General features: G+C 32.5%; 218 protein-coding genes, 8 tRNA genes, 1 pseudogene, 4 riboswitches and 2 other annotated features. Of the genes and pseudogenes, 154 read left to right on the top strand and 73 right to left on the bottom strand.

All coding sequences use genetic code 11. The annotated features are described in order from the left end of the window. The first annotated feature begins 340 nt into the window (after positions 1 to 340). Both JK636_RS17110 and JK636_RS17105 read left to right on the top strand, forming a co-directional pair. Positions 341 to 441, top strand: a tRNA-OTHER gene (locus JK636_RS17110). 443 nt (positions 442 to 884) lie between these two features. Then, entirely contained in the window at positions 885 to 1,253 is a 369-nt protein-coding gene (locus JK636_RS17105) for a hypothetical protein (protein WP_202750205.1), read from the top strand. Between the two features lie 209 nt (positions 1,254 to 1,462). Here the strand turns inward: JK636_RS17105 and JK636_RS17100 are convergent, their stop codons facing one another. After that, entirely contained in the window at positions 1,463 to 2,119 is a 657-nt protein-coding gene (locus JK636_RS17100; protein ID WP_202750204.1) for a protein kinase family protein, read from the bottom strand. 220 nt (positions 2,120 to 2,339) lie between these two features. Here JK636_RS17100 and JK636_RS17095 point away from each other — a divergent pair, with 220 nt between their 5' ends. From JK636_RS17095 to JK636_RS17065, 7 genes are all read left to right on the top strand, one after another. Beyond that, a complete protein-coding gene (locus tag JK636_RS17095) occupies positions 2,340 to 2,501 on the top strand; it encodes an aspartyl-phosphate phosphatase Spo0E family protein (RefSeq protein WP_202750203.1) in 162 nt (53 codons plus the stop codon). A gap of 220 nt (positions 2,502 to 2,721) precedes the next feature. Continuing rightward, a complete protein-coding gene (locus JK636_RS17090; RefSeq protein ID WP_202750202.1) occupies positions 2,722 to 4,833 on the top strand; it encodes a methyl-accepting chemotaxis protein in 2,112 nt (703 codons plus the stop codon). A gap of 106 nt (positions 4,834 to 4,939) precedes the next feature. Further along, a complete protein-coding gene (locus tag JK636_RS17085) occupies positions 4,940 to 7,204 on the top strand; it encodes a vWA domain-containing protein (protein WP_202750201.1) in 2,265 nt (754 codons plus the stop codon). A gap of 26 nt (positions 7,205 to 7,230) precedes the next feature. Continuing rightward, positions 7,231 to 10,011 carry a tubulin-like doman-containing protein gene (locus JK636_RS17080; RefSeq protein ID WP_202750200.1) on the top strand — a complete coding sequence of 927 codons (2,781 nt, stop codon included), beginning with the start codon at positions 7,231 to 7,233 and terminating at the stop codon, positions 10,009 to 10,011. Between the two features lie 49 nt (positions 10,012 to 10,060). Further along, entirely contained in the window at positions 10,061 to 12,208 is a 2,148-nt protein-coding gene (locus tag JK636_RS17075) for a hypothetical protein (protein ID WP_202750199.1), read from the top strand. Further along, positions 12,201 to 13,343, top strand: a complete 1,143-nt coding sequence (locus JK636_RS17070; protein WP_202750198.1) for a hypothetical protein — start codon at positions 12,201 to 12,203, stop codon at positions 13,341 to 13,343. Before JK636_RS17075 ends, JK636_RS17070 begins: the two co-directional genes overlap by 8 nt. 54 nt (positions 13,344 to 13,397) lie before the next feature. Beyond that, on the top strand, positions 13,398 to 13,559 hold the full coding sequence (locus tag JK636_RS17065) for a hypothetical protein (RefSeq protein ID WP_202750197.1): 162 nt from the start codon (positions 13,398 to 13,400) through the stop codon (positions 13,557 to 13,559). Between the two features lie 56 nt (positions 13,560 to 13,615). Here JK636_RS17065 and JK636_RS17060 read toward each other — a convergent pair whose 3' ends face one another. Beyond that, positions 13,616 to 14,203 carry a protein kinase gene (locus JK636_RS17060; protein ID WP_202750196.1) on the bottom strand — a complete coding sequence of 196 codons (588 nt, stop codon included), beginning with the start codon at positions 14,201 to 14,203 and terminating at the stop codon, positions 13,616 to 13,618. Positions 14,204 to 14,271: 68 nt separating this feature from the next. After that, on the bottom strand, positions 14,272 to 14,853 hold the full coding sequence (locus tag JK636_RS17055) for a hydrolase (RefSeq protein ID WP_202750195.1): 582 nt from the start codon (positions 14,851 to 14,853) through the stop codon (positions 14,272 to 14,274). A gap of 215 nt (positions 14,854 to 15,068) precedes the next feature. Next, positions 15,069 to 15,250: riboswitch (Lysine riboswitch) on the top strand. A 128-nt stretch (positions 15,251 to 15,378) separates the two neighbouring features. On the opposite strand from JK636_RS17055, the gene kal reads away from it, so the two are divergent. The 12 genes from kal to JK636_RS16995 all read left to right on the top strand — a co-directional run bounded on the left by kal (position 15,379) and on the right by JK636_RS16995 (position 27,276). After that, the gene (kal, locus tag JK636_RS17050; RefSeq protein ID WP_202750194.1) at positions 15,379 to 15,762 is read left to right on the top strand and encodes a 3-aminobutyryl-CoA ammonia lyase; all 384 of its coding nucleotides are present in this window, start codon (positions 15,379 to 15,381) and stop codon (positions 15,760 to 15,762) included. Positions 15,763 to 15,793: 31 nt separating this feature from the next. Continuing rightward, positions 15,794 to 16,615 (top strand): 3-keto-5-aminohexanoate cleavage enzyme, encoded by an 822-nt coding sequence (gene kce / locus JK636_RS17045; protein WP_202750193.1) that lies wholly within the window; start codon positions 15,794 to 15,796, stop codon positions 16,613 to 16,615. 22 nt (positions 16,616 to 16,637) lie between these two features. Then, complete coding sequence (atoD, locus tag JK636_RS17040) at positions 16,638 to 17,291, top strand: acetate CoA-transferase subunit alpha (protein ID WP_207751771.1); 654 nt, start codon at positions 16,638 to 16,640, stop codon at positions 17,289 to 17,291. Position 17,292: 1 nt separating this feature from the next. Continuing rightward, positions 17,293 to 17,955, top strand: coding sequence for a 3-oxoacid CoA-transferase subunit B (locus JK636_RS17035; RefSeq protein ID WP_202750192.1), 663 nt, complete (start codon positions 17,293 to 17,295; stop codon positions 17,953 to 17,955). A gap of 33 nt (positions 17,956 to 17,988) precedes the next feature. Continuing rightward, positions 17,989 to 19,023 carry an L-erythro-3,5-diaminohexanoate dehydrogenase gene (gene kdd, locus JK636_RS17030; protein ID WP_202750191.1) on the top strand — a complete coding sequence of 345 codons (1,035 nt, stop codon included), beginning with the start codon at positions 17,989 to 17,991 and terminating at the stop codon, positions 19,021 to 19,023. A gap of 87 nt (positions 19,024 to 19,110) precedes the next feature. Beyond that, entirely contained in the window at positions 19,111 to 20,388 is a 1,278-nt protein-coding gene (gene kamA / locus JK636_RS17025) for a lysine 2,3-aminomutase (RefSeq protein ID WP_202750190.1), read from the top strand. A gap of 30 nt (positions 20,389 to 20,418) precedes the next feature. Next, on the top strand, positions 20,419 to 21,444 hold the full coding sequence (gene kamB, locus JK636_RS17020; protein WP_202750189.1) for a lysine 5,6-aminomutase reactivase subunit KamB: 1,026 nt from the start codon (positions 20,419 to 20,421) through the stop codon (positions 21,442 to 21,444). A 50-nt stretch (positions 21,445 to 21,494) separates the two neighbouring features. Further along, positions 21,495 to 22,934, top strand: coding sequence for a lysine 5,6-aminomutase reactivase ATPase KamC (gene kamC / locus JK636_RS17015; protein ID WP_476727381.1), 1,440 nt, complete (start codon positions 21,495 to 21,497; stop codon positions 22,932 to 22,934). After that, the gene (kamD, locus tag JK636_RS17010) at positions 22,924 to 24,492 is read left to right on the top strand and encodes a lysine 5,6-aminomutase subunit alpha (protein WP_202750187.1); all 1,569 of its coding nucleotides are present in this window, start codon (positions 22,924 to 22,926) and stop codon (positions 24,490 to 24,492) included. The genes kamC and kamD overlap by 11 nt, the downstream gene beginning before the upstream one ends. 2 nt (positions 24,493 to 24,494) lie before the next feature. Next, positions 24,495 to 25,283: a lysine 5,6-aminomutase subunit beta gene (gene kamE / locus JK636_RS17005; protein ID WP_202750186.1), complete on the top strand. Its 789-nt coding sequence runs from the start codon at positions 24,495 to 24,497 to the stop codon at positions 25,281 to 25,283. Positions 25,284 to 25,506: 223 nt separating this feature from the next. Further along, positions 25,507 to 26,400, top strand: coding sequence for a TIM barrel protein (locus tag JK636_RS17000; RefSeq protein ID WP_202750185.1), 894 nt, complete (start codon positions 25,507 to 25,509; stop codon positions 26,398 to 26,400). 84 nt (positions 26,401 to 26,484) lie between these two features. Continuing rightward, positions 26,485 to 27,276 carry a CPBP family intramembrane glutamic endopeptidase gene (locus JK636_RS16995; protein WP_202750184.1) on the top strand — a complete coding sequence of 264 codons (792 nt, stop codon included), beginning with the start codon at positions 26,485 to 26,487 and terminating at the stop codon, positions 27,274 to 27,276. Positions 27,277 to 27,361: 85 nt separating this feature from the next. Here the strand turns inward: JK636_RS16995 and JK636_RS16990 are convergent, their stop codons facing one another. After that, the gene (locus tag JK636_RS16990) at positions 27,362 to 28,297 is read right to left on the bottom strand and encodes a DUF5692 family protein (protein ID WP_202750183.1); all 936 of its coding nucleotides are present in this window, start codon (positions 28,295 to 28,297) and stop codon (positions 27,362 to 27,364) included. Positions 28,298 to 28,632: 335 nt separating this feature from the next. Here JK636_RS16990 and JK636_RS16985 point away from each other — a divergent pair, with 335 nt between their 5' ends. From JK636_RS16985 to JK636_RS16960, 6 genes are read left to right on the top strand one after another with little or no spacing between them, the layout of a single operon-like run. Beyond that, positions 28,633 to 29,295 carry a class I SAM-dependent methyltransferase gene (locus JK636_RS16985; RefSeq protein ID WP_202750182.1) on the top strand — a complete coding sequence of 221 codons (663 nt, stop codon included), beginning with the start codon at positions 28,633 to 28,635 and terminating at the stop codon, positions 29,293 to 29,295. Positions 29,296 to 29,318: 23 nt separating this feature from the next. Then, the gene (locus JK636_RS16980) at positions 29,319 to 30,326 is read left to right on the top strand and encodes a hypothetical protein (protein WP_202750181.1); all 1,008 of its coding nucleotides are present in this window, start codon (positions 29,319 to 29,321) and stop codon (positions 30,324 to 30,326) included. Further along, entirely contained in the window at positions 30,313 to 31,191 is an 879-nt protein-coding gene (locus JK636_RS16975) for a GNAT family N-acetyltransferase (RefSeq protein WP_202750180.1), read from the top strand. Before JK636_RS16980 ends, JK636_RS16975 begins: the two co-directional genes overlap by 14 nt. Before the next feature lie 16 nt (positions 31,192 to 31,207). Next, positions 31,208 to 32,335, top strand: a complete 1,128-nt coding sequence (locus JK636_RS16970) for a glycoside hydrolase family 113 (RefSeq protein ID WP_202750179.1) — start codon at positions 31,208 to 31,210, stop codon at positions 32,333 to 32,335. A gap of 22 nt (positions 32,336 to 32,357) precedes the next feature. Next, on the top strand, positions 32,358 to 33,575 hold the full coding sequence (locus tag JK636_RS16965; RefSeq protein ID WP_202750178.1) for an alpha/beta hydrolase: 1,218 nt from the start codon (positions 32,358 to 32,360) through the stop codon (positions 33,573 to 33,575). 21 nt (positions 33,576 to 33,596) lie between these two features. Further along, positions 33,597 to 34,145 (top strand): GNAT family N-acetyltransferase, encoded by a 549-nt coding sequence (locus tag JK636_RS16960; protein ID WP_202750177.1) that lies wholly within the window; start codon positions 33,597 to 33,599, stop codon positions 34,143 to 34,145. A gap of 76 nt (positions 34,146 to 34,221) precedes the next feature. On the opposite strand, the gene JK636_RS16955 is transcribed toward JK636_RS16960, so the two are convergent. The 3 genes from JK636_RS16955 to JK636_RS16945 form a co-directional block, all read right to left on the bottom strand. After that, the gene (locus JK636_RS16955; RefSeq protein ID WP_202750176.1) at positions 34,222 to 36,267 is read right to left on the bottom strand and encodes a methyl-accepting chemotaxis protein; all 2,046 of its coding nucleotides are present in this window, start codon (positions 36,265 to 36,267) and stop codon (positions 34,222 to 34,224) included. 243 nt (positions 36,268 to 36,510) lie between these two features. Continuing rightward, on the bottom strand, positions 36,511 to 37,083 hold the full coding sequence (locus JK636_RS16950) for a nitroreductase family protein (protein WP_202750175.1): 573 nt from the start codon (positions 37,081 to 37,083) through the stop codon (positions 36,511 to 36,513). A gap of 72 nt (positions 37,084 to 37,155) precedes the next feature. Then, a complete protein-coding gene (locus JK636_RS16945) occupies positions 37,156 to 37,578 on the bottom strand; it encodes a GNAT family N-acetyltransferase (protein ID WP_202750174.1) in 423 nt (140 codons plus the stop codon). Positions 37,579 to 37,723: 145 nt separating this feature from the next. Here JK636_RS16945 and JK636_RS16940 point away from each other — a divergent pair, with 145 nt between their 5' ends. The 3 genes from JK636_RS16940 (at position 37,724) to JK636_RS16930 (ending at position 40,448) form a co-directional block, all read left to right on the top strand. Beyond that, positions 37,724 to 38,485 carry a WecB/TagA/CpsF family glycosyltransferase gene (locus JK636_RS16940; RefSeq protein ID WP_202750173.1) on the top strand — a complete coding sequence of 254 codons (762 nt, stop codon included), beginning with the start codon at positions 37,724 to 37,726 and terminating at the stop codon, positions 38,483 to 38,485. A 183-nt stretch (positions 38,486 to 38,668) separates the two neighbouring features. Then, complete coding sequence (locus JK636_RS16935) at positions 38,669 to 39,016, top strand: hypothetical protein (RefSeq protein ID WP_202750172.1); 348 nt, start codon at positions 38,669 to 38,671, stop codon at positions 39,014 to 39,016. Between the two features lie 358 nt (positions 39,017 to 39,374). Continuing rightward, positions 39,375 to 40,448, top strand: a complete 1,074-nt coding sequence (locus JK636_RS16930; protein WP_202750171.1) for a DUF3810 domain-containing protein — start codon at positions 39,375 to 39,377, stop codon at positions 40,446 to 40,448. 62 nt (positions 40,449 to 40,510) lie between these two features. Here the strand turns inward: JK636_RS16930 and JK636_RS16925 are convergent, their stop codons facing one another. Continuing rightward, positions 40,511 to 41,161, bottom strand: a complete 651-nt coding sequence (locus JK636_RS16925) for a lysoplasmalogenase (RefSeq protein ID WP_202750170.1) — start codon at positions 41,159 to 41,161, stop codon at positions 40,511 to 40,513. Positions 41,162 to 41,364: 203 nt separating this feature from the next. Continuing rightward, positions 41,365 to 41,532: a hypothetical protein gene (locus JK636_RS16920; protein ID WP_202750169.1), complete on the bottom strand. Its 168-nt coding sequence runs from the start codon at positions 41,530 to 41,532 to the stop codon at positions 41,365 to 41,367. Between the two features lie 476 nt (positions 41,533 to 42,008). On the opposite strand from JK636_RS16920, the gene JK636_RS16915 reads away from it, so the two are divergent. The 4 genes from JK636_RS16915 to serS all read left to right on the top strand — a co-directional run bounded on the left by JK636_RS16915 (position 42,009) and on the right by serS (position 45,747). Next, positions 42,009 to 42,683, top strand: a complete 675-nt coding sequence (locus JK636_RS16915) for a class I SAM-dependent methyltransferase (RefSeq protein WP_202750168.1) — start codon at positions 42,009 to 42,011, stop codon at positions 42,681 to 42,683. Between the two features lie 13 nt (positions 42,684 to 42,696). Then, positions 42,697 to 43,545: a P-loop NTPase family protein gene (locus JK636_RS16910; RefSeq protein ID WP_202750167.1), complete on the top strand. Its 849-nt coding sequence runs from the start codon at positions 42,697 to 42,699 to the stop codon at positions 43,543 to 43,545. Between the two features lie 95 nt (positions 43,546 to 43,640). Then, a complete protein-coding gene (locus JK636_RS16905) occupies positions 43,641 to 44,123 on the top strand; it encodes a GNAT family N-acetyltransferase (protein ID WP_202750166.1) in 483 nt (160 codons plus the stop codon). An 81-nt stretch (positions 44,124 to 44,204) separates the two neighbouring features. Beyond that, positions 44,205 to 44,404, top strand: a binding site (T-box leader). A gap of 74 nt (positions 44,405 to 44,478) precedes the next feature. Beyond that, positions 44,479 to 45,747, top strand: a complete 1,269-nt coding sequence (gene serS / locus JK636_RS16900; protein WP_202750165.1) for a serine--tRNA ligase — start codon at positions 44,479 to 44,481, stop codon at positions 45,745 to 45,747. An 857-nt stretch (positions 45,748 to 46,604) separates the two neighbouring features. Here serS and JK636_RS16895 read toward each other — a convergent pair. After that, positions 46,605 to 47,405: an MBL fold metallo-hydrolase gene (locus JK636_RS16895; RefSeq protein WP_202750164.1), complete on the bottom strand. Its 801-nt coding sequence runs from the start codon at positions 47,403 to 47,405 to the stop codon at positions 46,605 to 46,607. 282 nt (positions 47,406 to 47,687) lie between these two features. On the opposite strand from JK636_RS16895, the gene JK636_RS16890 reads away from it, so the two are divergent. Beyond that, positions 47,688 to 48,521 carry a metallophosphoesterase gene (locus JK636_RS16890; protein WP_202750163.1) on the top strand — a complete coding sequence of 278 codons (834 nt, stop codon included), beginning with the start codon at positions 47,688 to 47,690 and terminating at the stop codon, positions 48,519 to 48,521. Continuing rightward, complete coding sequence (locus JK636_RS16885; RefSeq protein ID WP_202750162.1) at positions 48,493 to 49,290, top strand: lipid II flippase Amj family protein; 798 nt, start codon at positions 48,493 to 48,495, stop codon at positions 49,288 to 49,290. The genes JK636_RS16890 and JK636_RS16885 overlap by 29 nt, the downstream gene beginning before the upstream one ends. Before the next feature lie 29 nt (positions 49,291 to 49,319). On the opposite strand, the gene JK636_RS16880 is transcribed toward JK636_RS16885, so the two are convergent. Next, complete coding sequence (locus tag JK636_RS16880; RefSeq protein ID WP_202750161.1) at positions 49,320 to 49,532, bottom strand: hypothetical protein; 213 nt, start codon at positions 49,530 to 49,532, stop codon at positions 49,320 to 49,322. A 212-nt stretch (positions 49,533 to 49,744) separates the two neighbouring features. Between JK636_RS16880 and JK636_RS16875 the strand changes: the two genes are divergently transcribed. Continuing rightward, positions 49,745 to 50,497 (top strand): DUF975 family protein, encoded by a 753-nt coding sequence (locus JK636_RS16875; RefSeq protein ID WP_202750160.1) that lies wholly within the window; start codon positions 49,745 to 49,747, stop codon positions 50,495 to 50,497. A gap of 256 nt (positions 50,498 to 50,753) precedes the next feature. Here JK636_RS16875 and JK636_RS16870 read toward each other — a convergent pair whose 3' ends face one another. Next, positions 50,754 to 52,124 (bottom strand): MATE family efflux transporter, encoded by a 1,371-nt coding sequence (locus JK636_RS16870; RefSeq protein ID WP_202750159.1) that lies wholly within the window; start codon positions 52,122 to 52,124, stop codon positions 50,754 to 50,756. 156 nt (positions 52,125 to 52,280) lie between these two features. Between JK636_RS16870 and JK636_RS16865 the strand changes: the two genes are divergently transcribed. Next, on the top strand, positions 52,281 to 53,522 hold the full coding sequence (locus JK636_RS16865; protein WP_202750158.1) for an MDR family MFS transporter: 1,242 nt from the start codon (positions 52,281 to 52,283) through the stop codon (positions 53,520 to 53,522). A gap of 20 nt (positions 53,523 to 53,542) precedes the next feature. Then, positions 53,543 to 54,196, top strand: coding sequence for an HAD family hydrolase (locus JK636_RS16860; RefSeq protein ID WP_202750157.1), 654 nt, complete (start codon positions 53,543 to 53,545; stop codon positions 54,194 to 54,196). A 928-nt stretch (positions 54,197 to 55,124) separates the two neighbouring features. Here JK636_RS16860 and JK636_RS16855 read toward each other — a convergent pair. After that, positions 55,125 to 55,970: a DegV family protein gene (locus JK636_RS16855; protein ID WP_202750156.1), complete on the bottom strand. Its 846-nt coding sequence runs from the start codon at positions 55,968 to 55,970 to the stop codon at positions 55,125 to 55,127. 251 nt (positions 55,971 to 56,221) lie between these two features. Beyond that, the gene (locus tag JK636_RS16850; RefSeq protein ID WP_202750155.1) at positions 56,222 to 57,673 is read right to left on the bottom strand and encodes a glycosyl hydrolase family 18 protein; all 1,452 of its coding nucleotides are present in this window, start codon (positions 57,671 to 57,673) and stop codon (positions 56,222 to 56,224) included. Between the two features lie 353 nt (positions 57,674 to 58,026). Here JK636_RS16850 and JK636_RS24055 point away from each other — a divergent pair, with 353 nt between their 5' ends. Further along, positions 58,027 to 59,349, top strand: coding sequence for a Na+/H+ antiporter NhaC family protein (locus JK636_RS24055; RefSeq protein WP_202750154.1), 1,323 nt, complete (start codon positions 58,027 to 58,029; stop codon positions 59,347 to 59,349). Positions 59,350 to 59,366: 17 nt separating this feature from the next. Here JK636_RS24055 and JK636_RS16840 read toward each other — a convergent pair whose 3' ends face one another. The 4 genes from JK636_RS16840 to JK636_RS16825 form a co-directional block, all read right to left on the bottom strand. Next, the gene (locus JK636_RS16840) at positions 59,367 to 61,109 is read right to left on the bottom strand and encodes an NADH-dependent [FeFe] hydrogenase, group A6 (protein WP_202750153.1); all 1,743 of its coding nucleotides are present in this window, start codon (positions 61,107 to 61,109) and stop codon (positions 59,367 to 59,369) included. A 62-nt stretch (positions 61,110 to 61,171) separates the two neighbouring features. Continuing rightward, positions 61,172 to 63,064 (bottom strand): NADH-quinone oxidoreductase subunit NuoF, encoded by a 1,893-nt coding sequence (locus JK636_RS16835; protein ID WP_202750152.1) that lies wholly within the window; start codon positions 63,062 to 63,064, stop codon positions 61,172 to 61,174. 23 nt (positions 63,065 to 63,087) lie between these two features. Continuing rightward, the gene (nuoE, locus tag JK636_RS16830; RefSeq protein ID WP_202750151.1) at positions 63,088 to 63,567 is read right to left on the bottom strand and encodes an NADH-quinone oxidoreductase subunit NuoE; all 480 of its coding nucleotides are present in this window, start codon (positions 63,565 to 63,567) and stop codon (positions 63,088 to 63,090) included. A gap of 321 nt (positions 63,568 to 63,888) precedes the next feature. Beyond that, complete coding sequence (locus JK636_RS16825) at positions 63,889 to 64,767, bottom strand: DMT family transporter (protein ID WP_202750150.1); 879 nt, start codon at positions 64,765 to 64,767, stop codon at positions 63,889 to 63,891. Positions 64,768 to 65,304: 537 nt separating this feature from the next. Between JK636_RS16825 and JK636_RS16820 the strand changes: the two genes are divergently transcribed. Beyond that, entirely contained in the window at positions 65,305 to 65,505 is a 201-nt protein-coding gene (locus tag JK636_RS16820; protein ID WP_202750149.1) for a DUF1858 domain-containing protein, read from the top strand. A 36-nt stretch (positions 65,506 to 65,541) separates the two neighbouring features. On the opposite strand, the gene JK636_RS16815 is transcribed toward JK636_RS16820, so the two are convergent. Genes JK636_RS16815 through JK636_RS16805 form a run of 3 tightly spaced genes read right to left on the bottom strand, consistent with a single transcriptional unit; the run spans position 65,542 to position 67,424 of the window. Next, on the bottom strand, positions 65,542 to 66,459 hold the full coding sequence (locus JK636_RS16815) for a DUF4097 family beta strand repeat-containing protein (protein ID WP_202750148.1): 918 nt from the start codon (positions 66,457 to 66,459) through the stop codon (positions 65,542 to 65,544). Positions 66,460 to 66,475: 16 nt separating this feature from the next. After that, the gene (locus tag JK636_RS16810) at positions 66,476 to 67,108 is read right to left on the bottom strand and encodes an HAAS signaling domain-containing protein (protein ID WP_202750147.1); all 633 of its coding nucleotides are present in this window, start codon (positions 67,106 to 67,108) and stop codon (positions 66,476 to 66,478) included. Next, entirely contained in the window at positions 67,101 to 67,424 is a 324-nt protein-coding gene (locus JK636_RS16805) for a PadR family transcriptional regulator (RefSeq protein WP_202750146.1), read from the bottom strand. The genes JK636_RS16810 and JK636_RS16805 overlap by 8 nt, the downstream gene beginning before the upstream one ends. Before the next feature lie 184 nt (positions 67,425 to 67,608). On the opposite strand from JK636_RS16805, the gene JK636_RS16800 reads away from it, so the two are divergent. The 5 genes from JK636_RS16800 (at position 67,609) to JK636_RS16780 (ending at position 73,056) form a co-directional block, all read left to right on the top strand. Then, on the top strand, positions 67,609 to 68,172 hold the full coding sequence (locus JK636_RS16800; RefSeq protein ID WP_202750145.1) for a glycerol-3-phosphate responsive antiterminator: 564 nt from the start codon (positions 67,609 to 67,611) through the stop codon (positions 68,170 to 68,172). Positions 68,173 to 68,314: 142 nt separating this feature from the next. Then, positions 68,315 to 69,799 carry a glycerol kinase GlpK gene (gene glpK / locus JK636_RS16795; RefSeq protein ID WP_202750388.1) on the top strand — a complete coding sequence of 495 codons (1,485 nt, stop codon included), beginning with the start codon at positions 68,315 to 68,317 and terminating at the stop codon, positions 69,797 to 69,799. 172 nt (positions 69,800 to 69,971) lie between these two features. Then, positions 69,972 to 71,411, top strand: a complete 1,440-nt coding sequence (locus JK636_RS16790) for an NAD(P)/FAD-dependent oxidoreductase (protein WP_202750144.1) — start codon at positions 69,972 to 69,974, stop codon at positions 71,409 to 71,411. A 15-nt stretch (positions 71,412 to 71,426) separates the two neighbouring features. Next, positions 71,427 to 72,686, top strand: coding sequence for an NAD(P)/FAD-dependent oxidoreductase (locus JK636_RS16785; RefSeq protein WP_202750143.1), 1,260 nt, complete (start codon positions 71,427 to 71,429; stop codon positions 72,684 to 72,686). Between the two features lie 4 nt (positions 72,687 to 72,690). Then, a complete protein-coding gene (locus tag JK636_RS16780; RefSeq protein ID WP_202750142.1) occupies positions 72,691 to 73,056 on the top strand; it encodes a DUF1667 domain-containing protein in 366 nt (121 codons plus the stop codon). A gap of 134 nt (positions 73,057 to 73,190) precedes the next feature. Here JK636_RS16780 and JK636_RS16775 read toward each other — a convergent pair whose 3' ends face one another. The 3 genes from JK636_RS16775 to JK636_RS16765 form a co-directional block, all read right to left on the bottom strand. Next, positions 73,191 to 73,835, bottom strand: coding sequence for a pentapeptide repeat-containing protein (locus JK636_RS16775; protein ID WP_202750141.1), 645 nt, complete (start codon positions 73,833 to 73,835; stop codon positions 73,191 to 73,193). Positions 73,836 to 73,839: 4 nt separating this feature from the next. Then, positions 73,840 to 74,949, bottom strand: coding sequence for a DEAD/DEAH box helicase (locus JK636_RS16770; RefSeq protein ID WP_202750140.1), 1,110 nt, complete (start codon positions 74,947 to 74,949; stop codon positions 73,840 to 73,842). A gap of 195 nt (positions 74,950 to 75,144) precedes the next feature. Then, positions 75,145 to 76,602 (bottom strand): UDP-N-acetylmuramoyl-L-alanyl-D-glutamate--2,6-diaminopimelate ligase, encoded by a 1,458-nt coding sequence (locus tag JK636_RS16765; protein ID WP_202750139.1) that lies wholly within the window; start codon positions 76,600 to 76,602, stop codon positions 75,145 to 75,147. A gap of 146 nt (positions 76,603 to 76,748) precedes the next feature. On the opposite strand from JK636_RS16765, the gene JK636_RS16760 reads away from it, so the two are divergent. Then, positions 76,749 to 77,669 (top strand): AraC family transcriptional regulator, encoded by a 921-nt coding sequence (locus tag JK636_RS16760; RefSeq protein ID WP_202750138.1) that lies wholly within the window; start codon positions 76,749 to 76,751, stop codon positions 77,667 to 77,669. 12 nt (positions 77,670 to 77,681) lie between these two features. On the opposite strand, the gene JK636_RS16755 is transcribed toward JK636_RS16760, so the two are convergent. After that, positions 77,682 to 78,578, bottom strand: a complete 897-nt coding sequence (locus tag JK636_RS16755; protein ID WP_202750137.1) for a polysaccharide deacetylase family protein — start codon at positions 78,576 to 78,578, stop codon at positions 77,682 to 77,684. 118 nt (positions 78,579 to 78,696) lie between these two features. Between JK636_RS16755 and JK636_RS16750 the strand changes: the two genes are divergently transcribed. The 3 genes from JK636_RS16750 to JK636_RS16740 all read left to right on the top strand — a co-directional run bounded on the left by JK636_RS16750 (position 78,697) and on the right by JK636_RS16740 (position 81,960). Beyond that, positions 78,697 to 79,245, top strand: a complete 549-nt coding sequence (locus JK636_RS16750) for a phosphatase PAP2 family protein (protein WP_202750136.1) — start codon at positions 78,697 to 78,699, stop codon at positions 79,243 to 79,245. Positions 79,246 to 79,260: 15 nt separating this feature from the next. Then, the gene (locus JK636_RS16745; protein ID WP_202750135.1) at positions 79,261 to 80,010 is read left to right on the top strand and encodes an acyl-[acyl-carrier-protein] thioesterase; all 750 of its coding nucleotides are present in this window, start codon (positions 79,261 to 79,263) and stop codon (positions 80,008 to 80,010) included. Positions 80,011 to 80,112: 102 nt separating this feature from the next. Beyond that, complete coding sequence (locus tag JK636_RS16740; protein WP_202750134.1) at positions 80,113 to 81,960, top strand: MASE3 domain-containing sensor histidine kinase; 1,848 nt, start codon at positions 80,113 to 80,115, stop codon at positions 81,958 to 81,960. A gap of 69 nt (positions 81,961 to 82,029) precedes the next feature. Here the strand turns inward: JK636_RS16740 and JK636_RS16735 are convergent, their stop codons facing one another. Then, positions 82,030 to 83,262: a BaiN/RdsA family NAD(P)/FAD-dependent oxidoreductase gene (locus tag JK636_RS16735; RefSeq protein ID WP_202750133.1), complete on the bottom strand. Its 1,233-nt coding sequence runs from the start codon at positions 83,260 to 83,262 to the stop codon at positions 82,030 to 82,032. Between the two features lie 229 nt (positions 83,263 to 83,491). On the opposite strand from JK636_RS16735, the gene JK636_RS16730 reads away from it, so the two are divergent. The 9 genes from JK636_RS16730 to JK636_RS16690 all read left to right on the top strand — a co-directional run bounded on the left by JK636_RS16730 (position 83,492) and on the right by JK636_RS16690 (position 85,745). Then, positions 83,492 to 84,088: a hypothetical protein gene (locus JK636_RS16730; RefSeq protein ID WP_202750132.1), complete on the top strand. Its 597-nt coding sequence runs from the start codon at positions 83,492 to 83,494 to the stop codon at positions 84,086 to 84,088. A 108-nt stretch (positions 84,089 to 84,196) separates the two neighbouring features. Next, positions 84,197 to 84,580, top strand: coding sequence for a CoA-binding protein (locus JK636_RS16725; RefSeq protein WP_202750387.1), 384 nt, complete (start codon positions 84,197 to 84,199; stop codon positions 84,578 to 84,580). A 545-nt stretch (positions 84,581 to 85,125) separates the two neighbouring features. Then, positions 85,126 to 85,200: transfer RNA gene (locus tag JK636_RS16720), tRNA-Glu, on the top strand. A 6-nt stretch (positions 85,201 to 85,206) separates the two neighbouring features. Then, a tRNA-Val gene (locus tag JK636_RS16715) sits at positions 85,207 to 85,282 on the top strand. Between the two features lie 28 nt (positions 85,283 to 85,310). Continuing rightward, a tRNA-Asp gene (locus JK636_RS16710) sits at positions 85,311 to 85,387 on the top strand. Between the two features lie 7 nt (positions 85,388 to 85,394). Next, positions 85,395 to 85,469 (top strand) — tRNA-Thr (locus JK636_RS16705). A 13-nt stretch (positions 85,470 to 85,482) separates the two neighbouring features. After that, positions 85,483 to 85,557 (top strand) — tRNA-Glu (locus JK636_RS16700). A gap of 6 nt (positions 85,558 to 85,563) precedes the next feature. Further along, positions 85,564 to 85,639 (top strand) — tRNA-Val (locus JK636_RS16695). Positions 85,640 to 85,668: 29 nt separating this feature from the next. Next, positions 85,669 to 85,745 (top strand) — tRNA-Asp (locus tag JK636_RS16690). 176 nt (positions 85,746 to 85,921) lie between these two features. On the opposite strand, the gene JK636_RS16685 is transcribed toward JK636_RS16690, so the two are convergent. The 6 genes from JK636_RS16685 to JK636_RS16660 form a co-directional block, all read right to left on the bottom strand. Continuing rightward, a complete protein-coding gene (locus JK636_RS16685) occupies positions 85,922 to 87,211 on the bottom strand; it encodes an ArnT family glycosyltransferase (protein WP_202750131.1) in 1,290 nt (429 codons plus the stop codon). Between the two features lie 11 nt (positions 87,212 to 87,222). Next, a complete protein-coding gene (locus JK636_RS16680) occupies positions 87,223 to 87,576 on the bottom strand; it encodes an EamA family transporter (protein ID WP_202750130.1) in 354 nt (117 codons plus the stop codon). Then, positions 87,569 to 87,910, bottom strand: a complete 342-nt coding sequence (locus JK636_RS16675) for a DUF2304 domain-containing protein (RefSeq protein ID WP_202750129.1) — start codon at positions 87,908 to 87,910, stop codon at positions 87,569 to 87,571. The genes JK636_RS16680 and JK636_RS16675 overlap by 8 nt, the downstream gene beginning before the upstream one ends. 25 nt (positions 87,911 to 87,935) lie before the next feature. Further along, the gene (locus JK636_RS16670; RefSeq protein WP_202750128.1) at positions 87,936 to 88,610 is read right to left on the bottom strand and encodes a glycosyltransferase family 2 protein; all 675 of its coding nucleotides are present in this window, start codon (positions 88,608 to 88,610) and stop codon (positions 87,936 to 87,938) included. Positions 88,611 to 88,774: 164 nt separating this feature from the next. Continuing rightward, positions 88,775 to 89,755 carry an ATP-binding protein gene (locus JK636_RS16665; protein WP_202750127.1) on the bottom strand — a complete coding sequence of 327 codons (981 nt, stop codon included), beginning with the start codon at positions 89,753 to 89,755 and terminating at the stop codon, positions 88,775 to 88,777. Next, entirely contained in the window at positions 89,748 to 90,737 is a 990-nt protein-coding gene (locus JK636_RS16660) for a DnaD domain protein (protein ID WP_202750386.1), read from the bottom strand. Before JK636_RS16660 ends, JK636_RS16665 begins: the two co-directional genes overlap by 8 nt. Before the next feature lie 212 nt (positions 90,738 to 90,949). Between JK636_RS16660 and JK636_RS16655 the strand changes: the two genes are divergently transcribed. Continuing rightward, positions 90,950 to 92,146: a M23 family metallopeptidase gene (locus tag JK636_RS16655; protein WP_202750126.1), complete on the top strand. Its 1,197-nt coding sequence runs from the start codon at positions 90,950 to 90,952 to the stop codon at positions 92,144 to 92,146. 181 nt (positions 92,147 to 92,327) lie between these two features. Continuing rightward, entirely contained in the window at positions 92,328 to 92,510 is a 183-nt protein-coding gene (locus tag JK636_RS16650) for a hypothetical protein (protein WP_202750125.1), read from the top strand. A gap of 531 nt (positions 92,511 to 93,041) precedes the next feature. Here the strand turns inward: JK636_RS16650 and JK636_RS16645 are convergent. The 3 genes from JK636_RS16645 to JK636_RS16635 all read right to left on the bottom strand — a co-directional run bounded on the left by JK636_RS16645 (position 93,042) and on the right by JK636_RS16635 (position 95,956). Next, positions 93,042 to 93,854: a DUF2935 domain-containing protein gene (locus JK636_RS16645; RefSeq protein ID WP_243428256.1), complete on the bottom strand. Its 813-nt coding sequence runs from the start codon at positions 93,852 to 93,854 to the stop codon at positions 93,042 to 93,044. A gap of 318 nt (positions 93,855 to 94,172) precedes the next feature. Next, positions 94,173 to 94,688 carry a ferritin gene (locus tag JK636_RS16640; protein ID WP_202750124.1) on the bottom strand — a complete coding sequence of 172 codons (516 nt, stop codon included), beginning with the start codon at positions 94,686 to 94,688 and terminating at the stop codon, positions 94,173 to 94,175. Positions 94,689 to 94,762: 74 nt separating this feature from the next. Beyond that, on the bottom strand, positions 94,763 to 95,956 hold the full coding sequence (locus JK636_RS16635) for a S8 family serine peptidase (RefSeq protein ID WP_202750123.1): 1,194 nt from the start codon (positions 95,954 to 95,956) through the stop codon (positions 94,763 to 94,765). 178 nt (positions 95,957 to 96,134) lie between these two features. Between JK636_RS16635 and JK636_RS16630 the strand changes: the two genes are divergently transcribed. The 3 genes from JK636_RS16630 to JK636_RS16620 all read left to right on the top strand — a co-directional run bounded on the left by JK636_RS16630 (position 96,135) and on the right by JK636_RS16620 (position 97,515). Next, entirely contained in the window at positions 96,135 to 96,329 is a 195-nt protein-coding gene (locus JK636_RS16630; protein ID WP_202750122.1) for an FmdB family zinc ribbon protein, read from the top strand. A gap of 18 nt (positions 96,330 to 96,347) precedes the next feature. Beyond that, complete coding sequence (locus tag JK636_RS16625) at positions 96,348 to 97,073, top strand: EcsC family protein (protein WP_202750121.1); 726 nt, start codon at positions 96,348 to 96,350, stop codon at positions 97,071 to 97,073. Between the two features lie 124 nt (positions 97,074 to 97,197). Beyond that, positions 97,198 to 97,515: a putative signal transducing protein gene (locus JK636_RS16620; protein ID WP_202750120.1), complete on the top strand. Its 318-nt coding sequence runs from the start codon at positions 97,198 to 97,200 to the stop codon at positions 97,513 to 97,515. Positions 97,516 to 97,545: 30 nt separating this feature from the next. Here JK636_RS16620 and JK636_RS16615 read toward each other — a convergent pair whose 3' ends face one another. Then, positions 97,546 to 98,226: a phosphatase PAP2 family protein gene (locus JK636_RS16615; RefSeq protein WP_202750119.1), complete on the bottom strand. Its 681-nt coding sequence runs from the start codon at positions 98,224 to 98,226 to the stop codon at positions 97,546 to 97,548. Between the two features lie 228 nt (positions 98,227 to 98,454). On the opposite strand from JK636_RS16615, the gene JK636_RS16610 reads away from it, so the two are divergent. From JK636_RS16610 to JK636_RS16595, 4 genes are all read left to right on the top strand, one after another. Then, on the top strand, positions 98,455 to 99,375 hold the full coding sequence (locus JK636_RS16610; RefSeq protein WP_202750118.1) for a hypothetical protein: 921 nt from the start codon (positions 98,455 to 98,457) through the stop codon (positions 99,373 to 99,375). Positions 99,376 to 99,448: 73 nt separating this feature from the next. Beyond that, positions 99,449 to 100,540: a GGDEF domain-containing protein gene (locus tag JK636_RS16605; RefSeq protein WP_202750117.1), complete on the top strand. Its 1,092-nt coding sequence runs from the start codon at positions 99,449 to 99,451 to the stop codon at positions 100,538 to 100,540. Positions 100,541 to 100,687: 147 nt separating this feature from the next. Continuing rightward, entirely contained in the window at positions 100,688 to 102,397 is a 1,710-nt protein-coding gene (locus JK636_RS16600) for a methyl-accepting chemotaxis protein (protein WP_202750116.1), read from the top strand. A gap of 120 nt (positions 102,398 to 102,517) precedes the next feature. Continuing rightward, entirely contained in the window at positions 102,518 to 103,351 is an 834-nt protein-coding gene (locus tag JK636_RS16595) for a sulfurtransferase (RefSeq protein ID WP_202750115.1), read from the top strand. 42 nt (positions 103,352 to 103,393) lie between these two features. Here JK636_RS16595 and JK636_RS16590 read toward each other — a convergent pair whose 3' ends face one another. Next, positions 103,394 to 103,849: a hypothetical protein gene (locus tag JK636_RS16590; RefSeq protein WP_202750114.1), complete on the bottom strand. Its 456-nt coding sequence runs from the start codon at positions 103,847 to 103,849 to the stop codon at positions 103,394 to 103,396. 240 nt (positions 103,850 to 104,089) lie between these two features. Here JK636_RS16590 and JK636_RS16585 point away from each other — a divergent pair, with 240 nt between their 5' ends. Continuing rightward, complete coding sequence (locus tag JK636_RS16585) at positions 104,090 to 104,983, top strand: HD domain-containing protein (protein ID WP_202750113.1); 894 nt, start codon at positions 104,090 to 104,092, stop codon at positions 104,981 to 104,983. A 96-nt stretch (positions 104,984 to 105,079) separates the two neighbouring features. Here JK636_RS16585 and JK636_RS16580 read toward each other — a convergent pair whose 3' ends face one another. Next, positions 105,080 to 106,030 (bottom strand): YbgA family protein, encoded by a 951-nt coding sequence (locus JK636_RS16580; protein ID WP_202750112.1) that lies wholly within the window; start codon positions 106,028 to 106,030, stop codon positions 105,080 to 105,082. Positions 106,031 to 106,333: 303 nt separating this feature from the next. Between JK636_RS16580 and JK636_RS16575 the strand changes: the two genes are divergently transcribed. Further along, positions 106,334 to 107,515, top strand: a complete 1,182-nt coding sequence (locus tag JK636_RS16575) for an HD domain-containing phosphohydrolase (protein ID WP_202750111.1) — start codon at positions 106,334 to 106,336, stop codon at positions 107,513 to 107,515. Positions 107,516 to 107,578: 63 nt separating this feature from the next. On the opposite strand, the gene JK636_RS16570 is transcribed toward JK636_RS16575, so the two are convergent. From JK636_RS16570 to JK636_RS16560, 3 genes are read right to left on the bottom strand one after another with little or no spacing between them, the layout of a single operon-like run. After that, positions 107,579 to 108,232: a DUF1292 domain-containing protein gene (locus JK636_RS16570; RefSeq protein ID WP_202750110.1), complete on the bottom strand. Its 654-nt coding sequence runs from the start codon at positions 108,230 to 108,232 to the stop codon at positions 107,579 to 107,581. 8 nt (positions 108,233 to 108,240) lie between these two features. Further along, a complete protein-coding gene (locus JK636_RS16565) occupies positions 108,241 to 108,891 on the bottom strand; it encodes a PspA/IM30 family protein (RefSeq protein ID WP_202750109.1) in 651 nt (216 codons plus the stop codon). Positions 108,892 to 108,906: 15 nt separating this feature from the next. Beyond that, positions 108,907 to 109,548: a hypothetical protein gene (locus JK636_RS16560; protein WP_202750108.1), complete on the bottom strand. Its 642-nt coding sequence runs from the start codon at positions 109,546 to 109,548 to the stop codon at positions 108,907 to 108,909. 334 nt (positions 109,549 to 109,882) lie between these two features. Between JK636_RS16560 and JK636_RS16555 the strand changes: the two genes are divergently transcribed. Then, positions 109,883 to 110,479 carry a DUF1836 domain-containing protein gene (locus JK636_RS16555; protein WP_202750107.1) on the top strand — a complete coding sequence of 199 codons (597 nt, stop codon included), beginning with the start codon at positions 109,883 to 109,885 and terminating at the stop codon, positions 110,477 to 110,479. A gap of 42 nt (positions 110,480 to 110,521) precedes the next feature. Here JK636_RS16555 and JK636_RS16550 read toward each other — a convergent pair whose 3' ends face one another. Both JK636_RS16550 and JK636_RS16545 read right to left on the bottom strand, forming a co-directional pair. Continuing rightward, positions 110,522 to 112,303: an FtsX-like permease family protein gene (locus JK636_RS16550; protein WP_202750106.1), complete on the bottom strand. Its 1,782-nt coding sequence runs from the start codon at positions 112,301 to 112,303 to the stop codon at positions 110,522 to 110,524. A gap of 175 nt (positions 112,304 to 112,478) precedes the next feature. After that, positions 112,479 to 113,240 carry an ABC transporter ATP-binding protein gene (locus JK636_RS16545; RefSeq protein ID WP_202750105.1) on the bottom strand — a complete coding sequence of 254 codons (762 nt, stop codon included), beginning with the start codon at positions 113,238 to 113,240 and terminating at the stop codon, positions 112,479 to 112,481. Between the two features lie 402 nt (positions 113,241 to 113,642). Here JK636_RS16545 and JK636_RS16540 point away from each other — a divergent pair, with 402 nt between their 5' ends. The 6 genes and pseudogenes from JK636_RS16540 (at position 113,643) to JK636_RS16515 (ending at position 124,101) form a co-directional block, all read left to right on the top strand. Next, positions 113,643 to 114,497, top strand: a complete 855-nt coding sequence (locus JK636_RS16540; protein WP_202750104.1) for a BglG family transcription antiterminator — start codon at positions 113,643 to 113,645, stop codon at positions 114,495 to 114,497. A 246-nt stretch (positions 114,498 to 114,743) separates the two neighbouring features. Continuing rightward, positions 114,744 to 116,090, top strand: coding sequence for a PTS transporter subunit EIIC (locus JK636_RS16535; protein WP_202750103.1), 1,347 nt, complete (start codon positions 114,744 to 114,746; stop codon positions 116,088 to 116,090). A 142-nt stretch (positions 116,091 to 116,232) separates the two neighbouring features. After that, positions 116,233 to 117,315: a DUF871 domain-containing protein gene (locus JK636_RS16530; RefSeq protein ID WP_202750102.1), complete on the top strand. Its 1,083-nt coding sequence runs from the start codon at positions 116,233 to 116,235 to the stop codon at positions 117,313 to 117,315. Between the two features lie 115 nt (positions 117,316 to 117,430). Continuing rightward, the gene (murQ, locus tag JK636_RS16525; protein WP_202750101.1) at positions 117,431 to 118,339 is read left to right on the top strand and encodes an N-acetylmuramic acid 6-phosphate etherase; all 909 of its coding nucleotides are present in this window, start codon (positions 117,431 to 117,433) and stop codon (positions 118,337 to 118,339) included. A 61-nt stretch (positions 118,340 to 118,400) separates the two neighbouring features. Beyond that, a pseudogene (locus JK636_RS16520) lies at positions 118,401 to 118,487 on the top strand (YvrJ family protein); the annotation flags it as partial. A 409-nt stretch (positions 118,488 to 118,896) separates the two neighbouring features. Continuing rightward, positions 118,897 to 124,101: an alpha-amylase family glycosyl hydrolase gene (locus JK636_RS16515; RefSeq protein WP_202750099.1), complete on the top strand. Its 5,205-nt coding sequence runs from the start codon at positions 118,897 to 118,899 to the stop codon at positions 124,099 to 124,101. Positions 124,102 to 124,156: 55 nt separating this feature from the next. Here the strand turns inward: JK636_RS16515 and JK636_RS16510 are convergent, their stop codons facing one another. The 3 genes from JK636_RS16510 to JK636_RS16500 form a co-directional block, all read right to left on the bottom strand. After that, entirely contained in the window at positions 124,157 to 124,993 is an 837-nt protein-coding gene (locus tag JK636_RS16510) for a carbohydrate ABC transporter permease (protein ID WP_202750098.1), read from the bottom strand. A 16-nt stretch (positions 124,994 to 125,009) separates the two neighbouring features. Then, positions 125,010 to 126,347 (bottom strand): carbohydrate ABC transporter permease, encoded by a 1,338-nt coding sequence (locus JK636_RS16505; RefSeq protein WP_202750097.1) that lies wholly within the window; start codon positions 126,345 to 126,347, stop codon positions 125,010 to 125,012. Between the two features lie 90 nt (positions 126,348 to 126,437). After that, positions 126,438 to 127,748 (bottom strand): ABC transporter substrate-binding protein, encoded by a 1,311-nt coding sequence (locus JK636_RS16500; RefSeq protein WP_202750096.1) that lies wholly within the window; start codon positions 127,746 to 127,748, stop codon positions 126,438 to 126,440. A 454-nt stretch (positions 127,749 to 128,202) separates the two neighbouring features. On the opposite strand from JK636_RS16500, the gene JK636_RS16495 reads away from it, so the two are divergent. Further along, positions 128,203 to 129,213: a LacI family DNA-binding transcriptional regulator gene (locus JK636_RS16495; RefSeq protein ID WP_243428255.1), complete on the top strand. Its 1,011-nt coding sequence runs from the start codon at positions 128,203 to 128,205 to the stop codon at positions 129,211 to 129,213. Between the two features lie 76 nt (positions 129,214 to 129,289). Beyond that, on the top strand, positions 129,290 to 131,608 hold the full coding sequence (locus JK636_RS24050; protein WP_338025791.1) for a glycoside hydrolase family 65 protein: 2,319 nt from the start codon (positions 129,290 to 129,292) through the stop codon (positions 131,606 to 131,608). Positions 131,609 to 131,725: 117 nt separating this feature from the next. Here JK636_RS24050 and JK636_RS16485 read toward each other — a convergent pair whose 3' ends face one another. Genes JK636_RS16485 through JK636_RS16470 form a run of 4 tightly spaced genes read right to left on the bottom strand, consistent with a single transcriptional unit; the run spans position 131,726 to position 134,394 of the window. After that, positions 131,726 to 132,481, bottom strand: a complete 756-nt coding sequence (locus JK636_RS16485) for a hypothetical protein (RefSeq protein WP_202750094.1) — start codon at positions 132,479 to 132,481, stop codon at positions 131,726 to 131,728. Next, positions 132,471 to 133,166 carry a hypothetical protein gene (locus JK636_RS16480; protein ID WP_202750093.1) on the bottom strand — a complete coding sequence of 232 codons (696 nt, stop codon included), beginning with the start codon at positions 133,164 to 133,166 and terminating at the stop codon, positions 132,471 to 132,473. The genes JK636_RS16485 and JK636_RS16480 overlap by 11 nt, the downstream gene beginning before the upstream one ends. After that, positions 133,163 to 134,017: an ABC transporter ATP-binding protein gene (locus JK636_RS16475; RefSeq protein ID WP_202750092.1), complete on the bottom strand. Its 855-nt coding sequence runs from the start codon at positions 134,015 to 134,017 to the stop codon at positions 133,163 to 133,165. The genes JK636_RS16480 and JK636_RS16475 overlap by 4 nt, the downstream gene beginning before the upstream one ends. Beyond that, positions 134,017 to 134,394: a GntR family transcriptional regulator gene (locus tag JK636_RS16470; RefSeq protein ID WP_202750091.1), complete on the bottom strand. Its 378-nt coding sequence runs from the start codon at positions 134,392 to 134,394 to the stop codon at positions 134,017 to 134,019. The genes JK636_RS16475 and JK636_RS16470 overlap by 1 nt, the downstream gene beginning before the upstream one ends. Before the next feature lie 183 nt (positions 134,395 to 134,577). Here JK636_RS16470 and JK636_RS16465 point away from each other — a divergent pair, with 183 nt between their 5' ends. The 15 genes from JK636_RS16465 to JK636_RS16395 all read left to right on the top strand — a co-directional run bounded on the left by JK636_RS16465 (position 134,578) and on the right by JK636_RS16395 (position 154,173). After that, on the top strand, positions 134,578 to 136,188 hold the full coding sequence (locus tag JK636_RS16465) for an RNA polymerase sigma factor (RefSeq protein WP_202750090.1): 1,611 nt from the start codon (positions 134,578 to 134,580) through the stop codon (positions 136,186 to 136,188). Between the two features lie 18 nt (positions 136,189 to 136,206). After that, complete coding sequence (locus tag JK636_RS16460; protein WP_202750089.1) at positions 136,207 to 138,006, top strand: ATP-binding cassette domain-containing protein; 1,800 nt, start codon at positions 136,207 to 136,209, stop codon at positions 138,004 to 138,006. Next, entirely contained in the window at positions 138,007 to 139,776 is a 1,770-nt protein-coding gene (locus JK636_RS16455; RefSeq protein WP_202750088.1) for an ATP-binding cassette domain-containing protein, read from the top strand. A 783-nt stretch (positions 139,777 to 140,559) separates the two neighbouring features. Then, positions 140,560 to 141,507, top strand: coding sequence for a carbamate kinase (arcC, locus tag JK636_RS16450; protein ID WP_202750087.1), 948 nt, complete (start codon positions 140,560 to 140,562; stop codon positions 141,505 to 141,507). Between the two features lie 13 nt (positions 141,508 to 141,520). Continuing rightward, positions 141,521 to 142,729: an arginine deiminase gene (gene arcA, locus JK636_RS16445; RefSeq protein ID WP_202750086.1), complete on the top strand. Its 1,209-nt coding sequence runs from the start codon at positions 141,521 to 141,523 to the stop codon at positions 142,727 to 142,729. 74 nt (positions 142,730 to 142,803) lie between these two features. Continuing rightward, positions 142,804 to 143,802: an ornithine carbamoyltransferase gene (gene argF / locus JK636_RS16440; protein WP_202750085.1), complete on the top strand. Its 999-nt coding sequence runs from the start codon at positions 142,804 to 142,806 to the stop codon at positions 143,800 to 143,802. Between the two features lie 249 nt (positions 143,803 to 144,051). Further along, complete coding sequence (locus JK636_RS16435) at positions 144,052 to 144,396, top strand: hypothetical protein (protein ID WP_202750084.1); 345 nt, start codon at positions 144,052 to 144,054, stop codon at positions 144,394 to 144,396. A gap of 14 nt (positions 144,397 to 144,410) precedes the next feature. Continuing rightward, complete coding sequence (locus JK636_RS23915) at positions 144,411 to 144,506, top strand: methyl-accepting chemotaxis protein (RefSeq protein WP_274601621.1); 96 nt, start codon at positions 144,411 to 144,413, stop codon at positions 144,504 to 144,506. A 395-nt stretch (positions 144,507 to 144,901) separates the two neighbouring features. Further along, complete coding sequence (locus tag JK636_RS16425) at positions 144,902 to 146,092, top strand: amidohydrolase (protein WP_202750083.1); 1,191 nt, start codon at positions 144,902 to 144,904, stop codon at positions 146,090 to 146,092. 214 nt (positions 146,093 to 146,306) lie between these two features. Next, the gene (locus tag JK636_RS16420) at positions 146,307 to 148,307 is read left to right on the top strand and encodes a methyl-accepting chemotaxis protein (RefSeq protein WP_202750082.1); all 2,001 of its coding nucleotides are present in this window, start codon (positions 146,307 to 146,309) and stop codon (positions 148,305 to 148,307) included. A gap of 134 nt (positions 148,308 to 148,441) precedes the next feature. Then, on the top strand, positions 148,442 to 149,365 hold the full coding sequence (locus tag JK636_RS16415; protein ID WP_202750081.1) for a transposase: 924 nt from the start codon (positions 148,442 to 148,444) through the stop codon (positions 149,363 to 149,365). A gap of 374 nt (positions 149,366 to 149,739) precedes the next feature. Beyond that, on the top strand, positions 149,740 to 150,918 hold the full coding sequence (locus tag JK636_RS16410; RefSeq protein ID WP_202750080.1) for a glycosyltransferase family 4 protein: 1,179 nt from the start codon (positions 149,740 to 149,742) through the stop codon (positions 150,916 to 150,918). 101 nt (positions 150,919 to 151,019) lie between these two features. Continuing rightward, positions 151,020 to 151,715, top strand: a complete 696-nt coding sequence (locus tag JK636_RS16405; protein ID WP_202750079.1) for a response regulator transcription factor — start codon at positions 151,020 to 151,022, stop codon at positions 151,713 to 151,715. After that, positions 151,705 to 153,231, top strand: a complete 1,527-nt coding sequence (locus JK636_RS16400) for a HAMP domain-containing sensor histidine kinase (RefSeq protein ID WP_202750078.1) — start codon at positions 151,705 to 151,707, stop codon at positions 153,229 to 153,231. The genes JK636_RS16405 and JK636_RS16400 overlap by 11 nt, the downstream gene beginning before the upstream one ends. A gap of 315 nt (positions 153,232 to 153,546) precedes the next feature. Then, on the top strand, positions 153,547 to 154,173 hold the full coding sequence (locus JK636_RS16395; RefSeq protein WP_202750077.1) for a trimeric intracellular cation channel family protein: 627 nt from the start codon (positions 153,547 to 153,549) through the stop codon (positions 154,171 to 154,173). Between the two features lie 244 nt (positions 154,174 to 154,417). On the opposite strand, the gene JK636_RS16390 is transcribed toward JK636_RS16395, so the two are convergent. The 3 genes from JK636_RS16390 to JK636_RS16380 form a co-directional block, all read right to left on the bottom strand. After that, positions 154,418 to 155,254: a MetQ/NlpA family ABC transporter substrate-binding protein gene (locus tag JK636_RS16390; protein ID WP_202750076.1), complete on the bottom strand. Its 837-nt coding sequence runs from the start codon at positions 155,252 to 155,254 to the stop codon at positions 154,418 to 154,420. A gap of 77 nt (positions 155,255 to 155,331) precedes the next feature. Then, on the bottom strand, positions 155,332 to 156,012 hold the full coding sequence (locus JK636_RS16385) for a methionine ABC transporter permease (protein ID WP_202750075.1): 681 nt from the start codon (positions 156,010 to 156,012) through the stop codon (positions 155,332 to 155,334). Continuing rightward, positions 155,960 to 157,039: a methionine ABC transporter ATP-binding protein gene (locus JK636_RS16380; RefSeq protein ID WP_202750074.1), complete on the bottom strand. Its 1,080-nt coding sequence runs from the start codon at positions 157,037 to 157,039 to the stop codon at positions 155,960 to 155,962. Before JK636_RS16380 ends, JK636_RS16385 begins: the two co-directional genes overlap by 53 nt. Positions 157,040 to 157,191: 152 nt before the next feature. Beyond that, positions 157,192 to 157,303, bottom strand: a riboswitch (SAM riboswitch). A gap of 168 nt (positions 157,304 to 157,471) precedes the next feature. Next, positions 157,472 to 157,582, top strand: a riboswitch (SAM riboswitch). 93 nt (positions 157,583 to 157,675) lie between these two features. On the opposite strand from JK636_RS16380, the gene JK636_RS16375 reads away from it, so the two are divergent. The 8 genes from JK636_RS16375 to JK636_RS16340 all read left to right on the top strand — a co-directional run bounded on the left by JK636_RS16375 (position 157,676) and on the right by JK636_RS16340 (position 165,020). Beyond that, positions 157,676 to 158,875 carry a M20 family metallopeptidase gene (locus tag JK636_RS16375; RefSeq protein WP_202750073.1) on the top strand — a complete coding sequence of 400 codons (1,200 nt, stop codon included), beginning with the start codon at positions 157,676 to 157,678 and terminating at the stop codon, positions 158,873 to 158,875. A gap of 134 nt (positions 158,876 to 159,009) precedes the next feature. Next, positions 159,010 to 159,402, top strand: a complete 393-nt coding sequence (locus tag JK636_RS16370; RefSeq protein WP_202750072.1) for a DUF2500 domain-containing protein — start codon at positions 159,010 to 159,012, stop codon at positions 159,400 to 159,402. A 19-nt stretch (positions 159,403 to 159,421) separates the two neighbouring features. Next, positions 159,422 to 159,928: a GNAT family N-acetyltransferase gene (locus JK636_RS16365; RefSeq protein WP_202750071.1), complete on the top strand. Its 507-nt coding sequence runs from the start codon at positions 159,422 to 159,424 to the stop codon at positions 159,926 to 159,928. Between the two features lie 3 nt (positions 159,929 to 159,931). Then, positions 159,932 to 161,098: a sensor histidine kinase gene (locus JK636_RS16360; RefSeq protein WP_202750070.1), complete on the top strand. Its 1,167-nt coding sequence runs from the start codon at positions 159,932 to 159,934 to the stop codon at positions 161,096 to 161,098. After that, entirely contained in the window at positions 161,099 to 161,755 is a 657-nt protein-coding gene (locus JK636_RS16355; protein ID WP_202750069.1) for a response regulator, read from the top strand. A gap of 94 nt (positions 161,756 to 161,849) precedes the next feature. Next, positions 161,850 to 162,383 carry a hypothetical protein gene (locus tag JK636_RS16350; RefSeq protein WP_202750068.1) on the top strand — a complete coding sequence of 178 codons (534 nt, stop codon included), beginning with the start codon at positions 161,850 to 161,852 and terminating at the stop codon, positions 162,381 to 162,383. A gap of 128 nt (positions 162,384 to 162,511) precedes the next feature. After that, positions 162,512 to 163,396: a class I SAM-dependent methyltransferase gene (locus JK636_RS16345; protein ID WP_202750067.1), complete on the top strand. Its 885-nt coding sequence runs from the start codon at positions 162,512 to 162,514 to the stop codon at positions 163,394 to 163,396. 139 nt (positions 163,397 to 163,535) lie between these two features. Further along, positions 163,536 to 165,020 (top strand): hypothetical protein, encoded by a 1,485-nt coding sequence (locus JK636_RS16340; protein WP_243428254.1) that lies wholly within the window; start codon positions 163,536 to 163,538, stop codon positions 165,018 to 165,020. A 162-nt stretch (positions 165,021 to 165,182) separates the two neighbouring features. On the opposite strand, the gene JK636_RS16335 is transcribed toward JK636_RS16340, so the two are convergent. Continuing rightward, positions 165,183 to 165,704 (bottom strand): excisionase family DNA-binding protein, encoded by a 522-nt coding sequence (locus JK636_RS16335; protein WP_202750065.1) that lies wholly within the window; start codon positions 165,702 to 165,704, stop codon positions 165,183 to 165,185. Positions 165,705 to 165,895: 191 nt separating this feature from the next. On the opposite strand from JK636_RS16335, the gene modA reads away from it, so the two are divergent. From modA to JK636_RS16320, 3 genes are all read left to right on the top strand, one after another. Next, on the top strand, positions 165,896 to 166,672 hold the full coding sequence (gene modA, locus JK636_RS16330) for a molybdate ABC transporter substrate-binding protein (protein ID WP_202750064.1): 777 nt from the start codon (positions 165,896 to 165,898) through the stop codon (positions 166,670 to 166,672). A 175-nt stretch (positions 166,673 to 166,847) separates the two neighbouring features. Beyond that, positions 166,848 to 167,516, top strand: a complete 669-nt coding sequence (gene modB / locus JK636_RS16325) for a molybdate ABC transporter permease subunit (RefSeq protein ID WP_202750063.1) — start codon at positions 166,848 to 166,850, stop codon at positions 167,514 to 167,516. A 68-nt stretch (positions 167,517 to 167,584) separates the two neighbouring features. After that, positions 167,585 to 168,646: a sulfate/molybdate ABC transporter ATP-binding protein gene (locus tag JK636_RS16320; RefSeq protein WP_202750062.1), complete on the top strand. Its 1,062-nt coding sequence runs from the start codon at positions 167,585 to 167,587 to the stop codon at positions 168,644 to 168,646. 91 nt (positions 168,647 to 168,737) lie between these two features. Here the strand turns inward: JK636_RS16320 and JK636_RS16315 are convergent, their stop codons facing one another. Together JK636_RS16315 and JK636_RS16310 are read right to left on the bottom strand one after the other, a co-directional pair. Continuing rightward, positions 168,738 to 169,562 carry an ABC transporter permease gene (locus JK636_RS16315; RefSeq protein WP_202750061.1) on the bottom strand — a complete coding sequence of 275 codons (825 nt, stop codon included), beginning with the start codon at positions 169,560 to 169,562 and terminating at the stop codon, positions 168,738 to 168,740. Next, the gene (locus JK636_RS16310) at positions 169,562 to 170,476 is read right to left on the bottom strand and encodes an ABC transporter ATP-binding protein (RefSeq protein WP_202750060.1); all 915 of its coding nucleotides are present in this window, start codon (positions 170,474 to 170,476) and stop codon (positions 169,562 to 169,564) included. The genes JK636_RS16315 and JK636_RS16310 overlap by 1 nt, the downstream gene beginning before the upstream one ends. A gap of 285 nt (positions 170,477 to 170,761) precedes the next feature. Between JK636_RS16310 and JK636_RS16305 the strand changes: the two genes are divergently transcribed. Further along, positions 170,762 to 172,012 (top strand): ATP-binding protein, encoded by a 1,251-nt coding sequence (locus JK636_RS16305; RefSeq protein WP_202750059.1) that lies wholly within the window; start codon positions 170,762 to 170,764, stop codon positions 172,010 to 172,012. 21 nt (positions 172,013 to 172,033) lie between these two features. Beyond that, positions 172,034 to 172,717: a response regulator transcription factor gene (locus tag JK636_RS16300; protein ID WP_202750058.1), complete on the top strand. Its 684-nt coding sequence runs from the start codon at positions 172,034 to 172,036 to the stop codon at positions 172,715 to 172,717. An 80-nt stretch (positions 172,718 to 172,797) separates the two neighbouring features. Here JK636_RS16300 and JK636_RS16295 read toward each other — a convergent pair whose 3' ends face one another. Then, entirely contained in the window at positions 172,798 to 173,043 is a 246-nt protein-coding gene (locus tag JK636_RS16295) for a DUF3243 domain-containing protein (RefSeq protein ID WP_202750057.1), read from the bottom strand. A 313-nt stretch (positions 173,044 to 173,356) separates the two neighbouring features. Between JK636_RS16295 and rfbD the strand changes: the two genes are divergently transcribed. The 12 genes from rfbD to JK636_RS16235 all read left to right on the top strand — a co-directional run bounded on the left by rfbD (position 173,357) and on the right by JK636_RS16235 (position 181,978). Beyond that, a complete protein-coding gene (gene rfbD / locus JK636_RS16290) occupies positions 173,357 to 174,238 on the top strand; it encodes a dTDP-4-dehydrorhamnose reductase (RefSeq protein WP_202750056.1) in 882 nt (293 codons plus the stop codon). Between the two features lie 86 nt (positions 174,239 to 174,324). Beyond that, positions 174,325 to 175,143, top strand: a complete 819-nt coding sequence (locus tag JK636_RS16285; protein ID WP_202750055.1) for a hypothetical protein — start codon at positions 174,325 to 174,327, stop codon at positions 175,141 to 175,143. Between the two features lies 1 nt (position 175,144). Continuing rightward, positions 175,145 to 175,714 (top strand): hypothetical protein, encoded by a 570-nt coding sequence (locus JK636_RS16280; RefSeq protein ID WP_202750054.1) that lies wholly within the window; start codon positions 175,145 to 175,147, stop codon positions 175,712 to 175,714. Next, positions 175,711 to 176,163 (top strand): GNAT family N-acetyltransferase, encoded by a 453-nt coding sequence (locus tag JK636_RS16275; protein WP_202750053.1) that lies wholly within the window; start codon positions 175,711 to 175,713, stop codon positions 176,161 to 176,163. The genes JK636_RS16280 and JK636_RS16275 overlap by 4 nt, the downstream gene beginning before the upstream one ends. Before the next feature lie 171 nt (positions 176,164 to 176,334). Beyond that, a complete protein-coding gene (locus JK636_RS16270) occupies positions 176,335 to 176,904 on the top strand; it encodes an ElyC/SanA/YdcF family protein (protein WP_202750052.1) in 570 nt (189 codons plus the stop codon). Positions 176,905 to 176,923: 19 nt separating this feature from the next. Beyond that, complete coding sequence (locus JK636_RS16265; RefSeq protein WP_202750051.1) at positions 176,924 to 177,463, top strand: ribonuclease FAU-1 family protein; 540 nt, start codon at positions 176,924 to 176,926, stop codon at positions 177,461 to 177,463. A gap of 31 nt (positions 177,464 to 177,494) precedes the next feature. Next, the gene (locus JK636_RS16260) at positions 177,495 to 177,665 is read left to right on the top strand and encodes a hypothetical protein (RefSeq protein WP_202750050.1); all 171 of its coding nucleotides are present in this window, start codon (positions 177,495 to 177,497) and stop codon (positions 177,663 to 177,665) included. Between the two features lie 126 nt (positions 177,666 to 177,791). Then, the gene (locus JK636_RS16255; RefSeq protein WP_202750049.1) at positions 177,792 to 178,094 is read left to right on the top strand and encodes a hypothetical protein; all 303 of its coding nucleotides are present in this window, start codon (positions 177,792 to 177,794) and stop codon (positions 178,092 to 178,094) included. 72 nt (positions 178,095 to 178,166) lie between these two features. After that, positions 178,167 to 178,568, top strand: coding sequence for a hypothetical protein (locus JK636_RS16250; RefSeq protein WP_202750048.1), 402 nt, complete (start codon positions 178,167 to 178,169; stop codon positions 178,566 to 178,568). Between the two features lie 197 nt (positions 178,569 to 178,765). Continuing rightward, positions 178,766 to 179,263: an RNA polymerase sigma factor gene (locus JK636_RS16245; protein ID WP_202750047.1), complete on the top strand. Its 498-nt coding sequence runs from the start codon at positions 178,766 to 178,768 to the stop codon at positions 179,261 to 179,263. 1 nt (position 179,264) lies between these two features. Then, a complete protein-coding gene (rsiV, locus tag JK636_RS16240) occupies positions 179,265 to 180,167 on the top strand; it encodes an anti-sigma-V factor RsiV (RefSeq protein WP_202750046.1) in 903 nt (300 codons plus the stop codon). A 14-nt stretch (positions 180,168 to 180,181) separates the two neighbouring features. Then, positions 180,182 to 181,978 carry an acyltransferase family protein gene (locus JK636_RS16235; protein WP_202750045.1) on the top strand — a complete coding sequence of 599 codons (1,797 nt, stop codon included), beginning with the start codon at positions 180,182 to 180,184 and terminating at the stop codon, positions 181,976 to 181,978. Between the two features lie 194 nt (positions 181,979 to 182,172). On the opposite strand, the gene yjeM is transcribed toward JK636_RS16235, so the two are convergent. Next, entirely contained in the window at positions 182,173 to 183,747 is a 1,575-nt protein-coding gene (yjeM, locus tag JK636_RS16230) for a glutamate/gamma-aminobutyrate family transporter YjeM (RefSeq protein ID WP_202750044.1), read from the bottom strand. Positions 183,748 to 184,151: 404 nt separating this feature from the next. Then, positions 184,152 to 184,469, bottom strand: coding sequence for a quaternary ammonium compound efflux SMR transporter SugE (gene sugE / locus JK636_RS16225; RefSeq protein WP_202750043.1), 318 nt, complete (start codon positions 184,467 to 184,469; stop codon positions 184,152 to 184,154). A 93-nt stretch (positions 184,470 to 184,562) separates the two neighbouring features. Beyond that, a riboswitch (guanidine-I (ykkC/yxkD leader) is annotated at positions 184,563 to 184,662 on the bottom strand. A 321-nt stretch (positions 184,663 to 184,983) separates the two neighbouring features. Here sugE and JK636_RS16220 point away from each other — a divergent pair. Continuing rightward, positions 184,984 to 185,493, top strand: a complete 510-nt coding sequence (locus JK636_RS16220) for a hypothetical protein (RefSeq protein WP_202750042.1) — start codon at positions 184,984 to 184,986, stop codon at positions 185,491 to 185,493. 10 nt (positions 185,494 to 185,503) lie between these two features. On the opposite strand, the gene JK636_RS16215 is transcribed toward JK636_RS16220, so the two are convergent. Then, positions 185,504 to 185,665: a hypothetical protein gene (locus JK636_RS16215; RefSeq protein WP_202750041.1), complete on the bottom strand. Its 162-nt coding sequence runs from the start codon at positions 185,663 to 185,665 to the stop codon at positions 185,504 to 185,506. Between the two features lie 474 nt (positions 185,666 to 186,139). Here JK636_RS16215 and JK636_RS16210 point away from each other — a divergent pair, with 474 nt between their 5' ends. Further along, positions 186,140 to 188,092 carry an endonuclease MutS2 gene (locus tag JK636_RS16210; protein WP_202750040.1) on the top strand — a complete coding sequence of 651 codons (1,953 nt, stop codon included), beginning with the start codon at positions 186,140 to 186,142 and terminating at the stop codon, positions 188,090 to 188,092. Between the two features lie 81 nt (positions 188,093 to 188,173). Here the strand turns inward: JK636_RS16210 and JK636_RS16205 are convergent, their stop codons facing one another. After that, on the bottom strand, positions 188,174 to 188,485 hold the full coding sequence (locus JK636_RS16205) for a hypothetical protein (protein WP_202750039.1): 312 nt from the start codon (positions 188,483 to 188,485) through the stop codon (positions 188,174 to 188,176). A gap of 157 nt (positions 188,486 to 188,642) precedes the next feature. Continuing rightward, positions 188,643 to 188,864: a hypothetical protein gene (locus tag JK636_RS16200; protein WP_202750038.1), complete on the bottom strand. Its 222-nt coding sequence runs from the start codon at positions 188,862 to 188,864 to the stop codon at positions 188,643 to 188,645. A gap of 140 nt (positions 188,865 to 189,004) precedes the next feature. On the opposite strand from JK636_RS16200, the gene JK636_RS16195 reads away from it, so the two are divergent. The 4 genes from JK636_RS16195 to JK636_RS16180 all read left to right on the top strand — a co-directional run bounded on the left by JK636_RS16195 (position 189,005) and on the right by JK636_RS16180 (position 193,302). Continuing rightward, positions 189,005 to 189,697: a winged helix-turn-helix domain-containing protein gene (locus tag JK636_RS16195; RefSeq protein WP_202750037.1), complete on the top strand. Its 693-nt coding sequence runs from the start codon at positions 189,005 to 189,007 to the stop codon at positions 189,695 to 189,697. Beyond that, the gene (locus JK636_RS16190; protein WP_202750036.1) at positions 189,694 to 191,136 is read left to right on the top strand and encodes a HAMP domain-containing sensor histidine kinase; all 1,443 of its coding nucleotides are present in this window, start codon (positions 189,694 to 189,696) and stop codon (positions 191,134 to 191,136) included. The genes JK636_RS16195 and JK636_RS16190 overlap by 4 nt, the downstream gene beginning before the upstream one ends. A gap of 145 nt (positions 191,137 to 191,281) precedes the next feature. Next, positions 191,282 to 191,950: an ABC transporter ATP-binding protein gene (locus tag JK636_RS16185; protein ID WP_202750035.1), complete on the top strand. Its 669-nt coding sequence runs from the start codon at positions 191,282 to 191,284 to the stop codon at positions 191,948 to 191,950. 2 nt (positions 191,951 to 191,952) lie between these two features. After that, complete coding sequence (locus JK636_RS16180; RefSeq protein ID WP_202750034.1) at positions 191,953 to 193,302, top strand: ABC transporter permease; 1,350 nt, start codon at positions 191,953 to 191,955, stop codon at positions 193,300 to 193,302. A gap of 68 nt (positions 193,303 to 193,370) precedes the next feature. Here JK636_RS16180 and JK636_RS16175 read toward each other — a convergent pair whose 3' ends face one another. Continuing rightward, the gene (locus JK636_RS16175; RefSeq protein ID WP_202750033.1) at positions 193,371 to 193,583 is read right to left on the bottom strand and encodes a hypothetical protein; all 213 of its coding nucleotides are present in this window, start codon (positions 193,581 to 193,583) and stop codon (positions 193,371 to 193,373) included. A gap of 68 nt (positions 193,584 to 193,651) precedes the next feature. Here JK636_RS16175 and JK636_RS16170 point away from each other — a divergent pair, with 68 nt between their 5' ends. Beyond that, positions 193,652 to 194,200: an NUDIX hydrolase gene (locus JK636_RS16170; protein WP_202750032.1), complete on the top strand. Its 549-nt coding sequence runs from the start codon at positions 193,652 to 193,654 to the stop codon at positions 194,198 to 194,200. Positions 194,201 to 194,229: 29 nt separating this feature from the next. Here the strand turns inward: JK636_RS16170 and JK636_RS16165 are convergent, their stop codons facing one another. Together JK636_RS16165 and JK636_RS16160 are read right to left on the bottom strand one after the other, a co-directional pair. Next, a complete protein-coding gene (locus tag JK636_RS16165; protein WP_202750031.1) occupies positions 194,230 to 194,520 on the bottom strand; it encodes a spore coat protein in 291 nt (96 codons plus the stop codon). A gap of 1 nt (position 194,521) precedes the next feature. Next, positions 194,522 to 194,734, bottom strand: a complete 213-nt coding sequence (locus JK636_RS16160; protein WP_202750030.1) for a hypothetical protein — start codon at positions 194,732 to 194,734, stop codon at positions 194,522 to 194,524. Between the two features lie 220 nt (positions 194,735 to 194,954). Between JK636_RS16160 and JK636_RS16155 the strand changes: the two genes are divergently transcribed. Next, entirely contained in the window at positions 194,955 to 195,854 is a 900-nt protein-coding gene (locus JK636_RS16155; RefSeq protein ID WP_202750029.1) for a carbohydrate kinase family protein, read from the top strand. A 61-nt stretch (positions 195,855 to 195,915) separates the two neighbouring features. On the opposite strand, the gene JK636_RS16150 is transcribed toward JK636_RS16155, so the two are convergent. Then, positions 195,916 to 196,614, bottom strand: coding sequence for a DUF421 domain-containing protein (locus tag JK636_RS16150; protein ID WP_202750028.1), 699 nt, complete (start codon positions 196,612 to 196,614; stop codon positions 195,916 to 195,918). A gap of 147 nt (positions 196,615 to 196,761) precedes the next feature. Between JK636_RS16150 and JK636_RS16145 the strand changes: the two genes are divergently transcribed. Further along, positions 196,762 to 197,790 carry an aromatic acid exporter family protein gene (locus tag JK636_RS16145; RefSeq protein WP_202750027.1) on the top strand — a complete coding sequence of 343 codons (1,029 nt, stop codon included), beginning with the start codon at positions 196,762 to 196,764 and terminating at the stop codon, positions 197,788 to 197,790. A 72-nt stretch (positions 197,791 to 197,862) separates the two neighbouring features. Here the strand turns inward: JK636_RS16145 and namA are convergent, their stop codons facing one another. Then, positions 197,863 to 198,900, bottom strand: coding sequence for an NADPH dehydrogenase NamA (gene namA / locus JK636_RS16140; protein WP_202750026.1), 1,038 nt, complete (start codon positions 198,898 to 198,900; stop codon positions 197,863 to 197,865). A 16-nt stretch (positions 198,901 to 198,916) separates the two neighbouring features. Then, complete coding sequence (locus JK636_RS16135) at positions 198,917 to 199,456, bottom strand: TDE2712 family protein (RefSeq protein WP_202750025.1); 540 nt, start codon at positions 199,454 to 199,456, stop codon at positions 198,917 to 198,919. 204 nt (positions 199,457 to 199,660) lie between these two features. On the opposite strand from JK636_RS16135, the gene JK636_RS16130 reads away from it, so the two are divergent. The 6 genes from JK636_RS16130 to JK636_RS16105 all read left to right on the top strand — a co-directional run bounded on the left by JK636_RS16130 (position 199,661) and on the right by JK636_RS16105 (position 205,482). Beyond that, a complete protein-coding gene (locus JK636_RS16130) occupies positions 199,661 to 200,389 on the top strand; it encodes a GGDEF domain-containing protein (protein ID WP_202750024.1) in 729 nt (242 codons plus the stop codon). Positions 200,390 to 200,650: 261 nt separating this feature from the next. Further along, the gene (locus JK636_RS16125) at positions 200,651 to 202,168 is read left to right on the top strand and encodes a spore germination protein (RefSeq protein ID WP_202750023.1); all 1,518 of its coding nucleotides are present in this window, start codon (positions 200,651 to 200,653) and stop codon (positions 202,166 to 202,168) included. Then, positions 202,149 to 203,261, top strand: coding sequence for a GerAB/ArcD/ProY family transporter (locus JK636_RS16120; RefSeq protein ID WP_202750022.1), 1,113 nt, complete (start codon positions 202,149 to 202,151; stop codon positions 203,259 to 203,261). The genes JK636_RS16125 and JK636_RS16120 overlap by 20 nt, the downstream gene beginning before the upstream one ends. Further along, entirely contained in the window at positions 203,230 to 204,339 is a 1,110-nt protein-coding gene (locus JK636_RS16115; RefSeq protein ID WP_202750021.1) for a Ger(x)C family spore germination protein, read from the top strand. Before JK636_RS16120 ends, JK636_RS16115 begins: the two co-directional genes overlap by 32 nt. Next, on the top strand, positions 204,340 to 204,648 hold the full coding sequence (locus tag JK636_RS16110) for a hypothetical protein (RefSeq protein WP_202750020.1): 309 nt from the start codon (positions 204,340 to 204,342) through the stop codon (positions 204,646 to 204,648). A gap of 141 nt (positions 204,649 to 204,789) precedes the next feature. Next, positions 204,790 to 205,482 carry a DUF1361 domain-containing protein gene (locus JK636_RS16105; RefSeq protein WP_202750019.1) on the top strand — a complete coding sequence of 231 codons (693 nt, stop codon included), beginning with the start codon at positions 204,790 to 204,792 and terminating at the stop codon, positions 205,480 to 205,482. A 46-nt stretch (positions 205,483 to 205,528) separates the two neighbouring features. Here JK636_RS16105 and JK636_RS16100 read toward each other — a convergent pair whose 3' ends face one another. Both JK636_RS16100 and JK636_RS16095 read right to left on the bottom strand, forming a co-directional pair. After that, positions 205,529 to 206,218 carry an LbetaH domain-containing protein gene (locus JK636_RS16100; RefSeq protein WP_202750018.1) on the bottom strand — a complete coding sequence of 230 codons (690 nt, stop codon included), beginning with the start codon at positions 206,216 to 206,218 and terminating at the stop codon, positions 205,529 to 205,531. A gap of 76 nt (positions 206,219 to 206,294) precedes the next feature. Further along, on the bottom strand, positions 206,295 to 207,158 hold the full coding sequence (locus JK636_RS16095; RefSeq protein ID WP_202750017.1) for a TerC/Alx family metal homeostasis membrane protein: 864 nt from the start codon (positions 207,156 to 207,158) through the stop codon (positions 206,295 to 206,297). A gap of 392 nt (positions 207,159 to 207,550) precedes the next feature. Between JK636_RS16095 and JK636_RS16090 the strand changes: the two genes are divergently transcribed. From JK636_RS16090 to JK636_RS24045, 3 genes are all read left to right on the top strand, one after another. Next, entirely contained in the window at positions 207,551 to 208,057 is a 507-nt protein-coding gene (locus tag JK636_RS16090) for a hypothetical protein (protein ID WP_202750016.1), read from the top strand. A 99-nt stretch (positions 208,058 to 208,156) separates the two neighbouring features. Continuing rightward, complete coding sequence (gene hisS, locus JK636_RS16085) at positions 208,157 to 209,473, top strand: histidine--tRNA ligase (protein ID WP_202750015.1); 1,317 nt, start codon at positions 208,157 to 208,159, stop codon at positions 209,471 to 209,473. A 203-nt stretch (positions 209,474 to 209,676) separates the two neighbouring features. Further along, the gene (locus tag JK636_RS24045) at positions 209,677 to 211,641 is read left to right on the top strand and encodes a PAS domain S-box protein (protein ID WP_202750014.1); all 1,965 of its coding nucleotides are present in this window, start codon (positions 209,677 to 209,679) and stop codon (positions 211,639 to 211,641) included. A gap of 102 nt (positions 211,642 to 211,743) precedes the next feature. On the opposite strand, the gene JK636_RS16075 is transcribed toward JK636_RS24045, so the two are convergent. Continuing rightward, positions 211,744 to 212,301: a TetR/AcrR family transcriptional regulator gene (locus JK636_RS16075; RefSeq protein ID WP_202750013.1), complete on the bottom strand. Its 558-nt coding sequence runs from the start codon at positions 212,299 to 212,301 to the stop codon at positions 211,744 to 211,746. Between the two features lie 471 nt (positions 212,302 to 212,772). Here JK636_RS16075 and JK636_RS16070 point away from each other — a divergent pair, with 471 nt between their 5' ends. From JK636_RS16070 to JK636_RS16055, 4 genes are all read left to right on the top strand, one after another. After that, positions 212,773 to 213,510, top strand: coding sequence for an NADPH-dependent oxidoreductase (locus JK636_RS16070; RefSeq protein WP_202750012.1), 738 nt, complete (start codon positions 212,773 to 212,775; stop codon positions 213,508 to 213,510). A 52-nt stretch (positions 213,511 to 213,562) separates the two neighbouring features. Further along, positions 213,563 to 213,826: a binding site (T-box leader), on the top strand. Between the two features lie 56 nt (positions 213,827 to 213,882). Further along, on the top strand, positions 213,883 to 215,085 hold the full coding sequence (gene tyrS, locus JK636_RS16065; RefSeq protein ID WP_202750011.1) for a tyrosine--tRNA ligase: 1,203 nt from the start codon (positions 213,883 to 213,885) through the stop codon (positions 215,083 to 215,085). Positions 215,086 to 215,265: 180 nt separating this feature from the next. Next, entirely contained in the window at positions 215,266 to 216,012 is a 747-nt protein-coding gene (locus tag JK636_RS16060; protein ID WP_202750010.1) for a DUF3784 domain-containing protein, read from the top strand. Between the two features lie 140 nt (positions 216,013 to 216,152). Then, positions 216,153 to 217,499, top strand: coding sequence for a leucine-rich repeat domain-containing protein (locus tag JK636_RS16055; protein ID WP_202750009.1), 1,347 nt, complete (start codon positions 216,153 to 216,155; stop codon positions 217,497 to 217,499). A 64-nt stretch (positions 217,500 to 217,563) separates the two neighbouring features. Here JK636_RS16055 and JK636_RS16050 read toward each other — a convergent pair whose 3' ends face one another. Further along, positions 217,564 to 217,890 (bottom strand): hypothetical protein, encoded by a 327-nt coding sequence (locus tag JK636_RS16050; protein ID WP_202750008.1) that lies wholly within the window; start codon positions 217,888 to 217,890, stop codon positions 217,564 to 217,566. Positions 217,891 to 218,184: 294 nt separating this feature from the next. Here JK636_RS16050 and JK636_RS16045 point away from each other — a divergent pair, with 294 nt between their 5' ends. The 10 genes from JK636_RS16045 (at position 218,185) to JK636_RS16000 (ending at position 226,326) form a co-directional block, all read left to right on the top strand. Then, on the top strand, positions 218,185 to 218,793 hold the full coding sequence (locus tag JK636_RS16045; protein ID WP_202750007.1) for an HD domain-containing protein: 609 nt from the start codon (positions 218,185 to 218,187) through the stop codon (positions 218,791 to 218,793). Further along, positions 218,786 to 219,406: a cyclase family protein gene (locus JK636_RS16040; RefSeq protein WP_202750006.1), complete on the top strand. Its 621-nt coding sequence runs from the start codon at positions 218,786 to 218,788 to the stop codon at positions 219,404 to 219,406. The genes JK636_RS16045 and JK636_RS16040 overlap by 8 nt, the downstream gene beginning before the upstream one ends. Before the next feature lie 97 nt (positions 219,407 to 219,503). Beyond that, complete coding sequence (locus tag JK636_RS16035) at positions 219,504 to 219,752, top strand: hypothetical protein (protein ID WP_202750005.1); 249 nt, start codon at positions 219,504 to 219,506, stop codon at positions 219,750 to 219,752. Positions 219,753 to 219,883: 131 nt separating this feature from the next. Then, positions 219,884 to 220,504 (top strand): class I SAM-dependent methyltransferase, encoded by a 621-nt coding sequence (locus tag JK636_RS16030; RefSeq protein ID WP_202750004.1) that lies wholly within the window; start codon positions 219,884 to 219,886, stop codon positions 220,502 to 220,504. Positions 220,505 to 220,610: 106 nt separating this feature from the next. Then, positions 220,611 to 220,802, top strand: a complete 192-nt coding sequence (locus JK636_RS16025) for a hypothetical protein (protein WP_202750003.1) — start codon at positions 220,611 to 220,613, stop codon at positions 220,800 to 220,802. Beyond that, on the top strand, positions 220,795 to 221,901 hold the full coding sequence (locus JK636_RS16020; protein ID WP_202750002.1) for a radical SAM protein: 1,107 nt from the start codon (positions 220,795 to 220,797) through the stop codon (positions 221,899 to 221,901). Before JK636_RS16025 ends, JK636_RS16020 begins: the two co-directional genes overlap by 8 nt. 87 nt (positions 221,902 to 221,988) lie before the next feature. Continuing rightward, positions 221,989 to 222,930 carry an NUDIX domain-containing protein gene (locus tag JK636_RS16015; protein WP_202750001.1) on the top strand — a complete coding sequence of 314 codons (942 nt, stop codon included), beginning with the start codon at positions 221,989 to 221,991 and terminating at the stop codon, positions 222,928 to 222,930. A gap of 45 nt (positions 222,931 to 222,975) precedes the next feature. Then, positions 222,976 to 224,145: a substrate-binding domain-containing protein gene (locus JK636_RS16010; RefSeq protein ID WP_202750000.1), complete on the top strand. Its 1,170-nt coding sequence runs from the start codon at positions 222,976 to 222,978 to the stop codon at positions 224,143 to 224,145. A 28-nt stretch (positions 224,146 to 224,173) separates the two neighbouring features. Next, a complete protein-coding gene (locus JK636_RS16005) occupies positions 224,174 to 225,694 on the top strand; it encodes a S41 family peptidase (protein WP_202749999.1) in 1,521 nt (506 codons plus the stop codon). 23 nt (positions 225,695 to 225,717) lie between these two features. Further along, positions 225,718 to 226,326, top strand: a complete 609-nt coding sequence (locus tag JK636_RS16000) for a LysE/ArgO family amino acid transporter (RefSeq protein ID WP_202749998.1) — start codon at positions 225,718 to 225,720, stop codon at positions 226,324 to 226,326. 317 nt (positions 226,327 to 226,643) lie between these two features. On the opposite strand, the gene JK636_RS15995 is transcribed toward JK636_RS16000, so the two are convergent. Further along, complete coding sequence (locus JK636_RS15995) at positions 226,644 to 228,656, bottom strand: methyl-accepting chemotaxis protein (protein ID WP_202749997.1); 2,013 nt, start codon at positions 228,654 to 228,656, stop codon at positions 226,644 to 226,646. A gap of 189 nt (positions 228,657 to 228,845) precedes the next feature. Between JK636_RS15995 and JK636_RS15990 the strand changes: the two genes are divergently transcribed. The 3 genes from JK636_RS15990 to JK636_RS15980 all read left to right on the top strand — a co-directional run bounded on the left by JK636_RS15990 (position 228,846) and on the right by JK636_RS15980 (position 230,552). Continuing rightward, positions 228,846 to 229,283, top strand: coding sequence for a putative ABC transporter permease (locus JK636_RS15990; protein WP_202749996.1), 438 nt, complete (start codon positions 228,846 to 228,848; stop codon positions 229,281 to 229,283). A gap of 277 nt (positions 229,284 to 229,560) precedes the next feature. After that, on the top strand, positions 229,561 to 230,202 hold the full coding sequence (gene trhA, locus JK636_RS15985) for a PAQR family membrane homeostasis protein TrhA (protein ID WP_202749995.1): 642 nt from the start codon (positions 229,561 to 229,563) through the stop codon (positions 230,200 to 230,202). A gap of 122 nt (positions 230,203 to 230,324) precedes the next feature. After that, on the top strand, positions 230,325 to 230,552 hold the full coding sequence (locus tag JK636_RS15980; RefSeq protein WP_202749994.1) for a hypothetical protein: 228 nt from the start codon (positions 230,325 to 230,327) through the stop codon (positions 230,550 to 230,552). Positions 230,553 to 230,686: the final 134 nt, after the last annotated feature.

Here is a 230,686-nt window from a genome sequence, read left to right as displayed (position 1 = left end):
ATTTACATAAGTTGAAATAGCTATAAAGATTATAGCTGTGTTATAAAGTGCATTTTAAATTTTGAAATCTTTGCATAAACAATAATGTGGAAAGAAGGTATGCCGAGGACAATCCAGATATTGAAAAGATCTTAGTTCTTTTCTTATTTTCCCATACTAATTACACATAAGGTATAAATAATTATATTTACTTACAGAAATACTTAGCTATAAAAGTAGATATATTAATACTTCTAGGACAATATATATATATTTATTTTTGCCAACGCCGCATATTATTTCTAGTTTTTTTCTGTTTTTGATTTTATACAAAAAATTCCTAAAAACGGCTTGAATACAGGCTTTTATATAGCATGTATTTTCTTATATATATGCTGATTTTTTGTTTCGGTGTAATTCGTAATCAGTAGGTCGGGGGTTCAAATCCCCCTGGGAGCTCCAGTAAATAATTAAAGAAAAACCAAGACTTTTATAGCCTTGGTATTTTTATTGCTTACAATTAATGCTCTGTTAAAGAAACGTATTGAAATGCTGCAGGTTATTCAAAGTCTTATTAATACCTGCTCTAGTGCCTTCTACAATGTAAAAAAATATTTGTATCAATACTCTTGTTAAACAGGTCTTTATTAAAATCAAGTAATGGTCCCTTTATAATTTATATATTTAAATATAAACCTATGAAAATATTTAAATATATAAATATTTACTGTAACCATGCTGGTTTGCAGTAGATATGCTTTCAAAAATATGAAAGAATATGCTTATAGCAACACTATTATTAAACAGCGCCAAAATTAATTATTTATTTTATGAACTTATATTCACGGATTTAATTTAATCAGTTATAATATCATTATTAACTTTCAGCAAGGGGAATTATTTTGATGAAACGAAAAAAACGTGTAATATATATTTTATTTATATTATTTGTTTTATTTATAAAAATTTCAGTTCCATCAGCAAATATTAATAACGATAGTAAAAGTGCCAGTAAAAATACTCAAACAATAATAAGTGCTTCATTACATGGTAGTAATATCATTGATTATAAACATGCTGATAATATTGATTTAGGAATTTTAAAAATAAACATTGATGAAAGAGTAGAAAGTATCGAGATTTATATAATAGCTGCATGCGCATTATATTTCTTGCTAAATAATCCACCGCTTTATATCATCAAGATAATACTTTATATTAGAACGGTATACTTTAATGGGAGTAAGTATAAAGAAGATACTAATGCCTTTTGAATGATTTAATAAGGAGGGATTAGTATGAATGCTCAAGATATATTAATTGCAATTGTTTTAGGTATATTTATATTTGGCGGAGTATATTTTTTATTAATATCAAACAAGTTAGATAAAGAAAATGAGAAAAATGAAAAGTAAAATTTTAATTTGATTAGTAAGTTTTAAGCTAAGCCTAGAGATTAACTCTAGGCTTTATTTAATGTAATTTATTTTCCTTTAGTTCTTTTATAAAGCTGATAACATTTTCTAACTAAATTTAATAAAAAGTCAGGTATAGGTGGATGAAGCTTATATAAAAATGGTAAATATATTTTATAATAAGCTTTTTTCGAGTGCTCCCAAAGCATACAGTGTTCTTTATGGTAAAAGTCAGAAACATCCACAACTATACCAGAGTTATTATTCACCATAACATTTTTGAAGTGTACATCATGAGGATGAAGACCTCTGGCTGTTGCATACTCTAGAGCATTATCAATATCTTGTATTATTTTTTCGGGTATTTGAATCCCTTTCTTTATAGCATCGTAAAGAGTGGTTCCATTCAGTTTTTTTAACACTAGATAATTGCTACAGTGATAAAAGCATTCTGAGTAGGCAGGATTAGAACCAAGTCTTTTGTACACTTCAATTTCCTCTTCTATCCCGGGTCGGCCTTCCCCGTATATTTTTATAACTACTTCAGGATAATAAGGATTAGAAAAGACTGCTGCATAATTTCCTGATCCTATGAGAGTCCATGGATATGGAATATGTTCTGCAACTATAGGGTCATAATCATCTATACTTCTCAATTTTACATGGATTAATAAATCATCTTCTATAATATTTATAAGCTGGGCTAACTTTTCAGCTTCAATCATTACAACACTTCCTAAAAAATTATCAATATATCATATACATTTATTTTAATTATGATACCGATGTGTCAAAAAGTATATTGATTATTTTGAGTTCTGATTTCAAATATTTAATAATATCGATTATTTAACAAATAATTCATATTTAGCAACTAAGTGGTAACAAATGTTACTTGAGAATTGGCATTTCTTTGCTATAATAAAAGTAAAGGGAGGAAATGGTATGTACAACCTTGAAAGGTTAGCGGACAAAATAGACATCGTAAGATGTGAGATGGAGTTGGCTATAACCAAGGCTGACAAACTAACAAGCAATGATGTAATTTTAATTAGCAAAAAATTAGACAAGCTATTAAATGAATATGATAAAGTTAGGTTGAAGTAGTTTTATTGTAGCTCCTCCGAATTAAAAGAATACAAATAGGTTATCATTAACTATTTTTAAAGCAGCTGTTTTTATATCGGCTGCTATTTTATTCTAACAATTAATATTTTGAAAAAAATACGGACCAAAAATTCTTTTTCCTGAATTTTTGTTTATTGTAAATGATTTAATTTAGTATTATAATAAAAAGTAACAAAAGAAAAAGCAGGGAGGCACGAAAATGCAAACGTTTGAACACAAAGAAAAGCTTAGTAAATTACGAAATAAAGTAAAGAAGGTGCCGGCAGTTTCGAGTAAAAGAAAAGGGCTATCACATAAAATTGGAACTAAGATAGTAATACAAATATCAATTCTACTGATTGTAGTTTGCGGAATACTAGGTACTATGTCTTACTATAATGCTTCAAGAGCTTTACAAAATGAAACAAAAGCTTCTCTAAATGCGAGAGCTAAAGATGCTTCAAAATTGATATCTCAATCCATTGAAAATAAAAAAACTGAAATATTTGCATTATCAAGCAGAGCAGATGTTCAGCTTTTAGTAAATAATAATGTAGAACAGACTCAAATTGATAAGAGTAAAACATATTTAAGAGGTGAAGCTACACGCCTTGGATACTTTAGATTTCATATATTAGGCAAGGATGGAAAAGGAACTAGTACCGATAATACTTTAAAAAACATTGATTTCAGCCAAATGGATTTTTTTAAATCTGCCATTAATGGGGATATTACTGTTATACCTACAGGGCAGAGCGCTGCTGGTGATAAGGCATTAGTATTTGGAATTGCCTCTCCAATAATTAATGAATCAGGTAATAAGCTTGGAGTTCTAGTGGGAGAGATTGATTCTAGTGAAATTGTTGGACTTGTAAGCGATATAAAAGCAGGAAAAACTGGCTATTCCTTTATAGTAGATAATAATGGAATGCTTATAGCTCATCAAGATAAAGAACTTCTTGAAAAAGGTACTAACTTAATTGAAGAGACAAGTAAAAACAGTAAAGACAAGTTGTTTAACAATATATTAACTTCAATGTCAAAGGCACAGGCAGGTGTAAACTCTTATTCTTATGAAAACAGCAAAAGGATTATTGGTTATGCACCTATAGATAAAACAAACTGGTCTATTGGCATTACAATGGATGAATCTGAATTTTTATCAAGCGTTTATGCCTTAAGAACTAACGTTATAGTATTTACAGCAATATTTATAGTTTTAGGGGTAGCGGTGGGGCTGTTTATAGGAAGAGATATAACTAATCCTTTAACTAAGATAAAGAAGTATTCTGAAAGCTTAGCAGAATATGATCTTACTCATGAAATTATAGTTAATAGAAGTGATGAATTTGGGCAGACTGTAACTTCACTAAATAGAGCCACAAGCCACCTAAGGGAAGTTCTTAATTCTGTTAAGGAACGTACAAATTCAACATATTTATTAGTTCAGAAGACCCAAGATATGTATAGCGAAGTAGGAAACCAGGTTTACAACGTTACTGTAGCTACAGAACAGATTTCGGCCAGCATGCAGGAATCAAGTGCGGCCATAGATTCGGTTTCTGAAAAAGTAAATCAGGTTAAAACCACTATAAATGTTGTTTCAGATAAAGCAAAGGAAGGAGCTTTTCTTGCAGACAAGGTCAAGTCAAAGGCGGAAGTTATAATGTCTAATGCAAAGGCTACTCAAAATAAGGTAGCTACTGCTTATGATGAATCAAAGAACAGACTTGAAAAGGCTATTGATAATTCAAAGGTTGTATATAAAATAGGAGAAATGACAGAAGCTATATTAGCTATATCAGAGCAGACAAATCTACTTGCACTAAACGCTGCTATTGAAGCAGCAAGAGCAGGAGATGCTGGAAAAGGCTTTGCTGTAGTAGCTGATGAGGTCAGAAAGTTAGCTGACCAGTCAAGTACAGCGGCAGAAAGCATTAAAAAGATAGTAAATGAAGCGCTATTAGTAATAAAGGAATTGTCCTCCTCAGGGGAGAATATGCTTAATATAATGGAAACGGAAATACTTAAGGATTACGACCAGCTTATTGATATAAGCAGAGAATATAAAAACGATGGAGATATGTTTGAAAATATTATAGGTGAGTTTGAAAATATAACAAATCAAATAGCATACTCTATGAATGATATAAATTCTAATATGGAAGGAATCTTAAGTGCTGTAGGTCAAGTAGCTTCAAGTTCCTCTGAAATTTCCGGCGATGTTGGAGATATATATGCAAAGACTCAAGGAATAACTGAGGAAGCTAATAAGAGCTCTCTTGATTCAAAGGAACTTTTAAAGCTTGTAGATGAGTTTAAAACAAAATAAACTATAAAAATACCAGGATATTATTATCTTGGTATTTTTATTTTTTGTTCTAAAGATATATAAGAGACAAATATATTAATAATGAATACTTAAAGGGGAGATGCTTATGAAAAGATATAATAAGGTTTTAATAGTTCTTTTTTTATTGCTATTTATCATTGAACCTTTAACTTTTAGGAATATAAAAGCTGCAGAAAATGAAAAGAATATAATACTTTTAATAGATAATTCAGGAAGTATGCAGACAACAGACTCTAAAAGATTATCTCTTGTTGCTGCTTCTATGCTTATAGATACCTTAGATTCTAATACAAATCTAAACATACTAAGCTTTGGAGATAAGGTTGTTTATACAAAGAAACTTCAAGACAAGCCTTCGAGAGATATATTAAAACAACAGCTGTCTGAAGTTAAATTTACTGACAAGAATACAAATTTAAAGGATGGAATGGCTGAAGCTTTAGATCAGCTTAAAGCTGTTACTGGAGAAAAAATAATAATAGTGCTTTCTGATGGAAGAGAAGACATTAAGGGAGTAAATATGGAGGTGCATAAAAAAGAGCTCGATTCTATTATTGGTGATGCTCAAAAGGAAAAAATTAAAATTCACTCCATAGGACTTTCAAAAGACTCTGATAAAGAAGTCCTTTCAAATATATCTAATAAAACAGACGGAGATTATTTTTATAGTGAAAATGCTTCAGGGCTCTTTGATATATTCAGCAAGATACTTGGAAATATTAACGGATTTTATACAATTAAACAGTATATAACAAGCGGAAAGACAGAGGAAAAAATAAAATTAAGTTCTTATGTTGACGAGGTAATAGTCAAAATTGCTTCCTGTGAAGATAAGTTTCCTTCTGTAGATGTAATAGACAGCAAAGGCTCAGAGATAAGCAGTATATCTGAAAATCGGTATAAAATATATAAGTTTAAAAACAGTGAGGATAGAACGCTGACAATAACCACTAAAGAGGACAGTAGAGATTCAATAATTATTCAGATTAAAAGCAAGGTTTCTATAGGAATAAACAGTTCCAGCGATACCTTCGAAATACCCTATAAGGTTCCTGTAAATCTTCAGGCTGTACTTAATACTGATAGTCAGATAAGCGATCTTCATATGTACAAGGTTGATGAAGGTAAAAAAGAGGAGATAGAAAAGAGCAATAATGAGTTTAAATTTACTTTTAGCAAAGATAAACCTGGTTTTTACCCTGTTTTTATAACAGCTTGCGATGGTAATGACAATATAATTTCAGCTAAATATATAAATATTAATGTTACTGATAATACTCCTTTTTATTACTGCGAGCCTATTCCAGAACAAATATTTAAAGATAAAGTTGTTTCTATAGACTTAAGGCAGCTTGATAGCAGTAGTATTGAGAAAGCTTCTGGAGATGTTCATGTAAAGTATGAAGGTAAAGAAGAAACTTTTCCTTTTAGGTTTGAAAATGGAGTGTTGCATGCAGAGGTTAGCTTAAAAAACATAGGAGATGTAAAGATTTCTTCTCAGATAACAGTTATGAAGGATGGAGAAAACCACTCCTACTATCTCCCTTACTTTAAGGCAAAAGTTATAGATAATCCTCATATTACATTTTGCAGCATAATTTATAGCAAGCCTTTTATGGAGAATAGTTCTGTAGATATAAGATTTGTTATGCCAGATAATTTAATTTACAAACAAGAAAAAATAAGCCTGTATGACAGTAATAATAATCACTTGAAGGACTTCTATGTAAAACCTAAAGACCGTATGGCAGTCATAACCTTAAATAATTTGAAAAAAGGCAGCAATTTAAAGTTTTTATTTAAAGCTGATAATGATATTAAAATAAACAGCGAAGTTGAAACAAACTTAAGGATAATGTCTGCTGGAGAATATTTTTGGTACAGGTATAAGATAGCTTTTATAAGTTTGTTTATACTACTGGCTTTAACTGGTGCATTTATCAGCCTGTGTATTTTTATTTATAATACTAAGGTATCAAAATATGAATTTAATAAAAAGATAAGCTGCAGAAGTTCAGAAGGTGGAAATCGCTTTGTTAGCATTAAGCTAAACAATAAAAATAATGTTTGCTATTTAAATTTTATAGACGGAAATATCAAAGCTTTCAAAGATAATAATACGCAAGGTAACCTTATTGGGCATTTTATTTTAAGTCAGCCTGACGGAAATAAAATAACTCAAGGACTAAAATTTTTAATCAAAGGACAAAAGATATTTAAGGTTAAGTATGTTCCAAAGCTAAAGCAAAAGGACTTAAAGGGAAACCCTATAGGACAGATGGATTATGAGATGGCTAAACCAATAAGATTTGATATTAATGAAGAAACAATAACTATTTACTTCAAATAAAATTTAAATTTACCGGGGGGTACATTATGAAAAATACCAAGGTTCCAAAGGATATTCTGCCGACCCTTATAATAGGTCTTGGAGGTACAGGATATCAGGTAATTAAAAGACTTAAACAGCTCTTTGACAAAAGATACAAGGATGAAAAACTTCCAGTTAGATATCTATTAATAGATACAGATTTAAAATCCTTTCTTGATGACAGTATAAAGAACAATGAAAAGTGCCAGCTAAGATTCGGTGAAGGAATTAAAAATACTCTTGAATGGGCTTATGGAAACTCTAATTTTGAATGGCTGCCTAAAAACCCTAAGATAACACCAGACTTTTTTACATCTACAGATCAAGGTGCTGGACTTGTAAGGCCCATAGGAAGAATGTATCTGTGCAAAAATGCAAAGCTATCATATGACAGTCTTCAGACTGCTAAAAATGATTTGGTCGATCTTCATAAGGTTTTAATTGATTTAGAGGATAACTATCTAGAGAATATAGACAGACATAAGGTTTATATAGTGGGATCTCTTGCAGGGGGAACCGGTTGCGGAACCTTTCTTGATGTGGCAGTGATGGTTTCAAAAATATTCAATAGAGACAATACGAATATTATAGGTATGTTTACACTGGAAAGCTGCTATGATGACAAGCTTTCCTCAGATTTGGATGCACAAAACAGAAGTAAGGCTAATTGTTATGCTGCTCTTAAGGAGCTTGAGTTTTACATGTCTTCCATTACAAATCCTGAGGATAAGAAATATACCTTTAAATATAACAATGTTGGTGAAATAAAGCTTGATAGAAAGCTTTTAGATATTTGCTATCTTATAGAAAATAAAAATGAAATGGGTGGAGTTCTTACAAATATTGAAGATATATACGATTTGTGCTCTCTTCAATTATTTCAGGAGATAGGAACAAAGCTTGGTTCTCAGCTTAGAGCTGATTATGCTAATTTTATATGCAAGGATAAAGACCCCGTATTAAATAGGGATAGACATTTTAGTACCTTCTCTTCCTCCTCTATGGAATTTTCAGCAGATAACTTAAAGGGATACTGCTGCAATATGCTTGCTAAGGATATTTTAAATAAAATAAGCAGTGAATTTAGTAAGGATGAAGAAGCTTTAAATAAGGAACTAAACAGTTTAATTAAAGGTATTGATGAAAGGCTTAAGATAAAAGAAGCAGGAGAAGATTTTATATCTGGCTGTGAGCTTCCGGCTGTAATTTATTATAAGGACTTAAAAGAAGCGTATAAAAGCAATTTAGACATGCTTGAAAACAGTGAAAGAGATAAGAAGGAATTTTGGAAAAGGATTAAGACGAGCAGTAAGGGTGACATTGATAAAATAGTAAATAACTTTGTTAATGACCTTGTAATTGAAAGGGGAATAAAATTTACAATAGAGCTTTTAGACAGACTCAATACAAGGTTTATGAAAGATATGAGCAGCAATAATTCTTATTCTTCGGTAGACAGAAGCTATGTTGAAGGGGAAATAAATGGCATTGCGTCCAATAAAAAAACTTACGGAAAAGTTTTATCCGGAAAAGAGCCTGTTCCATTTGAGATAATAAATAATTTTAATGATTATGCTCAGCAGCTTTACTCTGGAGTAAGAAATCTAATTTATAAAGACAGATATAATTTTATTGAAGATATCATAAAAGAAGTTATTAAAAAGCTGAGCAATTTAAATAACAATATACTTTATATGCTAAATGATATTAATAACAATCTTAATAAAATTAATAATCAAAACGAGAAGAAGTATGGGGGAAATATTATATCCCGTGAAATGATAGGAAGGGAATTCTATGAAAGCTATTATAACAAGTATTTTAAAGGTGTTTCTAAAGGAATAATAGATCCTATTTTAATTGAAGGGAATTCTGAAGAACTTATAAAGCTATGTGAAGCTCAATATGAAAGAGTAGCACCATATAACGATATTATGAAAATACTTGAGGAAAATGCTGAAACTAAAGGTATGAGCTTCGAAAGCTATGTAACAGAAGAATTGGATATTACCTCAAAGCTTGCTAAGCCGTTTTGGTCAGCGATAAAAAATCCAGAGGTATCCTGGACAGAGTGCTATTACATTGGTTGTGTTAAGGATGAAAGCATAAATAATGGCTTTACAATAAAAGCTCCAAAGGAAATTGACAACTGGATAAGAAATCAGACAGGAGAGCGTTCAAGATGGGCTAGATATGTGGAAACAACTAATCCTAATGCTATAGATGTTATTCATATAACAATGGGGGCCTGTGCTGCTTATCTTCCAGATATAAAGCACTATAAGCAGTTTTACCTAAAGCTTCTAGCTTCAAAAGCCTACCCGCTTCATTTAAATGAGGAGTATATAGGACTTGAAGAATTGGATTTAGATATGGAAAAGGTTCTTTTAAACTACTCTTTAGCAAGGGCTTATGGAGCGATTATGGAGATAGATAATGGCCTTTATTTAAATATAAAGAAGGAAAAGGATGCGTATTGGTATATTTACCCTTACAAGTACTGCCTCAAGCCTATTGATTATGTTATGGAAAATGGAGGTATACCAAGTACAACTTCTGAGACTTTATTAAAGCTTAAGATAGGGGACAATTATCATGAGGCAATAAAATATTTAAGTGAAAATGCTGAAGCAAGCGAACTTATTGACGGCTTTATAAAAAATGTAAAAAGCAAGCTTAATAAAGAACAGCTTAAGGCTCACTGCATTGAAAATTATATAAAGGATAAAGCACTTGGAGATTTTATTGCAAAGGAAAAGATTAACCAGAGAATTATTGAAGGTTAACCAAAGTAGAGACATTTTTAAGCAGTATGTTTAATACTGGAGGTTTTTGATGAATGAGATTTTTAATCCTTCACTTTTAATATCTCTTGGGCCTTCTGGGAGTAAGGCCCTTGATTTTTCTAAAAAGCTTTTAGCCTATATGCCAAAGCACTTTTTGGATTTGGTAGATTACTATAATGCAGAAAGCCTAGAAAGCTTATCCAAGGAAATTCAAGAAATAGTAGATACAAGGCTGCTTTCTGCAAAATATCTAAATAGGCTTGTTGATTTAGGCTATAAGGTTAGAAGTGAAAATATAAGTTCTGTAAAAATTAATATATATTTGCTTTGGGACGTTTATAACTCTGATATTTCTGCCTTTGAGGTTTTAAAAATGCTGTCTTCTTTAAATTATGGGAATATTGATAAGGAGCAGCATTCGGGGGTTTCCCTATACGTTCTTCCTCTTATGGAAAAGGAATGGACTTTAGAGGAAAAAAGCAGTATAGAATCCATAGAAAAGTTAAAACAAATTGTAGAGTACGTTTCAAAGAAAGAAAACATACTTAATATTGATTCAAAGGTATATGTGCTCCATTGTGTTTCAAACGATGGGACAAGAATACCCATGAAAGAGTTGGAATATATAAGCGGCATATTAACTTATCTAAACATACTTCCTTCAAAGGAGCCGCCACTTTCAAACTTTAATAGAAGGCTTCTTATGAATGAAGGGGATTATAAGGTAGGCACTATTGGCATTACAACCTTGACTGTATTTAAGGATACGCTTCTTGAAGATTTTTCAAGGTATATGGCAGAAGACATACTAAAATATGCAGTTGAGTCCGAGGTGCATGGAGAGTTTAGCGGTAATAAAGTATTTCAGCTTATAAACTATGAGGTTCACAAAAATAAATTAAAACAAAACATTAATATAGTAGAGGAAGAAGATTGCTGCAGACTGAGCAATATCGAGCAGTTTGAATTAAACTTACCTAAAGATATATCAGAGTATCCAAAGGTTTTTAAAAACTGGGAGGAATTTATTGAGCATCAATGTCTTACTGATATGAAAAAAACAATTGATAAAAATGCTCACTCAAGTGCGGAGGAAATTATAGAAAATATAGAAGAAGACTTAAGCAATATAACTTTAAACTATAGTTTAAAAGAAGCAGTAAATTATTTGAATACTTTAGAGAAACATATTTTAAAGCAGAAGCCTGCAAATAAAGCAAGTATAAGCACTGATACTTCAAAGCTTAACAAAGAACTTAAGCAAAGGGTGGAAAATTATCCAAACCTCATTGGATATATAGGAAAATGCATAATTTTAGCTGCGTTTTTTCTCTACTCTATGATAAATATTCTATATCCAAGATTTGATATAGAGGTTAATATTGTTATTTCCATAGTATTCTTTTTAATATTTTTTGCTGCAGCTTACTTAGAATACTGGTTTACTTTAAAGAGGATTAATACCTTTATTAAAGCTTATAAAGAAGAAGTATATATAAAGAGTGGCAGTCTAATAAATTTATATATAGAAAAAAGTTTACTAGATAATCAAAAAGGTTTAATTAACTATATAACTAGTAAAAGAGAAGAATTAATAAGCTGTATAAAGAAATGCAGAGAGCTTTCTATGCTTATGTCTCCTGTTAAGCTGGAGGAAGAAGAAAACATGGGAAATCTTATTTCAGATTTACTGAATTTTGAAGATAGAAGCAATTTTTATAAGGAGAAAGTTCCCAGAATTTCAGATTTATATAGAAACTTTTTATTAGAGCTTGGGGGATTTAAGGAATTTAATAAAGGTAACTTGGAAGATAAGATAAAGAAGTTCTGCTTAGAAGCTTCTCCAATTTATATTGAACTTGATTTTTTTGAATACATGAAATTTAAATACAAAGAAAATATCAGTGAAGAATTAAGCAAGTGGATTGATAAAGGTTTGGTTAAATCAAAGTATCTTTTGCAGTATATAAATAATGACCTGCTTGAAGAACATTCTCTTTTTATAACCTCCCCTCAGGTTTATAAGGTTACTAGGGAAATGAAACCTGATGATCTCTCAGGCTTTGATGTGTCAATTATTGAGGGAAGAGATATTTATACAAATTGTATATCTATCATAAGACTCTGCCTGGGTGTGAATTTTAATAATATAGCTCCTGTTAGAAAGCTGTTGAGGGAGAGTGAGAGAAATGCTTGAGGCTTCTGCGTTATTAGTGATTGGATTATTATATATAATACCGCTTAACTTAGTTTTTTATCATCTATCAAATCAAACTGTTATAAGTATTGTAAATGCACAAAGGACTCCTTTTATTACAGAAGGAACGGCAGGTATCTTAACAGCAGTTTTTTATGTTGTATATGCAGGCGTTTTGTTCTTGTGTATTTATCTTTTGCTAAAATATATAGTTGTTAAAAGCGTGTATGTATATTTAGATAATGAAATAGAAGAAAATAAGCTTTTAGCAAAGTTCACAAAAGGGCAAAGGAATATAAATGCCATAGGCTTTATTTCTATAGTCATTGTACTTTTTATTCATATATTAGCAGGTGTATTTGATATAAAAATTATAGTGCTGGCATTTTTGTGTCTTATGTATGTATTTAGAACATCAGATAAGAAGAGCTTTAAACAAAGAGATAGAGCGGAAGCAGCGTCCGAAGAAACAGTTCAAGGAAGCAATTCGCTGTTATTTGAGTGGACTTACAATATGGATCCTCTTGCAATGCAGCAGCCTGTAAGATTTGTAGTAAGTTTGCCTGTTAATACAGATAGGTATATTGAGTATAAGGCTAAAGATCATATTGATAATATGCCTCAAGCTTTAAGAGAACATGTATTAGATGGGATTTGTCCCGAGGTTGTAGAATTTGCAAGACAGATAAAAAGAATTTGTGTTGCAAGAGGTTTTACAACCTTCCATCAGGCTTCAGTAATAATGGCTTTTCAACAAAGCCTTAAGTATGTTCCTGATATTGATTCGAAAAATACCGCTGAGTATTTAAGATATCCTCTTGAAACCATAGTTGATAGAGAAGGGGACTGTGATTGTCACAGTATTTGTTCTGCAGCGATACTATATGCTATGGGTTATGATATAGTTTTACTTAGAATAACCTTTCCGGAGGGGGAAGGACATTTAGCTTTAGCTGTAGAAGGTGCGGAAGGAGTTCCGGGAAATTTTCTTAGATATAATAACAGAAATTATTATTACTGTGAGGTAACTCCTTTAGAAAACAGCCAAATGAGCTTTAGAGTTGGAGAAATGCCTGATATGCCTGGAGCAAACATTACTGTTGTCCCCATTAAAGAAGTGGTCTCAAATATGTAACATAAGATAACTTTGCTTCATACTATGATACAAAAGATAGATAAGGTGATAGTTATGGACAAAGTTATTGACATAGAAAGCTTATATGCATATAAAGAAGTAGCTAAAAGACTTAAGGAAAATAATATAAGCTATAATAAATTAGAGCTTTTGAAGAATCCAGAGCTTTGCAAAGAAATAATAGTTCTTATGGACTATTTTGATAAAGAAGCATAACAAAGTGGTTGTAAAACACGCTAAGTTAAGGTGTTTTATAACCACTTTGTTTTACTTTAATCATCATCGTCGATTTTATTTTCTAATTCTAGGGTCATAACATATCGTCTGATTTTATATGCCCACTTTTTATAAAGAGAGGGTTCCTCGTATTTTAATATGCAGAGAAAATCATCTAAAACGTTAAGTTTATATAAGCCTTTAGATAAATGTCTTGGAAAATCTCTCTCTTTTGAATAAAATTTTTGAGGGTCAATTACCTTCAGCTTTCCGTTTGGCTGAACATAAACATCCTTGCATCTTATATCTATTTTCTTAAATTTAAGTTTTTGAAATTCCTTAAGTAGTTCAATTATTTCAAGCGTTAGTTTCCTGCTGAGGCCATTTTTCTTTATGTAGCTTTTTAAGGTTATTCCATCTACATAATCTCTTATCATGTAGTTCCCGCCAACCTCGTATATTCGAGGAAAATATTTATTTCCTTTAACCTTTTTTAAAATATAAGCTTCACCATGAAAATCTTTCATAACATAGCAAATCTTAATTACCTTATTATCAGGAAGAAGGTACACAATACCATTATGTCCTTTGCCTAAAAACTTACATTCAAAGAGATTGATGCTTCTATACTTTCTGTGCCCCATATATACATCCCGAAAAACATTGATTCCCTATATAATATGTTTAGTAATTGAAATATGTTACATTAGTTTTATAAGCTGCCTTTAAGACCTATAGCATCTGCTTCCTTCTGCATTCCTTTTAGTGTTTCTTCAATAATTGTATCTAAATCCATGCCAAGCTTTTGAGCACCTTCTGCTATAAGCTCTCTATTTACTCCTGCGGCAAAGCCTTTTGTTTTCCATTTCTTTTTAATAGATTTAAGTTCAGTATCTAATATGCTTTTACTGGGTCTCATAAGAGCAGTTGCAGCAATAAGACCTGTTAATTCATCTGTTGTATAAAGCATCTTTTCCATCTTTTCTATAGGCTCAATATCAATACATATTCCATAGCCATGACTTTGAATTGCATGAATATAATCTTCTGACCAGTTTCTTTCCCTTAAAATCTCGCCAGTTTTCTTGCAGTGCTCTTCAGGATACATCTCATAATCTAAATCATGTGTTAGACCTATAATACCCCACTTCTCAACATCAGGTTCATTAAAAAGTTCTGCAAAGTGCCTCATAACAGCTTCAACTGAAAGTGCATGCTTAATAAGACTTTCGCTTTTATTAAATTCTTTTAGAAGTTCAAAGGCTTCTTCTCTAGTTGGTTTGTAGTCTGACATCTTAAAACCTTCTTTCTTTAGTTAGGCATCGCATTATATCATAACTCATAGTAATAAAACTGAATTAATTATAGCATATAAGTAATTATTTAACAAAAATGAATTATAAAAAACACGAATTTTTCAAAATGAATGAAATATCTTAATTTTCAGCAAACAGTATTGACAGAATATTTAGGGAGTAATATAATAAAGATATAAATTTAACAAAAATAGACATAAATAGAGGAGCAAGTAAACGTTGTAGTTTTTAGGTGTTAAGGAGAAGAACCTTCAAGACTAAAAGCGAAGGATTTACCTGCCGAAAGGTTATATTTGTTCTTGGGTATAATCTTGGGGATAATAGGCACACTTTTATCCTTGCCGTGAATAAGCTTCATGGAGAGCTATTTATGTAATGAGAAAGAATTTTTCATTGCATAGATGGCTACTAAGTGAAGGGTAGCTCTTAATAACTATGCCATCAAAGCACTGAAAAATATTCAGTGCTTTTTATTTTTTTAAAGATTATAGGGGGTGAAGGAATTGAAATCATTAATTAGATTAAGAATGAGTACGCACGACGCACATTATGGAGGTAATCTTGTAGACGGAGCTAGAATGCTTCAGCTTTTTGGAGATGTGGCTACAGAACTCCTAATAAGAAATGATGGAGACGAAGGACTTTTTAGAGCGTATGACAATGTAGAATTTTTAGCACCTGTTTATGCTGGAGATTACATTGAAGCCGAGGGAGAAATAATTGAGTGTGGAAAAACTTCAAGAAAAATGAGATTTGAAGCAAGAAAGGTTATTGTTCCTCTGCCTTATATAAATGATTCTGCAGCAGATGTATTAGATGAGCCTGTTGTAGTATGCAGGGCTACAGGAACCTGCGTAGTGCCAAAGGATAAGCAAAGAAAGAAATAAAGGTCTATGGGTTTAAAATGGGGGAAGTATTATGGAAAAATTAATTATTACTGCAGCAATATGTGGTGCTGAGGTTACTAAAGAGCATAATCCTAGTGTTCCATATACTGTGGAAGAGATTGGAAGAGAAGCTGAAGCTGCTTATAAAGCAGGAGCAAGCATAATACATCTTCATGTAAGAAATGATGATGGTACTCCAACTCAGGATAAGGAAAGATTCAGATTATGCATTGAAGAGATAAAAAGAAGATGTCCAGATGTTATTATTCAGCCTTCAACCGGTGGAGCAGTAGGTATGAGCATAGAAGAAAGACTTCAGCCTACGCAGCTTTTACCTGAAATGGCCACTTTAGACTGTGGAACCTGCAACTTTGGTGGAGATGATATTTTTGTAAATACAGAAAATATGATTAAAGCTTTTGGAGAGAAGATGATAGCTTTAGGAATAAAGCCTGAGGTTGAGGTTTTTGATAAAGGTATGATTGATATGGCTGTAAGGCTTCAAAAGAAGGGCTACATAAAGGCCCCAATGCATTTTAACTTTGTAATGGGAGTTAATGGGGGAATAAGTGCAGAGGCAAGAGACTTTACCTTTATGATGGGAAGTATTCCTGAAGGAAGTACCTTTACAGTATCAGGCATAGGAAGAAATGAGTTTCCTATGGCAGCGATGTCAATAATCTCTGGTGGACATGTTAGAGTCGGCTATGAAGATAACGTTTACCTATCCAAAGGTGTACTTGCTGCATCAAACGGAGAACTTGTTGAAAAGGTTGTAAGACTTGCTAAAGAACTTGGTAGAGAAATTGCAACTCCAGCTGAGGCAAGAGAAATATTAGGTCTTAAAAAATAATTTGGGGATTGGGGGATAAATCTTGAATAAGGTAGTTAAGCCGGAAGAAATTAAAAGCCTTTTTAGAGACGGTATGTCAATTATGATTGGCGGTTTTTTAGGTTGCGGTACTCCACATAAGATAATTGATACTCTTATAGAGCTTAATATTAAGGATTTAACAATAATAGCTAATGACACTAGCTATGTTGATAAGGGAATAGGCCGCCTTGTTGTAAACAGACAAGTTAAAAAGGTTATAGCTTCTCATATAGGCACTAATTCAGAAACAGGAAGACTTATGAATGAAGGCTTAATGGAAGTGGAATTAGTACCTCAGGGAACTCTTATAGAAAGAATAAGAGCGGGAGGTTCAGGACTTGGGGGAGTTTTGACACCTACCGGAGTAGGCACAATTGTTGAAGAAGGAAAGCAAAAGGTTACTATAGAAGGTAAGGAATACTTGATTGAACTTCCTTTAAAAGCTGATTTAGCAATAATAAGAGGAACTATAGTTGATGAGTTTGGAAACACATTTTACAAAGGTACTACAAGAAACTTTAATCCAATAATTGCTATGTCTGGAGAAAAGGTTGTTGTAGAGGCTGAAAAACTAGTTAAAAAGGGAGAATTAAATCCAGACTACGTTATTACACCGGGAGTATTGGTTGATTATATTATTGAGGGGGTTGAATAGCATGGTTGACAGTAAAATGGCTAAGGTAATTATTGCAAAAAGAGTTGCAAAAGAACTTAAAGATGGTCAGCTTGTTAACTTGGGAATTGGACTTCCTACTTTAGTTGCTAACTATATTCCTGAGGGAATGGATATAACATTCCAGTCAGAAAATGGAATGGTAGGCATGGGAGCTGCAGCGGTTGCTGGTGCAGAAGATTTAGATATAACTAATGCAGGGGGTCAATTTGTTACTGTACTTCCTCATGGAGCTTTCTTTGACAGCTCAATGTCTTTTTCTTTAATAAGAGGAGGACACGTAGATATAACTGTTCTTGGAGCACTTGAAGTTGATGAAGAAGGAAACCTGGCAAACTGGATTATACCGGGAAAGATGGTTCCGGGAATGGGCGGTGCTATGGATCTAGTTACAGGAGCTAAAAAGGTTATAGTTGCAATGCAGCATACCGGAAAAGGCGAGCCTAAAATATTAAAAAAATGCAGACTGCCTCTAACAGCAAAAGCAGAGGTGGATTTAATAGTTACAGAATTATGTGTTATTGAAGTAACTAAACAAGGTTTAGTTCTAAAAGAAATTCACAAAGACACAACAGTTGAAGAAGTTAAATCCTTAACTGAAGCAGAACTTATAATTTCTGATGATCTTAAGGTTATGGAAGTTTAAACTAAATTAATTAAATATATGGGGGTAATCATCATGAATAAAGGATGTAAATATGGAACACACAGAGTAATTGAGCCAAAGGGAGTTTTACCACAAGCTGCATTAAAGATATGCAACGACATGAATATTTTTAGCAATGAAATGCTTATTGATGTTCAGGCATTAAATATTGACTCAGCTAGCTTTACTCAATTAGAACAAGAAGCAAATGGTGATGTAGAAAAAATTAAGGCTAAGATACTAGAAATAGTAGGACAAAGAGGAAAGATGCAAAATCCTGTTACCGGTTCAGGCGGAATGTTAATAGGAACTATAGCGCAAATCGGAGAAGATCTAAAGGGTAGAGACTTAAAGGTTGGAGATAAAATAGCTTCATTAGTTTCACTTTCTTTAACTCCATTAAAAATTGAAGAAATAGTTGATATTAAAAAGGAAATAGACAGAGTAGAAGTTAAAGCTAAAGCTATATTATTTGAAAGCGGAATTTATGCAAAGCTTCCAAATGATATGACTGAAAACTTAGCACTTGCAGCTTTAGACGTTGCAGGAGCACCAGCTCAGGCTGCAAAGCTTGTTAGACCAGGACAAAGCGTATTAATTCTTGGAGCTGCTGGAAAATCAGGAATGTTATGCTGCTATGAAGCAATGAAGAGAGTTGGACCTACTGGAAAGGTTATAGCTTTAGTTAGAAAAGAAGAGCAGGCTAAGAAGCTTTTAGATTGGAAACTTTGCCATGAAGTAATAGTTGGAGATGCTCAAAAGCCGGTAGATGTACTTAATAAGACTTTAGAAGTTAACAATGGAAAAGAAGTTGATATTTCAATCAGCTGTGTAAACATACCTAATACTGAAATGTCCTGCATACTTCCAGTTAAAGATGATGGAATAGTTTATTTCTTCTCAATGGCTACAAGCTTTACAAAAGCAGCTCTAGGAGCAGAAGGCATAGGCAAAGATGTAAACATGATTATAGGAAACGGATATACAAAAGACCATGCTGAAATAACTTTAGCTGAGCTTAGAGAAAGCGAAACTTTGAGAAAAATCTTTGAAGAATTATATGTTTAATTAGATGCTGTGGTATGTCAATCTAAGGGGTAGATTGACATACCTTTAGAAATTATATAAGGCATAAAAATTATATGGGGGTTCGAAATGAAAGTAAATAGAAGGTATGAACTTTTTAAGGATGTACCAGATGAACAGTGGAATGACTGGAAGTGGCAGGTAAGAAACAGAATAGAAACTTTAGAGGAGCTTAAGAAATTTATTCCTTTAACCTTAGAAGAAGAGGAAGGAATAAAAAAGTGCCTAGAAAGTCTTAGAATGGCTATAACACCTTACTATTTATCACTTATCGACATAAATGACGAGCATGACCCAATAAGAAAACAAGCAATACCAACAGCTTTTGAGCTAATAAGAAGCGAAGCAGATCTCTTAGACCCTCTTCATGAAGATGGGGATTCTCCGGTACCTGGTCTTACGCACAGATATCCAGACAGAGCGCTTTTACTTGTTACAGATCAGTGCTCCATGTACTGCAGGCACTGCACAAGAAGACGTTTTGCAGGACACCATGATTCAGCACTTCCAATGACACAGATAGATAATGCTATAGATTATATAGCAAAAACTCCTGTGATAAGAGATGTGCTTATATCAGGTGGAGATCCGCTTTTATTATCAGATGAAAGGCTTGAGCATATTATAAAAAGACTTAGAGAAATACCTCATGTTGAGATAGTAAGAATAGGTTCAAGAGTACCTGTTGTGATGCCTCAAAGAATTACTGAGGATTTAGTAGATATGCTTAAAAAATATCATCCAATTTGGATTAACACTCATTTTAATCATCCAAATGAAGTTACAGAAGATTCAAAGAGAGCTTGCGAACGCTTAGCAAATGCAGGCATTCCTCTTGGAAACCAATCAGTACTTCTAAGAGGAGTAAACGATTGCGTACACGTAATGAAAAAGCTTGTTCATGAAATAGTTAAAATAAGAGTAAGACCATATTACATTTATCAATGTGATTTATCATTAGGTCTTGGTCATTTTAGAACCAGTGTTTCAAAAGGAATTGAAATCATAGAAGGACTTAGAGGGCATACCTCAGGCTTCTGTGTACCAACCTTCGTTGTTGATGCTCCAGGGGGTGGAGGAAAGATACCTGTTATGCCAAACTACGTTATTTCACAAGGACATAACAAGGTTATCCTAAGAAACTTTGAAGGTGTTATTACAACTTACGATGAGCCTGAACATTACACTCCAGGCTGCAACTGCGAGGTTTGCAGAGGAGAGAGCGAGGCAGTAAGAGTAGGTGTTGCAGGACTCTTAAATCATCAGCAAATGGCACTTGAGCCAGAAGGACTTGAGCGTAAGAAACGTAAGAAACAGGCGCCTCAAGAGGATTTGCTGACAGTTTAAAAATTAATAATTAAGGTGCGGAGGTTAATCATGGGGAATTTTAATATATTAGAAAAAATAAAACAATACCGCACCGTATCAATAATTGGTATGGATAAAAATGTTGGTAAGACCACAGTATTGAATCATATACTGGGTGAAGCTAGGGGAAAGCTCACCCTTGGTCTTACTTCTATTGGGAGAGATGGAGAGGATAAAGACAGGGTCATCGGAACGGATAAACCTAGGATATTTATAGAGAGTGGTAATTTTATAGCCACCGCAAAGGAATGTTTGTTCAATGGAGATATCACAAAAGAGATAATAGAAACTACCGGCATAAACACTCCCATGGGGGAAGTAATAATTGCAAAGGCTTTAAGCGACGGTTACGTAGAGCTTGGGGGACCATCTGTAAATAATTATATGAAAGAGATATGTGATAAGCTTTCTAATCTGGGTAGCGAGCTTATCCTAGTAGATGGGGCATTAAGCAGAAAAACTATGGCATCGCCCGCTGTAACAGAAGCCTGCATATTATCAACGGGAGCTTCTTTAAACAGAAGTATGAATAAGGTAGTAGAGATGACAAGTCTTTCAGTAAAGCTCCTATCCTTGGAAAAGGAAGCCGATAAAGATGTAATAAAAATAATAAAAAAAGAGCTCAGCCATTCGAGGATAGGAATTATATATAAGAATAAAGAAACAAAAAATTTAGAAGCAGCAACTTCACTGGAAGCTGCTAAAGAAATTGTAGAAGAATTAAATGATGATGTGAGCCATGTTTTAATAAGAGGCATTGTTTCAGACAAATTATTAGAAGATATATTAAAATCTACAGATAAATATAAAGGAGTTACATTCCTTGTTGAAGATGGAACGAAGCTGTTTTTAAAAAATGAAACCTTTGAAAAGTTTGTTAAAATGGGAGGCATTTTAAAGGCAGTTAATAAAGTGAATTTGGTTTGTATAACTTGTAATCCAAGGTCACCTTCTGGATATGAATTTAATAAAAATATGTTTTTAGAAAAGCTAAGTCAGGCTGTGAGTCTGCCTGTAATTGATGTAAAAGCTTAGGACAGGAGGGGGTTAAAGTAAAGTTTTTAGATTGGGAGCAAAGAGAGCAAATAGGCTTCTCTTTTATAATAGATAATTTAGAAGTAATGACAGCCTTTGGAATAGAGGAAAAGAAAAAACTGGTTCCTTATAGTGACAGAGAAAAGCTTTTAGAGGAGCTAAATAATATTGAAAGCTTTATAGAAAGTATGCTTAAGAATAAAGCTTCCACAGGTGAGATAGAAAGAGTATTTTGCAGAGTAAAGGATATAAGAGCAACTGCCAAAAGATGCAGAAATCTCACCACCTTAGATGATGTTGAGCTTTACGAAATAAAATATTTTGCTTTATTAATAAAAGAGCTTATAGAAGCTTATGAAAATCTCAGCTTGAATATAAGCTGCATCAAGCTAAACAGTTTGGAGAAGGTAGTTAGCATACTTGATCCAGAAGATAAGAAGTTGTCTACTTTTTATATTTATGACAGCTATTCTGATAAGTTAAGGCTAATAAGAGAAAAAAAGAAAAGGCTTGAGGAATTAATTTTTAAAGAAAGCAATGAAGAAGAAGCAGCAAAACTTAAGGCTTTCCGAATGAAAGTTGTTATAGAAGAGCAGGAAGAAGAACTCATAATTAGAAAAGATTTAACAAAAAAGCTATCAAGCTTTGCGGAGTTAATAGAGGAAAATATAAATTCTATAGGCAGGCTTGATTTTTTAATGGCAAAAAGTAAGCTGGCTTTAAGTTATGGGGGTATAAAGCCTAATATATCAGAAAACATGAAAATAAGCCTTAAGGATATGTTTAATCCGGAAGTTTCGGAAACTCTTAAAGCAAAAGGAAAATCCTTTGTACCTGTGAGCATAGAATTAAACTCCGGCACAACTGTGATAACAGGTGCAAATATGGGTGGAAAGTCTGTTGTACTTAAAACTACTGTATTAAATCTTCTTTTAGTACAGTATGGATTTTATGTGTTTGCTAAAGAAGCAGAAATACCTATATTGAGTTTTATATATTTTATTTCGGATGATATGCAGTCCATATCGAAAGGACTAAGTACTTTCGGAGCTGAAATAGTAAAGCTTAAAGAGGTTATAGAGGATGCTCAATCATCACAAGGCTTCATAGCACTAGATGAGTTTGCGAGAGGGACAAATCCAAAGGAAGGCTTGTATTTGGTAAAAGCCATATGTAAATATTTAAATATTTATAAGTCTGTAAGTGTAATTTCAACTCATTACGATGGTGCAGTTTCAGAAAATATGACTCATTATCAGGTAATGGGGCTTAAAAATATAGATTTTAATTTGCTTAGGCAAAAAATAAAATCAGATAAAATCAATTCAGTAAGCTTAATACAAGAACATATGGATTATAGACTTGAAAAAGTAAATACACATTCTGAAGTACCTAAGGATGCACTTAATATATGTACGCTTTTGGGTCTTCAAAATGATGTTATAGATATTGCAAGGGAGGAATACGGGAATAATGGTTATGGGGAGTAAATTAAACTTAAACTTTGAACTAGTTGAGGAAAGCAGAAAAGCAGCCCAAAATATAGCGTTGGATACTCAAGAATTTATCGAGAGACATACTACAGTAGCAGTTGAAAGAACTATTTGCAGACTTCTTGGAATAGACGGAGTAGATGAATTTGGAGTGCCGCTTCCTAATGTAGTAGTGGATAATATTAAAAATGGTAATGGGCTTTCAATGGGGTCAGCATATTTTATAGGTAATGCAGTTGTTAATACAAATCTAACTCCACAGGAGATAGCACTTAAAGTATCAAAAGGAGAGATGGATTTAACTAGGCTTCAAGCAGCAGATATTTTTGATATAAAGCTTAAAATAAATAGTATTGCAAAAGAGACTGTTGATAAAATAAAAAGTAACAGAGCAAATAGAGAGGAATATCTTAATAGATTTGGCGATAAGCAGGGTCCATACTTATATGTAATAGTGGCTACAGGCAACATATATGAAGATATAACCCAGGCAGTTGCAGCAGCGAAGCAAGGGGCAGATATCATAGCTGTTATAAGAACTACAGGTCAAAGTCTTTTAGATTATGTACCTTACGGTGCAACTACAGAAGGCTTTGGAGGAACCTTTGCAACACAGGAAAACTTCAGACTTATGAGAAAAGCTCTTGACGAGGTTGGTGAAGAACTTGGAAGATATATAAGGCTGTGTAACTATTGCTCAGGACTATGCATGCCTGAAATAGCAGCTATGGGAGCTTTGGAAAGACTGGATGTTATGCTTAATGATGCTCTATATGGAATCTTATTTAGAGATATAAATATGAAGAGAACACTGGTTGACCAGCATTTTTCAAGAATTATAAATGGTTTTGCAGGGGTTATCATAAATACAGGCGAAGATAATTATCTTACTACAGCAGATGCGGTAGAAGAAGCACATACTGTTCTTGCTTCACAGTTTATAAATGAGCAGTTTGCTCTACTTGCAGGACTTCCAGAGGAACAAATGGGACTTGGCCATGCTTTTGAAATAAACCCTGAGCTTAAAAATGGATTTTTATATGAGCTTGCACAGGCTCAGATGGCTAGAGAAATATTCCCTAAGGCACCTCTTAAATATATGCCCCCTACAAAGTTTATGACCGGAAACATATTTAAAGGTCATGTTCAGGATGCATTGTTTAATATGGTTACTATAATGACAAATCAAAAGCTTCATCTTCTTGGAATGTTAACAGAAGCTATTCACACTCCATTTATGTCAGACAGAGCCTTAGCTATAGAAAATGCAAGATATATATTTAATACTATGTCTGATTTAGGTGAGGAAATAAGCTTTAAGGATGGAGGCATAATTCATAATAGAGCTAATGAAGTTGTAGAAAAAGCTTATGAACTTCTTAAGGAAATAGAATCTATAGGACTTTTCAAGACTCTTGAGAAAGGTATCTTTGCAGGAATAAAGAGACCTATAGATGGAGGAAAAGGTCTTGATGGAGTTGTTATAAAAGAAAAGGAATATTTAAATCCGTTTATAGAACTTATGCTTAATGATAAAGCTAATAAGGGGGTATAGCCATGAGTGGTGGACTTTATTCAACAGATAAAAAAGATTTTGATAAAACCTTGGATTTAACGCAGCTTAAGCCTTATGGCGATACAATGAATGATGGAAAGGTTCAAGTTAGTTTTACTCTTCCTATTGCTGATAATGACAAAGCTGTAGAAGCAGCAAAGCTTTTAGCTAAAAAGATGGGGCTTGAAGAGCCTAATGTAGCTTATCATGCTGCACTGGATAAGGAATTTACTTTCTTTGTAGTTTATGGAGGCTTAAGTCATACAGTAGATTATACTGAAATAAAAGTGCAATCAGTAGACGTTCATGCAATGAGCATGGAAGAGACTAATGAATACATTAGAGAAAATATCAAGCGCAAGGTTGTTATAGTAGGTGCAAGTACAGGAACGGATGCTCATACTGTAGGCATAGATGCAATAATGAATATGAAGGGCTTTGCAGGGCATTACGGACTTGAAAGATATGAAATGATAGAAGCTTATAATTTAGGAAGTCAGGTGCCTAACGAAGAATTTATAAAGAAGGCTATAGAGCTTAATGCTGATGTTCTTTTAGTTTCTCAGACAGTAACTCAAAAGAATGTTCATATTCAAAACCTAACAAATCTTGTAGAGCTTTTAGAAGCAGAAGGAATAAGAGATAAAGTGATTTTAATCTGCGGAGGACCAAGAATAACTCATGAGCTAGCAAAAGAACTTGGCTATGATGCAGGCTTTGGCCCTGGAAAGTATGCTGATGATGTTGCAAGCTTTGCCGTAACTGAAATAGTTAATAGAGAGACTGCCTAAGGGCAGTCTTGTTTTTTTATTAATGTGAAAGTAAGATTATTATTTTGAAGGAATTTTAAGTAAAATAAAGAATATATAAACAAATAGCAAAAACTTATGGTATATACAATGCAAAAGTTCTAATACATTAATGATATCCCGAAAATCCTTGAAGATTGGATATTTTGTGACATCATTAATGTAAGAACTTTAGTGCATTGTATATAGGTTAAAGGAGAGTCATATGAAAAGATTAATGATTGGCCAATTTGATAGATTTGATACAAAGAGGCAGAATAGGGATTTTAGAAATTATTTTTTTGGAATTGAAGTTAATCAAATGGAATCTCTTTATGAACTGCAAATATTGAAGGACAACATTAGAGAGAGGAATTTGAACATAGGTATTCATTTTCCTTTATTAAAGAATCAATGGAGATCAAGAGATCCTCAATACCTTTCTAAGGATAATAGAACTTATGAAGAGTCTATTAAATATATGGAAAATGAATTTGCAAGAGCACAGGAGCTTAATCCGAATTATATTTTGCTTCATTATCCCAAACCGGTTATTTTAGACGATAATGTTGATTGGACATCCTGGAGATTTGAAGATGATACCGAGTACTATTATGAATCAACTATATCCTATGAGTACTTTAAAGAAAGAAGCAGACATTTCTTTAAGATATTATCTGAGTATGGAAAGAAATATAATTTTACACCTGTTTTAGAATTAGATGGTTTGAACAGATATATTTATGAAACAAGCCTTCTTGAAAATCTATTAGAGGAATATCCTAATATTAAGTTATGCCTTGATTTTGGAAGAATACACTTACAAGAGTGTATAGATAAAAATTTTACGGCAAAAAAGATAATCAGTAAGTTTGGAAGGTATACTTACTTAGTTCATTTATGGAACGTAAAGGTAAATACTAATGTAACAAATTCTCATTATCCGGCACTTAAAACCTTGAGAGTAGAGGATGGCTGGGGAGATATGGAGTCATTTTTTAATGCTTTAAATAGGGAGAATAATAATTATAAAGTCTTATTTGAGCATAAATCTAATTTAATAAGTGATGAAGAACTTGAAGAATGTTATCAGTGGGTAGTTGAGATGATTAACAATTAAAGCTAATAATATAATTTAAGTATGAAATAGTTAATGAGGATATTGGGTATCTATAAAATAATTATAATTTTATGAGAGGTTTGTATGGGGGCAATAAATATTTTAAAAGAATTAGGACTTTCATTGCTTAACTTTTTTGTTTTAGGAGTAATAATATATTTTTTAACTAAAAATATAAAAATAAAAAACTATGAGGTTAAGTTTTCAAATCCTAGAAAAAATGCTTTATGTTCAATATTAGCAGTTACACTTAGCTCTTGTATAATTATAACATTAATGGCGTTAATTAAGGCGCAGAATACATCTGAAACAGTTTCAAGGATTGAAAGCTATAGTTTAAATAGTATAGTAAATATTGCAATTAGCTGGCTGATTTTGCTATCACCTATTTTAATAATGAAAAAGATTAACAAGGAAACTTGGGAGAGTACAGGAATTTTAAAATATAATTTAAAGGAGTCTGTTTCAATAGGTCTTATACTTGCAGCAATTGCTATGTTATCTGCAGTATTATTTGGTTCAATAAATTTGGAAGGTATAGGGCAAAAATTAACTCTAAATGCTATATATGCTTTCATTTATTATTCAGTTGTAGGATTTTGTGAGGAGTTTATGTATAGAGGTTATTTACAAACCCGTTTAATAAGCTGGGTAGGAATATGGAGAGGATGGGTTATAACTTCTATATTTATGGCTCTAATTCATATTCCTCAACGAATGGTATCAATGGGATTGCCGCTAAAAGAAGCTTTTATAAATTCAGTTTTGCTGATTCCAATAAGTTTAACAATGGGATATATACAGATTAAAACTAAAAATATTGCAGCAGCAGGTATATATCATACCTTTGCAAACTGGATTAATATATTTATATAATTAATTTTTGGATGAAGGTGCTTTACGATTCCCGAAATGTAGTTAAAAAAATCCATGGAAGCCATGGATTTTTTTAGTTCTACTATTATATGTTTTCTTTAATCACATCTTTATACACTTTTGTACTTGCATAAATTTCGTCTTTCATTGGATTTAGCTTGTTTTTTCGAATCTTATTAAACTGATAAATTGCTAGTGATAGGTTTGCAGCTAAAGATATAAAGCTTACTATAAAAAACGCAGTTTTATTATGTGTAGTAGGTACAGGTGCAATACGATCTGCAAAAGATGGTACTGTCATAACAAACATAATCCATAAGCCAAGTGTCTGTGCACGATGCTGCAGCCATGCTCCTTTTTTGATAAAAAAGGTAGGTATAGTACAGGAAAGCAGCAATGCTAGTCCACAATAGAATGAATGGTCTGCAATACAATTATAAGTGTATGCAAAATTCCATAAATCATAAGCTATTATCCATGCCCAAATCATATCAGGCCAAATCATATCTTTTGTCTTGTCTTTAGAAATAATGATGCCTACCCAGCCACATATAGTGATAATATTTAGCAAACCAGCTATGCCATTCATGATATTCCATGGTCCTGACATTACCCATAGGCTGTCAACTCTAGCTCCACTCCAAGCACCAAATGAAAAGCATTGAAAGTCACGAATAGCAGCTTCAAGAATATTTAGTGCTAATATAAGTGGTGGAAAGCATAATGCCCATTTCTTTTTTTGCAGCGATGGAATATAACGAAGAGCCATAAATCCTAAGCAGCCTGCCAATGCAGAATAGGTTTTAACCCAATTAAACCAAGTTCCAGTACCATATTCATTTCCTGGTGATGCAGTGGTTGGCCAAACAAAAATTGTTAGCACTAGAGGTACAATAAAAAATAGTATAATTCCACCCCATTTTGTTGAACGTCCGAACTCATTAAATGCCATTAAAGTAAAGAGAACAAAAAGCCAAATTCCCCATACAGCTAAACTTGTTGATTGATATAAAATACCCAAGATATCCTTCCCCCTTAACATATCCATAATAATCACAGATAGCAATATATAAAATAGAGACCTTATCCTTAGAAATAATTATACTATAGTATATTCACTGAGTATATATTTTACAACTATTTAAAACTGGTAACTATTCAGCCATCAGCATAATTTAATTTTCTTGCTATTATTAACTGGTAACTCGGTGAATTTTACCAAAAGCTTGTTGTGGTAATTTATTTATGTGTTTTTGATTATTTATGGTAAAATACTTATCAAATTAAAGGAATTTTAAGAAATATAAGGAATATATAAACAAATAAAGATAAGAAGTTATAGAAAGGAAGCATATTATGATTGAATCAAAAGCTTGGGACTGGAGTAAAAATGAAAGCAGCAGCTGGCTTGTTCCTTCCATTGAAACCTGCTATTTATCTGAGGTATGGAGGTCAAAGGGTTTTAATAAGTTTCTTGATTTAGGCTGTGGGCTTGGAAGACACTCCATTTATTTAGCAAAAAAGGGCTTTGAAGTAAATGCGGTAGATTTATCTGATTATGGGGTAAATCATCTGAAAAAATGGGCTAAAGAAGAGCAGCTTAATATTGATGCACAAGTATGTGATATGCTCAATTTGCCCTTTGAAGATAATACCTTTGACTGCATAATAGCTTACAATGTTATTTATCACACAGATACTGAAGGCTTTATAAAAGCACTTAATGAGATTAAAAGAGTCTTAAAAGACAATGGAGAGTTATTTATTACTCTCATTTCAAAAAATACCTGGTCCTATCAAAGCGCTGAAAAGTACAAGCGTGTAGATGACAACACTATATTAAGGGACGAGCATGAAACCGAGAAAGATGTGCCTCATTTTTATGTTGATATTGAAGATATAAAAAGATATTTTATAGATTTTGATTTCGTGAAGATACCTGTTGAGGAAACGGAATATAACATGGATAATACAAAATATTTTTCAAAACACTTTAAATTAATTGTAAGTAAGAAATAGTTAATGAGGGTATTGGGGGAATTATGAGTTATAAAAATGTTGAGGAAGCAATCAATAATGCATATGGTTTAGAAGATGATGGGGAATATACAAAGGCTTTAGAAGTATGGAATTCTGGCTTTGATTGTTTTACAGAAGAACAATTAAATGAATATAAATTTGATATATATTGCGGAAGGATTTGGATTCATTATATGATGAAGAATTCTGAAGGCTTTATTAACAATATTATTGAGGCGGTAGAAAATGAAATTATCTGCCCACAGTGGATGTTTGAATACAAAGGAAATGAAGATTATGAAGTGTTTTTAAGGTTATGGCAAGGTGACTATAGATATGGAAAAACTAAAGAGAAAAATGATTTATTAAGGGTTGAAAGACAAAAAATAACCAAGTTTAAGTATAATATATATTTTCCTAAAGAGTATGATTGTAATAAAAAATATCCATTGTTTATAGCCATGCATGGTGATGGTGATAATATTAAATCCTTTATTAAGGAATGGAAGGCGGAGATGTTTCTAAGCAGAGGATACATAGTTGTATATGCGCAGTCATCTCAGGTATATAATCATAAGGGCTTCAGCTGGATTAGCAATTTAGATATTGCAAGAAACGATATTTCAGGGTTATACCAAGAATTAAAAAAGCAGTGTTTTATCAATGAGGAATGTGTAATTCTAGGTGGATTTTCTGGTGGTGCTGTGGCTGCTATTGATATTGTTATGGAGGGGGTAATTCCTATAAAGGGCCTCATATCTATATGCCCTGAAAGAAAACCCAAATCCGTAACAATTAGTAGTATCAAAGATGCTTTATGCAGAAAAGTAAAGTTAGTTTTCATGGAAGGTGAGAATAGTCTGCCAGTAAAAGCTCAAGAAGAAATGCTTGAAATGTTTAAAAATACAGGGATACCCTGTAAATACTATATAAATAAAGGTTTAGAGCATGAAATTCCTAATGACTTAGATTATAAATTAGATGAAGTTTTAGACTTTATATACAATGAGGATGCAAATGAAAAAATATAAAATGATAAGCAATTATATGGACAATGAAAAATATAGATCAAGTTTTAATAAGCTTGCTGTAGGCACTTTTGGACTTGATTTTGAGGACTGGTATAAGAATAAGTTGTTTTATAATAGATATATTTGTTATTCCTTTGTTGATAGAGACGAGATTATAGCTAATATATCTATCAACAAGATGAATTTGATTATTAAAAATCAAAAGAAAAAGGCGCTTCAAATAGGGACAGTAATGACGCACCCTGAGTATAGGAATCAAGGTTTATCAGCAGCACTCATGAAGCATATTATTGAAAAATATGAGAATGATTATGATATTATTTATCTTTTTGCAAATGACAGCGTTTTGAATTTCTATCCTAAGTTTGGATTTAAAAAAGCAGAAGAGTATTTTTATGAATTGGATGCAGCACAGATAAATAAAAAGCAAAGCCAAATAAGAAAACTTAATAAAGAAAATGAAGAGGATTATAAAATAATTTTAAGACTTGCTGAAAATAGACAGCCTGTATCTCAAAAATTAGGAATATGTAATGATATTTGGCCTCTATTAGTGTATTGCCTTTATGAGTACAGCAATGATTTATATTATTTAGAGGATGAAGATATTATTGTAATCGCAGTAAGAGAAGGGGATAGGCTTCATATATATGATATTCTTACTTTAGAACCTTTTATTTTAGATAATATCATTGAAAAGTTTGTTTTAGAAAGTGATAAAATAATAGAAATTCATTTTGTGCCTGAGCTGATGAAGTATAATGTGATTAAGGGGTATAAACAAAGAAAAAATGATACCTTGTTTTTAAGAAGCAAAGAGGATTTATCTAAGGAGATATTGTTTCCTATGACCTCACATACATAAAAGAGTGGAGAAGCGTATGAAAAAAAAGATTTTGATTATTATAGTTTTAATAGCAGTATTAACTTCAGCTTGGTATTATACTTTTAAAGTTAATTATAATACTAGAGGATATATCAATAATACAATAAACAAGCTTCAAGGAAAGACCTTAAATAATAAATTTAAGACTAAAATAAAATCAGGTAATTTAGCTACGGATTATAATATAGACACCGTTCTTAAGGACATAGATAAACTGGGGCTTAATACTCTAAATGTTCCTGTGGCAATAAATATAGAAAGCCTTACAGCAAGTAATATGACAATAGATAATTCAAGCAAAGAAAAGGCAATAAACCTTATTAAGGAGCTAAAAGGAAAGAAAATAAACATAATATTAGAGCCTTATCCTTGGATTGCAAACGGATCGAAATATGAAACTGAATGGCTTCCTGATAATAAGGATGAGTTTTTTGCTAACTGGAAGACAAAAGTGTTAAAACCTCTTATAGATGAGGTGGCAGTGCCATATAGAGTTGATGCCTTTAATATAGGTACAAGCTTTACAAAGTTTGAAAATGAAGAAGAAGGCTTTTGCAATATGATAGATTATGTAAGGCAGTATTATAAAGGCTTAGTTACCTATAGAACCAGCTTTTGGATTACTGTAGACTGGAAGGATCCAGCCACTGAAAAGCTTAAAGAGAAGCTTCAGCAAGACTATGAAAAAAAGCTTAATAATAAGATATTTTCAAAGGTAGATTTTATCTCAATTGCAGCTTACTTTGAGCTTACTGAAAATGATACAAATACAGTTGATAATTTAGTAAGCGCTATAGAAAGTACTCAAAGATATAAGAGAAAGCAAAATGTAAAGCAAGAAATTAAGAATTTTTATGATAAATGGAATAAGCCAATTTTCTTTGGAGAGCTAGGTTTTCCAATAACTGATAAGGCATCTATAGAGCCTTGGAATCCAAATCAGACAAATAAGTTAAATGAAAAGGAACAGGCTAATTGTTTTGAAGCTTATAGAAAATCTTTCGAACAGGAACCTTGGAATTTAGGCTTTTCTGTATTTGCTATTGGTGAAAATGGTCCTGATAAGAGATATTATCCAAGTCAGTACAGCATAGAAATAATAAAAAATTGGTATAAAAAATAGGGTTTTAAGGGGGAAATAACTTATGAAAAGAATTAAAGAAAAAATTAACACAATCATAAAGCTTGAAGAAGAGGTAAAATCTGAGGGTAAAATAGCTTTGGAAAGATTATATAATAGGCTTTTGACAGAAGGCAGTCCAATAATTGAAGATATTGAAGGAGATAAAGAAAATGACTTAGTGACTTTCTTTTATAGGGCTGAAGGGGATATGGAAAATGTTTTGTTTATACCTCCAGTTGATATGAGAAATATACAAGAAAATAAGATGGATAGATTATTGGATACTAATGTATGGTATATAACATATAAAGTGAGAAATGACGTTTATTTTGGATATTATTTTTGCCCTAACGATCCTCTTGATGATGATTGGGAAAAAAGAGGGGATAATTTAGTTTCTGATAAATTTAATAACAAGGTAACGGTTTTTAAAGGTGAAAACGGAAAGAAAGATATAGAAAGACCTTTTGTTGTAATGCCTAAAGCAGAGCCTCGCTTTTGGACAAAGGAAAGAAGTGAAATTTCTAAAGGAGAATTACATGAACATTACTTTGAAAGCAAAAGCTTTAAGGAGCCGAGAAGAATTAGAGTTTACACACCTTTTGGTTATAACGAAAATACTGAGCCTTATGGACTTCTAGTTCTGACTGATGGAGATGAATATATTAATATGCTTTCTTCAAAAGCAGTGCTGGATAATCTAATTGCTGATAAAAAGATTCCACCTATAGCAGTTTTATTTATAGACTCAACTGAAACAAGAATGGAAGAATTAAAATGCAGTGATGAATTTAGCAATACTGTAGTTAATGAATTAATCCCTTGGGTTAGAAATAATAATAATATATCAGAAAGCCCTGAGAAAACAATAATAGGAGGATTAAGCCTAGGAGGCTTAACAGCAGCTTACTTAGGACTAAAACACTCAGAGGTATTTGGAAATGTGCTTTCACAGTCAGGTTCTTATTGGTACAAGCCTGAAGGTTATGAAGATAAAGAAAATAGCTGCTGGATGAGCTCTGAATATGAGAAAATAGATAAGCTTCCTGTTAAATTTTACTTAAATGTTGGAGTTCTTGAAGCTAAACCTATAATGATTGATACAAATATAAATTTTAAAGAGTTATTAATTTCTAAATGCTATGATGTTCATTTTGAGGAATTTAAAAGCGGCCATGATTATTTATGCTGGGGCGAAACCTTGGCAAATGGTCTGATTTCTTTAATAGGCTCTAAATAGAATTATACTGGAGGTGTTTCTATGGAAACATTAGAAACAAGAAGATTAGTATTAAGAGACTGGCGTGAAAGTGACAGTTCTGATTTATATGAATATGGAAAAGACGACAGAGTAGGGCCAAATGCAGGTTGGCCTGTCCATAAAAGCCCAGAAGAAAGCAAAGCTGTTGTAAAAATGTTTATCGAAGACAATGATTGTTATGCTATTGTATTAAAAGCTGAGAACAAAGTAATTGGCGGAATCGGCATGCATAACAGACAGCCAGATGAAGATTTGAAAGAATTAAAACAAAGAGAAATCGGATACGCTCTAAACCCAGCTTACTGGGGTACCGGCTATGTACCTGAGGCTGTAGAAGCTTTAATTAAGTATGGTTTTGAAAAAATGGATCTTGATCTAATCTGGTGCGGGCATTATGACTTTAATGATAAATCTAAAAGAGTAGTTGAAAAATGCGGATTTAATTATAAGTTTACCCGCTATGTTACAATGAGACTTTTAGACAACAAACCTGCCAGAGAGCTGGTTTATAATATTACGAAGGATGAATACTATAGTAAGAAGGATTGATAAAAAGACAGCAGTATTCCTCTATATAAATATAGCCCCAAAATAGTCCTAATACGCTTTGGGGCTGTCTAGTAATTTAAATCTTAAATCTATTTGTAATCTCTTTTAGTACTTCAGCACTTCTAATATTTTCGTCTACGCTTGTCTTTATTTCCTGTGACTTTTCAGCTACAGTAATGGTTTTGTTAGCTATATTACCTATTCCTGAAGCGCCCTCATTTACCGTATTAGCCATTTCATTTATAGCCTTGGAAATTCCTGATATTGAAGCACTTAATTCCTCAGATACGGCACTAAATTCTATCATAAAATTATTTACTTCCTCTGCATCCTCACTATATTGATCCCCAGTGTTTATAAATTTATCATAATCCTGTCTAACATCCGTATCAATATATTGAAGTACTTTAATTGATGTATTAGTAAGGTTATTTACAGAATCATTTACGATTTTTACTGTGCTTTGAATATCAGAAATAGTTGCTGCTGATTGTTCAGCTAACTTTCTTACCTCATCAGCTACAACAGCAAAGCCTTTCCCAGCTTCACCAGCTCTTGCAGCTTCAATAGCTGCATTTAAGGCTAATAAGTTAGTTTGTTCACTAATATCCAATATAGCTTTAGACAAGGCTTCTATTTGCTGAACAGCTTTTACTCCATTGATAGCTTGCTCCATTTCTAATTTTACACTATTATAAATTGAATTAGAATTTTCTTTGGATAGTATTGCGCTTTGCTTAAGTTCTTTTGCTCTTCCAGCAATTTCATTTGCTTTTTCACTTCCGCCAGTTGCCCTTATCGCTACTTCATTAACTGCATCTTCCATCTCACCAGAAGAGGCTGATATTTCCTCAATAGTTGCTGCACTTTCTTCCATACCGGCAGAAAGACTTTCTGTTTCCATAGAAGTGTTATCTGCAATAGATTGTAATACTTCTGTAGAAACTTCGACATTATGAGCATTACTGCTTATATTTTCAGACACTTGTATTAAACTGCTTAAAACTTCTCTTAGTGATTTCCTCATATTTATAATAGACCTGGCCATAGTGCCGACCTCGTCTTTATAATTTTGTAGTGCTTCATCGAATTGCTTTTGATAAGTCAAATCAAGATTTGAAGTCATATTTACCAAATTTGTTACCATAGCAATTGGCTTTGTTATTCTTCCAGATACTATTATTCCTATTACTATAGCAACAAGAACAATAACTGCACTAATTATGAAAATTATATTAGTCATATTTTTAATGGGTGCCAGTATTTCACTTTTAGTTGCTGTAAATACTACTAACCAATTTGTATTTGGAACCTCTTCATAAGCAGCAATCTTATCAGCTTTATTGAAATTATATTCAATAGAAGTGCCTTCAATTTTTTCGCCTTTTACTATTCTGTCCGATATAGCTTTGATTTGTGGTGTTTCAACAGGCTTAGCTATTTTCTCTTTTGTAGGGTGATAAATAATACTACCCTTTTCGTCAACTAAAAATACATAGCTAGATGGGCTGCTGGAAACTTTTATTTTAGATAAATATGTTGAAAAACTCTCACCTTTTACTGCTGTAGCCATATAGGCAACTATATTTCCATTTTCCTTAATAGGACAAGTAAATACTATTATTGGTGTTCCAGTAGATTTAGAAACAAGAGTTTCGCTTATTATTTGTTTTCCATTTCCCTCCAAAGTAGTTTTGTTATAACTTCTATCACTAATATTACTGCCAATAAGTTTTCTGTCGCTATCTGCAATTATAATTCCTTTAGAACTAACTAAAAATGCATGCTCTAAATTGCCAGAAGAAGCTACGTGCTCATCTAACATTTTATTTGTATTTTCCAAAGCTGCTTTATATTCGTCGCTTTCAGGGTGTTGAGTCAAAGTCTTTTGCAAAAAAGCATCAATATTCTTATTACCTGAAAGTTCATCAACTGTAATCAATTCCTTCTGCACAAGTGCGGTGATTGTTTCTACAGCTCTTTTTGATACAGATTGCATTTCATCCTTACTTGTCCTATACATTAAAGTTGAAGATTCATAGTAGGAAAAAATGCTTGTAATTACAACTGATAATATTAACAATGTAGTAATTAAAATTGGTAATTTCTTTTTTAGTGACATTTCAATACCTCCTTGTTTTTTAATTAAAATGTACCTAGGTTATTTCAATTTGGAGAATTAATTTATTTAAAATAGCAAGGTTTTTAATTATAATATAATATTCGTATTTTTCTCATATTTCTTTAGATGTGAAGGGAATTACTGCTGTATTTTCTGAGAGTAATGTCTTAAAAATAAATAAAAAAGCTTAATGAGTAATATTAATAAAGGATGCAGACAAAATATCTGCATCCTTTTAAATAATTATAAATCTAAAATCATATCCTCAAGTCTTCTCTTAGGAACGTGGTGAACCTGGTTTTCATCTCTCCAGTATTTAATATCCTTTGAAGTATTTAAATTCTCTAGAACAACTTCTTCCTTTGGCTTTCCAAGAGCTATAACAAGAAGAATTTCATATTTTTCAGGAATATTTAAAGTAGCTCTTAAGGCATCTCTATCTACAGAACCAAACATGCATCCGCCAAGCCCTTTTTCGGCAGCTCCTAATAGAACACTTTGGCAAGCTATGCCATGATCCCACATAGGGTTTTTGCTTATTTCTTTATCTAAAAGCATTATAATATAACCAGCAGGTCTTTCACCTTCTGATGGACCATCCCAATCCTTTAAGTAGCCTGCCCATCTTAAGTTTGGGAAAACTAACTTATTTTTTTCTTCACTGCTTGAAATTATGTACTTTAGAGGTTGAAGATTAGCTCCTGAAGAGGATAAGCGTGCTAAGTCTACTAAGTCCTTTAAAGTGCTTTCTTCAATTTTAACATCTTCATAAAATCTTCTATAGGTTCGATTTTTTTCAACTAAATCACGAATCATTTTGTTACCCCCATTTAATAAAAATTATCTTAATATAAATATGATAACACCTTTAAATTAACTTGTCTTTACTTACTCTATGAAGCCTCTGTTTCTCATAGATTCTTCATTTTTAAATTTTGCCATGCCTGTAAGCATCTTAGAATACCCAAGCTTTTTATAAAAGCTTTGTGCTGTTGGATTTGCATACAATATTATATTCATATTTTGAAGCTTGCTTTCAAGCCCTTCCATAATAACTCTTCCAATACCTTTTTTATGATATTCAGGTAGTACAGCTATATCGTAAATGCCAGCCTGAAAAACTCCATCTGAAATTGCTCTTCCAGTGCCTATAAGATTATCATCATCGAATACAAATACGCATGCAAAGCTATTTTCAAAGGCTATTTGTGTTTCTTTGACAGGATGGGTTGAAAGACCGGCTTTTTCAATCACCTCACAAACAATTTCCCAATTTATATTATCGCAATCGAATTTTAGTTTAATATTCATATTATTTTCCTTTCAGTCAAATTAATGTCTGCTTAAACAAATATATTTTGATTATAACACAATCTAATATATTGTTAAGTATTTAAAAATAATAGAATTTAAGTTAAAATATTTACATAAATACAAAGGAAAAGGTGAATGTTTTATGAGAGATATCGTAAAAATATTGGGAGTTCCCTTTAATAGAATTACTACTGATGGAACAGTAGATATAATAGAAAATCAAATCAATTCAGATAGAAAAAAGCCTTATCATATAATAACAGGCAATCCGGAAATCGTTGTTAGTTATAAAAAAGAGAAGGTTCTTCAAGATATAATAGATGATACAGATTTGATAACGCCGGATGGTGTAGGCATAATATTAGCCTCAAAATGGAAGAAGGATTTACTGCCGGAGAGAGTTACGGGGGTGGATTTACTAGCGAGAGTATTAGACAGAGGTAATGAGAGAGGCTGGTCTTTTTACTTTTTAGGCGCAGATGAAGAAACAAATAAAAAAGCTGTAGAGATAATAAAAGAGAAAAATTCTAATATTGTAGTTACGGGAAGACATAATGGTTTTTTTAATAAAGAAGAGGAAGAAAAAATAATAGAAGAGATTAGTAATTTAAAACCAGATATTTTAATCGTAGCCTTAGGAGCACCTAGAGCAGAAAAATGGATTTATAATAATAAACTAAGGCTTAACGCAAAGGTAACTTTTGGTGTAGGTGGAAGTTTAGATGTAATTGCTGGAAAAGTAAAAAGGGCTCCTCTTATATGGCAAAAGTTAAATATTGAGTGGCTTCATAGATTATTATCACAACCTTCAAGATGGCGAAGACAGCTAGTTTTGCCAGTGTTTGCATGGAAGGCTTTTGGAGAAGCTGTAAAGGAAAATGTTTTTCATAAAAAAGAAGATTAGCGTAAATTTGTAGTACCATTTATGGAAATAATTATGATTTGTAATAGCTTAACCATTGACTTATAATGTTCAATAAATGGAGCCATAAGAACTATTTGTTTTTATGGACTGCATGAGCAGTACAGGATGCATAATAGTAATAGCTATTATGGTTAGTATGAGAAATGCAGGAGGGATAGAAAAATGGTTAAGTACTTAACACAATATTCTAATAGAAAAGATTTTTTTTCTGGTCTTAAGGAAAATGAGGTTTTTATGTATTCCTATCTTGATTTTAAGTGGGAAGATATAATAAAAATCGCGGAAGAAAATAATGTAGATGTTGAATATATCAAAAAAGGAACTGATGAATACAAACAATATGGAGAATGTGCAGCCAAGGTTTTAAAAATAGGCGGCAGAATTTATGAATATAAAGTAGGCTCTGAGGAAGTAATAAAAGTTGAAGCAAGAGACGAGGCGGCTGCAAGAATTAAGCTTGTAGAAAAGCTGTTTAAAAATAATTATATTACTTTAAAAAAAGCTAATTAAGAAAAAAGGGACTGTTGAAAAACACCTAAACCCATTGCACGTTATTTGAATTCTGGGAAACTTTCGCTGTGCAGATAAGACTAATAATAAAAAAATTTATAAAGCCTAAATCCTATAAACTCGCTACGCTTAAACAATATAGGATTCTTAACGGCTTTATAAGTTTTTTTATTAAAGTCTTATTACTGCTCGCTCAAATGTTTCTACGAATTCAAATAACATGCTAAGTTTAGGTGTTTCTGTAACAGTCCCTTTTTTATTTAATAAAATTTATATATTCTACGAAGCGTTTATGTAATATAATTAATACAAATAAAGGTAAATAATAAGTTTTAAGGTATAAGTTGAGAGGCTGTTTATGAATGATAAGTTAAGGTCAAAGATAATAATAATTGCACTTGCGCCAATAATTTTTATTTTAAACATTATAACCAAAAGCTATCCCGAGTTTATTGAAAAGTATTATTCAACTGGCTTAGATAGGCCTATAAGACAAGGACTCAGCATAATTACAGGTGTTTTTCCTTTTTCAGCAGCAGAATTTTTGATAATAACACTTGTAATAATTTTAGTGATATCATTTATTGTTTTGTTTATTAAAATAGTAAAAGGAGGATTTATTAAGCAGCTTATAAATATTTTAGCTTTTGCTTCAAGTTTATATATTATATTCATGATTTTTTGGGGTTTTAATTATAATAGAATATCCTTCGATAAGATTGCAAACCTTAAGATAGAAAAATCCTCTAAGGAAGATTTATATAAGCTTTGTGAAAGTCTTATAGCAAGAGCTAATACTTTAAGAAGCAAAGTTTACGAAAATCCCAAAGGTGTTATGACGATTCAAGGAGGCTATAAAGATGTTTTCAAAAGAGAAGCCTCAGGCTATGAGGCTGCCTCTAAAATCTATCCTGAACTTGGAGGAAAATACGGCCCTCCTAAGAGGATTTTGTTGTCTGAAAAAATGTCTTACACAGGTATTACTGGTATTTATATGCCTTATACAGGTGAACCAAATGTAAATATTAATGTTACTGACTATATGCTGCCAGCTACAGCAGCTCATGAAATGGCTCATCAGAGAGGTTTTGCAAGAGAGGATGAAGCAAATTATATTGCCTATGTAACCTGTTCAATGCATCCAGACAATGATTTTCAGTATTCCGGCGTGATGCTGGCAGTTATATATTCCATGAATGCACTTGCAGATAATGATATGGAAAGTTATAAACACCTTGCTAAAACCTATTCTGAAGGTGTGAGAAGAGATCTTGTATATGATTCAGAGTATTGGCAGAAGTATAAGGGAAAAACTGAGAAAATTACTAATCAAGTAAATAATACATATTTAAAATCAAACGGACAAAAGGATGGAGTACAGAGCTACGGAAGAATGGTAGATTTGCTGCTTGCTGAATATAAAAAGAAATAATAATTTAATATTGAAAAAAGATCACATTGTAAGTTTTCTGATTTCAATGTGATCTTTTTATTTTATACCAATAATCCTATAACAATCAAAAGCTGTGCAAAAGTATAGGTTGCCATTATGACTGCACCATTATTTCCTTTTCGAGCAGAAAACATATCAAATGCCAATATGGAATCTGATATTAAAAAGGACAATGATCCTAAAAATGTTAGCATAAAGGATAATAAGGAAACAGCCCAAATACGCGATAAACTCATAAAGCTCATGGTACAGAGTACACACATATAAATAATAGCTGGAAACTTCATAGACTCCATTGTAGATAAGAGCTTCTTAAACATTAAATAGGCTATACCAATATAGGGGAGTAAGAATAATAAGAACCAAATAGGTATAGGTTTTAACATATATGAACTTAAAGCAAAAATAAAAATATAAAATACATGACCTATTAAGAATGATACAATACCAGCTAAAACCAAGCTGTTTCTATTATTTTTCAGTAAAAAGACATCACCTAAAAACCCAAAGGTTAATGCTAAAAGAATATAGTAGTTTATATGTGCTGTGTTTAGTGAATAGAAAACTCCAAGAAGGGGCATTAAAAGTGGCTTGGTAAATACTACCCCTTTTCTTTTGCCATTTTTCTCATAAAAGACATTTAGTATGCACAAAATTAGAAATGGTACAATTAGGGCTAACTTTATTGTCATAATTTAATACACCTCTACTAAAAATAATATACACCTATATTATACAATGTTTACTTTATTTTCAAAAGAAGTGTTTCTCCATATTTATTACAGCAAATACAATAAGGTGTGAGATAAAGTTAAGCAGAATTTCATAAGCATTTTATTAATATATGATGCTGTAACTGATAAAAACCCTGGGGCACTTTTGTAACCAAGGGTTTTTAATCAAAGTCATTATTATCCTGGCCTGTATTATATTTGCTTTCAAAATTAAGCGGGGGTTTAGATAAATTAGTTAAGTTTAAATAATCAGTATTAACAAAGTCTGCGGCCTCACCAATTCGATTTAAGAAATCTAGAAATTTGTGCTTTTTAGGATAGTCATTCATAATAAGTGCCTCTTTTCTATTAATTGTTAAATACTATTTAAAGATAGATTGTGTAATTTATTGAATAAATATTACACTGGCATAGTAATTGACATCATAAGGAAGTGATGATAATATTTAGATAAAGGAAATACGGAGGTACTTAATAGATGTTAAAGTTCATTCTAAACATTGTTAAATAATTAAATTTAATAATTAATCTAAGAAGCTTTTGGCTTGACTTATATAATTTTAAATTATATAAAGCTCAGGTTTGTTTGTTGTGTTTCTTAGAGACCAATGTTAAGAATGATATAGCGTTTATTATAGTCTTGTTTTATACTGCTTGTTACATGAATTTACGCCATACTGTTTGTATGGCTTTTTTATTTCATGAAATAGGTATTTAGTAATGCTGAATTGACGTAAGGAAGCTAGTCTTCTTTACGTTTTTTATTTTATTGAGAAATAAACTTAAATTAGGAGAGGGATTTATTATGAGTAGTCAAGAAACTGTTAAGTACGAGGAAATGTCAAGTTTTTTTAATGAAAGGGCAGTAGGATACGAAGCACATATGAGGGATACTGTTAATTCCTTTGAGACTTATTATAACTTAATATCATGTTCTATAGAAGAAACGGATAAGGAGGTTGAAATATTAGATTTAGGATGTGGTACCGGTCTAGAGATAGAGGGAATATTTAAAAAGGCCCCCAATGCAAGAATAACCTGCATTGATATGTCAGAGCAGATGCTTGAAATACTTTTAGAAAAGTACAAAAGCAAAAAAAATCAAATCAATATAATTAAGGATTCTTACCTTACACATTCCTTTGGAGTAAAAAGCTACGACTATGTAATATCAGTTATGACAATGCATCATTTTATATACGATGAAAAGAAGAAGCTTTATGAAAAGATTAGAAGTGCAGTGAAGGATGGTGGAAGATATATTGAAGGAGATTATGTGGTAAGTCAGGAAAATGAAGAAAAATGGCTAAAGGAATACTATAAAGCTTATGAGAAGTTTGGCCTTGAGGCGGGCAAGCTTTATCACATAGATATACCATTCTCAATAGAAACTCAGAAAAAGCTTTTTAACGAAGCTGGTTTTGCTAAGTTTGAACTTGTATTTAAAGAAGGAGAGCACACAATTTATTTCGTAGAATAATGGAGGATTTTATATGACAAAAACTAAATTGATTATAGTAGAGGGAATACCTGGTTCAGGTAAAACTACAACGGCTGAATTTATTAAAAAACTGCTGGATAAGGAAGGTATAGATAATGAATTGTATAGTGAAGGCAATTTAGAACATCCTGCAGATTTTGAAGCAGTAGCTTGTTTGAGTAAAGCTGAGTATGAGCTGTTGCTTTTAAAATACGAAAGATTTAAGCCTATATTAGAAAGCAGTGTAATAAAGAAAGATAATAATATCTTTATACATTATGGTAAAATTAAAAATGAGAGGGGCAATGAACTTTCGGAAGATCTATATAATGAAATTATTAAGTTTGATGTGTGTGATGGTTTATCTTTAGAGAGATATCATGAACTTACACTTAAAAGGTGGAATGAATTTGCAGAAAGAGCAAGCAAGGAAGATAAAGTATATATATTTGAGTGCTGTTTCATACAAAATCCTTTAGTTGTAATGATGGCAAGACATTGTACTGCTAAGGAATATATTATGAGTCATGTGCTTCAAATCGAAAATATAATTAATAAATTGAATCCTAAGCTTATTTATTATTATCAAGAAAGTGTAAGGGAAACTATTAAAAGAGTAGCGGAGATTAGAGATAAAGGCTGGATTAATTTTGTTATAGAATATATTTGTAATCAGGCTTATGGGGAAAAGCATGATTTAAATGGATTTGATGGTACTGTGAAGTTTTTTGAGGATAGAAGAAGTGTAGAACTTGAACTTCTAGAAAAGTTATCTATAGATAAATTAATATTAGATAATTCCGGCTACAACTGGGAGAATTGCTACAATAAAATTGAAAAGTTTCTGGGGAATGAGTTGTGATGATATACGATAATCGTAATAAGAGGGTTGAACAAATCATAAATATAAAAAGGTAGTTAAGGGTTCTACAAATGTAGATAATAGGGGGCGAAACTATGTTTTTTATTAAAAAGATGGACGAATCTGCAGCTGTTAAAATCTCCACTTGGGAATATGAAGAGCCATACTCTATATATAGTATGGATGGAAGCTTAGAGTGTATAGATGAATTTATGAGTGGAGACTATTATTCAGTAACTGATGAAGAGGGGAAGATTATTGGATTCTATTGTTTTGGAAAAGCTGCACAGGTGCCTGCCGGAAATCAGCACTTGGTATATAAAGATGATGATTATGTTGATATAGGGCTTGGCATGAGACCAGATTTATGTGGAAAAGGATTAGGAGAAAAGTTTTTAAGCAGCGGAATACAATTTGCTAAAGCAATGTATTCAACTGATAACATTAGATTAACAGTAGCTGATTTTAATAAAAGAGCAATAAGATTATATGAAAAATCAGGCTTTAAGAGAAAAATGAGCTTTGACAGAGCAAAAGGAATAACTGTATCAAAGTTTCATTTAATGATTTTAGAATAAGATTTTGAATATTTTGTGTTTACTTTGCACAAAATAAGTGTTAAAATCTATGATAATATAAATACTAGTGTTTAATAAATATATAAGGTTATGATGGAAGCTAAGACTTAAGAACTGCTTAAGAGAGTCGGTGGTTGGTGAAAACCGATGCAGGAAATAGTCAATCCACTTCTTGAACTTAGACGAAAAGTCAATGGTTTGTGCCCTTTAAAGCACTGTTGAGAGGTCAAATTTTTATTTGACAATGAGAGTGGCAACGCGGATATACTTCCGTCTCTGTTTTTATACAGAGGCGGAAGTTTTTATTTTGCAGTAAGTTTATAAAGGTAAATTGATTATAGGAGGCTAAATAGATATGTTAGATTTAAATTTAATTAGAGAAAACCCTGAAAAAGTAAAGGCAGCGCTTCTAAAGCGTATGGATGAGGTTGATTTTACAGAAATATTAGAGCTGGATAAGGAAAGAAGAGAGCTTTTAGTTAAAGTTGAGACACTTCAAAGCAAGAGAAATACTTTGTCAAAGGAAATAGCTCAGTTAAAGAGACAGGGGAAAGATGTTGAAGATAACTTTCAGGAAATGAAGGAATTAGCTACTACAATAAAGGAATTGGATAACAAGCTGACAGCTATTGAGGAAAAAATCAAGACTTCCATAGAGAAGCTCCCTAATATGCCTGATGAAGATATTCTTCCAGGAGGAAAAGAAAATAATAAGGGTGTAAGAGAATGGGGCAAAAAACCTGAGTTTAATTTTAAACCAAAAGATCATATGGATCTTGTTAAGCTTAATGATCTTATTGATTACGAAAGAGGCGTAAAGCTTGGCGGCAATGGCTTCTGGATTTATAAAGGCAATGGTGCAATACTTGAATGGGCGCTTTTAAATTATTTTATCGAAGAGCATATTAAGGACGGCTACCAGTTTATTCTTCCACCTCATATCCTTAATTATCAATGCGGACTTACGGCAGGCCAGTTCCCTAAGTTTGCTGACGAAGTGTATATAGTAAAAGGTGAGGAGGATAATTACAGCTTTATGCTTCCAACCTCTGAGACTGCTTTAATAAATCTTCACAGAGATGAAATCTTGAAGGAAGAAGACCTTCCAAGGAAGTATTTTTCTTATACTCCATGCTATAGAGTTGAGGCAGGAAGCCATAGAGCTTCTGAAAGAGGAATGATTAGGGGACATCAATTTAACAAAGTTGAAATGTTTCAATATACAAAGCCTGAAGATTCAAATGCAGCTTTAGAAGAACTTATAGGAAAAGCAGAAAGGCTTGTTCAAGGCCTAGGTCTGCACTATAGGGTTACAAAACTTGCTGCGAAAGATGCAAGCGCTTCAATGGCTAAAACCTATGATATAGAAATCTGGATTCCGAGCATGAATGATTACAAGGAAGTAAGCTCAGCTTCAAACGCAAGAGATTATCAGGCAAGAAGAGGAATGATCAGATTCAAAAGAGAGGGAAGCAAAAAGACAGAGTATGTAAACACACTAAATGCTTCAGGGCTTGCAACAAGCAGATTATTCCCTGCAATTATGGAGCAGTACCAGCAGGAAGATGGAAGCATAATTGTTCCTGAAGTTTTGAGAAAATGGGTGGGAAGAGATAGGCTTTAATAAAATTACGAACTAAATGTTTGCAGGCTTTGCTTTAAAGTCAGCAGGGCTTTGCGTAGAAAATAATACATAATCTTAGTGATTACCTTGCGGATGTTCTAAGGTTCGTGAAGCCATAAAACCAAGAGCCTCTAGAAATTCGCTTTAACTCTTGGTATCTTTAAAGTGAAGTTTCTATAATAAACTCTTTATATCATATTTTACATTATGTTGGCTCAGAAGAGAGGCTCTAAGTTTTATGACTTCACTTCACCAAGAACATGGGCAAGGTACTCAATTAATCTTATATATTATTTTCCACACTGCCCTACAGACTCTAAAGCAAGCCTATAAAATATTCAAATATATATCTATTTAAATATTTACTTGAGCCATGCTGGTTTGCAGTAGATTTGCTTTCTACAATATTAAAGAACATGTTTATATCAACACTATTATTAAAAAGCGCCAAATATTAAAAATTATAAATACGAGACAATCATTGATTGAGTCTTATAGATAGATAATTATAATTACGTACAAAAGTTACATAGGCTGTGATGTAAAGACTGAGAGCAGGTGTAGAAAATAATATTTTAATTTGATTGATAACTTTGCCCATGTTCTTGGCGAAGCAATACTGAAAAGCTTAGAGTCTCTCTTTTGAGCAATCTAAAAGTATTTTAAGTTTACTAAAGATATTTTGAAGCCTGTGGCTATTAAAGAAACAAGAAGTCAAGCGAATTCCTAGAGACTCTTAGCTTTTTAGCATTGCAAGCCTTAGAACATACGCAAAGGAATCATAAAGTAAAATATTATTTTCTGCACAAAGCTCTAAGGTCTTTACTCGCCAGCCTGCGATAACTTTACTGCGTCCTCTACTTATTTTTCACATACCTTCCATGGTCAGGGACAGCTAATTCATCAAAATTATCAGCAAGTCTTTGAAGTTCATTAGTAAGCTTGCTTCCGCTTAGGGGAAGACCGTGACCTGTAATAACTAAGGAAGGCTTTAATGCCGCAAGCTTTTGCACAGATTTTTTGGCTTCTTCCCAATCAGGGGTAAAATATGATGGTGGCCCATTAACCTCTTTTTCTTGAGTAAGTACTGCGGTGGCAGACTCCTGGTTAACTGTAATAAAAGCATCACCAGCTATTAGAACGCCGTCAGACTCTCTAAAGAGAGAAATGTGACCTGGTGTATGTCCGGGAGTATGAATGTATTTCCAATCCTTCAAAAACGGAATGTTCCCGTCATCAGGCAAAGCCTTAACTTTATCTCCTAAGTTTATACCTTTATGAGGATAAAGTGGAGAAACTAAAGACATTAAGCCTCCTCCAACAGTTGGATCAGCAGGTGGATAGTCCTTCTGTCCGGTTAAATAAGGCATTTCTAATTTGTGCGCATATACAGGAACCTTCCATATTTCTAAAAGCTTATCGAGAACACCTACATGGTCAAAATGCCCATGAGTAAGAATTATAGCTTTTGGAGCATTTCCTTTTCCATAATACTCAGAAGCTGCATCAACTATTCTATTTAACGTACCGGAGACTCCGGCATCGACAAGTACCCAGTCATCAAGTCCAGGCTTTCCTATAAAACATACATTTGCTATAAGAACCTGAAGACATATTACATCTCTTAAAGTCTGCTGGCCAAGAATATCTTTGCTCATATAAATCTTCCTTTCATAATCAGATTCAAATTTAGTTTATCCATTAAAATTTTATTATATGTTTTTGGAAGTATTGGATTTGAGCCTTTAATTAATTATTTAAAATTAACATGCTTTTTATATTGGAAAAATACTTTAATTATCTATTTTACATCTTTAAAGTTTAAAAGCTTCCAGCAAATCTTCATGTGAAGTAATTCACTTCACATTTTTAAATTAACTTTATGTACAAATATGCCATATAATGGTTTATAATAGTAATAAAAATAAAAGGAGAGTTTAATGTTTATAAAAATTTTAGGAGCTTTAATTATTTTAACTATTATAGATATATATTTTGAGACTAATTTTACTAAGATTAACAGGGTAAGGTTAAAAACGAAAAAGCAGCTGCCGGAGCAAGGCTTAAAGATTGTTCAAATAACGGATTATCATAATTTTAAACATAATAAAAGGATATTAAAGCTTATAAGTCATATAAAGCCTGATATTATTGTTATAACGGGAGACTTGATAGATAAAAGAACAAAGGATTATAGTAATGTTTATAACTTTGTGGAACTGTTGATAACTTTTAATAAAAATGTGTATTATGTTCCGGGAAACCATGAGCTAAAAAGCGGAAATATGGATAGTTTTCTAGAGGAGCTTGAAAGAAGAAGAGTAAAGGTTCTGCTGAATAATAATGAAAGCTTAATAATAGGAAATAAGAAAATAAATATTTGCGGGATAGATTATTCTTCAAGTAAAAAGGGAAACTTGGAGAAGACAGTAAGTAATATTAATGAAGATTTATATACAATATTGCTTTGCCATAAGCCGGATATAGTAAAACATTATAAAAACATGCCTTGCGACCTAATTCTCTGCGGGCATACTCACGGCGGTCAAATAAGAATTCCTATAATTGGGGCACTTATAGCTCCGGATCAAGGCTTCAAGCCAAAGTATAATAAAGGAATTTATGAAATAGGAGAAAAGAGCTTACTTTATATAGACAGCGGTGTAGGAACAACAAGACTACCTATAAGGCTTTGTAATAGGAGTCAAATTAGTCTTATCGATATAGAAAATAAAGGAGATACTAATGATTATAGGAAACAGCTTGATTTTTAAACTATTTATACTTACAGTAGTAATACATATTGTCGACACTATTTCATATTCTGTAAGATTGAATTCTGTAAAGCATGGAAACTTTGCATTATCAACTTCTATGTTTAATCTTATAGTTTTAGTGGCTAGAACTGCAAATATGTTTCAGGGTCCTTTAATTGGATCACTGATTGATAATAGTATAAAACAAAATTATAACCCTATTTTTGAAACAAGACAGGTGATATTTGCGACTACGCTTGGAACTATCTTGGGAATTATTGCAATACCAAGCTTTCTTCAAATTTTTTCTAAGGGGGTTTCAAAACTTGAGGAGACTGGCTCAGTGCCAAGTTTAGTTATACAATCTTTAAGTATAGGAAACATAAAACGTATTGCTAAAAGCACAATAAGACCTAAAAAATCTATGATAAGCCAGCTAAGATTTAAGGACATTCCGAAAAGGCTTCTGATATTAAATACTTTAATTACAGGAATATATACTATAGGTGTTTTAGCAGCATATTATGCAGCAATATATGTTCCAGACAAGAGGCTTGCAATATCAGCTTCCTCAGGTATGATAAATGGTGTAGCAAGTATTTTCTTAACATTATTTATAGACCCCAAGGCTGCTATAATAACAGATGAGGTTTATAGAGGTAAAAGAGAATATGGAGATGTAAAAGCTTTAGTTATTCTGCTTATAGGAACTAAGCTTATAGGAACTCTGCTAGGACAGCTTTTATTAATACCATCTGCTAAGTTATTAGCTTTATATTATAGATAACAAAGGGCACTGCAGCTGCAGTGCCTTTACTATTTATTATTATCGGGCTTTAAGTTCATAGTTGTATCTGTAGGGATAGGGTTTTTTACATTATCAAAATTTAAAAAGAAAGATTTGTTGTCTGCTTCCACATGCCCGGAGCTGATTGTTAAGTTTGAGCTCTCAGAGGTAGCGTGCGAGCCTGTAACTGAAGGTGTAGATAAGATTCTATCGTCCTTATTATCTGTTTTCTTTGTTGGCATTAGATTTCCTCCTCTTCAATTTTATATTTACCTTTAATAGTATTCCCTTAGCTCAAAAAATAAAGTTAGCAGTTTTTTCATTTGTGAAAAATAATATTTGGAATATTAGTGCTTTTAAAAAAATAAAATATATAGTACACTATTATTACAAATAATAGCAGCATAAATGCGAGAGTATTCATGCTGAAATAAATAATATAGGGGGTTAATAGATGTTAAAACAAAACAACGAATACAGGGCATCAGCTAGGCGACAGCTTGCAGGAAAGTGGATGATAACTGTATTAATTATCCTGATATCATATATTCTTACTCAAGCCTTTCAGGCTAACAGCGGAATAAAATACAGCTATGTAAATGGAGAGCTTGTGCATAGGACAAGTGGGGCATTTGTTAATTTTGGAGCACTTATTAATTTTATATTGGCAGGTCCAATTGCACTTGGAATAACAACATATTTCTTGAAATTAGCAAGAGGGGAAAATGCAATTATAGAAGATATATTCAGTGGATTCAAAAACTTTGGAAATTCATTTTTATTAAATCTATTGGTAATAATATTTGTTGCTTTATGGAGTTCGATATTTATAATACCTGGTGCAATACTCGGAATAGTTTTCTTTATAAAACAATCCTTTGGTATGTTAGTATTAACAATAATAGTATTTGGTATCGCTTCATCAGTATCAGTAATAATGGCAGGTTTAAGATATTCTATGGCTTATTATATACTGCATGATAATCCAGAGATAAGTTCTATAGAAGCAATTAGAAGAAGTAAGGAAATGATGAAAGGAAACAAGGGTAAGCTTTTTATGCTTATGCTAAGTTTTATTGGATGGTTTATATTAGGCCTTTTAGCCCTAGTTATTGGACTTTTATGGGTTAGTGCATATTATAATACAACTAAAGCTAACTTCTATGAAGATTTAAAGCAGGGTTATGTTAGAGTAGAAAGCCTATAATATGAAGGGGTTGTATCAAAACAACTTAAACCTACTGCGTGGTATTTGAATCTTAGGAAACTTTCGCTTCGCAGATAAGACTAATAATTAAAAAATTTATAAACCCTAAATCCTATAAACTCGCTTTGCTCAGACAGTACAGGATTCTTAACGGCTTTATAAATTTTTTAATTAAAGTCTTATTACTGCTTGCTCAAATGTTCCTACATATTCAAATACCACACTAGGTTTGGCTGTTTTGATACAACCCCTTTAGTTATACAACTGTTTTTGAAGCTAAATTATTAATCCATTTTTTAGATAGTATTCTAGGAAGACCTATAATAAGCTTTGCAACTTCTTCCATATAAACCAGGGCATAAACATAATAAACTGGAAGGTGCCATACAAGTCCGCCAAGGAATACAAGAGGCACTCCTATAAGCCATACTCCTCCGGTATCTAATATTAAGCAAAATGTTGTATCTCCTCCGCTTCTAAGTATCCCAACTATGGAAGTAAAATTAAATACTTTTACCCAAAGGAATATTGAAAAAACTATAAGATTTTTAGCAGCATAATTATAAACTACAGGTGAAACCTTATAAGCAGATAATATCCAAGGTGATGTAAAAAATACAAGAATTCCTGCAAACATTGCAAATACAGGACCTAAGATAATAAAGCGTTTTGCATAAATAAATGCATCTTTTTCATTTCCTTCACCAATTTTATGGCCTATCATAACTGCACAAGCATTGCCAAGTCCCATAAATATTACCCAGGTAATTCTTTCTACCGTGCTTGATATATTGGTAGATGCAATAACTTCGGTACCCATTCTTGCATAAACTATTGCATACATAGTTACTCCGAGAGCCCAAATTGATTCATTTAATATTACAGGTATTGTCACTTTAAAGAAGTTAAGAATAAAGGCTTTTGATAAATCCATAAGCTCGCTGAACTTAGCGGCTATAACATTATTTTTTCTATACACTGCAAATAGAATTAAACACATTTCTATAATTCTGGCTATTAAAGTCGCTGTAGCAGAACCGTTGGTCCCCATTTTAGGAAAACCAAAGTAGCCGTATACAAGAAGGTAATTAAGAATAGTGTTAATAGCAAGAGCTGTAACGCTTACTATCATAGGGATTTTTACTTGTCCGGTGCTTCTTAAGGTAAAGGAATATGCAAAGGTTATGGAAGTTATAACATAACTAAAGACTATAATTTTTAAATACTGACTTCCAAGCATAATAACATCCGCATCTTTTGAAAATATGCTTAATATTTGTTTGGGAAAGAATAATCCGCCTAAGGTAAATAACAAAGCCGCACTGCAGCCAGTTAAAAGGCATAGTCCCAAAACTCTTCTTATATTTTTAATATCCTTATTGCCCCAATATTGAGCAGTGAATATAGAGGAACCGCTTGTTATACCAAACAAAAGAAGATTTAAAAGGAAAAAATACTGATTTGCGAGTCCGACGCTTGCAATGGCAGTTTCACCTAATCCTCCAATTATGATAGTATCAACAAGATTTAAAGAAGATAATATTAAATTTTGAAGTGCTATCGGTATAGCAAGTTTTAACATGGACTTAAAAAATTTTTTGTCATTAAATAATTGAATTATCCCCATAATTCCTCCTGTTCAAAAATATAATTAATTCCTAAATTTGGTGGCACATAGACTATTGTATAATATTTCTGACAGCTCTTCAACTTTTAATAGTTTTTTATATACCGTTATATTACAATAGTAATTGGAGATTATGGGGAAAAAGGGGGGCTTACAATGAAAACTTCAAAGAAGTTACTTAGTAAAGTAGAAATATATTCAGGGCTGCCTCGGACTATTTATATTCTTGCTATTGTACGTGTAGTAAATGCGATGGGTAATTTTGTTTATCCGTTTTTAACATTATTTTTAACAGAGCATATAGGCTTAAGTAAAAAAGATGCCGGTACATATTTTATGATTAGTGCTTTTGTTCAAGCTGCAGGTTCGCTGATTGGAGGAAAGCTTACTGATCATTTTGGGAGAAAGAAATTATATTTGATATTTCAAGGTTTTGCTGCCTTATGTTTTGCACCCTGTGCCTTTTTAGGAAATTCTATATGGATTCCAAGGCTTTTAATAACAGCGGGCTTTTTTATGAGTGCTGCCCAGCCGGCAAATTCGGCTATGATAACAGACTTAACCAACAAAGATAATAGAAAATCAGCATTTTCTTTATTATACCTTGGAATAAACCTTGGCTTTTCTGTAGGACCAATGATAGCGGGATTTTTATATAGAAATCATACAAGACTTATCTTTTTAGGTAATACTGTTTCAATAATTATAGCTTTAATATTACTATCAATATTTATAGAGGATACTCTCCCAAGTAAAGAAGAAATTGAAGAGAGCAAGGCTGCAAATGATACTGAATCTGCTGAAGATACAAATGTATTTAAGGCTTTGATTAGGAGACCATCACTATCTTTATTTTTAGTAGGGAAAACCATAAATGCCTTTGTATATTCAACTATAGGTTTTGTTATACCTATTCAAATGACTCAAGTTTTTGGAAGTGATTTAGGATCCAAGTATTTTGGTTTCGTTATGGCTACAAACGGCATAGTTATAATTATTTCTACAACCTTTATACTAAAATTGACTATGAAAATCAAACCTGTTATAAATGTAGCTTTGGCTTCATTGTTTTACGCTGTAGGTTTTGGAATGCTCGGCTTTGTAAACAGTTTTCCTTTATTTATATTTTCTGCAGTGTTATATACAATAGGAGAAATACTTGAAGCTACAAACTCAGGAGTTTATATTGCAAATCATTCTCCTATAAATCACAGAGGAAGATTTAACGCAGTAATCCCACTTATAACAGGAGTAGGTTTTTCCTTTGGACCTTATATTTTTGGAAGATTTATAGATTCCTATGGTATAAGAAAACTTTGGATAATGTGCTTCATATTAGCTTTTATTTCAAGTATTTTTATGAGATGGCTGAGAACTTATGAAATAAAACACAGATAATTGACGGGAGTGATGTAACAATGTTTAAAGCAGTTATATTTGATATGGATGGAGTAATAATTGACAGTGAGCCAGTTCACCTAAAGCTTGAATATGAGATATACGATGAATTGGGAATAGATGTAACGAGAGAAGAACATAGTACATTTGTTGGTACAACTTCTCATTACATGTGGGATACATTAAAGAAAAAATATAAGCTTTCTCAGGATCTGGACTACTTAGTTAACCACGCTAGGGAAAAATATTTTAATCATTTAACTTCTGAAGAGTGTGAAGTTGCTCTTGTTGAAGGAGTAAGAGATTTTATTAGAAAGCTTCATGAAAGAGGAACTAAATTAGCTATTGCTTCATCATCGCCTTTAAATGTTATTGAGGCTGTGGTAAAAATATTTAAGCTTGAAGAGTATTTTGAAGTTCTAGTAACAGGAGATATGGTTCGAAAAAGCAAACCAGAGCCAGATATTTTTATTTATGCAGCAGAAAAGCTTGGTGTTTCGCCTAACGAATGTATAGTAGTTGAGGATTCTCATAATGGAGTTAGAGCAGCTAAAAAAGCGGGCATGAAATGTATTGGATATAAAAATATATCCTCAGGCAATCAGGACATATCTATGGCAGATTTGGTTGTGGAAGCCTTTAGTGAAGTTGATGCTGACAGGTTATTTAAGTAGATTGCGAACTAAAGTTACCGCAGGCTGTGGTGTAAAGACCTTAGAGCCTTGTGTGGAAAATAATATTTTACTTTATGATAACTTTATGTATGTTCTAAGGCTTGCAATGCTGAAAAGCTAAGAGTCTCTAAGAATTCGCTTGACTTCTTGTTTCTTTAATGGCTGCAGGCTTCAAAATATCTTTAGTAAACTTAAAATACTTTTAACTTGCTCAAAAGAGAGACTCTAAGCTTTTTAGCATTGCTTCGCCAAGAACATGGGCAAAGTTATCAATCAAATTAAAATATTATTTTCCACACCTGCTCTCGGTCCTTACGCCCAGTCTATGCATCTTATACGCAATTATAATTGTATATCTATATGACTTATTTAATGGATGTTTATATAATTAAAACTTTTTAATGTCTGGCACTGGTTAATAATAGTGTTTATATGAGCATGTTCTTTGATACTGTAAAAAGTAAATCTATTGCAAACCGGCATGATTGCAGTAAATATTTAAATATTTTTATAGGTTTATATATAAATATATGAATGATAAAGTCATCATTACTTGTTTTAAACATGATTAGCTAGAAGGCAACAAAATTATTATAGGCGTGCTTTAAAGTCTGTAGGGCCGTGTGGAAAATAATATATAAGATTAATTGAGTATTTTGCCTATGTTCTTGGTGAAGTGAAGTCATAAAACTTAGAGCCTCTCTTCTGAGCTAACAAAAAGTAAAATATGATAGAAAAATTTTTTCTAGAAGCTTCGCTTTAAAGATAGCAGCAGTTAAAGCGAATTCCTAGAGGCTCTTAGTTTTATGGCTGCACAAACCTTAGAACATCCGCAAAGTAATTACTAAGATTATATATTATTTTCCACAATAAGCCCTGCGGACTTTAAAGCATAGCCTGTGACCATTGAGTTCGCAATTTTATCAAGTTATTTCTCAATATAAAGTATTCCAATAGTATTTGGTCCGCAGTGGCTTGAGATTACGCAGCCTGCCTGGGTTTCAATTATTTCCTTAACATCAATATGTTTATTAAGTTCATTTTTTAAGTAGCCTGCATCATTGCTTATTGAGTGAGTTACCATAACTCTTTCAGGCGATATATTACCTTTTTCCTTTATAACACTGTTAAGCATAGTGTTAAGAGCACGTGCTCTTTTACCCATTAATTTTTGACCAAGAACCATTTTCCCGTCCACTACCTTTACTACAGGTCTGATTTTTAAAACCCCGCCAAAAAAGCTTTCTAATGCAGAACATCTTCCGCCCATAAAAAGATAATCTAAAGTATCAATTATAAAAGCTGTTTTTATTTTAGGAACAAGTGCTTTAACTCTTTCAGCAATTTCAAAAGCATTCAAACCTTCATTTCTAAAATCAACAGCTTTCATAACAAGAAGGCCTATTGCAGAGGATAGGTTTAATGAATCAACAATATGTATTCTTCCCTCCGGAAATTGATTTGCAGCAAGCACTGCATTTTGTAAATGTGAAGATAAAGCTGATGAAAGGCCAATAAATATAATATCGTAGTTATCATCAATGTAAGGTTTAAAGGTTTTATAAAATTCTGCTGGAGGAGCAGCAGAGGTTTTTGGAAGCATGTTATATTCTTCAACTTTTCTATAAAGCTCTTCAGTACTAATATCTACTCCATCTTTGAAGCTTTTTTCATCAAAATTTACGTACAAAGGAATAATTGATATATCATTTTCTTTTATAAGGTCAGGTGTGAGATCACTTGTGCTGTCTGTAAAAATTTTAATCTTATTCATCCTACTCCCCTTCCAGCGTAATAGATATAATTTTAAAATTGAAATCTATATATTAAATATTGATTACGAAGTTAAAATGGTAAAATTACATTAATAAATTCGAAATGATAGGTTTTCAATATTTGGACATAAGTACAATTATATACTATGATTGTCCACATAGGAATATTTCATATTGAAAACATTTTGTAAAATAAAATTCCAAGTTAAACCTTAGAAATTCATCTACAGGAATTAACTTGGAATCATTTTTATTTATTAAGTTTTGTTTTTATGGTTGTCCAATAATTTTCATCTTCAAGACCTAATCTCCAGATTGCTATACCCTTTAGATTACTGTTATTTACTATATTGAGCTTATATCCTATGCTTGTACTGTTTTCGAAATAAACAGAATGTGAACCCTTGCTGTCAGTATAATTAAAGTAAGGAACCTGAGCAGTGGAATCCCATTGAATTTGAGCCCCATTATTCGCTGCAATGCTTGCAGCAGTTGCTATGCTTACAGACTTTGTTGATACAGTTTTTCCACCACTTACTGTCCAGTCATATCCATAGGCTGCTATACCAAGAAGAAGCTTAGATTTAGGTATTACTGAAGAAGCATAATTTACTATTCTCTGTACCCATCCAATTGATGCTACTGGTCCAGGCTGTCCTCCCGGATAGTGCTCATCATAAGTCATTAGTATAACTTGATCCGAATAACTTCCAAGCTTGGCGTAATCATAGGCATAAACCCATTTTTCAGCCTCTGAGGTCTTAGCAGGAAGCGCAATAGAAACAATGAAGCCTTGAGGGTGAAGCATATTGTATAAATCTCTCATAAAGGCTGTAAACACATCTCTATCAGAGGATTTTAATAGCTCAAAATCAATATTTACTCCAGAGAAGCTGTTGGACATTAATGAGTTTTGTATTCCGCTTAATAGGTTTGCTCTGGCTGTAGAATTGGTTAAAACATCATGGGCTAAATCTCCATTAAATTCATTTCTAACTACCGCTAGAGGTTTAATCCCATTGCTGTTTGCAAAAGAAACCTGGCTTTTTGGAAATACATTATTTTGTATATATAAACTTCCATCAGTATTTACTATATAAGTGTGTGTAGCAAGCTCATCTATAATTGTACTGTGAGGCTTCATAGAATTTAATGAAGAAGTATCACTTGATGAGTAATAAGTTCCGTAACCAAGCACAATTTTATCTGAAGAAGGTATGCTTGGTGGTGCAGGTTTTGGTGACGATACCGGAGCTGCAGGTGCAGGTGCTGGCGTTGGAGCTGGTTGAGCAGCAGGTGTCGTAGAGGTAGATGTCGATACAGTAGACTTCGAAGCCTGAGCAGTGGAAGTTGAAACAGGTGAAGATGTTTTTGAACTTGTACTTGCAGAAGCTGGAGCCGCAGTGCTGCTTGAAGTATTTTTACTTGGAATACTTGAAGCAGGGGTTAATTTGGAAGTCTCATTAACAAATATATTTGCAGCGGCAACAGTTTTAGGTATACTCTTCTGATCAGCAGAGCTGTTTGAAGGAATACTATTAGCTGAAGACTGCAAAGGCTGAGTAACAGATTTTTCTATCTGTTTTGCTTGAGTGATGACAGATGTTTGAGCTTCACTTTTTACCCCAAAAGCAGTGTTTGAACTTAGTGCTAATAATGAAAAAGCAATTATTGCAGATAAAAAACTTTTAGATTTTTTCATAATTTTCTCCTTTCTTTCGAAACACTGGGTAATCTAGATCACTCGCTCCCATTCGGGCACTGGGTAACTTAAGACATTCGATTCGCTCATAAGTTACCCGCTAAAGTCCATTTAGGACTTTAGCCTCGAAGATTACCCGTTGAAGTCCATTTAGGACTTCAACCTCCTTGTTGATTATGTCTCTTCCTTGAGGCACTTTAGTATGATAAAATTGATATATTAGAATTATCGATGGGATTTTTATAAAATTCAGAAGTAATATATGGAAGTAAATTTATAGTAAGCTTTAAAAGTATAATTGTGTTTGATATGATATTTATGGATATTGTTATTGACTATAAGGGGGAGGACAAGTGGATATTGTTATAATTTTTGTGTTATGTTTTATATTATTGCTTGTTAGTTCATTTAAAGGGATTTTTGTTGGTTATCCTTTATTTATAAGTCTTATTTTATTTATATTGCTTGGAGTAAAGCGAAAGTTTGAGATGAAAGCTTTAATTAAAATGGCTTATGATGGCGGGAAAAAATCTTTAATTATTTTAAAGATATTTATTTTGATTGGAGCTATAACCGCTTCATGGATGGCAGCCGGAACCGTACCAGCTATTGTGTACTATGGAATGAAATTTTTAAATCCTCATATATTTGTACTTTCAGCTTTTTTGATAAGTTCCTTAGTATCTTTTCTTATAGGAACTTCCTTTGGAACTATAGGAACAATTGGAGTGGCATTAATGGTAATGGCTCGGAGCGGAAATGTTAATGCAGCACTTACTGCAGGGGCTGTTCTTTCAGGAGCCTATTTTGGAGACAGATGTTCTCCCATGTCCTCCAGCGCTAATTTAATAGCTCACTTAACTGATACAGATATTTATGACAACATAAAAAATATGTTTAAAACTTCCATAGTTCCTTTTTTATTTGCGTGCATTTTATATTTGATATTTTCATTGAGGTATCCTTTAAGTCATAGTGGAAATATTATAAATTCAGAAATAATGAAGGTATTCAATGTAAACTTAATTACTATACTGCCCGCAGCAATTATATTAATATTTTCTTTTTTTAAGGTGGATGTAAAGCTTCTTATGCTTATAAGTATATTGATAGCCTGCGCCATAGCAATAGTATTGCAAAAGGTCAGCATAGTAGAAATGACAAAGTATTTATTTTTAGGCTATAGCATGCCTTATGAAAATCCGTTAAAAGATATAATAAAAGGCGGGGGGATACTCTCCATGCTGAAGGTGTCGATTGTTGTATTTATATCCTCAGGATTTACCGGAATCTTTGAAGGTACTGGAATGCTTGATGTAATTGAGACACTGTTAAGAAAAGCAAAAGGCAGATATGACTTGTTCGCTTCTTCTATTTTAGTAAGCATAGTCTCAGCTGCTTTTGGCTGTAGCCAGACTTTAGCGGTAATTTTAACGCACCTGCTTATAAAAAAGTCTTATGAGGAAAATAACATAGCAAAGGAAAGCTTTGCGGTAGATTTGGAGAACACAGCAATAGTTATTTCTCCAATGATTCCTTGGAACATAGCTGTCTTAGTACCTTTAACAACATTAGGGGTAAATTTGAAAGCTATAGGGTTTGCTTTTTATTTGTTCTTGATACCAATAATTAATTTGATATATTTTAGGTTTAATAGAAAGAGGGCTTCAATTTAATGAAGCCCTCTTTAATATTATAACTTTTGTCTTTCTACATAATGAGTGTGAAGCAATTCATGTGCTTTTTCTCCATAGGGTTCTCCTAGGAATTCTTCGTAAAGCTTAAGTACAGCTTCATTTTCATGAGACTTACGGCGAACCTTGCCTCTGTCTTCGCTGTAAATACCTTCAGCACGTTTCTTAAGTATTTCAACATCTCCGTGGATATATGGCTGTCCGCCTCCGCCAATACAGCCGCCTGGACATGCCATTATTTCTATAGCATGATAGTTAGCTTCTCCAGCTCTTATAGCCTCAAGAATCTTTCTAGCATTTCCAAGACCGTGAGCAACAGCAACATTAACATCCATATCATTTATCTTAACTGTAGCTTCTTTAACTCCATCCATACCTCTTAATGCATGAAATTCAACATTTTCAAGAGTTTCTTCGGTTAACCATTCGTAGGCTGTACGAAGAGCTGCTTCTAAAACTCCGCCTGTTGCGCCAAATATTACTGATGCACCTGTTGATTCCCCAAGAGGATTATCAAATTCGCCTTCTTCTAAGGAATTAAAATCTATTCCAGCTTCTTTAAGCATTTTAGCAAGTTCTCTTGTAGTTATTACTATATCTACATCTTGATTTCCGTTGTTTGAAAGCTCTGGTCTTGCAGCTTCATATTTCTTAGCAAGGCAAGGCATAACTGAAACAACAACTATATTTTCTGGAGCTATCCCCATTTTTTCAGCTAAATAAGTTTTTGCTACAGCGCCAAACATTTCGTGTGGTGATTTACAGCTGGATGGTATATCTAAAAGATCAGGGAATTGATGCTCAAAGAATTTAACCCATCCAGGGCAGCAGCTAGTTAATATAGGAAGTCTTCCGCCATGCTGAAGTCTGTGAACAAATTCAGATGCTTCTTCCATTATAGTTAGGTCAGCTGCAAAGTCGGTGTCAAATATTTTATCAAAACCTAAGGATCTTAAAGCTGAAGCCATTTTTCCAGTTACAACTGTTCCTGGCTCCATTCCGAATTCTTCACCAAGAGCAACTCTTACTGCTGGAGCAGTCTGAACTATAACATACTTATCCTTGTTCTTTAATGCTCTCCAAACCTTTGGAACATTGTTTACTTCTGTGAGTGCTGCTGTTGGACATACAGCAACGCATTGTCCACAGAAGGTACAGGAGGTTTCTGTCATTGGAAGATTGAATGCAGGGGATACAACTGTCTGGAAACCCCTATCAACTCCTGATAATACATTTACTGTCTGAACATTGCTGCACATAGTTTCGCAGCGTCTGCAAAGTATGCATTTATCAAGATTTCTAACTATAGAATAGCTTGAATCATCTATTTCATAAGTAGACATTTCACCTTTATAAGGTATTTCACGAACTCCTAAGTCAGCAGCAAGCTTTTGAAGCTCACAGTCTGTATTCTTTTCGCAGATTAAGCAGTCCTTTGGATGGTCGGATAGTAATAGCTCAACTACTGTTCTTCTTGCATTTATTGCACGAATGCTGTTAGTTCTCACTACCATCTTATCAAACACAGGAGTAGCGCATGCAGGAGCTAAGTTTCTTCTTCCATCTACTTCAACTACACATACTCTGCAGGAAGCAATTTGGTTAACCATCTTTGTATCATGTAAATTTAGGTGACACAAAGTAGGGATTTTTATATTTAATAGTTTAGCAGCTTCAAGTATAGTAGTTCCTTCTTCTACTTGAACTTGTCTGTTATTAATGGTTACAGTTACTAAACTCAAAATCTTCACCTCTTCCGATAAATTTTTTGCTTATATATCAATTTGTTAACTTTATGCAGCTGCTATCTTTTAATTATTGCTTTAACTGGGCATGCCGTCATACAAGCACCGCACTTAATACATTTATCCTGTCCTATTACATGCATTTCTTTAACCTTACCGCTTATGCAGGATACTGGACATTGTCTAGCACACTTTGTACATCCAATACACTTATCAGTAACATGATATTGTAATAGTGATTGACATACTCCAGCAGGGCATCTCTTTTCTCTAACATGAGCTTCATATTCGTCCATAAAATATTTCATTGTACTTAATACCGGATTTGGAGCAGTTTGACCAAGTCCGCAAAGTGAAGTATCTTTAATTGTTTCAGCAAGCTCTGGTAGATCAATTAAATCTTGTTCTGTACCTTTACCCTCAGTAATTCTTGTCAGTATTTCAAGAAGTCTCTTGTTACCAACACGGCATGGAGTACATTTTCCACAGGATTCATCAACTGTAAATTCAAGATAGAATTTAGCTATATCGACCATACAGTTGTCTTCGTCCATAACAATCATTCCGCCTGAACCCATCATTGAGCCTGTTGCATTTAAGGATTCATAGTCTATTGGAATATCAAGCATGGAAGCAGGAATACATCCGCCGGAAGGTCCACCGGTTTGAACTGCCTTAAACTTACGTCCATTTTGAATTCCTCCGCCGATATCATAAATAATTTCCTTTAAAGCTGTTCCCATCGGAACTTCAACAAGACCAACGTTATTGATTTTTCCTGCAAGTGCAAAAACCTTTGTTCCTTTGGAAGTCTTTGTGCCAAGAACATTATACCAGCTTGGTCCGTTTATAATAATTGGAGGTATATTAGCAAAGGTTTCAACATTATTAACACATGTTGGCTTTTCCCAAAGTCCGCTTACTGCTGGGAAAGGAGGCTTTGTTGTAGGCTCTCCACGACTTCCTTCAATAGAGTGGATAAGAGCTGTTTCTTCTCCGCAAACGAAAGCACCAGCACCATACTTAATGTAAAGATCAAAGTCAAAACCTGTTCCTAAAATATTTTCTCCTAGAAGTCCAAGTTCTCTTGCTTGAGCTATTGCAGTTCTGAGTCTTTCAATAGCTAGAGGGTATTCAGCTCTAATGTAGATATATCCTTTGCTAGCACCGATAGCATAGCCAGCTATTGCCATTGCTTCTATAATACTGTTTGGGTCTCCTTCAAGAATGGAACGATCCATAAATGCACCTGGATCTCCTTCGTCAGCATTACAGATTATATATTTTTGTTCAGCTTTGCTTCTTCTTGCAAACATCCACTTTTGTCCTGTGGAGAATCCGCCGCCGCCGCGGCCTCTAAGTCCTGAATCAATCATGTTTTGAATAACATCTTCAGGTTTCATGGAAGTTAATGCTTTTCCAAGGGCTAAATAACCATTAGCTGCAATATATTCATTTATATCTTCAGGATTAATAAGTCCGCAGTTTCTAAGAGCTATTCTGTGCTGCTTTCCATAGAAGGACATTTCATCCTGCCTTTTTACTTTCTCCTTTATAGTAGGCTCTTCATAAAGAAGTCTTTCTACAACTTTTCCGTTAACAAGATGGTCTACAACTATATCCTCTGCATCTTCTGGAGTTACATGAACATAGAATACGTTATCAGGACTTATCTTAACAATAGGTCCTTTTTCACAAAAACCGAAACATCCTGTTATTGATACGGTAATTTTATCAGAAAGGCCTGCTAGATTTATATAACGGTTTAAATTTCTAATTATTTGATCACTTCGGGAAGCCTTACATCCTGTTCCACCGCAAACTAATATTTCTCTTTTTTCTATAATTGTTTCTGAAGGTATACTGTCATGCGCAAGCTGTCTTAAATTGAGAAGAGGTTTACATTCTTCATGTAAATTTTCAAGTTCCTCTAAAGAATGGATTCTGTTCAAATTAGTTCCCTCCTTAATCCCCTTTAATCTTGGTATTCTGCCAATATTTTTTTTACATCGTTTGGTGTAACATGACCATAAACTCTATCGTTTATAGTTACTACTGGGGCAAGTCCACAAGCGCCAACGCAGCGAAGAACTTCCACTGTAAATTTTCCATCAGCAGTAGTTTGTCCTACTTTAACACCTATTTGTTTTTCAAATTCAGCTAATACATTAGCTGCACCACGGACAAAGCAAGCTGTTCCCATACATATATTTACAACATATTCTCCTCTAGGAGTTGTTGTGAAGTAGGAATAAAAGCTTACTACTCCATACACTTTTGAAGCAGGAACATTCAGTTTTTCTGCTACAAACTGCTGTACCTCTTCAGGTAAGTATCCAAAGATATGTTGAGCTTTGTGAAGAACTTCGATTAAAGCACCTTTTTTATCAGGAAGTTCATTTATAAACTCCTCAAGCTCGTGAAACTTTTCCTCAACAAGGACGCTTTTACACATTTACAATAATTCCTCCTTTAGTCGGAAACACTGAGCAATTAAAGATTGCTCACTTCCGTTCGCTAACTGATTGTTATATATTTAACAATCAAGTGCATAAAAATAGATAATTACAAAAATGTAACTAGATATTAAGATGATATTTTTACCTTACTATACCATTATACAGGATATTGTACAAAAAATTAAGTGTTTTTTGAAAAGTTACAATATTATTTTTTATCTGTTAATAGATTGATTCTATTGCAATATTAATTTTGCTAAATTCATGAATTAAAAAAAGCATAAAGGAAGTTTTTTCCTTCATGCTTTGTTAAATAATTAATTTCTTTGGCAGATATAAACGCCTGCAACTATTAAAAAGGCTGTTAGCAGTTTAATAGGATTAAGACTTTCTTTAAGAATTAAAACTGATAAAATTATTGAAAACATAGGTACTAAATTTATAAATATAGAGGTTTTGCTGGGACCTATTTGCTTTATAGACAGCTGCTGTACAAGATATCCTATGACGGATGGGAATATGCTCATATAAACTACAGAGATATAAGAGTAATAAGGTATATTATTTAAAAGCCTCCATGGTGCTTCATATATTACAAAAGGAGTAATTAAAATAGTACAGAATAAGAAACTGTAAAAAGTAAGTGTCATGGGTGAGTATCGCAGCATTACCCATTTGCTGAACACCCCATAGGATGCCCACATAAGCACTGCAAGCAGCATAATAAGATCACCTTTATTAAAATAAAAGCTTTTTATCACAGATAAATTAGCATTTGTTAAGGTTAAGAAAACTCCTATAAAAGATAAGAGGATTCCTAAGAATCTTTTGTAATTAATTTTATCCTTAAGAAAAATAATGCTTAATATTGTTGTTATAATTGGATTTGAAGCTCCTATTATAGAAGAATTTATTGCAGTTGTATATTTTACAGCTGTAAAAAATAGTACATGATATCCAAACATACCCACTAAGCCTGTAAATAAAAATACTGGTATATCTGGTTTAGTAAGTTTTTTAATATCCTGTTTTGTATATTTTATTATTCCGCATAGAATTATAGTTGCTATAAAGAACCTCAAAAAGGTTAGTGTAAAGGGTGGAATAAAAGGTGAAGAAAGCTTTGCAGCTATAAAAGCTCCTGCCCAAAATATTGTTGAAAGTATCATTAAAGAATATATTTTTAAATTTGACAAATTAATTTCTCCTTTCGTTCGAAACACTGGGTAGTTTAAAGCGCTTGTTCCCACTCGCAAACTACCCGTACAAGTGCATTTAGCACTTGTACCTCCTTTCAGTCGAAACACTGGGAATCTTGGAGTGCTCACTCCCGTCTAATATGACACGTTTGGCACCTTAACCTACATAACCATTTTGATTTAAAACGCTGTCATTGTCAAACAGAGATTTGCTAATTTGAAACTACAAAATGTCCATCCTGAATAAAATAAAAAAACTACCATAAACTAATATAGATACTTTATAAAACAAAAGCTGTATGATATAATATTAATTAATTCATACTAAAACAGTATGGATTAATAATGGTATAATTATGAAGTTAAGGTCCTAAATGGACTTTAATGAGTAGTTTGAGAGCGGAAGTGGGTATATTAAATCACTCGGTGTTCCGGATGATAGGAGGTTAAAACTCTAAAAGGGTTTTAACGAGTAATTTTCGAGCGGAGCGAGAGTTTTAAATTACTCAGTGTTCCGACTGAAAGGAGGAAAAAATGAGCAAGGTTACTGGAGATATGACAATTGGTGAAGTAGTTAGAATGCATCCAGATGCTTCTAGAGTACTTATGTCCTTTGGAATGGGATGCATAAGCTGCCCAGGAGCGCAAATGGAAACTGTTGAACAAGGGGCTATGGTTCACGGAATAGACCCAGAAGAAATGATTGAAGCATTAAATAATTTATTTAATGAATAATATAAATGCCTAGGCTAATTACCTAGGCATTTATAATTACTTTAATATCTTAACACTTCCTGAAGAAGTGTTTATTTTAACTTTGTTTTTATCGCTCCCCACTGTTCCAATAAGTTCGTGTCTTCCTGTCTCGCCTTTTACTGTTATTGGAAAGTCAGTTTTTATTCCGCCAGAGCTGGTACGTGCGCTTAAATAGAAGTTTGAGTTTTCTGGAAGCCTGATTTCAACACTTCCTGAAGAAGACTCTACGTTAATATCATTATCAAAAGCTGCATAATCAATTTTTGTATCCCCGGAGGAAGAAGAAACCTTTAAATCTCCCGTAAAACCTGTAACTCTTTTGCTTCCTGAGGAATTTGATAATTTTGAGGTTTTTGTAGTGAGTTTATCAGCTTTTAAACTTCCTGAACTGGTGTTAAAAACAAAATTATCAGCAGAAATATTTTCTATATTTGTATCCCCGGAGCTTGCATTGCACTCTAAACTTGAAAGCTTTAGGTCTTTAACATTAAAGTTTCCAGAGGAAGAGGAGAGTTTTAACGCACTTGTATAGGAATTAGGAATATAAACATCAAGCTTTAAAGATGAACTGAAAAATCCTATTACCATATTAATTTTGCTTTTTACATTAATGTATAAGTTATCTCCGGATGTATAGCATTCAAGCTCGGGTTTTATATAAGGGCCGCTGCTTATAATTTTTCCGTTTAAGATAGCTTTAACTTCGCTTCCATCAACTGGTATTATATTAATATCAGGACTTGCTACACTGACTCTTATTTCTTTTATTCCATTAACATTTGAAGTCTTTTCTTCATTAATATCATAATTACCTTTTGCGCCGTTAAAAGAAGTCTTAGCGGAGCTAAAAAATACAATAGCACCTAATCCATAAGCAATAAACATTGTTGCCACAAGATACAGAACAATTTTTTTCATATTCCAATTACTCATTATTTAAGCCCATCCTTTACATTCTTTTAATAATTCTCATATTCCAGTTGAGGTATTTTGAGGTGCCTTTAAAAAAGTATTTTGCAATATAGCAGTCTCCTATAAAGAATAATGCTCCAAAGGCAATAGTTCCAACTCCAAATAAAAATGCTGCAGAAGGAGAAACGTTAAAAGGAACACCGAAGAAGTTGTTTGTAAAAGGAAGCAGCATAGTTCCAAAAGTCATAAAAGCTCCTCCTAAAAAGGCTCCGACAGCTCCTGCAAATAGGCCGATAAGTGCCCCTAAAAGTCCTAAGTAAGGTCCAAGTATGAATATTAAGTTGAATAAAAGCAGTCCAATGGCTGCAATTATTGATATAGATACATCTTCTGCAGTAGTTTTATTCTTATTATAGCTGGTATTCATATTGTTATTCATATTTTCATTAGCTTCATTAATAGCAGCTTTTTCAAAGTTTAAATTTGTCTTATATTGATTAGCAATGCTTTCAGGATCACCAAGCTCAGCTATAAGAGCTTCTTCTGTTTTTCCACTCTCAATTCCAAGTCTAAAATGCTCTTCATAATCATATAAAATATCTTTTCGTTCTTCTTCTGTAAAACCTGAAAGGGAGGAGTTTAGATTTCTTAAAAAATCTTCCTTATTCATTTATTTTAGTCTCCTTTACTATATTGTTAACACCTTCAACAAGGTCGTTCCATTCCATTAATATTTCTTCCTTAGTAGCTTTGCCAATCTCTGTAAGCTTATAGTACTTTCTAGGGGGGCCTTCCTGCGATTCTTGTAAGTAAGTTGTAAAATATCCTTCCTGATTTAATCTCCTAAGTATAGGATAGATTGTTCCGTCAGAAATTTCAATATTTTTGGAAATTTCACTGACTAGCTCATAACCATAGCAGTCTTTTTTATCTAATACAGCTAAAACACATAGTTCGAGTATTCCTTTTTTTAATTGGGTATTCATAGCATCAATCCTTTTGGTTAATTTTAACTATCTATAGTATAACATCTAGTATTGTACATTGCAAGATACTAAACAATAATATAGACTATAAATTTAAAAAATAACAATTATTTACTTTAAACGGTGCTGTGCTATAATAAAAATACAGTGATATTTATCATTAGTTCCTATAAGGTGGTATAAGATGATTAAGTTAGAAGAAACCTTGATAGAAAATCCTGTAATAGCTGCGATTAGAAACGATAGCGATTTAAATAAAGCTATTTTCAGCAATGCAGAAGTTGTATTTGTATTATATGGAAATTTAATGAATGTTAAGGATATTTGTGAAAAACTGAAGGCTGCTAAAAAAATAGTTTTTATACATTTAGATATGATTGAAGGTTTAAGGGGAGATGTATTTGGTATAGAATACATAAAACAATATGCAGATCCATATGGTATAATCACAACAAAACCTACAAATATTAGGCATGCAAAACAGTTCGGATTGTGCACTATACAAAGAATTTTTATAATTGACTCACTATCATTAGAAACTGGAATTAAAAATATACGGGAGGTAACTCCGGATGCAGTCGAGGTTATGCCTGGGATTGCAAGCAAGATAATAAATATAATTCAGAATAAAGTTAAGGCTCCTATTATTGCAGGAGGTCTTATAAATAATAAAAAAGATGTTATAGAAGCGCTTTCCAGCGGAGCGGTTGCAATATCAACAAGCAGTTCAGAGCTATGGAACATGTAAAATAAAATTATAATTGGCAGAGAAGTGAGAGCCAGATTATAGTAATGCCTGAGGGCTTTATTATGATGTGGTTTTTTTATTAAATTGAATGTAATTGTTTACAAGTTTATCATAAAAGGGGATGTATTAAGTGAAATATGTAATGTCTTTAGATCAAGGAACAACAAGTTCAAGATGTATTATTTTTGATAAGAGCGGTTCTATCGTCAGTATGGCACAAAAAGAGCTGAAACAAATTTATCCTAAGGCTGGGTGGATAGAGCAGGATCCTATAGAAATCTGGGCTACTCAGTTTGGTGTTGCGGTAGAGGCACTCTTAATGGCAGGGCTTCAGGCTAAGGATATAGCTGCTATAGGAGTTACAAACCAAAGAGAAACAACAGTAGTTTGGGATAAGAGGACAGGAATACCTGTTTATAATGCAATAGTATGGCAGTGCAGAAGAACAGCAGATACTTGTGAAGATTTAAAAGGTCAAGGCTTTGATAAAATAGTAAAAGAAAAAACAGGATTATTAGTAGATCCGTACTTTTCAGGTACAAAAATAAAATGGATATTAGATAATGTGCCTAAGGCAAGAGAGGAAGCAGAAAGAGGAAATCTTATTTTTGGAAATATTGATAGTTGGCTTATATGGAATCTTACTAAGGGTCAGGTGCATATAACCGATTACTCAAATGCCTCAAGAACAATGCTCTTTAATATACACACCTTAGAATGGGATGATGAGATTTTAAAGGTTTTAAACATACCAAAGAGTATGCTTCCTGAAGTTAAGCCATCGAGTGATATTTATGGCTATACAAACAAAGTTTTATTTGGAGAAGAAATAGCTATAGCAGGAGACGCTGGAGACCAACAGGCAGCCTTATTCGGACAGGCTTGTTTTAAAGAGGGTACAGCTAAAAATACTTATGGAACAGGTTGTTTTATGCTTATGAATACAGGCACTAAAGCAGTAACTTCGAAGCATGGGCTTCTTACTACAATAGCTTGGGGAGTAGATGGGAAAGTAGAATATGCACTTGAAGGAAGCATATTTGTAGGGGGAGCGTCTATTCAATGGCTTAGGGATGAATTAAGAATGTTAAAAGATGCTTCAGAATCTGAAAGGTATGCTTCAGCTGTTGAAGATACAAATGGAGTTTATGTAGTACCTGCGTTTACCGGACTAGGTGCACCTTATTGGGATCCCTATGCAAGAGGAACGATTGTAGGGCTTACAAGAGGAACAAAAAAGGAGCATTTTATAAGAGCTACATTAGAATCAGTTGCTTATCAAACCTATGATGTTTTAAAAGCTATGGAAGAAGACTCTAATATATCCTTGGTTGAACTTAATGTGGATGGTGGAGCAAGCTCAAATAACTTTTTGATGCAGTTTCAGTCTGATATATTAGGTGCTCAGGTTGACAGGCCTCAGGTTGTAGAAACAACAGCTCTTGGTGCAGCTTATCTTGCAGGGCTTGCTGTAGGCTATTGGAAGGATAAAGAGGAAATCTCACAAAATAGAAGGATAGCAAAGAGTTTTAAGACTCAAATGGAGGATCAAAGGAGAGTAAAGCTTTTAAAAGGCTGGCATAGAGCTTTAAGGAGGGCCATGGAGTGGGAGAAAGAAGAAGATTAAAGTTGTTGAAAGTATATTGATAAAGTAGTATAATAAAGACAGGCGAGAGAGTGAGAGCCATTATCCAAGGGAGAACCTTGGATAATGGCTCTTTTTTTGCAAAAAATTAAAAACGTATTTAATAGTTAAAAAAGTATAGTTTAATCAATAGATTTGAAAGGGGAAGTAGAGTATGTATGATGTTGCAATTATAGGGGCTGGGGTTATTGGATGTTCTATAGCTAGAGAATTATCAAAGTATGAATTAAAGATATGTGTATTGGAAAAGGCTTCAGATATAGCCGCCGGCACAACAAAAGCAAACAGCGCTATAGTGCATGCCGGATTTGATGCAAATCCTGATTCCATAAAAGGAAAGCTAAATGCAAAAGGAAATGCTATGTTTGACAGGCTATCAGAGGAGCTGGATTTTCCTTTTAAAAGAATAGGAGCTTTTGTACTTTGTTTTGATGAAAAGAATTTATACAAATTAGAGGAACTAAAAAAACAGGGAGAAACAAACGGAGTACCTGGACTAGTAATTTTAAATAAGGAAGAAATTAAGAAGCTTGAGCCTAATATATCTGAAGACGCAGTGGCAGCACTTTATGCACCTTCCAGCGGGATAGTCTGCCCTTATGAAATGACTATTGCATTAGCAGAAAATGCAAACTGCAATGGAGTAGAATTTAAATTTGAAACAGAAGTAAAAAACATTAAAAAAAATGATAGAGGATATTTAATCAATACAAGTAATGGTGAAATTGAAGCAGCGTTAATAATAAATGCTGCAGGAGTATATGCTGATGAAATAAATAATATGGTGAGCAATAAAAAACTAAATATAGTGCCAAGAAAGGGGCAGTATCTGCTTTTTGACAAAGAAGCAGGTAACTTGGTTTCAAGAACAATATTTCAGCTTCCAACAGCAATGGGAAAGGGAGTATTAGTAACTCCAACGGTAGATGGAAATCTTTTATTAGGGCCAAATGCTTCTGATATAGAGGATAAAAATAACTTAATTACATCAAAGGAAGGTATGGATGAAATAGTAAGCAAGGGAAAGTTAAGTGTTAAGGCACTTCCATTAAATAAGGTTATTACTTCTTTTTCTGGATTAAGAGCTCACAGTGAGGCAGATGATTTCATTATTGGTGAAGCATATGATGCTGAAAACTTTATTAATGCAGCTGGTATTGAATCACCTGGGCTTTCAAGTGCACCTTCTATTGGTTTAATGATAGAAAATATTATTGCCCAAAAGCTTAAACCGAAAAAAAATGAAAACTTTAATCCTATAAGAAAAGGAATTCCAAAGTTTAGAGAATTAAGTAACGAGGAAAGAAACAAGCTTATAAAGGAAAGACCTGAATACGGAAAGATAGTTTGCAGATGTGAGGTTGTAACAGAGGGAGAGATTATAGATTCAATTAGAAGACCATTAGGAGCTAGAAGCCTAGATGGTGTGAAGAGAAGAACAAGAGCAGGCATGGGAAGATGTCAGGCAGGATTTTGTTCTGCTAAGATAGTTGATATACTGGCTAAGGAATTGAATATAGTACCTACTGAAGTAACTAAATTTGGAGGAGACTCTAAGGTTCTTATTGAAAAAAACAAAGAAAGTTTTGTGTAGAATGGGGGATTAGGAATGATTAATTACGATATAGTCATAGTTGGAGGAGGACCTGCAGGTCTAGCTGCTGCAATTGCAGCAAAGGAGCAAGGAACTCATAATATTTTAATCCTGGAAAGAGAAAATCAGCTTGGTGGAATATTAAATCAGTGTATCCATAATGGCTTTGGTCTTCATACTTTTAAAGAAGAGCTTACAGGACCTGAGTACGCTCAGAGATTTATTGATAAAGCTTTAGAACTTAAGGTTCCATATAAGCTAAATACAACAGTTCTTGATATTAATGAAAATAAAATTATTACAGCTGTAAATGATAGTGATGGAATTATAGAAATACAGGCTAAGGCTGTGATTTTAGCTATGGGCTGCAGAGAAAGGCCAAGAGGAGCTATAAATATTCCTGGAAGCAGATGTGCAGGCATATACTCAGCGGGAACTGCTCAAAAGTTTGTAAATGTTAAGGGATATTTACCTGGGAAGGAAATCGTAATATTAGGTTCCGGAGATATAGGCCTTATAATGGCAAGAAGAATGACCCTCGAAGGCTGCAAAGTTAAAGCTGTTGTAGAGCTTATGCCGTACTCAAGCGGACTTAAAAGAAATATTGTGCAGTGTCTTGATGACTATGATATACCGTTAAAGTTAAGTCATACAGTTATTGATATAAAGGGAAGGGATAGAGTTGAAGGAGTCACTATTGCAGAGGTAGACAGCAATAGAAATCCAATAAAGGGAACTGAAGAATATATATCCTGCGATACTTTACTGCTTTCAGTAGGGCTTGTGCCTGAGAATGAACTATCTAAAAAGGCTGGGGTAAAACTAAGTACGGCTACCAACGGAGCAGAGGTTAACGAAAGCATGGAGACTAATGTGGAAGGTATTTTTGCCTGCGGAAATGTTTTGCATGTCCATGATCTTGTAGATTACGTAACTCTTGAGAGTTATACAGCAGGAAAAAATGCAGTAAAGTATGTAAAAGGAAAAAATATCTCCGGGAGAACTATAGAAGCTGTTGCTGAAGATGGAATAAGTTATATAGTTCCTAATTTTATTAATCCTTTAAATATAGAGGATTATGTTGATGTTAAATTTAGAGTAAGAAAAGTATTTAATAACAGCTTTATATCTGTTTATTTTGATGATGTAAGAGAGATGCATCTAAAGAAAAAGATATTAGCTCCAGGAGAAATGGAGGTTATCAAATTTAAAAAGGAATTATTTGATAAGCATCCTGAATGTAAAAAAATAACCATTAAGGTGGAGGGGGAGTAGTTTTATGGCTAAGAAGGAATTAACCTGCATAAGCTGTCCTCTAGGCTGCAATTTAGAGGTTGACATAATAGATGAAGATAATATAAAAGTAACAGGAAACAGCTGCAAGCGCGGAGAAGCTTACGGCATAAAAGAATGTACAAATCCAACCAGAATAGTAACCTCAACGGTACTGGTTAAAAATGGAACAGAGGAAGTCGTACCTGTAAAAACAGAAAGAGATATCCCAAAGGGCAAAATTTTCGATTGCGTTAAGGCTTTGAAAGGTTTATCGGTAGAAGCTCCAGTTAAAATTGGAGATGTGATTATAGAAAATATTTCTGGTACCGGTGTAAGTATTTTAGCCACTAAGAATGTTGATAGATTATAATTTCAAATATGGAAAATATATCACTTTAACAACTTAAGCAATAGAATAAAATAAAGAAACCGCATGAATCTCTATTCTCGCGGTTTCTTTGATGTAAGCCTATAAAAAGATTTTATGGATGAATAGACTACCTTTTATTCAGTCATATTTTTCAAAAACTTTATTATATAACTCAAAGTGTAAAACTCTCTATCTATCTTTGGAGCAATTAACTTTAGCCCGTTTATTATTGTTTGCTCTTCAAAGTTCTCTAAAAGAAGCATAATATTTAACATATTAAGCCCACCCTCTTTTGTATCAAGAACTCGTGCTTTCTTTATGTACTGATTTTCCATAGCGGTTAAAACAGCAGCTCTTAGCTCCTCACTTATTTCTAACTTAGGCATTTCCTCAAAAATTCTGATACCGGGAGTATTTATATCTATATTTTTAGCTTTGCTTATATCAGTAGATAAAAATATAGTATTTATGAACTTTGCATCTCTAAAATTAGCACCTTCAAGCTTCACTGAATCAAAAATAGCATTTTCAAACACTGCATTTTTAAACTCGCTATCCTTTAAATTTGTTCCAATAAATTCTGCATACTTAAAGCTGCACCTAAAGAAATTGGTGGACTTAAAATGCGCTCCTCTAAAGCTTACAAAATCAAAAATTGAGCCTGAGAAGTCGCAGTTATAACAGTTGCTTCTCTCTAAATTCTTGTACATAAAGTTTTTATCTTTTTTCTCTATATTATTGTAATTAAAATTGCCCGTAACACTTCTATTTGTAGCCATACTGTTATTCACCTAGTTCCCTTCTTGGTATTTTGAATTTAATAGCTTTTTCTATTTCATCAAGTCTCCAGCTGTCTTTTGGATCAATAAACAGACAGGTATAGCCTTCTTCTCCCGCTCTTCCAGTTCTGCCAATACGATGTATATAGCTTTCTACACTTTCAGGTATATCATAGTTGTAAATATGACTCACTCCGCTTATATCAAGTCCCCTGGAGGCTACATCCGTTGCTATTAAATATTGAAAATCTCCATTTCTGAAAGCTTTCATTATTCTTTCACGTTTCGATTGAAGTATGTCGCTGTGCAGCTTTTCACAGTTGTAACCCCTTTTGTATAATGAAGCTTCCAACTCGTCTGCTCTTCTTTTAGTTCTGCAGAATATTATAGCCATATAGGGGTTATCCTGATCTAGTACAGTGCACAAGGCATCCTGCTTTCTTCTGTCTGTGGTTTCTACAACCTGCTGTTTAATAGCATCAAGAGTTACTTCTTCTTTACTTATGGTTATTGTTGCAGGTTCTTTCATGTATCTATAGGCCAACCTCTTAACATCGGAGTTTATTGTTGCAGAAAAACAAAGGGTTTGGCGCTTTTTAGATGTTTCTTTTATAATTGACTCCACCTCATTTTTAAAGCCCATTAAAAGCATTTGATCTGCTTCATCCAGCACAAATGTTTTTAATTTACTAAGGTCTATGGTTTCTCTTTCAAGATGATCCAGAAGTCTTCCTGGGGTTGCAATAATAAGGTGAATACCTTTTTTTAGTTTTTTTAACTGAGAACCTATATCTTTTCCGCCATAGGCTGCCAATATATTAATATCTTTGGCTTGTTTAAGCTTTAAAGCTTCTTCAGTTATCTGAAGGGCAAGCTCTCTCGTAGGAGTTAAAATCAAAGCTTGAACTGCATCTACATTAGCTGAAATATTTTCGAAAATTGGAAGCAAGAATGCCAAGGTTTTTCCTGTGCCGGTTTGAGACTCAATTATAACATCTTTTCCATTCTTTATTAGTCTGATGCTTTCAGACTGAACAGGTGTGGGTTCAGTGATGCCGTTGTTTTTTAATATTTTTACTATATCTTCATTAATTCCTAATTGATCAAAATTCATTATGTTCAACCTCTCTTGTTCTAGGGTTCTATTTATAAAGGTAAATTAATACATCTTAAAATATTCTGTTTTCAATAGATTAACCTAAATATTTAAGCTAGTTAATAATACCATACTGCGGTAATTATTACTAATAATTATGTATGGATTAAATATAGAAAGAGGCTGTATACAGCCTCTTTCTATATTATAAACCTAAATTTTATCGAAATATTCTCTAACAACTTCTCTGTCATCAAAATGTATAGTAGTATCCCCAATAATTTGATAAGTCTCATGACCTTTTCCCGCAATTATTACAACATCACCAATGTCCGCCTTTTCCAAGGCTTTGAATATTGCTTCTTTTCTGTTTTCACATTTTTCATAATGACAGTTTGTTTTTAGGATTCCCTGTTCAATTTCATTAATAATTGTTATAGGATCTTCTTTTCTTGGATTATCAGAGGTTATGACAACATAGTCAGAAAGCCTTCCTGCTATTTCTCCCATTATGGGACGCTTTGTCTTGTCTCTGTTACCGCCGCAGCCAAACACTGTGATTACTTTTCCCTTAGCAATTTCCCTCATAGAATTTATTATATTTTCAAGGCTGTCTGGTGAATGTGCATAGTCTACAACTGCCAAAATTCCTTTATCGTTAGGAATTTTTTCTACTCTTCCGGGTACTCCTTTTATATCCTTTAAACCATCAATTATTGTATCAAGATTTAGGCCGGAAAGATAACATATCCCTATAGCTGAAAGAGCGTTATATACACTAAATTTACCCGGAATGTTAAATTTCACTCTTTTTACTTCGTTCATAAATTTTAAGGAAAATTCTACAGAATCTAAGCCGTAAATTATATCAAAAGCTTTAAAATCTGAAGGTTCCTCTATGCCGTAGGTATAAACTTTACCTGAGGCAATTTCTCTTATTTCCTTTGAAACTATATCATCAGCATTAATTAGAGCTTTCTTGCACATTTTAAAAAGCTTAAGCTTTGCATTTTTGTAATTTTCCATAGTTCCGTGCTCTTCAAGATGATCTTGAGTAAGATTTGTAAATACGCCTATATTAAAGTGGCACTCGTATACTCTTCCTTTATCGAGAGCAGAGGAGGTAACTTCCATAACCACATCTGAAGCTCCCCCAGAGAATATTTCATTGAAGGATTCCTGAAGCTCAATAGAGTCTGGAGTAGTTGGGTTAAGCTTTGCAGCCTTAAGTTCCTTGCCTCCTACTGTATTTTGAATTGTGCCAATTATTCCTGTCAGTCTGCCTGCATTTTCTAAAATTTTTGAAACAAAATAAGTTACTGAAGTTTTTCCGTTAGTTCCGGTTATACCGATAAGATTAAACTTTTTAGAGGGCTCACCGTAATAAAGACTTGCAATTTTAGCCATAGCTTTTTTAGAATCCGGTACTTTAATAATTGTTATATTCTCTGAAATTTTTTCAATATCATGCTCAATAACTAAAGCTGTTGCACCATTTAGAACAGCTGAAGCTGCATAATCATGCCTGTCAATATTTTTGTTTTTGACACATATGAATAGTGAATTAGGCTTTACTCTTCTTGAATCCCAGCCTATGTTTTTAATTTCTATATTATCGCTTCCTTGAATCAGCTCATAGTTTAAGTTTATTAAAAGTTCTTTTAGTTTCATTTATTTGCCTCCATTATTTATAAATGACTATACTACATAAATAGTATAGTCTAAACAAATACAATACTTATTGTTAATAGTGTTTAATACAATGTAAAAAGTGCTATAATAAATATGTATCAATTTGTAAGGAGAGGAATATATTTTTGGAGAATAATGCTTTAGTAAATATTAAAAAAGGTTATCTAAATGAAGATTTCAGATTTTTTCATCTAAAGGATAAGAAAAATGAAGAGCATGCTTTTCACTATCATGATTTTAATAAAATAGTGATTTTTATTTCAGGAAGTGTAACCTATGCTATAGAAGGAAAGTACTACAAGCTTAGGCCCTGGGATATACTTTTTGTGGGAAGCAATGAGCTTCATAGACCAATTATAGATTCAAATGAGTTCTATGAAAGAATTATAATTTGGGTTAATTCTGATTTTCTTAAAAAGCAGAGCACTGAGGACAGTGAGCTTCTTACTTGCTTTAATATAGCTGTAAAGGAAAAGCTAAACTTGTTTCGTTTAAGCTCAGAAAATTTACTTCTAATTAAAGATATTTTATTCTATTTAGAAAAAGCGATAAAAGAAAAGGACTTTGGAGGAAGGCAGCTTCAAAATGCCTATTTTATTCAGCTTATAGTGTATTTGAATAGGTTAATGCTTGGGCCAAAAATAAAAAAAGATGAAAAAGATATTCAATATGATGAAAGAATAGTAAATATATTATCATATATTAATGAACATTTGACTAGCGATTTATCAATAGAAAATATAGCAGCAAAGTTTTATATAAATAGGTACTATTTGATGCATAATTTTAAAAATCAAACAGGCTATACTCTTCATAATTATATACTTGAAAAAAGACTTGCTAAGGCAGCAGGATTTATAAAAAATGGTATTCAGGCAATAAGAGCTTCTGAGCAGTGTGGTTTTAATGATTATTCAAGCTTTGTTAGAGCCTTTAAAAAAAGCTTTGGCTTGTCGCCAAAGCAGTATTTCAAAGCAATAAAGGAAATTCAGCATTCCTATAGTAAAGATAATGAAGTTGACAGGGACTATCCATTTAGAGAGTAAGTGGAGGTCTCTTTATTTATAGGCATTAGTTTTTAGAAGCTCGCCTAAGTCTACAAATCTATAGCCTTTTTCTTTAAGTTTGGTTATTATTTCAGGAAGAGCTTCAGCAGTAGTGGCTTTGTCTTCGTTGCTGTGCATAAGAATTATCTCACCAGGTCTTACATTGTCCACTACATTTTTAACTATATTAGCCTTTTCCTTTTGAGACCAATCCAAGGTATCTGTAGACCATATAGTAAGCTTTAAGTTTTCCTCCGAAGCTGCTTTTAATACAGTATCATTCACTGCACCATAAGGAGGTCTTGCTATTGCAGGCTTCTTTTTAATAATGCTGTAAATAGCATTTTCTGCAGAGATAAATTCGTTTTTTACTTCTTCAGCATTTTTTTTAGTTAATTCAGGGTGCGAGAAGCTATGACTCAAAACTAGATTTCCTTCTTCATAGGTTCTTTTTACAACGGAAGAATATTGCTTAACTTTGTTTCCTATGAAAAAGAAGCTTCCATGAATATTATTTTTTTTAAGTATGTCTAAAATTTTAGGAGTTATCTTTGAATCAGGGCCATCATCAAAGGTTAAGGCAACAACCTTTTCTTCAGTATATCCATTAATAAATAGCCTATCGGGGTTAGCCTTTGACATCTTAACTATGTCTTTCCGCCAAGCATCCATTGCATCAATTTCTTTTTTGCTAAGCTTATTGGATTTTCCGTAGATATCATATATTGCAGGTTCTTTTGGCGATATATTATCCTTAGAGGGTTCGGGTTTAATTGGATCAGGGACCTTAAGATTAGTAACCTGAGGCGCAGATGAAGATAAATCAGGTTGTTTTTTTGAAGAACTTCTGCATCCTGATAAAGCGAATATTAGAGTTAAAGATAAAAGCATATAAATAATTTTTCTCATAATAAAATCATCCTTTTTATAATAGTATCCTTATTATAAGCTTTTCTATAGTTATTGTTAAGTGTATAATGAATTAGTATAATAATAACATCAATTGGTAACTTAGGAAGGTAATAACATGAATGGTTTACTTCAAGTTGATAATTCAATTTTAAGATTTCTTTCAGAGGGAATTAGAAATAGTTTTTTTGACAGTATTATGCCTGTTTTTTCAGGCATTAATAATCATGGAGAGGTATGGATAGCTATTGCTATAATACTTATGATAAATAAAAATGTTGGTATAAGAAGACTTGGAATAAGTATGCTTATTTCTTTGGCGATAGGATTTATAGTAGGTGAGGAAATTTTAAAAAATACAGTCGGAAGAGTAAGACCTGTAGGCAGTGAGTATAATTTTAATTTTATAGCTCAAATTCCAAAATCTTATTCTTTTCCATCAGGACACACAACTTCATCTTTTGCAGCCTTTGGAGCCTGCTTGTTTAGCAAGGCAAAATATAGATATTTAGCTTTAGCCCTAGCAATATTAATTGCTTTTTCTAGAATTTATCTACATGTTCATTATCCTTCAGATGTTCTTGGAGGAGTACTTTTAGGTCTGTTTTGCGGAAAAATTGGTGTAAATTTAGGAAAAGCTTTCTTTAGAGCTAGAGAAACAAATTAGAAGAGGAGATCGATTATGCCGGGATTTGTTTATGAAAAAGAATATGAAATACATTACTATGAAATAGATTATAATAGGAGAGCTTTAATAACAAGTTTAGTAGATTTTTTTGGTGATATAGCAACTGCACAATCAGAGCAGCTTGGTGTTGGAATCGAGTATTTAAAAGAAAATAATTTAGCTTGGGTTTTATACAAATGGAATATAGATGTAATTAAGTATCCGGTTCATGGTGAAAAAATTATTGTTAAGACTTGCCCTTATTCAATGAAGAAGTTTTATGCCTACAGAACCTTTGAGGTGTTAAATAAGGAAGGAGAAACAATAGCAAAAGCTGAGTCTATATGGTTCTTAATAAACCTGGAAAGAAGGAGACCTGGCAGAATCAGCGAAGATGTATATAAATTTTACGGACTTGATTATAATGACCAAAATACATTAGAAATAGAAGATATTAAAAAACCAGATAAAATTGATTCGGAAAAGATATTTAATGTCAGATACAGCGATATAGATACAAATCAGCATGTAAATAATGTAAAGTACATAGCTTGGGCCATTGAAACTGTTCCTATGGAAGTAGTTTTAAATTATACTCTTAAAAATTTGAAAGTAACTTATGAAAAAGAAACTACTTATGGAGAGACTATAAAAGTCAATACTGAGATTATTAATAATGACAATATTGCAACATGTCTTCATAAAATCGTTGATAAAGAAGAAAAAGAACTTACACTCATAGAAACCACCTGGGAGAAAAACTAAAAGTTTTTCTCCTTTTTAGTTTGAATAATTTGTCACATCTGATAAAATGTTATATAGGATTATTAAGGAAATATGTCTGTTTATGTTGGAGGAAATGAGATTATGGGAGCAAAGTTTAAGTCTTCGGAAATAGATGCCGCTGGATATAGGTTGTGGAAAAAACAATTAATGTCCACTAAAGATAAACTTAGAAGAGTCAATAGGCTTTATTCTATTTTGAGTAAAATAAATCATGCCATCATAAGAATAAAGGACATTGAATTACTATATAAAGAAGCCTGCAGGATAGCTGTGGAAGAAGGTTTATTTAAGGTGGCTTGGATTGGCATCACTAATGAAGAAACTTTTTTGTTAGAGCCTGTATCTCAATGCGGCTTGGATTATGAAGAAGCAGCTATTTTAATACGTGAATTCAATACAAATGGGTTTGTGACAGGTGGAATTATTGAAAGATCCATTAATAGTGGTAATTATGTTTTCACTAATAATATTAAAGAAGAAACAGAAGGAGTTCCATGGCATGGAAGTATCATCAAGCATAACATAAATTCATGTATAATTTTTCCGTTAAAGCTTAAAGAAAAAGTTGTAGGGATTATGGCTTTTTACTCGGAAGAATATTCTTTTATTGAGCAGGAAGAACTTAATTTGCTGAATAATTTGTGTGAGGATATAACTTTTGCAATAGACACTATTAAGAAAGATGAAATTAAGAAACAAGTTGAGGAAGAACTTATTCAAAGTGAAGAAAGATATAGAAAAATATTTGAGCTTTCACCAGCTGCAATATTGGTACATAGTCAATTCAAGATACTATATGCTAACTTAGCTGCGATTGAACTTTTAGGAGTTGAAAAACAGGAAGATCTAGTAGGAAAAAACTTGATGGCTTTTGTACATGAGGATTATAGACAGGAAGTAATCAAGAGAAAGCTTGATCTAAAAGAGTATGGTGTTCCTCTTCCTTTTGAGGAACAGAAGTATATAAGACTTGATGGAAGTGTAATCGATGTAGAAGCAACTGCGAGCATGTTCCCATTTAAGAATCAAAGTGCAATGGTATCAGTTATCAGAGATATAACCGAAAGAAAAAAGCTTGAAAGCCTAAAAAAAACCTCTGAAGAAAATATAAGGTTGTTAAATGAGGCAAGAGAATATGACAAACTGAGAACAGAGTTTTTTGCAAATGTGTCTCACGAGCTCAGAACACCTATAAATGTGATTTTATCTGCCATTCAGCTTTTGAATTTATATATTTCTGAAGGAAGTATAAAAGAGGAAGAAAATAAAATTACTAAGTATATTTATAGTATGCAGCTAAATTGCTATAGGCTTTTGAGACTTGTGAGCAATATAATTGATATAACTAAAATAGATGCAGGATTTTTTGAACTGCAGCTTAAAAATCATAATATAGTTAATATAGTTGAAGATATAACGGGTTCTGTTTCAGGATATACCGAACATAAGAGAATAAGCTTAATTTTTGATACTGACATAGAAGAAAAAATAATAGCTTGTGATTCTGATAAGATTGACAGAATTATGCTTAATCTTTTGTCAAACTCCATTAAGTTTACAAATCCAGGAGGGACAATTTCTGTAAATATATATGACAAGAAAGATAAGGTTGTAATTTCAGTAAAAGATAATGGAATTGGAATTCCTGAAAATAAAAAGGGTTTGGTATTTGAAAGATTTCAGCAAGTAGACAAGTCTCTTGCCAGAAGTCATGAGGGAAGCGGAATAGGTCTATCTATAGTAAAATCTTTAATAGAGCTTCATGGGGGATGTATAAAGGTTGAAAGCGAGTATGGAAAGGGAACGGAATTTATAATAGAACTACCGATTAGGCTTGTCTCGGAGTCAACAAAGAATAAGGAAGAGAAAGCTATATCTGGGGAAAGTCTTGAAAAGATTAATATTGAGTTTTCAGACATAATGCAATAATTAGAAATGAAGAGGCTGCCTAAAACAGCCTCTTCTAATAAATCAATTCGGTTTTATCATTTTCAATTACTATCTTCCGCTTGCACTTTTTATTGCAGAATAAGCTGAGCTCCAAGCCCATTGAAGATTAAAGCCGCCACAGTCTCCATCAACATCTAATATTTCTCCGGTAAAGTATAAATTAGGAACAAGCTTTGATTCTAAAGTTTCTGGGTTGATATCAGCTGTGTCAATGCCGCCTGCAGTTACTTGTGCATTAGTGAAGGAGTTTGTATCTGAAACCTTAAACTCCCAGCAGTTTAAGAGATTGTATAAGTTTTTCTTTTCTCTGTAGTCTAGGTCCCAGCATGGCTTATGAATGTTGCTAATACCTGCTTCCTTTAGAATTATTGGTATAAGCTTTTTGTTTACTATTCCTATAAAAGCATCATGAAGGCTTCTATGACCGAATAAGGCAAAATGGGTTTCAAAGAAATTCTCTAGTTCATCACTTTTCATTGTATACATCATATTAACCTTAATTTTTACATCGCTTCCTTTAGAAAGAGCAGAAGAAGCTGTCCTGCTCAATTGGAGTGTTGGCGGACCTGAGATACCGTAATCTGTAAATAGTATCTCTCCAAATTCTCTTCTTTTTAATTCGTCATTAACAAGCACTTCAGCAATACCATTAAATTTCACCCCGGAAAGAGCTTTTAAGTTTTTATAATCAAGTTTTAGCTGCACAAGAGCAGGTATTGGAGTTATTAGTTTATGCCCAAAGCTTTTTGCCAAGGTATATCCAGATCCATCTGATCCGGTAGCTGCAAGAGTCTTTCCGCCAGAGGCTAATATTACCTTGCTGCTTTCATAAACTTCACCATTGGAAGTTTCAACAATAAAACCTGTTTTCTTCTTAGTTATTGATTTAACTTTGGAATTTAAATAAACCGGTATACCTCTATCTTCAAGGGCAAGCCTCATTATATCAAGTACAGAAGAAGCTTGAAGAGACATTGGGTACATTTTGCCTTCATCCAAAGTAATGAGGGGTAGTCCGATAGAGGAAAAAAAGCTAATAGTATCATTTACTTTAAAGCTATCTAAGACAGGTGTATAAAAATCCTTATTACTGCTGTGATATCTATATGCTTCTATATATTTATTTGTAATATTACATCTTCCATTTCCGGTAGTTAGAAGCTTTTTGCCGATTCTATCATTACCTTCTATTAAAGCTGCATTCATTCCAAAGTCATGAGCTAAAATTGCTGCCATAATTCCGGAAGCTCCGCCGCCTACAATTAAAATATCGTGCTTCAAATTAATCTCTCCCTTAGGTTAACAAAATTACATATCATTTATATATTTTATCCTAAAGTCAGCTTTTTGAATATATTAGAAAAATATTTTATATTTTCATAAAAAGTTGTAAACCTTTTGGCATAAACAATTAAATACTAATTAGAAACTAGGGGTAAAATTACCTTTGTAACGATGAGTTTATTAAAATATAATTAAGCCATAGAGAAGATAGAAAGGAGAGTTTTTTATGAGAATAAAAATAATAAATGAAAAACTTTCTAATTATAATGATGAATACAAGGTTCAAGGTATGAATTATGATATGGTTGTTGTTGATGATAATAATGAAAGAACTGCTGTAAATATAGAAGACGTAGAGTTAATACCTGAAACCGACATTGACAAGCTTATAGTAAGTTATAGCGATATATTAAAAGTAAAGCTAAATAATTATATATCAGCTGCCTTATATGCAGCGCTAATTGAAGGTATAGAAGGCGAAACTAATAGCAGATTAGATAGTCTTGAGGTATTAAAGGATGAATATAAGATAAGTAAAAGAGGTGTATGGGATAAGAGGCTTGTTTTAGTTGTTAATAACTCAATTCCATTAGATGTAACAATTATAGGTGAAAAATATGCAGATAAATTTAGTATAACCTTTAAGGAAATAAATCTTAATGATTTTATAGAAGGGTGTTTTGAAAATATAAAGCATATAAAAAGAGAAATAGAAGAAAAAGAAAAAAGTGTTGATAGATATAAGCATATGTTAAATGATGTGTTGAAAAATAGTGTAGCTTCAGAAAATAATTCAAAAAATAAACTTGTTTCAGGCATGTAGTTTTTGTTATAGTCTTTATACCAGATGATATTAACCGGCTTGTATAAAGACTATTTTGTTATTATATAATAAATTTGGAGTATAATAATGATAAAGGAAGGTGATCTTATGCAGGCTCAAGAATTATTAAATTATAAAAATTGGGTAGTTATCGGAGATGTGCTGAACAGCAGCAAATATGCACACAGGATTTTAAATTCTCTAAAAGCTGCTGATTTTAACGTGGAGGGGGTAAACCCCAGGGATAACACAAACACACTTCACAAAAACTTAAAGGATGTAGACTATAAAATAGATGTTATAGATTTATGTATCAATCCAATAACAGGCTTAAATATTATGAAGGAAGCCTTGGAATTAAAGATTGACAAAGTGCTTATCCAACCAGGTGCAGAGAGCGAAGATATAATAGAATTCTGTAAAAATAATGACATAACAGCAATAGAAAGCTGTGCTTTAGTAGAACTTTCTTATTACAATAGAAAAGTTTAGAACGAAACTTAAGTAAATTGTGAACTAAAGTTATCGTAGGTTACGCTTCAAAGTCCGTAGGGCTTTTTGTGGAAAATAATATATAATCTTAGTGATTACTTTGCTACTGTTCTAAGGTTCGTGAAGTCATAAAACTAAGAGCCTCTAGGAATTCGCTTTATCTGTTGATGCTTATTAAGCGAAGCTTCTATAATAAATTTTTCTATCATGTTGCACTTTTGTTAGCTCAGAAGAGAGGCTCTAAGTTTTATGACTTCACTTCGCCAAGAACATGGGCAAAGTACTCAATTAATCTTATATATTATTTTCTGCACTAGGCCCTAAGATCTTTATACCACAGCCTGCGGAAATTTTATTTCGCAATCTACTTATGTTTTCAATAACTAAAGAAAAATGGAGAAAGGCAGAGATATAGAGAGCTTGTTGTACAAGGTAAAATGTAACAATAAAAAAAAGAAAAAAATATAAAAAAATCTGTTGACATAAGTTAAAATTTTATGTATTATATTCTATGTCGGGTCGCCAAGGCGGCTGAGACAAAACATGGCTCATTGGTCAAGCGGTCAAGACACCACCCTTTCACGGTGGTAACGGGGGTTCGATTCCCCCATGAGTCACCACACTATGGGCGCATAGCTCAGCTGGGAGAGCATCTGCCTTACAAGCAGAGGGTCACAGGTTCGATCCCTGTTGTGCCCACCATAGTGAGTTAATCACTAAAAAATAATATGGCTCAGTAGCTCAGTTGGTTAGAGTGCCGGCCTGTCACGCCGGAGGTCGAGGGTTCGAGCCCCTTCTGAGTCGCCATTATTATGCTGGCATGGCTCAACGGTAGAGCAGCTGACTTGTAATCAGCAGGTTGTAGGTTCGATTCCTATTGCCAGCTCCACTAAATTTAATATGGCTCATTGGTCAAGCGGTCAAGACACCACCCTTTCACGGTGGTAACGGGGGTTCGATTCCCCCATGAGTCACCACACTATGGGCGCATAGCTCAGCTGGGAGAGCATCTGCCTTACAAGCAGAGGGTCACAGGTTCGATCCCTGTTGTGCCCACCATAGTGAGTTAATCACTAAAAATAAAATATGGCTCAGTAGCTCAGTTGGTTAGAGTGCCGGCCTGTCACGCCGGAGGTCGAGGGTTCGAGCCCCTTCTGAGTCGCCAAAAAAGTATAGTTGAAAAACTATACTTTTTTATTTTGTATTAAATATCCAATGCAATAAAGTTCTTGCATTGGATATATTAAAAATAAATTAATAAGATTGTAGCTTGCAGAAAACCCACATATTCTTATATTCTTTTATTCTTATATTTATTTGTTCTTAAAAATATATAAATATTTATATAACATAGGGACGATTACGACATAAATAAATCAATTTTATCAAAAGTTCTTTTACTTCGGAAATAACAAAAGCTGCAGAGATAGATATTATAGGCATTATAGGAAACATATATCTTGAAAAACAGAAGAAAGGAAGATATATGCAGTTTAAATAAATAACAGAATTAATCAGCAGTGAGAAATTGTTGTAGGTCTTTCTTTTAAATAAGAAGATAAAAATACTTACGATAAATAAGGTTATTAAAAATAGATGATATTTTAGTACAGATATACTTTCAAAACCTAATATTTCTCTCCAATAAAAAGGAGAACTAAACTGATGAACAGTCTTACCTACAGTATACCAATATAAATATTGCAGTGGTTTTTGAGGAACTAAAGTTTTTATTCGAAGCTTTGCAATCTCGGTTTCAGTTTTGTCGTTTTCTATCTCATCATCAGTGTATTTAAAGTGAGATCTATCTATATATGAATCACTTCCATCTTCGTCATTATAGTTTATGTAAGTTCCTTGAAGCATAGGGTTCCCGCTTGAAACAGTGAATGGGATAAATGTATTAAATAATTTGTAGTTACGTATCCACCAAGGACTCATTATCATAACAAAGATAGAGGATACTAGAACAGTATATTTAATAATAGAAGAAATACTATATTTTCCCTTTATCCACATAATCAATATAACTATAGGAAAAAGAGCTATAGGCGGTCTGAATAATGCTGAAAGTCCCCATATTATGCCTCCTATTATGTAATATATAGTTTTCTTATTTTCAACAGCATATAAACAAAAGTAAATAAGCAGTAAAAATAGAAATTTAAATATAACTTCGGTAAGAATTAGATTAGATGCCCAGATTTCAGGTATATATATAGCATCCAAGAATACAGCAATTAAGCCTATTTTACTATTAAAAACTTTTCTTCCTATGAAAAATATTAATAAAAGCGAAAGTGCCTGAAGAACAGCTTGCATAACTCTGAAGGCAGCAACACCGTTCATTGTACCAAATAGTTTCATGAAAAATGATAAAACATAAGGTAAACCGGGCATTATAAAAACTGTAGGACTAGTTGTGTTTTTATAAGTTAATACACCTGTATCAAGTAAAGTACGAGCACTTCTTATATATTTAACATCATCATTATCATAAGTTTCCAAGCTTCCGAGCAAAGTAGAATTTCCGTATTTGAATATTGTATACAAGCAGATTAAGAAAAATATGCTTGGTATAATTAATAAAATAATTTTTGTAAATCGCGATTCGTTTTTTAAACTAAACATTATATATCCTCCTATTTTTTTGATACGAAATAAGCTCCTAGAACTATAAGGAGTATTCCTGCCCATCTTGTAGGAGGAACTTTCTCTTTAAATACAAGAATTGCTGCAAAAGCCGCTGCAACATAGCATAAACTCTGAAGAGGATAAACCAAGGACAAATCCGCTTTTGATAAAATGTAAAACCAAATCATAGTTGCAAAGCCATATAAGACAAGTCCTGAAAAAATATATACATTCATAAATAATTTTATTACTGAGCTTAAGTTAAATTGAAGAGCAGTGTTATTCAAGCCTATCTTCCAAAGAGTTTGTCCAGAAACCAATAACAATATATTAATAGCTAGCAATCCGTATAGTTTATTCATCGTCAGCCTCCGAAGTACTTTTTAGTATAGCAAGTTCTTGTGTTAAATTTATAACTCTTCTCTTTAAATCTGAAACTTCAATTGTTAGTATAAAGGCTAATAAGAAACTGAAGATTATTCCGGTAACAAATAAAAGCGCAGGTGGATAATAAATCCCAATCCTCTTTGAAATAGTGTCTAATATATTTTTGTTAATACTTAAAATAATTAGTGCTGATGAAATGGCAAGCCAAAATATGCAATATCTAAGATCCAGGCTCCTTTTTCGAGAATAATAGATTGTTACAAACATAAATATTAGTGATAAAAATATACAATATAAATATGCATTCATATTTAACCCCCTATATTTAATTATTTTAAAGGATGATTGAAAGTGTAACTTTAATCATGTAGTATGCTGATTTTATAGGTGTTATAGAGGATTTTCCCCCTTGCCTGTAATTCATTTCTACAGGTATCTCTTTTAATCTGATACCATGAGAGCAGCAGCTTACTATAGTTTCAACTTCCGGATAGTCTGATGGATAATAATGTGAGAAAAGCTTTATAGTTTTTTTGTTTATGGCTCTAAAGCCGGAAGTAGTATCAAAAACCGGCTGATGTATAATTAAAGAAACCAATTTTGAAAAATACTTTATTCCTATACCTCTAAATAAGCTTGGAACATAATTGGTTCTATCTATAAAACGTGAACCAATAGTCATGTCGGCTGTATTATCAATAATAGGCTGAATAAGTTGAGGAAGATACGAAGGATTATGCTGACCATCACCATCAATCTGGATTGCTATATCATAATCATTATATGATGCATACAGATAACCAGTTTGTACAGCACCGCCTATACCTACATTATGAGTAAGATTTATAACTTTTGCTCCTGCTTGTGATGCCTGCTCACAAGTATTATCGCTAGAACCATCATTGACTACTAAAACATCTACACCTAAATTGCATTTATAGATATTTGTTACTACATTATATATAGTAGCCTCTTCATTATACGCCGGTATTATAACCAATATTTTCATCATGAACCTCCTTGTTCCAGTTAAGTCATTTTTAATTATAGTACTTAATTTTAAAGAGTATCTTTCATGATTCTTAAGAATTTCTTAAGAATGTACGAAAAGGTGCCAAAAGTGCAAAAAATAAAAAAATTAAGCAGTAATTTATAGTTTTACTGCTTAATTTTTTATTTAGCCTTACTTAAATTTTTCTTTATTCTGATATCATCACCAAAGAACTTATATAGTCCAAAGTTTCCGAGAAGCCTTGAACTGATTCTTTCAGAGTAAATTTGAAGTATTTCCTCCAAGGTGCAGTTAGTAGATACAATCATTTTTTTGTTTTTAAGTATTTTTTTATTTAATAAGTTAAATAGTTCTGTCTTTGAAAAATCGCTTATCTGCTCAGTTCCAAGGTCATCAATTATAAGTAAATCACAGTTTACTATTAAATCTTCTAAAAGCTCATCACCATTAAAACGTATAGTTTTTAGATTTTGAATTAAACTTTCTGACGTCCTGTAAACTACTAGATAACCCTTATCTAAAAGCTCCTTTGCAATACAGTTAGATAGAAAAGTCTTTCCTGTTCCGGAATTTCCGTAAAACAAGAAGTTCTCATTTGAGGAATCAAAGTTTCTAATAAAACTCATAGATCTTGTTACTATCTTCTCCATGGTTTTTCTTGGGCTCTCAGGCTCGTTAGAAGCTTTCCTGGAAGAATAATACTCAATATTAAAGTTGTCAAAATTATTGTCCTTTGTAAGTTCGTTTAAGTCAGAGTTTTTATAATAAATCTTAACTAGATTCTGCTTATAACAGGAGCACTTTGAATTACCGATAAAGCCTGTGTCTTTACATTTTTCACATTTGTAATTCATATCTAAATAATTTATAGCATAGCCGTGCGAAAAAAGAAGTTCTGATTTTTGCACTCTAAGGTCTCTGATTTTTTCTCTTAAATTATCTAAATACTCATCTCTGTTTTTAATATCCTTAAAAGCGCTTATAGAAACCTCAACACTCAGCTTTCCAATCTGACGTTCAATATCTAAAACCTGAGGAAGGTTTTCTTCAATCTCTTTTCTTCTTTTAGCTAAAGCTTTTTCCTCGTTATCTTTTAAGGTATCATAAATTTTTAATATCTCAGCCTGATATCCTTTAATCATCACTGCTATTCTCCCATCCTAAGAGCTTTTTCTCAAGTTCATCAAAATTATAGGTTCTTTGCTCAAAGTTATTAAAGGTACTATTTGTATTTGGTTTGTAATTAGTAGTTCTCTTAATTTGCGTAGTTTTAACATCCTTTTTGGCTATATCTTCTAGGTTTGTAAGCCCATCTTTGTACCAGCTTCCCAAAATTCCATCGATATATTTAAATTCTGCTTTGTTTATTCTTTCGAAACATATATCGCAGGCTCTAAATATGACATCTAAAGGGAACTTATAAATATTAATCCACTTATCCAGCATATCTTCTTGAGGTTTCATAACTTCCCCATCTTTTATACCAAGATAATTTAATATCTTTTTAATCTTAATCCATTTATCTTCATGTCTTTTAATAAAGGATTGTGCTTCCTCAATAGTTTTAATCTTAGAATCATACCAGGCAATAGCTATTTTTTCTATATATCTGTAATCAGTTTTGCCTTTGGAAACGCAATATTGTATTAGAAGAAGAATTAATTCAAGAGGAAAATTATATTCCTTCTGCCAGCCTATATAAAGACTCATTTCCTTTGTAGAAAGAGGTCTGCCAACAAGCTTTTCTATATCCTGCAGCATATCCTTTGTTGTATTTTTGTTTAACTCTTGAAGTAAGTTTACATTTTCGCTGCTTTCTACAGCGTGTTCCGTTAAATCTGAAAATTGTATACTGAAATTTCCCATGTTATCAATAGGAATCATTTTTATTACGCCTTCATCATTCCAATAATTCCATGCATTCAAAACATCTGTCTCTAATAAGTGGAGAGTGCTCGCCATTATTGAGGAGCTTACTCCAAGCTCTCCAGAAGTACAGTATTTAAGCCCAAGTATATATACCTTAACAAAATCTCCACGTGCTTTAGTCATATAGTTATCTATGAAAACGTTGCTTACAGGCGTGTAATCTTGAGCTTTACTCTTAAACATAAAAGTGCTCATCAAACAACAACCTTCCTTTGCTAATTTTATACAATATGTGGTATCGTACATAATAATTATAACAAAATATAGAGGTAGTAACAACAGCATATAGGATATCTTAAATATTAACAGCTAGTAAATTTTTATTCATATTTTAGTATTTTATAGAAAAATAATTATAATAATTGTCAAATTTGGTTATATTACTTAAGGTGAGAGGAGAGATAGTATTGAAGTTTTTCGACAAATGTAAAAAATACATAATTATTGCAGCGGTGTTTGGAACCTTTACTACATCCTATATCTTTATTACAGAAAATAAAGCTAATGCTTATGAAATCAGCATTGGTGATAAGGTAGTAGCCTATAGCATCGAAGACCCAAAAAGTTTAGATATAGTTAATTCATTGGAACAAGAAATAAAAAACAGATTTGGAACCTCACAATTTAAGGAAAGCATAGCTGTAAACAAGGTAAGAGTGCAGGAGGGTTCTGTAGTAAGTGACAAGGCTTTAAAACAAACAATACTTCAAAATTCTAAGATGGAAGTAGAAGGCTGTGCGATTTTTGCTAATAAAAAGCAAATAGGCTTAGTAGCAAGTGAGAGTGAAGGCAAGCAGGCTTTAGATAAATTAAAGGACTACTACACAGCTAAAAGCGGTCTTTCCATTAAAGAAAGCAAATTAAAAACCGAAATCACATATTCAAAACAGAAGGATATCATATCAAATATAGACAGCATAGATGAAGTTGTGGAAAGAGTAAAGGAAGCAAATTCTAGATTTAAAAATCCAGTAGTAGCTTTTGAGCTAAAAGGTACAGAGGAAGTTAAGGAAGTTATAAGCCCTGGAACCAGTGTCACTACATCAGACAGTATACCATCAGGACAGACTAAGGTTCAAAGCAGCGGCAAAGAAGGTCAGAAATTAGTTGTTAAAGAAGTTGTTATGGAAAATAACAAAGTTATAAGCACAACAGCCTTAAGTGAGAAGGTTATAACTGAAGCTCAAAATAAAATAGTTCTCCAGGGAAAGCCAAAAACTGCTGTAGCAGGATTAGCTTATTTAACTACGCCTTCAAGAGGAACAATATCCTCAGCCTTTGGAGCAAGATGGGGAAGAATGCATGAAGGTATAGACATTGCAGCAAATATAGGCGATCCAATTTATGCAGCCCTTGACGGTACTGTAACTTATGCGGGCTGGGAAACAGGCTACGGAAACTTTATTCAAATAAAACATGCTGATGGAGTTTTAACAGCCTATGGTCACTGCAGCAAGATTCAAGTTGCTGTAGGCGATACAGTTAAAAAAGGTGATAAAATCGGCGAGGTAGGAAACACAGGAAACAGTACAGGTCCTCATCTTCATTTTGAGGTGAGAGTTAATGGTGTTGCGAAGGATCCAATAGCGTACCTCAATAAATGAAAAATGAAGAAAAATCCCCTAGCGGGGATTTTTTTATGTTAGTATTAAATTTTTGCGCTGTAAAAATGATGTTTTACGAAATTATATAGATTTAGAAAATCCATTTATGATATTATTTTTATAAGTTATAGATAAATGTAAAAAAGTAGAATACATTATTAAAAGTTTTGGAGGTAATTATATGAAAATATTGCTTAAATCAATGGCAATTTCTTTAGTTGTTTTTCTTATATGCATTATTGTAAGAGGACTTAATAAGTTTTCGATAGTTTTTGGGATTAATTTTTTCATTATTTATTATGTACTTACATCTTTATTTGAAAAATATAAGTTTAATATAATAAATAAAATTATTAAAAGATGATTTATTTTACGATTATATTACAGATTATAATTATAAGTAGGAGGGAGCAGAACAAATAAGTTTATGCTTAGAAAGCTTGGAGCAATATTGGGTTTATATATTATGCTTTATGGTGTAACCTTTGCTAATATATAGCTTGTATAACAAATTAATGCCGAGTGGTTCTAGGCTGTTGCCCTTTAAAGAGATAGCTTTTTATTCTGCTACCACAAACATTTTTATATTATCTCTAAGCCTTTTAATACTGTTTATTACAAGAAATATAGCCGTAAGTACCTCCTTAATTACGGCTTATTACTTGATTGAAGAGGCTTTGTGGAGATGTAAGATTACTCAGGAAAAAGGTATACTGGGACATATTTATCAATATTTTGATTGCCCTAAAAGTGATATAATTAAAATAAAGCTTTTTTATATTGTCCTATCCATTGTTCTATTATTTTTCACATATATAATATCAAAAAGAAAAGTACACTTTAAGTTATCAGTAAAAAACAGCAGCCGTTCATAAAATCAGCTGCTGTTTCTATTTTATTCTTCAATTCTTGGTTTTGCAGGGTTGCAATCCGGTCCTTTAACTTCTGAAACCTGTGAGAGCTTAGTTAGATAGTAACATTCTTCTCTAAACATATGGTCAAGCATTAAAGGTTGTATTATACCTAAGGCTTCTTTATCTAATCTTAAATCCTCAAGTTCCTTTAAAAAGTTCATAAATAAAAGCATTTCAAGCTCAGCCTGCTTGTTGAGTCTTGACAGGGCAGGAAACTTGCTTAAATTAGTTCTCATATAACCTGCAAATTCCATTGCCTTCATATGAAGTGCATCAAAGTGTTTAGCGAATTCTTTGCTTTTTTTCTTCAAATCTTTTTCTACATCGTCAAGATTAGAATTAATTGAGTTTGCATGACCGACCCCGTCTAATAGCCAAAGTATATGATGATGAATGGCTGGTGCCTCCGGGTAGACATTTGATAAAAAGCAATTGAGGATATTTAAATATTCATCCAACTCATTTACCATATGATTTATAAAGGTTGGAGGAAGATTTATCTCTACTTTTCCAACTAAATGCTCTTTTAAGATTTCAAGTTTAAATATCCTAAACTTTTTGGTTAATCTGAAAGCTTCTTCTGTTAATGCATCTAAAGCTGGACCAGTTAAGTTTTCTCTTGCCTTATCCAAATATCTATCAAAAGTATTAATAAAAGTTTTGGTTCTTTCTATCTTCTCCATTTCATTTGGAGAAAGTGTGTTAAGAATAAATCTAGCATGATCTCCTAATATTTGCAGCCAGAAACGGTGCTCAAAGCGAACGGATTCTTCAAAATCAGGTGATATATACAATGAAAATTCCTCCCTACATATTAATCCATATTTATTATATGAAGGAAGGTTTATATATGTGTACAAAAAGTGAGGGCAAGATATCTAAACTTAGCATGTTATTTGAATACATAGAAACATTTGAGCAAGCAGCAATAAGACTTTAATTAAAAAATTTATAAAGCCGTTAAGAATCCTATATTGTCTGAAGGAAGAGAGTTTATAGGATTTAGGATTTATAAATTTTTTAATTATTAGTCTTATCTGTGAAGCAAAAGTTTCATAGAATTCAAATAACATGCGATAGGTTTAAGGTGTCTTGCCCTCGCTAATTTGTCATCAGACATTTGAAGTTGTAGGAGGCACAAAGGTTCTTGCAGCGAGCTCGGTGTCAAGCATATATAGAGCAGCGCTGTCATCTCCTATGCGTTCAAGTTTTTTGATGAGTGAATTCATTAGGGCTTCTTCTTCTACCTGTTCGTCAATAAACCATTTCAAAAAGCTTATTGTAGCGTGATTTCTCTCCTCGGTAGCAGCGTCAGCTATTTCATATATGTTTCTTGTATTAGACTTTTCATGTTCAAGAGCTGCTTTAAACACATCCAGCATAGAATTATAATCATTTCTTGGCTCTGGATTATTTTTAATTCTAACTCGTGCATTCATATCAATAACATAATCAAAAAACTTCATTGCGTGAAATCTTTCCTCTTCTGCCTGTACCCTAAAGAAATTAGAAAGTCCATCTAAATCCTGATCAGCGCAGTAGGCAGACATGGCAAGGTAAACGTGTTCTGAAAAAAATTCATAGTTGATTTGCTTATTAATAAGCTCAATAAGTTTTTCACTAAGCATTTTAACTCTCCTTCCAAATTCTTTTGTATTCCATATCATTGTAACCTGTTTATATAATTTAATTCAAGGTGTACTTATGGTAAAAGTTTATGCATATCTATCATGCCGGCTCCTTGTGACCATTTAAATATGTCTAACAGATTGCATGAAACCTTTAAAAGAGAAAGAATATCATTAAAGGAAAGCTCAGGGTTATTCTCGTAAAGTAAAGCACATACACCGCTTACAAAAGCTGCAGCACAAGAAGTTCCGTTATAGGTAGTATAAGGATTATCTAAAGGATAAGCATAAACTCTTGAGCCGTTTCTTTCGGAAATATAATCTTTGTTTGTATTTATTGAGCATATATCTACACATGCAGCAGCTAAATCAGGTTTTTCAAGTCTTCCATAGGGGCCTGCTGAGGAATAAATATAAGGCTTAATGCTGCCTCTTGTATCTAAACCAGCTGCGGTAATACAATTTGGAAGTGTTGCTATACCTTTTATAGAGCTTTCTTTACATCCGCTGTTACCGCTTGGTACTACCACAGTGATTCCTTTTTTTACACACAAATCAAAAAGCTTTGAAAATAGAGAAATAATAAAAGGATCATTATCAACTACTTCGAAAGGAAGACAAATTACTTTTATGTTATATTCGGAGGAATCATTTATGATAAGTTCTATAGCATAAAGGATATCCGAAACAAAGCCTCTACCTATACTGTTAAAGGCTTTTACAGAATAAAGATGGCTGTTTTCAGCAATACCTCTATACATTCCCTTTGAAGAAAGTCCGCTGCCGCAGATTATGCCGCTCATAAAAGTTCCATGACCGTTATCGTCATAAGGGTATCTCAATCCGCTTAAAATATCAGTAAAATTTTTTATTTTACTGCTTGGGCTTAAAAGATCAGTGTGGGGATATGTGCCGCTGTCTACAATTCCAACTCCAATACCCTTGCCTGTAAGCTTATATCTTTCTTGAAAGGTTATTCCATTTGAGCTGAGAACGCTTGAACCGCATAAAAAAGCCATAGAGTCAAAGGCTATATAAGCTACTGCAGGGTTTTCTAAAAGTTTTTCTATCGCACTGGCAGATAAACTTGCACTGATACAATCAATGGAGGGGATAGATCTAATGAGTTCGGCTTTATATGATTTTATTTTATTTTCTATACTTTCTCTTAAATTTTTACATTGAATTATTACTCTGTAGTGTTTATAGCTGTTATTAGCTATAGCTGATTTTAAGTTATAGTCTAATTTGTTTTTTAAAGAGAACATAGTGGCCTCCGTAAAATTCATACCATTATATACTATGTTTGGTTTTTTATATTGATACAGTTAAATAGAAAATTATAGAATATAAATTTTCATTGACATATAATTATTATAAGAGGGTTTGAATAATTTTATATAAACTTACTAAAGATGTATGATGTATAGGGAAGGAGATATTTATATGGCTTTAATTGATTATAAATGTGAAAAATGCGGCAGCAGTTTTTTTGAGATTGTAAAGAGTTCTGATGAAGAAATAAAGTGTCCTAAATGCGGAAGTGAGAGTACTAAAAGAATATATAAAGGAAAATTTTATGGAAAAGGAGGCGGCTGCAGCGGAGGAAGCTGTCAAGGCTGCTCTGGCTGTGGTAGTTAAGCCTTGTAAGGGGTAAATATGAACCTATATGAACAAAAAGCCTTAGCTGAGCTAAAGGAATGGCAGAGAAAGGTTTCACAAAAGCCTTCTATTATAGATAAAATGACTAAGGGAATTCAAAGAAAGACAAACAGTTTGATTCCTGATAAGGTACATAATATAATGACAGAAGCCATCAAAAATATGTCAAAGGCTGTGCTGTGGGGCTCTGGATTTATAACTGGCAGTCCTATTATTAAAGGAAGTTTGGAAGAAAGAGAAAAGCACGTTACTGATAAGCTGAATTTTTATAAGAAAACTGCGGCCCTTGAAGGAGCGGGAACAGGAGCTGGTGGATTTTTGCTTGGATTAGCAGATTTTCCTCTGCTTCTTAGCATAAAAATGAAGTTTTTATTTGATATTGCAAGTCTATATGGTTACGATGTGAGAGACTATAGGGAGAGACTTTATATATTATATATATTTCAATTAGCCTTTTCCAGTAAACAAAGGCAGGTGGAAATATATAATCAAATGCTAAATTGGGATAATTATGTTCACAGCCTCCCTATGGATGTAGATGATTTTGATTGGAGAACCTTTCAGCAGGAGTATAGAGATTATATAGACTTGGCAAAAATGCTCCAGCTTGTACCGGGAATAGGTGCGGCCGTAGGCGCCTATGCCAATTATAAGCTTTTAGATAAGTTAGGTGAGACTGCAGTTAATGCATACAGAATGAGAAGATTTAAGTTGAAAGTTTAAAATTTAGTAAAGAGGCCTGTTTTAGAGCAGTCTCTTTTTTATTTTAAATTATATTAACTATATGGATATAAATTGAAAAAATTGTATTATAATTAAGTTATAGAATTATATTGGAGGGGTAAATATGTTTTGTCCTAAATGTAGGGGTGAATATGTAGAAGGAATAAAGGTATGCCCGGAATGCGGAGAGAAACTGATTGATGAGCTTAATGAGGAGGATGGAGTAGAATATAGACCTATGGTTACTGTGCTAAAAACCTTTGACAGAGGAGTTATAGCTATAGCTAAATCTTTGCTTCAATCAGAGTATATACCATTTTATGTATCAGGTGAACTGACCTTTGGAATTATTACTTTTACTACAATAAATCCAATGGAGCTTCAAGTACCGGAAGAATATGAAGAAAAAGCAAAAGAGATCTTAGCGGATTTTATAGAATAGATAATAAGCAAATAGCTCCCTTTCAGGGAGCTATTTGTTTAAATAATTTTCAGGCTTTTTATTCGCAAATAAAGATAACACAAAAGCTTTTATGGTGAAAGCAGCCTTACTTAAATCTAATTTATATATAAAATTAAATATAATCTCACCTAAAATTATTGCAAAAATCAAATCTAGTATTACATGCTGCTTAATAAGTTGTGTCGATATAATAATCAGTATTCCTACACTATTAATTATAAAACTGTTAAGCTTATTTTTGCAGCTTGAGGTCTTTATTCCTTTCATAATAAGATAAGTTTCCAATACATGCAAGCTTGGAAAGCAGTTGAAAGGCTTATCATTTGCGTAAATAAGAGCAACAAGTTTTGTAAATATATCATTTCCTGAAAGCTCAGGTCTTGAGACTGCTGTTTGAAATATAAAGTATATCCCATAGGATATAAGCATCCCTAAAATAATGCTTATTATTTCTTTATAATAAATTTCAGAATCTTTAATATAAAAATATAAAAGGCTTAAAAATATGAATGGATACCACGATATATATGGAACTATAAATTCTTTTGTAAATGGAATCATTTTATCAAAGCCAGTAACCAAAGAATATACGCCTCTCGAATCAGTATTGAATATTGGATATAAAGCACCTGTAAGTAAAAATAGTGCCATGCATCCAATAGGCAATATGTATTTTTTAGAACCTTTCATTTCATCAACTCCTGCTGCATTTTCTCAACGATATAAGCTTAAGCTGTAAACCTTAATAAAACCTTGGCAAAAATCTTAAATTTTTATTAATATTTTTAGATATGATTAAAAATACTGAATATAAATAAAGTAAACAAGCTTTAGGAGAGGTTTAAGATTAAAGTATTAAAGAATTTTAAAAAGGCATTTATTATCATTATTGCATTGCATTTTTTAGCGGCATGTATTTTGGGATCAGTATTTCTACTAAAGGGGAAAAATAACAAAGATATAATGGTAATGGGAGCTGTACTTTTAAAAAACGAAAAAGATACGGAGGATAAAAAGGTAAATACAAATGAGGAAAATATGACGGAAAAGTACTTTAGGCCATCAAAGCTTCCGGTTTTAAATAACAACAAAGAAGCAAGTAAGATTATAGGCGATTATTTTAATGAAAAACCATCTGATATAGTTCTGCCTAAGGAATTAACTAAAACACCCTATGATGCAGTTATCAATTACTTCAGTATCCTTCAAGAAGCCGAAAATTTACCTAAAGATAAAATGGGGGGCTGCGGAACTATTGGTTGGGAAAAACAGCCATACCCAATTGCATATAATTTTTTGTCATCAAAATATAAAAGCAAGGTAGACTATAATGCTTTTTTAAAATCCTTTGAAAATATTGCACATATAAATTTGATTAAAGCTGCTAACATAACTAATGAGCTTACTGAATTAGGCAAAATAAAGTATTTTGTAGAAATGGAGACTATTGAAGGCTCAGATAAAGGAAATACATACTTTGGTTATTACTATGGGTTTATAGATATAGAAAAGGAAAAGGATACATATAGAATTTCAAGCATGGAGCTTACAGGTGAGGACTTTTTATGTGCAGCTTATCATGGTTGGAGACATAATGCAGAAGCTTATGTTGATATAGCCTATGGAGATTGGTGCAAACTCATTAAAAAAAGACTTCCTACTACTCAGGAAGGGTATATAAAAAATATTGAGATTAACGGAACAGATGGTAAGGATTATAAATTTGTATTTATGAATCTTACAAATGGGACGGATATAGAAGTTTCGCAGTTTGTAAAGGATAAAGATAATACATGGAAGGCAATTAAAATTAATCCTGAAAATTGTTTAAAAAAATAAAACAATTCAAAATAGTGTAAAATTATGTTATAATTAACTGTAAATTATTTTCTCTATGGGGGAGAGAGTGTTAATGAACTTTAGGAATAAAAAGTTTTTTAGAAAGATACTAAAGACATCTAATGTAGACGATTCCAAGTACTCTTTATATTCTGTAATAAATTATACCAGTATATTATGTCTGGCTGTTCATTTAATTTTACTTACTGTATTTTTTATTCTGGGGATTAAATATTTAGCTGCATTTAATATGTTTAGCTGTATAATTTATGCCATGGCCTTTTTTATTAATAGAAGAGGATTTCACGGTTATGCTGTAGTTCTAGCTATTTGCGAGGTTGTTGGACATGCAACTCTAGCTATTATGTTTCTTGGATGGCCCAGCGGATTTCACTATTACATATTAAGCTTGGTTCCGCTTTTATTTTTTTCTAAAGATATAAGTAGGCCTGGAAAAGTTATTTTAAATATTTTATTTTGTGTAGTATATATAGTTCTTGGTTATTATTCTGCGGCAAATAATGCAATAGTTAATCTGAGTGCTAAGACACTAAATGTTTTTAATAATTATAATATAATTGTTACTTTTTCATCCTTATCATTTTTAGCCTATTATTATTGTATGGCTGTAGAAAAAGCCGATAAAAGACTTCGAAAGGCAAACAGAAGGCTTGAAGTTTTAGCTGATACGGATCCTTTGACAGGGCTTTTAAATCGAAGGAAGATAATTGATGAAATAAATAAAAATATAAATGAATTTAAAAAGACGGGAAAGAACTTTGTGTTAGTAATGGCAGATATTGATAATTTCAAATCTTTTAATGACAATTATGGACATAATTGCGGTGATTTAGTTGTAACTACTTCTGGTGCAATTATGAAAAGCCAGTTGTTTAATGGTGGAAAGATTTCCAGGTGGGGAGGAGAGGAATTTTTAATCCTTCTTCCAAATTGTAATATTAAGAGAGGAAAGGAACTGGCGGAAAAGCTTAGAAAAAGTGTACAAGATACTACTGTAATATATAAAGAGACAAAAGTATCAATTACAATGACTTTTGGGGTAAGTGAATATAATTCTAATATTGATATTGAAGAAGCAGTTGGAAATACTGATAGAGCATTATATGAGGGGAAACGCAAGGGTAGAAACTGTGTTGTAGCTTAAAAGGCAGAGTGCCAAGGATTTGCTTGCATACTCTGTTTTTTAATTTATCAAAATAAAGCAGATAACGTTTACTATATGCAAGAATCTTGATATAATAAGTTAATAAACATAAGATTTTGGCAATTTTGAAGAGAGGATGACACAAAAATGAGACTTACAATAAAACGAAAACTAATATTTGCTTTTAGTTTAATTATTTTACTTTTGATTAGTCTTGGAATATATTCGCTTAAAACAATTTATACTGTTAATAATTCCTCAAAGATTATTGCAAATGAATGGCTCCAAAGAATGGATTATGCTCATTCTATAAACACTTTAATATCAAATTTTTCAGTTGCTGAAAATAAACATATAAGCCTAAATTATAAATCAGAAAAGGCTGATGTTGATAAACAGATTGATGGAATAAATGAGGAGATTAAGAGGAATCTGGCAGCCTATGAAAAGCTTATAACAACCGAAGAGGATAGAAGCATGTTTAACTCAATTAAAGCTGACATAGATAGCATGAATGAGATATATGGAAGAATAAAGCCTCTCAGTTTGGAACTTAAGACAGCAGAGCCTCAATCTATAGCTTCAAGAGAAGCTAGGTTAAATTTTGATATTTTATCAAATAAATTGATGCAGCTTGTTAAATATAATAGAGATCATGCCACAGAAGCAAGCAATGAAGCAAATAAGCTTTTTAATAAAGCAGAATTTATATTAATAGGAATAGTTGTTGCCGCAGTGATATTTTCAATAATAGCTGGACTAGCTATCATTGTATCTATTACAAAGCCACTTGGAAAGTTAAGAAAAAGCTTAGTTGTGCTAGCTGAAAGCGGGGGAGATTTAACTCGAAAAATAGATATAAGTTCAAAGGATGAGATAGGTGATTTAGCTCAAGGGGTTAATCAATTTATCGAGAATATAAGAGAAATAATGACTGATGTAAATTTCTGTTCTAAAAATGTGGAAGAAGCTTCTGATAAGGTTTCTACTCTTCTTGGATCATTAAGAACAATCGTTGAGGATACATCTGATACAATAGAGAATTTAAGCTCTGGTATGCAGGAAACTGCTGCTACAGCAGAAGAGATCGGAGCTTCCTCAAATAATATTGAAGCTAATGTAGGATTTCTGACTGAAAAGGCTCAGAGCGGTTCGAAGGAAGCTATACAGATAAGCTATAGAGCCAAGACTCTTAAGGATAATGCGTTAAAATCAAGCTATAGTGCACAGGAAATATATAGAGAAACCAAAGAGAAGCTTGAAGAGGCAATAAGAAAGACAAAAACTGTTGAGCAAATAAATGTACTTTCTAATACTATACTTGAAATATCTGATCAGACTAATTTGCTGGCGTTAAATGCAGCTATTGAAGCCGCAAGAGCAGGAGAGGCAGGAAAAGGTTTTGCTGTAGTTGCGGATGAGATTAGAAATTTAGCTGAAAATTCGAAAAATGCAGTAGTAGAAATTCAAAAAGCGGCCTCTCAGGTTATAATGTCTGTAGAAAATCTTTCGGACAGCTCCAAAAAAATAATGAACTTTATAGATTCAAGCATAACTAAGGATTATGACGGAATGATTGAGACAGGAGAGCAATATAATAATGATGCTGATTTTGTTGCTGGACTGGTTACAAACATAAATGAAACAGCTGAAGAGTTAGAGGCGGCAGTTGGAGATATTATTAAGGCTATAGATGGAGTTGCAAGTACTATGAATGAAGGTGCTGAAGGAACTCAAGACATGGCTAAAAGGGTAGCAGATATCGCAGGAAAGGTGAATGAAGTTCAGGAACATACGGATATAAGCAATATTAGTGCTAAGGCGTTAAAAGAAGCTATAGAGAAGTTTACTATATAAATGTAAAAACTAGACTAAAGTTAAATAGTCTAGTTTTTTGTATTTATAAGAGATATGAATAATTGAAAAAATATATTATATTATAGGTATTAAGATAGTAAGTTTATAAGGAGAGAGCTTATGAGTAATTTTGTTAAACCAGATTGGCTTTATGAGCATATTGATGATAATAATCTTGTAGTAGTTGATTGCAGAGCCGATTTATATGATAGGGACTATGGGAAAAGATGTTATGAAGAGGGACATATTAGGAATGCGGTTTTTTTAGATGTAAAAAAAGACTTGTCTGGAGAGGTAAAAGAACATGGCGGCAGAAGTCCTCTACCAGATATAAAGATTTTAAAGTTTAAGCTGGAGGCGGCAGGTATAGGTAATGATAAAATAGTTGTTGCTTATGACGAGGGTGCTTTAGCAGGAGCAGAAAGATTTTGGTGGATACTTAAATACTTAGGACATGAGAAAGTATATGTTCTTAATGGAGGAATAAAGGCCTGGATAAGGAAAGGCTATGAATTGACTAAAGAAATTCCAGCAGCAAAGCATGCAAATTTTAATGTGAGTTTAAATAAAAATATAATAACAGATGTCTTTGAAGTTAAAGATAACATGGGTAAGAATGACTTTGTTATAGTAGATTCGAGGGCACCTGAAAGGTATAGAGGTGAAGTTGAGCCTATTGATAAAAAGGCAGGACATATACCTGGTGCTAAAAATTATTATTGGAAAGAAGTGCTTAATGATAAGCTTGAGTTCAAAACGGATGTTGAACTTAAAAAACGATTTAGTGAACTTGAAAAGTATGAAGAAATAGTTCTTCAATGCGGCTCCGGTATTGATGGCTGCGGTAATTTTATTGCAATGGATGAAATAGGTTTTAAACCTAAGTTATATGTAGGAAGCTGGAGCGATTGGATAAGCTATGAAGAAAATCCAATTGTAAAAGAGGAAGAATAAGAAAGCTGAAGTTAGGTAAAATGCCTAACTTCAGCTTATTTTTTATTTGTGCTTATACTTATAGGAATGAGCAGCTAGATAGCCAAGTTTATATTCCAGCTTATTTTTAATAGTGAAAATTGTACTATAATAGCTTGCTGGAACAAGAATAAAGCTTGTTAGCTGATTATAAGTATTTTTGTCTTGTACGTACTCTTTAAAAAGGTCGTAGTTATTTTCAAAATACTCAAGTATATTATGAAGGTGTACTGCTTCTATAAAAGTTAAGTTTACCTTTTCAGTTTCTTTGGATACTTGATTTTGTAGCTTATTTAGCAGTGTTGTTATACATTCTTTTTCCATGTGTGTTAGTTCATTACATTGATTTTTCTCCATTTCTTCATTAGCAATGCCTATGACGTTGCTGATGAAATGAAGTGACTCTCCAAAGGTAATTCTGACTTCCCTATCTCTTAAAGTTTGGAAATAGCTGATTTCTCTTACACTTTTGATAGTCATGATTATCTCCCCCTATTTTTGTGCAATAAAAATGCACATTTTTAGTACAGGCAGTAATTTTGTACAAGCCTGTAATTTTTTTCTATATTATAATTTATGCTGTGAAAAGCATTACATAGTATATTTCTACAAAAAATAATAAAATCCTTTTTATGATAATACAAAAATTACTTAGGATAAAAAATTTAGTACAGAAAAAAATAAGTTATAGCACAGAATTTTGCAAAAGGATGTGAAGGCATGAAAGGAAACTTTGTTAAAGATATTAAAAATGATGAATATATAGAAGGCAGCTTTATGATAATGAAGAGGCTGTTTAATGAAGGTAAAAGGCTAGAGGCTTATATAGGAGATAAGACTGGAGATGTTAAGGTTTGTATACAAAATTCCGATAACCTGAAGGTTGGAGATGTTATATATATAAAAGCTTCTAATAATAATGGGTTTCAGGTTAGGGAATATAAGAAGAAAACTAATTACGATTTAAATGATTTTCTTCCGGCAATCAGTAAGCCTATAGATGAAATAATGGAAGAGATGCAAGATATGTCTGAGGAAGAATTTAAAAGTGAGGAATGTAAAACTTTAAATGATTATTTTTTTAGCAATAAAGATTTTGTGGAAAGCTTTAAAAGAGGAATTGGAGGTCTTAATCAGCATCATAACTATATAGGCGGATTAGCAGAACATACTTTAAATGTAATGTATATGACAAAAACAATGGCTTATAGATATGACTGCCTTCATAAGGATATAGCAATACTTGCAGCGAAACTCCATGATATAGGAAAAACTGTAGAGTACAACGTAGAAGGACCTTTTTCAGTATCCATGAGAGGTGAAATGGAAGGCCATATTGTGATAGGAATAACAATGCTTGAGGAGGCCTTTAACGCTGGTGGAAAAATTTATTCAGAGGATTTTAAAAACCGAATAAGAGGCTGCGTGGTTCAGCATCATGGAAAAGTAGAATACGGATCTCCAAAGGTTCCTAATACCGAAGAGGCCTATATTGTTCATTATGCTGATTTTATTGATGCAACTATGAATAAGGTTGGACAGATTAGGGATGGAGTAGAGCCAGGAAGCTGGACGGAGTATGATAGAAGAATTGGTACGAAACTTTATATTTAAATTAGAATTAAGAATGTAGGAACTGCCATGAAAACACCTTAACCTACCACGCTAAGTTTAGCTGTTTTCTAGCAGCTCCTATACTTTTTATTGTTATTAATTTACATTTCCAGAATCTCTTAAGTTAACCAAACCTTCCGGATAAGGAGAAAGTATAGTTTGTCTAAGGATATACTCCTGTTGATATTCGATTGCATAGCTTTTTAAAAGGTGAATAAGTACACTTAATGGTATTTTATTTTCTCTGTAGCTTTCTAGCGTTTCTAGAAAAAAAGCTCTTTCTTTAGGTGAAAGTTTATCAGAAAAATAACCAAAAATATGCTGAAGAGCATTTATTATGCTTGTATATCTAGGCGCCCTAGCAAAAGCCAAGGCTAAGTGCTCCTCATACTCTTTCATTATATTTTTAAAATCCTTTTTATCATGATTTGCAATTATTCTTCCGAGTACTTTTTGTTCCTTTTGATTATAAGCCATTAAAAGATATTTATTATCGCTTTGAAATTTAACTAAATCAGCAAGAGTTTTAATTTGTCTAAGTGAAAAGAAAGTAAAAAGCTTAGTTAAAAAATGTTCTCTTATTTTAAAGTTAGTAAGGCGCCCTTCTTCCTCAATGGCTTTAGAAGGAAACTTATCCTTAACAGTTCTCGCAAATAATCCTGATCCTTTTATAGAACCAACAGCTTTTTCTTTTCCAAGATATATTTTAACATTTTTAGTTCCACAAGAAGGTGAACGTCCTTTTAATATAAAGCCATCTATTTCAGGAAGCTTTGATAAAAATTCTTCTGAAAATTTAAGCATATCTTTAGTAAGTTCTCTACCGGTAGAAGGTTGAAAAAGTTTTATCTCATCATCTTCCAATACAAGTCTGATAGTCTCTCTTGGTATAGGAAGTCCGATACCTACTTCAGGACAGACTGTTATATAATTAACATAATTACCAAGCTCTTTAACAAACTTATCAGGTATAGTATCACCGTTGTATCTGCATTTTGCAAAGCCTAGACATTTGCTTACTATCACAGTTGGTTTAGAATTGATCATTTTTAATCTCCTAATTATAATTATTATCTTGTTAATAACTTATATTATATAAACAACAGCTGAGAATGAAAAATGTATTGAACATGTATTTTCTAGTTAAATATTTTTATATATTTTAATTTTAGCAAAAATGGATTAGTATATGCAAAATATAATATTTGCTTAATGTCGAATGAATTATCTGTAAAATATATTGATTTATGTATAAAAAACAATTAATATGTAAAATGCAGGGATAATTTGTCAACTTAAGTCAAAAATAGTGTGTATAACTTGTACTGTTAATTTGGAGGATTATAAAATATGACCATAAAGTCCATTAGAAGGATATTCATGATAAGCTGTTTCTTTAATGTTCCATTATCAATTTTACTTATTTATCAATTTGTTTGGAGTTTATTTAAGTTAGGTAATAACAGCTATACAATAATATCTTTAGCTGAATTATTTCTTTATATAAGTAGTAATATAATTTTAGCAGTTATAATGAAAAATCTGCATTTAGAGGAAGAACAGCTATTAGGGATGTATCAAAAGGGTGAGAAATTGAACGATTTAATTATTAAAAATACTCCTAGTGGACTTATAATACTTAGCAATAAGGGAATAATTGAATATTTAAATCCTGCTATAATAAAAATACTTGGCTCAGATGAAGCCTTAGGACAGAATATACTTGATATTGACTCAATAAAAAATAATTTTATATATAGGAATATAGTATCTGCACTTGCAGGAAAAAGCAGTGTAATGTTCGGATTAAACTATGTAACAAATATAACTAAGGAAAATAGAGTTTTTAATACATATATTGATGCAGTAGTTAATGAAAACAAGGTTTCAAAAGTGATAATTCATATTCATGATGTAACTAAAGAGGTTGAATTAAAAAATGAAATAGAATCTACATTTTTATCAACAATAGAAGCTTTAGCAGAATCTATTGATGCAAAGGATACTTATACTGGAAGACATTCTTCAAATGTATTAAAATATACTTCTAAAATGTGTGAAGTGCTAGAGATAGATGATAAGCATAAAGAAAATATAAAGATAGCAGCAACTATACATGATATAGGTAAAATTGGGATAACAGACAGTATATTAAAAAAGCCTGATAAGCTTACTAATGAAGAGTATGAAATAATGAAAGATCATCCCGTTATTGGATCCAGTATAGTTGGAAAAATACATGGCTATAAAAAGATCAGCAATATAATAAAATACCATCATGAAAGATGGGACGGAAGGGGATACCCGGAAGGAATAAAGGAAGATGAGATTCCTTTGGGAGCGCAGATTATTGCAATAGCAGATGCATTTGATGCCATGACATCAAATAGAGTTTATAGAAAAAGTCTAGGATACGAGAGAGCTGTACAGATTTTAATAGAAGAAAAGGGAAGACAGTTTAATTCAGAGTTGGTAGAGTTGTTTATAGATGTACTTCAGAGTTCAGGTGAGGAACTGCTTGAGATAGGTTGAATTTAATAGACATACAAAAAGCACAGAGCAATAGTCTGTGCTTTTTGTATGTCTAATTATCCTTTAAGGCTCCACGCTTTGATAAGTTGAAACTACATAATCAAATTCTTCAGCATCGCTTATTTCACCATAGGTATCTTCAGTAATTCCAGGATAATAGTAAAGAACAAATTTTTCATCGGTTCTTATATTTTCTATAATAATATATTTTTGATCTTTAATAACATCCTGTAGTGTTGCAAGCACTTTGTGTCTATCTACATCACCAGTTCTATCATTATTAAGTGTAAGTATCCAATTATCGTGGAAAGTTACATTTATTCTTTCATGATCGCAATATACTATTTTTGAATTTTCTCGGCAGCCAAGACAGCCGTCAAATTTACTTTCGGTGCAGTTTCTGTGAACACACTGACTGCAGTGTTCGAGCTGATTAAGTGCTTCGAAATTATCTTTTTTATAAGAATTCAATAAATCAATATATTTGTCATCATTAAAGAAATTTAAGAAACCGCCTTTTTTATGAGCTTCTCTTTCTGCTGATTCAACTAAATCAATATATTTTTTTAAAACAGGAAGCTTGGTAACATATTTTCTTCTGTTAAGATCTTCTTTATCTACAAAAGGAGATATATTATCTACAGCGTAGGTAAGGTCAACATAGACCTTACCATAACGCTCCTTTTCATGCTTTAAAAACGCTTCTGCTCTTCCCATTACATCACCTATTGCTGTTTATATTTTTTAAGTTCTTCTTCTAAGTCAACTTCTTCAAGCTTTTTAAATTCATCTTCAAGAGTGTTGTCTGTTTTTAATTCGCCAAGACCTTCAGCATAAGATTCTTTCTTTTGAATTTTTCTTTCAATATCATCCATGTTTATTTTATTGTTCTTTGTATCAACATTTGCAAGAATCTCATTTACCTTGCCAGTAGCTTCTGCATTGTTATATCTAGCAGCAGCTTCATCTCGGTATCTTCTTGTCTGCTCGATTTCTTCATCAAGCTCTCTAAGCTTAGTTTTAATAGCTTCAGCTTTTGCACGAGCATCTTCGTAGCTTGATTTTAAGCTTGAATAGTTTTTATCAGCTTCAAGTTTTTTAGCAAGAGCTTTTTTAGCTAATTCTTCATCGCTTTTACCCATTGCAAGTCTTACTTTGTTGTCCCAATCCTTAGATTCCTTTTCTGCAGTTTCCATTTTCTTTTCAATTTCATGAACATTTCCTAAGATTTGTGCTGATGAAAGCTTAGCAGTGTTTAAACTCTCTTCCATGTCTCTGATTTTTTGATCTAATAGCTCAACTGGATTTTCCATGTCGTCTATTGCATTGTTCACCTTTGCCCTTAAGATATTTGATATTCTGTCGAATACTCCCATTTTTAAAATCCTCCTTTAAAATCGTCTTTTTGAATTTTTAATTATTTTTAAAATTATTATTATAACTATTATTATTATGATAAATCTAAGAAGTCCGGAAAAAAAACTGCCTACTATATGGCCGGGGCCGCTGTAGTAGCTTCCAAAAGGGGTACTGTAATGTCTTGTTGTTCCCCATGGAATAGGAATAGGTATTGGTATAATACTTCGCTTTGTACCGCTTGAGCTATAGCTTTCTGAAGAAGAATTATTTGTACTGCTTCCTGAAGAGCTTGAGCTTCCGGGGAAAGATTTTGGTGTACTGAAGCTTCCAGATTTAAAACCTCCAGAAGATGATTTAGTACTAGAACTTGAACTTCCGGAAGATTTACTACTGGAACTTGAACTTCCAGAAGATTTTGGAGTACTAAAACTTCCTGATTTAATGCCTCCCGAAGAAGACTTTGGAGTACTAAAGCTGCTGGATGATTTTGATCCGCTGCTAAAGCTGCTGGATTTAAAACTGCTTCCACCCTTTGGAGCGGCATAAACAATGTAGCTGTCTTTTTCTGCTGTAAACTTACTAAACATACCTGGTGTTATAATATCTATTGATACAAACAGAAAAGCCAAAATTAAGCTAAAAATAAGTTGTCGTTTTTTTCTAATTTTCTTCACCCCCAAGAAAGATTAATACATTATATTACAATTATACCATGTGCTCTTCAAACTTCATATTCATATGTATTAATCAGCTCATGTTTTTATTATATAGTATGTATTACTGTATTACAAATTAAATATAAACCTATATTGCATAATAAACAACCATTTATCCAGTAAAAGATTGACTAATCTCTATCAATCTTTTAATTTCTATAAATATCTCGATATTTCATAATAGATATTTATAAAATATAACTTGTAATAAGTTTAAATATACCGTATAATCTAAGTAAGGACATAACATAATCCTTGGGAAAGAATTGATAATATACAAGGAGGCAAATTTATGGAAAAGAATAATGAATTCGATATCGAATATATTAAAAAGATAGCAAGTGATATAGCGCAAAATACTGTTGTTTCCTACGAGGATTTACCTCGTTATGATTTATTCCTATCGCAAGTAATCGATTACTTGAATGATAAGTTTGAAGATGAGAAATATACCAGCAATATTGTACAGAATTATATAAAAGGTGAAGTTATATCAAAACCTGATGATGGCAAGAAGAGGGGTTATACGAAGGATCATTTGGCACAGCTATTGCTTTTAAGTTATATGAGGCCAATACTTACCACAGAAGAAATTAAAAAAGTGTTTGGGCTTGCTTTTAATAACATTAATAATAGAAACGATGATATATTATCCTGGGAAAAAGCTTATAAGATTTTTTCTAATCTGCAAGCAGAAATGTTTAATGATTTTCTATCCGAAAATCATTTTAAGGAGTCTAAACTTAAAGATATTATTAAAGATAACAGCTTAAAAGGTTCTGACGAGGAAAGGATTTTAGTATTCCTTATAGTTATGTCTCTTATAGCTCAGGCGAGTGCTATTAAAAAGCTGGCTAGAAAAATAGTTGATGAATATAATCAGGGTTAGATAAAACCCGCCAAAGTTCTTATAATAACTTTGGCGGGTTTTTTAATTTTTTGAATTAACAATATTATAGTATGAGCTCACAGTCAAGAAGTAGTAAATCATATAAATGATTGAATAAGCACTAATTGTAAGTATTATTGGTATTGTTAAATTTGTATTGATTGTCTTTCCTAAAAGGGTTGAAGCAACCAGGCTATGCATTATACCAATAGCTAAGGGCAGTGCAAATATCATGAATATCTGCTTTTTGATTGAGGCTCTGATTTCATTATTTGTTACTCCGATATTTCTAAGAATTTTATATCTATTTTTATCTTCGTTAGCCTCTGATAGCTGTTTGAAGAATATTATGCTTCCTGTAGCAACTAGGAAAAGTAATCCTAAGAAAGCCCCAATAAATATTATTACTCCTGAAAAGCTAAGTCCGGATACATATTGATCGTAATATGATGTAAACTTAATAAAATCTCCATTGAATTTTGTGAATTCTTTAGGTATCATTCCCTCAAGTTCCTTAGTAAGATCTTTACTGTCCTTTTTATTAGCTGTAATGTATCCCTTTATTCTATACACATTGTCATCCTTACGATAACTATTATAAACCTCATCCTTTACAACAATAGCTTCATTAATCATACCATTGTTTGCTAGTGAATAATTTTTACAATCAACTATTTTTATAGATTTGCCATCAATTATAATAGTATTTCCTGTATATGAATTCATAAAAGCTTTTCTATAATAGGGATCGAATACAACAGTTTCATCAGCACCATTTAATTTGATTTTATCTTTAATGCCCCACGCATTTATAATTTCGTTATACTTGCTTTCCGACACCATATAGAAGCTGGTTTTATTTGATGGCGAAGTATGATTTGACTTCATGACATTAGGCCAGGTTCCGTTTACTTTTACAAAATTAATATCTACAGATGAAAGAAGCTTATTGTTTGGATGCTTTGCAATTGTATCTTCTACCTTTTTATATAAGGTGTCATCATTACCTGCTAAGGCATAAGTAAAAGCATAACCTTTCTCAAGAGTATTGGAATAGTCATAATAAAAGCTTGAACTTACCTCCATAGCTGTAAGAGTCGTTGCACTAAGTACCGCTATAGTGGCTAAGGTTCTTGCACTGGCTTTTATTCTGTAAAGCATTTGAGAAGTTCCTATCATATTTATTCCTTTATAGTATCTCTTCTTGTTTTTCTTTGCCAGCTTTATAATATATAAGGTTAAGGAAGAGAAAAGCATGAATGTACCTATTACAGTTAAAATCAGAGTAATAAATACTGATAATACACCAAACAGAAGAAGTCCTTTAGTATATATTAAGTAACCTCCTCCAATAAATAATACGGAACCTATAGATAAAATAATAGAAGCCTTTGGTTCTTTTTCACCTAGATTTTCAGCTTTAAAAAGTTCTATTAGTTTAAACCTATAAATTAATCTATATCCATGAATGGATGTAGCTAAAAATAGCACGGCAAAGACTATTGATGTGTTTAAAATTGCCTTTGATGATACCATGAATACAATGTCTGCTGAAAAACCCATAAGCTTAACTAGTAACATTATGAATAATTTTGAAAGAAGACCTCCGATGAAGATTCCGCAAATTAGGGCTGCTATACCCATAACTATATTTTCATAGAATAGCATTCTGCCAATTTGTTTTTTTCTAATGCCAAGAAGAGAATATAGCGCAATTTCTTTTTTTCTCTTTTTAGTAAAGAAAGAATTTGAATACCATATAAATATTGCTACAAACACAGCAATAACTACTGCAGCACAATTAAAAACAACTGAAATTTTCATGGAAGAGCCTGCAAGCTCTTGAACCTGAGTATTATATTGTATAGAAGTAAAAGTAAAATAAATCATTATGCTGAATATCATTGAAAGAAAGTATAAAAAATAGTTATAAAAGTTTCGTTTTATATTTTTAAAGGCTATATTAAATAGACCCACTTAAAATCAATCCTTTCTTTTATTACATATCATCAAGCCCGCCGCCTAAGGTTTTTAATACATCTAATATTTTTTGGAAGAATTCTTTGCGTGAAGAACCACGAACAAGCTCAGTAAACAGTAAACCATCCTTTATAAAAATTATTCTCTTGCAATAGCTTGCTGCAAAGGCATCATGAGTTACCATCATTATTGTTGCATTATTATTTTCATTTAAATCATTAAGTGACTGAAGAAGTTCTGTAGAGGACTTTGAGTCTAAGGCTCCCGTAGGTTCATCTGCAAGTACGAGTGCAGGTTTATTTATAATAGCTCTTGCGGCAGCAGTCCTTTGCTTTTGTCCACCGGATATTTCATAAGGGTACTTATTTAAAATATCATCAATTCCAAGACTGATAGAAACCTCTTTAAGCCTATTTTCAATCTCTTTAATATTCACTTTTGAAAGCGTTAATGGAAGTATAATATTTTCTTTAACTGTTAAGGTATCTAATAAGTTAAAGTCCTGAAATATAAAACCTAGCTTATTTCTTCTAAACAGTGATAGCTTTTCTTCATTCATTCTTACGATATCATCTCCGCCGATCGTAACGGTACCGCTGCTTGGTTTGTCTATAGTTGAAATTATATTTAAAAGTGTAGTTTTGCCTGCACCGGAAGGCCCCATTATTCCAACAAATTCACCTTCTCTAATATTTAAGTTTATATCATGAAGTGCGGTATATACGTTTCCCCTTGATCCATAAACCTTCTTTAAATTTTTAGCTACTAAAACATCGCTCATATATATTCCTCCCTATAGTCGGAAGCACTGAGTAATTTAAAACTCTCGCTCCGCTCGAAAATTACTCGTAAAAGCCCATTTAGGGTTTTTACCTCCGTATATGTGTTTTCAAATCTTACAATACTATTGTATATGTTTAGTATATATAGTACCATTTTTTTAGCTTACAAAAACACAAACTAAGCTTACATTTCTGTCACATTTGTGGGATTATCATAACCTATTTAAATATATAAATATACAAATATTTGCTCATTCTATGCGGGTTCAAGAGGTATTCTATAAACTGATTTAGAACACAACATTCTTAAGTAGTGAAGTAATATAAGAATTATATTGAAATTATACTGTTAGTTGGTATAAAATGGTTTAAAGATACAAATATGTACTTTGGAGGCTATGATGAAAAAAGAATTTAAGGTAATAAGATCGTTTAATAATAATGTTGTTTATTGCATAGATAAAGATTCAGGCAAAGAATGTATTCTTGTTGGCAGCGGGGTAGGGTTTAATGCTAAAGAGAATAAGCCTCTAAAAAATGAGGAAAGGGTAGAAAAGATATTTTATTTAGCTGATGAGAATAATAAATATAGATTCGCAGGAATGTCTAGAGAGATAGACAAGGATATAATAGGCGTTACTGAAGAAGTAATATTGATGGCGGTTAAGGAATTAAATAAAGATATTGATGAAAGAATACATATTACACTTCTTGATCACATATCTTTTACAATAGATAGATATAATAATGGCATAGATATTATTAATCCTTTTTTAGCAGAGATTAAGAGTCTTTACAGAGAAGAGTATATGATAGCATTAAAAGCTCTTGAAAAGATTAATGGGAGATTTAATATTACCTTACCTGCAGATGAGGTGGGATTTATTGCAATGCATCTTCATGCTGCAGTTAACAAGCAGGATATTTCACGAACTGCCCAAAGTACTACCATAATAAATGATGTTATAAATCTTATGGAGGAGAAAACAGGGAATAAAATTGATAAGGAAAGCATAGATTATGTTAGGCTTATAACTCATGTTAGATTTGCTTTAGACAGAGTTGAAAAGAAAATACCTATAACAAATATACTTTTATCTGATATAAAACAAAAATTTGCAGAGTCTTATAATTTGGCAGTAGAAATTGCTAAAGAAGTTGAAAGAGTGTATAAAATAATACTTCCAGACGATGAAATAGGATATTTAGCAATTCATATTGAACAAATTTTTAGGAACATACATAAAAGTTATTGACATAATCGTTTTCATGTTATAAAATAAAGTTACAAAAATAAATAAAAAATAGCGTGTTACTGTTCGGCAGGCATGAGCTAAAAGAGATTTATCGTAAATCGGTTTAATCTTTTTTAGCTCTTTATTTTTTATAAAAATATTATATAAGGAGGTTAAAGTCCTAAATGGACTTTAACGGGCAATCTGGCGAATGTGAATGAGCCTGCATTGATTGCCCCGTGTTCCGAAAAAAAGGAGGAATCATTTATGGCTAATTCAAACACACCAAAAGTTATCGCAGAAGCCATCCTTGAAAAGGTTGGCGGGAAAAACAACATTGCATCTGTGGCATACTGTATGACTAGACTTAGAGTTGTGCTAAAGGATGGAAGCTCAGCTGACAAGGAAGGGCTTAAGAAAGTTGAAGGAGTTATGGGCCTTGTTGAACAAGGAGGACAACTTCAAATTGTTTTAGGACCAGGAAGAGTTACAAAGGTTGCAAATGAAGTTGGAGAAATAACAGGACTTAAAGTTGGAGAAGTTGATGAAGCAACTGTAAGAAAAGAAGAAATAAAAGCTAAAAACAATACTCCATTTAAGAATTTGCTCAAGAAAATATCAAGTATATTTATACCACTTATTCCAGCATTCATAGGTTGTGGTCTTGTAACAGGAATATTAAATATTATTATAAAGTTTGATGCTGGTTTTGCTGCTAGTCCAACAGGAAAAATACTTGTTATAATAGGTAACTCAATATTCTGGGGACTTAACTTATTTGTAGGTGTTAACGCTGCTAAAGAATTTGGTGGTTCTCCAATGCTTGGTGGTGCAATGGCTGCAATACTTACACATCCTAATCTTTCAACTGTTACTATTGGTGGAAAAGCATTAGTTCCAGGCAGAGGCGGAGTTATAGCTGTACTTATAGTTGTAGCTTTCAGCAGCTGGCTTGAAAGAAAAGTTAGAAAAGTTATTCCAGAAATATTAGATCTTTTCGTTACTCCATTAATTGTTGTTTTGGTTGCTGGTTTTGTAGCACTCTTAGCACTTCAACCACTTGGAGGAGTTATATCAGACTCTATAGGAACTGCTGTTAAAACTGCTATTAGCGGTGGAGGAGCATTCACTGGATTTATTTTAGGAGGAACCTTCTTACCTCTAGTTATGACAGGTTTGCATCAAGGATTAACTCCAATACATGCGGATCTTATTAAAACTACAGGACAGACATTACTTCTTCCAATACTAGCTATGGCTGGTGCAGGACAAGTTGGAGCAGCAATAGCTGTACTTGTTAAAACAAAGAATCAAAGATTGAAAAAGACTATATGGTCAGCTCTTCCAGTAGGAATACTTGGAGTTGGGGAACCATTAATATACGGTGTAACTTTACCACTTGGTAAACCATTCCTAGGAGCTTGTATAGGTGGTGCCTTTGGTGGAGCAGTTATGGCTGCTTTAGCTGTAGGAGCTAAGAGTATGGGATTATCAGGACTTCCACTTACTCTATTAGTTACTAAGCCTTTAGGATACTTAATTGGTGTTGTTGTTGCATATGCTGCTGGATTCATAGCTTCTTATGCATTAGGATTTGAAGATCCACAAGAATAAAATAAATAAAAGGATAGCACAATTAATATTAATAGAATATTTATTTGCTGCTATCCTTTTTCTATCAAAGAATAGACGGGTATCTTACGAGTGAAAACGAGAAAGATAGGTTATCAGGTGTTTCGACTGAAAGGAGAAAATTATGCCAAAAGGTATTTCAGTTTTTGTAGGAATGAATTATTCACTTGAAGAAAACATGGAGTTTATAAAAAAAGCTAAAAAATATGGCTTTAGTAGTATATTTACTTCGCTTCATATTCCAGAGGCAAATTATGAAAAAGCTATTGAACAATTTAAAGAAATAACCGAATTAAGTAAGACTCTAAATATGAATATTATTGCAGATATATCTCCTAGAGCCTTTAGCTATTTAGGTGCAGATATGAATGACTTAAAAGCACTAAAGGATTTAGGTATATATGGTGTTAGAGTGGATTTTGGATTTACTCCGGAACAAATTGCAAACTTTACAAAAAATCCGTATGGCTTAAAAATTGAGATAAATGCCAGTACAGTTACAGAAAGATTTTTAAAAGAGCTTGAAAGCTTTAATCCGGATTATAATACTCTTCAAGCTTGTCATAACTACTATCCAAGGATAAACACAGGAATCTCGATGGAAACTTTTAAAAAGAAAAATACCATGCTTAAAAAATATAATATGATTATTTCTGCTTTTGTACCTTCTTTAGTTAATAAAAGAGGTCCAGTTTTTGAAGGACTTCCGACGCTTGAAATTCATAGGTTTCAAGAGCCTTTAGTATCTGCTAAGCATTTATATGCACTAGGGATTGACTCGGTATTTTTTGGCGACAGCATACCAACAGATGAAGAATTAAAAGATGTTGGCAGTATTCCTGAAGATATAATTGAATTTAGGATAGAAACATTTAAACCAGGTGTAGTAGAACAAGGTATTATTTTTAATGCTTGCCATGAAAATAGACCTGATTCAGCAGAAGATGTTATAAGATCAACTAATTCAAGAGTTGCACTAAAAAAAGAGGATATTATAAGCCCATATAATAATATAGAAAGAAAAAAAGGGTTCATAACAATAGATAACAAGTATTACCTAAGATATTGCGGTGAACTGCAAATTTGCAAAAAGTATTTGCCTGCAGATGGAAGAGTTAATGTTGTTGGAAGGATTGTTGATGAAGAATTATTTTTGCTTGAATATATTGAAGATGAGACAAAGTTTAGATTTAAAATATATAAATAACATGTTTGAAATAAATTTTAGTCAACAATTGAAAATTATGAAAAAATGTTTTATAATATAATATATAATCTGCTAGGAGGTGAATGCTGCATAATAATTTTGCAGTAGAAACAATATGAAAATAGAAAAACTTGAAAAACTTGTTACAGAGGGCAGAAACCCGAGAACAATGAACATTGATAGTGTTAGTACTTTAGAAATGATAGAAATGATAAACGAGGAAGATAAGAAGGTTGCAGAAGCTGTTGGTGAAGCTAAGGAAAGCATAGCTAAAGCTGTGGATATAATTGCAGATAGATTATCTAAAGGCGGAAGACTTATTTATACGGGAGCAGGAACAAGCGGCAGGCTTGGAATACTTGATGCGTCAGAGTGTCCTCCAACTTATGGTGTTTCATTTGATCTAGTTCAAGGGTTAATAGCAGGAGGTCATACAGCTATATTTAAGGCTGTTGAAGGAGCAGAAGATAACAAAGAGCTAGGGAAAACTGATTTAATTGAAAAAAACCTAACAGATAAAGATGTTGTCTGCGGAATTGCTGCATCAGGCAGAACTCCTTATGTTATTGGAGGAATGGAATACGCGAAAGAGGTTGGAGCAGCAGCTATATGCGTTACAATGAATCCTGAAAGTGAAATGGCTAAGGTTGCTGATGTTCCAATAGCAGTTGTTGTAGGCCCAGAGGTTATTATGGGTTCAACAAGAATGAAGTCTGGAACTGCACAAAAGCTAGTTCTTAATATGTTAACTACAGGAACTATGATTAAGCTTGGAAAAGTGTACAGTAATCTTATGATAGATGTTCAATCTACAAATGAAAAGCTTGTTGCTAGAGCAAAGAGAATAACGATGATGGCAACAGGTGAAATTGAAGAAAATGTTGTTAAGATTCTAAATGAAACAAACTTTGATGTTAAGCTAAGCGTTGTTATGATTAAAACTGGATTAGATAAAGAAAGTGCAAGAAAGCTTTTAGATAAAAATAAAGGATATGTGCAAAAAGCCATAGAAGCATCAAAATAAAATTGCGATTACATCGCAATTTTATTAAGTTACTGCATATTTATCAATTAAGGTGATGAATATGGATGCAATGGCAAGTTTAATAGACAATGTGGGGTTTCCAATAGCTGTATCTATTTATCTATTAGTGAGGATAGAAAGTAAACTTTAGAGCCATACAAGCAGCATTAATAATCTATCTGGCGTCATTAATACACTGAAAAAGCTAAGATGAAGCTTTACTTATGAGAAATTTCAAAAAACTGCATGAAAAACTGGATAATTTTATAAAAATGAAGGGTTCATTAATAAGTTACTCTTATTTAACAAATTCTTAATATGTTGATGTTATTATAATATTAAGAAGTTAGATCCCCCTTAGAGATAATTTCTAAACTGTGGTTGATGCTAGGAGCGTTCTAGCATCTTTTTTTTATGTAAAAAAATGTATTGTTAAATTTTAGATTTTTATTGATTTAATTTATTGAATAATGATATAATTAGCACAAATGCAAACGGTTGCATATAAATATATTTGTGCAAACGGTTGCTCAAATATATCCATAGGGGGGAATATAATGAAAAAACTAAATCAAAAGTTCAGCTTGGTATTGACCTTCTTGTTTTTATTCAGCTTGATGCCTAACTTTAATCACTTGGTTAAAGCTGAAGAGGTACAGATGCCGGCAGCCGATATGATGGCTGTATTAACAGGTAATTTCGTTAAGGACCAAGGCTTAGGCAATGATTGGGATACTAAAAACCAGGGTACACTAATGAAAGAGTACAGTAAGGGGATATACGAGCTCACTGTGGAGTTTAAGGTCGCTAAAAGTTATGAGTATAAAGCAACTTTTAACGGACAGTGGGATAATCCTAAGGCTTTAGGTAATAATGGGGAAAATAAAAAGATAGATATTAAACAGCCTGGAAAGGTTATTTTTAGGGTTGATTACTTAGCAGGAAAGGTATATGACTCAATTAATGATGCGGCTCAATTTAAAAATTCAGCTACTATTACAGGAATTTTGGACAAGGTATCGGTCAATGGTAAAAATTGGGATACAGCTGATTCAAACTTTGATATTGATTATATTGGTGGAGGCTTTTATAAGAAGGTATTCCACTTAAACGCAGGTGAGCTTGAGTATAAGGTGGCTTTTAATCATGGATGGAACAATGGAGAAGTTGGAGATAATGGTTCAAATGTTAAAACTACAGTTCCACAAGGTGGAGCTGATGTTACTTTTTTAGCGAATCCAATACTTGGTTTCGCTACAGATTCTATTCATAATTCTAATATTCTAAGCACAGTATCACTAATTGGCACAGTAAGACAAGGACAAAATGAATGGGATGCAGCAGCTAAAGGATATGAGTTTTCTTATCTAGATTCTCAAGGCAAATATATATATAATAAGTTTTTGCCAGCAGGTAGTTACACATATAAAGCTGTAGTAAATTATAGCTGGGATGAAAGCTATGGTGGAGAAGATGGTAAAAAAGATGATTATGGCAATAAGGTTTTAACTATACCAGAAGGTGGAAAGCACGTTGTTTTTGTTGCTGATAAAGTAAATAAAAAGGTAATTGATTCAATAAACAATCCTAGCGATGTTTCTGTAGCTTTAGGTCTTGTGACTCCAGAAGTTGTAGTTAAAAGTCCAGTAATTAATTCAGATGGTACAGTTACTTTTAATTACAAAGACAAGGATGCGACTTCAGTTTCTCTAAGAGGGGATATGAATGGTTGGGGGCAAACTCCAATGACAAAGGATGCTAAGACTGATATTTGGTCTGTTACTCTTAGATTAGGAGATGCTGCGAAGAGTATAGGATATAAGTTTTTCTTAAATAATGATAATGATCATGGTTGGATTAAAGACCCACTTAATACCAAAGTTACAGGGGATAACTCATTACTAGAACTACAAACATACTCAGGCAGAAAAGTAGTTCTAGCAGGAACGATACAATCTGTTGTAGGAGAAGGTACATGGGTTCCAGGCTCAGATAAAACAAAATTGATCTATGATGGAAATGCAAAGTACCATATAACCATACCAAATGTACCAGCAGGAAACTATGAGTATAAGATTGCTATGGGGTCCTGGGATCCAGAAAACTATGGTGCTAATGGTAAGGAACATGGGGATAATATGAAGTTATATGTTCCATCAAAGCAGGATGTTACCTTCTGGTATTCGGATGATAGTCACTATACAGCTAACTCTATAGAATATAAAAAATTAGATGTTGAACTAAAAGGAACAGGAATTTCTGAAGGAACAAAATTAACAGATGCTTCATTAACAAATATATACAATGCAAAAGTTAAGCTTAGTAAAGGTTCCTATAGTGATATTAAAGCAGTTGTAGATGGAAAAGAGTACAGCTTTGGAACCATTAATATAACAGAAGACTCAAAGGATGTAACCTTCAGCTATGCTCCAGCTATTCAAATGGTGTTTAGTGATGCGGCTAGCCAAAAAATATCCTTGAGTGATTTATATTTTGACTCAAGAAGTGAAGAATTTAAGACGCCTTATGGAGCAATAACTACCGATTCAAATGTAACCTTTAACATAAAGGCTAAAAAGGATGATTTAACTGTTGCAAAATTAGTTCTTATAACTAATAAAGGCACAAAGATAATAGATATGAGCAAAAACGGAAGCTTTGCTGATGGAGCTGACAAATGGACTGTAAGTTATAAATTTAATGAAATAGGAATGAATAAGTACTATTTCTTAGTTTCAAATGGTTCAGATGTAAAGGCTTATAGCGACGATGACGGCTATTTTGGAGCTGGAACAGCCAGTGATATAAGCAATGTTAAGCTTTATGACTTAAATGTTTATGATAAGAACTTTAAAACTCCGGATTGGATGAAAAATGCTGTTATATATCAAATATTCCCGGATAGATTCTTTAATGGGGATAACAGCAATGATTATGCACAGAAGCTTGCAAGAGGCAGTGTAGCTTATGAAAATCCAACAAACTGGTATATGCCTCCTGAAGATCCAACTATAGAATTTAAAACAGTTAAAGATAAGGACGGAAATGCTGTAGTTGTAAAGGATAGTAATGGTAAGCCTGTTTTAGACCCTAACTATAAAGGCTTTGTAGGCGATGGCGAGTGGAGCAATGATATGTATGGCGGAGATATCAAAGGAGTACAAGCCAAGCTTGACTATCTACAAGCTCTAGGTATTAATGTACTGTACTTTAATCCAGTTTCCTCATCTATATCAAATCATAGATATGATACTACTGATTATAGAAGTCTTGACCCTCTGCTGGGACATATGGACGACTTTGTAAATCTTTCTAAAGAAGCTCACAAGAGAGGAATGCACGTAATTCTTGATGGTGTATTTAACCATGTATCAGATGACTCTATATACTTTGACAGATATGGAAAATATATGGAGAAAGGAAAACCAATAGGAGCATATCAATATTGGTCAAAAGTATATGATTTAATGAATGCTCAAAATTTAAATCAGCAGGATGCAGAAAAGAAAGTTACTGCAGATTTATCAGCACAAGGTATTACTGATTTACACTATAAGGATTGGTTTGTTATAAATAATAAGATAGTAGATAAAGATAAGGATGGAAACCCAATTCCAAAGCGTTATGACTATGAAGGCTGGTGGGGATATGATTCAATGCCAGTTATACAGGCTTTAAACGGGTCTGAATATCAAGTTAAGTCCTGGGCTGATGAAATAATAGATGGTCCTGATGCTAACTCAAGATATTGGTTAAAGCAGGGTTCTGATGGATGGAGACTTGACGTTGCAAATGAAGTTTCAGATGAAACTTGGAATCATTTTAGAACTGCTGTTAAAGAAGAAGGAGACAATGCTATTATCGGTGAAATATGGGATGATGCATCAAAGTATCTTCTAGGAGATATGTATGATTCTGTAATGAACTATAGATTTAGAAATGCTATATTATACTTTGTAAAAGGCACTCAGGATGACAATAAGACAACTACTGATGCTGTTTGGGCAATGAACGAGTTGGAAAAAATGAGAGAGCAGTATCCAAAGGAAGCTTTTGAGGTTATGATGAATCTTGTTGATTCTCACGATACCCAAAGAGTTATTTCTGCATTTGACGGATATAAAAAGGATACTAAGGCTGTTGCAAATACTCCTAAAGAAGAAGCCTATGCTGAAATGAAGCTAATACCCTTAATCCAAATGACTTATCCGGGTGCACCAACTATTTACTATGGTGATGAGGCTGGTATACCAGGAGCAGACGACCCAGATAACAGAAGAGGTATGATATGGGGCAAGGGAAATCAAGACTTAGTTGAATGGTATGCTAAGCTTGCTAACATAAGAAATGCATATCCTGTATTAAGAACTGGAGATATTGTACCAGTTACTGTTTCAGGGGATGATGCTAAGGATGTAATGTCATACTTAAGAAATGATAAAAATAATCATGCGTTAGTTGTAGTTAGCAGAAAAGCTCAATACACTAATGGCTTACAGCTTGATGCAGGCTCAATTCCAAATGGAACTGTATTAACAAATGCTTTAAATCCATCAGAGAAATATACGGTTGAGGCTGGAAAAGTAACTGTGGATGTTCCAAAACAATCAGGATTAATTTTAGTTGCAAGCTACAAGGCAGTAACAGTAAATACTTCAGCACTAAAAGATGCCTATGACCAAAGCTACATAGTTAAGGATAAGGTTAGAGCAACAGGAGTAACTATTGATAAAAACTCCTTAGAAATAACTGTTGAGGCGTCAGCTAATCTTAAAGCTGTTGTTGCTCCGGAAAATACAACTTTAAAGGATGTAATCTGGAGTTCAAGTAACAGCGGCATTGCAAAGATTGATGCTAGTGGAAAAGTTACAGCCGTTTCAGAAGGTAAGGCAGATATTACTGTAACTACCTTAGACGGAGGTTTCACAGCTAAGTGTTCTGTAACTGTTAAGGCTGCTCCAGTAGATAATGGCGGAAATACAGGAAACAATGGTAATAACAATAATGGTGGAAACTCTGGGAACAATAACGGTAATACAGGGAACAACAATAATAATGGAAACAACAACGGAAATACAAATAATAATTCCGGGGCTATCGTCAAAAATGATGCTTCAAAGGTTGTAGAAGCTGTAAAAAATGCTGCAAGCAAGTCTGCAATAGTTGTAGATGCATCAGAAAACAAGAAAGTTGACAAATCTGTATTTGAAGCTATAAAAGGAACTGACAAGTCAATAACCTTTACAGCAGGAAATTCAGTATGGACTTTCAATGGAAAAGATATAAATAAGGATATTAAGGACATTGACTTGACAGTTAAGGTTGAAACCTTAGATAATTCTACATCTCCTAACAAAGATGCAATTAAAGAAAAGGTTAAAAATGAAGATGTGCTTATCCTGTCCTTTGCTGAAAACGGAGTTCTTCCGGGAGAAGCTAAGGTAAAGATTAAACTAGATGCTGCATGGCTTGAAGGAAAAGATAAGAACAATCTTTATGTTTATTACTATAATCCAAGTACTAAAAAAGCTGAAATTGTGGCTAAGAAGCTTACTGTAGACAAAGATGGCTATATAGAATTTGAAATAACTCATAATAGTGATTACTTTGTAGCAGATAAGGATTTAGTTTCAGCTGGAATACTTCCAAAGACAGGATCGATGATTGATACAACTACACTAGTAACTGCTGGACTTATAACAACCTTCATTGGAGTTCTTATAGTAGCAGCAGGAAGAAGAAAAAGAGAATCAGAAGCATAATAAAAATGGAGGCAATTGCCTCCATTTTTTAATAGGTTCTAAGGGGAAACTTAGATTAACCTTTGACAGCACCAGATGTGAGACCAGCAACTATTCTCTTTTGGAATAGTAAAACTAAAATTATAAGAGGTATTGTTACAATTACAGTAGCAGCTGCTGTTTCGCCCCAAGGAATTGTATACTGCCCTTGGAACATTGTAATTGCAACAGGGACTGTTTTTCTAATATCTTTAGTATTTATTGTCAGCGCAAACAGGAATTCATTCCAAGCTGCTATAAATACGAGTATAGCTGTAGTAAAGGTACCAGGTGCGGCTAGTGGAACTATTATCCGTGCAAAAGTCTGCATAGGCGATGCACCATCTATTCTTGCTGCTTCCTCTAAGCTAAAGGGTATTTCTTTAAAGAAAGTAGTTAGGTTCCATATAGCCAAAGGAAGAGCGAAGGTTGTATAAGGAATAATTAAGCCTATATACGTATCTCTAAGTCCCATAGCTTTCATAAACATATATATCGGAGAAATAGTTGAAATTTGAGGGAACATGGATACTGCTAGAACTAATCCTAGAATAATACTTTTTCCTTTAAATTTAAGCCTTGCAATAGCATAAGCTGCAAAGGAAGCAAATACAATAGCAACTATTGTAGTCAAAGAAGAAATTACAAAACTGTTCCATAAAAACTTACCAAAGGGTCTTGCCGTGAAAACTAACTTATAGGATTCTAAGGTAGAATGCTTTGGCCAGAACCTAGTGAAGCTTCCAAAAATCTCATCGGGTTTCTTAATAGAAGTTATAAATTCCCAATAGAACGGGAAGATTATTATAATTAAGAAAATTACTATAAAAACATAGAATCTAATAGTTTTAAAGTTAATTTTATTTTTATTCATCTTTTCTCCTCCCATTCTAGTTTTCATTTGACATTACATCAGCGCCAAGTATTTTAACATAACCTATACTTATGAATGCAACGCATATAAATAGTACAACTGATAGGGTAGAACCCTTACCAAATTCCATTTGAGCAAACATTGTTTTATAAGCATAGGAGGTTATCGTTTCTGTACTGTTTCCTCCACCTGTCAATACATAAACCAAGTCAAATATTCTAAAGGCATCCAGTGTTCTAAATAGCAATGCAACAAGCATAGTTGGTTTTAAAAGAGGAAGAGTCACCCTGAAGAATTGCTGAAGTTTTGTAGCACCATCAACATCTGCAGCTTCGTATAAGGTTGAATCAATGGTTTGAAGTCCTGCAAGAAGGAGCAGTGCCATGTAAGGAGTTGTTTTCCAAACATCTGCAAATACAACAGAGAACTTTGCACCAAAGTTACTAGTTAATAAGACTCCTGGATTTGATATAATATGAAGTTTTGCTAATATATATGAAATGATACCGAATTGTCCATCGTATATGAATTTCCACATTAAAGCAGATACAACAGTAGGAATAGCCCATGGAATAAGTACTGAGGCTCTCACTATACCTCTGCCTTTAAAGCTTCTGTTTATTATCAAAGCAACCATTAGTCCAAGAACAAGTTCTATAAATACGGATATAATTGTGAACTTAAAGGTGTAGCCTGTAGCTTCCCAGAACCTGCTGTCTTTTCCGAAGTAAATGTAATTATCTAAACCTACAAAGTTAGGGCTTATAATTGAGTCTCTAACTTCCTGCATAAGACCAGTACCTTTATCTAAAGAAGGTTTGGCGTCCTCATTTACAGTTAGTGTAGGTAGTGTTTTTAAAAGTGAATTATATTTGTCTAAGACTTTTTCTGCTGTAGCTTTATCGATTTGAGCAAATTTTATTTTATCATCTTCAATAGGCTTAAAGTTATCTACATAACTTCTTGCTGTCTTTTCTTTTGCAGCAACTTCGCTTTGACTAAAAATAGTTTTATTAAGGTCCTCTATGTCAGTAACTGCACTTAAGAGCTTTTCTTTAGAATCTCCTGTAGAATCATTTGCTGCTCTTTTAAGGTTTCCCTTAACAAGGTCAAAATTATTTAAATATCTTTCTAAGTCGAATTGATAGCTTAAGTGAGTAGCATTTTTAGTTGGATGATTTAATCTTAAGTCAAATAGACTAAGATAAAATGAACGTGCAACAGGATAGAGAGCAATAACAAATATTATTAGCATTGCTGGAGCTATCATAAGGTAGCCAAGTCTTGTCTCGCTTGAAGTACGCTTGTACTTTTTATGTTTAGTTTTTGGTGAAATTTTAGTTTTAACTTCCATCCTCTATTTTCCCCCTTTCAGTTTGAACCCCATAAACTCATTATGTTGTAAGAGCCATTAAGATTTTACTTAATGGCTCTTATTAGTTTACTATTTAGCTGCTGTAACAGCTTCCTTCATCTTTGTATCCATATTCTTAATTGTTGTATCAACATCTTGGCTTCCTGCTAAGTATTTGGATATTTCAACTTGCATGATATCAGAAAGTTTTGGATATATTGGTGAAACTGGTCTTGATACTGCTGCTGAAAGACCAGCAACGAAATCTTTGTTTCCGAATAATGGGTTCTTTTGTACTTCTGAATCATTGTATACAGATAATAATGTTGGAGCACTTCCGCCTTTAACAGCAGTAATCTTTTGTCCGTCTGCTCCGGTCATGAATTTTAAGAATTCCCAAGCTTCATTTGGATGCTTGCTGTACTTATTAATCATTGTTACCCAACCGCCAAGAGCTGCAGCGGATGCAACGCTTCCTTTTGGAAGTGGAGCAACACCAACTTTATCAACTACTTTTGATTTAGAAGCGTCTTGAGATTCTGCCCATTGATATGGCCAGTTTCTTAAGAAAGCAGCTTTACCTTCTATAAATGCTGTATCTGATTCTGGTTCAGTAAATGTAGTGACATTGTTTGGTACAAAGTCTGATTTAACAATTGATTTCATAACTTCTAGACCTTTTTTAGTTTCAGGTGAGTTTATAGTTATATTTCCGTCTCCGTCAACTACTTTTCCGCCATAAGCAGATATAAATTCTGTAGCATTACATACTAAACCTTCGTATTGTTTAGCTTGCATTATATATGAATATCCTGAACCTGTGTTGCCTTTTAATGATTTAGCTTGTGCTATAAGATCATCCCAAGTTGCTGGAACATTAGTTACTAAATCTTTTCTATAGAATAATAATCCTGCATCAATGAATTTTGGCATACCCCAAAGCTGTCCTTTAAAAGTTAATGCTTGAACTGGGCCTTTCATATAATCCTTCATGTTGATTCCGTCTTTTTCAACGAACTTGTCAAGCGGAAGTGCATATCCAGCTTGGGCGAATTCTGCAGGCCAAATAACGTCTGCATCAAATACGTCATAATCAGTTCCTTTACCATTAAATACAGTTACATATTGATCATGCTGCTTGCCGCTATCTGAAGGCATTTCTGCAAAAGTAACCTCAATTTTACCTTTGTGAGCTTCGTTAAACTGCTTAACTATTTCGTTTGTTGCTCCTGTAGTATCCTGACCTCTTGCATAAACTAGCTTTACAACTTCACCTGTTTTTGTATCATTAGCTCCGCCAGATGGTGTAGTTGTAGTAGGAGCTGGTTTGCTGCAGCCTGTAGCTACAGCTGATAACATAACTGTTGTCATTAAAATTGATAATAATTTTTTACCCTTCATGGTATACCCCCCTTTTAATACGGATAACGTTTGCATAGGTTTTGCTTTAATAGTAGTATTCTAGAAAAATAGATAGAATACTACTATTCGGAAACGTTTCCAAACCTTATGTAATTATTATAGCATTGTAAAAAAATAGAATCAATAATAAATTTACAGCACAAAACGACATAATTTTTACAATATTCATTCACAATACTATATATAGATAAGCAATACATAAACTTAGTTAATACAGTGGGAAAATAGAGAGTTTTCATCACTTTTTCATGCTGTACTAACTTATAGTTGAAGCTGTTCATCTATAATATATGCTTATTGTAAAATTATAGATTTTATGCATTGATAAAAAATTACAATTATGATATCATCAAAATGAAACGTTTCCAGAGTATTTTGGAATTGTAATACTAATATCTTATATTATTCAGTGTTTTAGATGAAAGGAAGAATCATGAGAAATATAAGCCTTAAAGACGTGGCTAAGCTTGCGGGAGTTGGTCTTGGGACTGCGTCTAGAGTTTTAAATAATAATCCTTCAGTTACAGAGGAGACAAGAAATCTTGTATTAAATGCTATGAAAGAGCTTAACTATCAGCCTAATGCTATAGCTAGAAGTCTAAAGATGAAATCTACTATGACTGTGGGAATTTTAATTCCTGATATATCAAGTGCCTTCTATCCGGAGATTGTTAGAGGGATTGAGGATGTTGCTAATATATATCAGTATAATATTATACTTTGTAATACCGATTTGGATTATGAAAAGGAAAAAATAGCACTAAATATGTTTTATGAGAAGAAAGTTGATGGAGTGTTGTTTATAAGTAATACTATATGTAAAGATACAATGAAAAAGTTTGAGGAAATGAATATACCAGTAGTACTTATAGCTACAAAGGATGAAAATAATATACTTTCAAGTGTTACTATAGATAATGAGCAAGCTTCCTACGACGCTGTAAGCTATCTTTGCAAATTAGGTCATAAAAAAATTGCTATGATTGCAGGGAAATTTGATGATCCTAACTCTGGGACACCAAGAATAATGGGCTACAAAAGAGCACTTATAAATAACAATATTGAAGTTGATGAAAAACTAATTTATGAAGGTAATTATGGCTATAAGTCGGGCTATAAAAATATGAAAAGTATTTTAAATGGTGGACAAGAGCCTACTGCTGTATTTTGTGCTTCAGATTTGATGGCTGTTGGAGCTTCAAAAGCAATTTTGGAATCAGGACTTAAAATACCTGAGGATATTTCTGTTATGGGTTTTGATGGGGTAGAGGCTGCAGAATTTTTTTATCCTTCCATATCGACAGTAAGGCAGCCAAGGTATGAAATGGGAGCTGTTGCCATGAGGCTTCTCACAAAGTTTATGAATAAGGAAGATGTAGAAGAAAAAAATATGGTCGTGAGTTATAAGCTTGTTGAAAATGAATCTTGCAGAAGGCTTGAATAGAGCCTTTTAATAAATTTTTGAATTAAATTAGTATCTTTAATAGCCTGTTAGTTATGGTTGAAAGGAGATTTTTGTTGTGAGAAATGATGTTATTAATTTTTGGAGTATTGTTGAAAAAAATTTTATTATAGAGAACAATTATGTAAGTGAAAGCCTGTTTGCAGCAGGAAATGGCTATATAGGAATGAGGGGTAATTTTGAGGAAGGCTATAAAGGGCCCAAGGGAACTGGACTTGAAGGAACTTATATAAATGCTTTTTATGAAAGTGAGACTATTAAGTATCCTGAAACAGCCTATGGGTTTGCAGATAAAAGTCAAACAATGCTTAACATAACTGATGGTAAGATAGTTAAACTTTATATAGAAGATGAAGAGTTTGATATGCTTAAGGGACAACTATTAGATTACGAAAGAAGTTTAAATTTTAAAGAAGGTATATTAAAAAGAAATTTAATATGGCGTTCTGAAAAGGGTAAAGAAGTTAGAATTGACATAGAAAGACTAATATCCTTTAAACATAAGCATTTGGCAGCCATAAATTATAAAATTACTCCTTTAAATTTTGATGGAATGATTAAAGTGGTTTCTTGTATTGATGGAAACGTATCAAATCTAACTGCAGAAAATGATCCAAGAGTAGGTTCAGGTTTTACAGGAAGGGTGCTTTCATTAGAAGAGGCAAAGGTATGTGATACTAGAGGGTTACTTGTTCAAAAGACACATAACACTAAATTTGCTGTAGCATGTGTAATGGAAAATGAAATACTAACTGAAAATGAATATACTATAAAAAATAATAAAGATGAATTAAGTGTTTCAGTTTGTTTTAATATAAGAGCTGAGAAAGATAGTATGATTACGTTAAATAAGTATATTGCCTACACTACTTCAAAGCATATGGAAGAAAGCGCTATGATAAAGCTGGCTGTTTCAGAAGCAGCTAATGGTAAAGAAACTGGTTTTAATAAGCTAAAAAAGGAACAGATAGATTTTTTGAATGACTTTTGGTATAAAACTGACATTGAAATAAAAGGTGATGACCTTCTTCAGCAGGGGATTAGATTTAATATGTTTCATCTTCTGCAGTCTGTAGGAAGAGACGGCAAGACTAATATTGGGGCTAAAGGTTTAAGTGGAGAGGGTTATGAAGGTCATTACTTCTGGGATACAGAAATATACATGCTTCCATTCTTTCTATATAATAATCCTGACATCAGCCGAAAGCTTTTAGAATATAGATACAGCATTTTACCCAATGCTAGAGAAAGAGCTAGAATAATGTCTCATAAAAAAGGTGCTCTTTACCCTTGGAGAACTATAGATGGTGATGAGTGTTCAGCTTATTTTCCAGCAGGAACAGCACAGTACCATATAAATGCTGATATTGCTTTTGCAATAAAAAGGTATATGGAAGCAACAGAAGATAAAGATTTTTTATTAAATTATGGAGCAGAAATACTTTTTGAAACAGCCAGGCTTTGGGCAGACTTAGGAGAGTTTATAGAAAACAAGGGAAATAAATTCTGTATAAATGATGTAACCGGACCGGATGAATATACAGCTATTGTTAATAATAATTGCTACACAAATCTAATGGCTAAAGAAAATTTAGAATATGCATATAAAACAGCAGTATGGATGAAAGAAAACGCGAAGGAAGCTTATGAAGAGCTTATAAATAAAATAGGGTTTATAGAAGACGAACTTCAATTTTGGAAAAAAGCTTCTGATAATATGTATATACCGTATAATGAAGAACTGGGCATTTATCTTCAAGATGACAGTTTCCTATATAAGACTCCATGGGATTTTGAAAATACTCCAAAGGAAAATTATCCTTTGCTTCTTCATTATCACCCTTTAGTTATTTATAGGCACCAGGTATGCAAACAGGCTGATTTAGTATTAGCTGAATTTCTGCTTAACCATAAATTTGATATTGAGCAAAAGAGAAGAGATTATGATTTCTATGAAAAAGTAACTACCCATGACTCTTCTTTATCCACCTGTATCTTCAGCATAATGGCAAGTGAGGTGGGATACCATGATAAGGCTTATAAGTATTTTATGGAAACAGCAACCATGGATCTAACAGATTCTCATAGAAATACAAAGGATGGAATTCACGCTGCAAATATGGCTGGAGCCGGAATGTGTCTTGTGAATGGCTTTGCAGGAATGAGAGTATATGAAGATACTATAAGCTTTAATCCATACATCCCAAAAGAATGGCAGGAATATAAATTTAAGGTGACTTATAGAGGAAGGCTTATTGAAATAAAGGTGAATAAGGATGGAACAAGCTACAGGATGCTTGAAGGCGAGAGCTTGGAGATAGTTCATAGGGGAGAAAAGAAGATAATTAGCAACGAAGAATTAAGGATGAAGAATTAAGGATGAATAAAAGGTACTTTAGACAGCGGCTAAAGTACCTTTTTTATACTAAATGAAATTATAATAGATATTCTAAAGAAGTATTTTTAACATAGTTTTGCAGTACCTCATTATTTCTCAGTTCTTTCCTTTATATAAAAGATAGCTTATTAATATGGATAAGGCTAATATTGCTGTTGTAGCTATGCTGTAGTTTTTTAAAAATTCAAGTTTGTTTGGGAGAAGCTGAAATTTATTTAGCATATCATGAGCAGCTGATGTATTCGGATTAGAGGCTATCTTGTTCTTAAGAATATGAAGAAATGCTAAATAGCATAATGAAAATCCTACTCCGCAGCTAAAACGTATCTTTTGATTTTTAATGAATATTATAGTCAAAATTATTAAGTAATACATAGCCACTAGTAACAGAAATAAAATTGAAGCTTCCATTCCAAGGATATTATTTGAAACATCTGATGATTGAGCTATATTGCCTCCGTTAATAAGGAAGGCTGATAAGTAAAGCAAACCATAAAACAAATAGGAAATTCCAATAAGTATAATATATTCTATGAGAAATAATATGAAACCAGCTAAATATAAATTTATAAACTTAAATTTCTTTGATACAGGAAGTAATCCAATTATGTCGCTGTTGTAACTTGTAAAACCGCCTATTATAAGTGCTGTAAATGAAGCCATTAATATAAAAATCATAGACTGATCCACAGTAAAAAGATAAATACTGCTGATAGCTAAGATTGATATTGCAAAGGCTTTATCTAGATTTGTATATTTTTGAGCAGCGAATACATTGCTGTTACCGCTTCCAAAAGGAGGAGCTCCATTTTGAAGGAGAAGTTTTTGCATGTTATATATTTTAGTCAACATGAATATACCTCCTGTACCTTAATACAAATTCTTTATAATTCTTCTTTAGGCTCTTTACTAAAATAAATATCAGTAAAATTGCTGCAAGAAAACTTACTGAAAAGTATATATTTTTACCAAGTGAACTTCTTAAAAAAAGAGTCATTACAACAAAGTTAATAAGTACCAAGTAAATAATCATTAAAAATGTAAATATATTCGAATTACCTTTAGTCTTTGGAGTATTGCTATTTATTCTATTTACAAGAGTAATAATAAGCAAAATAAGTGAACAAAGAAATAATAAATAGTAAGCTGTATTGGTAATAAGATTTGTGTGAATAACCATTCCATCTTCATAAACAGCAGTTCCTTGTCCTCCAATTAAGACATAAACGTATTTGCTCAATGAGACTATAGCTGTAAATATAGCCGACATAGACAGTATCATTTTTATATAGGTCTTATAAATCTGCTCTCTGGAAAATGGCATAGTCAAAACTTGATTTAAACCTTCTATTCCACCGGAAAATAAGCTGTTTATGTTTAAATACCTCATTGAATAGCTGATAATTCTATACATGTAGAAACAAATTCCTAAAGGGCTTGCAAATCCAAGAAAACCACTGAAAATAATTATTCCGATGATATCATATTTGAAATATTTTTTGTTGACTTGAAGCCAGTATTTATCTGTAACTGTCATTTCAATCCACCTCTGTAAATCATAATATCTTCAACACTAGGCTTAGTTACTTTTGCATTTGGAATAAGTGACAGCTTACTTTTATCTGATATAATTCCTTCATAGCCAAAGGAGGATTCTTTAAGTCCTATAAATAAGGATTTTATTTCATCTGTCATATTTTTCTTATCTACATGCACTAAAGCGTGACTTTCCAGCATTTCATCCTTTGCTTGTGTAAACAGAATTTTACCACTATCTATCAATGTTATATAGTCAGCTATTTTGTCCAAGTCAGAGGTAATATGAGTTGAAAAAAATATAGTCTTTTCTTCGTCTTGAATTATGTCATATAAAAGGTCTAATACCTCAGCTCTTGCAACAGGATCAAGCCCTGCAGTAGGCTCGTCTAAGATGAGTAGATCTGGTTTTTGCGAAAGAGTCATAATAATTGAAAATTTCATCTGCATACCCTTTGAATAATGCTTAAGTTTTTTATCAGGATCTAATTCAAATTTATTCATAAGCTTGTTAAAGTAAGTTTGGTCAAAATTAGGATAAAAAGGTGCTAAAGTATTCATTATGGTTTTAGCTTTTAAAGCTTGTGAATAAATAAGACTGTCAAATACTACTCCAAGTCGTGACTTTATTTCTTCTTCATTACCATCCATAGTTTTACCAAAAAATAATACTTTTCCTTTTGACTTTGGAAGTAAATCTAGGATTGTCTTTATGAAAGTGGTTTTACCTGAGCCGTTTTTTCCGATAAAACCTGTAATAGTACCTTTTTCAAGTGACAAATTAGCATCTATAAGAGAAAAATTGCCCACATTCGAATATAAGTTTTTGACTTCTAAAGCATAATCAGTCATCATTTATCCACCTCATACATTTCATCTAACATATTTTTAAACTCTTCCTTTGATATACCACAGGTTTTTGAGAATACCACTATTTCCTCAAGACGCTCCTTAAGCATATTCATATTAATTTCCTTAATTTTGTCTACATTAATATCTGATACAAAGCAGCCTCTTCCATGTAAAGTTGTAATTACACCTTCGTGCTCCAGCTCTTCATAAGCACGCCTTACAGTTATTAAGCTTACTTTTAAATCCTTGGCCATTAGGCGCATTGATGGCAGCGCTTCTCCAGGCTTTAGATCGCCAGTTAAAACTAGTTCTTTTATTTGGTTTTGTATTTGCTCATAAATTGGCACTTGAGAGAAGAAGGATACTACAATATTCAAAATAGAGTCACCTCCGTTATACTGTGATTATAGTATATACACAGTATAATGTCAAGGAAAATTTTACATATGCCACAAATGTAGTTAAGTTAAAATAATGATAAAATAATTATATAAATTTACAAACCTTTTTATTTACGATGCTACTAATATTATAGAAACAGTTTTAAAGCAGGTGAAAAAATGAATTTAGAAGCTTATGCAAAGAAAATATTTGGTTTTGCTCTGACCAAGACTAATAATGTTCAGGACGCAGAAGATTTGTCCCAAGAGATACTTATATCTCTTTACAATTCATCAGAGAAGATAAATAAAGTAGATAATGTTGATGCTTATGTTTATAAGATTTGTCTTTATACTTGGTCGAATTTTTATCGCAGACAAAGAAGACATTGGAATAACATAAATATTGATATTCTATTAGACTTGAGGGATAAAGACGAAATAGATGACCTTATAGAAGAAGAGGAAAGGCAGAATCTTATACTTATGCTTCGCAAGGAATTAGCTTATATGAGCAAGGTTTATAGAGAAATACTTATAAAGTTTTATTTTGAAAAGAAATCAATTAAAGAAATAAGTAAAGAATTATATACACCTCAAGGAACTGTGAAGTGGTATTTGTATGAAGCAAAACGTAAATTAAGGGAGGATATTAAGTTGAAAAATAGTATGGAAAGCTACCGTCCAATAAAAATGTCAGTTGGTCACTGTGGGAACCCAGGAAAAAATAATGAGCCTAATTCTTATTTCAGCAGCTTGTTGTATCAAAATATCGCTTATGTGGCTTACAAAGAGCCGATGACTATAGAAGAGATATCAAGAAAACTTGAGGTTGGAGCAGCCTTTGTTGAAGAGGCTTTAGAGAACTTAGAGTATTCTGACCTTATAAAAAAGACAGGAAACAAGTATCAGACAGCATTTTTTATATATGAGCCAAAGGATAGTATTCCTTTGCTAGATATGATGATAGAAAAGTCGGAGCAAGTAGCCCTTCCTATTTATGAAGCATTGTATGGTATGCTTGAAAAGATTAAAAGTGTAGGATTTTTAGGCAGCAATATTGATGAAAATGTTTTAATGTGGACATTATATCCATGCTGTATTCAATTACTTTTGGAAAAGGTTGAAGACTATAAAGAACTAAGTAACACCGTTCCACCTGAACATAAGGATGGAGGAAAATATATAGCAAATGGAAGTGTTCAAGTGAGAGAGGAGCTTAGATATAAAGGCGGCAAATATTCTCAAATTTATTCTAGATATTCATGTGAAGGTCTTAAAACAAGAGAAGCTGATTCTAATTTACATTCTTATCAAATAGACTCGTATTTTGAGGGTCTCAAATGGAGAGAATTTAATGCCTCTGATTTAGATAAGCTTTGGAGGATTTCAGAAATAGTAAGAAACAATATTAAGCCTAATGAATTTGAAAAAATTATTATAGCTGAATATGTTCAGCTTGGTTATTTATCAGTAGATAATGAGAAGGTAAGTTTTAACTTCCCTATAATGACAAAAGAGGAAAAGGAGGAAGTATTTAAAACTATAGATAATGAGTTTGAGAGGCTAAATAGTAAAACTCTGCTTAAATGTCTAGCGAATAGCTGTTACAAGCTTTGGAAGGGTAGAACTCCATCAACCATACCTGACAATGATGTTAGATACAGAGCGTTGAATGATGTAAGCAATATTATAATAGGCTGTATGGAATATATAGAGCGTATAGGAAAGCTGCGCACTCCCAAAGAAGAAGAAAAGGGTGCTCTATCAACCATCGTATGGAAGGAATAAAAATGGGGGATTAAATTTATGATAAAAAAGATATTTCAGTTTTGTAAGGTTACAATAGTTTCAGCCCCAATATATTTTATTGTAAATGTAGGTTTTGTATTGTTAATGGCTTTATCCTGGTTTGCGGCTAATTATTCAAGCAGATTGCTTGTAAACTCAATAATAACTGCACAAAGTACTCACAAATTCAGCTTCTATGTAGTGTTTCCATCGATTTTATTTTTCTTGGGGATAACACTTGGGGGCAATTATTTTAATTTTCAGGATATGCTTGTATCAATATATACTAGAAAGTCAAGGAAGTTTTTCGGAACAAAGTTTCTATACAAAAGTTATAAAACTAGGCAGGATAAGTTTTATGATAACAATTTTTATAATGACTATGAATTTGTAAAAAACAATATAGGGGCTGCTTCGGATATAACTGTATCCATATTTAATAATCTTATAATGTCTATATTTAGTGCAATTCTATCCTCTATTGCCATAGCCGTGTTTGATCTATATATTTTAATAGGGATTATAATCCTTGCTCTTGGTATTACATTTTTGAACAAATACTTAGTAAGAAAGAAAATTGAACTAAATAAAAGCTATGTAAAAGATGAAAGAAAAGCAGCCTATTTTAAAGAATTGCTATCTGAAAGAAAACATACTCGTGAGCTTAGAATATTTAAACTTAGGGAGCTCTTCTTAAGAAAATGGGAGGAAAGCTATAGAACATATTCTAAGGCTAAATTTTGTTTTGAAATAAAAGCTGAACTTCTAAGCAGTATAGTAGGACTTTTGCAGATAATAATGGAAAAGGGCATTACAATATATTTTGTGTACATGGTGTTCAATGGAAGTATTAATGCGGGAGACTGTGTGTTCTTAATAACCCTTGTCGCTTCCTTAAGCCGCGGCATAGGAAATATTGCTGATATATTAAGCAGTGAAATTAATGAAAAATATCAATACGCAGACAAGTATTATGATTTTGTAAATAACCTTAGTACAGATAAGCTAATAAGTGGCGAATATAAGGAAAATAATCTTTGCTACGGTGATTTTAAGGAGCTTAGGCTTACAAACGTAAGCTATAAATATCCTCATAGTACAGAAGCTAGTCTGAAAAATATAAACTTCTCTTTAAGAAAAGGTGAAGTTGTGAGCATACTAGGCTATAATGGCAGCGGAAAAAGCACTTTGTCAAAGGTAATTTGTGGGCTATTGGAGGATTATACAGGGGATATAAGCCTTAATGGAAAAGAATTTTCGAAACTAGATAATGAGGAAATATATAAATATTTTGGCATAGCTTTTCAGGATTTTTCAAAATACAGCATAAGCTTAAAAGAAAATATAGCTGTGGGTATGGTTGAAGGCATTGAGAATGACGATGAAGTAAGCAAAGCAATAAAAAAAGGAAATCTAAACGCACTAATTGAAAAACTTCCAAATAAAGAGGGTACTATTTTAGGTAAAGAATATGACAAAGAAGGACAGGACTTAAGCGGCGGGCAGTGGCAGCGAATTATCTTATCCAGAGCATATATGGGAGAGCCTGAAATTTTAATACTGGATGAACCTACTGCTTCAATAGATCCTATAGAAGAAATGCGTATGCTGAATCAATTTAAAGAAATTATTAAAGGTAAGACCGCCATTCTAATATCTCATCGTATAGGTTTTGCAAGGCTATGTAGCAGAATATGCATAATGGAAAGTGGACGATTAGTTGAAGAAGGTTCTCATGAAGAACTAATTAAGCTTAAGGGCAGATACTATGAACTTTTTACTTCTCAAAAGCAATTATATGAAGAAGAGGTGAGTTAGATGAGATACATGTTAGACAATCTTTTAGAAACAAATAAATATATATTTAAGTGCTGTCCTGAAAGATATGCTGTCTATATTTTTCTAAATATATTATCAGTTGTACAAACAGTTGTTATCATTAAAGCTTCTGAATTTACATGTAATGCGGTTTATAGACTTTTCACAAGAACTTCTTATGGAATTAATAAAGAAGTAAATATAATAGTTTTATATAGCATAGCTTTAATTTTATTATATATTATTTCAGTATTGAGAAAGCTTCTTTTAAGCAGCATTAATCTTAAAATATCCTTTAATTTCGAGAACGATTTAAATTCAAAGCTAAGTAAAGTTCTATGGGATTACTACGAACAGCATGAAACCTATTTAAAAATTCACGAAGTAAAAACAAAAGCTTTAGCCTCAATGCTTACCTTAATGGAAAGCAGCATGTTTTATATAACTACTTTTATATCTATATTTGTTTATGGATTCTTTCTTTCTCAAATAAATATTTTGGCGGTAGCAGTTTATTTTATATTAGTTTTAATATCAATTGAAATATCAGATAGAGTGTTTGATGAGGTGAAAGATATATGGGACAAGATACAGCCTCATAGTTTAAAGCAAAAGTATTTCTTTGGAATAAGTGGAGATAAGATAGGACATCAGGAATATAAATTCAATAGATTATTTTCTTTTGTAAGCAATAGATGGGAGCATTACTTTGATGAAGAATACAAGCTTAGGCTTAAAATATTTAAAAGATATGAAATTACTCTTCAAACCGCGAGAATTATTTTAAATACACCATATATGCTTATGATGATATATGTTTCCTATGAAATTGTTATTGGTAAACATGAAATAGGTTTTCTAATGCTATGCCAAACTATGTTCAATAATATCGTTAATACTTTCGGAGGTATACAACAGTATATAAATAGGGATAAAGTAGAAGCTAAATTTGTAAGAAGTTTTTTTGATATACTTCAGCTTAAAGAAGAACAAAAAATATCCTGCGTGAGGACAGTAAAAGGTTGCATTAATTTTGAGGATATTTCATATTCTTATCCACAATCTAAAACTAAAGCATTAGATGCATTTAATTTTAAAATAAGGCAAGGTGAGAAAATAGCAATTGTCGGTCATAATGGAAGCGGCAAAACTACATTTACTAATTTATTAATGGCTCTTACTGATAATTTCGAAGGAAATATTCAGCTTGGAAAGAACAGTAATAATAATGAGATTTCTCATCTCAGAAACAGTGTTTCTTGTATTTTGCAGGATTTTTCTCAATATCAGATGACAATAAGAGAAAATATAGAGGCAGGAAATAGCGACTATAATTTTAGCGATGGAGAAATAATTGAGCTTCTTCAAAAAGTTGGGCTTAATGAATACGTACTATCACTTCCTTATGGAATATATACAAAGCTTGGACAGCTTGATGATGGTATAGATTTATCCAAAGGTCAGTGGCAGAGACTTGCTATAGCTAGGCTTTTGGCAAATGATAAGGCTTCAATATGGATTTTGGATGAGCCTACAGCATATCTTGATCCTATTTCAGAGATCGAGACATATAATTTGATATATGAGCTTGCAGGCGATAGAACAGTACTTTTTATATCTCATCGTTTGGGTTTTGCAAAAAAGGCAGACAGGATTGTTGTTTTTGAAAATGGAGTAATTGTTGAAGAAGGAATTCATAGCGAGCTAATAACATTAAATGGACGATATGCTGAGATGTATAGAAATCAACAAGAATGGTATGCAGCGTGAGTGGAATGAAGAATTAAAGGGAGCTGTTTTGTGACAGCTCCCTTTATCTTGATTCTATATTGTATATTATGCTTCGGCCTAACATTCGCCTCCGCCATTTGGGTTATATACATCAAAAAAGTCACCAAACACGCCTTTTCTGTGAATAACCTTAACGCCCTGAAAAACGAAGCTTATATCTTTTTCTGCTACAAACTTAATTCCATCAACTTCTAATGCATCGTCATTTTCGTTTTGTTCATCCAGAACAACTCCAAAGGTTGGGCCTCCTCAGCCAAAGCCTTTGATAGCAAGTCTAACTGCATCTTTGTTTCTCTTTTCTAAGTTTTCAAGCAATGCTTCTTTTGTACTGCTGTCTATAGTAATATCCATAAAAAAACTCCTTTCAAATAAAAGTCACAAATTCAGCTACCCTATAGGGGTATATTGTAATAATGTTATTATATTACCCTACTTTTATTATGTCAAATATTTTGAGAATAAGAACAAGCAATTTAAGTAAAAATTTTTTTGAATTTTATTCATATTTTACATATATTTATTCATATTTTAGCAGCTTTGAATGAATTTGTTTCATAATGGAGAAGATAAAATGAGTATTTGCAAAGAAATAGGTTAATAAGTTCATTATATTGCCAGGTAATACTTATTCATTTTGCCTAGAAATTCAACTATTGACAATGATTAATACCTAATGTACTATGAGAATGAATTTGTGCGAAAATTGAATCTATAGAGCAGATATTAATAGGAAATTTGCTTTTATATTAAGGAGGGATTTTGATGAGAATTGTTTTGGCATTGGGCGGGAATGCACTCCAGGCTGACCCTAAGGATGCAAGCGCAGAGTCACAATTAAAAACCTGTAAAGAAACCGCTAAATCTATAGTTGACCTCATTGAAGAGGGACATACAGTATCCATAGTTCATGGAAATGGACCTCAAGTCGGCCAAATTCTTAGTTCCGTAGAGGCAGGACATAAAGCAAATAATACTAATGTTTTGTTTCCGTTTGATGTTTGCGGGGCATTTTCACAAGGTTATATAGGATATCACCTTCAAAATGCTATTTCAGGAGAGCTCAAAAAGAGAAATATTAATAAAAATGTAGGCACAATAGTAACCCAAGTAGTAGTTGATAAAAATGATAAGGGCTTCCAAAATCCCACTAAGCCTATAGGTTCTTTCTATACTAAAGAAGAGGCTGAGTCTCTTTCAGAAGAAAAGGGCTATGTTATGAAGGAAGATGCAGGAAGAGGCTATAGAAGAGTTGTTGCTTCACCTAAGCCTGTTGATGTTATAGAAAAAGCTACAATAAAGGAACTTGTGGATAACGGTACTGTAGTAATATCCTGCGGAGGCGGCGGTATCCCAGTAATTATTGAAGACTCAGTGGTTAAGGGAGTTCCTGCTGTTATAGATAAAGATTTTGCAGCTGAAAAATTAGCTGAGATACTTGATGCTGATGCTCTAGTTATATTAACTGCAGTTGATAAGGTTGCGGTTAACTTTAATAAGCCTGATCAAAAAAATTTAGATGTTATGAACCTGGAAGAAGTAGATAAATATATAGAAGAAAAACAATTTGCTCCTGGAAGTATGCTGCCTAAGGTTGAAGCCTGCAAGAAATTTGTACAGTTTGAAAGTAATAAAATTTCTATTATAGCATCACTTTCTAAAGCTAAAGAAGCCCTAAGAGGTACTTCAGGCACAAGAGTAGTAGCTAAATAATGAGGAGACTAAAATGAAAAGAGAAATTAAGGTATATTCCGAAATTGGTAACCTTAAAACAGTACTTCTTCACAGACCTGGTGCAGAGATTGAGAATTTAATTCCAGAGCACTTATCAAGACTTCTGTTTGATGATATACCGTTTTTAAAGGTAGCTAGAACAGAGCATGATAATTTTGCAAAGGTACTTTCAGATAATGGAGTTGAGGTTTTATATCTGGAAAATTTGGCAGCTCAAGCAATTAAAGATAAACAAATTAGAGATGCATTTTTAGATGAGGTTATTATAGAAAGCGAAGTTGACAGCAAGGACATTGCTAAAAGCTTAAAAGATTATTTGTTTTCCCTTCCAGAAAAAGAGATGGTTGATAAGATAATTGCTGGTATAAGGAAAAAAGAAATTGGACTAAGTGAAGAAAATGATGATTACCCATTTATAATGGAGCCAATGCCTAACTTGTATTTTACCAGAGATCCTTTTGCATCTATAGGAAAAGGCATAACTCTAAATTCTATGAGAAATCATATAAGACATAGAGAAACTATCTTTGGGAAGTACATTTTTAAATATCACCCTGAGTTTAAAGATTCAAATATTCCACTTTGGTATAACAGAGACGAAGAGTTCAGCATCGAAGGTGGAGATGAACTTGTATTTTCTCATGAAGTTATAGCAATCGGGCACAGTGAAAGGACAAGTGTAGAAGCTATAAAAAAGGCTGCTAAAACTATTTTTGAAGCAGGTGAAAGCTTCAAAACAGTCCTAATGTTTGATATTCCAAAATCAAGAGCCTTTATGCATCTTGATACTGTATTTACAATGATAGATTATGATAAATTTACTGTTCATGAAGGTATAGAAGGCAACTTAAAGGTAAGTGCATTAAGCTATGATTACAAGAACAAAGATTTAATCATAGAAGAGCAGGAAGACAGCTTAGAAAGAATACTTTCAAAGTATCTAAAAAGAGAAATAACTCTTATCCGCTGCGGAGGTGGAGATAGGGTTATTGGAAGAAGAGAACAGTGGAATGATGGTTCAAACACCTTGGCTATAGCACCAGGAAAGGTAATAACCTATGAAAGAAATTATATAACAAATGAAATATTAGATAAGCATAATGTAAATGTTATATCGATTCCTTCTGGCGAGCTAAGCAGGGGAAGAGGCGGTCCAAGATGCATGAGTCAGCCGATTTGGAGAGAAAAACTTATTTATTAAGGTAAAATGTACAATCTTAATATCAATTAAAAGTCAAATAAAAATAAAATTTTAACTAATGGGAGGAATTCACCGTGTATAATTTAAGAAACAAAAGCTTTTTAACACTTTTAGACTTTTCACCAAAGGAAATACAATTTATGCTTGATTTATCAACAGAATTAAAGAGAGCAAAGTATGCTGGAACTGAGCAGCAAAAATTAAAAGGAAAAAATATTGCTCTTTTATTTGAAAAAGATTCTACTAGAACAAGATGTGCTTTTGAAGTTGCAGCTTATGATCAAGGAGCTCATGTAACTTATCTTGGACCATCAGGAAGCCAAATGGGTAAGAAAGAGTCCATACCTGATACAGCTAGAGTTCTTGGAAGAATGTTTGATGGTATTGAATATAGAGGATATTCTCAAAAAACTGTTGAGGATTTAGCAAAATATTCAGGAGTTCCAGTTTGGAACGGATTAACTGATGCTGACCATCCAACACAAGTTTTAGCTGACTTTTTAACAGCTAAAGAACATCTTGATAAGCCATACAACAAAATGGTATTTGTATATTCAGGAGATGGAAGAAACAACGTTGCTAATGCACTTATGATTGGTGCCGCTAAAATGGGTATGGACTTTAGAATGGTATCCCCAAAAAGTCTTTTCCCAGCAAAAGACCTTCTTGACAAATGCTTAGCTGTTGCAGAAGAAACAGGAGCAAAGATAACCTGCACAGATAACATTGCAGAAGGAGTTAAAGGCGCAGATGTAATCTATACTGACGTTTGGGTATCCATGGGAGAGCCAGATTCAGTTTGGGAAGAAAGAATTAATCTTTTAAAGCCATTCCAAGTTAATATGGAAATGCTTAAGATGACCGGGAATCCAAATGTTCTATTTGAACATTGCCTTCCAGCTTTCCATGATTTAAAAACAACAGTCGGGAATGATATATACAACAAGTTCGGACTTAAGGAAATGGAAGTAACAGATGAAGTGTTCGAAAGCAAACATTCTGTAGTGTTTGATGAAGCAGAAAACAGAATGCATACTATAAAAGCTGTTATGGTTGCTACATTAGGAGCTTAATAAATATTTAAAAGAGTTGTTGTAAAACAGCTTAAACCTGCCGCATGTTATTTGAATTCTGGGAAGCGAAAGTTTCTCAGAATTTAAATAACATGTTGGGTTTAGGCATTTTGCAACAACTCTTTTTATTTTGATATAAACCCACAAATTTACTCGGGAAACAATTATGAAAAAGATTGAATTTTGTCAAAAAAACGATATTATTGTACTAAATTTATATCATTATACGTTGCTTAGGGGGACTATTTTATGACTTTTAATACTAATGATAAACATGAAAATCATTACAATAATATTATAGAAACTGGAAAGAATATATTTGATTTATTTGATGAGGCTAGTACTGTTGTTGTGACAAATACTAAGGAAATTATAGCCGTATATGAATCAAAGGAAATGAAGTTGGGAGTTAAGCCTGGTACTGTAACCTACGAGGCTATCAATAGCAGAAAGAGGATTTTTAAAAGTATATCAAAGGAAAGCTCACCCTTAGGAGGTGGCTATGTAGGAATTTCAATACCATTAATTAAGGATGGAAATATAAGGAACTATCAGTTAACTCAACTCAAGCTCAAAGTGAGCTTGAAAATATAGGTTTTGTAACAAATATGATTCAGCAGATAGCAAATCAAACACGATTACTTTCTTTAAATGCTGCTATTGAGGCAGCAATGGCAGGAGAAATGGGTAAAGGGTTTGCTTAGTTGCAGGGGAGGTAAGAAAATTAGCTCAAGATACAAGCTGGCATGTAGGAGAGATAACTAGAAAGCTGCAGGAGATTACTGACTTAGTAAATAAGATTGCAAAAAGTGCAGCTAGTTTAAATTCTCTTTCAGAGGATCAGGCTGCGGCTACAGAAGAGATAAATGCTTCTATGGAAAGTTTAAGTGAACATACAAAAATGATAATTGAAATTGCTGATACACTAACTACTTAATAATTGATACATTTTGAATTTAGATAAAGTGTAATAAAAAGCGGGGATACTGCTAAGATCATAGTAGTTTCTCAGCTTTTTTATTTTAATAATAATGTATTGTACTTGCTGTATTTTGGAACAATAATTAAACGATAATTATTAAAAGGGAGAGATAGTTTAATGCAGCATGTGCTATTAAAAAACTGTTTGCTTATTGATATGAGCAGCGGTAAGGAAAATAAAAAGGATATATTAATAGAGAATGATAAGATAAAGCAGATATCAGATAACATAGATTTCGAAGCTGAAAATCTTAAGATAGTAGATGTTAACGAAAATTATGTTTTACCTGGCATGGTTGATATACATACTCATATGGGAATTATAGAAGAAGCTGTAGGAAAGCTTGGACTTGATAATAATGAAACCTCTGATCCGGTAACACCTCATGTAAGAGCGCTTGATGCCGTAAATCCATCAGATGTAGCTTTTTTAGATGCTATAAAATCAGGTGTGACTACCATTATGTGTACGCCGGGAAGTAATAACCCTGTAGCCGGACAGAATTTTGTTATGAAGGTTTATGGACATATAATAGATAAAATGCTTGTAAAGAATCCTTTAGGTCTTAAAGTAGCTTTTGGCGAGGATCCTATTAGTACATATGGAACAAGTGATAAATGTCCTGTTACAAGGATGGGGGTTGCAGCTTTAATTAGAGAAACCTTTATGAGAGCTCAGGACTATATGTATAATAAAGAAAATGGAAAGCTTAAAGAAAGAGATATGAAGCTTGAAGCTGTAATACCTGTACTTAAGGGGGATATGTACCTTCGTGCACATGCTCATAGGGCAGATGATATGGTTACTGCCATAAGGGTAGCAGAGGAATTTAATATTAAAAAGCTTGTTATAGAGCATGGAACAGAAGCTGAAGCTATAAAGGAGTATCTTGCAGAAAAAAAGGTTCCAATAGCACTTGGACCAGTTTGGACACCGAGAATTAAGATTGAGCTTAAAGGAAGAGACTATAGCCTTGCAGCAAAATTAGTTGAGGCTGGAATTAAAATAGGAATTACTACAGATCATCCATACAATACTATAGACCAATTAAGACCGGTAGCTATACTAACTGTTTCAGAAGGTTTAAATGCTGTGGAGGCACTAAAATGCATAACATCAAATGGAGCAGAAATTTTAGGTTGTGAGGATAGATTGGGTAAAATTGAGGAAGGGTTAGATGCTGATTTAGTAATATACAGCGGATATCCATTGGATATGATGTCAAAGGTTGTAAGTACAATTATAAATGGAGATATTGTGTATGTACACGATAGGTTTAAAGATAGAATAAGTATAAAGGGAGCATAAATGTTGTTTAAAGCTCTTAAGACTAAAATTAATCTTAAGAGCTTTTATAGATAGACAATATGTAAGTTTATAGTTGAAGTTGTCTACCTATAATTATGTGAAATTGTGTGAAATTAGTCGAATATTATAAAGAAATATATTAATATATCGAAATTTATAGTAAACTAATATACGAAAGTTATATAATCAATACTAATAATTATGGGGTGAGTTCATGAAAAAAAGTACAAAACTTAAAACACAGATAGTTATTATGCTTATAGTAGCTATAGTTGTGCCGGTTTTTATTATAACAGCATATAATTCCCTAAATACTAGAAGCATGCTTAATAATCAATATGAAAGTAATCTTTCTGACAATGTAAATTGGATTTCCGAAACGATTAAGGCAAATAGCAAAAGTAATATTGAATCTGTTAATATGCTTTCACAGGATCCAAATGTAATGGGAATACTAGATAACAAGGACTCGGAAGTGTGGCTTTTAAAATCTTTTGAATCATTTCTATCCACACATAAAGATGTGTTAAACGTATACTATGGCATAAATAACGGAAAAATGATTTTAGTACCTAAGCAGGAACTTCCAAGCAGTTATGATCCAACAAAAACTAATTGGTATAAGCTTGCTTTAGAGAAAGATGGACAAGTTGCTATTACCCAGCCTTACGAGGATGCAATTCAAAAAGGAGTTTATGAGATTACATTTGCGAAGGCTGTTAAGGATGCTAAAACTAATCAGGTTATTGGAGTTGTAGGAATTGATGTTAAGCTTTCAACAATTTCTAAACTTGTATCTCAGGTTAAGCTTGGAGATTCAGGATATGCTGCAGTTATAGATAACGCAGGAACAATAATTGCGCATCAAGATTCTGCACTTTTAGGAAAGACTTCAAAAGATGAAAAATGGATAGATGAAATTCTTAATTCAAAAGAAAGCAAAGGAAAACATATAATTTCAGGAAAAAGTTATGTAACTTATTCTTTAACAGAACCTGAAACATCTTGGAAAATAGTTGGACTTATACCTGAATCAGAAGTAACCAGTGCTATTAGCAAAAGTACAATTGCTTCGATAATCATTTCGTTAATCCTGTGTATTTTAGCTGCTATTGTGGGTGTTTGGTTTTCGAGTTCAATAGCTAACCCAATTAATAAGCTTCTAGGAGTTTTAGATAAAGCTAGTGAAGGGGATTTTACAGTAATAGCAGAGAATAAAAAATCAAGTTATGAAGTTGAAATGATTACTATTTCTATAAATAAAATGATATCAAATATAGTTGCTCTGTTAAAAGGTATCATAGATACCTCAGTTGGAGTCAAAGAATCTTCAGAGGGTCTAGTCTCAATAATGGAGCAATCTAGTGAAGTTGGAGAAGAAGTTTCTAAAGCAGTACAGCAAATATCAGAAGGAGCTCAGGATCAGGCTGAAAGCTTAGATGATAGTTCAGTTATAGTAAACAAGCTAGGAGAAGATGTGAATACAGCAATTGAGAGCAGCATAAGCATGCTTACAGCTTCTGATAATGTAAAGAAATCTACCCAAGATGGAACTTTAGCCATAACTAGACTGAAAGACGCATTTAAAGAAACTACTAATGCAAATTTGGAGCTTGAACAGGGAATAAATATTTTAGCTCAGAATTCAAATAAAATTAGTGCTATAACTGATACTATTAAGTCTATTACAGAGCAGACAAGCCTTTTAGCACTTAATGCTAGCATAGAAGCAGCTAGGGCTGGAGAAGCAGGAAGAGGCTTTGCAGTTGTAGCAGAGGAGGTCAGAAAGCTTGCAGAACAGTCTTCAAGTTCTGCGGAAGAAATAAATAAGGTTATAAGTGATATTAGAGAAAGTATAGCTTTAGTATTTATCAAAATAGAGTTGGTATCAAAATTAGCCGTTAACTCAGAAAAAGGTGTTGAAAATACTAATTTAAGCTTTATAAGTATTGAAGATGCTATAAAGCTTCTTGAACAAAGTATAAATTCAGTAAGTGATACTCTTCAGAGTGTAAGTATAAGAAAAGATGAGGTTATTGATAAAATTACAAGTATAGCTACGGTATCTCAAGAAACTGCAGCTACCACAGAAGAGGTAAGCGCTTCTTCAGAGGAACAATCTGCAGGACTCCAGGAGGTATTAGCTTCTGCTGAGGAATTAAGAATTTTATCGCAAAAACTTGATGAAATGGTGAGAAAGTTTAAAATTGACTAATTTAAGGGCTGCCTCTCGGCAGCCCTTAAAAGTTGGAATTGGGAATTGGGGACGGTTAACAAAATTAAGATGTTTAGCATACTCCACTTGTGGTTAGAATTTCAAATAAATTTAATCATAAGTGGGGTGTATTTATGCCTAGGGCAGCAAGAAAAAAATCTGAAGATGCGATATATCATGTTATGGCAAGAAGTATAAGTGAAGTTGATTTGTTTAAATCAGAAGAAGACAAAAATCAATATATGAAAATATTAAAAGAATATCAGATAGTATATAATTTTAAAGTATATGCATACTGCCTCATGGATAATCATGTTCATTTGATTATCGATTCAAATGGTGCTGATATATCAAAAATAATGCATTGTATAAACTTTAAATATGCAAATTATTTCAATAATTTGCATAAAAGGCATGGGCATTTGTTTCAGGATAGATTTAAAAGCAAGATAGTAGAGAATAATAGATATCTTATAAGCCTGTCTGCGTATATTCATAATAATCCCTTAGATATACCGGGATACAAAAATAATCCAGAGAAATATAGTTATTCAAGTTTGTACATATATCTAGGAATTAAAAAGGATGAATTTAATGTTGTGGATGATAGATTTATACTAAGTCTATTCAATGGAAATAAAAAACGATTAAGAAAATGGTATATGGAACTTGTTAAGGAGACTAGAACTATGGATATCCAACATATCATAGAAGAAGAGATAGAATTTCAAGATGAAAGAACAGAATATAGAAGTGAAAGAAAAATATTAGTGAGAAATAATAATGTCGAAGATGTAGTAAGATTTATACAAGATAAACTTAAACTAGAAAAGAACCTCATGCATATAAAATATAGAAAAGATATGATTGAAGCCAAAGCTCTTCTAATTGTTTTATTGAGAAATCTATGCGGCATAGGCTGTAAGGAGATATGCGGGGTATTAGGAAATATAACAAGTTCGAGGGTATCAAAATTATGCAGCGTAGGAGTATCGCTAATAAAAAATAATGAGGCTTATAGAAATATTATTAATGATTTTATTGTGTGTAATTATTAGACTAGAGCACATATATCTTATCTAAAAATAATAGATTAAGAGAATGAAATTACGTAATAAAAATATGTACAAGCATTATATTACGCAAAATATTAAAATAAATACATTTAAAACATATCTTTAAAAATCATAATTAATAAATTTGATACAAACCTTAGTTTTATTAACCATGCACCTCTCATTAATTGCCCAATGCTCACCCTGCTTTCTATTGATTTTCCATCTTAGATCCTAACTACAGCAACTTCATTAAATTGTTAACCGTCCCTAATTCCAAAACTTAAGAAATAATTAAGAAATAATGAGATAAATAATTAAGATATGGATTTTATAATTAATATTGTTCTTAAAGAAATATTTGGGGGGGAACAATGATGAAGATATTGATAACAACAGATACTTATTTTCCAATGATAAATGGAGTAGTGACGTCCACTAATAATTTATATAAAGAGCTAAAGACAAAGGGACATGAAGTTAAAATACTTACTTTATCTCATAGATCAGAGGAATGGTCAGAGGGAGACATATATTATTTAAAATCAGTAAAGACAAGAATATATCCTGATGCAAGAATAAAGGTTCCGTTTTACAATAAGCTCATAAAGGAAATTTTGGACTGGAAGCCTGATATAGTTCATTCACAGACCGAGTTTTCCACAATGATCGCAGCTAAACATATAGCTAGGAAGCTTAATATACCTCATATACATACCTACCACACGCTGTATGAGGATTATCTAAAATATATACTTAATGGAAAGGTGATAAAAAAGGGCGCTGCAGCTATGTTTACAAAGCTTCTTCTAAACAGTCTGGACGGGGTTGTGGCGCCTACAGACAAGACTAGAGAAGTGCTTGAAGGCTATGGAGTAAATACCTACATGCATATTGTTCCAACAGGAATAGATCTAAGAAAGTTTCAAAGAGAAATTTCAGAAGAAGAAAAAGAAGAATTATATAGAAAGCTTAATTTAAATAGAGAAGATAAAATAATTGCTTATGTCGGAAGAATAGCTGAAGAAAAAAACATATCAGAAATAATAAGTTTATTCCCTTCAGTTTTAGAAAAGGCCGAAAACACAAAATTACTTATTGTTGGGGGTGGCCCTTATATTGACGAGCTAAAGCAGCAGGTGGATGATATGGAGCTTGAAGGTAAAGTGATATTTGCCGGAATGGTTAAACCTGAAGAGGTGTATAAGTATTATAAACTTGCTCATACATTTGTTACAGCTTCAACAAGCGAAACTCAAGGCTTAACATATCTTGAAGCTTTAAGTACAGGGTGTCCTATAGTATGCAAATATGATAAATGCATAGAAGGTGTTGTTCTTCAAGGCACAAATGGCTACGCTTATAAGACTGAAGCTCAATTCAGTGATTATATCAGCAGAATATTATTAAATGATGGCTTAAGATTAAGTATGAGTGAGGCAGCTCAAGCTAAGGCTGATGAATATTCAAGCAGTACTTTTGCGGCTAAAATACTTGAAACCTATAATAAAACTATTGAATACTCAGAATTTATTAATGTTCAAGTTGGAGCTTAATGGAACATTTGCTATACTATTTATAAAGCAAAGATTATGCTTAAAATTGTTAACTGTCCCTAATCGCTGCTTTAATAATAATTTAAACGAGGTTGGTTGCCATGGATAAAGAGACTATTTTAGTTGTAGATGATGAAAAAGAAATTAGAGACCTAATTGGTATATACTTAGATAATGATGGCTATAAGGTAATTAAAGCCTCCAACGGATTAGAAGCTTTAAATGTATTGGAAAAAGAAGATGTAGATTTAATATTATTAGATATAATGATGCCTAATATGGACGGCATGGAAGCCTGCATGAAAATAAGACAGGATAAAAATATGCCTATTATTATGCTTTCAGCTAAAAGTGAGGATATGGATAAAATAATGGGTCTCACTACCGGAGCGGATGACTATGTGACTAAACCATTTAATCCATTAGAGCTTCTAGCAAGAGTTAAGTCCCAGCTTAGAAGATATACAAAACTTAATGTAAAAACAGAAAAAAGTGACAGCATTATTGAAATAGGAGATTTAACTATAGATGTTAACTCCCATGAGGTAAGAGTTGGTGATAGAGAAGTAAAGCTGACACCTAGAGAGTTTGATATATTATTCCTTCTAGCAAGAAACAGGGGTATGGTTTTCAGCATAGAAAAGATTTATGAAACCATATGGAAGGAAGAGTTTTTTGAATCGGATAATACAGTAATGGTTCATATACGAAAGATAAGAGAAAAGCTTGAATCGGATTCAAGAAAGCCTCAATATATAAAAACTGTATGGGGGGTAGGCTATAAAATTGAAAATTAGGACACCAAAGCTAATACGAATACTATTTAGTCCATTGCGAAAGCTACTTAGTCCACTACGAAAGCTTTATAATATTATTTGGAATAAAGTCAAAAAAAGTATAAGAGCAGAGTTAGTATTAATATTTGGAATAAGCCTTCTGGTTTCCACTGTAGCGGGTGCAATAGTAGGAAGTTATTTTAAAAATAATGTTAAGAATGCAAGAATAGAGTACACTACAGGAAGCAGACAAATATTGCATCAAGGCACGTCTATTGCAGACTCTATAACTAATGGTAAGTACAGCATAAACGATAAGGATAAGATAAGTAGGATTATTGAAGTAACAAAGCAGCAGAGAAATATTAAAATAGTGATATGTGATTTAGATGGAAAGGTGTTATATAAATCAAATAATTCAAATGAGAGTCAGGTAGATATATATAATACTATAAAAAATTCCATGGAGTATAACAGATATATAAATGGTTTTTATAGCTATGACGAACAATACAGCAGCGGAGAAATCATAAGCTTTTATCCAATTAATTTTACTGATGGAAGAGGTTATGTTATAGTAAGCGGAACCCCGGAAGGCCAAATAGAATATTATGCTTCGGGTAATGAATTTCCAGGAGTAATAGCCATTTTAGCAGCTTTTCTTTTAACCTTCTATTTTATGACTAATAAAAAAATGAAATATTTAGAATCTGTTTCTAATGGCCTTCTGGAAATATCAAAAGGAAACTTAGATTACAGAATCCATAAATATGGTGATGATGAACTTGCTTCTTTAGCTGGCAATATAAATACCATGGCAGAGGAACTCAAAAATAAGATAGAAAATGAAAGAAGAGTAGAAAAAGCTAAAAGTGAACTTATAACTAATGTTTCTCATGATTTAAGGACTCCATTAACTTCAATAAAAGGGTATTTGGGACTTATAAAGGATAAAAGATATAAAGAAGAGGAAGATTTATTGCAATATGTAAACATAGCTTATAATAAATCAGAAAAACTTGAAGTTTTAATTAATGATTTGTTTGAATATACTAAGCTAAGCAATAACCAAATTAATATGTATAGGCAAAATATAGTATTAAATGATTTGTTAGAGCAGCTTATAGATGAGTTAGTGCCTATTTGTGAAGAAAATGATGCAGAGATAACAAAAGAGTTTATAAATGAAAAGATAACAGTTAATATAGATGCTAATAAAACCGTAAGAGTTTTTGAAAATTTGCTTATGAATGCTATAAGATACAGCCTAAAGCCAGGTAAAATCAAAGTGATACTAAACAAGGAAGAGGATTTTTCAGTAATTAATATTCAAAATAATTGTGATTCTATAAGTGAGGAAGAACTTGATAAAATATTTGACAGGTTTTACAGAGTGGATAAATCCAGATCTTCAGACACTGGAGGAAGCGGCTTAGGGCTTGCTATAGCTAAAAATATTGTTGAGCTTCAAGGAGGAAGCATTGAGGCTAAATATAAAGATGGCTATATAAGCTTTGAAGTAAGATTTAAAATGTAAGTATAAATTGTTTTTATAATGACATAATAGTTTTAGAGAGTATTTTATAGGGAAAGCTTGGACTTATAGTCCTATGGTGTTGCTGCTTTTCTTATGAAATACTTTTCTTTTTTATAAAAAAATTAGTAAATAGATTTCAAATTATATTTGATTTATCTGATTGTCATGAAATTGTTAACCGTCCCTCATCCACTTATCCAAATTATATTTATAAATAATAAATAGTGCAATTATATAAAAAATAGATTTAAACTTTTAACTAAGCTGATATATAATGTAATAGTGTGAAAAATTAATATTAAAAGAGGTAGTCTAATGTTTTTAATTAACTCCTTTGAAATAATAGGAACAATAGCTTTTGCTATTTCAGGTGCATTAATAGGTATCGAGAAAAAGCTTGATTTATTCGGTGTTATGTTTTTAGCAATAACAACTGCTGTAGGAGGGGGAATATTCAGAGATATAATAATAGGAAATACTCCACCAACAGCTTTTATTAATCCAGCTTCCTGTGTAATCAGTATAGCAACAGCTCTTATTACATTTTATTTTTATAAAAAGCTTCATAAGCTTAAAAACATAATAGTAATATCTGATGCCCTAGGTCTTGGCGTATTTACAGCGGTTGGAGCCAATACAGCAGTAACTCATGAGATGAACTATGCTTTTATAGTTGTTTCTATGGGCCTTATAACAGGGGTTGGAGGCGGAATACTTAGAGATGTTTTCGTCAAGGATATTCCTTTTGTGTTTAGAAAGGAAATTTACGCTGTTGCTTCTATACTAGGTGCTTTATGTTTCTTTTTTACCTATAATTATCTTTCAGAGGCCATGTCCTTATATATTTCTTTTATAGTTACGTTTATTATAAGAATTTTATCAATGATATATAATTTAAATTTACCTGTACCTCAAAATAAAGAAAATAGTTCTGCAATGTAGAACTTTGAAAGGAAAAACAAATGAATAGAAAAAGATCGCTCGTATTAGATATTATATGTATTATACTATTAGCTTATATAGGATTGACTACTAAGTTTGGATTATTTGGAAAAATAATAAATACACTTGCTCTTTTAGCCCTTTTATATAGTGCATATGGTCATTATATTTACTTGAAAAATAATAAGTCTTAATTTGAAAGGCCGCAGTTTATTAAAAGCTGCGGCCTTTATTAAGTCCTATCTTAAAATACAGGAATTGAGGAACCTTTAGTTGTTTCATCTATAAGTTTTTTAGTTTCATCGGTTTGATAGACTTCAACTAGTCTTTTAAGAACTTTACTGTCCTTATCTTTTGTGCGTACAGCTATAATATTAAAGTAATTTTTAGCTCCTTCTTTTTTAGTATCTTCAATGTAAATTGAATCTTTCAATGGGGAGTAGCCTGCCTCTGTAGCAACTCCGTTATTTATAGCAGCAGCCGCTACATCCTTTATAGACCTTGGAATTTGTGTTGCTACTAATGGGATTATTTCAAGGCTTTTTGGATTATTTACAACATCTTTAACTGTTGGAGTTATACCTGAGCCTTCTTTAAGCTTAATAAGACCTGCATCTTGAAGAAGCAGTAAAGCTCTTCCTCCATTAGTCGCATCATTAGGTATTGCTATCTTATCTTTATTCTTAAGTTCTTTTAAGTCTTTTATATTGCTGGAGTAAATCCCCATTGGTGCTAAAACGGTATTTCCAATTGAAGTTAAATCAAGTTTTCTGTCTTTCTTAAACTGTTCAAAGTAAGCTACGGTCTGAAAAGAATTTGCATCTATTTCACCATCAGCTAAGGCTTGGTTTGGCCTTACATAATCGCTGAATGTTACAATCTGAAGCTCTATATTCTCTTTTGCCAATCTTGTTTTTATATTGTCCCAAATTCTATGGTCATCTCCAGTAACTCCAAGCTTTATAACCTGCTTTTTATTTAAGTCTTCAGAAGCTGCTGTTGTTTTAGCTTTGCCGCAGCCTGCTAGTGATGTTATACCTACCACAAGTCCTAATAATATTAATAATTTTTTTGCTTTCATTATTAAATGCCCCCTTATATTTTTTTAGCACGCAAGTATCTTAATCCTTACGTACATAAAATTTATTTAAATATTAATTAATGACTTAATTTTTTTAATAAAAGTTCCCCGAAGCCTTGAATTAAATTAACTAAGATAAGAAGAATTATTATAGTTGCTATCATAATGTCAGTCTTAAAATACTGATAACCATATCTAATTGCAAAGTCTCCTAAGCCGCCTCCCCCAACAGTTCCCGCTACGGCGGAAAAACCAATTAAGCTCACTGTTGTAATTGTAAGAGCATAGATGATTCCTGGGAGTCCTTCTTTAAGAAGTACTCTGTAAATTATCTCAAAGGGGCTTGAACCCATGGCCTCTGCTGCTTCAATAATTCCCTTATCTATGTCAAGAAGTGCAGATTCTATTTGCCTTGCTACAAATGGAACAGAACCAAAGACTAGAGGGACAATAGCGCCCTTTAAGCCAATTGTTGTACCTACAAAAAATCGTGTTATCGGTATAATTGCTGCAAGCAGGATAACAAATGGAATAGAACGAAATATATTTATAATCTTACCTGTGAGGTTGTAAATAAGATTGTTTTGAAGAATATTTCCGGGCCTAGTTACTACAAGAATTACTCCTATTGGTATGCCTATTAAGGTTGAAATACTTCCTGCGATAAATACCATAAGGAGTGTTTCGCTAAGGGCTTTTATCATATCAGGAAAGAGTTCTATTACATTCGGCATAAAGGTATAAAGAAGTTGTTGCATTTTTTAACACCTCCACGTAAATATCATTTTGTTTTAGATAATTGATAGATTCTATAATTCCATCTCTGGAGCCTTTAAATTTAACAACTAAGTTTCCTATTGGAGTCTCTTGAATCAGCTCAATATTTCCAAATATTATGCTGGCATCAACCTTAAATTTTCTTGATATCTTAGAGATAAAGGCCTGACCTGCCTTTTGACCGATATAGGATATTCTTGCAACTATCTCTTCTTCTGTAAGTTCTTCAATAAAGGAATCCTTATTTAAAAACTCATAAGCTCTATCATAGTGAAAAACAGTTGATACAAAGTCTTTTGTCACTTGAGCTTTAGGCTTTGAAAAAATATCAATTACATTGGACTCCTCAACAATTCGTCCTTTTTCCATAATAGCTGCCCTATGGCATATTTCTTTAACTACTTCCATCTGGTGAGTTATAATAACTATTGTCAGACCAAGCTTTTCATTAATATCTTTTAAAAGCTTTAGAATTGATTGAGTTGTTTGAGGATCTAGGGCAGAAGTAGCTTCATCGCATAGCAGCAGCTTAGGATCATTTGCTAAAGCTCTTGCTATTGCAACTCTTTGCTTTTGTCCTCCGCTAAGCTGCGAGGGATAAGCGGTTATTTTGTCGCTCAAGCCAACTATTTCAAGAAGACTTTCAACTTTTTCTTTCATTTGCTGTTTGCTTAGATCCTTACCCTTTAAAGGATAAGCAACATTTTCAAATACGTTTCTGCTTTTCATAAGGTTAAAATGCTGAAAAATCATACCTACTTTTTCTCTGGTTTTTCTAAGTTCTTTAGGCGAAAGTTTTGTTAAGTCTCTGCCGTCGATAATCACTTCACCGGAAGTAGGTTTCTCAAGTAAATTTATGCATCTTATCAAGGTGCTTTTTCCTGCTCCGCTGTAGCCTATGATGCCCATAATTTTTCCAGGTTCCACATGCAAGTTAACAGCCTTTACAGCTTCTATCTTATGATCTTTAGTTTCATAAGTTTTTGTAACATTTTTTAGCCAAAGCATTTTTAATACCCCCCTAACTATATAGTTCCAATTAGTAAATCAGCATTTAAAAAACTCAAATACTAGATTTGCATTGAAATCTATAAAAATAAAAAATCCTCTTTCCATATGAGGAAAGAGGATAAAAACAGCCTGACAAAGCGTTCTACCTTCCCTCATCTTTCAGACTATAATGTCTGCAGGATTTAGCACCATACATACAAATGAAATATGCTGGTTGCTGAAGCGTCATAAGGCCAGTCCCTCGGCTTCTCTAGATAAGGATTAATATTCGATTTTCGTGCGTTCTTTTGTTCTTGTCATTTATTATATAGAGCATTTTGAAGTAAGTCAACAATAAAATTTCATTTTTCAATAAATATTTTTGGAATAAATTTGTTGACAGTGAATATAAATGGGTATATAATTCAAAACAATTCAACTTAATAAACGTCCTTATCAAGAGAGACTGAGGGATTGGCCCAATGAAGTCTCAGCAACCAGCAGGTATCATTAGCCTGTATGGTGCTAAATCCAACAGATTGTGTTTCTGAGAGATGAGGAAGAACGTAATTTTAGATATAATCCATTAAGGGTTTCTTTAAAATCTTCTTCCAATTCGGAGGAAGATTTTTTAATTTTAAAGGGGGCTTTATAATGAGTAATAAATTAAATGCTTTTCAGCAAAGACTTGTGAGTTTTATAGAAGGAGAAAAAGAAAAGTTTATAAATATAAGCCATCAAATCCATGATAGACCTGAAATAGGAAATCAGGAATTCTTTGCGTCCGGGCTTCTTGCAGATACTTTAGAAGAAGCAGGCTTTACTGTAGAAAAAGCTGTAGCAGGACATGAGACTTCTTTTATAGCAAGAAAAAAATCATCAAAACTTGAGGGTACGGTAATAGGTTTTTTAGCGGAATATGATGCGCTTCCAGGCCTGGGGCATGCCTGCGGACATAATATTATAGGAACCTTGAGTACAGCTTCTGCCATTTCTTTATCTAAGCTTCTAGAAGAAATAGGAGGAGAGGCAGTCGTATTGGGTACTCCAGCAGAGGAAGGCGGAGAAAACGGAAGTGCAAAGGCAAGCTTTGTAAAGCATGGACTGCTTAAAGGAATAGATGCATGTATGATGATTCATCCTTCAAACAAGACAGGTGTAACTGGAAGCTCTTTGGCTGTAGATCCTTTAGATTTTGAGTATATAGGAAAATCTGCTCACGCAGCAGCATCCCCGGAAAAAGGTATCAATGCGTTGGATGCCGTAATTCAGCTTTTTGTCGGAATTAATGCTTTGAGACAGCATGTTACAACAGATGTAAGAATTCATGGGATTATAACTCATGGAGGAGAAGCACCAAATATTGTGCCAGGCTATGCTAAAGCTAGATTTTTTATACGTGCAGCTACAAGAAAGATCTGCAGCGAAGTTACTGAAAAAATTAAAAATATAGCTCAAGGAGCCGCTTTAGCAACAGGTGCAAAGCTCAATATAATAGCTTTTCAAAATGAAGTTGATAACTTGCTTATAAATAAAAGGTTTGATCAAATATTCGCAGAAAGTGCTGAATTATTAGGCTTGGAGATAGATGTAAATTCGGAGAGAGGCTTAGGTTCAACGGATGCCGGAAACATAAGCCAAGTTGTACCAACAATTCATCCATATATAAAGATTGGACCGGAGAGCCTGGTTGGTCATACCCATGAGTTCTGCACTGCTGCAGCCTCTAAAGAAGGAGATGAGGCTTTAATAACCGGAGCAAAAGCTTTAGCTATTACTGCCCTTGAACTCATAATAAATAAAGAAAAGCTTAGCGAAATAAAAGAGGAATTCCGAAAATCAAATATTAGTTAAATTTAATGCAAAAGGAGGATAGAAAATATCCTTCTTTTTTATATTATGTTTAAATAATAATTTTGTAAGAAGGAATTATAAATGCCATATAGAATATATTGGAATTAAGAAAGAGAATATTGGAGGGGTTAATAATGATGCCAGGCAGCGGTTTTGACGGTTTTATGTTTAGTGCAGTACCAGCCTTTATGACTATAATATTCATTATAATTTTTGCAATTGTCATATTTACAATATTTAAGGGGCTTAAAACCTGGAACTATAATAATGCACAGCCTGTACTTACAGTTATAGCAAAGATTGTAGCGAAAAGAGTAAATGTATCAGAAAGTATGCACAATAATGATAATAATATGAGCCATAGTACTACCTCCACTTACTACGTGACCTTTGAGGTAGAAAGCGGAGACAGGATGGAATTTATAGTATCAGGTAATGAATACGGAATGCTTGTGGAAGGCGATGAAGGAAAGCTTACTTTCCAAGGCAGCAGATACAAAGGCTTTATAAGAAACATCAATAAATAAAAAAGAGGAGGCACAAAAGATGAAATTAGAGCTAAAAGAATTAAGCTTAGAAGATGGAAAAGATATATATGAAATGCTTCAAGAAATGGGACAAGGAGAGAATGGCTTTGAAAATAGTGCCTATGGAATAGACTATGAAGATTTTTCTGCATATCTCCAAAGAAATTATAATATGGCTAAAGGAATTGGACTTAGCTCATGGCAGGTGCCTCAGACAATGTATTGGTTAATTATTGATGAGAAACCTGTAGGTATAGGCAAGCTTAGAAGCCGACTTACAGATGCACTCCTTAGAGTTGGTGGACATATTGGATATGCAATTATACCTTCAAAAAGAGGGAAGGGCTACGGAAAAATAATGCTTGATGAGCTTTTAAAGGAAGCAAAAAAGAAGGAGATAGATGATGTTTTATTAACCTGTAATGAAGATAATATTGCATCGAGAAAAGTTATAGAAACAAATGGTGGAAAGCTTGAAAATATTGAAGAATATAAGTGTAGGTATTGGATAGACAACAGGAGATAATTAATGGATAAAAAAACAGAAAAAATATTGAATATAATCTTATGGATTTTTCTTATTTGGGCAAGCGTATACATGCTCACTTATAAGGGAAACAACATAATTATGATGGCAGTGCTAATAGGACTACTATGTTTTTCCCTGACAACAATAGATAAATTAGGGGAAGTATTAAACAGTAAGGACAATGCATTTAAAATAAATATATTTTTAGAGAGCGCTCTTATTTATTGGATTGCTCGAATTGACGTTTCAGGAGCTTCTGAAATTCTATTTTTCATTTTAACTGGACGAGCCGTGATTGGCTTTTCTATAAAATATGGGCTGATTTTTACACTTATTAATTTTTTGTCTTTTATCATTATAGATTATATTAAGCTTGGTTATCCTAGCTTAATTTCAATACTTCCGAGAGTATTTAACTATCTTTTAAACTTTGGTTTTGTTTTTGGTTTTTCCTTTGTGGCTAAGTTTGAGATACTTCAAAGAGAAAAATTAGATAAGACTAAGAGAGAATTAGAAAAAGCATATGAGAAGCTTCAGGAAAGCTATGATACTAAGGAAGAGCTTTTGGTTGAAAGAGAAAGAAATAAAATTGCAGGGGAAATTCATGATACAGTTGGGCATACTCTGACAACTGTAATTGTTGAGTTAGAAGCAGCCAAGAGGCTTATGAAAAAGGATATGGAGCTATCTTTAGAAAAGCTGGAGCTTGCCCAAGAGCAGGTAAGAAAGGGCCTTAATGATATTCGTAAGTCTGTAAGAGCTTTAAAAAGCGGAGATGAAATTTTAGAATTCGAGCCTTCTATAGTTTCATTGATAGAAGAAACAGAAAAGCACAGCGGTGCTACAATTGAATACAGCCTTGAGAAGTTTGAGAATTTAGATAAAAATGTTCATAGGGTTTTGCTGCGTGCACTTCAAGAAGGGCTTACAAATGGTATTAGACATGGGCAAAGCAGTGAATTTAAGCTTTCTATTACTAAAAGAGATAATTCTGTTATTTTTAATTTAATGGATAATGGCTTAGGAGCTGACAGCCTAGAGCTAGGCTTTGGACTTTCAAACATGAAGCACAGAGTAGAGCAGTTAAACGGAGATTTTAAGGTAAGTCTTGCAAAAAATCAAGGCTGCAAAATATATATAGAAATCCCCCTTGGAAAGGAAAAATAGATGGACAAGATTAAAATAGTTATTATAGATGACCAAACTCTTATGAGAGACGGCCTTAAAACTATATTAGATTTAGAAGATGATATGGAAGTAATAGGTACGGCTGAAAATGGGAAAAAGGGCCTGGAGATAGTTGAAAATCTTAAGCCAGATGTAGTTTTAATGGACATTAGAATGCCTGAGCTTAATGGAGTTGAAGCTACAAGGCTTATTAAAGAGAAGTATCCCAGTACGGTAGTTCTAATACTTACAACCTTTGATGATGAGGATTATATTGTAGATGCCCTCTGTAATGGAGCAAGCGGCTACATGCTTAAAGACATGCATGGAGACAAATTAATTCAAGCAATGAGGGACGGTTATGAAGGGAATATGATTATGCAGTCAAATATAGCTGCAAAACTTGCTGCAAGATTATCAAAAAGTTTTTCACAAAAGGAACAGGACAACAAACTAAATTTGGATGACTTTGATTTAACTGAAAGAGAAATTGAAATTGGAAAGCTTATAGCTTCAGGGCTTACAAACAAGGATATTTCTGAAAAACTCTTTATAAGTCTTGGAACTGTGAAGAATTATGTAACGAACATATATAATAAGCTTGGAGTAGCAAACAGAGCTGCTGCTGTTATTCATTTAAGAAAATTAGGTTTATAATGTGACTTATAATATGACCTTCTTCAGTTTCGATATGACTCTCCTCCACACTATACTATAAATATAGAAAACAAATAAATGGAGGGTAAAAAAAATGAATTCAAGGTCAAAAGTAGTAACAGGTTCAATTTTGGTTTTAGCAGGTGGGTTAACACTTATAGGTAATTTACAGCTTTTAAATGAAAATTTTGTACTTCCTATTATGGGAGCTGCGTTCTTGTTTGTTTACTTTATATTAGGAGCAAGAAAGAATTATAGAAATATAGGTTTTTTAATACCTGGAATAATACTTCCTGGGCTTCAGATTTTAAAATTTGCTGATGACTATAAAGTTAGCGAAAAAACTGAGATACTTACAGTATTTGGAGTCTTAGGGGCCAGCTTTTTAGCAATATACTTTATTCATAGCTTCTGGTATAAGGAAATCAGCAAAGGTCAGAGGAATTGGCCTTTATATGTAAGCATAATACTATTTGTGTTTGGTGGAATAACCTATGCAGTAGAGTATTTTAACTGGTCCTTTGGAATGGTTATTATAAACAATATATGGCCGGGAGTATTAATAATAGTTGGTGCAAGAATGCTTTATAAGGCTATAAAAGGCAATAAAGAGAAAATAAATGAGTAGAATTGAAAATTGATTTACTTGGAGTGCATTAGTGTGCACTCTTTTTACGTTGAGGATGCTGGAAATGATGTGACAATTAATATACAATGAGTGTAAATACTATTTTTATTTAAAGGGGTTGGGGAAGAGTGTATAAAGAAATTCTTGATTTATTAAGATGTCCAAAATGTAATGGGGAGTTAAGCTTGACGGTTGAAAAGGAAGAAAATGATGAGATTATCGAAGGAAGGTTAAGCTGCAAGGACGGTCATGATTGGGTTATCAAAGAAGGAGTAATAAATTTCGGATCAGTAGAACAAGAGCTTTCAAATAACTGGACAGAAGCTTATGAGCAGTATGATGAGGAGGAGATGGATAAAAAACTATCGGAAGGCATTCCTAAGAATCAAATAATAATAGGGGATAAAACTAAAAAGTTTATTATTGATAAGATTAATAATAAGGAAAATAAATTTATTTTAGATATAGCAACGGGTAGGGGAGCATTATTTATAGAAATGGTGAAGCAGCTGAAAGTTAAATCACAAATGATATGTACAGACTTAAGCTTTATAGTATTAAAGTATGATAGACTAAAAGCTAAAAAAATTAATCCTGAAGTAAGAGTAAACTACATAGCTTGTGATGCAACTAATATGCCGTTTAAAGATAATACAATAGACGCTGCTGTATCTTTTTTTGGAATCGCTAATATGTTAAATTTAGCTGCTAGAGGAATAAAAGAAGCTAAAAGGGTATTAAAAAGCGGTCATTCATTATTTGACAGTTATGTTATTCTTAAAGAAGACTCTGAAGGATTTAAGACTCTAAAGGAATTTTGTGAAGAAAATAATGTGATTGGTGCAGAGGAGTTCGCATTAAGGTCTGGAATAGAAAGAGCTTATATAAAAGCTGCATTTGATAATATAAATATAACAACTATAGGAGAATCAATCGGAGAGAAAAATGAATTTGATTTGCTGCCATTTGAGGGAGAGTGGTTTGCTATGGTTGTTGCTGAAGGAATGAAATAAGAATTTTATATTTTTTTTATCTGTCGCGATATCTTCTTATCTAGATAAGAAGATATCGCGACAAGTGTTTATAATTTAAGACTATGTTAAAGAACAGTGCAAAATTTATATGAATTGCAGAGGTGAAAATGAAAAGTATATGGAAAGCGCAAAAATAAAATTAGGTTTATCAATATTAGCTTGGTCAATATTTATATTTGTATATTGGATATTGTTTTATGAATTATATACTTTATGCCAATTTGGAAGGATCCATAATAATATAACTGTGTTATTGATATGTATGGTAATTCTTTTAGCATGGTCTATATTTTTTATAATTAGAAAAGTGAGAAAGCAGTCAATTATATCGAAGGAAAATGTAGAAGGTTATAGCTTTTATTCTCAATATAAAATTATACGAAATTTTATAGCTATATTAAGTATAGTATTTATAACAGGTTTTTATGGAGCAAAAATATATCATAGTGCAATAAATTACAATGGAAAGCTCTCCTGGTTTTTAGCTGATTTAAAAAATAAAAAAAGCATAAAGCTTGAACATAGCAATATATATGAAAGCGGTATTGAAGGTATATTATTAGATATCAATAAAAAAATTCATATGCCTGAAAAGCTATATGTTGCAAACAGCTTTAGTCTTGATTTTGATTCAAATGGGAAAATTACAGCTTTTGATGCGTTGCTTTATGGAAAAAATGATAAAGGTAAGACAGAAAGCTATCTGATTAGTTATAGCAGCAAAAACTTAAATAATATAATTGTACATTTAAATGGGTATGTGAATGCAAGTTTCAATGATGATAAGCTTTTGGAGCCATTAATAAATACGGTAAAGGTAATTCCACTTAAGAAAACTGTAAGCAGCTGGTCAGACGATAAGTACGGTATCCTTTATTCAGGCAAACGAAGTTTTGGATACAATACTAATGGTATTTTTTATATTGATTCAAAGGGAAATGTAAGCCCTACTGCAGATGCTCGTTCTGAAATAATAGGATACTTTGTTTCTGTATATGTACCCGGTAAAGAAAACTTATATGCTCCTATTAGATATAGCTTAACGGACAATTTAAATAATACTAAAACAGCAGAGCCTTCGAAAGACAATAAGAAGAGTTCCGGCCAATCTAATAATACTGCAGAACAATTTTTTTTATCAAAGCAGGTTGGATATCGCTTAGAAGTAACTGATGCTGCAGCAGGAAGCAGAGCTTATTCATTAACAGGCACTACTGATGGTGGAACTACATGGAAGACAATAAATAAAGATCCGTTCTCAGGGTCCCTGGGAGTTGCAGCAGGAATAACTTTTTTAAATGATAAGCTTGGATTTTTATGTTTATCTTCTAGCGGAGGAACCAAAGGACAATTATATCGAACAGAGGATAGAGGAGTATCTTATAGAAAGGTAAATATCCCAGGGGTAAAAGTAACATTAAGCAACGGTGAAACGTATAATCCTTTTGATTTGCCTGGGATGCCTTATGAAAAAGATGGAACACTTAATGTTTTGGTAGGTCAAGGAGCTGATGGAGATTATAACGAAGGCTGTAAAGCCTTGTACCAATCAAAAGACAATGGATTAACATGGGAATTTATTGAGGAGAGTGCCAAAGGTTAATGAACTGAGTAAGATATATTGACTAGCGGCCTATGCACCTTAAGGTACTGAAAAAACAGATTTTCATGAATCTTAAGGAATTGCAGGCGGCAAAATATATAATATAGTATAGTAAATAACAATAAGACAGACTGCTAGGGTAATTTTGACCTTAGCTGTTTTTTATTTATAGACTATCACAGACATAGTTTTAAAAACAACATAGAGCTCAGTTCCTTTTTCAATACTCATTTCTTCTAAAGATTTGATAGTTATAAGCGATTTTATTGGAATGCCTATATCAACAGTTACAAGTGCCTTAGATTCATCAATGATAATGTCTATAACTTTGCCCTTGTGGACATTTCTTGCACTGCTTATAAATGTACCCATGCTTAATATGATATTTTCAGGGCGGATTGAAACTTTAACTTTTCCTGTAAGATCAGTATCAACCTGAATTTTTGGCAGACCAATATTTGCGAAGGTGTCATTACCTTCTTGACTTAAGATGGCTTCATAAATATTATCATAGCCCTTGGATTTTAAAAGATAATTTTCAAATTGGGTCTGAGATATGCGAATATACCTTCCTATGCGGTGAGCCTCAAGCTCCCCTCTTTTAATCATTTCATATACAGTGCCTTTTGTTAATCTAAGTTTTTGTGCAATTTCCTCTGGTGTATATAATATATCGTTCTCCAATTAACTCACCTGCTTTGATAATTTAAATATATACAATATTTTACCATAAAATGTAATTGAACTTAAAGTAATAATTTTAGCATGGGACAAATAATATATAATATGTTCAGTTAGTTTGAATTGTGTTTAGTTCGGTTTAATTGGTTTGAGGTTTAGATAGATATTAATTATTAAAAGATATGGGGGAGAAAATGAAAAAGATTATAACTTTGTTACTGTGTGTATTTTGCTTAGAGTTTTTCTTAACAGGCTGTGGTAATAATGGAGCTGCGAAAGAGTCAACTATTACTGTTGCAGTTGCGGCAAGCTTAAAAAATTGCATGGATGAAAAACTTATTCCAATGTTTAAGGAAAAATACCCAGGAATAAAAGTTCAAGCAACCTATGACAGCTCTGGAAAATTGCAGTCGCAAATTGAACAAGGAGCATCTATAGATGTGTTTATGTCAGCAGCTATGAAGCAAATGGATGAATTAAATAAAAAAGACTTAATTGATAAAGATTCTGTAGTTAAGCTTTTAGAAAACAAAATTGTACTCATAGTTCCAGTAAACAATGAGAAGGGTATAAGCACTTTCCAAGATATTTTAAAGGCTGACAAAATTGCTGTTGGAGACCCAGCAAGCGTACCTGCCGGGCAGTATGCAAGGGAAGTATTAACAAACCTTAAGGTTTGGGAGGATGTATCTAAAAAGGCCAGCCTTGGAACAAATGTTACAGAGGTATTAAATTGGGTTGCTGAAGGCAGTGTAGATGCTGGAATTGTATATTCAACGGATACTGCCTCAAACAAAAAAGTAAAAATTACTGCAGAAGCACCGGAGGGAACCGTTTCAAAAGTAATTTATCCTGCAGGAGTAATTAAAGCTTCTAAAAATAAAGATAGTTCAAAGAAACTTCTTGAGTTTCTACAAAGTGATGAGGCAAAGAAGGTGTTTGAATCCTACGGATTTACACCAAGTAAATAGGTTAAAGCCATAAATGGATTTCAACGAGTAGTCTGCGAAGTGGAACGAGCGTCCTAGACTACCCAGTGTTTCGAGTAAAAGGAGGTTGAAATCCTAAATGGATTTCAACGGGTAGTCTGCGAAGTGGAACGAGCGTCTGAGACTACCCAGTGTTTCGAGTAAAAGGAGGAATAATATGCACATATCACCAATACTAATTTCAATCAAAACTGCAGCGGCAGCTATTGCTTTAACATTTTTGTTAGGGCTTTTTACTGCAAGATGGATTGTGAATATGAAGTGTGAAAAAACAAAGATGATTTTGGACGGCATATTAACCTTACCTTTAGTTTTACCGCCTACAGTAATAGGATTTATCCTTCTTATTGTCTTCGGAGTAAATAGGCCTTTAGGAAGGTTTTTGCTGCAATTTTTGGGTGTGAAAATAGTTTTCTCCTGGTCAGCTACGGTGATAGCTTCCGTAGTGATTTCATTTCCGCTTATGTATCGGTCTGCAAGGGGAGCTTTTGAACAGGTAGATAAAAACTTAATTATGGCGGCGAGGACGCTTGGAATGCCTAATAGAAAAATTTTCTGGCGTATAATAATGCCGCTTGCCTTGCCCGGGGTTGCTGCGGGAGGAATATTGGCCTTTGCCAGGGGGCTTGGCGAGTTCGGTGCTACAGCTATGATTGCAGGTAATATAGAAAATACAACAAGAACCCTTCCTTTGGCAATCTATGCAGAAGTTGCTGCTGGAAATATGAAGGCAGCTTCGTACTATGTAATAATCGTTTTGTTAATATCCTTTATAGTTGTTGCTTTGACCAATTATTTTTCAGCTAAGGAAAGAAGATATTTATAATGCAATAAAGTTCTTTCATTAATGTATTAGAACTTTTGCATTATATATTTAAGGTGAGGGATAAATTTATGAGTCTGATAGTTGATATAAAGAAGAAATTAAAAGATTTTTCTCTTGAGATTTTTGTTAAAACAGATGGAGAATATCTTGGTGTTTTGGGAGCTTCCGGTAGCGGAAAAAGTATGACGCTAAAGTGTATAGCAGGAGTTGAAACTCCTGATGAAGGTGTTATTGTGCTTAACGGAAAGGTTTTGTTTGATTCTAAGAAAAAAATTAATCTTAAGCCTCAAGATAGAAATATTGGTTATTTGTTTCAAAATTATGCTCTGTTTCCTCACATGACAGTTGAAGAAAATATGGGATTAGCACTTACTAAAAAGGAAAAAGAACAGAAAGTAAGTAAAATGATAGAAGCCTTTCACTTGAAGGGACTAGAAAATAAATATCCAAATCAGATTTCAGGTGGACAGCAGCAAAGGGCAGCACTGGCAAGGTGTATAATATATAAACCAGAAATATTGATGCTAGACGAGCCGTTTTCTGCATTGGATTCACACTTAAAGGATCAGCTACAGGATGGAGTACTAGAGCTTCTAAAATTATATGATGGAGAAGTCATGATGGTTTCTCACTGTATGAATGAGGTATACAGGTTTTGTAAAAAGCTTGCAATTATTGATAAAGGAAAATCAGTTTTACTGGGGGATACTAAGGAAGTTTTTAATCAGCCTAAATTGCATGCAGCAGCACAACTTATAGGTTGCAAAAATATTTCAAGATGCGAGATTTTAACTTCCAATACAGTTTACGCCATTGACTGGGGCATTATTTTGGAGACGGAAAGAATAATAACTAAAAATACTAAATATATTGGAATTCATACACATGATTTTAAAGCTATTGATGTTGATAAGGCAGAGAGTGAGAAGAATGTAATGAAATGCAGAATTGATAAGATTGTCGAAGATGTATTTGAATATAACATTTTTCTTCAGAATAAAGAAAGCAGCAAAGAAAATAGCAATGCAGATATATTATTTAAGATTAATAAAGAGGAGTGGAAAGATAGAAAAGATAAAGAAAATGTATATTTGAAAGTTCCTGAAGAGGCTATTTTGCTGCTTGAATAGCACGTATACAACAAATTTTATCATAATAAAACTCAAACCCATTAATCATTTGAGATTCATGGGCCTGAATTTTATGAGTATTTATTAGTATCTATTTGTGATTGTGATTAAACACCTTAACATTTGAAAAATCTGCTTTATTAAACTGTATAACACACAATGCAAAGAAAATAACTCCTATACCTAATATGATAAAAAGTCCCATATAAGGCTTAATTATAAATCCGTGAACATTAAAGGCTACCCCTGCCTGCACAAGAGTGTCAGTAGTTAAGTTTTCCATCTTTAATGTTATATATCTAAAAATGGAGGTAGTGTAGGTCAGTGGATTAATATAAACAAAAGGACGTAAGATTTTAGGCATAACTGTGGTTGGTATATATGCGCCGGATAAGAAGGTAAGGGGCATAGTAAAGGCCGTAATCATAATTTGAAAAGTAGTTGAGCTTTTAGCAAGTGATGCTAAGTAAAGGCCGATTGAACCAAAGGTTATACCTACTGCAAGCATTACTCCAGTCATTTCTATAAATTGGAGAACATCTATTTTAAGACCCATAAAAAGTGCAATAATAATTACTAATATGCCTTGAAGCACTGCTATAATAGTTGAAGAAAGTACCTGTCCAATTGATATTTGCCATCTTGCTACAGGCGAAACTATTATTTCCTTCATAAATCCCATGGACATATCTTCTATAATACTGGTAGAATTGCTCAGTGCTGATTGAAAAACTGTCATAATTATTATTCCCGAAATAAGATAATTAAGGGGCTGATCAACACCTTGAGTTGGTTTCATTACAAATGAAAATATAAATAGAAAAAATCCAGACATAAATATTGAAAAAAATAACTTTAGTTTGTCCCTTGTGAAATTAGTTAAGTTTCTTTTTATAATAGCTATCATTCCTCGCATTATGCTCTAATCTCCTTTCCGGTTATGGTCAAAAATACATCATTGAGAGTTCCTTTAGTAGTTTCAAAATCAATAATGGAAGCTTTGAACTTAGAAGCTATTTCTAAAATATGATTTATTTTGCTTGATTGTATTGTGAAAAGTCCGTTATTAAAATTAAACTCCATTGATTGATTTCTCAGATACTGATCAAGCTCATTAGAATTTGAAACCTTGATTCTTGTTATATTAGAGGTATATTGCTTTTTTAGATTATAGGGAGAATCAAAAGCAACTATCTTTCCGTGATCCATAATGGCAACTTTATCACAAATTTCTGCTTCATCCATATAATGTGTTGTTAAAAATATTGTTATGTTCTCCTGTTTTTGAAGCTTATAGATATAGTCCCATATATTTGCTCTTGTTTGTGGATCAAGCCCGGTAGTTGGTTCATCTAAAAATAATACTTTAGGATAATGAACAAGTCCCCTTGCAATCTCAACCCTTCTTTTCATACCTCCGGAAAGACTGTTAACTGGAGCCTTTCTCCAATCATTTAGGTCTACCAAGTCTAGTACAAAGTCTATTCTTTTTTTGATATCGTCTTTAGGAACTTTATAAAATTCACAGTGAAATTTTAAGTTTTCTTCAACAGTTAGTTTGCTATCAAGTGTACTTTCCTGAAACACTATTCCTATATCCTCTCTAACCTTGCCCTTATGCTCGGAAACCTCATAGCCGTTAATTCTTAAGTCTCCCTCGGTTTTATTTATTATAGTGCAAAGGGTATTTATAGTTGTACTTTTTCCTGCACCGTTTGGTCCAAGGAAGGCAAAAACTGTCCCTTCCTCTACATTGAAAGAAATATTATCTACTGCTGCAAAATCACCATATTTTTTAGTAAAGTTTTTAACTTCAATTATATTTGACATAGCATAACCCTCCTGTATTTTTTATGAGTAAGATAAAGACTACTATTTTTTATCTTACCTGCGTTTTGCTTACAGGATAATGTTAATGGTTTATTTTAAAACCCTATTAAAGAATTTTTAAAGAATTTATAAAGATGTTTAAAGCTTTTTTAAATAATTGAAGTTATGATATTATCTTTATAGAATCTTTAAAATTGCTTTAAAAGATTTTTAAAGGTATATATTAAGATTATTACAAATGAAAGATACTAAATATTTATGAAGGGATAATATAAAGGTTAAATTATGAATAAAAGACACGATAATCAAAACCATCTTAAAAATCTGTTTTTAAGATTTAAGAAATTCTTAATCAACCATAGGGAGAAGCATAAATTGGAGGATGCACTCCATAGAGAGATGATGAAGGAGCATCAAAGAAATCACGATGAAATTCGTCGATTGAGAACCGAGTTTCAGAAAAAGGTTGATGAACTTCATCATGAACAAAAAGGACTGCAATGGTACCAAAGACGTAATAGATATTCACATGTTTTTATTATATTGTTTAATTTATTAATATGGTTTTTTATATTTAGATATTTTGGTATGAAAGCAGTTGCAATAGGTCTTGCGGTAATTGTCGGTATAGGAGGAGTTAATCAAATTCTATTTAATCTTAGAGTTGAAAAGAGTATATTTGTGCCAATAGGACAGTTAAAAAAGGGTGTGGACGAAATCTCCAGAGGGAACTACGATGTGAATATTGAATGTGATGTGACAAGCGAAATAAGCAGCTTAATAGATTCGTTCAATGATATGGCAAGAAAACTAAAGGAAAGTGAAAAATTAAAGACAGTATATGAAGAAAACAGAAAAGCATTGATAGCAAATATATCACATGATTTAAAGACTCCTATTGCCTCGATTCAAGGCTATATTGAAACTATGTCGGAAAGGGAAGATTTACCCAAGGAGACTGTAAATAAATATCATCAGATTATACATAATAATGCATTATACATGAATAAGCTTATCGATGATCTTTTCCTGTTCTCCAAGCTGGATATGCAGAAACTGGAGTTCCATTTTGAGAATATAAGTCTTAAAGCTTTTATGAATGATCTAATGGAGGAATTTAAATTTGAGCTTGAGGATAGGCAGATACAGTTTGATTATGTAGATGAGATGAGAATTAATCCAAATGTAAATATAGATAGAAAAAGGATTCAGCAAATATTCAGCAATATTGTTGGAAATGCGGTAAAGTATGGCTATGAGGGAAAAACATCAATAAACGTAAAGTTATATGAGAAGAATGGTGAAGCGTATATTGATATATTTAATAATGGACCGATAATACCTGAAGATAAGCTGCCGTACATTTTTGACAGATTTTATAGAGTTGATTATGCAAGGACTAAAAATTTGATGAGTACAGGGCTTGGGCTTGCAATTGCGAAAGAGCTTGTAGAAGCACACGGAGGAAGTATAACAGCCAAAAATAAAGAGAATGATGGTACGTGCTTTACAATAATGCTTCCTTTAGACAAATAATTTTGAAAAGGGGTAATAAGTATGCAGCAGATTTTAATAATTGAGGATGATATAAATATTGCTGAGATGGAACGTGATTATTTGCAGCTTAACGGCTTTAAGGCTGAAATTGTTCAAGACGGAACTCAGGGGCTTAAAATGGCCTTAACCGGAATTTATGATGTTATCATCGTAGATTTGATGCTTCCTGGTAAAAGTGGCTATGAGGTAACAAAGGAAATAAGAAAAAATCTTGAGATACCTATAATTGTGGTTTCGGCAAGAACAGAAGATATAGATAAAATAAGAGTGTTGGATTATGGTGCTGATGATTATTTAACAAAGCCATTTAGCCCAGCAGAGTTAGCTGCAAGAATAAAGTCTCACATAAATAGGTATAACAGGCTGAAAGGAAGCAGCGCAGCTTCAGAAATTATAAATCGTGGGGGACTGGAGATAAATACTGCATCACATAGAGTATTTGTATATGGGAAAGAGGTTCAGATGACTTCCAAAGAATATGCGATTTTACTTTTACTTGCGTCAAACCCTAATATTGTGTTTACAAAGGAACATATCTTCGATAAGATTTGGGGAGATGAGTTTAGCGTAGAGACTGCAACAGTGCCAGTTCATATACAAAAGATAAGAAAAAAGATAGAAAAGGATCCAGCTAACCCAGAGTTTATAGAGACACTGTGGGGTACTGGTTACAGATTTAAATAGTTTAAGTGTCCCTATCACTTTGATAGGGACACTTAAACCATAATGTTTTTTATAATAAAATAGTCACAAGATATTAAGGATTACTTGTCTGAAATCTCGGCAACAAGCTTAGCTAAAGTTTTTCTCTCTTCATCGCTTGCAGCATCCCATAATTGTTTTAAAAGTCTTTCTTCATCGTTGTGAGGATCTACATTATTTGAAAGATAAGTGCCGATTTTTTCTGAAACATTTGTAATAGTATGATCTGAAAGTCCCATCGTCTGTCCTAAATCAACAGCTTTTCCAAGTATGGTTTTCCATTTGCCCCAATTATCTAATAAATCCATTATATATCTCTCCTTTTAATATATAGTCGTAAATAGTATTAGAATTTATGAAGAATATATGTAAGAAACTAGGGGACGGTTAACAATTTTACTTTATGAAGTACTGAATTATTGTTAACCGTCCCCAACGCCCCAACGCCCCAGCGTTTCAGCGTTTTGAAATTTTAAGAGCAATAAAGGAATTAAAAATAAAAAATAGAATACTTTACGTGTAAATATAACAACAAATAATTATAAGAATAAAAGAATATAAGAATACGCACTAATTATGAGGCTTTGCTATAAAAAAATTAAAAAGTTGAGGTAAGAGTATATGAAAATCTTAGTAACAGGAGCAAAAGGACAGTTAGGCTCTCAGCTTATAGATATAATTAATAAAGGAAAATCAGAATTGGGCTGCATTCCAAAAGAAATTATAAATGCAGAGATTATAGGAAAGAGCTCAAAGGATCTCGATATAACAAATTTTAATAAAGTTAATGAATTAATTTATGAAGTTAAGCCGGATGTGATTATTAATGCAGCAGCTTATACAAATGTAGATGGCTGCGAGACTAATGAAGATTTAGCCTTTAAAGTTAATGCTTTAGGCGCAAAAAATTTGTCTATAGCCTGTGATAATATTGGTGCAAAACTAGTTCATATTTCTACTGACTATATTTTCAGCGGAGAAGGAAATAAACCTTTTAGAGAATACGATAAAGCTTGCCCTCAGAGTGTGTACGGTAAAAGCAAAATGATGGGTGATGATTTCGTTAAGGAGTTTTGTTCAAAGTATTTTATTGTAAGACCATCCTGGGTATACGGTTATAATGGAAAGAACTTTGTTTACACAATACTTAAAACAGCTAAAGAGAAAGGAAGCTTAAAGGTAGTCAAGGACCAAAAGGGTAATCCAACAAATGTTGAAGACATAGTTCATCATATATTAAAACTAATAGTAACTGAGGAATATGGTGTTTATCATTGCTCAGGACATGGAGAATGCAGCTGGTATGATTTTGCAGCTAAAATTATTGAGCTTGCAAATATACCTTGTGAAGTAATTCCATGTACTACAGAAGAGTATTCAAGTATAGCAAAACGTCCAGGATATTCTGTCTTAGATAATATGATGCTGAGATGTACAGTTGGAGATGAGATGAGGCCTTGGGAGGAAGCGTTAGAAAAGTTTATTAATAATGTGGCTTATTAGAAAATAGAGAAGCTATTATTAAAAGGATATTTTCAGAATTTATAGAATATATTATATAAATTCACCATAATTAAGGAGATATCCCTATGAATATAAGTAAAAAGAAAGTTATTCTTGGAGCTTTGCTTTTAATAATTATATGGACAGGAAATATAGTTTACTATAAGGCTCACCTATTGAAAGAGCCAATTTTTATAAAGCATTTTTATGATATAAAACAAGGGATGAAAGGTTTTGGGCTTTATTATATATCAAATATAAATGATAAGGATGAGATTATTAGAATCACCTTTCCTGAGATTGATGAGGATATTGCAGAATTTCATGTAAATGATAGAAACACAGATAGGAGATATTATAAACTTAATGAAATATATGTAGCAGCAAACAGTGATACTTCTGATAAATATAAGAATAAGCTTATAACAAAGGCAGAAGTGCAATTTATAAGCGGAAGAGTTATTAAGGTAGATATAGGCAAGATATATCTTTATGACAGCGGAAATAATCAAACCCCAGCTTTGAAATCAAATTATGTAAGCAGCGGCAGCGATAATACCGGCAGTACAAGATTTATTGCTGATAAAGATATCAATATTACGGGGGTTAGTTGCAAGTTTCCGGAGCTTATAAATAAGGGCATAAAACTTACTATTAATAATGAAGATTTAAAAGATATTAAATTCCCTTTGATAATAAAGAATGGAGAAGAAGTAAGGGTTAATTATTTTTTTAATTTTGATAAAGACAGTTTAGAAAATAATAATATATACAATCTTTCAGCTGACATACTTACAGAAGATGCTTCAGGAGTTAAGGGCTATAGTTCAATTTATATGAATTATATAAAGCAGTTTCCTGATCAATATAATATTAAGTCTATGCTGAGCAAAGGAGATAAGTAATATGTATGAGGCTGGCTATAACAAACTGTTTTGGGGAATGATATTTATAATTTTTGACTTTAATCTTGGTGGAATAAATCTTCTTCCTGATTTTATAGGCTACTTCCTCATATATGCTGGATTAATACCCTTGCAGCAGCAGCACGAATTTTATAAAAAGGCAAAAGCTCCTTTGATTATTTTGCTAAGTATAAGCCTAGTTAAGGCGATAAGCTATTTTACTACAGGATATATAGTAAATCAAAAAGAAAATATAAATTTATTTTCACTTTTGATAGGGAGCTTTACATCACTTGTAACAGTATACTTAATATATATTTTATGCAGGAGTATATATTTGCTGGCTAGCAGTAGAGGAGAAGAGGAGCTTAAATCAAATGCTGAATACAGATTTAAATACTATTCTATAACTGTAATTGCATTAGTCCTATATTTACCGTTTTCAATTAATCTGTCTCAAGATATGTCTATGATAGGAGCAGTTATAATTTTATTAAACATTATATTTACCCTTCCTATAGTTGGGCTATTTAGAAAGGCTATGAATGTGTTAGGAGATGGGAAGGTATGATTAAAAAGCTTGATTTAAAAAATATAGAAACAGCAGAGCAAGTGCTCAAAATTCAGTTTGCTTCATATAAAATTGAAGTCGACATTATAGGCTTCTATGATATACCAACTTTGAAGGATACAGTTGACAGCTTAAAAGAATGTGACGAGATTTTTTATGGTTATTATTTAGAAGATAGATTAGCAGGAATCATATCTTATAAAATTTTTGATAATATATTGGATATACATAGGGTTGCGGTACATCCGGACTTTTTCAGGAGAGGTGTTGCTGGAGAACTTATCAGTTTTGTTGAAAAAGTTGATAATAATATTGAAAAAATAATAGTATGCACTGGAAAGGATAATTTACCTGCTGTAAAATTATATATAAAAAATAGATTTAAAAAGAACAAGGATATTGAAGTTAGTAAAAACTTTTATCTAACAGAATTTGAAAAAGTATTATAATAACAAGCGAGAAAAGCTAAAATAGACTGTTTCAACAATAGGTGAATCAGTCTATTTTTTATTTGTACATAAAAAGGAAATGAGAAAATTTTGTGGAATATAGTAAATAAGATGAAATTAGGATAAGTCATATAGACCACATAACGCTTCGAGTAAAAGGGGGCAAATAAAGTGAATTACCCATTTGATTGTATAACGGATTTTATTTTTGTTGAAACTGATATAAAGAAGTCAGATGTAATATTGGTCCCTGGTGGAACTGTGCCTGAACTGATGGAAAGAGCTGCAGAGCTGTATCATAATGGCTTTGCTCCATATATTCTGCCTACAGGAGGTCCAAATTACAGAATACCAGAGTATGAGTCTGAATGGGAGTTTTTAAAAAATATCGGTATTAAGTTAGGTATTCCTGAAAAGGCTATACTAAAAGAAGATAAGGCTAAGCACACTTTTGACAATGCGAATTTATCCTGGAAGGTTTTAAGGGATAATAATATAGATGTTAAAAAGGCAATTTTAGTTTGTAAGGGTTATCATTCAAGAAGAGCTCTTTTGACTTACAAGACAGCTTTTCCTTTAGATGTTGAGTTTTATGTGTCACCAGTTTTAGATAGAAGAAAAACTACAAAAGATAACTGGTTTTTAGATAGTGAAAAGATTTCACTTGTTATGGGTGAAGTTTCTAAGATAGGCAGGTATTTTGAAGGTGAAATAAGCAAGTGGGTTTCTTGCAAAGAATAAGTTAAGGTGGTGAAAAATTATGGTTGAGAGAAAATTTCTTGATAGACCTAACTGGAGGAGAGTTCTAAGAAAAAGATTTTATTATACATATATAGAAGATGAAAGTTTCTGCGGATACATTGCTGCAGTTTTTATAGATAAAACTAGAGAACCCTTGATTAAAAATATGCTTGGTAGAGATTTTTGCCTGGCTAAAGAGGGATATGTATGGCTGGAGTGTCTTCCTAAGGGTGGAAAGTACTGCCTTACAACTATGATTAATGAAAAACAGGAAATTGTTCAATGGTATTTCGATATTATAAGAGAAAGTGGAGTTAATGACCGAGGGATTCCATATTTTGATGATATGTATTTAGATGTGGTAGTATTGCCTCCTGATAATATTTTGTTGCTTGATGAGGATGAGCTGAATGAAGCCTTAGATAATAAAGAAATATCAAAAGAAGATTATGAGGCGGCCTATAAAGAAGCTAAAAGAATTATGGAAAACATAAATGTAGAGCAGCTGACAGCCTTCAGCAAAAAATACTTTAAAACAATAAAGGCTTTAGTAAAATAAATTTTAGTTAATAAATAAAGGGGGATTGGGGATGAGTGAAAAGACTTATAAAAAAGAGGTAGTCAAAAAAGGAGTCAGCTTTGGGGCATGTCTTGCGATGGTTATATCCTGGAGCTTAAATCACTCTGTGCTTTGGGCAATAATACATGGAATTTTTGGATGGCTTTATGTTATATATTATTTAATAAAATATGCTCATTAGAAGTTAAGGATACCAAGAGAAAAATTGGTATCCTTTAAGTTTGGAAAAATTTTTTGTAAAATGCGAACCAAATGCCCGATTATTACGTCTTATATATAAGATAATTGGGTGGAGGTAATAATTTATATGAGAGTTTGTAAAAGTCAATGCTCAATGTTTAAAGAGTTATATAGAGTCTTTATTAATGGAGAGGTTGATAAAGAAACAAAAGAATGGATGACAGAACATAAAAAAGAGTGCAGTTTTTGCAGGGAATGGGCTAAAAATTTTGAAGAGAATAAAGAAGATGTATTAGAAGATGATAAGTTAAATAAAAACAAATCTATTGATGCTAAAGAAGTGATAGATAGAGTTAAGATAACTGTGACAGTAAGTGCAGGCATCATTATTTTTATAGTCCTATGGGCTTCTTCCCGTATTGCCGCTTAAGTAATATATTTAATATTTTACTTGTGTATGATAATATTAGGTAAGCAAATATAAATTGGAGGAACATAATATATGAGCGAAATACTAAAAAAGCTGAAGCTTACAAACCAAAGTCCTGTGCTAATTTTAAATGTACCTGAAGAGTATGAAGAAACTATAAAGGTAATAGAAGGAGAAGTTCATAGAGAAGTTAAAGGAAAGTATGATTTTATCCAACTTTTTGCAAGGAATGTAGCTGAGGCAAAGGAGAGTATGGAAGCCTGCATAGAAGCCTTAAATGAAGATAAGTATTTTTGGATTTGTTACCCTAAAGGAACTTCTAAAAAGTATAAAAAGTCTGACTTGACTAGAGATACAATGCATGAGGTTACTGATGAGTATAATTTTCAAGGGGTTAGCCTTGTGTCTATTGATAATGACTGGTCAGCTTTTAGAGTAAGAAATAATAATTTTATTAAAAGTTCAAAGAAATAAAATAAGAGGGGGCTGTCGCGTTAGCATATATTTTTATACTAATGCGACAGCTCCATAATTTTGAAAGAGAGCAAGAGGTTTCTAAAATAAATTCTTGCTTTTTATTTTTTAATTAAAAACTTTTTGCGCTGCATTGACGTCTATAAAGTGTAATGCAGTTAAGATACGTATCTAAGACAAAGGAGAGTTTAGCGCTAATGCATAAAGACAGTTTAAAAAAACAAATAGCGGAGTATGTCATTAGGAATAAGGAAAAATATTATAGATTAGCGTATAGCTATGTGAAAAATCCTGATGATGCTCTAGATATTATACAAGAATCTATATATAAGGCGGTTTCAAATGTTGATTCTCTTAAAGGTTCCGATTATATAAAGGTATGGTTTTATAGAATTGTAGTAAATACTTCACTTGATTTTCTGCGAAAACGAAGAAAGATAGTTGCTGTTGAGGACGAAGTTTTAATAGGTTTAGATTCCGGAATAAATGACAAATACGAAAACTTTGATCTTAAGGAAGCGTTAGATAATTTGCCTGAGAAATATCGGGTTATAGTAATTCTAAGGTATTTTGAAGATTTAAAGATAGAGGAAATTGCAGAAATTCTTAGCGAAAATATCAGCACAATAAAAACACGCTTGTATAAGTCACTTAAAATGTTACGCGTAGAAATGAATGATTATGAGGAGGCTTAAAATGTCAAATAAAAGCTTAAATCAGCTTAAAAATGAGTATATTGAAACACCAATTCCGGAAGAATTGGACTTTATAGTAAATAAGGCATTTAGAGACAGTGGTGTTTATAGTAAGAAAGAGAAAAATATAATTAAAAGATCAGGCGTTATAGCTGCCTCAATTGCAGTATCTGTAGGTGTACTAACTATTGGAGTTAATAGCAACCCAGTATTTGCAGCAACACTGTCAAAAATACCTGTAGTAGGCAGTGTAATAAAGGTGCTGACTTTTAAGGAATACACTGTTAATGAAGATAAATACAAGGCCGATATAAAAGTACCTTCAATACAAGGCTTAAAAAATAAGACTTTGGAAAACAGCTTAAATGAAAAATATCTTGCTGAAAATAAAAAGTTATATGATGAGTTTAAAGCTGATATGGAAAATTTAAAGAAAAATGGTGATGGTCATTTGGGTATAAACAGCGGATATGTAGTAAAGACAGATAATGAAAATATCCTTTCTGTAGGCCGCTACATTGTAAATACAGTAGGGTCTTCATCTACTACATTTAAATATGATACTGTAGATAAGAAAAATGAAATTTTAATAACTCTTCCGAGCTTATTTAAAGATAAACGCTATGTAGATGTTATAAGCGAGAACATAAAAAAGCAAATGAGAGAACAGATGAAGTCAGATCCTAATAAAATTTATTGGATTGCAAATGGAAGCAAAGGAGATAGTATGGATATTTTTAATAAAATACCAGAGAATCAAAATTTCTATATCAATGCACAATCTCAATTAGTAATCTCCTTCGATAAATATGAAGTGGCTCCTGGCTCTATGGGCATTGTAGAATTTGTAATCCCAACGAATCTAATATCTGATCTTTTAGTTAGTAATGATTATATAAAATAACTGAGGAAACGTATATGTTGAATAAAATGCAGAATTATGAATATATAACTGGAATAGATGGACTTAGAGCTTTAGCAGTAATAGCTGTCGTTGCCTACCATTTTAGCTTTAATTGGGCTAAAGGGGGATTTCTTGGAGTTGACATATTTTTCGTCATATCCGGCTACCTAATTACGTCCAAAATTTTATCTATGCAGGAAAGTAATTACGGCTTTAGTTTTAAGGAATTTTTGATTGGACGTATAAAACGATTGTTACCGGCAGCTTATACAATGATAATAACTACTTTTATGTGGGTAGTGCTTTTTAATCGAAAATTATTAACGAACCTTATAGGAGATGCGATATCCTCTATTATGTATGCAAGTAATTGGTGGTTCATTTTTCACAAACTATCCTATTTCGATAGCTTTGGTTCACCATCACCTTTAAAAAACTTATGGTCCTTAGCAATAGAAGAACAATTTTATATTGTATGGCCTATTCTGCTGATAATAGGACTAAAAGTTTTAAAAAAGAGAGACAAGCTTGCCAATATAGTTTTTATCGGAGCATTATGTTCAGCAATATTAATGGGAATATTTTATATTCCAGGCGAAGATCCCAGCCGTGTTTATTATGGAACAGACACTCGTGCATTTGAATTGCTTATAGGAAGTTGGCTGGCTATTATTTGTCCTATGGAAAGATTTTGGAGTAAGAAAATTTACGCCAAAGGAATTTCAATTAAGCAGAGAAGAGTGTTAAATATCACAGGTACTGTTAGTTTGGCTATTTTTATTCTTAGTGTAATCTTTATGAATGAGTATAGGCAATTTTTATATAGAGGCGGAATGTTGCTATTTTGTTTAAATGCGGCCTTGCTTATTGTTTGTGTTTGTCACCCTGCCTGCTATTTAGGGTGCTTATTTTCCTGGAAGCCTCTACGTTGGGTTGGCAAAAGATCTTACGGAATTTATCTTTGGCACTATCCTATTATTGTTTTGAGCACTCCTGTTTATGAAATTGGAAATCCGTCATATCTGCGGGTAGGCTTGCAGCTGACTGCTATACTTATTGTTTCCCATCTTTCATACAGCTTTGTAGAAATGCCTATACGAAAGCATGAATTCAAAGGATTTCTTAATAAATGCTCATTAGCTAATGTTTCTAATTTGAAGGTATCACCTATGACTAGAAGGGTTTCTGCAATAGTGACTATTTTAATATTTTTAGTATTTACTGTTAGTACCACTAGTGTGTTAGAAGGCAAACAACAGGCGAAAAATGTTGAAATATCTCAACCTGAAACGGCAATAAACAATGCTGAAACAAACTCTCCACCAGCTAGTAAATCTTACAAAAAAATACTGGCTATTGGGGATTCTATCATGCTGGATATTACTCCAAATTTAAAAAATAAATATAATAACATTACAATTGATGGAAAGATTGGTAGACAAGTGTCTCAAGCTGTTAAACTGGCACCTTCCTATGAAGAATTTAATGATGCTGATAATGCAGTCATTATTGAATTGGGAACAAATGCTTATTTTACAGACCAACAGATTAATGAATTGCTTAACTCTTTTTCTAAAGCACATATTTATTTAGTTAATGTACGTGTGCCGCGCCAATGGGAGAATGATGTGAATAAAGCATTGGAGAAAAAAGCTAAAGATAATAAGAATATAACACTGACCGATTGGCACTCTGCAGCAATTAATCATCCGGAATATTTCTCGCCTGACGGTGTGCATTTGCAGCCCAAAGGAGCTGAAGCTTTAACATCTCTTATAGATAATGCATTAAAGAATTCTGAGGAAGATTAAGCAGGTTATAAGTTTAAGTAGGAATGAACTTAATGCTAATAATAAATGAGTATAATTTTAAAGGGGTTAGCCTTGTGTCTATTGATAATGATTGGTCAGCCTTTAGAGTAAGAAATAATAATTTTATTAAAAGTTCAAAGAAATAAAATAAGACCTGACAGGTTATCCTGTCAGGTCTTTATTAATTATATCTATTAAGCAACTTTGTTGCCTTTTTCAGCTTTTACTTTCTTTTGGTAGCTAGATTGCATTAATACAGCTATTACACCGAATAATATTGGTCCAGCAACCTGTGCTATTGTGTTTATCCAAGCATCGCTTAAATCAGCACCAACTGCACCTTGAATATGAGCTGAAATTACTGGCTCTACGATTGAGAAGAAGTTAGCAAATCCAACTGTTAATGTAATTATTACTCCCCAGATTAGAGCGCTCTTGTAAGTCTTAAATACTTCAAATGGTTTCTTGATTGAAGTCTTCTTCTTAAAGTAGATATAAGCAATTGCTAAGAACATGTATGGAATAGTCATAGCAACGTTAGTCATAGCAACTAGTATATCAAAGAACTTAGCCATTGATTTTCCACCAACAACTGAAGTAGCAAATATCATAACTACAACTATTATACATTGAGCTACCATTGCGTTAACTGGCATTCCGTCTGATTCTCTAGTTTGACCTAATTTACCAGGCCATAACTTAGCTGGAGTACCATCTATAAGCTGCTTAAGTGGAGCATAAGTTAATGTGAAGAATGCTCCTGTTAATGCTAAGAACATTGATAAACCAACATATCTAGCAACCCATTGTCCCATTACAACTGATGTAGCCTCGCTAGCACCAAAAACATGACCTGCAGTATATCCTAAGTTAGACATAACGATGTAGCTTGCATTTCCAAGTGTAACACCTTTAACAGACATTACTGCTGACCAGTTAGTGAATATACCAACCATTAATATTCCTAATGAATATCCAACAGCTATAACAGCTGCAGCAATCAAAACTCCCTTAGGGAATGTCTTTTCTGGATTTTCTGTTTGGTCAACAAGACCGCCAACAGCTTCTATACCGCCGTAAGCGAATATAGCATAAACAACGAATGCAAATGAAGCAATTATATTTCCAGCATATTTAGGATTTGGTGTAGTAGTAAAGGATTTTAATCCTTCGATAGGTTGTGCTAAGTGTCCGCCGCTTCCTATAAATACTGCTATTGCACCAAGTATTACAACAACGTTAATTAAAACAACTGCTGTACCACCAACGGATGTAACTTTCTTAATTTTATCTAATCCTCTAGTTGATACATAAGTAACAAATATTATCCAGATAATACCATAGATACCAAGTGTCTTAGGTCCAGTTAATCCTTGAATACCTAAGAACTTCCAAGTAGCTGTTGTATCCTTACCAAATATTGCATTTGATATTGGAACCCAGATACCTGAGGATACGTTTACCATCCAGATTACATAGGAAGCAAACCACATGAATGTTCCCATGAATGCGAATTTAGGGCCTACGGATTTTTCCATCCAAGAATAAATTCCACCTTTTTCTTCTTTAAATGCTGCACCGAATTCTGCCATCATTAATGCGAATGGTACGAAGAAGGTTATTGCTGATAAAATGTACCATGGAATTGCTGCATATCCCATTTTGTAGAAGGATCTTGGGATGTTGTTAAAACCGTAAACTGATGTAAAAATCATTAAAATCAGTGATACCAACGTAAGTTTTTTGGTAGCGTTTACATTTGAAGACATTTCATTCTTCCCCCTCTAAATAATAATAGAATTATTTCTTTGAGCTCCTTAGCTCGATTTTAATTATAATAGCTTATTTTTACTTTTGCAACAGGAAAATTCAGTTTATTTTATTTTTAGACATTAAAGTTTGTTTGATAGATTAAGTTTTTTCAAAAAAATGAAGTTATATTCAAAAAAATAATCAAAAAATATGAAGCGAAATAGTCTAATCAAATATAAAATGAATGAGTATATTCAATATTTGGTCAAAAGTTAAAGAAATGAATTTGTAAGAAAAAATTATTCATTTTTGGTTTATGGGCTAGAAATAATTTAGTCATTCACTTTGCTAAAATACAAATAGTATTGGAAGATGAAAATAAAAAGAAGGTTTTTAAAAACCTTCTTTAAAATAAGTATTATTATGAGGATGTAGCCTTTAAACCTATTATTCCAGTGAGCAAAAGTATCATGAATATTATACGTAAAAATGTGAGCGGTTCTTTAAAGAAAATAATACCGCAGATTATTGCACCTAAAGCTCCGATTCCTGTCCATATAGCATAAGCTGTGCCTATGGGGAGGGTTTTGGTAGCTTGAGATAATAGATAAAAGCTTATTAGCATTCCTATTATTGTTATTATAGAGGGTACTAAGCGAGTGAAACCTTGTGAGTATTTTAATGCTATTGCCCAAACTACTTCAAAAATTCCTGCAACAATTAAAACTAGCCACGCCATATATATAACCTCCTAAGTTCTTGTAATAATATTTTAAATTTAATAATTAAGTTTCAGCAAAAAAGAAAAGCCCAAGAGGATATCCTAAAAGATACCTCCCGGGCTTTTGTCCCTCCGTGTACACAGTAAACTGTGCGTTTTCTCTTGGACCAGTCAAGTAGTTTAAAGCTTCGGAACCCTAGAAAACATTAATTATCAAATTAATAATTATTATATTCAATTTTATTTAAGAACGCAACATATAAAATTCAATATAAGCCAAATGTTTTATATTATTCTAATAATGTACTAACATAATTAGAATAATGAGTGAAATGATAATAATAAATAAGATACAAGGAGGTTGAAGTCCTAAATGGACTTCAACGGGTAATTTGCAAGCGGAGCGAGTGCTCTAAATTACCCAGTGTTTCGAGTGAAAGGAGGTTGAAGTCCTAAATGGACTTCAACGGGTAATTTGCGAGCGGAGCGAGTGCTCTAAATTACCCAGTGTTTCGAGTGAAAGGAGAAAATTATGAGAAGATGGCAGTTATTTATTTTATCCTTTTTAGTTTTAATTTTTATTTCCTGCAATATAGAAAGTACTAATGCTTTTGCGAAAGAAATTGACCCAGTTGCTCAAAAACTTGAATTAATAAAAGAAAAAAGAGCACACATTAAAGAACTCCTCAAGGAAAACGAAAAGCTCGAAAAACAAATAGATAAAAAAAGCAGACAGGTTGATAAGATACTTGTGGAATTTTCAAAGAGCAGTATAGTTCCAAAAGAAACTGTTGAAGCACAGTTAAGTGGAAGGCTTGAAATGATAATGACACAGCTTATGCAAATAGGCGAAGTGGAATCTGATTCCTGGAAGAACTTAAAAACGGCAAATAATCACATCGAGGCTAAAGAATATGACATAGGAATAGGTTATTTAGATAATGCAATTGAGAACTTAGAAGAAAAGTCTGGAATGATGATGGTGTTTAGTGATAATTTAGACGAATTTATAGTGTTTTTGAATTCAATGCAATATAAGTAAAAGGAGATAATCAATTATCTCCTTTTTCCTTTAAGGCATCAGTTTTACTTGATGTTTTTATATTTTCAGGTTGAACTGCAGCATTGTTCAGCTGATTAGTGCCTTTCGCACTATCATCAAATAAATTATTTCCAAAAGCCTTCATCCAATTATCCATAGCATTTTTCTTCATACAAATCTCAGCTCCTTTTGGTATATGTTATGATACCCATGAATTAGGAGTTACATGCATAATAAAAATTCACATTGCTTTTTCAAAATTCATATATTATAATATAATTGTTTAAATTTACAAGAAAAGGGAGTATGTTTTGTGAGTGAGGTTGTTCTTAACTAACCAATTAAATATTGGAGCTTAAAAGATTTCAAAAACCTAGGGTGGATTAGGTTTATTTTTGACGAAGTTTTTTAAGATGTTAAGAACACAGATAGCATTCGACCTTTTAATATAAGAAAGAATTGTATCCGTGCCTATGCACGGAATTTTTATACCCATTTTTAATTTGCTAAATTTGGGTAATTATTAAGGTTATTGTAAGCTTCAGGGAAAGTGTTCTATGAGGCTTTTATTTATATTTGATGTTCTTAACTCCAATCAATTGGTTAGTACAAAATCTTTTAAATAAAATTATTGGAGGTTAAGAAGTTGAACAAAAATACTATTAATATACTTGAGTACAATAAAATAAAGGAAAGTATTAAAAATTATGCACTATCAGAAATCGCTAAGGATATGGTAGATAAATTAGAGCCATCTATAGATATAAATATTATTGAAAAGAATTTGAAGGAGACTACAGAAGCAAGAAATATTGTTGATAGAAGCTCTTCTGTTCCTCTTCATGGGCTGACGGGAATAAAGAATATAAAGGATAAGCTTGGGAAAGGCGGCAATCTTACACCGGAAGAGTTTGAAACTGTTTGCGGGCTTTTGATGGATGGGAAAAGGCTTAAAAGATTTATGGCTGATAAAGTTGATACAGCACCTAATGTAGGTACCTATGCTTTATCAATAAGTGAACTTTCAGAGGTAGTAGAAGAAATAGCAAGATGTATTTATAAAGGAAGAGTGGATGATAGGGCCAGCAGCGAGCTTTCGAGGCTTAGAAAGAAGATAGCTATTTTAGAAGATAGAGTAAAAAATAAGCTTGAAAGCTTTCTGAAGAATCCTAAGTATAAGGATTATATACAAGATAGCTTAGTTAGTATGAGAAACGGAAGATATGTTATTCCTATTAAAAATCAATATAAAAATAATGTTGAAGGCAGTGTTCATGATATGTCCTCCAGAGGTTCTACTGTATTTGTTGAACCGGCAGAGGTTAAAAAAGCTCAGGATGAACTTAATATGCTTAGAATTGAAGAGGAAAAGGAAGTTTACAGAATATTGTCTTCTCTAACTGCTATGCTTGAAGATAGAGAAAGAGAGCTTTCAATAAATATTGAAACTATGTCGTATTACGATTTTTTATTTGCTAAAGCGAAGTACAGCAAGTCAATAGATGGAAGAGCGGTAAAGCTTAATAATAGAAAGTTTATATTAATTAAGAATGGAAGGCACCCTTTGATAGGCAAAGATGCAATACCACTTAATTTTACCATAGGTGATGCCTATAAAAGCTTAGTTATAACCGGACCAAATACCGGAGGAAAAACTGTTGTTCTAAAGACTGTAGGGCTTTTGACAATGATGGTTCAGTCCGGGCTTCATGTACCAGTTGATGAAGGCTCTGAGTTTGCTGTTTTTGCTGATATACTTGCAGATATAGGGGATGGGCAAAGCATAGAGCAAAGCTTAAGTACATTTTCTTCTCATATTAAAAATATTATAAGCATTATTAACTCTTCAGATGAGCATACTCTTGTAATAATTGATGAGGTAGGTTCAGGAACTGATCCGGGAGAAGGAATGGGAATTGCAGCTGCAGTGCTTGAAGAAATTCATAAGCGGAGAGCTACAATGCTTGCTACAACTCACTATAGCGAGATTAAAGATTTTGCGAAAAATACTCCAGGGTTTATAAATGGCTGCATGGAATTTGATATAAATACGCTGAAACCTCTTTATAAGCTGAGCATAGGAAAAGCTGGAGAGAGTAATGCCTTATTTATAGCTTTAAGGCTTGGCATGGATAAAGCACTTATTGAAAGAGCCCATAAAATAACTTATAAAGAGACTAAAGAATACACAGAATATAAGCCTGAGGTCATAGAATATGCTAAAGCATCAGATGAAATAGTGAAGCAGCATAAGGAAGTAGTAGAAAAGTTTAAAGCTTCAGATAAAGCTAAGCAGGTCTTAGAAAATAAGAAGTTAAATTCAAAATTCAATCTTGGAGATTGTGTGTATATAAGCAGTATAAATAGAACAGGAATTGTCTGTGAACTTGAAAACAATAAAGGGGAAATAGGAGTTATGGTTATGAAAAACAAGTTTAAGATTAATCATAAAAGACTTTCCTTATTTATTGAAGGACAGGAGCTTTACCCTGAAGATTATGATTTTGATATTGTTTTTGAAAGCAAGGAAAATAGAAAGAAAAATAAGCTTATGAATAAGAAGCATGTGGAAGGTATTCAGATAGAAACTAATAAATAATTAGAGAGGCACAAGCTGCCTCTCATTTTTGTATAATCTATTTAGTAGTGAACTTTCTAAGTATAAAGTCCATCCTTTTCCTTATCCTAAAAACCCCACAGTATCAATATGGTCAGCTCTTATAGCCTTTTGAAGTATTGTAAAATGAATTTTCCCGCTTAGTTCATCTAAATCACAAGGAAACTGAGTTTTACACTTTTCACATTCCAAATATTCCTTCCCATTAACCTTTTCTCTATTGTCAAATAAAAAAGGCAAGGCAGAATCATTTGTATCTCTTTCCCCTATTTCAGGACTTTGTAATTTGTATGTATATAAATAGGTAGCTTCTCTCTTTACATTAAAATATTCTCCGCCGCATTTAGGACAAATCAAATCTTTATTAATATTCAATCCATACACTCCATTCCAAGCAAATTTAAAAATGCGCTATTTATATATATTATTTACCTAAATTTACTTATATATTACAAAAATACAGGGGTGCTCTTAAAACAGATAAAACGCAGAAGGCTTAAACTGTTTTGAGGACAACCCTGTAAATAATCAATTATACTTTTTTATCAAGCATTAATCCATGACCGGTATCTCCATAAGTCAATTGGGATTTAAGGTCTTTTACGAAGTTGATGCTTTTTTCGGATGCTTTGTCTTCAGAAGAAGACAGCTTCCGTTTCTTCTTTTTATCGAGAGTGTCCCTATCCTTGGGTTTTCCTTGTACAGCAATAATTTTTTCTGCAGCTCTAATTTCCATTTCAAAGTTGTTAGCCATACAAAAACATCTCCTTCCATGGTAAATTAATATTTACTTATATAAATTATCGAAATTATTTGCAAATAGTTTATAGTTAAATTTGTACTATAAATACCTTTACAACATATGGTAGAATGTTTTAAGAAGAGGTGATAGCAGTGAATATATTAATTGCCGAAGATGAAAAAGATATCAGAGAACTGGTTAAAATTCATTTAATAAAGGATGGTTACAATGTTTTTGAAGCTGCCAATGGCATTGAGGCTATAGAAGTTTTTAAAAATAATAAAATAGATATGATAATTTTAGATGTTATGATGCCTTTGCTTGATGGTTTTGCAGTAGTTAAGAATGTTAGAGAAACAAGCATGATTCCGGTAATGTTTTTAACAGCTAGAGCAGAAGATACGGATAAGATATTGGGACTTGGCCTAGGAGCTGACGACTATATGACTAAACCATTCAGTCCCATTGAACTGACAGCAAGAGTTCAGGCTCAGCTTAGAAGGTATAACAAATACAGTAAAACATCCTATGTTTCAGATGTTGCTATAGGTGAATTAATTTTAAATAAGGAAAACTGTACAGTACATAAAAACAAAATTAAGCTTGAATTAAATGCAAAGGAATACAAAATACTAGAATTTTTAATGGAGAATGCAGGGAAGGTTTATACAAAAAAACAACTTTATGAGGCAGTTTGGGGTGAGCCATACTTCGGGGATGATAACACCATTATGGTACATATAAGTTATCTAAGGGATAAGATAGAAGATAACCCTAAAAGCCCAAAGTATCTAAAAACTATTAGAGGTATAGGCTATAGATTTGAAAAGGTGAATAAGTTATGAAGAAGACTAAAAATACAAAAAGATTAGCCAATATGCTTCTTAAAAATTATGTTTTATCTTATTTTGGCATTACTGTTTTTGTTTTGATTTTTTTAGTTACTACCTTGCTGGTTGCTCTTGCCTTATATATAAATATCAATAGACTGGATATAAATGACGCAGCAAAAATTATGAAGGATAACTATAAGGAAATTGATACAACGGAAATTGAAAAATTAAATGGATTTTTAGAGATAGTAGACAGCAGTCATAAAGTTATTTATAGAAAAGGAAATAATCCTCTTAATACTACTCAATATACTCCTCGCATGTATTATGAGATGTATGAAATATTTAATAATGAAACGAAGCAGATGCAGGCATTAGTTGGATATGATAAATTAGAGAAAAAGTATGTGTTCAGTACTGCATATAATAAAGATAAAGATTTTTTGCTTGTTATTGCTGTACCAGAAAAAGAATATTTTAGGTCTCTTGTTTATGAAAGAAAACTGACACCTAAAAATTATTTGTTGGTTGTAATAGCACTAAATATTTTAATGTTTATAGTGTTTTTCCTAATTGTTTCGAGGATTACCTCAAAAAATTTAACTAAGCCTTTAAAACTGCTTACTAAAGGTGCCAGAGAAATATCCAAGGGAAATTACGATGCAAGAATAGAGCTGAAATCTAAAAATGAGTTTGGAGAACTTAGAGATGCTTTTAATAATATGGCTGAAAAGATTGCAGTTGAAAGAACATTAAAAGAAAAAGCAGAGGAAAACAGAAAGAACCTTATTCTAGATATTTCCCATGATTTAAAAAACCCTTTATCAAGTATATTAGGATACTCAGAATATATATTAAAAGATAGCAATCTTTCTCAGGAGGAAATTATAAAATATATTGAAACAATAAGGCAAAATAGCGAAAGAGCCAATAAGCTGATAATGGATCTTTTTGAGTTTTCTAAACTTGAAAGCAGTGAGTTTAAGCTTAACCTAGTAAAACAGGATATTTGTGAGTTCCTAAGAGAACTTATAGCAGTATATATTCCTCAGTTTGAAGATAAAAATATTGATTATGAATTCGATATACCGGAAGAAAGTGCATTTATAGAATTTGAAGCTAAAAATTTAGATAGGGCATTAAGCAATCTCATAATCAATTCAATAAAATACAATTCACAAAATACAAAAGTAATTATTAAAACCTATGTCGCAGATAACTTTCTTCAAATAATCATTGATGACAATGGAATAGGTATTCCAAAGTCTATGCAGGAGCATATTTTTAACCCCTTTGTAAGAGTAGATGCGTCAAGAAATTCAGAAAGCGGAGGTACGGGTTTAGGCTTAGCTATATCTAAGGAAATAATAGAAAAACATAGAGGTACTATTGAACTTCAAAGCGATACTGATAAAGGATGTAAGTTTATTGTAAAGCTTCCTATTAATTAAAAAGCATCAGGTTTAAAGCTGGGTTTCAGCTCTAAGCCTGATGCTTTTTTAAGGTTAATTTAAGATTAGGATAAGCTTGGTTTAAGGCTAGTGCTATATCATAATTAATGAAATATAGTTATAAAAATCGATGGAGGATTCAGCTATGATAGAAATAAAAGATGTTTTTAAGATATATAAAATGGGAAATGAAAATCTACCTGTTTTAAATGATGTCAATTTAAAAGTAAATAAAGGAGAGTTTGTAGCAGTTATTGGTCCCTCAGGTTCAGGAAAATCTACCTTGATGAATATAATAGGGGGATTGGATAGACCGACAAAGGGTTCAGTAATCATAGACGGTGAAGATATAAGCAGCTATAAGGATAAAAAGATGTCTAAATTTAGAAATGAAAAAATTGGATTTATCTTTCAATCCTTTAATCTAGAACCTACTTTAACAGCTCTAGAAAATGTAATTATGCCTTTAGCCATAGCCGGCATTCCAGAAAAAAAGAGAAAGGAAAAGGCTAAGGAAGCTCTGGGGTCTTTAGGTTTAGGGGACAGACTTAAACATAAGCCTACTGAGCTTTCGGGAGGCCAAAGACAGAGGGTAAGTATAGCAAGAGCCTTAGTATGCAACCCTAAAATAATATTAGCTGACGAGCCTACTGGAAATTTAGATTCAAAGTCAGGGAAAGCAGTAATGGAACTTTTAAGGGAACTTAAAAATAAAGGCTATACCATAGTTATGGTGTCTCATAACTTGGATGAGGCTGCTTATGCAGATAGAGTGATAAAAATAGTTGATGGAATGATTGCGGAGGAGAATTAATAATGAAATTTAGAGATTATACAAAAACAGCTTTAAGAAATCTTAGGAGAAGGAAGATGAGAACCTTTTTAACTGCTTTTGCAGTATCTATAGGTACTATGCTTATAGTTCTTATGGTAAGCTTAGGGGTAGGAGTTCAAAAGCTTGTAGTGGACTCTATAAAGGCTAACACTCCGGGAAATTCAATATCAATAAGTCCGTACAAGATGGAAGAATCTCAGGTAAAGCTTGAGGATAATTTAGATGATGAGGAGCTTCAAGAAGCAATAAAACCAAAATTTAAGCTTATAAATAGAGAAGCTTTAGAAGAAATAAAAAAGATGAATAATGTAGAAGATATAGCTGTGTACAATAATATGCCTTCTTTATATATAGAACTTAATGGAACAAAGAAAAAATATTCCTCTGTTATGGGTGTTGACCTAAATTACAGTGTATTTACAAGCGCTCAAATTGAAAATATAAGAATTAAAGAAAAGAAAAAAGACTTAAATGTTATAAGTTATGGTAAAATTATTACAAAGGAAGATAAAAATTCTGTGTTAATTGGCGAAAAAATGCTTAAAAAGCTTGGAATTAACGATTATGCCTCAGCTGTTGGAAAAGAAATAACTTTAACTGCTAAGCTGCCTGATGTACAGGGGGTGCCTCAAATTGAGCCCTTGGTTAAAAAGTTTAAGATAGCTGGAGTAATTAACGAAAAATTTAACTTCAGTGATAAAATCATAGTTTCTATAAATGAAGCAAAGGATTTTTTAAACTATATTAATATGGATAAAAATTATTATGATACCAAGGGACCTGAGAATGTAGAGGTTGTAGTAAAGGATTTAAAATATGTATCTTCTGTGTCTGATGAGATAGCAAAAATGGATTACGGAGTAACAAGTATTGAGTCTATGATTAAGGATATTAAGTCTGTATTTACAGTGATACAAGCGATATTGTCAATAGTAGGTATAATAATTGTATTTGTTGCTTCAATAGGTGTTATTAATACAATGACTATGTCAATTTATGAAAGAACTCGTTCTATAGGTATAATGAAATCACTAGGGGCTTCAAGGAAAGATATAAGGTTTATGTTTATAACAGAATCAGGTGCTATAGGGTTTATTGGAGGGATTATGGGGATTTTATTTAGTACCCTTAATACTCAAATAATCAAGTTTGCTATGGAGGCGTTTTTAAAATCAAAGGGTGTAAAAGAAATTCCTCAGATTTTTGCTACACCTATATGGCTTGTATTAGGTACTATAGGTTTTGCTATTTTAATATCAGTACTGGCAGGTTTATACCCAGCGAGCAAAGCTTCAAAGCTTGATCCTGTAGAGTCCCTTAGATATGAGTAGAATTTATTTGCTATATTAAAAAATAAAAAGGATAAAAAGCTTAAAGGTTAGTAAACTTTGCAATTTAACTAACCTTTGGTTTTATTATTGTTCTTTGTATCTGCAGAGTCACGTAAACTTTGACCCTGTGCTGCTATAGTTAATAGTAGGGCTCCAACAGCTGCAACAAAGTTACCAAGCACATTTATTTCATCTGCACTTTTGCCTTCTGTCAGAGCTATTGCAACAGCATCAGCGAGAATTGCAAGTTCTGTAGGGCTTAAAGAATTAAAATTTGACATGGTATCATTGCCTCCAATAATTTTAGAAATATTGCTATACTTAAGTCTATTAGTAAAGGAGAAAATAAATGAATAAAGAAACATTAATTAATTTGGTTAAAAAATATAATCCAGATGATGCTCAGGAAAAGGAATCAAAGGAAAAAATATTGAACTTTTTGTACGAAAATGATGATTTCACCGGAAGAGATAATAATATAGGGCATATAACCGGATCGGCCTGGGTTGTAAACCAGGATAGAAAAAAAGTTCTATTGACACATCATCTTAAACTAGACAGGTGGCTTCAGGTTGGAGGACATGTAGAAAGTGACAATAGTATATTAGAGTCAGCGCTAAGGGAAGCAATGGAAGAGACCGGGTTAACTTCTATTAAACCACTTTCAGAAGAAATTTTTGATATAGATGTTCACTTAATTCCTAAAAGAGGAAATGTAGAGGCTCATAATCACTACGATATAAGATTTTTATTTGAGGCTGATAAAAATGAGAAGATAAACAGGCAGGAGGATGAATCCAAAGCTATAAAGTGGGTAACTTTAGATGAAGTTTCGTTTTATGCCGGAGAAGGTACAGTTTTAAGGATGACTGATAAGACAAAACTATTAAATAGTTAAAAAGAGCCTAAGGGCTCTTTTTATTAACATTAAACAGTAGTTTTTGATTTTGCAAAGGCTTCGCTGAGCTGTTGTACAGGGTCGTTATAAGGTTTTTCCCAGCCGCGGTTAATCGATAAATCTGCAAGTGCACTGTATCCATTTAAAACTTGAGTTAAATTTGAGGAGTATATCGCTCTAAGCTCTGGAGTTGGTGCTGCTAGTGCTGCGTTAAGATATGCATTTGCTCCGCCTTTTGCACCAGCCAGCATATCGCTTGCTATTATTTCGTCGTTTATATCTGTAGTGCCTTGAACCATATTGCTTATTATAGTAGCCATATTATCTAACCTCCCCTGTTATACCATTTTCATTTATAAATTGCTGCATTCCCTTTATTCTTCCTTCCATTGCAAGTACTCCAGCCTCAGCTTGTTTCTTTAGTTCATCATCTTTTATTATGCTTTGCATAGCATTTGCTACTGCTAAGGTGTCATTTTCCATTTTTAAAAGACCAGTTAAAGATAAAACTTCTGCTTCAGAAAGATTTCTCATAATTGTGATACCTCCATTATATAAACTTAATTACTAACTCATTTATTATCTTGTGTAATTTCAATCTAAATAAACAAGTAAATTTTTGTAAGTTTTATTGATTTAATAAATGAGGTGATGTTGATTATTTCAAAGCATAATAATATACTATAATTAGCGAAATCAAATATCAGGGTTTATTGGTGCAAACGGTTGTCCTAAAAATAAAGAGGGGGTTTAAATGAAAAAAATATTGGTAATTGGAGGAACAACCTTCGACTCGATAATTTACTTAAAAAACTTGCCAGAGCCAGAGCCGCAGACGATACATTATGCACCTTTTAATGAGACTTTAGGATCAACAGGTGCAGGGAAAGCTTTAAATTTGACAAAGCTTGATGTAGATAATACACTTCATTCAGTAATAGGAGATGACTTGTGGGGAAGCAAGATTGTTGATGGGCTTAAGGTTGCCGGAGTAAATTTTATTTACGACATAGACCCAAAAGGTACAGAAAGACATGTAAACCTTATGGATGAAAACGGAAATAGAATATCTATCTTTGTTACTCAGTCTTCCTTTGAATTGGATTTAGATATGGCTAGGATGGAAGCACTTGTAAAAGAATGTGATATTATAGTTTTAATCATTGTAGGATATACAAAACAGATAATACCGCTTATCAAAAAATATAATAAGCCTGTTTGGACGGATTTACATGATTATAATATAGGAAATCCATATCATGAAGATTATATAGATATTGCAGATTATATTTTTGTAAGCTCCGATAATATGAGCAACTATAAGCCTGTGATGGAAAGCTGGATGGCTAGGGGTAAGGAGTTTGTCGTGTGTACTCATGGCAAAATAGGTTCAACTGCCTTAACCAAAGATGGAAGTTGGATTGAAACTCCAATAATTAAAGATTATAAGTTTAAAGATGCAAATGGTGCAGGAGATAGTTTCTTCTCAGGTTTTCTATATGGCTTCTTGAAAGAAAAATCAATAGACGATTGCTTGAAATTAGGAACAATCTGTGCAGGCTTATGCATTACTTCGGATGAGCTTGCCTTTGAAGGCTTAAGTGAAGCTTTAATTGAAGAAGAGTATGAAAAATATTATGAATTAAATAAATAGAATATTCTAAGAAGATATCGCGATAACTAGATATCTTCTTTTCTTGTTGGGTGAAAAAATATTAAGAATTCCCGTCGTAATCATAAGGTGATATATTTATATTGCCTTCTGTATCTATTGAAGCATAAACTATATTTTTGTAATCATTGAAACCTTCTTTGGGAAGTCTTTCAATTATCTCTTCTTTAGAGATTTTTAAAGCTGATAGATTTTCCTGAACAAAATTTCCCTCATGAATTATAGTTAAAGGTGGATGCGGATCTGAATGCTTTATATTCATATTCTTTAATGTTACTGTTTCGTATTGAGAATGCTTAAGTGCTGAAAGATTTCCGTTCGGCTCTAGTATCGCCAGGTATACTTCATTTATATCAAATATATCCTTTTCTCTTAAAAGCATTAGCACTTCATCTATTGAATATTTAGCATGCTTAAGATTTTTATATATGAATTTTCCGTTTTTGATAACTATAGTAGGTTCAAAAGTTACAAGCTTTTTTATAAGTTTGCTTTTTAAAGCTAATAAAGTAACTGATTTTTGAAATAGTGCCAAGATTATTATTGCAAAAGCAATGTGAGCGTGATTTATATTTGGTTCGGCTATATCTGCTCCAACAACACTACCTAAAGTTATTATAATAAGGTAGTCAAATACCGGAAGCTCACCTATAGGCCTCTTCCCCATTATAAGAAGTATTGAAAATAGAGTTACTGACATTATTGTTATTGTTCTAATAAGGATAAGAAAGTAAGTATTCATCATAAATCCCTTCCATATAGATATACTATTAATAGTCTTCGAAAAATAAAAAATAATATTCTTCTCACTTATATTTGAGTATTAACCTGTAAGTGATATAAAGTTCGGTTATAAATGATTATATTTTGTGATTTTAGTGAGGTATTTATGAAAGGGTTGTCAGATTTATTGGGCTTAAAAAGAGAGGCGGCTTTATTTGACTCAAAGCTTTATATTGTTAAAGCTATGGCGGCTATAGCCACCGGATATGTTATAGGAACAGGTTTGCCGCTTACAAGGCTGGATATGATTTCTGTACTTTTAGGAGTCATGTATAATCTTGAACCTATTAATATTCTTGGAATCAAGGGTGGAATAAGCCAGCTTATTGCGTCTACCTTAGGTGCTGCCTGTACATCAATTTTAATAGTATTTTTTGGAATCAATGCATTTGTAATAGCTGTTTCTATGGCTTTAACATTATTTGTGTCTTTGAAGATAAACTGGAGAATGGTTTCTCCCGTTGCAATATTTACTTGTATTTATATGACTCAATACGTTCAGAAGGATGCTCTGGGTAATCCAAGCATATGGCTTACTTACAGGTTAAGAATAGCTGCGCTTGGGTTAGGAGTTTTAATAGCAATACTTTATAATTTTATTTTTTCATTTTTGTATTATAGAAGAATTGCATACAAGAGGCTTCAATTTTCTAAGAATCAATTGCTAAACGGGCTGGAATATACACAAAAACAGCTGGAGGGAAAATGTGATAATGAAAATAGAGAGTATATAACTCTTTTTCCAGCCATATTTAACGATTTAGATTTAGTATATTCCAATATAAGCATTATGATAAATGAAGCATCGTACTCTTTTAATTTATTGCACCCTGAAAAGCTTAAAACTATAGAAAGGATTTTGAAGTATTTTAGAGATATAAATCATCTGGCATATGATATTAATTTTGTTGTATGCAGAGGATATAAAGATAGTGAGTTTGATAACAAAGGAATAGATGTCTTAGAACAATGTATACAGATATTAAAGAAAGTAGATTTTACAGCAAAAGGGCACAATGTTGAATTAAATTATAAAAAGAATACTGCGGATCAGAATGAGTCAAGAATAAACTCAAATATTAATTCAATTAGTGCTTATATAGAATTGGCATTACAGGAAGGAAAAAAGTTGTAATTATGAAAAGGGGCTGCCCTTAAAACAATATGCGATAGATTTAAGGTATTTTAAGAACGGCCCCTATTAAATTTAAAATCCGCCTTTTCTAACAGTTTTACTTCTTTCGTATTGAACAGGCCAGGTTATATCATCATTAAGAATTTTTGCTGCATCAAAAGACCAATAAGGGTTTCTTAGCAATTCCCTGCCTAGGAAAATTAGATCTGCTCTGTCATTGCACAGTATTTCTTCAGCCATAAGAGGTGATGTAACAAGTCCTCCGGCTATTGTTGGGATAGAACAGGAGTGTTTAATTATTTCAGAAGGTTTTACTTGATAGCCTGGGTAAGTACTGATTCTAGCAGGAGCAGTTCCTCCTGTGCTGACATCAACCATATCTATTCCTTCAGCTTTAACTAAGTTAATAAGCTGTGCCATTATTTCAGAGGTATTTCCTCCTTCGTTATAATCTTCAGCAGATACTCTAAGCAGTAGGGGTTTTGTTTCAGACCATACAGTTTTTACAGCTCTGATAACTTCCTTCAAAAATCTAACTCTATTTTCAGGACTTCCACCATACTCATCCTGTCTTTTATTAGTTAATGGTGAAAGAAATTGTCCTATCAAATATCCATGAGCTCCATGAAGCTCTATTAAATCAAAACCTGCCTTTAAGGCTCTTTCAGCGGCTTCTTTAAATAGGGTTATAGTTCTTTTTATATCTTCTTTGCTCATCTCTAAAGGAACTCTATAGCTTTCATTGAAAGCTATAGCATTTGGGGCTATAATTGGATGTGAAAGAACCTCTGATTTTCTTCCAGAATGATTAATTTGTATACCAATCTTAGAGCCTCTTTTGTGACATACCTCAACTATTTTCTTAAGCCCATCAATTTGAGCATCATCCCACAAACCTAAGTCTTTGTCTGTAATCATTCCACCAGGTTCAATGCCGGTAGCTTCAATGATTATAAGCCCCACTCCACCAACGGCTCTTGTTGTATAATGAGTAAAGTGCCAATCATTTGCAAAGCCGTTTTCTGCTGAATCCATACACATAGGAGCCATTACTATTCTGTTTTTAAGCTCCATATCTTTTATCTTATAAGTACTAAATAGTTTTGACATTTACATGAAGTCTCCTTTATTTTCGTAATAGTTCTTCTAGTTTTTCCTCTATGTATACCTTAAGTTCTTTATCGCCAATAAAAGTATTATCATCAAAATCGCTAGGCTTTACTCTGAAAAAGTTTATTATAAGCTTATTTTCCTTAATTAAATATTCATCTACATGAAGAGGAGAAAAATAAACTTCAAGCTCTGTGTATTTAGGATCAGAAAATTTGAAATTAAGTATTTCTAATAAAAAGTCTAAGTTTAACTTCTTTATTGGTGCAACCATTAAGTTTGTATACTCAAGGTCTTCCATCATCCAAAGATTGTTATTATAAAATCTTCCCTCTTCCCTGGATGTTCTTGAGAAAATTTCTCTGTTTTTAATTGCACTAAGTGCTCTTCTAACAGACTCCTCAGTAAAGCTTTCATCATAAGCTAAAGTTAATCCAGGCATTGCAGTTAAGTCGTAGATAAACATTTCAGAAACATTTTCTCTGTCATTTACAGCGCTCCAGAAATAAAGCATGGCCTCTATAGTATCTAAGTTTAATTTTATTGAATTTATCATAGTACCACTCTCCTTATTCATATCGTTTACACCAATTTATTATAACATTACAATATTTAAATGTCATTTTAAATAAAAGTTCATATTATATAGTAAGACAAGCTATTATCCAAACATTACTAGTAAAGATTTTTGTAAGTTTGTCGAAATATTAACTACAACACAGTATTTTAAGTTGAATTCTCTAGGGGGATAATCGAAGTAATGGACACAGTAAAAGAATTTATATCAAATATATATAAAAGTAATAGATGGACAAATATGCTTTTCTACGCGGAATTTGCTTTAACGCTTTTGATTCTTGCATTACTTAAGGATACAAAAAATCAAAGTCTTATACTGCTTTATTTTTTGATAGGAGCAATTATCTCAAATTTAATAGTTTTGTATCTTTCAGGAAAAATAACAAAAGTCTGCTGCACTATGGAAAGGTTAAAAGAGGAGGCTGCGAAGGATTATCTTACAGGCCTAGATAACGTGCGAAGCTTTGATAAGTCCTTTAATGAGCTTATTAATAAGGCTAGAGTAAATGAGGAAAGCATAGCTCTTCTTGCTATAGATGTTGATTTATTTAAAAGAGTTAATGATACTTATGGACATGCTGCTGGAGATGCCGTTTTAAAGGAATTAAGCACTATTTTATTAAAATCAGTAAGAGATTTTGATGTGGTAGGAAGAGTTGGCGGGGAAGAATTCAGCGTCATATTAAGAGACTGCACAAAAGAAAGAACCTCAGAGATTGCCGAAAAGATAAGAAGGAACATAGAAGGAGATATATTTGTTCTGCCCTGTGGAAGTACAATAAAAGTAACAGTTTCAATTGGGATTGCAGTTTATCCGGCCACTGTTACTGATGTCAGTTTATTAAAAGAGGAAGCTGACATCAAGCTTTATAGGGCAAAGCACTCAGGAAGAAATACAATTTGCATATAAAAATCAAAAATCAGGGGCTGCCCCAAAACAACTTAAACTCAATGTGTGATATTTGAATACATAAGATTCATATGCCACACTAAGTATAGTTGTCTTTGGAGTAGCTTTTATTTTTTTGCATATATGAAACAAGATATGCAAATACTCATTACATACAAATAATTATTACTGACAAGTTAAAGTCCTAAATGGGCTTTAACGGGCACTCTGCGAACGGAGTGAGCGCTTTTAGAGAGCCCCGTTTCCTGAAAGGAGGCAATAATGCAGACTCTGACTACAGATATAAGAGCAAATTTAAAAATCATTTTAAGTGAAATAGGTACTCAATCCCCGGTAGCTGTTAAGGAGTTTATAATAGGGAAGACAAGGTTTTTAAATGCAGCCCTCATTTATAATAACGGAATGGTAAGCAAGGATATGCTGAACAGAGATGTTTTAAATCCACTTATGCTTCAACTGTCAGAAGACTTGAATTTGAACATTAATATTCCAGAATATCTATCAAGAAAATATATTTCTCTTTGCAATACAGTTGTTAGAAACAATTTGGAGGAAGCGATAAGTGGAATAAAAACAGGAAAAGCTGTTTTGATCATAGATAAGATAAGCTCTTTTATTTTAATAGATGCTGCGGAAGGGAATTATAGAAGCATTTCAGAGCCTGTTAATGAACCTGTTATTAGAGGCCCAAGGGAAGGGTTTATTGAAAATATAAATACTAACATAGGAATTTTAAGAAGAAGAATTAAGAGTAAGTATCTGACTGTAGAAAAGTTTATCATCGGAAGACATACTCAAACGGAGCTTGCTTTAGTTTACTTAAAGGATATTGTTGACGATGATGTATTAAATGAGATAAGAAAAAGAATTAGTGTTATTGACATAGATGGTGCTGCAGGAATAGGAGCTATAGAACAATATATAGAAAATCATCCCTACAGCCCGTTTCCACAAACTTTTGGAACAGAAAGAGCGGATAAGATACAAGCAAATTTAATGGAAGGAAGAGTAGCTATTATTCTTGACAATGTACCTTTTGTTATAACAGCACCGGCAATATTTGAAGAATTTTTTCAGGCAGTAGAAGACTATAATCAGCGTTCTATTGTTTCTTCAGTAACAAGATTTTTAAGAATGCTTAATATATTTATTGTTATTACACTGCCGGCAATATATTTAACCTTTGTAAAATATAACTCAGAGCTTTTTCCCATTAATTCTGTTGTCCCATTAGTATTGTCAAGAAAGGGAATTCTTTTATCACCTTTTTTAGAAATACTGGCGATGGAAATAGTGGTAGAAGTATTAAGAGAAGGTGGACTTAGGCTGCCGGGAAAGGTGGGTCAGGTACTCAGCGTTGTAGGTGGACTTATTATCGGTGATGCAGCTATAAGGGCAAAATTTGCAAGTCCAACTACACTTCTTATATTAGGTATTACCGTCGTGGCAACTTTTGTAATACCTAATTATGATATGGCTATTGCAATTAGAGTGCTTAGGTTTCCGATACTCATATTGTCTGAAATGATGGGGATGTTTGGCATTGCACTAGGCTGGTATTTTATTATAGTACATATTTGCTCTCTTGAAAGCTTTGGCGTGCCGTATTTCAGTATAAATAAACCTGGAGATTTTAAGGATTTATTCATAAGAACGCAATTTTGGAAGATGAATAAAAGGCCGGAAAGTATTCCTAATAAAGACCCTGTAAGACAAAGTGATTTTAGATATAAATGGCTTAAGGGAAGAAAGGATAGCAATGAAAAAGGTAGGAACTAATGAAATAACAGCTAATCAATATTGTTTTATTATTATAGGAACGATGATTGGGATAGCCATTTTATCAGCGCCTAAGGATCTTATTAAGGCCTCAGGGCAGGACGCATGGATCTCAGTTATCTTCGGTATGATGTATCCTTTTTATCTTGTTATTATGGGGATATTGCTTTTTAAAAGATATCCTGATAAAAATATTCTTCAGATTAGCAAGATATGTTTTGGAAGTTTTATTGGAGGTTTATTTAATTTTGTTTTTATGCTTCAATTTTTATTTTTCGCAGCCACAAGAAGTGCCGGGTTAGATGATATTTTGCAAACCTATATAGCTTCATTTCTTACACCTGCAAAATTAATAGCTGCTTTCATTTTAGCTGCTGCCTTTACCGCTTCCTTCGAACTTAAAGTTATAGGAAGAGTAAATGAAATGATTTTTTATTTAATGCTTATCTTAATTTTATGTCCAATTGCTGTATTAAGGGATGGAAGTATATTAAATATAATGCCTGTGCTTCAAAATAGTATCGGAAAAATTATTGTTGGAAGCATACAAACTGTTTACTCCTACTGTGGAGTTGAGATTTTATTTATCATATATCCAAGGATAGCAGATAAGGAGAATATGGTGAAAGCCTCCCTTAAAGCTGTAATAGTAACTGCTTTAATATACGTTTGGTTTGTATTTTCAACTATTTACTATCTTGATATTGATATAGTACCGAAGTATGGATGGCCATTTTTATCTGTTACCAGTTCTGTCAACATGCCGGTAATAAATAATTTCAGATACATATTTTTGTTTTTATGGAGTATAGTTGCACTAAAAACTATTTCGAATTATTTTTTTACCTTTACTTTTATATTTAATGACTTTTTTAAAGGCTTAGATTTTAAGAAGCTTTGCTATGCAATGTATCCCTTTGTAGCATATGTTACTATTCTGTTTTCAGATGAAGCCTTTAGAAGAAATATACTCAGGAAGGCAGCTCCTAATATTATTCTCTTTAATATTATAGGCATAACATTAATTGTAATTATCACTTATTTGAAGAAGGAAGGAAAATATGAAAGGAAAACAAACTGTAATTCTAATTAGCTTAGTTTTACTTTTTATATCTTATATTTATGATACTAATATGAAGCCTGTAGAAAATATGCAAGTCCTCTCCGGAGCAGGTTATGATATTATTGAGGAAGTTGATGGTCATATTACCTACAGTATACCGCTAAGCGTATATGTATTTGGAGAAGATAATAAAATTACAGGGGAAATTAAGACAGGTATTGGCAGTACAATTGGAATGACTAGAGGAGACAGACAAAGGAAATCTGATAACAAGTTTCTTTTAGGTCTTGAAAAAGTATATGTTATAAGTGAAGATTACGCAAAATTTGGCATACGAAATATATTGGATGTTTTATTTACAAATTCAGAAGTAAATGATATGGGAGCAGTCATAGTTTATAATGGAAAGGCTGAGGAGCTTTTAGGCTATCAAGTTAATGGGTACCCAACCTCATCAGATTATCTTGAAGGTGTTATTAAGAACGCTCAAGGTTATAACTTTTTTACAAATAATTATAAGCTTACAGATGTTTTTGTAAGAGTTGATTCAGAAGGACGTAAGGCTTTGATTCCATATGTTGAGATTAAGAAAACAGGGCCTGAGGTAGCAGGCTTTGCAGTATTTAATAAAGACAAAATGGTTGATAAAGTAAACATGCAGGAAGGGAAAATATTAAATCTATTAAGAGAAAAAAAGGCAAGAGGCGCATTGAACCTTCAAAAGGATGCAAAAAGTTATGTTGATTATTATTGCGAAGCCAGAAGAAAGGTAAAGGTAAAAAAAGATGGAGATAATTATAAATTTATTATAGACTTAAACTTAGAAGGGGATATTACGTCAAACGAGGAATTTCCAAGCGTAATAGATAATCCTGAGCTTAAGAAAAAGCTTGAAGCAGAGCTTTCAGATAAAATAGAAGATGAGTGCAATGCTTTTATTCAAAAGATGAAATGTGAGTATAAGCTTGACTTATTAGAATTAGGAAGAGTTGCCGCAGCTAATTTTGGAAGGCATCAAAACAAGGATTGGGATAAAATAGTATCCACTTCTGATATTAAGGTTAATGTTAAGGTTAAGGTAGATAAAGAGGGAAGAGGTAATTATTAGATGGAAATTCTAAAAAAGGTTGAAGAGGCTGTATTAATTTTAATAAAAGCTTCTGATAAAGGTTCTTATAAAAAGACAGAAGAAGGTTATTCCTTTGAATTTGGAAAAGAAGGAAAATGCATAGTTGACATCACTTTAATGGGAATAGATTTTAAAATAAGAACTATTAAATGGATACAAGGGAATTATGAGCCTATAGAAGGAAGTGAGCTGTATAATCAGATTTTATATGAGGATTTAGATAATATAAATAATGAAGAAAAAGTTAAAAAAATAGCTTCTATAATTTCCACAATAAATAATAGTTGATTTTATAAGTCATTAAAGTATAATAGATGTAAGCAATTCACAATTAATACCCAGGCGAGTAAGCTTGCCTGGTATTTTTGTGATTTTTTGTACATATTCTAATGATGAAAAATCTATAATAGACATTTCGGGAGAGTATTAATGAGAAAAGTTAGAAATTATTTAAGAGTTTTAGCTTTAATATATTGCATTTGGGTCGTTTTTTCAAGCAGCGGGCAGCTATTATACATGGCTTGGAATCTATTTCTGGCATTGGTACCTTTCGAGGCGGCTAATTTGCTCTATAAAATAAAAAAGGAGCATTTAGTATTTAAAGGCATTAGAATTATCACAATAGGTTTATGTATACTTTGGCTGCTTTTCTATCCTAATGCACCATATATAATTACAGATTTTATTCATATAAATTCAAATAAGTTTTTTATACCTAATCCTAAATATGTGCCTTATGGCTTGGAGCCTAAAACCCTATTTAATGATAATTTTAAGCTTTGGCTTAATTATATTAATATCGGAATTGGAGTATGGCTTGGATATATGTTTGGAATAATATCGCTTTATATAAATCAAAAGCTTATAGAAGATAAATTTGGAAGAGCAAGAAGCTGGGTATTTGTAGTAGCTATAAATTTATTAAGCGGTTTTGCTATTTATCTAGGAAGATTTATCAGGTGGAACAGCTGGGACGTGATATTTGACCCTTTAAACATAATTTATATACTGATAAATGATATTCATATTAAAGCTCTGAATTTTACATTACTTTTTGGAGTGTTTAATTTAATACTTTATATTATTACTGTTGTTACACTAAAATTAATGAGAGAAAAATAAAAAATGCTGCTTAAGTAAGTAAAATAACTTCCTTAAGCAGCATTTTTTATTCATCTAAATCTTCTAAATTAATAGGATTGCAGCTAAGACCGCAGGAGCAGCGTGCTGAACCAAAAAGTAAAGAATAGCTCCTTGGAAACTCTCTGTTTACTCTTTGAACCTCTTCGGCGAAATCTTCTTGGGACTTAGGAACAACGCCTAATTTATCAGCTTCTTCTTGAGAGTCAATCACCGCTCCAAGAGGAACAAAGCTGTTAGGTTTAAGTTTTACTCCTCCGGTTACTACTGAGTTTGGAGATATATATGAATTTTCTCCAACTATGGCGTTATATACGATGGCATTAAAGCTTACAAATACACTATCTTTAATTTTGCAAGGACCATGAATTAAACAACCGTGTGCGCAGCTGACACCATTTCCTATATAAATAGAGTATAATGTCCCATTTGTTTTAACTCTTCCGGTTTTTAAACCATGCAGAATAACCCCATCTTGAATGTTTGTATTATCTCCAATATAAAATGGACTACCTTCATCAGCACGTATTGAAACATTTGGTGCAACAAATACATTTCTACCTATGGTCACATCTCCTATTACTGATGAAAAAGGACCAATAAAGGCAGAGGGGTGTATAGTTGGGTATACACTTACTGGATTAAAGGAAGTTGAAGGGTTAGGTCCAATAAAATTAATTATAGCATTTTTATAAGCTGATCTTTGTAAATACGGCATGTAAACCTCCGATCAATAAAAAGTTACTTGATATTAGTTTATTTTGCCGTTAGTCAAAGTGTGCATTAACTATTTTTTAAATATATTCATTTTTAGTATCAGCTTTATTCAAGTTCTCCCTCTTTCTTGCAATAATAGAAATTAATATGCTGGCAATTAATATTGCAAATATTATACCTACAGAAAGAGCAACAGGTATTTCAACATGGAAGAATAGTATTGAAAGCTTAATTCCTGTAAAGACTAAAATTAAGGCAACCCCATGCTTTACATATTTAAAGGTATTATTGATTCCTGCAAGAAGGAAGTAAAGACTTCTAAGACCTAAGATGGCAAAGATATTTGAGGTATATACAATAAAAGGATCAGTAGAAATAGAGAATATTGCAGGGATAGAGTCTATTGCAAATATTATATCTGTTCCTTCTATCAAAACAAGTATTGCAAATAAAGGCGTTGCGTAAAGTGTCTTATTAATTCTTACAAAGAATTTCTCTCCATGAAGTTTATCTGTAACGGGTATAACTTTGTTAACGAGCTTGATTAATTTGTTTTCTTTAAAGTTTTCAGCATCATCATTTTCAGGCTTCAGTAACATTTTAAGACCGCTAAAGATTAGTATAGCCCCAAAGATATATAATACCCAGTGGAATTTGCTTACTATTGTTACACCTAGTATGACAAAGATAAAGCGCAAAACTAAGGCGCCAATTATACCGTAGTTTAAAATCCTTCGCTGATGCTTTTCTGATACGCCAAAGCTGCCAAATACAAGTAGAAAAAGAAACAGGTTATCTAAGCTAAGGCTTTTTTCAATTACGTAACCGCCTAAAAATTCTATTGCCTTTTGTTCACCTAATGTAAAATATATTCCTGTGTTAAAGATTAAAGCTGCAGCAATCCAGAAGATAACCCATTTGAGTGCATTTTTTGTGTTCAAAGTATAGACCTCCTTAAAATAATAATTAAAAATTACCTTTTCCATTTAAATAAAAAGACCCTGCACCTAGTTATAAGCTAGATGCAGAGTCTCACATGGCAAACCAATAGGTTAACTAATAAAGCCGGGCATTTATCTACTGATAATTGTCCGTAATGACGACTTTATTCCTGAAAAATTCAGGTTGTTACTCCCTCTGTCATAAATATTATATTATATAATCATTATAACATAATAACAGTTGTCAGTAAACAAAATTATCATGTTCTTATTTTTTCATTTTAGGGAATTATTTTAATTATATAAGAACTTAAGAAGAGGGTTTAGAATATGCATATAATTCTTTGTTTCCTTGCTATTGCGGCGGTTTTGTACAGAGGTATATGGAGAGAGTGGAAAAAGTATCATGCTACAATGCTGTTTTTTCTTTTATGGAGCTTGAATATATTTTAATAGCAAGTACAAATAATTATTTTTTGTGGAAGATACTGCCCGACATGGGGATGAACAGAGTATCAACAATTTCGTTATATGTAGCTATTATATTTCCTCTTACAACCTTGCTTTTTTTAAGTAAAGATACTATTAATTTAAAAGAAAGTACCATTCAGATAGGAAAATGGGTATTGATATATAGTTCTATTGAATGGATTGCAACTTTAACAAATCGAATAGCCTATTATAATGGATGGTCATTATGGAAGTCAATTATTTTTGATGCTATATTATTTTGGGGACTCAAGCTTCATTATAAAAGACCTATTATAGCCTATATTATTTTTACCTTAGTTACTATTTGGGCAATATGGCATACAAAATACCTATATAGAGACAAAATGTATATAAACATTATTAAATTTGTGAAAAATAATGAAATCTATATTAAAAATAGTCTATAATATATATTAATTGTTTAAAATATATATTTATTTTATTATAATAAAGTGATAAATTATTTATGTAAGTTTATGAAGAAGTGAATAGGAGAGTAGGATAAAATGGCTAATAAAATAGTTAAACCATCAACTCTGCCAGGTTTTATAGAATGGCTACCTGCAGATCAGATAGCATTTAATAAAATGATGGATACAATAAGAAAGAATTACGAAAAATTTGGTTTTATACCTGTAGATACTCCCGTTATTGAAAAGTCAGAAGTTCTTCTTGCAAAAGGCGGCGGAGATACAGAAAAGCAGATATATAGATTTACAAAAGGAGACAGCGATCTTTCCTTAAGATTTGACTTAACTGTTCCTCTAGCTAGATTTGTAGCTCAGCATATGAGTGAATTAACTTTTCCTTTTAGAAGATATCAAATAGGAAAGGTTTATAGAGGAGAGAGAAATCAAAAGGGTAGATTTAGAGAATTTTATCAGTGTGATATAGATATAATAGGAAACGGAAAGTTAAGCATTATTAATGATGCAGAAATTCCAAGCATAATTTACTCAACATTTACTGATTTGGGTTTTGATTCTTTTACAATTCATATCAATAACAGAAAGGTGTTAAATGGATTTTTTGATGCTGTAGGCGTTGACAATAAAGTTGATACTCTTAGAATTGTTGATAAGCTTGATAAAATAGGTATAGAAGCAGTTAAAGAAGAGCTTAAGGGGCTAGGCCTTACAGATGAATCTGTAGCTAGAATTGAAGAATTTATAAACATTACTGGCAGCAATGATGAGGTTTTAGAAGGACTTAAAAAGTTAAACCTCGATAATGAAGAGTTTACTTTAGGTTTAGAGGAACTTTCAAAGGTAGTTTACTATATAAGACAATTTGGAGTTCCTGATAAAAACTTCATGGTAGATTTAAAAATCGCAAGAGGTTTGGATTATTATACAGGAACAGTTTATGAGACAATACTTAACGATTATCCTGGAATAGGATCAGTATGCTCCGGCGGAAGATACGATAATCTTGCAGAATACTATACTACCCAAAAGCTTCCTGGAGTTGGGATATCTATAGGATTGAGCAGATTATTTTATCAGCTTAAAGAAGCAGGTTTCTTTAAGGAAAGTGTTTCTTCAACCCTAACAAAGGCTTTAGTAGTTCCAATGGATGAGAATGTTGGATATTCAATAAATGTTGCAACTGGGTTAAAGAATGCTGGAATACCGTCAGAGGTTTTCTTTGAAGATGGTAAATTTGTAAAGAAGCTTAATTACGCTAATAAGCTTGGAATACCTTACGTTATCATTATCGGAGGGGATGAAATAGCAAGCGGAATCTTAACTCTTAAGGATATGAGAAGCGGAGAGCAGTTTAAGCTAACTGTTGAAGAAATTATAAACAAGATTAATGGATAAATAAAAAAGTCATTAAAGGATAGATAGTAAAGATAATTACTATCTATCCTTTTTTACTATATAAAAGAAAAATTATAATATATTTTTGATCCCAATTATTACATGTCCGCAATTTTTCTATAGATATGTAAAATTATCATAAAAGTATAGTAATATATATTTAACGACTTAATAAGAGGAGAGTGTCTTAGGAGGAAAAACAGGTGAACTCATTTAATACTGAAATTAGAAATTCGTTAATTGCGGAATGTATATCTGATTTTATTTGGGAAATGGATTTGATAGAAAACAAAGTGTATGTTTCTGAGGCCTGGAAAGAGTTTTTAGGATATGATGATGATTTATACTTTAATTCAGGTTTTTGGTACAGTATTATTCATCCTAAGGATGTGGAAGCAGTAGTCAAATCAACTAAAGACCATATTAACGGTAAAATACCTTACCACGAGTCACAATATAGAATAAAAACAAAAAATGAAGGATACAAGTGGATTTATGTAAAAGCAAAAGCTCATTATAATGATAATGAAATTGCAGACTATATATCTGGTTTTAATATTGATATTTCAGCTATCAAAAAAATAGAACAAAATGAAAATGAGTATAGAACTTTATTCAATGGTGTTAATGATGCTGTTTTTCTATCAACTATTGATAAGGAAACATTGAAAGAAGAACTGGTAGAGCTAAATGATTCAGCAGTAAGGCTAACAGGTTTTTCTAAAGGAGAATTAATAGGAGAGCCTATAAATAATATAAGGACTTCAAAAATTAAACCTGAAGAAGAGTTAAACAAACAAAAAGCATTAGATCCAAATACTGTTTATACTTCTCTATTATCTAAGGATAAGCATAATATACCAGTAGAAATTAGCACAACATTTTTTGAAAAAGATGAAGTTATAATGAAGCTTGAAGTTGTAAGGGATATAAGCGATCGGATACAAGTCCAGAGGAAGCTTGAAGAGAGCGAAGAAAGATATAGAAATATTGTTGAACTTTCGCCAAACGGAGCTTTTATTCAAGATAATGGAAGAATAATTTTTGTAAATGATAATGGAGTAAAGCTTTTGGATGCTCCTTCTAAAGAAGCTATAATAGGAAAGAATGTTAAGAATTTTATTCATCCAAAGTTTCATGATATTTTAAATGAAAGAATGAAAACAGTTGGTGAAGGCAAGCAGGTTCATTCTATAGAAATAATGATGCTTAAGCATAACGGTGATGTTATTTATGCAGAAGTTTCACCTATTCCAATGATCTTTAATGGGAAAATATATACTTTATCCATAGCCAAGGATATTACAGAAAAGAAAATAATACAGGAAGAAAATCAAAAACTAATTAATCAGACTCTAGAGTATGACAGGCTTAAAACTGAATTTTTTGCTAATATATCACATGAATTAAGAACTCCTTTAAATGTCATTATAAGTTCTATTCAGTTATTAAATGACACCTATGGCTGCTGCAATGATAAGCTTGGAAGATGCTTCAGCATGAATAATAGATACATGAATGTGATGAAGCAAAACAGTTATAGGCTCCTAAAGCTTATTAATAATTTAATAGATATCACAAGGATAGATTCAGGATTTTATAAGGTGAATTTGAATAGTTATAATATAGTTGAAATCATAGAGAATATTACTTTATCTGTTGTACCATATGCAGAACAGAAGGGAATAGAGGTTATTTTTGACACTGACTTTGAAGAAAAGTTTATAACTTGTGATGAAGAAAAGATTGAGAGAATACTATTAAATTTATTATCGAATTCTATTAAATTCACTCCAACTGGGGGAAATATTAAGGTTAATATAGGGGAATCTGAAGATAGCATAAGGATAAGTGTAAGAGATACGGGAAGCGGTATTCCTGAGGATAAGCTTGAAGTTATATTTGAAAGGTTTAGGCAGGTTGATGAAGTTTTGACTAAAAGAGCTGAAGGCAGTGGTATAGGTCTTGCACTTGTTAAGGCTTTAGTAGAAATAAGCGGAGGAAAAATATCAGTTTGGAGTAAAATAGGTGAAGGAAGCGAGTTCTTAATAGAACTTCCAAAGAAAATTTCAAATTATAGTACAGACATTGTTTTTACTAATATCTCAAATCTTGAAGAAAACAAAAAAGAAAAAATCAACATAGAGCTATCGGATATATATGTATAAAGGTTAGGAATGATCCTAAAGGTAAAGGACTGATACATAGCTAACTAAATAGCAATTTATGCATCAGTCCTTTTACTATCTGCTCATACTTATTGGTATGATTTATTTAAGTATATTTCTGAGAAAAACTTCAAAAGAAGAATAATTGAAAATTGGCATTTGTATCATAGTAATAAAATTCAGTAGGATAAACTTAGCAGTTTCATAAGAGTCTAGTTTTAAAGTTATCTTATCATCAGATGCCTCTTTTACGAGCATAGATTCAATTACACGAATAAATTTATCTATATAAATATTTTCCCTTTCTATGCCGCTTTCTACGTAGTCTGGCTTATCATATAACTCAGGCTTAAGCCAAATTTCTTTAAATTGCTTAATGAATAAATTAAGCTCGTTAAATATTTTTTCTAGTTTAACATACAAATTATCATCAGAAGCAATAATGACTTGTAGAAGTTTGAAATATTCCTTCCAATAGCCGGTCATCATTTCAAGTACTAATTCTTTTTTTGTAGGATAATAATTATATATTGTGCCAAGTGCAATGTCACATTCTTTAGCCAGCGTCCTCATACTTAAGTGAGAATAACCTTGATTACATAAAATTTCTTTGGCTTTTTCTAATATAAGTTCTTTTGGATTTTCTATTATTCTAGACAATTAAAACACCTCATTTATTCATCTGAACATTGTTCATTATAAAATCATTACAAACAGATGTCAATATAAAATTTATATAAATTTTAAAGACTCAATATATTGCATTTTTTATGCACATTGTACACAATATGTTGTTGATAACTTTTTTAAAACTACAAAATATAATTATTTAATATCCTTACTTATAATTTTAACTAAATAGTGTTTCAAAAAACAACTAAAAATTAAAAAAGAACAGCGGGTAAACTGTTCTTTTAAATGAAAAATAAATTTGGTTTAGGGATAGAAATTAATATTTATATTTAATCCGTATAGTGATATTATATATCTATTAATAATATATTTCCGTGATTATTGTTACACTTTAACATTATTTTTTAGCATATGAATTAATCATATGCGGAAATACTAGAGACAGTAAAACTTGATTTATATTAACATTTTTTAATAAAACAGAAAGGAAAATTTAAAATGAATGAGACAATTAAAATATTATTAGACCATAGATCAATCAGAAACTATAAGGAAGACATGATAAGTGATGAAGAATTGGACTATATAGTAAGAGCTGCTCAAGCTGCTCCATCATCAATTAATGGACAACAAGTAAGCATAATTGCAGTTAAGGATAAAGAAAGAAAAGCAAAAATTTCAGAGCTTGCAGGCGGTCAAAAATGGATTGAGGAAGCTCCTGTATTTTTAATTTTTGCAGCAGATTTTTATAGAGCTAAATTAGCAGCTGAAAAGAATGGAGTAGATTTAGTTATTACAGAAAATATAGAGTCTACAATGGTAGGTTGTGTTGATGTGGGATTAGCTATGGGAAGTGCAATAGCAGCGGCAGAATCTTTAGGACTTGGAATTGTACCTATTGGAGGAGTTAGAAGAGAGCCTGAAGAGCTTATAAAATTATTAGAGCTTCCTAAGTATGTATATCCAGTATGCGGATTGGTTGTAGGGCATCCGAAAGATGAGTCAGCTCCTAAACCAAGACTTCCAAAGGAAGCTGTGTATCATGAAGAAAAGTATAATAGCAATCAAAAGGAAATGATTGATAGATATGACGATGAAATATCCGAGTACATGAGAGAAAGAACAAAGGGCGAAAGTGATAGAAATTGGTCAAAGGGAATTGCAAGTACCTATAAGTTTGTGTATTACCCTAAGGTTAGTGCTTCAATTAGAAAACAAGGTTATGAAAGCAAATAATTAATTGTTGAACTTTTTTGAAGATTAGCATATAATATATAAAAATAAATATTTAAATGCTTTGATAAGAAAGAGTAGGATACATGTTGTCTTTACAGAGAGTTCCCGGTTGGTGAGAGGGTCAGGAAACGGTATTTGAATACGTCTTTGAGCAGAAGGTCAAATCCTTAAATTTAAGGTAGTAGACTGTTTACGGAGCCCTTCACCCGTTATAGTGATAGAGTATCGTTTGATTAAAACTGTACTTGAAGAGGTTGATATGGCAACATATTGATAAATTAAGGTGGTAACACGGGAATATACTCTCGTCCTTTAGATTTCTAAAGGACGGGAGTTTTTTATTTTAAAAGTTTATTAAATGGAGGTATTAATATGATAAATGTAGAAGAACAAATTAAAATCATTACAAAAGGAGCAGCTGAGGTTATAAACTTAGAAGATTTAGAGAAAAAATTAAGAGAAGCACAGAAGAAGAACAAAGGCTTAGTTGTAAAACTTGGGCTTGATCCTTCAGCTCCGGATATTCATTTGGGGCATGCAGTAGTGCTTAGAAAAATGAAGCAGATTCAGGATTTAGGGCATAAGGTAGTTATAATTATTGGTGACTTTACTGGTATGATCGGCGATCCTACTGGAAAATCAAAAACAAGAAAACAGCTTACAAGTGAAGAGGTTTTAGAAAATGCAAAGACCTATGAGAGACAGATTTTTAAGATTTTAGATAAGGATAAGACAGAATTAAGATTTAACAGTGAATGGCTTTCAAAGCTAAGCTTTAAAGAAGTTATTGAACTTGCTTCAAAGTATACCGTGGCAAGAATGCTTGAAAGAGAGGATTTTAAAAATAGATTTAAAAATCAGCTTAGTATAGGCATTCATGAATTCTTCTACCCGTTAATGCAGGGCTTTGATTCTGTAGCTATAAATGCAGATATTGAGCTTGGAGGAACTGACCAAAGATTCAATGTTCTTATGGGGAGAACGCTTCAGAAAGACTATGGCAAGGAGTGTCAAATAGCTTTATTCATGCCGCTTTTAGAGGGAATAGATGGACTAGAAAAAATGAGTAAAAGCTTGGGTAATTATATTGGCATTAATGAGAGCTCAAAGGATATATACGCAAAGGTAATGCAGATTCCTGACAGCTTAATTATTAAATATTTTGAACTAATAACAGATATTCATCCAGATGAAATAAATAAGATAAAAGAACAGTTGAAAGAAGGGGCAAATCCAAGAGATATAAAAATGAGATTGGCTAAAGAAGTGACTGCTTTGTATTATGGAAACAAGGAAGCTTGTGAAGCTGAAGTGCATTTTAAAAGCTTGTTTCAAAAAAATGAAGTACCAGAGGATATTTTAGAGGTGCATATAAGTAATGGAGATCCAATAATCGATATTATAGTAAATTCAAAATTAGTACCTTCAAAAAGTGAAGCAAGAAGACTTGTGGCTCAGGGAGGTATAAAAGTAAATGGAGATAAAATATCAGATTTGACTTCTATAGTTTTAAATAATAAAGATATAATTCAGGTTGGAAAAAGAAAGTTTTTTAGAGTGGTGAAAACAGAATAAATATTAAGCAAAACAGTGATACAGGGGTGTTTTAATTATAAAGCATGGAAAGATAATTCAAATTCCGGATAATTTTACAGAATAAAGTATTTAACAAAATTAAAAGAGTTATTTATAATTATATTATTAGATATATATTAACATTAAAAGGAATTGAAATATTTTTAAGGGGGATTTTTTATGCCAAGCACAATAACCTATATGTTTATTGTTTTTGCTATTGTTCTTGTCGCTTTTGGGGTACTTATAAAACATTACAAGTGCTATTGGCTCATTTCCGGCTACAATTTAGCTTCTAAGGAGGAAAAGGCTAAATATGATATTGTTCCGCTTGGTAATTTGATGGCTAAGCTTTGTTTTGCTATGGCTGCAGTATTTGGAGTTGCAGCAGCGCTTGCTTATTTTAAAGTTAATGCAGGTATTTTACCTGCTGTGCTTTCTGTTTTTATTATCGTTCCCTACTTTGTAATTAAAGCGCAAAGTTATAGCCCAGGAGGAACATCTAGTACTCAAAGCAAGATAGCTATTGGTTTAGTAATTGGAGTATTGATAGTTTCAGGAATTTTAGTGGGAACATTATTTACTCATGGAAACAAAGAAACTCAAGTGATAGTCAGTGATAATTTAATAGATATAAAAGGACCTTATTCAAGCAAGTATTCTATTAAGGGCATTGAAAATATAGAGTTAAAGGACACCATACCGGAAATTTTAAGCAAGAGTATAGGCTACGATATGGGAAGCTCTCAAAAAGGAGATTTTAACCTAAAGGGAATAGGTGGAGCAAGATTATATGTAAATAATGAAAAAGGGCCTTATATCTATATCAAAAAAGAAGGCAAGTATATAATTATAAATCTTAAAGATGAGAATAAAACGAGAGAGTTATATGACAGCATAAAAGCAGCATCAGATAAGGTAAAATAATAACCGAAAATTATATAATATAGTGGGAGGTTGTAAAACATGCTGGTATTAGCTGTTTTACAACCTCTTACGTATTTTATATATAATATAAAAACTTCTGTAAACAATATGAATATATTAAACTTACAGGAGAGGTTAAAATGAGAGGTAAATATTTTTTTATAACCGCTGCAGTTTTATTTATTCAAATACATAGTTTTATCAGTGTTCAAGCAGAAACAAATATAGAAATTGAAAATACTACTGAGGTTCTTATCCAAGGGTCAAATACTGATAATGAGAGTGTAACTTTTAAGGATAAAAGGCTTGAGGAAGCTTTAAGGCAAAATCTCAACAAGCCAGAGGGAAATATACGTAAGGAAGATGTTAAAAATATTGAGAAACTAAAACTAAGAGGAAGAAATATAAAAAGCGTTGAAGGATTGCAATATTTATGTAATCTTAAGAGTTTGGATTTAGCTTATAATTCTATAGATAATATAGGTCAGATTGATAGCTTAAAAAGTTTAGCCAGCTTAAATTTGGATAATAACAAAATTTTAGATATTAGTCCATTGAGAAGTTTAACATGCTTACGAGATTTAAGCTTATACTGCAATAATCTTGAGAACATAGGGTCCTTAAGTAATCTAAGTAATTTACAAACATTATCATTAGGAAACAATAAAATTAAAAATATTGAGCCTTTAAAAAGTTTATCAAAGCTTACTTTGCTTGAAGCAAGACTAAATAATATATCTAGCATTAAAGCTTTATCAAAGCTTAGTAATTTAAAGGATTTATATTTGGAGAATAATCAAATAAGTGATATTTCTTCATTAAATTCGCTTATAAACCTTGAACATTTATCTTTAAGCAATAATAAAATAGAAAGCCTTAAAGGTTTGGATAAGTTAAATAAACTACAGGACTTAGATATAGATAATAATAAGATCCAGAGGCTTAAAGGATTAGAAAACTTAACAAAGCTTGAAGCTTTAAGGGTTTCAAATAATAAAATCAGTGAGGTTAAAGAAATCTCAAAGCTTAATAACTTAAGAAGTTTAAGTATTAATAATAACAATATAAGGAATATATCTTATCTTGAAGAACTAAAAAGTTTAAGATATATCAATATATCTGATAATAAAATTAAAGACATTACACCGTTAAGAAATATTAAAGGATTGTCTCTTACACTTATAGATTTCGAAAGTAATCAGCTACCGGAATATGTGTATATAGATAAGGTAAAAGAAAAGCTTTTATTGGATAACTTATTCGACTGCATATATAAAGCTATATATGATTACTATAAAGAACCAAGACAGTTTACAGATGAGGCTATATTGGATATCCAGTATTTGCAGGGAACTTATAATATAAGTGTAAAAGTGTCTACCTTCACAGGAGCGCATAATCCACCCTATGGAATTGAAACTATAACAATAAAAAAAGACAGGGATGGATTTAGGGTAGTAAATTTTAAGCATGAGGATTGGAAATAATATAAAATAAAAAGAATCTCCGTTACTAAAAAGTAATGTGAGATTCTTTTATATGTTTATAAAATTATTTAAGTCCACTTATTTTGCCTTTTAGGGCTTTTAAACGACCGTTGACATAATTGACAAGCTCATATTTATTGTCTTTCATTTCTGTCGGAGCTTTAGAAATTATAGATAAGATATCTAAGTAATTAGCTTTTACTTCTTGTGAAACCGTATTTGTTAAATGCTTATCCTTTACTCTCCAATATACATTGTTAAATTCATCTGCCTGTCTTTTTGTATAATGTCCTCTTTCAATACCAAATTGAAAAAGGTCTGCAGCAGCTTCTAATTCCTCTAAATCCTGTGCTTCTAAAGTTTCGCTTATAAGAGTTTGAAAAGCTTTCATAATATCACTCCTTCTTAGTGAGCTAACAATATTTTAAGCGTATATGGTAATTCATATACTAGATAATATTGGTTATAATGTCAGCCCTCAATCATTGTCAGCGGTTATTATAATAGCTTGTTTACAAATTTTTGTCAACATATATTTAATTTTAAGATGCAATAATTTGGAGTATTTTACATTTTAATTAAGACTTAATAAAAAATTGGTCGCGTTTAGGAATATAATTGAAAAAAATAGATAATTTAGAATATAATTAGAGGTAATACAGATAAGAAGGCAGGAGAAGAGATTATGAAAGTTACCTATGAAGAGATCTTAGAATACACTAGTAACTTGATAAAAGAAAATAGAAGAGAAAGATTCCCTTTTAGAAACAGACTTGAACATACGTTGAGAGTATTAAAATGGGCTGAGAGAATTCAAAAGCATGAAGGCGGGAACATGGAGGATTTGACCATGGCAATTCTTTTTCATGATACCGGATGGGATGAAAATATACCTCATGCTGAGATAAGTGCAAGGCTTGTGGGGGAATATCTAAGAGAAAAGAATTTTGATGAAAGCAGATTAAATAGAATAGTTGCTATAGTAAAAAAGCACAGTTCCAAAGATATTCCTAGTGAAGAACTTTCACTTGAAGAAAGGATAATGATAGATGCAGATTTATTGGATGAGGTTGGGTCATTATCAATAGTATGGGACAGCATGGCTGTTGCACTTCAAGACAGTCCAAGCTATATGAAGTTTTATGAGAGAAATAAATTTTATTTTAAAAAATTAAAAAATCAAACCTTCTTGATGAAAACTGAGACAGGAAGAAGGTTTTATGATAGACAGATAGAGTTTTTAGAGCATTTTATTAATAATCTTGAGTTTGAGTTAGGGTTGAGAGATGAGTAAAATAATTGATTTAACAAGAGAGATAAGTAATAATATGCCGGTATATCCCGGTGATGATGAGGTAAAGCTTTATCAAACAAATTATATAAATAAAGACGGATATAACAATCATGGGATTGAAACAGGCATGCATATAGGAACACATGTAGACGGTCCTATGCATATGACTGATAGTAATATTTATATATCTGAAATGGAACTCGATAAGTTCATAGGCAGAGGTATCTTAATTGATGCTAAGAATGAAACAATAATTGATTATAAGGAAGAATACGAAGAAATTATATTGGAAGATAGTATTGTTGTTATTAATACTGGGTTTTCTGAGGAGTTTGGAACTGAAATATATTTTAAGAAACACCCTGTTGTAAGCGAAAATCTTGCAGAATTATTGGTAAGAAAAAAGATAAAAGCTCTTTGTATAGATGCTCCTTCCCCGGATAGGTATCCTTTCGAGGTGCATAAGCTTTTACTGAAAAATAGTATTTTAATTGGTGAGAACCTAGCCAATCTTGATAAGTTGGAAGGTATTAGAAATTACGAGATTTTTATTGTACCCCTTAATATAAGAGCTGATGGTTCCATGGCAAGGATTTTTGCTAGGATAGAGTGATAAGACGGTACAAGTAACTTCAGCATATTTTAATTAGCCGGTGGAATAATAATTCCGGATAATTATTTTTATGGAGATCCTAAGGAGTGAACTAACTATGAAAGATAATCAAAGCGGAGTTGAAGGAGTTTTAACATTAAACTACAATTCACATCAGGAAAAAAATATAATTGAATCTTCAGCAGCACAGCTTTCGGCAGGAGATAATAATTCTGTAATTCTATTGGAATATAATCAAAAGAAAGAATTTGATACAGAAGATTATAAAAGCAAGGAAAGTGAAAGATATTCAATAGATTCAGATAAGCTTATCTCTTTAATTAAAGAGAATGGCTCAAAGATCTAGTAGCAAAATTATTAAATTATCAGCTAAAAAAAGCAGAGGATATGTTAAAACGCATAGTTTCTGCTTTTAAAATAAATTTTATTAGGCCAATGCTTATGGTAAGTTATTAATACAATAAAAAGGAGACGGTCATGAATTTTAATGATAGAGCGGCAAAATGGGATGATCCCAAAAGAGTAAAAAGGGCTCAAACTATTTCAGAGCAAATAAAAAATTATATTGATATAAAAGAAAATTATAAAGCTTTGGAATTTGGATGTGGGACAGGCTTGATAAGCTTTAATCTTAAGGATGAATTTAATAGTATTGATCTTGTAGATACATCAAAAGGTATGATTGAAGTGTTAAACTCTAAGATTGAAGAAAATAATATAAGGAATATGAGAGCCTTTGAACTTGATATCAATAAAGAATATAAACTTGAAAATGAAAGCTATGATATTATCTATTCATCTATGGTAATGCATCATGTTACTAATTTAAAGGAAATTTTAAAAAATCTTTATAAGCTGTTAAAGGAAGGCGGATGTATTTGCATAGTTGATTTAGACAAAGACGATGGAAGCTTTCATGAGGAAGAAGATGGCTTTAATGGACATAATGGTTTTAATCAAGAGGAGTTTTCCAATTTACTTAGTGAGATAGGCTTTGATAATATAAATTCTAAGACATTTTACCATGGGGAAAAGGAATTAAGTAATAAAATAGTTAAATATTCTTTGTTTATAATGTTAGGGTTTAAAAGCAATTAATATATCGTTTTACAGTATTATGAAATTATAGTACAATTATACTATAATATTTATATTGATTTGGGATTAATAATTTGAGTAGAACAAGAATTATGGGGGAATTTATGTGTCTAAACAGGTTAAAAAGGCTTACAGATTTCTGGCATGGGTTTTTTCAATACTTATAGCTTCAGGTGCTTTGGCAGGCTGCAGAAAGCCAGCCGCTAAATATGGTCCGCCTACATCTAAATACGGTCCGCCTCCAGTTACAAGCATGTGCGATAATAAGATAAAAGGAAATACTGCACAAAATGAGTAGCGTGGAAGGCTTAACAAGAGGCAAAAAGAATTTTCAAAATTGGGCTTGGAACTATGGAATGAAGATGAACGCCAAGGTGCATGACTTGAGTTATTTTTTCTGGGAAACAACTCTTAAGTGTAACCTTAACTGTATGCACTGTGGTTCAGACTGCGGTAAGGATAAAAGGGGACAAGAACTTTCTGCGAATAAGGTTTTGAGTGTCTTTGGCGATATAGCTCAAAATTATGATCCTAAAAATATTATGGTTGCAGTAACAGGGGGAGAGCCCTTAGTTCGGGAGGATTTGTTTGATGTACTTTCTGAAGTTTCCAGGATGGGGTTTTCATGGGGAATGGTTACAAATGGCATGCTAGTTAATGATGATATTGTGAATAGATGTTATGAGTCAGGCATGAGAACTGTTTCTGTAAGCATAGATGGAATAGGAGAAACTCACAACTTATTAAGAAGAAACGAAGCCTCCTATGATAAAGCTGTCAACGCTTTAAAGCTATTTGCCAGCTCGGGGAAATTTGAAGTAGTGGAGGCTATAACCTGTGTAAATTCGCAAAATATAAGTGAGCTTAAGGATATGTATAAGATATTCAAAGGCTTAGGAATACAAGGCTGGAGGTTATTCACCATATTTCCTAAAGGACGGGCTGAAATTAATAAGGAGCTGCTGCTTAATGGAAAGCTACTCATTGAATTATTTAACTTTATCAAGGAAAAAAGAAAAAACAACTCTGAGATGTATGTAAGCTATTCTGAAGAAGGATATTTAGGCTGCGATTGGGAAAAAGAAGTAAGAGATGAATTTTTCTACTGCGGTGCAGGAATACATGTTGGAGGGCTGCTGGCAGATGGAAGCTATAGCGCATGCCCATCTTTATCGAGAGAATGGATTCAGGGACATGTAGATGAAATTTCTTTCTCAAAGGCTTGGGAAACGAGATATAAAAATATGAGAAACAGACATTGGATGAAGACTGATAAATGTGTTAAGTGTAGAGAATGGAATAAATGTAATGGATCTAGTCTTCATCTTTGGGACTTTAAAGAAAATAAGACAAAAGTATGCCACTTTGATCTGATTAATTCAAAAGATGATAAATAATAGATTATTGATCCGTCTTCATCAGACGGATTTTTTATAATATTTTGAAGCATAAGATTTGAAAAAGATTATGAAAGGGTTGATATTATGGAACTTTGGGACATATTGGACTCAGAAAGAAATAAAACAGGAAGAACAATTGTAAGAGGAGAGGAACTTAAGGAAGGAGAATATCATTTAGTTGTTCATATATGGATTTTAAATGACAAGAATGAATATCTGGTTCAGAAAAGAGCACAGCATTTAAAGCTTATGCCGGGGATTTGGGCAGCTACCGGAGGATCTGCAGTTGCAGGAGAATATGACAGCAAGGTTGCGGCGATAAGGGAAGCTAAAGAAGAACTAGGAATAGATTTAGATACAAATAATATGACCAGGCTTATGTCCATAAGGAGGAAGGACAATCATGCGGATGTATGGCTTGTGAGAGAAAATATTGATCTTCAAGATATATCTCTTCAGGCTGAGGAAGTAAGCGAGGCTAAGTGGGTAAGCAAAGAAGAACTTGAAAGTATGATAAGCTCAGGTATATTCCATGATTACGGCGCAGAATACTTTGATAATATCTTTAGAGTTATGAAAAGCTGCTTAAGCTGTGAAATAGTTAAGGGAAACACAGAAACGATGGGAGGCACTATTTTAAATACCAAATATTTCCACGCTCATCAGGATTTTGCTTATCCTATACCTGGATTAGTTATATTAGCTTCTAAAAGACACATATATTCTATAGATGAGATGTATGAAGAGGAAGCAGCAGAGTACATGGAGGTACTAAGAAAAATAAGAGCAGCTCAAAGAAAAGTGCTTGGTATTGATTATGTTTACTATTTTTATAATGAGGATACTACTCATCACTTTCATACTTGGATGATGCCAAGATATTCGTGGATGAATCAGTTTGGAAGATCAGTAGAATCTGTTAGATCTGTACTTTTATATTCAAAAGAAAATATGAAAAATGAAGAAAATATTTCTAAAGTTATAAATGCGGCTGAAAGGCTTTACAGTGAATTGAATAAAAAATAATATATAAAATGCCATGGGGGATGAGTGGCGAATTGGGGGTTAATAATGGGTGAAGTTATTTCTAAAATATTTTTATGTTTGTTTTTAGGGGTTATACTATTGTTTTTTGGATTTGTGGCTAGTGCAATTACTAGCCTTACTTCTGGTGTAGTATTTTATAGCTATGTTATTATGGCCGTTGATATTGGAATAATTGTACTAGTTTCATTAATGATACTTGGTTTTGTAAAAAAGAAAAGAATTATTCAGCTTATGTGTATATATTTTGCAATTTGCATTATCTCAGGGGCAGTATATTTTGCTAATCGAAGCTATAAAAATAGTATTGCGACTATAAATGAACAGCAGATTGACTTGATAAAATATATGCCTTTTGAAAAGGATACGAAAGCTGAAAAGCTTCCCGAGACTTCAGAGCTCAAAATTACTAGTGATATTCCTAAATTAGATGGTGCAACTGCATTATACCCGTTATATTCTGCTTTTGCTCAGGCTGTTTATCCTGAAGACAACTACAATATTGGCATCAGCTCGGTTCAGTGCAATACTACTGAAAAGGCCTATGATAATTTGATGTCCGGACAAGTGGATGTAATTTTTGCGGCAAAACCCTCACAGCAGCAGATTGAGGATGCAAAGGCAAAGGGAATAGAATTTAGACTGACGTCCATAGGAAGAGAAGCCTTTGTTTTTTTTGTGAATTCTAATAATAGTGTTTCTGATCTTTCAACGAAGCAAATACAGGATATATATTCCGGAAAGATTACTAATTGGAACGAAGTTGGGGGGAAGGATGAAAAAATAAGAGCCTTTCAAAGACCTCAAAACAGCGGCAGTCAAACTATGCTTCAAAAGTTAATGGAAGGCAAAACTCTTATGAGCCCTCCAAGGGAAGATGTAGTATCGGCAATGGATGGTATTATCAAAAAGACCTCCGATTATAAAAATTATAAAAATGCCATAGGCTATTCCTTTTTATTTTACGCAACTGAGATGGTTAAAAGCAAAGAAATAAATTTGATAAAAGTAAATGGAATTTATCCGAGCAAAGAAACTATAAAAAGCAGGGAATATCCTCTTTCAGCAGAGTTTTATGCTATTACTGCGGGCAGTAAGAATCCTAATGTAGAGCCATTCATAAAATGGATATTAAGCAGGCAGGGACAATATTTAGTTGAAAAAACGGGATATACACCTATTAATGATACAAAGTAAAGGTGAAAATTGAAGGGGGTGGGGATATATGAAAAAACGCAGAAGAATTTTAATAGGATTGTTTATGGTAATATTAGTTTTATTTCTTGGTGGGTTTCTTGCTTTAAAGCTATTAGTCTCACCAGACAAGGTAGTTAAGGCAGAGCCATTAAAGGAACTCACAAGTGAAGAAAAGGTCGAAGATTTTAGATATTTATATAATACATTAAAAGATTCATTTCCTTTTTTCGAAATAGAAAAAGATAAGACAGGCTTTGACTGGCTTGCAAATAAAGAGAAGTTTGAAGAGCAGATAAAAGCAGCTAAAAATAATAAAGAATTTTATGATTCTTTAAAGAAAATCGTTAATATGGTACAAAACGCACATACAGGCTTGTTGTCTCCTATGTATTATGAGAATATGTCTTCAGGATACAATGGAGTTGAGAATTATGCATGGAAACAGGTGCTTGCTCAAACTGGGGTTAAGGAAAAATATAATGATTGGAGCAAAATAATAAGCGAAAGCAGAACTGTACTTCCAATAAAGCTTAAGTACGTTGAAGGAAAATACGTTCTTAATGAAGATTACGAGGATGTTAAAAAAGGAGATATATTAGAATCAATTGAAAACAAGAATATAGACTCTTATCTTAAGGATAACTTGGATAAATATTATGTAAATTATGATGATAAAAGAAATAAGATCTATATGAATTCAAGTATGCTCAGCGTAGATGAAGGAAAAGAGTATAAGGTTACTTTTATTACAAGGAATAATCTAAAAGTAACTAAAAATTTAGCACCTATTAAATATGAGCAGAATTCCAAGGGGCAGCCGGCGAGTTCTTATTGCGAAGAAAAAATTTTAAAGGAAAATAAGATTGCTTACCTTAAAGTTAAGGCTATGTCTTCTGATACGCTTCAAAGCGATAAGAAAAAGATTTTAGATTTTTATGGGAGTATAAAGGATTATCCTTATCTGGTTATAGATATACGAGGCAATGGCGGCGGTAATGATGGATATTGGAAGAGTAATGTGACAGCACCACTAATCGAGGAGGGTAAGAGTTCTTCCATTGCTATGGCTTATAAAGGAAATTATATAAAACCCTTCTTAAGAGGCAGGGGTATAATTACTGATTCCATAGAAAAATTACCTGATAAGTTTAGCAGCAAGTATATTGCTTCAATGGAACGTTTCTTAATAACTTCAACGAAGGTTAATCCTCAAAATTCAGTAGGCTTTAAAGGGAAAATATATCTTTTAGTTGATGACTATGTTTATTCTTCTTCAGAATCCTTTGCAGCTTTTTGTAAAGGGTCAGGATTTGCTCAGCTTGTTGGTACCACTACCGGCGGTGACGGTATAGGAATAGATCCTTGTGTGGTAGCTTTACCTAATAGCGGTCTTGTAGTAAGGTTTAGCCTTGATATGGGAATAAACAGCGATGGTACCGTTAATGAAAAAACTCATACTAAGTCTGATATTTTTTCAGAGCTTACTTATGAAGATTTTATAAAGGGAGAAGATACGGTTTTAAATAAAGCCGTGGAACTTTGCAAATGAAAATAAGGACAGGTGATTAAAATTTGCTAAAATATTTTGCTCAAGGCTTGCTATTGGGGCTGTCTTATGTAGCTCCAATAGGAACCCAAAATTTATATGTAATTAATTCAGCGATTAAAAAAACAAGACTTAAAGCACTTCAGACAGCACTTATAACAGTTGTTTTTGATGTTTCTCTGGCTGCAGCATGCTTTTTTGGAATAGGATTTTTAATTGATAAATCATTTGTATTAAGAAATGCACTACTTTTAATTGGTGGAAGTATTGTTACTTACATTGGAATTGGATTGATAAGAACTTCAGCAGGAGTATCTGATAAAATTAATGTAGACAACTCTCTTATTAAAATTGTAACCACATGCTTTGTAGTTACATGGTTTAATCCTCAGGCAGTAATAGACGGCTCACTGCTTTTAGGAGGATATAAAGCTTCACTTCCTCAAGATATGTCTAAGTATTTTATATTGGGAGTATGTACAGCTTCTTTTTTATGGTTTACTTCTTTATCAAGTATTATTTCAACAGTTAAACACAGTTTTAACAGCAAAGTAATAAAAATTATTAATATAGTCTGTGGAATCATCATAGTTGTTTATGGAATCAAGCTTATGTACACATTCTTTTTTAATTGAGAATGTAAAATGGAAAAAAAGTTTCTAAAGGGATTTTCAACTAGGTACTATATACCTAAATAAAAGATCTATCCTGAAAATAGCTAAAACTAGCATGTTATTTGAATACGTAAAAACATTTGAGCAAGCAGCAATAAGACTTTAATTGAAAAATTTATAAAGCTGTTAAAAATCTTATATTGTCTGAGCGCAGCGAGTTTATAAGATTTAGGCTTTATAAATTTTCCAATTATTAGTCTTATCTGCGAAGCGAAAGTTTTCTAGAATTCAAATAACATGAAGTAGTTTTAGGCTATTTTTAGGGCAGCCCATTCATTCTACACTTCAAACCTTTCAATAATTCCTTTCAGCTTATCTGCTATGCGTTTAAGCTCTCTGGCTGCATTAGACACGGTCTCCATTTGACTGGATTGCTCTAGAATAGCAGCTGATACTTCTTCAACTGAAGCAGCAGATTCTTCTGCAACTGCAGATACTTCTTGAATGCTGCTTATAACCGAAGTCTTATCTTCTTCAATTGACTTTATATTTGAAGTGAGATTTTCTATGTTCTCTATTGTGGTTTCAAAGGAATTATTTATAACCTCAAAGTTACTCATAGTCTTCATTGTTGCTTCCCTGGCTTCCTGCATCAATATTTTTTCTTTATCAATATTGATTTTAGCACTATTTATTTCGTGGGTTATTCCAGTTATAATTCCTTCAATCTGCTTAGTAGAATTAGAGGTTTGATCTGAGAGCTTTCTTATTTCTTCAGCTACTACTGCAAAACCTTTTCCTGCTTCTCCTGCTCTTGATGCTTCAATAGCGGCATTTAAAGCTAGAAGGTTAGTTTGCTCAGATATAGAATGTATTGATGTTATTATTTCTCTTATAGAACCAGATTTATTGGATAATGAATCTATATTTTCAATTACCTTCTCTAAGGCCTCATAATTAGCTGTAATTTTGTTTACAAGTTCTGAAGAGGAATTCACACCTTCATCACTAATATGCTGAGATTCCTTTGAAAGCTTGTTCACTATATCTGCGTTATTTGAAGATATATTTATTTTTTCAGCAAGACTTAGTAACTTTTCAGAACCAAGCTCTGTATTTCTTGCCTGTTCTGAGGAACCGGCAGCAAGCTCGTCCATTGTAGACGAAATAGCTTGCATACTTTCAAACGTTTCACCTGCTGAGGCTGTTATTCCTTCAGAATGATTTAAAAGAACTTTTGAGTTTTCTTGAAGTATTCCAACAGTTTCTCTTAACTCTCTTCTTAATGCTATTAATGCTCTTGCCATAACTCCAGTTTCATCTTTAACTTTTAATATTTTTTCAAATTCATCTTCCTTATTAAGCTTTAAATCTAATTTGGTTGTACGATTAATTAACTTAGTTACTAATGAAATCGGCTTTGATATTTTGTTTGCAAAATATAAAGCGATTAGTGAGGATAATATTAAGAATACTATAAATACAATAACAAAACTAATAATTAAGCTATTTAGAGGCCTTAGAATTTCAGACTTCGGTATAGCAAGTCCCATTACCCATTTTGACGAAGGAATTGAGGTGGTAACAAAGTATTTATCTATTCCATCGTAATCCTTTAAAGCTGTAATGTTTGTCGCAGAAGAATCTTTTCCTAGTAAAGTACTTAAACTTCCGCTTAAAACGCTTTTAAAGCTCTTTAGTCCATCTTTAGAAGGTTGAAAGTCTTTATTAGGATGAACAACAAATTCATTGCTGTCATCTAATAGAAAGCCATAGCTGTTATTAATAGGCTGAGCCTTTTGAACTACAGCAGAAATGTTATCTATATTAATATCAGCAGCCACGACACCTACAAGATTACCATCCTTCTTGACAGTCTTAGCTATTGTAACAATAATTTTCTTTGTTTCTGTATCAACATAAGGGTTTGAGTAAATTACACTGTTAGAACTAATGGCCTCTTTATACCAGTTCCTTTGTGTACAATCATATGTATTATCAGGTATCCAGCCGCTTGCATCAATATAATGTTTATTTTGAAAACCAAAATAAACATCCATAACATCCGGAAAGGATTTGGTTTTAGTTTGAAGATATTTTAAAAGTATCGTATCGTCGTAGTTGTTATTAAACTCTATACTGCCCGCTGTTTCGTTAATAAAGTTTCCATGAATAGACATCCATTTATCAATAGACTCAGCATATTTTTCAGAGATTGCTTTAAGTCCTTCTGTAGATTGCATCATAGTAGTTTTATAAGACTCATAATATCCTATTGATGATGAGAATAATAGGCTAAAAAAACAAATTAATAAAGCTAGTAAAATAATTTTTGTTCTGATTTTCTTCATTCATTAGTCCTCCTTATTGTTGTCATATAATTGCAGCTAGCAGATTTCACACATACTATAATTTATCATTTTAGCATAATGAAGTAAAGTTAATTACAACAAAGAAGAAGTTACCAATTTATATCCTTAATTAAGCGGGTATACTATATTTGAAATTTTTATATTAAATACTCAGGAAGTGGTTTGATTATGAAAAAGATTTTGGTAATTGGTTTTATTATGGGTATGGTATATTTTACGCTTGAGGGATTTTGGAGGGGATGGACTAATATTTCGATGCTGTTTGTGGGAGGTTTGTGCGGAGCCCTTATAGGGCTTTTAGATGAGGCTCCCAAACGCTATAATCTTAAAATATGGCAGCAGTGCATATTAGGAACTTTAATAATTATTTCTATAGAATTTATCTCAGGAGTTATTTTAAACATTTGGCTTAAACTCAACATATGGGATTATTCTAAAAGATGGGGAAACTTTAAAGGGCAGATATGTTTAACCTATAGTTTTCTATGGTTTTTACTTACCCCTTTAGCAATATGGTTTGACGACTGGCTGAGATGGAAGTTTTATGGTGAAGAAAAGCCGTATGATATTAAAGAAATATATATAGAATTGGTTACTTTTAAATAATTTGATTTAAAAACCTAAAAGGGGCTATTCTAAAATAGATTAAATCTACCGTATGTTATTTGAAGTGTAATACTTATACCTATTCAAATGACTGGGTAAGTTTAGCTATTTTAAATCAGCCTCTTATTTGATTTTAAAAAGTATATCATTTTACAAAAATAAATTATTTAATATATAGACATTGTGGTTTTAAAAACTACATGGTATAATATCGATATAATAACATGAGATTGCATATTACATATATTTTTAATAATTTTGAAGGAAGGAAATAATTATGGAAGAAAATTTTTATACTAAGGGAGAAGAAATAGCAAATGCAGTAACCCATGGTATAGGAGCACTGCTCTCTATAGCGGCTTTAGTTATTCTTATAGTATTTGCAGCACTTAAAGGAACTGTTTGGCATGTTGTGAGCTTTGCAGTTTTTGGAATAACTTTAGTTATTCTTTATACAGAATCAACTTTATATCACAGCATTACAAATAAAAAAGTTAAGAAATTGTTTAGAAAATTTGACCATATGTCAATTTATATGCTTATTGCAGGAACATATACACCCTTTTGCCTAACAGCTCTTAGAGGCAAATTTGGATGGATAATATTTGGTGTGATATGGGCAAGCGCAGCAGCTGGAATTACCTTAAAGGCATTTTTTACAGGAAAAAAGGATAAACTTTCTACTCTGCTTTATATTGTTATGGGGTGGCTCATAGTTTTATCACTTAAGAAATTATATTTGACTATGCCATTTGGCGGAGTAGTATTTTTGGTACTTGGCGGAGTGCTTTATACAGTTGGAGCTTTTATATATTCAAAAGATAAGTGGCCCTTTAATCATGGTGTTTGGCATTTATTTGTTATAGGGGGAAGTGTATGTCACTTTTTCTCCGTAATGAGTCTGCTTAATTTAAGATAGTCAGTGGATAGGCTCTAATGTAAAGTTAGAGCCGTTAAATTTTTATAAAATAAATTAATGCACTTAATACCTCTATGAAGAATAGTATGTACCGAAAATAATATGTAAAGGAGGTATTTTAAGTGCCTTACTATGTAAGAAGTTATTACAGCAATACTGATCCAAACTATCTGTCAGGTTATCAGCCTAATAATTTCAATAATTTAATTAACAATGTGGGAGTACCTGCAATTTTGGGACTAGGCTTAGGTCCAATGTGGGGAATTGCTGCTTTGTTAGCTAGAGGTGGACAAACTACTAATATTATTAATATTAATACCAGAAGAAATAATAATGGTATGTATTATTAAAGGACAAACTGTTGCAGGGCTGTCCTGAAAACTATTTAAGGTGACCCTAAAAAATGGCATACCAAAATAAGCCTGCCTTTAGGTAGGCTTTTTTCATGCCATGATTAAAATTTAGGTCTGTGGCATCAAGCTCA

It is taken from the genome of Clostridium rhizosphaerae (genome assembly GCF_016765585.1).
GTDB lineage: Bacteria > Bacillota > Clostridia > Clostridiales > Clostridiaceae > Clostridium_AT > Clostridium_AT rhizosphaerae.
This window is presented reverse-complemented; position numbering and strand designations above follow the sequence as displayed.

Excerpts from the sequence above, each read along its gene's own strand:
- JK636_RS16955 (WP_202750176.1), bottom strand. The coding sequence starts at position 36,267 with ATGTCACTAAAAAAGAAATTACCAATTTTAATTACTACATTGTTAATA.
- kamE (WP_202750186.1), top strand. The coding sequence starts at position 24,495 with ATGAGTGGTGGACTTTATTCAACAGATAAAAAAGATTTTGATAAAACC.
- JK636_RS16630 (WP_202750122.1), top strand. The coding sequence starts at position 96,135 with ATGGCTTTAATTGATTATAAATGTGAAAAATGCGGCAGCAGTTTTTTT.
- JK636_RS16945 (WP_202750174.1), bottom strand. The coding sequence starts at position 37,578 with ATGAATATTAAACTAAAATTCGATTGCGATAATATAAATTGGGAAATT.
- JK636_RS16580 (WP_202750112.1), bottom strand. The coding sequence starts at position 106,030 with ATGATCAATTCTAAACCAACTGTGATAGTAAGCAAATGTCTAGGCTTT.
- JK636_RS16905 (WP_202750166.1), top strand. The coding sequence starts at position 43,641 with ATGTTTTTTATTAAAAAGATGGACGAATCTGCAGCTGTTAAAATCTCC.
- JK636_RS16810 (WP_202750147.1), bottom strand. The coding sequence starts at position 67,108 with ATGAATAAGGAAGATTTTTTAAGAAATCTAAACTCCTCCCTTTCAGGT.
- JK636_RS16965 (WP_202750178.1), top strand. The coding sequence starts at position 32,358 with ATGAAAAGAATTAAAGAAAAAATTAACACAATCATAAAGCTTGAAGAA.
- JK636_RS16340 (WP_243428254.1), top strand. The coding sequence starts at position 163,536 with ATGGAAAGCGCAAAAATAAAATTAGGTTTATCAATATTAGCTTGGTCA.
- JK636_RS16855 (WP_202750156.1), bottom strand. The coding sequence starts at position 55,970 with ATGAATAAGATTAAAATTTTTACAGACAGCACAAGTGATCTCACACCT.
- JK636_RS16045 (WP_202750007.1), top strand. The coding sequence starts at position 218,185 with ATGAAAGTTACCTATGAAGAGATCTTAGAATACACTAGTAACTTGATA.
- JK636_RS16850 (WP_202750155.1), bottom strand. The coding sequence starts at position 57,673 with ATGAAAAAATCTAAAAGTTTTTTATCTGCAATAATTGCTTTTTCATTA.
- JK636_RS16150 (WP_202750028.1), bottom strand. The coding sequence starts at position 196,614 with ATGAATACTTACTTTCTTATCCTTATTAGAACAATAACAATAATGTCA.
- JK636_RS17055 (WP_202750195.1), bottom strand. The coding sequence starts at position 14,853 with ATGTCAGACTACAAACCAACTAGAGAAGAAGCCTTTGAACTTCTAAAA.
- modA (WP_202750064.1), top strand. The coding sequence starts at position 165,896 with ATGAAAAAGATTATAACTTTGTTACTGTGTGTATTTTGCTTAGAGTTT.
- JK636_RS16570 (WP_202750110.1), bottom strand. The coding sequence starts at position 108,232 with ATGGGAAGAGCAGAAGCGTTTTTAAAGCATGAAAAGGAGCGTTATGGT.
- kamB (WP_202750189.1), top strand. The coding sequence starts at position 20,419 with ATGGGGAATTTTAATATATTAGAAAAAATAAAACAATACCGCACCGTA.
- JK636_RS16135 (WP_202750025.1), bottom strand. The coding sequence starts at position 199,456 with ATGATAAATTCAATAAAATTAAACTTAGATACTATAGAGGCCATGCTT.
- JK636_RS16265 (WP_202750051.1), top strand. The coding sequence starts at position 176,924 with ATGGTTGAGAGAAAATTTCTTGATAGACCTAACTGGAGGAGAGTTCTA.
- JK636_RS16950 (WP_202750175.1), bottom strand. The coding sequence starts at position 37,083 with ATGATTCGTGATTTAGTTGAAAAAAATCGAACCTATAGAAGATTTTAT.
- JK636_RS23915 (WP_274601621.1), top strand. The coding sequence starts at position 144,411 with ATGATTCAGCAGATAGCAAATCAAACACGATTACTTTCTTTAAATGCT.
- JK636_RS16565 (WP_202750109.1), bottom strand. The coding sequence starts at position 108,891 with ATGGGAGTATTCGACAGAATATCAAATATCTTAAGGGCAAAGGTGAAC.
- JK636_RS16920 (WP_202750169.1), bottom strand. The coding sequence starts at position 41,532 with ATGAATGACTATCCTAAAAAGCACAAATTTCTAGATTTCTTAAATCGA.
- JK636_RS16925 (WP_202750170.1), bottom strand. The coding sequence starts at position 41,161 with ATGACAATAAAGTTAGCCCTAATTGTACCATTTCTAATTTTGTGCATA.
- JK636_RS16315 (WP_202750061.1), bottom strand. The coding sequence starts at position 169,562 with ATGCGAGGAATGATAGCTATTATAAAAAGAAACTTAACTAATTTCACA.
- JK636_RS16615 (WP_202750119.1), bottom strand. The coding sequence starts at position 98,226 with ATGAAAGGTTCTAAAAAATACATATTGCCTATTGGATGCATGGCACTA.
- JK636_RS16155 (WP_202750029.1), top strand. The coding sequence starts at position 194,955 with ATGAAAAAAATATTGGTAATTGGAGGAACAACCTTCGACTCGATAATT.
- JK636_RS16005 (WP_202749999.1), top strand. The coding sequence starts at position 224,174 with ATGAAAAAACGCAGAAGAATTTTAATAGGATTGTTTATGGTAATATTA.
- serS (WP_202750165.1), top strand. The coding sequence starts at position 44,479 with ATGTTAGATTTAAATTTAATTAGAGAAAACCCTGAAAAAGTAAAGGCA.
- JK636_RS16600 (WP_202750116.1), top strand. The coding sequence starts at position 100,688 with ATGAGACTTACAATAAAACGAAAACTAATATTTGCTTTTAGTTTAATT.
- JK636_RS16970 (WP_202750179.1), top strand. The coding sequence starts at position 31,208 with ATGAAAAAAAAGATTTTGATTATTATAGTTTTAATAGCAGTATTAACT.
- JK636_RS16425 (WP_202750083.1), top strand. The coding sequence starts at position 144,902 with ATGCAGCATGTGCTATTAAAAAACTGTTTGCTTATTGATATGAGCAGC.
- JK636_RS16725 (WP_202750387.1), top strand. The coding sequence starts at position 84,197 with ATGCAGGCTCAAGAATTATTAAATTATAAAAATTGGGTAGTTATCGGA.
- JK636_RS16475 (WP_202750092.1), bottom strand. The coding sequence starts at position 134,017 with ATGACTGATTATGCTTTAGAAGTCAAAAACTTATATTCGAATGTGGGC.
- JK636_RS16110 (WP_202750020.1), top strand. The coding sequence starts at position 204,340 with ATGGAAATTCTAAAAAAGGTTGAAGAGGCTGTATTAATTTTAATAAAA.
- JK636_RS16060 (WP_202750010.1), top strand. The coding sequence starts at position 215,266 with ATGCCAAGCACAATAACCTATATGTTTATTGTTTTTGCTATTGTTCTT.
- JK636_RS16975 (WP_202750180.1), top strand. The coding sequence starts at position 30,313 with ATGAAAAAATATAAAATGATAAGCAATTATATGGACAATGAAAAATAT.
- kce (WP_202750193.1), top strand. The coding sequence starts at position 15,794 with ATGGAAAAATTAATTATTACTGCAGCAATATGTGGTGCTGAGGTTACT.
- JK636_RS16220 (WP_202750042.1), top strand. The coding sequence starts at position 184,984 with ATGAGAAGATGGCAGTTATTTATTTTATCCTTTTTAGTTTTAATTTTT.
- JK636_RS16255 (WP_202750049.1), top strand. The coding sequence starts at position 177,792 with ATGAGAGTTTGTAAAAGTCAATGCTCAATGTTTAAAGAGTTATATAGA.
- JK636_RS16890 (WP_202750163.1), top strand. The coding sequence starts at position 47,688 with ATGTTTATAAAAATTTTAGGAGCTTTAATTATTTTAACTATTATAGAT.
- JK636_RS16170 (WP_202750032.1), top strand. The coding sequence starts at position 193,652 with ATGAATAAAGAAACATTAATTAATTTGGTTAAAAAATATAATCCAGAT.
- JK636_RS16585 (WP_202750113.1), top strand. The coding sequence starts at position 104,090 with ATGAAAGGAAACTTTGTTAAAGATATTAAAAATGATGAATATATAGAA.
- JK636_RS16465 (WP_202750090.1), top strand. The coding sequence starts at position 134,578 with ATGAATTTAGAAGCTTATGCAAAGAAAATATTTGGTTTTGCTCTGACC.
- JK636_RS16675 (WP_202750129.1), bottom strand. The coding sequence starts at position 87,910 with ATGAATGCATATTTATATTGTATATTTTTATCACTAATATTTATGTTT.
- JK636_RS17000 (WP_202750185.1), top strand. The coding sequence starts at position 25,507 with ATGAAAAGATTAATGATTGGCCAATTTGATAGATTTGATACAAAGAGG.
- JK636_RS16815 (WP_202750148.1), bottom strand. The coding sequence starts at position 66,459 with ATGAGTAATTGGAATATGAAAAAAATTGTTCTGTATCTTGTGGCAACA.
- murQ (WP_202750101.1), top strand. The coding sequence starts at position 117,431 with ATGAAAATAGAAAAACTTGAAAAACTTGTTACAGAGGGCAGAAACCCG.
- hisS (WP_202750015.1), top strand. The coding sequence starts at position 208,157 with ATGGCTAATAAAATAGTTAAACCATCAACTCTGCCAGGTTTTATAGAA.
- JK636_RS16405 (WP_202750079.1), top strand. The coding sequence starts at position 151,020 with ATGGATAAAGAGACTATTTTAGTTGTAGATGATGAAAAAGAAATTAGA.
- JK636_RS16130 (WP_202750024.1), top strand. The coding sequence starts at position 199,661 with ATGGACACAGTAAAAGAATTTATATCAAATATATATAAAAGTAATAGA.
- JK636_RS16680 (WP_202750130.1), bottom strand. The coding sequence starts at position 87,576 with ATGAATAAACTATACGGATTGCTAGCTATTAATATATTGTTATTGGTT.
- JK636_RS16175 (WP_202750033.1), bottom strand. The coding sequence starts at position 193,583 with ATGTCAAATTTTAATTCTTTAAGCCCTACAGAACTTGCAATTCTCGCT.
- tyrS (WP_202750011.1), top strand. The coding sequence starts at position 213,883 with ATGATAAATGTAGAAGAACAAATTAAAATCATTACAAAAGGAGCAGCT.
- JK636_RS16415 (WP_202750081.1), top strand. The coding sequence starts at position 148,442 with ATGCCTAGGGCAGCAAGAAAAAAATCTGAAGATGCGATATATCATGTT.
- JK636_RS16125 (WP_202750023.1), top strand. The coding sequence starts at position 200,651 with ATGCAGACTCTGACTACAGATATAAGAGCAAATTTAAAAATCATTTTA.
- JK636_RS17105 (WP_202750205.1), top strand. The coding sequence starts at position 885 with ATGAAACGAAAAAAACGTGTAATATATATTTTATTTATATTATTTGTT.
- JK636_RS16510 (WP_202750098.1), bottom strand. The coding sequence starts at position 124,993 with ATGAATAAAAATAAAATTAACTTTAAAACTATTAGATTCTATGTTTTT.
- JK636_RS16235 (WP_202750045.1), top strand. The coding sequence starts at position 180,182 with ATGTTGAATAAAATGCAGAATTATGAATATATAACTGGAATAGATGGA.
- JK636_RS17075 (WP_202750199.1), top strand. The coding sequence starts at position 10,061 with ATGAATGAGATTTTTAATCCTTCACTTTTAATATCTCTTGGGCCTTCT.
- JK636_RS16895 (WP_202750164.1), bottom strand. The coding sequence starts at position 47,405 with ATGAGCAAAGATATTCTTGGCCAGCAGACTTTAAGAGATGTAATATGT.
- JK636_RS16660 (WP_202750386.1), bottom strand. The coding sequence starts at position 90,737 with ATGAGCACTTTTATGTTTAAGAGTAAAGCTCAAGATTACACGCCTGTA.
- JK636_RS16015 (WP_202750001.1), top strand. The coding sequence starts at position 221,989 with ATGGAACTTTGGGACATATTGGACTCAGAAAGAAATAAAACAGGAAGA.
- JK636_RS16780 (WP_202750142.1), top strand. The coding sequence starts at position 72,691 with ATGGCTAAGAAGGAATTAACCTGCATAAGCTGTCCTCTAGGCTGCAAT.
- sugE (WP_202750043.1), bottom strand. The coding sequence starts at position 184,469 with ATGGCGTGGCTAGTTTTAATTGTTGCAGGAATTTTTGAAGTAGTTTGG.
- JK636_RS16165 (WP_202750031.1), bottom strand. The coding sequence starts at position 194,520 with ATGGCTACTATAATAAGCAATATGGTTCAAGGCACTACAGATATAAAC.
- JK636_RS16250 (WP_202750048.1), top strand. The coding sequence starts at position 178,167 with ATGAGCGAAATACTAAAAAAGCTGAAGCTTACAAACCAAAGTCCTGTG.
- JK636_RS16605 (WP_202750117.1), top strand. The coding sequence starts at position 99,449 with ATGAACTTTAGGAATAAAAAGTTTTTTAGAAAGATACTAAAGACATCT.
- JK636_RS16865 (WP_202750158.1), top strand. The coding sequence starts at position 52,281 with ATGAAAACTTCAAAGAAGTTACTTAGTAAAGTAGAAATATATTCAGGG.
- JK636_RS16275 (WP_202750053.1), top strand. The coding sequence starts at position 175,711 with ATGATTAAAAAGCTTGATTTAAAAAATATAGAAACAGCAGAGCAAGTG.
- JK636_RS16035 (WP_202750005.1), top strand. The coding sequence starts at position 219,504 with ATGAAAGATAATCAAAGCGGAGTTGAAGGAGTTTTAACATTAAACTAC.
- JK636_RS16820 (WP_202750149.1), top strand. The coding sequence starts at position 65,305 with ATGAGCAAGGTTACTGGAGATATGACAATTGGTGAAGTAGTTAGAATG.
- JK636_RS16410 (WP_202750080.1), top strand. The coding sequence starts at position 149,740 with ATGAAGATATTGATAACAACAGATACTTATTTTCCAATGATAAATGGA.
- JK636_RS16770 (WP_202750140.1), bottom strand. The coding sequence starts at position 74,949 with ATGAATTTTGATCAATTAGGAATTAATGAAGATATAGTAAAAATATTA.
- JK636_RS16355 (WP_202750069.1), top strand. The coding sequence starts at position 161,099 with ATGGACAAGATTAAAATAGTTATTATAGATGACCAAACTCTTATGAGA.
- JK636_RS16535 (WP_202750103.1), top strand. The coding sequence starts at position 114,744 with ATGGCTAATTCAAACACACCAAAAGTTATCGCAGAAGCCATCCTTGAA.
- JK636_RS16215 (WP_202750041.1), bottom strand. The coding sequence starts at position 185,665 with ATGAAGAAAAATGCTATGGATAATTGGATGAAGGCTTTTGGAAATAAT.
- JK636_RS16385 (WP_202750075.1), bottom strand. The coding sequence starts at position 156,012 with ATGCAACAACTTCTTTATACCTTTATGCCGAATGTAATAGAACTCTTT.
- JK636_RS16350 (WP_202750068.1), top strand. The coding sequence starts at position 161,850 with ATGAATTCAAGGTCAAAAGTAGTAACAGGTTCAATTTTGGTTTTAGCA.
- JK636_RS17090 (WP_202750202.1), top strand. The coding sequence starts at position 2,722 with ATGCAAACGTTTGAACACAAAGAAAAGCTTAGTAAATTACGAAATAAA.
- JK636_RS16930 (WP_202750171.1), top strand. The coding sequence starts at position 39,375 with ATGAATGATAAGTTAAGGTCAAAGATAATAATAATTGCACTTGCGCCA.
- JK636_RS16650 (WP_202750125.1), top strand. The coding sequence starts at position 92,328 with ATGAAAATATTGCTTAAATCAATGGCAATTTCTTTAGTTGTTTTTCTT.
- JK636_RS17080 (WP_202750200.1), top strand. The coding sequence starts at position 7,231 with ATGAAAAATACCAAGGTTCCAAAGGATATTCTGCCGACCCTTATAATA.
- JK636_RS16435 (WP_202750084.1), top strand. The coding sequence starts at position 144,052 with ATGACTTTTAATACTAATGATAAACATGAAAATCATTACAATAATATT.
- JK636_RS16285 (WP_202750055.1), top strand. The coding sequence starts at position 174,325 with ATGAATATAAGTAAAAAGAAAGTTATTCTTGGAGCTTTGCTTTTAATA.
- JK636_RS16390 (WP_202750076.1), bottom strand. The coding sequence starts at position 155,254 with ATGAAAGCAAAAAAATTATTAATATTATTAGGACTTGTGGTAGGTATA.
- JK636_RS16370 (WP_202750072.1), top strand. The coding sequence starts at position 159,010 with ATGATGCCAGGCAGCGGTTTTGACGGTTTTATGTTTAGTGCAGTACCA.
- JK636_RS16245 (WP_202750047.1), top strand. The coding sequence starts at position 178,766 with ATGCATAAAGACAGTTTAAAAAAACAAATAGCGGAGTATGTCATTAGG.
- JK636_RS16070 (WP_202750012.1), top strand. The coding sequence starts at position 212,773 with ATGAATGAGACAATTAAAATATTATTAGACCATAGATCAATCAGAAAC.
- JK636_RS16145 (WP_202750027.1), top strand. The coding sequence starts at position 196,762 with ATGAAAGGGTTGTCAGATTTATTGGGCTTAAAAAGAGAGGCGGCTTTA.
- JK636_RS16670 (WP_202750128.1), bottom strand. The coding sequence starts at position 88,610 with ATGAAAATATTGGTTATAATACCGGCGTATAATGAAGAGGCTACTATA.
- JK636_RS16595 (WP_202750115.1), top strand. The coding sequence starts at position 102,518 with ATGAGTAATTTTGTTAAACCAGATTGGCTTTATGAGCATATTGATGAT.
- JK636_RS16500 (WP_202750096.1), bottom strand. The coding sequence starts at position 127,748 with ATGAAGGGTAAAAAATTATTATCAATTTTAATGACAACAGTTATGTTA.
- namA (WP_202750026.1), bottom strand. The coding sequence starts at position 198,900 with ATGTCAAAACTATTTAGTACTTATAAGATAAAAGATATGGAGCTTAAA.
- JK636_RS16740 (WP_202750134.1), top strand. The coding sequence starts at position 80,113 with ATGGGAGCAAAGTTTAAGTCTTCGGAAATAGATGCCGCTGGATATAGG.
- JK636_RS16320 (WP_202750062.1), top strand. The coding sequence starts at position 167,585 with ATGAGTCTGATAGTTGATATAAAGAAGAAATTAAAAGATTTTTCTCTT.
- JK636_RS16910 (WP_202750167.1), top strand. The coding sequence starts at position 42,697 with ATGACAAAAACTAAATTGATTATAGTAGAGGGAATACCTGGTTCAGGT.
- JK636_RS16185 (WP_202750035.1), top strand. The coding sequence starts at position 191,282 with ATGATAGAAATAAAAGATGTTTTTAAGATATATAAAATGGGAAATGAA.
- JK636_RS16455 (WP_202750088.1), top strand. The coding sequence starts at position 138,007 with ATGAGATACATGTTAGACAATCTTTTAGAAACAAATAAATATATATTT.
- JK636_RS16020 (WP_202750002.1), top strand. The coding sequence starts at position 220,795 with ATGAGTAGCGTGGAAGGCTTAACAAGAGGCAAAAAGAATTTTCAAAAT.
- JK636_RS16300 (WP_202750058.1), top strand. The coding sequence starts at position 172,034 with ATGCAGCAGATTTTAATAATTGAGGATGATATAAATATTGCTGAGATG.
- JK636_RS16375 (WP_202750073.1), top strand. The coding sequence starts at position 157,676 with ATGAGTAATAAATTAAATGCTTTTCAGCAAAGACTTGTGAGTTTTATA.
- JK636_RS16515 (WP_202750099.1), top strand. The coding sequence starts at position 118,897 with ATGAAAAAACTAAATCAAAAGTTCAGCTTGGTATTGACCTTCTTGTTT.
- JK636_RS16935 (WP_202750172.1), top strand. The coding sequence starts at position 38,669 with ATGGTTAAGTACTTAACACAATATTCTAATAGAAAAGATTTTTTTTCT.
- JK636_RS16380 (WP_202750074.1), bottom strand. The coding sequence starts at position 157,039 with ATGCTTTGGCTAAAAAATGTTACAAAAACTTATGAAACTAAAGATCAT.
- JK636_RS16200 (WP_202750038.1), bottom strand. The coding sequence starts at position 188,864 with ATGGCTAACAACTTTGAAATGGAAATTAGAGCTGCAGAAAAAATTATT.
- JK636_RS16115 (WP_202750021.1), top strand. The coding sequence starts at position 203,230 with ATGAAAGGAAAACAAACTGTAATTCTAATTAGCTTAGTTTTACTTTTT.
- JK636_RS16575 (WP_202750111.1), top strand. The coding sequence starts at position 106,334 with ATGACCATAAAGTCCATTAGAAGGATATTCATGATAAGCTGTTTCTTT.
- JK636_RS17095 (WP_202750203.1), top strand. The coding sequence starts at position 2,340 with ATGTACAACCTTGAAAGGTTAGCGGACAAAATAGACATCGTAAGATGT.
- JK636_RS16625 (WP_202750121.1), top strand. The coding sequence starts at position 96,348 with ATGAACCTATATGAACAAAAAGCCTTAGCTGAGCTAAAGGAATGGCAG.
- JK636_RS16620 (WP_202750120.1), top strand. The coding sequence starts at position 97,198 with ATGTTTTGTCCTAAATGTAGGGGTGAATATGTAGAAGGAATAAAGGTA.
- JK636_RS16180 (WP_202750034.1), top strand. The coding sequence starts at position 191,953 with ATGAAATTTAGAGATTATACAAAAACAGCTTTAAGAAATCTTAGGAGA.
- JK636_RS16040 (WP_202750006.1), top strand. The coding sequence starts at position 218,786 with ATGAGTAAAATAATTGATTTAACAAGAGAGATAAGTAATAATATGCCG.
- JK636_RS16775 (WP_202750141.1), bottom strand. The coding sequence starts at position 73,835 with ATGGCTACAAATAGAAGTGTTACGGGCAATTTTAATTACAATAATATA.
- JK636_RS16540 (WP_202750104.1), top strand. The coding sequence starts at position 113,643 with ATGAAAAAAGAATTTAAGGTAATAAGATCGTTTAATAATAATGTTGTT.
- JK636_RS16995 (WP_202750184.1), top strand. The coding sequence starts at position 26,485 with ATGGGGGCAATAAATATTTTAAAAGAATTAGGACTTTCATTGCTTAAC.
- JK636_RS16870 (WP_202750159.1), bottom strand. The coding sequence starts at position 52,124 with ATGGGGATAATTCAATTATTTAATGACAAAAAATTTTTTAAGTCCATG.
- JK636_RS17085 (WP_202750201.1), top strand. The coding sequence starts at position 4,940 with ATGAAAAGATATAATAAGGTTTTAATAGTTCTTTTTTTATTGCTATTT.
- JK636_RS16980 (WP_202750181.1), top strand. The coding sequence starts at position 29,319 with ATGAGTTATAAAAATGTTGAGGAAGCAATCAATAATGCATATGGTTTA.
- JK636_RS16550 (WP_202750106.1), bottom strand. The coding sequence starts at position 112,303 with ATGAAAATTTCAGTTGTTTTTAATTGTGCTGCAGTAGTTATTGCTGTG.
- JK636_RS17035 (WP_202750192.1), top strand. The coding sequence starts at position 17,293 with ATGGTTGACAGTAAAATGGCTAAGGTAATTATTGCAAAAAGAGTTGCA.
- JK636_RS17060 (WP_202750196.1), bottom strand. The coding sequence starts at position 14,203 with ATGGGGCACAGAAAGTATAGAAGCATCAATCTCTTTGAATGTAAGTTT.
- JK636_RS16105 (WP_202750019.1), top strand. The coding sequence starts at position 204,790 with ATGAGAAAAGTTAGAAATTATTTAAGAGTTTTAGCTTTAATATATTGC.
- JK636_RS16305 (WP_202750059.1), top strand. The coding sequence starts at position 170,762 with ATGAATAAAAGACACGATAATCAAAACCATCTTAAAAATCTGTTTTTA.
- kamD (WP_202750187.1), top strand. The coding sequence starts at position 22,924 with ATGGGGAGTAAATTAAACTTAAACTTTGAACTAGTTGAGGAAAGCAGA.
- kamA (WP_202750190.1), top strand. The coding sequence starts at position 19,111 with ATGAAAGTAAATAGAAGGTATGAACTTTTTAAGGATGTACCAGATGAA.
- JK636_RS16395 (WP_202750077.1), top strand. The coding sequence starts at position 153,547 with ATGTTTTTAATTAACTCCTTTGAAATAATAGGAACAATAGCTTTTGCT.
- JK636_RS16885 (WP_202750162.1), top strand. The coding sequence starts at position 48,493 with ATGATTATAGGAAACAGCTTGATTTTTAAACTATTTATACTTACAGTA.
- arcC (WP_202750087.1), top strand. The coding sequence starts at position 140,560 with ATGAGAATTGTTTTGGCATTGGGCGGGAATGCACTCCAGGCTGACCCT.
- JK636_RS16985 (WP_202750182.1), top strand. The coding sequence starts at position 28,633 with ATGATTGAATCAAAAGCTTGGGACTGGAGTAAAAATGAAAGCAGCAGC.
- rsiV (WP_202750046.1), top strand. The coding sequence starts at position 179,265 with ATGTCAAATAAAAGCTTAAATCAGCTTAAAAATGAGTATATTGAAACA.
- JK636_RS16190 (WP_202750036.1), top strand. The coding sequence starts at position 189,694 with ATGAAGAAGACTAAAAATACAAAAAGATTAGCCAATATGCTTCTTAAA.
- trhA (WP_202749995.1), top strand. The coding sequence starts at position 229,561 with ATGGAAGAAAATTTTTATACTAAGGGAGAAGAAATAGCAAATGCAGTA.
- JK636_RS16310 (WP_202750060.1), bottom strand. The coding sequence starts at position 170,476 with ATGTCAAATATAATTGAAGTTAAAAACTTTACTAAAAAATATGGTGAT.
- JK636_RS16635 (WP_202750123.1), bottom strand. The coding sequence starts at position 95,956 with ATGTTCTCTTTAAAAAACAAATTAGACTATAACTTAAAATCAGCTATA.
- JK636_RS16480 (WP_202750093.1), bottom strand. The coding sequence starts at position 133,166 with ATGACAGTTACAGATAAATACTGGCTTCAAGTCAACAAAAAATATTTC.
- JK636_RS16055 (WP_202750009.1), top strand. The coding sequence starts at position 216,153 with ATGAGAGGTAAATATTTTTTTATAACCGCTGCAGTTTTATTTATTCAA.
- JK636_RS16295 (WP_202750057.1), bottom strand. The coding sequence starts at position 173,043 with ATGGATTTATTAGATAATTGGGGCAAATGGAAAACCATACTTGGAAAA.
- JK636_RS16545 (WP_202750105.1), bottom strand. The coding sequence starts at position 113,240 with ATGAGCGATGTTTTAGTAGCTAAAAATTTAAAGAAGGTTTATGGATCA.
- glpK (WP_202750388.1), top strand. The coding sequence starts at position 68,315 with ATGTCTTTAGATCAAGGAACAACAAGTTCAAGATGTATTATTTTTGAT.
- JK636_RS16765 (WP_202750139.1), bottom strand. The coding sequence starts at position 76,602 with ATGAAACTAAAAGAACTTTTAATAAACTTAAACTATGAGCTGATTCAA.
- JK636_RS16280 (WP_202750054.1), top strand. The coding sequence starts at position 175,145 with ATGTATGAGGCTGGCTATAACAAACTGTTTTGGGGAATGATATTTATA.
- JK636_RS16745 (WP_202750135.1), top strand. The coding sequence starts at position 79,261 with ATGCCGGGATTTGTTTATGAAAAAGAATATGAAATACATTACTATGAA.
- JK636_RS16100 (WP_202750018.1), bottom strand. The coding sequence starts at position 206,218 with ATGCCGTATTTACAAAGATCAGCTTATAAAAATGCTATAATTAATTTT.
- JK636_RS16685 (WP_202750131.1), bottom strand. The coding sequence starts at position 87,211 with ATGTTTAGTTTAAAAAACGAATCGCGATTTACAAAAATTATTTTATTA.
- JK636_RS16860 (WP_202750157.1), top strand. The coding sequence starts at position 53,543 with ATGTTTAAAGCAGTTATATTTGATATGGATGGAGTAATAATTGACAGT.
- JK636_RS16785 (WP_202750143.1), top strand. The coding sequence starts at position 71,427 with ATGATTAATTACGATATAGTCATAGTTGGAGGAGGACCTGCAGGTCTA.
- JK636_RS16160 (WP_202750030.1), bottom strand. The coding sequence starts at position 194,734 with ATGAGAAATCTTTCTGAAGCAGAAGTTTTATCTTTAACTGGTCTTTTA.
- JK636_RS16875 (WP_202750160.1), top strand. The coding sequence starts at position 49,745 with ATGTTAAAACAAAACAACGAATACAGGGCATCAGCTAGGCGACAGCTT.
- JK636_RS15990 (WP_202749996.1), top strand. The coding sequence starts at position 228,846 with ATGAAAAAGATTTTGGTAATTGGTTTTATTATGGGTATGGTATATTTT.
- JK636_RS16420 (WP_202750082.1), top strand. The coding sequence starts at position 146,307 with ATGAAAAAAAGTACAAAACTTAAAACACAGATAGTTATTATGCTTATA.
- JK636_RS16730 (WP_202750132.1), top strand. The coding sequence starts at position 83,492 with ATGAGAATAAAAATAATAAATGAAAAACTTTCTAATTATAATGATGAA.
- yjeM (WP_202750044.1), bottom strand. The coding sequence starts at position 183,747 with ATGTCTTCAAATGTAAACGCTACCAAAAAACTTACGTTGGTATCACTG.
- JK636_RS16360 (WP_202750070.1), top strand. The coding sequence starts at position 159,932 with ATGGATAAAAAAACAGAAAAAATATTGAATATAATCTTATGGATTTTT.
- JK636_RS16505 (WP_202750097.1), bottom strand. The coding sequence starts at position 126,347 with ATGGAAGTTAAAACTAAAATTTCACCAAAAACTAAACATAAAAAGTAC.
- JK636_RS16495 (WP_243428255.1), top strand. The coding sequence starts at position 128,203 with ATGAGAAATATAAGCCTTAAAGACGTGGCTAAGCTTGCGGGAGTTGGT.
- JK636_RS16485 (WP_202750094.1), bottom strand. The coding sequence starts at position 132,481 with ATGTTGACTAAAATATATAACATGCAAAAACTTCTCCTTCAAAATGGA.
- JK636_RS16555 (WP_202750107.1), top strand. The coding sequence starts at position 109,883 with ATGGAAAAGAATAATGAATTCGATATCGAATATATTAAAAAGATAGCA.
- JK636_RS16755 (WP_202750137.1), bottom strand. The coding sequence starts at position 78,578 with ATGAGAAAAATTATTTATATGCTTTTATCTTTAACTCTAATATTCGCT.
- JK636_RS16590 (WP_202750114.1), bottom strand. The coding sequence starts at position 103,849 with ATGACTATCAAAAGTGTAAGAGAAATCAGCTATTTCCAAACTTTAAGA.
- nuoE (WP_202750151.1), bottom strand. The coding sequence starts at position 63,567 with ATGTGTAAAAGCGTCCTTGTTGAGGAAAAGTTTCACGAGCTTGAGGAG.
- JK636_RS16010 (WP_202750000.1), top strand. The coding sequence starts at position 222,976 with ATGGGTGAAGTTATTTCTAAAATATTTTTATGTTTGTTTTTAGGGGTT.
- JK636_RS16915 (WP_202750168.1), top strand. The coding sequence starts at position 42,009 with ATGAGTAGTCAAGAAACTGTTAAGTACGAGGAAATGTCAAGTTTTTTT.
- rfbD (WP_202750056.1), top strand. The coding sequence starts at position 173,357 with ATGAAAATCTTAGTAACAGGAGCAAAAGGACAGTTAGGCTCTCAGCTT.
- JK636_RS16790 (WP_202750144.1), top strand. The coding sequence starts at position 69,972 with ATGTATGATGTTGCAATTATAGGGGCTGGGGTTATTGGATGTTCTATA.
- kdd (WP_202750191.1), top strand. The coding sequence starts at position 17,989 with ATGAATAAAGGATGTAAATATGGAACACACAGAGTAATTGAGCCAAAG.
- JK636_RS16880 (WP_202750161.1), bottom strand. The coding sequence starts at position 49,532 with ATGCCAACAAAGAAAACAGATAATAAGGACGATAGAATCTTATCTACA.
- arcA (WP_202750086.1), top strand. The coding sequence starts at position 141,521 with ATGAAAAGAGAAATTAAGGTATATTCCGAAATTGGTAACCTTAAAACA.
- JK636_RS15995 (WP_202749997.1), bottom strand. The coding sequence starts at position 228,656 with ATGAAGAAAATCAGAACAAAAATTATTTTACTAGCTTTATTAATTTGT.
- JK636_RS16120 (WP_202750022.1), top strand. The coding sequence starts at position 202,149 with ATGAAAAAGGTAGGAACTAATGAAATAACAGCTAATCAATATTGTTTT.
- JK636_RS16050 (WP_202750008.1), bottom strand. The coding sequence starts at position 217,890 with ATGAAAGCTTTTCAAACTCTTATAAGCGAAACTTTAGAAGCACAGGAT.
- JK636_RS16805 (WP_202750146.1), bottom strand. The coding sequence starts at position 67,424 with ATGAATACCCAATTAAAAAAAGGAATACTCGAACTATGTGTTTTAGCT.
- JK636_RS16750 (WP_202750136.1), top strand. The coding sequence starts at position 78,697 with ATGAATGGTTTACTTCAAGTTGATAATTCAATTTTAAGATTTCTTTCA.
- JK636_RS16665 (WP_202750127.1), bottom strand. The coding sequence starts at position 89,755 with ATGATTAAAGGATATCAGGCTGAGATATTAAAAATTTATGATACCTTA.
- JK636_RS16940 (WP_202750173.1), top strand. The coding sequence starts at position 37,724 with ATGAGAGATATCGTAAAAATATTGGGAGTTCCCTTTAATAGAATTACT.
- JK636_RS16960 (WP_202750177.1), top strand. The coding sequence starts at position 33,597 with ATGGAAACATTAGAAACAAGAAGATTAGTATTAAGAGACTGGCGTGAA.
- JK636_RS16460 (WP_202750089.1), top strand. The coding sequence starts at position 136,207 with ATGATAAAAAAGATATTTCAGTTTTGTAAGGTTACAATAGTTTCAGCC.
- modB (WP_202750063.1), top strand. The coding sequence starts at position 166,848 with ATGCACATATCACCAATACTAATTTCAATCAAAACTGCAGCGGCAGCT.
- JK636_RS16640 (WP_202750124.1), bottom strand. The coding sequence starts at position 94,688 with ATGCTTAGTGAAAAACTTATTGAGCTTATTAATAAGCAAATCAACTAT.
- JK636_RS17065 (WP_202750197.1), top strand. The coding sequence starts at position 13,398 with ATGGACAAAGTTATTGACATAGAAAGCTTATATGCATATAAAGAAGTA.
- JK636_RS16365 (WP_202750071.1), top strand. The coding sequence starts at position 159,422 with ATGAAATTAGAGCTAAAAGAATTAAGCTTAGAAGATGGAAAAGATATA.
- JK636_RS16530 (WP_202750102.1), top strand. The coding sequence starts at position 116,233 with ATGCCAAAAGGTATTTCAGTTTTTGTAGGAATGAATTATTCACTTGAA.
- JK636_RS17070 (WP_202750198.1), top strand. The coding sequence starts at position 12,201 with ATGCTTGAGGCTTCTGCGTTATTAGTGATTGGATTATTATATATAATA.
- JK636_RS16260 (WP_202750050.1), top strand. The coding sequence starts at position 177,495 with ATGAGTGAAAAGACTTATAAAAAAGAGGTAGTCAAAAAAGGAGTCAGC.
- JK636_RS16800 (WP_202750145.1), top strand. The coding sequence starts at position 67,609 with ATGATTAAGTTAGAAGAAACCTTGATAGAAAATCCTGTAATAGCTGCG.
- JK636_RS16030 (WP_202750004.1), top strand. The coding sequence starts at position 219,884 with ATGAATTTTAATGATAGAGCGGCAAAATGGGATGATCCCAAAAGAGTA.
- JK636_RS17100 (WP_202750204.1), bottom strand. The coding sequence starts at position 2,119 with ATGATTGAAGCTGAAAAGTTAGCCCAGCTTATAAATATTATAGAAGAT.